Source organism: Clostridium malenominatum, assembly GCF_039521365.1.
GTDB lineage: Bacteria > Bacillota > Clostridia > Clostridiales > Clostridiaceae > Clostridium_AW > Clostridium_AW malenominatum.
The window spans coordinates 1-230,686 of the sequence record NZ_BAAACF010000001.1; the positions used below are offsets into that span (position 1 = coordinate 1).

At 31.7% G+C, this 230,686-nt stretch carries 236 protein-coding genes, 1 pseudogene and 1 riboswitch (1 of these 238 cut by a window edge); of the genes and pseudogenes, 217 read left to right on the forward strand and 20 right to left on the reverse strand.

Annotated elements, in window-relative coordinates; translation table 11 throughout:
* Positions 1-404: 404 nt before the first annotated feature.
* The 51 genes from rpsJ to citG all read left to right on the forward strand — a co-directional run bounded on the left by rpsJ (position 405) and on the right by citG (position 33,851).
* The gene (rpsJ, locus tag ABDZ69_RS00005; protein ID WP_343765033.1) at positions 405-713 is read left to right on the forward strand and encodes a 30S ribosomal protein S10; all 309 of its coding nucleotides are present in this window, start codon (positions 405-407) and stop codon (positions 711-713) included.
* A gap of 72 nt (positions 714-785) precedes the next feature.
* Positions 786-1,415 (forward strand): 50S ribosomal protein L3, encoded by a 630-nt coding sequence (gene rplC / locus ABDZ69_RS00010; protein ID WP_343765035.1) that lies wholly within the window; start codon positions 786-788, stop codon positions 1,413-1,415.
* Positions 1,416-1,440: 25 nt separating this feature from the next.
* On the forward strand, positions 1,441-2,061 hold the full coding sequence (gene rplD, locus ABDZ69_RS00015; protein ID WP_343765038.1) for a 50S ribosomal protein L4: 621 nt from the start codon (positions 1,441-1,443) through the stop codon (positions 2,059-2,061).
* The gene (gene rplW, locus ABDZ69_RS00020; RefSeq protein WP_343765041.1) at positions 2,061-2,354 is read left to right on the forward strand and encodes a 50S ribosomal protein L23; all 294 of its coding nucleotides are present in this window, start codon (positions 2,061-2,063) and stop codon (positions 2,352-2,354) included. Before rplD ends, rplW begins: the two co-directional genes overlap by 1 nt.
* Before the next feature lie 65 nt (positions 2,355-2,419).
* Entirely contained in the window at positions 2,420-3,250 is an 831-nt protein-coding gene (gene rplB, locus ABDZ69_RS00025) for a 50S ribosomal protein L2 (protein WP_343765044.1), read from the forward strand.
* Between the two features lie 67 nt (positions 3,251-3,317).
* Complete coding sequence (gene rpsS, locus ABDZ69_RS00030; protein ID WP_343765047.1) at positions 3,318-3,602, forward strand: 30S ribosomal protein S19; 285 nt, start codon at positions 3,318-3,320, stop codon at positions 3,600-3,602.
* 23 nt (positions 3,603-3,625) lie between these two features.
* A complete protein-coding gene (gene rplV / locus ABDZ69_RS00035) occupies positions 3,626-3,961 on the forward strand; it encodes a 50S ribosomal protein L22 (RefSeq protein WP_343765050.1) in 336 nt (111 codons plus the stop codon).
* Positions 3,962-3,981: 20 nt separating this feature from the next.
* Positions 3,982-4,650 carry a 30S ribosomal protein S3 gene (gene rpsC, locus ABDZ69_RS00040; RefSeq protein ID WP_343765053.1) on the forward strand — a complete coding sequence of 223 codons (669 nt, stop codon included), beginning with the start codon at positions 3,982-3,984 and terminating at the stop codon, positions 4,648-4,650.
* Positions 4,651-4,683: 33 nt separating this feature from the next.
* A complete protein-coding gene (rplP, locus tag ABDZ69_RS00045; protein WP_343765056.1) occupies positions 4,684-5,127 on the forward strand; it encodes a 50S ribosomal protein L16 in 444 nt (147 codons plus the stop codon).
* Positions 5,117-5,329 carry a 50S ribosomal protein L29 gene (gene rpmC / locus ABDZ69_RS00050; RefSeq protein WP_343765059.1) on the forward strand — a complete coding sequence of 71 codons (213 nt, stop codon included), beginning with the start codon at positions 5,117-5,119 and terminating at the stop codon, positions 5,327-5,329. Before rplP ends, rpmC begins: the two co-directional genes overlap by 11 nt.
* Positions 5,330-5,350: 21 nt before the next feature.
* Positions 5,351-5,605, forward strand: coding sequence for a 30S ribosomal protein S17 (gene rpsQ / locus ABDZ69_RS00055; RefSeq protein WP_343765061.1), 255 nt, complete (start codon positions 5,351-5,353; stop codon positions 5,603-5,605).
* A 27-nt stretch (positions 5,606-5,632) separates the two neighbouring features.
* Complete coding sequence (rplN, locus tag ABDZ69_RS00060) at positions 5,633-6,001, forward strand: 50S ribosomal protein L14 (RefSeq protein ID WP_343765063.1); 369 nt, start codon at positions 5,633-5,635, stop codon at positions 5,999-6,001.
* A gap of 18 nt (positions 6,002-6,019) precedes the next feature.
* A complete protein-coding gene (gene rplX / locus ABDZ69_RS00065) occupies positions 6,020-6,340 on the forward strand; it encodes a 50S ribosomal protein L24 (protein WP_343765065.1) in 321 nt (106 codons plus the stop codon).
* Positions 6,341-6,361: 21 nt separating this feature from the next.
* Positions 6,362-6,904 (forward strand): 50S ribosomal protein L5, encoded by a 543-nt coding sequence (rplE, locus tag ABDZ69_RS00070; RefSeq protein WP_343765067.1) that lies wholly within the window; start codon positions 6,362-6,364, stop codon positions 6,902-6,904.
* Positions 6,905-6,919: 15 nt separating this feature from the next.
* A complete protein-coding gene (locus tag ABDZ69_RS00075; RefSeq protein WP_343765069.1) occupies positions 6,920-7,105 on the forward strand; it encodes a type Z 30S ribosomal protein S14 in 186 nt (61 codons plus the stop codon).
* A 27-nt stretch (positions 7,106-7,132) separates the two neighbouring features.
* Positions 7,133-7,531 (forward strand): 30S ribosomal protein S8, encoded by a 399-nt coding sequence (gene rpsH, locus ABDZ69_RS00080; RefSeq protein WP_343765073.1) that lies wholly within the window; start codon positions 7,133-7,135, stop codon positions 7,529-7,531.
* Between the two features lie 22 nt (positions 7,532-7,553).
* Positions 7,554-8,096 carry a 50S ribosomal protein L6 gene (gene rplF / locus ABDZ69_RS00085; protein WP_343765076.1) on the forward strand — a complete coding sequence of 181 codons (543 nt, stop codon included), beginning with the start codon at positions 7,554-7,556 and terminating at the stop codon, positions 8,094-8,096.
* A 22-nt stretch (positions 8,097-8,118) separates the two neighbouring features.
* Entirely contained in the window at positions 8,119-8,478 is a 360-nt protein-coding gene (gene rplR, locus ABDZ69_RS00090; protein ID WP_343765078.1) for a 50S ribosomal protein L18, read from the forward strand.
* A gap of 18 nt (positions 8,479-8,496) precedes the next feature.
* On the forward strand, positions 8,497-8,994 hold the full coding sequence (gene rpsE, locus ABDZ69_RS00095) for a 30S ribosomal protein S5 (RefSeq protein WP_343765082.1): 498 nt from the start codon (positions 8,497-8,499) through the stop codon (positions 8,992-8,994).
* Between the two features lie 11 nt (positions 8,995-9,005).
* On the forward strand, positions 9,006-9,188 hold the full coding sequence (rpmD, locus tag ABDZ69_RS00100) for a 50S ribosomal protein L30 (RefSeq protein ID WP_343765085.1): 183 nt from the start codon (positions 9,006-9,008) through the stop codon (positions 9,186-9,188).
* 16 nt (positions 9,189-9,204) lie between these two features.
* Complete coding sequence (gene rplO / locus ABDZ69_RS00105; protein ID WP_343765088.1) at positions 9,205-9,645, forward strand: 50S ribosomal protein L15; 441 nt, start codon at positions 9,205-9,207, stop codon at positions 9,643-9,645.
* Position 9,646: 1 nt separating this feature from the next.
* Positions 9,647-10,924, forward strand: a complete 1,278-nt coding sequence (gene secY / locus ABDZ69_RS00110) for a preprotein translocase subunit SecY (RefSeq protein WP_343765090.1) — start codon at positions 9,647-9,649, stop codon at positions 10,922-10,924.
* Between the two features lie 23 nt (positions 10,925-10,947).
* Positions 10,948-11,598 carry an adenylate kinase gene (locus ABDZ69_RS00115; RefSeq protein WP_343765092.1) on the forward strand — a complete coding sequence of 217 codons (651 nt, stop codon included), beginning with the start codon at positions 10,948-10,950 and terminating at the stop codon, positions 11,596-11,598.
* Positions 11,599-12,351, forward strand: a complete 753-nt coding sequence (map, locus tag ABDZ69_RS00120; RefSeq protein ID WP_343765094.1) for a type I methionyl aminopeptidase — start codon at positions 11,599-11,601, stop codon at positions 12,349-12,351.
* A gap of 11 nt (positions 12,352-12,362) precedes the next feature.
* Positions 12,363-12,644, forward strand: coding sequence for a KOW domain-containing RNA-binding protein (locus ABDZ69_RS00125; protein WP_343765096.1), 282 nt, complete (start codon positions 12,363-12,365; stop codon positions 12,642-12,644).
* 6 nt (positions 12,645-12,650) lie between these two features.
* A complete protein-coding gene (gene infA, locus ABDZ69_RS00130) occupies positions 12,651-12,869 on the forward strand; it encodes a translation initiation factor IF-1 (RefSeq protein ID WP_343765098.1) in 219 nt (72 codons plus the stop codon).
* 15 nt (positions 12,870-12,884) lie between these two features.
* Positions 12,885-12,998 (forward strand): 50S ribosomal protein L36, encoded by a 114-nt coding sequence (gene rpmJ, locus ABDZ69_RS00135; RefSeq protein WP_039312872.1) that lies wholly within the window; start codon positions 12,885-12,887, stop codon positions 12,996-12,998.
* Between the two features lie 121 nt (positions 12,999-13,119).
* Positions 13,120-13,491: a 30S ribosomal protein S13 gene (gene rpsM, locus ABDZ69_RS00140; RefSeq protein WP_343765122.1), complete on the forward strand. Its 372-nt coding sequence runs from the start codon at positions 13,120-13,122 to the stop codon at positions 13,489-13,491.
* A 27-nt stretch (positions 13,492-13,518) separates the two neighbouring features.
* Positions 13,519-13,914 (forward strand): 30S ribosomal protein S11, encoded by a 396-nt coding sequence (gene rpsK, locus ABDZ69_RS00145; protein WP_343765125.1) that lies wholly within the window; start codon positions 13,519-13,521, stop codon positions 13,912-13,914.
* A gap of 29 nt (positions 13,915-13,943) precedes the next feature.
* Positions 13,944-14,564: a 30S ribosomal protein S4 gene (rpsD, locus tag ABDZ69_RS00150; RefSeq protein ID WP_343765128.1), complete on the forward strand. Its 621-nt coding sequence runs from the start codon at positions 13,944-13,946 to the stop codon at positions 14,562-14,564.
* 70 nt (positions 14,565-14,634) lie between these two features.
* The gene (locus ABDZ69_RS00155; protein ID WP_343765131.1) at positions 14,635-15,582 is read left to right on the forward strand and encodes a DNA-directed RNA polymerase subunit alpha; all 948 of its coding nucleotides are present in this window, start codon (positions 14,635-14,637) and stop codon (positions 15,580-15,582) included.
* Between the two features lie 30 nt (positions 15,583-15,612).
* The gene (gene rplQ / locus ABDZ69_RS00160; protein ID WP_343765134.1) at positions 15,613-15,954 is read left to right on the forward strand and encodes a 50S ribosomal protein L17; all 342 of its coding nucleotides are present in this window, start codon (positions 15,613-15,615) and stop codon (positions 15,952-15,954) included.
* A 73-nt stretch (positions 15,955-16,027) separates the two neighbouring features.
* Complete coding sequence (locus tag ABDZ69_RS00165; RefSeq protein WP_343765137.1) at positions 16,028-16,873, forward strand: energy-coupling factor transporter ATPase; 846 nt, start codon at positions 16,028-16,030, stop codon at positions 16,871-16,873.
* Positions 16,858-17,715, forward strand: coding sequence for an energy-coupling factor transporter ATPase (locus ABDZ69_RS00170; protein ID WP_343765139.1), 858 nt, complete (start codon positions 16,858-16,860; stop codon positions 17,713-17,715). The genes ABDZ69_RS00165 and ABDZ69_RS00170 overlap by 16 nt, the downstream gene beginning before the upstream one ends.
* 23 nt (positions 17,716-17,738) lie before the next feature.
* Positions 17,739-18,536, forward strand: a complete 798-nt coding sequence (locus tag ABDZ69_RS00175) for an energy-coupling factor transporter transmembrane component T family protein (RefSeq protein WP_343765142.1) — start codon at positions 17,739-17,741, stop codon at positions 18,534-18,536.
* Positions 18,536-19,276: a tRNA pseudouridine(38-40) synthase TruA gene (gene truA / locus ABDZ69_RS00180; RefSeq protein WP_343765145.1), complete on the forward strand. Its 741-nt coding sequence runs from the start codon at positions 18,536-18,538 to the stop codon at positions 19,274-19,276. Before ABDZ69_RS00175 ends, truA begins: the two co-directional genes overlap by 1 nt.
* 137 nt (positions 19,277-19,413) lie before the next feature.
* Complete coding sequence (gene rplM / locus ABDZ69_RS00185; RefSeq protein ID WP_343765148.1) at positions 19,414-19,848, forward strand: 50S ribosomal protein L13; 435 nt, start codon at positions 19,414-19,416, stop codon at positions 19,846-19,848.
* Between the two features lie 31 nt (positions 19,849-19,879).
* Positions 19,880-20,272 (forward strand): 30S ribosomal protein S9, encoded by a 393-nt coding sequence (rpsI, locus tag ABDZ69_RS00190; RefSeq protein WP_343765151.1) that lies wholly within the window; start codon positions 19,880-19,882, stop codon positions 20,270-20,272.
* Between the two features lie 105 nt (positions 20,273-20,377).
* Positions 20,378-21,070, forward strand: coding sequence for an N-acetylmuramoyl-L-alanine amidase CwlD (gene cwlD, locus ABDZ69_RS00195; protein ID WP_343765153.1), 693 nt, complete (start codon positions 20,378-20,380; stop codon positions 21,068-21,070).
* A 179-nt stretch (positions 21,071-21,249) separates the two neighbouring features.
* Positions 21,250-22,176 carry a GntR family transcriptional regulator gene (locus ABDZ69_RS00200; RefSeq protein ID WP_343765156.1) on the forward strand — a complete coding sequence of 309 codons (927 nt, stop codon included), beginning with the start codon at positions 21,250-21,252 and terminating at the stop codon, positions 22,174-22,176.
* Between the two features lie 51 nt (positions 22,177-22,227).
* On the forward strand, positions 22,228-22,638 hold the full coding sequence (gene mamA, locus ABDZ69_RS00205) for a methylaspartate mutase subunit S (RefSeq protein WP_343765159.1): 411 nt from the start codon (positions 22,228-22,230) through the stop codon (positions 22,636-22,638).
* A gap of 44 nt (positions 22,639-22,682) precedes the next feature.
* Positions 22,683-24,071 carry a methylaspartate mutase accessory protein GlmL gene (glmL, locus tag ABDZ69_RS00210; protein WP_343765161.1) on the forward strand — a complete coding sequence of 463 codons (1,389 nt, stop codon included), beginning with the start codon at positions 22,683-22,685 and terminating at the stop codon, positions 24,069-24,071.
* A 23-nt stretch (positions 24,072-24,094) separates the two neighbouring features.
* Positions 24,095-25,543: a methylaspartate mutase subunit E gene (locus ABDZ69_RS00215; protein WP_343765162.1), complete on the forward strand. Its 1,449-nt coding sequence runs from the start codon at positions 24,095-24,097 to the stop codon at positions 25,541-25,543.
* Between the two features lie 113 nt (positions 25,544-25,656).
* Positions 25,657-26,904, forward strand: coding sequence for a methylaspartate ammonia-lyase (locus ABDZ69_RS00220; RefSeq protein ID WP_343765164.1), 1,248 nt, complete (start codon positions 25,657-25,659; stop codon positions 26,902-26,904).
* Positions 26,905-27,063: 159 nt separating this feature from the next.
* The gene (locus tag ABDZ69_RS00225; protein ID WP_343765166.1) at positions 27,064-27,906 is read left to right on the forward strand and encodes a fumarate hydratase; all 843 of its coding nucleotides are present in this window, start codon (positions 27,064-27,066) and stop codon (positions 27,904-27,906) included.
* A 14-nt stretch (positions 27,907-27,920) separates the two neighbouring features.
* The gene (locus ABDZ69_RS00230; RefSeq protein ID WP_343765168.1) at positions 27,921-28,478 is read left to right on the forward strand and encodes a Fe-S-containing hydro-lyase; all 558 of its coding nucleotides are present in this window, start codon (positions 27,921-27,923) and stop codon (positions 28,476-28,478) included.
* Positions 28,479-28,562: 84 nt separating this feature from the next.
* Entirely contained in the window at positions 28,563-28,826 is a 264-nt protein-coding gene (gene citD / locus ABDZ69_RS00235; protein ID WP_343765170.1) for a citrate lyase acyl carrier protein, read from the forward strand.
* 27 nt (positions 28,827-28,853) lie between these two features.
* On the forward strand, positions 28,854-29,729 hold the full coding sequence (locus tag ABDZ69_RS00240; protein WP_343765172.1) for an HpcH/HpaI aldolase/citrate lyase family protein: 876 nt from the start codon (positions 28,854-28,856) through the stop codon (positions 29,727-29,729).
* 40 nt (positions 29,730-29,769) lie between these two features.
* Positions 29,770-31,311, forward strand: coding sequence for a citrate lyase subunit alpha (gene citF, locus ABDZ69_RS00245; RefSeq protein WP_343765174.1), 1,542 nt, complete (start codon positions 29,770-29,772; stop codon positions 31,309-31,311).
* Between the two features lie 108 nt (positions 31,312-31,419).
* Positions 31,420-32,463, forward strand: coding sequence for a [citrate (pro-3S)-lyase] ligase (gene citC / locus ABDZ69_RS00250; RefSeq protein ID WP_343769543.1), 1,044 nt, complete (start codon positions 31,420-31,422; stop codon positions 32,461-32,463).
* Between the two features lie 2 nt (positions 32,464-32,465).
* Positions 32,466-33,851 carry a triphosphoribosyl-dephospho-CoA synthase CitG gene (gene citG, locus ABDZ69_RS00255; protein ID WP_343765178.1) on the forward strand — a complete coding sequence of 462 codons (1,386 nt, stop codon included), beginning with the start codon at positions 32,466-32,468 and terminating at the stop codon, positions 33,849-33,851.
* Between the two features lie 59 nt (positions 33,852-33,910).
* Here the strand turns inward: citG and glgP are convergent, their stop codons facing one another.
* The gene (gene glgP / locus ABDZ69_RS00260) at positions 33,911-35,524 is read right to left on the reverse strand and encodes an alpha-glucan family phosphorylase (protein ID WP_343765181.1); all 1,614 of its coding nucleotides are present in this window, start codon (positions 35,522-35,524) and stop codon (positions 33,911-33,913) included.
* Positions 35,525-35,696: 172 nt separating this feature from the next.
* Here glgP and ABDZ69_RS00265 point away from each other — a divergent pair, with 172 nt between their 5' ends.
* From ABDZ69_RS00265 to ABDZ69_RS00285, 5 genes are all read left to right on the forward strand, one after another.
* The gene (locus ABDZ69_RS00265) at positions 35,697-36,254 is read left to right on the forward strand and encodes an RNA polymerase sigma factor (protein ID WP_343765184.1); all 558 of its coding nucleotides are present in this window, start codon (positions 35,697-35,699) and stop codon (positions 36,252-36,254) included.
* Positions 36,251-37,231 carry a DUF4652 domain-containing protein gene (locus ABDZ69_RS00270; protein ID WP_343765187.1) on the forward strand — a complete coding sequence of 327 codons (981 nt, stop codon included), beginning with the start codon at positions 36,251-36,253 and terminating at the stop codon, positions 37,229-37,231. The genes ABDZ69_RS00265 and ABDZ69_RS00270 overlap by 4 nt, the downstream gene beginning before the upstream one ends.
* Positions 37,232-37,303: 72 nt before the next feature.
* Positions 37,304-38,548, forward strand: a complete 1,245-nt coding sequence (locus ABDZ69_RS00275) for a tetratricopeptide repeat protein (RefSeq protein WP_343765190.1) — start codon at positions 37,304-37,306, stop codon at positions 38,546-38,548.
* Positions 38,549-38,627: 79 nt separating this feature from the next.
* Entirely contained in the window at positions 38,628-38,945 is a 318-nt protein-coding gene (trxA, locus tag ABDZ69_RS00280; protein WP_343765192.1) for a thioredoxin, read from the forward strand.
* A gap of 73 nt (positions 38,946-39,018) precedes the next feature.
* Positions 39,019-39,879, forward strand: a complete 861-nt coding sequence (locus tag ABDZ69_RS00285; RefSeq protein WP_343765196.1) for an NAD(P)/FAD-dependent oxidoreductase — start codon at positions 39,019-39,021, stop codon at positions 39,877-39,879.
* Positions 39,880-39,905: 26 nt separating this feature from the next.
* Here the strand turns inward: ABDZ69_RS00285 and ABDZ69_RS00290 are convergent, their stop codons facing one another.
* Positions 39,906-40,430: a cell wall hydrolase gene (locus ABDZ69_RS00290; protein ID WP_343765198.1), complete on the reverse strand. Its 525-nt coding sequence runs from the start codon at positions 40,428-40,430 to the stop codon at positions 39,906-39,908.
* A 5-nt stretch (positions 40,431-40,435) separates the two neighbouring features.
* Positions 40,436-40,558: riboswitch (cyclic di-AMP (ydaO/yuaA leader) on the reverse strand.
* A 30-nt stretch (positions 40,559-40,588) separates the two neighbouring features.
* On the reverse strand, positions 40,589-41,545 hold the full coding sequence (locus ABDZ69_RS00295) for a hypothetical protein (RefSeq protein WP_343765200.1): 957 nt from the start codon (positions 41,543-41,545) through the stop codon (positions 40,589-40,591).
* Positions 41,546-41,690: 145 nt separating this feature from the next.
* Here ABDZ69_RS00295 and cdaA point away from each other — a divergent pair, with 145 nt between their 5' ends.
* The 15 genes from cdaA (at position 41,691) to ABDZ69_RS00370 (ending at position 64,749) form a co-directional block, all read left to right on the forward strand.
* Positions 41,691-42,539, forward strand: coding sequence for a diadenylate cyclase CdaA (cdaA, locus tag ABDZ69_RS00300; protein ID WP_343765202.1), 849 nt, complete (start codon positions 41,691-41,693; stop codon positions 42,537-42,539).
* The gene (locus ABDZ69_RS00305) at positions 42,509-43,771 is read left to right on the forward strand and encodes a CdaR family protein (RefSeq protein WP_343765204.1); all 1,263 of its coding nucleotides are present in this window, start codon (positions 42,509-42,511) and stop codon (positions 43,769-43,771) included. The genes cdaA and ABDZ69_RS00305 overlap by 31 nt, the downstream gene beginning before the upstream one ends.
* Positions 43,761-45,356 carry an NAD(P)/FAD-dependent oxidoreductase gene (locus tag ABDZ69_RS00310; protein ID WP_343765206.1) on the forward strand — a complete coding sequence of 532 codons (1,596 nt, stop codon included), beginning with the start codon at positions 43,761-43,763 and terminating at the stop codon, positions 45,354-45,356. The genes ABDZ69_RS00305 and ABDZ69_RS00310 overlap by 11 nt, the downstream gene beginning before the upstream one ends.
* A 125-nt stretch (positions 45,357-45,481) precedes the next feature.
* Positions 45,482-46,399, forward strand: coding sequence for a phosphate butyryltransferase (gene ptb, locus ABDZ69_RS00315; RefSeq protein ID WP_343765208.1), 918 nt, complete (start codon positions 45,482-45,484; stop codon positions 46,397-46,399).
* Positions 46,400-46,427: 28 nt separating this feature from the next.
* Positions 46,428-47,498 carry a butyrate kinase gene (buk, locus tag ABDZ69_RS00320; protein ID WP_343765211.1) on the forward strand — a complete coding sequence of 357 codons (1,071 nt, stop codon included), beginning with the start codon at positions 46,428-46,430 and terminating at the stop codon, positions 47,496-47,498.
* Positions 47,499-47,673: 175 nt separating this feature from the next.
* On the forward strand, positions 47,674-49,032 hold the full coding sequence (gene glmM / locus ABDZ69_RS00325) for a phosphoglucosamine mutase (RefSeq protein WP_343765214.1): 1,359 nt from the start codon (positions 47,674-47,676) through the stop codon (positions 49,030-49,032).
* Between the two features lie 353 nt (positions 49,033-49,385).
* Entirely contained in the window at positions 49,386-51,212 is a 1,827-nt protein-coding gene (glmS, locus tag ABDZ69_RS00330) for a glutamine--fructose-6-phosphate transaminase (isomerizing) (protein ID WP_343765217.1), read from the forward strand.
* A 285-nt stretch (positions 51,213-51,497) separates the two neighbouring features.
* Complete coding sequence (locus ABDZ69_RS00335) at positions 51,498-52,337, forward strand: TnsA endonuclease N-terminal domain-containing protein (RefSeq protein WP_343765220.1); 840 nt, start codon at positions 51,498-51,500, stop codon at positions 52,335-52,337.
* A complete protein-coding gene (locus ABDZ69_RS00340; RefSeq protein WP_343765223.1) occupies positions 52,334-54,484 on the forward strand; it encodes a Mu transposase C-terminal domain-containing protein in 2,151 nt (716 codons plus the stop codon). The genes ABDZ69_RS00335 and ABDZ69_RS00340 overlap by 4 nt, the downstream gene beginning before the upstream one ends.
* Positions 54,465-56,165: an ATP-binding protein gene (locus ABDZ69_RS00345; RefSeq protein ID WP_343765226.1), complete on the forward strand. Its 1,701-nt coding sequence runs from the start codon at positions 54,465-54,467 to the stop codon at positions 56,163-56,165. Before ABDZ69_RS00340 ends, ABDZ69_RS00345 begins: the two co-directional genes overlap by 20 nt.
* A 56-nt stretch (positions 56,166-56,221) precedes the next feature.
* The gene (locus ABDZ69_RS00350; RefSeq protein WP_343765229.1) at positions 56,222-58,120 is read left to right on the forward strand and encodes a TnsD family Tn7-like transposition protein; all 1,899 of its coding nucleotides are present in this window, start codon (positions 56,222-56,224) and stop codon (positions 58,118-58,120) included.
* Positions 58,101-59,630 carry a Tn7-like element transposition protein TnsE gene (locus ABDZ69_RS00355; RefSeq protein WP_343765232.1) on the forward strand — a complete coding sequence of 510 codons (1,530 nt, stop codon included), beginning with the start codon at positions 58,101-58,103 and terminating at the stop codon, positions 59,628-59,630. Before ABDZ69_RS00350 ends, ABDZ69_RS00355 begins: the two co-directional genes overlap by 20 nt.
* A 66-nt stretch (positions 59,631-59,696) precedes the next feature.
* Entirely contained in the window at positions 59,697-61,616 is a 1,920-nt protein-coding gene (locus ABDZ69_RS00360) for an ATP-binding protein (protein WP_343765235.1), read from the forward strand.
* Positions 61,617-61,618: 2 nt separating this feature from the next.
* Entirely contained in the window at positions 61,619-62,995 is a 1,377-nt protein-coding gene (locus tag ABDZ69_RS00365) for a hypothetical protein (protein WP_343765238.1), read from the forward strand.
* Between the two features lie 98 nt (positions 62,996-63,093).
* Positions 63,094-64,749: an AAA family ATPase gene (locus tag ABDZ69_RS00370; RefSeq protein WP_343765241.1), complete on the forward strand. Its 1,656-nt coding sequence runs from the start codon at positions 63,094-63,096 to the stop codon at positions 64,747-64,749.
* 43 nt (positions 64,750-64,792) lie between these two features.
* On the opposite strand, the gene ABDZ69_RS00375 is transcribed toward ABDZ69_RS00370, so the two are convergent.
* Together ABDZ69_RS00375 and ABDZ69_RS00380 are read right to left on the reverse strand one after the other, a co-directional pair.
* Positions 64,793-65,653 carry a DNA adenine methylase gene (locus ABDZ69_RS00375; protein ID WP_343765243.1) on the reverse strand — a complete coding sequence of 287 codons (861 nt, stop codon included), beginning with the start codon at positions 65,651-65,653 and terminating at the stop codon, positions 64,793-64,795.
* 531 nt (positions 65,654-66,184) lie between these two features.
* Positions 66,185-66,877 carry an ArsR/SmtB family transcription factor gene (locus ABDZ69_RS00380; RefSeq protein ID WP_343765245.1) on the reverse strand — a complete coding sequence of 231 codons (693 nt, stop codon included), beginning with the start codon at positions 66,875-66,877 and terminating at the stop codon, positions 66,185-66,187.
* Positions 66,878-66,984: 107 nt separating this feature from the next.
* On the opposite strand from ABDZ69_RS00380, the gene ABDZ69_RS00385 reads away from it, so the two are divergent.
* The 24 genes from ABDZ69_RS00385 (at position 66,985) to ABDZ69_RS00500 (ending at position 84,455) form a co-directional block, all read left to right on the forward strand.
* Positions 66,985-67,770 (forward strand): isocitrate lyase/PEP mutase family protein, encoded by a 786-nt coding sequence (locus ABDZ69_RS00385; RefSeq protein WP_343765247.1) that lies wholly within the window; start codon positions 66,985-66,987, stop codon positions 67,768-67,770.
* Positions 67,771-68,292: 522 nt separating this feature from the next.
* A complete protein-coding gene (locus ABDZ69_RS00390) occupies positions 68,293-68,934 on the forward strand; it encodes a helix-turn-helix domain-containing protein (RefSeq protein WP_343765249.1) in 642 nt (213 codons plus the stop codon).
* A gap of 173 nt (positions 68,935-69,107) precedes the next feature.
* Complete coding sequence (locus ABDZ69_RS00395) at positions 69,108-69,428, forward strand: hypothetical protein (protein ID WP_343765251.1); 321 nt, start codon at positions 69,108-69,110, stop codon at positions 69,426-69,428.
* A gap of 98 nt (positions 69,429-69,526) precedes the next feature.
* Entirely contained in the window at positions 69,527-69,922 is a 396-nt protein-coding gene (locus ABDZ69_RS00400) for an HIT family protein (RefSeq protein WP_343765253.1), read from the forward strand.
* A gap of 29 nt (positions 69,923-69,951) precedes the next feature.
* Positions 69,952-70,149, forward strand: a complete 198-nt coding sequence (locus ABDZ69_RS00405; protein ID WP_343765255.1) for a hypothetical protein — start codon at positions 69,952-69,954, stop codon at positions 70,147-70,149.
* Positions 70,150-70,203: 54 nt separating this feature from the next.
* Positions 70,204-70,779 carry a GNAT family N-acetyltransferase gene (locus ABDZ69_RS00410; protein ID WP_343765257.1) on the forward strand — a complete coding sequence of 192 codons (576 nt, stop codon included), beginning with the start codon at positions 70,204-70,206 and terminating at the stop codon, positions 70,777-70,779.
* A 72-nt stretch (positions 70,780-70,851) separates the two neighbouring features.
* On the forward strand, positions 70,852-71,202 hold the full coding sequence (locus ABDZ69_RS00415; protein WP_343765259.1) for a hypothetical protein: 351 nt from the start codon (positions 70,852-70,854) through the stop codon (positions 71,200-71,202).
* A gap of 75 nt (positions 71,203-71,277) precedes the next feature.
* Positions 71,278-71,940 (forward strand): NHL repeat-containing protein, encoded by a 663-nt coding sequence (locus ABDZ69_RS00420; protein WP_343765262.1) that lies wholly within the window; start codon positions 71,278-71,280, stop codon positions 71,938-71,940.
* A gap of 26 nt (positions 71,941-71,966) precedes the next feature.
* Entirely contained in the window at positions 71,967-72,266 is a 300-nt protein-coding gene (locus tag ABDZ69_RS00425) for a ribosomal protein L7/L12 (RefSeq protein ID WP_343765265.1), read from the forward strand.
* A 366-nt stretch (positions 72,267-72,632) separates the two neighbouring features.
* A complete protein-coding gene (menC, locus tag ABDZ69_RS00430; protein ID WP_343765268.1) occupies positions 72,633-73,811 on the forward strand; it encodes an o-succinylbenzoate synthase in 1,179 nt (392 codons plus the stop codon).
* Between the two features lie 68 nt (positions 73,812-73,879).
* The gene (locus tag ABDZ69_RS00435; protein WP_343765270.1) at positions 73,880-75,199 is read left to right on the forward strand and encodes a DUF3924 family protein; all 1,320 of its coding nucleotides are present in this window, start codon (positions 73,880-73,882) and stop codon (positions 75,197-75,199) included.
* A gap of 139 nt (positions 75,200-75,338) precedes the next feature.
* The gene (locus ABDZ69_RS00440) at positions 75,339-76,307 is read left to right on the forward strand and encodes a dihydrodipicolinate synthase family protein (RefSeq protein ID WP_343765272.1); all 969 of its coding nucleotides are present in this window, start codon (positions 75,339-75,341) and stop codon (positions 76,305-76,307) included.
* A gap of 22 nt (positions 76,308-76,329) precedes the next feature.
* Positions 76,330-77,598 (forward strand): beta/alpha barrel domain-containing protein, encoded by a 1,269-nt coding sequence (locus tag ABDZ69_RS00445; protein ID WP_343765274.1) that lies wholly within the window; start codon positions 76,330-76,332, stop codon positions 77,596-77,598.
* A 12-nt stretch (positions 77,599-77,610) separates the two neighbouring features.
* Positions 77,611-78,828 (forward strand): NRAMP family divalent metal transporter, encoded by a 1,218-nt coding sequence (locus tag ABDZ69_RS00450; protein WP_343765276.1) that lies wholly within the window; start codon positions 77,611-77,613, stop codon positions 78,826-78,828.
* A 227-nt stretch (positions 78,829-79,055) separates the two neighbouring features.
* Positions 79,056-79,292: a helix-turn-helix transcriptional regulator gene (locus ABDZ69_RS00455; protein ID WP_343765278.1), complete on the forward strand. Its 237-nt coding sequence runs from the start codon at positions 79,056-79,058 to the stop codon at positions 79,290-79,292.
* Complete coding sequence (def, locus tag ABDZ69_RS00460; protein WP_343765281.1) at positions 79,293-79,745, forward strand: peptide deformylase; 453 nt, start codon at positions 79,293-79,295, stop codon at positions 79,743-79,745.
* Between the two features lie 96 nt (positions 79,746-79,841).
* Complete coding sequence (locus ABDZ69_RS00465; protein WP_343765284.1) at positions 79,842-80,198, forward strand: ArsR/SmtB family transcription factor; 357 nt, start codon at positions 79,842-79,844, stop codon at positions 80,196-80,198.
* 23 nt (positions 80,199-80,221) lie between these two features.
* Positions 80,222-80,590 (forward strand): NifB/NifX family molybdenum-iron cluster-binding protein, encoded by a 369-nt coding sequence (locus tag ABDZ69_RS00470; RefSeq protein ID WP_343765287.1) that lies wholly within the window; start codon positions 80,222-80,224, stop codon positions 80,588-80,590.
* A gap of 150 nt (positions 80,591-80,740) precedes the next feature.
* Positions 80,741-81,148, forward strand: a complete 408-nt coding sequence (locus tag ABDZ69_RS00475) for a C-GCAxxG-C-C family protein (protein ID WP_343765290.1) — start codon at positions 80,741-80,743, stop codon at positions 81,146-81,148.
* Positions 81,149-81,183: 35 nt separating this feature from the next.
* Positions 81,184-81,645 (forward strand): metallophosphoesterase family protein, encoded by a 462-nt coding sequence (locus ABDZ69_RS00480; RefSeq protein WP_343765292.1) that lies wholly within the window; start codon positions 81,184-81,186, stop codon positions 81,643-81,645.
* 53 nt (positions 81,646-81,698) lie between these two features.
* Positions 81,699-82,298 carry a nitroreductase family protein gene (locus ABDZ69_RS00485; protein WP_343765293.1) on the forward strand — a complete coding sequence of 200 codons (600 nt, stop codon included), beginning with the start codon at positions 81,699-81,701 and terminating at the stop codon, positions 82,296-82,298.
* Positions 82,299-82,315: 17 nt separating this feature from the next.
* Positions 82,316-82,855 (forward strand): MORN repeat-containing protein, encoded by a 540-nt coding sequence (locus ABDZ69_RS00490; protein ID WP_343765294.1) that lies wholly within the window; start codon positions 82,316-82,318, stop codon positions 82,853-82,855.
* A 185-nt stretch (positions 82,856-83,040) separates the two neighbouring features.
* Positions 83,041-84,018, forward strand: a complete 978-nt coding sequence (locus tag ABDZ69_RS00495; protein ID WP_343765296.1) for a diaminopimelate dehydrogenase — start codon at positions 83,041-83,043, stop codon at positions 84,016-84,018.
* Positions 84,015-84,455, forward strand: a complete 441-nt coding sequence (locus tag ABDZ69_RS00500; RefSeq protein WP_343765298.1) for a hypothetical protein — start codon at positions 84,015-84,017, stop codon at positions 84,453-84,455. Before ABDZ69_RS00495 ends, ABDZ69_RS00500 begins: the two co-directional genes overlap by 4 nt.
* Before the next feature lie 28 nt (positions 84,456-84,483).
* On the opposite strand, the gene ABDZ69_RS00505 is transcribed toward ABDZ69_RS00500, so the two are convergent.
* Positions 84,484-86,493, reverse strand: coding sequence for a methyl-accepting chemotaxis protein (locus tag ABDZ69_RS00505; protein WP_343765300.1), 2,010 nt, complete (start codon positions 86,491-86,493; stop codon positions 84,484-84,486).
* A 149-nt stretch (positions 86,494-86,642) separates the two neighbouring features.
* Here ABDZ69_RS00505 and ABDZ69_RS00510 point away from each other — a divergent pair, with 149 nt between their 5' ends.
* The 7 genes from ABDZ69_RS00510 (at position 86,643) to ABDZ69_RS00540 (ending at position 91,313) form a co-directional block, all read left to right on the forward strand.
* Positions 86,643-87,257, forward strand: a complete 615-nt coding sequence (locus ABDZ69_RS00510) for an anaerobic carbon-monoxide dehydrogenase catalytic subunit (protein ID WP_343765302.1) — start codon at positions 86,643-86,645, stop codon at positions 87,255-87,257.
* Positions 87,258-87,405: 148 nt separating this feature from the next.
* Positions 87,406-88,215, forward strand: coding sequence for a mechanosensitive ion channel family protein (locus ABDZ69_RS00515; protein WP_343765304.1), 810 nt, complete (start codon positions 87,406-87,408; stop codon positions 88,213-88,215).
* 21 nt (positions 88,216-88,236) lie between these two features.
* Positions 88,237-88,950, forward strand: coding sequence for an AzlC family ABC transporter permease (locus ABDZ69_RS00520; RefSeq protein WP_343765306.1), 714 nt, complete (start codon positions 88,237-88,239; stop codon positions 88,948-88,950).
* Entirely contained in the window at positions 88,947-89,243 is a 297-nt protein-coding gene (locus ABDZ69_RS00525; protein ID WP_343765308.1) for an AzlD domain-containing protein, read from the forward strand. The genes ABDZ69_RS00520 and ABDZ69_RS00525 overlap by 4 nt, the downstream gene beginning before the upstream one ends.
* A 115-nt stretch (positions 89,244-89,358) precedes the next feature.
* Complete coding sequence (locus ABDZ69_RS00530; protein WP_343765310.1) at positions 89,359-90,045, forward strand: hypothetical protein; 687 nt, start codon at positions 89,359-89,361, stop codon at positions 90,043-90,045.
* Between the two features lie 163 nt (positions 90,046-90,208).
* On the forward strand, positions 90,209-90,730 hold the full coding sequence (locus ABDZ69_RS00535; RefSeq protein ID WP_343765312.1) for an ECF transporter S component: 522 nt from the start codon (positions 90,209-90,211) through the stop codon (positions 90,728-90,730).
* Positions 90,723-91,313: a class I SAM-dependent methyltransferase gene (locus ABDZ69_RS00540; protein WP_343765315.1), complete on the forward strand. Its 591-nt coding sequence runs from the start codon at positions 90,723-90,725 to the stop codon at positions 91,311-91,313. Before ABDZ69_RS00535 ends, ABDZ69_RS00540 begins: the two co-directional genes overlap by 8 nt.
* Before the next feature lie 35 nt (positions 91,314-91,348).
* Here the strand turns inward: ABDZ69_RS00540 and ABDZ69_RS00545 are convergent, their stop codons facing one another.
* A complete protein-coding gene (locus tag ABDZ69_RS00545) occupies positions 91,349-91,759 on the reverse strand; it encodes a DUF3842 family protein (protein ID WP_343765319.1) in 411 nt (136 codons plus the stop codon).
* Positions 91,760-91,846: 87 nt separating this feature from the next.
* On the opposite strand from ABDZ69_RS00545, the gene ABDZ69_RS00550 reads away from it, so the two are divergent.
* A complete protein-coding gene (locus ABDZ69_RS00550) occupies positions 91,847-92,731 on the forward strand; it encodes a YihY/virulence factor BrkB family protein (RefSeq protein WP_343765322.1) in 885 nt (294 codons plus the stop codon).
* Positions 92,732-92,778: 47 nt separating this feature from the next.
* On the opposite strand, the gene ABDZ69_RS00555 is transcribed toward ABDZ69_RS00550, so the two are convergent.
* Entirely contained in the window at positions 92,779-93,957 is a 1,179-nt protein-coding gene (locus tag ABDZ69_RS00555; protein WP_343765324.1) for an NAD(P)/FAD-dependent oxidoreductase, read from the reverse strand.
* Between the two features lie 17 nt (positions 93,958-93,974).
* Positions 93,975-96,281: a glycoside hydrolase family 65 protein gene (locus ABDZ69_RS00560; protein ID WP_343765327.1), complete on the reverse strand. Its 2,307-nt coding sequence runs from the start codon at positions 96,279-96,281 to the stop codon at positions 93,975-93,977.
* Between the two features lie 332 nt (positions 96,282-96,613).
* Here ABDZ69_RS00560 and ABDZ69_RS00565 point away from each other — a divergent pair, with 332 nt between their 5' ends.
* From ABDZ69_RS00565 to ABDZ69_RS00775, 43 genes and pseudogenes are all read left to right on the forward strand, one after another.
* Entirely contained in the window at positions 96,614-96,967 is a 354-nt protein-coding gene (locus ABDZ69_RS00565; protein WP_343765329.1) for a DUF6514 family protein, read from the forward strand.
* 50 nt (positions 96,968-97,017) lie between these two features.
* Positions 97,018-97,395: a holo-ACP synthase gene (gene acpS, locus ABDZ69_RS00570; RefSeq protein ID WP_343765332.1), complete on the forward strand. Its 378-nt coding sequence runs from the start codon at positions 97,018-97,020 to the stop codon at positions 97,393-97,395.
* An 86-nt stretch (positions 97,396-97,481) separates the two neighbouring features.
* Positions 97,482-98,087 (forward strand): germination lipoprotein GerS-related protein, encoded by a 606-nt coding sequence (locus tag ABDZ69_RS00575; RefSeq protein ID WP_343765335.1) that lies wholly within the window; start codon positions 97,482-97,484, stop codon positions 98,085-98,087.
* 18 nt (positions 98,088-98,105) lie between these two features.
* Positions 98,106-99,266 carry an alanine racemase gene (alr, locus tag ABDZ69_RS00580; RefSeq protein ID WP_343765338.1) on the forward strand — a complete coding sequence of 387 codons (1,161 nt, stop codon included), beginning with the start codon at positions 98,106-98,108 and terminating at the stop codon, positions 99,264-99,266.
* A gap of 110 nt (positions 99,267-99,376) precedes the next feature.
* On the forward strand, positions 99,377-99,697 hold the full coding sequence (locus ABDZ69_RS00585) for a CopG family ribbon-helix-helix protein (protein WP_343765341.1): 321 nt from the start codon (positions 99,377-99,379) through the stop codon (positions 99,695-99,697).
* On the forward strand, positions 99,657-100,022 hold the full coding sequence (locus tag ABDZ69_RS00590; protein WP_343765344.1) for a type II toxin-antitoxin system PemK/MazF family toxin: 366 nt from the start codon (positions 99,657-99,659) through the stop codon (positions 100,020-100,022). The genes ABDZ69_RS00585 and ABDZ69_RS00590 overlap by 41 nt, the downstream gene beginning before the upstream one ends.
* Positions 100,023-100,081: 59 nt before the next feature.
* Entirely contained in the window at positions 100,082-100,906 is an 825-nt protein-coding gene (locus ABDZ69_RS00595) for a transketolase (RefSeq protein WP_343765347.1), read from the forward strand.
* Entirely contained in the window at positions 100,906-101,847 is a 942-nt protein-coding gene (locus ABDZ69_RS00600; RefSeq protein WP_343765349.1) for a transketolase family protein, read from the forward strand. The genes ABDZ69_RS00595 and ABDZ69_RS00600 overlap by 1 nt, the downstream gene beginning before the upstream one ends.
* A gap of 84 nt (positions 101,848-101,931) precedes the next feature.
* Positions 101,932-102,279, forward strand: coding sequence for a hypothetical protein (locus ABDZ69_RS00605; RefSeq protein ID WP_343765351.1), 348 nt, complete (start codon positions 101,932-101,934; stop codon positions 102,277-102,279).
* A gap of 4 nt (positions 102,280-102,283) precedes the next feature.
* Positions 102,284-103,138 carry a YitT family protein gene (locus ABDZ69_RS00610; RefSeq protein ID WP_343765353.1) on the forward strand — a complete coding sequence of 285 codons (855 nt, stop codon included), beginning with the start codon at positions 102,284-102,286 and terminating at the stop codon, positions 103,136-103,138.
* Between the two features lie 158 nt (positions 103,139-103,296).
* Positions 103,297-103,983, forward strand: coding sequence for a cell division ATP-binding protein FtsE (ftsE, locus tag ABDZ69_RS00615; RefSeq protein ID WP_343765356.1), 687 nt, complete (start codon positions 103,297-103,299; stop codon positions 103,981-103,983).
* Entirely contained in the window at positions 103,973-104,863 is an 891-nt protein-coding gene (ftsX, locus tag ABDZ69_RS00620) for a permease-like cell division protein FtsX (protein ID WP_343765359.1), read from the forward strand. The genes ftsE and ftsX overlap by 11 nt, the downstream gene beginning before the upstream one ends.
* Before the next feature lie 124 nt (positions 104,864-104,987).
* Entirely contained in the window at positions 104,988-106,202 is a 1,215-nt protein-coding gene (locus ABDZ69_RS00625; RefSeq protein ID WP_343765362.1) for a S41 family peptidase, read from the forward strand.
* Positions 106,202-107,494: a PDZ domain-containing protein gene (locus ABDZ69_RS00630; RefSeq protein ID WP_343765364.1), complete on the forward strand. Its 1,293-nt coding sequence runs from the start codon at positions 106,202-106,204 to the stop codon at positions 107,492-107,494. Before ABDZ69_RS00625 ends, ABDZ69_RS00630 begins: the two co-directional genes overlap by 1 nt.
* 3 nt (positions 107,495-107,497) lie before the next feature.
* Positions 107,498-109,492, forward strand: coding sequence for an excinuclease ABC subunit UvrB (gene uvrB, locus ABDZ69_RS00635; RefSeq protein ID WP_343765367.1), 1,995 nt, complete (start codon positions 107,498-107,500; stop codon positions 109,490-109,492).
* Between the two features lie 23 nt (positions 109,493-109,515).
* Positions 109,516-112,338 (forward strand): excinuclease ABC subunit UvrA, encoded by a 2,823-nt coding sequence (gene uvrA / locus ABDZ69_RS00640; RefSeq protein ID WP_343765369.1) that lies wholly within the window; start codon positions 109,516-109,518, stop codon positions 112,336-112,338.
* Positions 112,339-112,413: 75 nt separating this feature from the next.
* Entirely contained in the window at positions 112,414-112,842 is a 429-nt protein-coding gene (locus tag ABDZ69_RS00645; protein ID WP_343765372.1) for an FHA domain-containing protein, read from the forward strand.
* Positions 112,843-112,869: 27 nt separating this feature from the next.
* Entirely contained in the window at positions 112,870-114,072 is a 1,203-nt protein-coding gene (locus ABDZ69_RS00650; RefSeq protein ID WP_343765373.1) for an FtsW/RodA/SpoVE family cell cycle protein, read from the forward strand.
* Between the two features lies 1 nt (position 114,073).
* Positions 114,074-115,504 carry a peptidoglycan D,D-transpeptidase FtsI family protein gene (locus ABDZ69_RS00655; protein WP_343765376.1) on the forward strand — a complete coding sequence of 477 codons (1,431 nt, stop codon included), beginning with the start codon at positions 114,074-114,076 and terminating at the stop codon, positions 115,502-115,504.
* Positions 115,505-115,521: 17 nt separating this feature from the next.
* Positions 115,522-116,421 (forward strand): HD domain-containing protein, encoded by a 900-nt coding sequence (locus ABDZ69_RS00660; RefSeq protein ID WP_343769545.1) that lies wholly within the window; start codon positions 115,522-115,524, stop codon positions 116,419-116,421.
* A gap of 13 nt (positions 116,422-116,434) precedes the next feature.
* Positions 116,435-117,037 (forward strand): metal-dependent hydrolase, encoded by a 603-nt coding sequence (locus tag ABDZ69_RS00665; protein WP_343765378.1) that lies wholly within the window; start codon positions 116,435-116,437, stop codon positions 117,035-117,037.
* A 14-nt stretch (positions 117,038-117,051) separates the two neighbouring features.
* A complete protein-coding gene (uvrC, locus tag ABDZ69_RS00670) occupies positions 117,052-118,914 on the forward strand; it encodes an excinuclease ABC subunit UvrC (protein ID WP_343765380.1) in 1,863 nt (620 codons plus the stop codon).
* Positions 118,915-119,027: 113 nt separating this feature from the next.
* Positions 119,028-119,942: a UDP-N-acetylmuramate dehydrogenase gene (gene murB, locus ABDZ69_RS00675; protein ID WP_343765383.1), complete on the forward strand. Its 915-nt coding sequence runs from the start codon at positions 119,028-119,030 to the stop codon at positions 119,940-119,942.
* Positions 119,943-120,055: 113 nt separating this feature from the next.
* Positions 120,056-120,940: an RNase adapter RapZ gene (gene rapZ / locus ABDZ69_RS00680; RefSeq protein ID WP_343765384.1), complete on the forward strand. Its 885-nt coding sequence runs from the start codon at positions 120,056-120,058 to the stop codon at positions 120,938-120,940.
* Positions 120,937-122,280, forward strand: coding sequence for a gluconeogenesis factor YvcK family protein (locus ABDZ69_RS00685; RefSeq protein WP_343765386.1), 1,344 nt, complete (start codon positions 120,937-120,939; stop codon positions 122,278-122,280). The genes rapZ and ABDZ69_RS00685 overlap by 4 nt, the downstream gene beginning before the upstream one ends.
* Before the next feature lie 5 nt (positions 122,281-122,285).
* On the forward strand, positions 122,286-123,239 hold the full coding sequence (whiA, locus tag ABDZ69_RS00690) for a DNA-binding protein WhiA (RefSeq protein WP_343765388.1): 954 nt from the start codon (positions 122,286-122,288) through the stop codon (positions 123,237-123,239).
* Positions 123,240-123,248: 9 nt separating this feature from the next.
* Positions 123,249-124,577 carry a DRTGG domain-containing protein gene (locus ABDZ69_RS00695; protein ID WP_343765391.1) on the forward strand — a complete coding sequence of 443 codons (1,329 nt, stop codon included), beginning with the start codon at positions 123,249-123,251 and terminating at the stop codon, positions 124,575-124,577.
* 4 nt (positions 124,578-124,581) lie between these two features.
* Positions 124,582-128,079 carry a DNA polymerase III subunit alpha gene (locus tag ABDZ69_RS00700; protein WP_343765394.1) on the forward strand — a complete coding sequence of 1,166 codons (3,498 nt, stop codon included), beginning with the start codon at positions 124,582-124,584 and terminating at the stop codon, positions 128,077-128,079.
* 217 nt (positions 128,080-128,296) lie between these two features.
* On the forward strand, positions 128,297-129,256 hold the full coding sequence (pfkA, locus tag ABDZ69_RS00705; RefSeq protein WP_343765397.1) for a 6-phosphofructokinase: 960 nt from the start codon (positions 128,297-128,299) through the stop codon (positions 129,254-129,256).
* Positions 129,257-129,283: 27 nt separating this feature from the next.
* Positions 129,284-131,041, forward strand: a complete 1,758-nt coding sequence (gene pyk / locus ABDZ69_RS00710; RefSeq protein ID WP_343765399.1) for a pyruvate kinase — start codon at positions 129,284-129,286, stop codon at positions 131,039-131,041.
* An 86-nt stretch (positions 131,042-131,127) separates the two neighbouring features.
* Positions 131,128-132,021 (forward strand): DMT family transporter, encoded by an 894-nt coding sequence (locus tag ABDZ69_RS00715; RefSeq protein WP_343765400.1) that lies wholly within the window; start codon positions 131,128-131,130, stop codon positions 132,019-132,021.
* Positions 132,014-132,703, forward strand: coding sequence for a Crp/Fnr family transcriptional regulator (locus ABDZ69_RS00720; protein WP_343765402.1), 690 nt, complete (start codon positions 132,014-132,016; stop codon positions 132,701-132,703). Before ABDZ69_RS00715 ends, ABDZ69_RS00720 begins: the two co-directional genes overlap by 8 nt.
* 81 nt (positions 132,704-132,784) lie before the next feature.
* Positions 132,785-133,567 (forward strand): formate/nitrite transporter family protein, encoded by a 783-nt coding sequence (locus ABDZ69_RS00725; protein WP_343765404.1) that lies wholly within the window; start codon positions 132,785-132,787, stop codon positions 133,565-133,567.
* A gap of 1 nt (position 133,568) precedes the next feature.
* Entirely contained in the window at positions 133,569-134,570 is a 1,002-nt protein-coding gene (gene asrA / locus ABDZ69_RS00730) for an anaerobic sulfite reductase subunit AsrA (RefSeq protein ID WP_343765406.1), read from the forward strand.
* Positions 134,571-135,365: an anaerobic sulfite reductase subunit AsrB gene (asrB, locus tag ABDZ69_RS00735; RefSeq protein ID WP_343765408.1), complete on the forward strand. Its 795-nt coding sequence runs from the start codon at positions 134,571-134,573 to the stop codon at positions 135,363-135,365.
* 11 nt (positions 135,366-135,376) lie between these two features.
* Positions 135,377-136,327, forward strand: a complete 951-nt coding sequence (gene asrC, locus ABDZ69_RS00740) for a sulfite reductase subunit C (RefSeq protein ID WP_343765411.1) — start codon at positions 135,377-135,379, stop codon at positions 136,325-136,327.
* A 105-nt stretch (positions 136,328-136,432) separates the two neighbouring features.
* On the forward strand, positions 136,433-137,443 hold the full coding sequence (locus ABDZ69_RS00745) for an aldo/keto reductase (protein WP_343765413.1): 1,011 nt from the start codon (positions 136,433-136,435) through the stop codon (positions 137,441-137,443).
* Between the two features lie 158 nt (positions 137,444-137,601).
* Complete coding sequence (locus tag ABDZ69_RS00750) at positions 137,602-138,297, forward strand: DUF554 domain-containing protein (RefSeq protein ID WP_343765415.1); 696 nt, start codon at positions 137,602-137,604, stop codon at positions 138,295-138,297.
* A 136-nt stretch (positions 138,298-138,433) separates the two neighbouring features.
* Positions 138,434-139,816, forward strand: a complete 1,383-nt coding sequence (gene rlmD, locus ABDZ69_RS00755; protein WP_343765416.1) for a 23S rRNA (uracil(1939)-C(5))-methyltransferase RlmD — start codon at positions 138,434-138,436, stop codon at positions 139,814-139,816.
* A gap of 223 nt (positions 139,817-140,039) precedes the next feature.
* Positions 140,040-140,495 carry a helix-turn-helix domain-containing protein gene (locus ABDZ69_RS00760; protein WP_425544617.1) on the forward strand — a complete coding sequence of 152 codons (456 nt, stop codon included), beginning with the start codon at positions 140,040-140,042 and terminating at the stop codon, positions 140,493-140,495.
* 30 nt (positions 140,496-140,525) lie between these two features.
* A complete protein-coding gene (locus tag ABDZ69_RS00765; protein WP_343765418.1) occupies positions 140,526-140,771 on the forward strand; it encodes a hypothetical protein in 246 nt (81 codons plus the stop codon).
* Between the two features lie 165 nt (positions 140,772-140,936).
* The gene (locus tag ABDZ69_RS00770; RefSeq protein ID WP_343765420.1) at positions 140,937-142,196 is read left to right on the forward strand and encodes an amidohydrolase family protein; all 1,260 of its coding nucleotides are present in this window, start codon (positions 140,937-140,939) and stop codon (positions 142,194-142,196) included.
* A gap of 102 nt (positions 142,197-142,298) precedes the next feature.
* A pseudogene (locus ABDZ69_RS00775) lies at positions 142,299-143,054 on the forward strand (class I SAM-dependent RNA methyltransferase family protein); the annotation flags it as partial.
* A gap of 134 nt (positions 143,055-143,188) precedes the next feature.
* On the opposite strand, the gene ABDZ69_RS00780 reads toward ABDZ69_RS00775, so the two are convergent.
* Positions 143,189-144,634 carry an aminotransferase-like domain-containing protein gene (locus ABDZ69_RS00780; RefSeq protein ID WP_343765422.1) on the reverse strand — a complete coding sequence of 482 codons (1,446 nt, stop codon included), beginning with the start codon at positions 144,632-144,634 and terminating at the stop codon, positions 143,189-143,191.
* A 146-nt stretch (positions 144,635-144,780) separates the two neighbouring features.
* Between ABDZ69_RS00780 and ABDZ69_RS00785 the strand changes: the two genes are divergently transcribed.
* Positions 144,781-145,827: an ornithine cyclodeaminase family protein gene (locus ABDZ69_RS00785; protein WP_343765424.1), complete on the forward strand. Its 1,047-nt coding sequence runs from the start codon at positions 144,781-144,783 to the stop codon at positions 145,825-145,827.
* A 12-nt stretch (positions 145,828-145,839) separates the two neighbouring features.
* Positions 145,840-146,709 carry a PhzF family phenazine biosynthesis protein gene (locus ABDZ69_RS00790; protein WP_343765427.1) on the forward strand — a complete coding sequence of 290 codons (870 nt, stop codon included), beginning with the start codon at positions 145,840-145,842 and terminating at the stop codon, positions 146,707-146,709.
* A gap of 337 nt (positions 146,710-147,046) precedes the next feature.
* On the opposite strand, the gene ABDZ69_RS00795 is transcribed toward ABDZ69_RS00790, so the two are convergent.
* On the reverse strand, positions 147,047-148,369 hold the full coding sequence (locus ABDZ69_RS00795) for a Na+/H+ antiporter NhaC family protein (protein ID WP_343765430.1): 1,323 nt from the start codon (positions 148,367-148,369) through the stop codon (positions 147,047-147,049).
* A 136-nt stretch (positions 148,370-148,505) separates the two neighbouring features.
* Here ABDZ69_RS00795 and ABDZ69_RS00800 point away from each other — a divergent pair, with 136 nt between their 5' ends.
* The 4 genes from ABDZ69_RS00800 to ABDZ69_RS00815 all read left to right on the forward strand — a co-directional run bounded on the left by ABDZ69_RS00800 (position 148,506) and on the right by ABDZ69_RS00815 (position 151,241).
* Positions 148,506-149,441: a LysR family transcriptional regulator gene (locus tag ABDZ69_RS00800; RefSeq protein ID WP_343765433.1), complete on the forward strand. Its 936-nt coding sequence runs from the start codon at positions 148,506-148,508 to the stop codon at positions 149,439-149,441.
* A 205-nt stretch (positions 149,442-149,646) separates the two neighbouring features.
* Positions 149,647-149,904 (forward strand): nucleotidyl transferase AbiEii/AbiGii toxin family protein, encoded by a 258-nt coding sequence (locus ABDZ69_RS17085; RefSeq protein WP_425544635.1) that lies wholly within the window; start codon positions 149,647-149,649, stop codon positions 149,902-149,904.
* Positions 149,905-150,091: 187 nt separating this feature from the next.
* Positions 150,092-150,688, forward strand: a complete 597-nt coding sequence (locus ABDZ69_RS00810) for a TetR/AcrR family transcriptional regulator (protein WP_343765436.1) — start codon at positions 150,092-150,094, stop codon at positions 150,686-150,688.
* Positions 150,689-150,701: 13 nt separating this feature from the next.
* Positions 150,702-151,241: a GNAT family N-acetyltransferase gene (locus ABDZ69_RS00815; RefSeq protein ID WP_343765438.1), complete on the forward strand. Its 540-nt coding sequence runs from the start codon at positions 150,702-150,704 to the stop codon at positions 151,239-151,241.
* 154 nt (positions 151,242-151,395) lie between these two features.
* Here ABDZ69_RS00815 and catA read toward each other — a convergent pair whose 3' ends face one another.
* Positions 151,396-152,049, reverse strand: a complete 654-nt coding sequence (catA, locus tag ABDZ69_RS00820) for a type A chloramphenicol O-acetyltransferase (RefSeq protein WP_343765439.1) — start codon at positions 152,047-152,049, stop codon at positions 151,396-151,398.
* Positions 152,050-152,307: 258 nt separating this feature from the next.
* Between catA and ABDZ69_RS00825 the strand changes: the two genes are divergently transcribed.
* Positions 152,308-152,886: a hypothetical protein gene (locus ABDZ69_RS00825; protein WP_343765440.1), complete on the forward strand. Its 579-nt coding sequence runs from the start codon at positions 152,308-152,310 to the stop codon at positions 152,884-152,886.
* Between the two features lie 364 nt (positions 152,887-153,250).
* On the opposite strand, the gene ABDZ69_RS00830 is transcribed toward ABDZ69_RS00825, so the two are convergent.
* Positions 153,251-153,823, reverse strand: coding sequence for a TetR/AcrR family transcriptional regulator (locus tag ABDZ69_RS00830; protein ID WP_343765442.1), 573 nt, complete (start codon positions 153,821-153,823; stop codon positions 153,251-153,253).
* Between the two features lie 150 nt (positions 153,824-153,973).
* On the opposite strand from ABDZ69_RS00830, the gene ppsA reads away from it, so the two are divergent.
* The 16 genes from ppsA (at position 153,974) to ABDZ69_RS00910 (ending at position 169,603) form a co-directional block, all read left to right on the forward strand.
* Entirely contained in the window at positions 153,974-156,598 is a 2,625-nt protein-coding gene (gene ppsA, locus ABDZ69_RS00835) for a phosphoenolpyruvate synthase (protein ID WP_343765444.1), read from the forward strand.
* Positions 156,599-157,044: 446 nt separating this feature from the next.
* The gene (locus tag ABDZ69_RS00840) at positions 157,045-157,491 is read left to right on the forward strand and encodes a helix-turn-helix transcriptional regulator (RefSeq protein WP_343765445.1); all 447 of its coding nucleotides are present in this window, start codon (positions 157,045-157,047) and stop codon (positions 157,489-157,491) included.
* Between the two features lie 194 nt (positions 157,492-157,685).
* Positions 157,686-158,117: an Rrf2 family transcriptional regulator gene (locus ABDZ69_RS00845; protein WP_343765448.1), complete on the forward strand. Its 432-nt coding sequence runs from the start codon at positions 157,686-157,688 to the stop codon at positions 158,115-158,117.
* A gap of 64 nt (positions 158,118-158,181) precedes the next feature.
* The gene (locus tag ABDZ69_RS00850) at positions 158,182-158,784 is read left to right on the forward strand and encodes a DsbA family oxidoreductase (RefSeq protein ID WP_343765450.1); all 603 of its coding nucleotides are present in this window, start codon (positions 158,182-158,184) and stop codon (positions 158,782-158,784) included.
* Positions 158,777-159,553: a 4,5-DOPA-extradiol-dioxygenase gene (gene ygiD, locus ABDZ69_RS00855; protein WP_343765452.1), complete on the forward strand. Its 777-nt coding sequence runs from the start codon at positions 158,777-158,779 to the stop codon at positions 159,551-159,553. Before ABDZ69_RS00850 ends, ygiD begins: the two co-directional genes overlap by 8 nt.
* A 167-nt stretch (positions 159,554-159,720) precedes the next feature.
* The gene (locus ABDZ69_RS00860) at positions 159,721-160,530 is read left to right on the forward strand and encodes a TraX family protein (RefSeq protein ID WP_343765453.1); all 810 of its coding nucleotides are present in this window, start codon (positions 159,721-159,723) and stop codon (positions 160,528-160,530) included.
* A gap of 187 nt (positions 160,531-160,717) precedes the next feature.
* On the forward strand, positions 160,718-161,548 hold the full coding sequence (locus tag ABDZ69_RS00865; RefSeq protein ID WP_343765455.1) for a hypothetical protein: 831 nt from the start codon (positions 160,718-160,720) through the stop codon (positions 161,546-161,548).
* 17 nt (positions 161,549-161,565) lie between these two features.
* Complete coding sequence (locus ABDZ69_RS00870) at positions 161,566-162,453, forward strand: ABC transporter ATP-binding protein (protein WP_343765458.1); 888 nt, start codon at positions 161,566-161,568, stop codon at positions 162,451-162,453.
* Positions 162,454-162,456: 3 nt separating this feature from the next.
* Positions 162,457-163,221, forward strand: a complete 765-nt coding sequence (locus tag ABDZ69_RS00875) for a hypothetical protein (protein WP_343765459.1) — start codon at positions 162,457-162,459, stop codon at positions 163,219-163,221.
* An 11-nt stretch (positions 163,222-163,232) separates the two neighbouring features.
* Positions 163,233-163,436, forward strand: coding sequence for a hypothetical protein (locus ABDZ69_RS00880; RefSeq protein ID WP_343765461.1), 204 nt, complete (start codon positions 163,233-163,235; stop codon positions 163,434-163,436).
* Between the two features lie 141 nt (positions 163,437-163,577).
* Positions 163,578-164,300, forward strand: a complete 723-nt coding sequence (locus ABDZ69_RS00885) for a response regulator transcription factor (RefSeq protein WP_343765463.1) — start codon at positions 163,578-163,580, stop codon at positions 164,298-164,300.
* Positions 164,297-165,709: a HAMP domain-containing sensor histidine kinase gene (locus ABDZ69_RS00890; protein WP_343765465.1), complete on the forward strand. Its 1,413-nt coding sequence runs from the start codon at positions 164,297-164,299 to the stop codon at positions 165,707-165,709. Before ABDZ69_RS00885 ends, ABDZ69_RS00890 begins: the two co-directional genes overlap by 4 nt.
* Positions 165,710-165,929: 220 nt before the next feature.
* Positions 165,930-166,913 (forward strand): biotin synthase BioB, encoded by a 984-nt coding sequence (gene bioB / locus ABDZ69_RS00895; protein WP_343765468.1) that lies wholly within the window; start codon positions 165,930-165,932, stop codon positions 166,911-166,913.
* 142 nt (positions 166,914-167,055) lie between these two features.
* Positions 167,056-167,637 (forward strand): HDIG domain-containing metalloprotein, encoded by a 582-nt coding sequence (locus ABDZ69_RS00900; protein ID WP_343765469.1) that lies wholly within the window; start codon positions 167,056-167,058, stop codon positions 167,635-167,637.
* Positions 167,638-167,787: 150 nt separating this feature from the next.
* Positions 167,788-168,126 carry a carboxymuconolactone decarboxylase family protein gene (locus ABDZ69_RS00905; protein WP_343765471.1) on the forward strand — a complete coding sequence of 113 codons (339 nt, stop codon included), beginning with the start codon at positions 167,788-167,790 and terminating at the stop codon, positions 168,124-168,126.
* Positions 168,127-168,280: 154 nt separating this feature from the next.
* A complete protein-coding gene (locus ABDZ69_RS00910; protein ID WP_343765474.1) occupies positions 168,281-169,603 on the forward strand; it encodes an amidohydrolase in 1,323 nt (440 codons plus the stop codon).
* Positions 169,604-169,634: 31 nt separating this feature from the next.
* Here ABDZ69_RS00910 and mnmH read toward each other — a convergent pair whose 3' ends face one another.
* Positions 169,635-170,672: a tRNA 2-selenouridine(34) synthase MnmH gene (mnmH, locus tag ABDZ69_RS00915; RefSeq protein WP_343765477.1), complete on the reverse strand. Its 1,038-nt coding sequence runs from the start codon at positions 170,670-170,672 to the stop codon at positions 169,635-169,637.
* A 156-nt stretch (positions 170,673-170,828) separates the two neighbouring features.
* Between mnmH and ABDZ69_RS00920 the strand changes: the two genes are divergently transcribed.
* Together ABDZ69_RS00920 and ABDZ69_RS00925 are read left to right on the forward strand one after the other, a co-directional pair.
* Positions 170,829-171,749, forward strand: coding sequence for an EamA family transporter (locus tag ABDZ69_RS00920; protein WP_343765480.1), 921 nt, complete (start codon positions 170,829-170,831; stop codon positions 171,747-171,749).
* 145 nt (positions 171,750-171,894) lie between these two features.
* The gene (locus ABDZ69_RS00925; RefSeq protein WP_343765482.1) at positions 171,895-172,743 is read left to right on the forward strand and encodes an undecaprenyl-diphosphate phosphatase; all 849 of its coding nucleotides are present in this window, start codon (positions 171,895-171,897) and stop codon (positions 172,741-172,743) included.
* Between the two features lie 67 nt (positions 172,744-172,810).
* Here ABDZ69_RS00925 and ABDZ69_RS00930 read toward each other — a convergent pair whose 3' ends face one another.
* Complete coding sequence (locus tag ABDZ69_RS00930) at positions 172,811-175,429, reverse strand: cation-translocating P-type ATPase (protein ID WP_343765484.1); 2,619 nt, start codon at positions 175,427-175,429, stop codon at positions 172,811-172,813.
* Between the two features lie 350 nt (positions 175,430-175,779).
* Here ABDZ69_RS00930 and ABDZ69_RS00935 point away from each other — a divergent pair, with 350 nt between their 5' ends.
* The 8 genes from ABDZ69_RS00935 (at position 175,780) to ABDZ69_RS00970 (ending at position 186,388) form a co-directional block, all read left to right on the forward strand.
* Positions 175,780-176,484 (forward strand): superoxide dismutase, encoded by a 705-nt coding sequence (locus ABDZ69_RS00935; protein WP_425544618.1) that lies wholly within the window; start codon positions 175,780-175,782, stop codon positions 176,482-176,484.
* Between the two features lie 314 nt (positions 176,485-176,798).
* Positions 176,799-178,448 carry a ribosomal protection-like ABC-F family protein gene (gene abc-f, locus ABDZ69_RS00940; RefSeq protein ID WP_343765486.1) on the forward strand — a complete coding sequence of 550 codons (1,650 nt, stop codon included), beginning with the start codon at positions 176,799-176,801 and terminating at the stop codon, positions 178,446-178,448.
* Positions 178,449-178,875: 427 nt separating this feature from the next.
* On the forward strand, positions 178,876-179,844 hold the full coding sequence (locus ABDZ69_RS00945) for a YiiX/YebB-like N1pC/P60 family cysteine hydrolase (protein WP_343765489.1): 969 nt from the start codon (positions 178,876-178,878) through the stop codon (positions 179,842-179,844).
* Between the two features lie 77 nt (positions 179,845-179,921).
* Positions 179,922-180,686 carry a MerR family transcriptional regulator gene (locus ABDZ69_RS00950; RefSeq protein WP_343765492.1) on the forward strand — a complete coding sequence of 255 codons (765 nt, stop codon included), beginning with the start codon at positions 179,922-179,924 and terminating at the stop codon, positions 180,684-180,686.
* Positions 180,687-181,034: 348 nt separating this feature from the next.
* Entirely contained in the window at positions 181,035-182,504 is a 1,470-nt protein-coding gene (locus ABDZ69_RS00955; protein WP_343765495.1) for a tryptophanase, read from the forward strand.
* A 43-nt stretch (positions 182,505-182,547) separates the two neighbouring features.
* Complete coding sequence (locus tag ABDZ69_RS00960; protein ID WP_343765498.1) at positions 182,548-184,017, forward strand: tryptophanase; 1,470 nt, start codon at positions 182,548-182,550, stop codon at positions 184,015-184,017.
* Positions 184,018-184,220: 203 nt separating this feature from the next.
* A complete protein-coding gene (locus tag ABDZ69_RS00965) occupies positions 184,221-185,618 on the forward strand; it encodes a sodium:solute symporter family protein (protein ID WP_343765500.1) in 1,398 nt (465 codons plus the stop codon).
* A gap of 89 nt (positions 185,619-185,707) precedes the next feature.
* The gene (locus tag ABDZ69_RS00970) at positions 185,708-186,388 is read left to right on the forward strand and encodes a helix-turn-helix transcriptional regulator (RefSeq protein ID WP_343765502.1); all 681 of its coding nucleotides are present in this window, start codon (positions 185,708-185,710) and stop codon (positions 186,386-186,388) included.
* A 204-nt stretch (positions 186,389-186,592) separates the two neighbouring features.
* Here ABDZ69_RS00970 and ABDZ69_RS00975 read toward each other — a convergent pair whose 3' ends face one another.
* The 3 genes from ABDZ69_RS00975 to ABDZ69_RS00985 form a co-directional block, all read right to left on the reverse strand.
* Complete coding sequence (locus tag ABDZ69_RS00975; protein ID WP_343765504.1) at positions 186,593-187,888, reverse strand: TolB-like translocation protein; 1,296 nt, start codon at positions 187,886-187,888, stop codon at positions 186,593-186,595.
* A gap of 60 nt (positions 187,889-187,948) precedes the next feature.
* Positions 187,949-189,376 carry a HAMP domain-containing sensor histidine kinase gene (locus ABDZ69_RS00980; protein ID WP_343765505.1) on the reverse strand — a complete coding sequence of 476 codons (1,428 nt, stop codon included), beginning with the start codon at positions 189,374-189,376 and terminating at the stop codon, positions 187,949-187,951.
* 99 nt (positions 189,377-189,475) lie between these two features.
* Positions 189,476-190,162, reverse strand: a complete 687-nt coding sequence (locus ABDZ69_RS00985; protein WP_343765507.1) for a response regulator transcription factor — start codon at positions 190,160-190,162, stop codon at positions 189,476-189,478.
* Between the two features lie 197 nt (positions 190,163-190,359).
* On the opposite strand from ABDZ69_RS00985, the gene ABDZ69_RS00990 reads away from it, so the two are divergent.
* From ABDZ69_RS00990 to ABDZ69_RS01065, 16 genes are all read left to right on the forward strand, one after another.
* Positions 190,360-190,554 (forward strand): YwbE family protein, encoded by a 195-nt coding sequence (locus ABDZ69_RS00990; RefSeq protein WP_343765509.1) that lies wholly within the window; start codon positions 190,360-190,362, stop codon positions 190,552-190,554.
* A gap of 179 nt (positions 190,555-190,733) precedes the next feature.
* On the forward strand, positions 190,734-191,642 hold the full coding sequence (locus ABDZ69_RS00995) for a DUF2156 domain-containing protein (RefSeq protein ID WP_343765511.1): 909 nt from the start codon (positions 190,734-190,736) through the stop codon (positions 191,640-191,642).
* Between the two features lies 1 nt (position 191,643).
* A complete protein-coding gene (locus tag ABDZ69_RS01000; protein ID WP_343765512.1) occupies positions 191,644-192,531 on the forward strand; it encodes a GNAT family N-acetyltransferase in 888 nt (295 codons plus the stop codon).
* 91 nt (positions 192,532-192,622) lie between these two features.
* Positions 192,623-193,030, forward strand: a complete 408-nt coding sequence (locus tag ABDZ69_RS01005; protein ID WP_343765514.1) for a hemerythrin domain-containing protein — start codon at positions 192,623-192,625, stop codon at positions 193,028-193,030.
* Between the two features lie 141 nt (positions 193,031-193,171).
* Positions 193,172-194,362 (forward strand): anaerobic nitric oxide reductase flavorubredoxin, encoded by a 1,191-nt coding sequence (locus ABDZ69_RS01010; protein WP_343765516.1) that lies wholly within the window; start codon positions 193,172-193,174, stop codon positions 194,360-194,362.
* A gap of 45 nt (positions 194,363-194,407) precedes the next feature.
* Positions 194,408-195,574 carry an iron-containing alcohol dehydrogenase gene (locus tag ABDZ69_RS01015; RefSeq protein ID WP_343765518.1) on the forward strand — a complete coding sequence of 389 codons (1,167 nt, stop codon included), beginning with the start codon at positions 194,408-194,410 and terminating at the stop codon, positions 195,572-195,574.
* Positions 195,575-195,751: 177 nt separating this feature from the next.
* Entirely contained in the window at positions 195,752-196,855 is a 1,104-nt protein-coding gene (locus tag ABDZ69_RS01020; RefSeq protein WP_343765520.1) for a helix-turn-helix domain-containing protein, read from the forward strand.
* A 35-nt stretch (positions 196,856-196,890) separates the two neighbouring features.
* Entirely contained in the window at positions 196,891-197,556 is a 666-nt protein-coding gene (locus ABDZ69_RS01025; RefSeq protein WP_343765522.1) for an HD domain-containing protein, read from the forward strand.
* A gap of 102 nt (positions 197,557-197,658) precedes the next feature.
* Entirely contained in the window at positions 197,659-198,279 is a 621-nt protein-coding gene (locus ABDZ69_RS01030; RefSeq protein WP_343765524.1) for a hypothetical protein, read from the forward strand.
* Positions 198,280-198,321: 42 nt separating this feature from the next.
* Complete coding sequence (locus ABDZ69_RS01035; RefSeq protein WP_343765525.1) at positions 198,322-198,708, forward strand: hypothetical protein; 387 nt, start codon at positions 198,322-198,324, stop codon at positions 198,706-198,708.
* A 111-nt stretch (positions 198,709-198,819) separates the two neighbouring features.
* The gene (locus tag ABDZ69_RS01040) at positions 198,820-200,895 is read left to right on the forward strand and encodes a sigma 54-interacting transcriptional regulator (RefSeq protein ID WP_343765526.1); all 2,076 of its coding nucleotides are present in this window, start codon (positions 198,820-198,822) and stop codon (positions 200,893-200,895) included.
* A gap of 153 nt (positions 200,896-201,048) precedes the next feature.
* Positions 201,049-202,233 carry a MalY/PatB family protein gene (locus ABDZ69_RS01045; protein WP_343765528.1) on the forward strand — a complete coding sequence of 395 codons (1,185 nt, stop codon included), beginning with the start codon at positions 201,049-201,051 and terminating at the stop codon, positions 202,231-202,233.
* A gap of 26 nt (positions 202,234-202,259) precedes the next feature.
* Positions 202,260-203,819 (forward strand): AbgT family transporter, encoded by a 1,560-nt coding sequence (locus ABDZ69_RS01050; protein ID WP_343765529.1) that lies wholly within the window; start codon positions 202,260-202,262, stop codon positions 203,817-203,819.
* Between the two features lie 75 nt (positions 203,820-203,894).
* Complete coding sequence (locus ABDZ69_RS01055) at positions 203,895-205,082, forward strand: M24 family metallopeptidase (RefSeq protein WP_343765531.1); 1,188 nt, start codon at positions 203,895-203,897, stop codon at positions 205,080-205,082.
* Between the two features lie 17 nt (positions 205,083-205,099).
* Entirely contained in the window at positions 205,100-206,743 is a 1,644-nt protein-coding gene (locus tag ABDZ69_RS01060) for an FAD-dependent oxidoreductase (RefSeq protein WP_343765533.1), read from the forward strand.
* Positions 206,744-206,778: 35 nt separating this feature from the next.
* Positions 206,779-208,326, forward strand: coding sequence for a methyl-accepting chemotaxis protein (locus tag ABDZ69_RS01065; protein ID WP_343765534.1), 1,548 nt, complete (start codon positions 206,779-206,781; stop codon positions 208,324-208,326).
* Between the two features lie 50 nt (positions 208,327-208,376).
* Here ABDZ69_RS01065 and ABDZ69_RS01070 read toward each other — a convergent pair whose 3' ends face one another.
* Complete coding sequence (locus ABDZ69_RS01070) at positions 208,377-208,835, reverse strand: C-GCAxxG-C-C family protein (RefSeq protein WP_343765536.1); 459 nt, start codon at positions 208,833-208,835, stop codon at positions 208,377-208,379.
* Positions 208,836-209,193: 358 nt separating this feature from the next.
* On the opposite strand from ABDZ69_RS01070, the gene ABDZ69_RS01075 reads away from it, so the two are divergent.
* The 14 genes from ABDZ69_RS01075 (at position 209,194) to ABDZ69_RS01140 (ending at position 222,968) form a co-directional block, all read left to right on the forward strand.
* Positions 209,194-209,925: a VCBS repeat-containing protein gene (locus tag ABDZ69_RS01075; RefSeq protein ID WP_343765538.1), complete on the forward strand. Its 732-nt coding sequence runs from the start codon at positions 209,194-209,196 to the stop codon at positions 209,923-209,925.
* Positions 209,926-210,054: 129 nt separating this feature from the next.
* A complete protein-coding gene (locus tag ABDZ69_RS01080) occupies positions 210,055-211,539 on the forward strand; it encodes a methyl-accepting chemotaxis protein (RefSeq protein ID WP_343765539.1) in 1,485 nt (494 codons plus the stop codon).
* Positions 211,540-211,706: 167 nt separating this feature from the next.
* Entirely contained in the window at positions 211,707-211,997 is a 291-nt protein-coding gene (locus tag ABDZ69_RS01085; RefSeq protein WP_343765541.1) for an ArsR/SmtB family transcription factor, read from the forward strand.
* 4 nt (positions 211,998-212,001) lie between these two features.
* Complete coding sequence (locus tag ABDZ69_RS01090) at positions 212,002-213,006, forward strand: permease (RefSeq protein WP_343765542.1); 1,005 nt, start codon at positions 212,002-212,004, stop codon at positions 213,004-213,006.
* An 80-nt stretch (positions 213,007-213,086) separates the two neighbouring features.
* A complete protein-coding gene (locus tag ABDZ69_RS17090; RefSeq protein ID WP_425544619.1) occupies positions 213,087-213,494 on the forward strand; it encodes a thioredoxin family protein in 408 nt (135 codons plus the stop codon).
* Between the two features lies 1 nt (position 213,495).
* The gene (locus ABDZ69_RS01100) at positions 213,496-214,020 is read left to right on the forward strand and encodes a DUF2703 domain-containing protein (protein WP_343765543.1); all 525 of its coding nucleotides are present in this window, start codon (positions 213,496-213,498) and stop codon (positions 214,018-214,020) included.
* 203 nt (positions 214,021-214,223) lie between these two features.
* Positions 214,224-214,547 carry an ArsR/SmtB family transcription factor gene (locus tag ABDZ69_RS01105; protein ID WP_343765545.1) on the forward strand — a complete coding sequence of 108 codons (324 nt, stop codon included), beginning with the start codon at positions 214,224-214,226 and terminating at the stop codon, positions 214,545-214,547.
* A 21-nt stretch (positions 214,548-214,568) separates the two neighbouring features.
* Positions 214,569-214,940 carry an arsenite efflux transporter metallochaperone ArsD gene (gene arsD / locus ABDZ69_RS01110; RefSeq protein WP_343765548.1) on the forward strand — a complete coding sequence of 124 codons (372 nt, stop codon included), beginning with the start codon at positions 214,569-214,571 and terminating at the stop codon, positions 214,938-214,940.
* 20 nt (positions 214,941-214,960) lie between these two features.
* Positions 214,961-216,706, forward strand: coding sequence for an arsenical pump-driving ATPase (gene arsA / locus ABDZ69_RS01115; RefSeq protein WP_343765550.1), 1,746 nt, complete (start codon positions 214,961-214,963; stop codon positions 216,704-216,706).
* Complete coding sequence (locus tag ABDZ69_RS01120) at positions 216,703-218,340, forward strand: FAD-dependent oxidoreductase (RefSeq protein WP_343765553.1); 1,638 nt, start codon at positions 216,703-216,705, stop codon at positions 218,338-218,340. Before arsA ends, ABDZ69_RS01120 begins: the two co-directional genes overlap by 4 nt.
* 14 nt (positions 218,341-218,354) lie before the next feature.
* The gene (gene arsB / locus ABDZ69_RS01125) at positions 218,355-219,413 is read left to right on the forward strand and encodes an ACR3 family arsenite efflux transporter (RefSeq protein WP_343765556.1); all 1,059 of its coding nucleotides are present in this window, start codon (positions 218,355-218,357) and stop codon (positions 219,411-219,413) included.
* A gap of 185 nt (positions 219,414-219,598) precedes the next feature.
* Complete coding sequence (locus ABDZ69_RS01130) at positions 219,599-220,912, forward strand: GGDEF domain-containing protein (RefSeq protein WP_343765559.1); 1,314 nt, start codon at positions 219,599-219,601, stop codon at positions 220,910-220,912.
* 135 nt (positions 220,913-221,047) lie between these two features.
* Positions 221,048-222,349, forward strand: coding sequence for a putative bifunctional diguanylate cyclase/phosphodiesterase (locus ABDZ69_RS01135; RefSeq protein ID WP_343765562.1), 1,302 nt, complete (start codon positions 221,048-221,050; stop codon positions 222,347-222,349).
* A gap of 73 nt (positions 222,350-222,422) precedes the next feature.
* Positions 222,423-222,968, forward strand: a complete 546-nt coding sequence (locus tag ABDZ69_RS01140; protein ID WP_343765565.1) for an NADH peroxidase — start codon at positions 222,423-222,425, stop codon at positions 222,966-222,968.
* 58 nt (positions 222,969-223,026) lie between these two features.
* On the opposite strand, the gene ABDZ69_RS01145 is transcribed toward ABDZ69_RS01140, so the two are convergent.
* On the reverse strand, positions 223,027-223,353 hold the full coding sequence (locus ABDZ69_RS01145; RefSeq protein ID WP_343765568.1) for a DUF1540 domain-containing protein: 327 nt from the start codon (positions 223,351-223,353) through the stop codon (positions 223,027-223,029).
* Positions 223,354-223,498: 145 nt separating this feature from the next.
* Between ABDZ69_RS01145 and ABDZ69_RS01150 the strand changes: the two genes are divergently transcribed.
* From ABDZ69_RS01150 to ABDZ69_RS01185, 8 genes are all read left to right on the forward strand, one after another.
* Positions 223,499-224,074, forward strand: coding sequence for a glycerol-3-phosphate responsive antiterminator (locus tag ABDZ69_RS01150; protein ID WP_343765570.1), 576 nt, complete (start codon positions 223,499-223,501; stop codon positions 224,072-224,074).
* 266 nt (positions 224,075-224,340) lie between these two features.
* Positions 224,341-225,045, forward strand: coding sequence for an MIP/aquaporin family protein (locus ABDZ69_RS01155; RefSeq protein ID WP_343765573.1), 705 nt, complete (start codon positions 224,341-224,343; stop codon positions 225,043-225,045).
* Positions 225,046-225,090: 45 nt separating this feature from the next.
* Positions 225,091-226,590, forward strand: a complete 1,500-nt coding sequence (gene glpK / locus ABDZ69_RS01160) for a glycerol kinase GlpK (RefSeq protein ID WP_343765576.1) — start codon at positions 225,091-225,093, stop codon at positions 226,588-226,590.
* Between the two features lie 121 nt (positions 226,591-226,711).
* Positions 226,712-228,148: an NAD(P)/FAD-dependent oxidoreductase gene (locus tag ABDZ69_RS01165; RefSeq protein ID WP_343765578.1), complete on the forward strand. Its 1,437-nt coding sequence runs from the start codon at positions 226,712-226,714 to the stop codon at positions 228,146-228,148.
* Between the two features lie 15 nt (positions 228,149-228,163).
* Positions 228,164-229,423, forward strand: coding sequence for an NAD(P)/FAD-dependent oxidoreductase (locus ABDZ69_RS01170; protein ID WP_343765580.1), 1,260 nt, complete (start codon positions 228,164-228,166; stop codon positions 229,421-229,423).
* Positions 229,424-229,426: 3 nt separating this feature from the next.
* A complete protein-coding gene (locus tag ABDZ69_RS01175) occupies positions 229,427-229,789 on the forward strand; it encodes a DUF1667 domain-containing protein (protein WP_343765583.1) in 363 nt (120 codons plus the stop codon).
* A gap of 135 nt (positions 229,790-229,924) precedes the next feature.
* Complete coding sequence (locus tag ABDZ69_RS01180) at positions 229,925-230,629, forward strand: ABC transporter ATP-binding protein (protein ID WP_343765586.1); 705 nt, start codon at positions 229,925-229,927, stop codon at positions 230,627-230,629.
* Positions 230,629-230,686: the start of an ABC transporter permease gene (locus tag ABDZ69_RS01185; protein WP_343765588.1), read on the forward strand. It continues 3,170 nt past the right edge of the window; only the first 58 of its 3,228 coding nucleotides appear in the window; the start codon lies at positions 230,629-230,631; the stop codon falls past the right edge of the window. Before ABDZ69_RS01180 ends, ABDZ69_RS01185 begins: the two co-directional genes overlap by 1 nt.

Consider the following 230,686-nt stretch of genomic DNA (forward strand, 5'->3'; position numbering starts at 1 on the left):
TTACAACTATAGTTGAATAATATTAATTATAGTTTTAATGAATGTTAAAAATAAAAAAGAAGAGTGAAATCACTCTTCTTTTTTATCCAATAATGCATTATAATGTATATTATTTAATCAATATAACAAAATAGACCAAATGAAAAACAGTATTAAAAAACACTTGTCAAATTAAAAGAAATATTGTATAATATAGAAGTTGTAATGTAATAACAGCGATGAGGCAAGAGGTTGCCGGGCTTCCGGGTCATTCTTAGCTGAGTTAGCGAGGTCTTGAACCAAGCGACGGTTATTCTGATTTGTGCTGTTTTGGGTTAAAATATGCAACACCCGGAGCAGTTTACAGAATACATCCGCTGTTGTGCGTAAGAAGTAAGCGTGCAAGAAAAAGGAGGGAAATTTAAATGGCAAAACAAAAAATAAGAATAAGACTAAAAGCATTTGATCACACAATATTAGATCAATCTGCTGAAAAAATCGTAGAAACTGCTAAGGCCACTGGAGCGAAAGTAGCTGGACCAGTTCCACTACCAACAGAAAAAGATATTATTACAATATTAAGAGCTCCACATAAATACAAAGACTCAAGAGAACAGTTTGAAATAAGAACACATAAAAGACTAATCGATATAATTAGTCCAACACCAAAAACTGTTGATTCATTAATGAGATTGGATTTACCAGCAGGAGTAGACATTGAAATAAAATTATAGTGTAATAGAGTGCCTATTACAAACTATTATGACCGCAATTGTGGTCCGCTAATTAGTTGAGGAGGTGTAGTAATGAAGAAAGCAATAATAGGTAAAAAACTTGGTATGACTCAAATATTCGATGAGAATAACAGAGTTGTTCCAGTAACGGTAATTGAAGCAGGTCCATGCGTAGTTGTTCAAAAGAAAACTACAGAGAAGGATGGATATGAAGCAATACAGGTTGGGTTTGGAGCTATAAAAGAAAAATTAGTTAACAAACCAAGAAAAGGACATTTTGCTAAAGCAGGTGTTGAATTCAAAAGAGTATTAAAGGAATTTAAACTTGAAAACTCAAATGAATACGAAGTAGGTCAAGAAATAAAGGCAGATGTTTTTAATGCAGGAGAAAAGGTTGATGTATCTGGGGTATCTAAAGGTAAGGGATTCCAGGGTACAATCAAGAGATGGAATGCTCACAGAGGACCAATGTCTCACGGATCAAAGTTCCACAGATCAGTTGGTTCCATGGGGGGATCTTCAGACCCATCAAGAACATTTAAAAACAAGAAAATGCCAGGACATATGGGAAATGTAAATACAACTGTTCTAAATTTAGAAGTTGCAAAAATCATTCCTGAAAAGAATTTAATATTAATAAAAGGTGGAGTACCAGGACCAAACAAAGGTTTAGTGGTAATCAGAAATACAGTTAAAGCGTAAATTTCTGTGGAAAGGAGGATACAGGATGCCTACAATAGGATTATTTAATAAAGAAGGACAAAAAGTTGGAGATATACAACTTTCAGAAAACGTATTTGGTGTTGAGGTTAATGAATTTGCTCTACATCAAGTAGTTGTAGCTCAATTAGCTAATAAGAGACAAGGAACACAATCAGCTAAAACTAGAGCTGAAGTTTCCGGTGGTGGAATAAAACCATGGAGACAGAAAGGAACTGGTAGAGCTAGACAGGGTTCAACAAGATCACCACAATGGATACATGGTGGTATTGTGTTTGCACCAAAGCCAAGAGATTACAGAGTTTCTGTTCCGAAATCAATGAGAAGAGTTGCTATGAAATCAGCTCTTACATCAAAAGTTCAAGATAATGAAATGATAGTATTAGAGAGTCTTGAATTAGAAGCACCAAAAACTAAAGAAATGGTTAAAATGTTAGCAGCATTTAATGCTGGAAAAACATTAATTGTTACAGCAGAATCAAATGAAAATATATATAAATCAGCAAGAAATATACAGGGAGTGGAAGTATTACCTGTAAACAACTTAAACGTTTATGATATATTAAAGTATGAAAAGTTCATTGTAACTAAGGATGCTGTATCAAAAATTGAGGAGGTGTATGCATAATGAAGCTAACTAGTTATGATATTATAAGAAGACCAGTTATAACAGAAAAAAGTATGGCTTTTATGGGCGACAAAAAATACACCTTTATAGTTGATAAACATGCGAATAAATCTCAAATAAAGAGAGCTATAGAAGAAGTATTTGGTGTAGAAGTTGAAGAAGTTAAAACAGCTAACTACTTAGGAAAAGAAAAAAGAGTTGGCGTTCACTTTGGAAAAAGACCAAATTATAAAAAAGCAGTTGTTAAATTAACTGAAAAGAGCAAGGGAATTGAATTCTTTGAAGGAATGTAATAATTGTTTTAATTAAAGCGCATTATTGGCCAATGGTCAGAGAAGCTAAGTGAGGAGGTAAAACAATGGCTGTAAAAGGTTTTAGACCTACCACACCTGCTAGAAGACAGATGACAGTGAACACGTTTGAAGAAATTACAACAAGTTCACCAGAAAAATCACTTTTAGTAGCATTGAAAAATAGTGGTGGAAGAAACAATCAAGGTAAAATTACAGTACGTCATAGAGGTGGCGGAGCTAAGAGAAAATATAGAATAATCGATTTTAAGAGAGATAAAGATTCTATACCAGCAAAGGTATCAACAATTGAATACGATCCAAACAGAACAGCATTTATAGCTTTAGTTACATATGCTGATGGAGAAAAGAGATATATAATTGCTCCAGACGGATTAAAAGTTGGAGATACAATAGTATCAGGACCAGAAGCAGATATTAAAGTTGGAAACTGCTTACCATTAAAGAATATGCCAGTAGGTACATTCGTGCACAATATTGAGTTATCAAAAGGTAAAGGTGCACAATTAGTTAGATCAGCAGGAAGTTCAGCTCAGTTAATGGCTAAGGAAGGAAATTATGCTACATTAAGACTTCCAAGCGGTGAAATGAGATATGTGAGAATAGAATGCAAAGCTACAATAGGAACAGTTTCAAACTTAACACACGAAATAATGAATATAGGTAAAGCTGGAAGAAAGAGACACATGGGATTCAGACCTACAGTTAGAGGTTCCGTAATGAACCCAGTTGATCACCCACATGGTGGTGGAGAAGGTAGAACTCCAATTGGTCGTCCAGGTCCACTTACTCCATGGGGTAAACCAGCACTTGGATTAAAGACTAGAAAGACTAAGAAATACTCTGATAGATTAATAATTAAGAGAAGAGATAAATAATTTGAAGAGAATATTTACTATTCTCTTCAAAAGTTGTTAAAAAGGTTAACGAAGGGAGGCCAATTAAGTGAGTAGATCCGTAAAAAAAGGACCTTTCGTACATGAAGGGCTTTTAAAGAAAATTAATGAAATGAATAAAAATGGCGAAAAGAAAGTTATAAAGACTTGGTCAAGAAGTTCAACGATATTCCCACAAATGATAGGCCACACAGTTGCTGTTCATGATGGAAGAAAGCATGTTCCAGTTTATGTAACTGAAGACATGGTTGGACACAAGTTTGGAGAATTTGTTCTAACTAGAACTTATAAAGGTCACGTAGATAAGACAGAAAAGTCATCCAAGGTAAGATAGGAGCAGGAAGGAGGTAAAAATCAATGCAGGCTAAAGCAATAGCTAAGTATGTGAGAATGTCCTCAACAAAGATAGGAATAGTTCTTGATTTAGTAAGAGGTAAAAATGTTAATGAGGCCTTTGCAATATTACAGTATACACCGAAAGATGCAGCTGTAGTAATAAATAAAGTGTTAAAATCAGCAGTAGCAAATGCCGAAAATAATTTAAACTTGGATCTAAACAAACTATATGTTTCTGAAGCATTTGTAGGTGAGGGTCCAATATTAAAGAGATTTAGACCACACGCTCAAGGAAGAGCTTTCAGAATAAAGAAAAGAACTAGTCATATAACTCTTGTTGTTAAGGAAAGAGCTTAATAGAAAAAGGAGGGAAATAGATGGGACAGAAAGTACATCCACACGGGTTAAGAGTTGGAGTAATTAAAGAATGGGATTCTAAATGGTATGCTGGAAAGAAAAATTTCGCTGACTATTTAGTTGAAGATAACTCAGTAAGAGAATTTATAAAGAATAAAGCTTACTCAGCTGGTATTTCAAAAATAGAAATTGAAAGAGCTGCTAAAAGAGTAAAGTTAAATATATACACTGCTAAACCAGGAATGTTAATTGGAAAAGGCGGAGCAGGAATAGAACAATTAAAATCTGAAGTTCAGAAATTAATTAAAGATGACAAAAATATTTTAATCAACATAGTAGAAGTTAAAGCACCAGAAACTAATGCTCAGTTAATGGCAGAAAGTATAGCTCAACAATTAGAAAAGAGAATTTCATTTAGAAGAGCTATGAAACAAACAATCCAAAGAGCAATGAAAGCTGGAGTTAAAGGAGTTAAGACTGCTTGTGCAGGAAGACTTGGAGGAGCTGATATTGCTAGAACAGAACATTATCATGAAGGAACAATTCCTCTACAGACATTAAGAGCTGATATAGACTATGGATTTGCAGAAGCAGATACAACATACGGAAAAATTGGTGTTAAGGTATGGGTATATAGAGGTGAAGTTCTTCCAGTTAAGAAAGAAATAAAGAAAGAAGTTAATGCATAAATAGGTTAATGCATAAGGAAGGAGGAATATGACATGTTAATGCCTAAGAGAGTTAAACATCGTAAGGTACAGCGTGGTAGAATGAAAGGTAAAGCTACAAGAGGTAACTTTATTGCATATGGTGATTTCGCAATTCAAGCTACAGAATGTGGTTGGATCACAAGCAATCAAATAGAGTCTGCCAGAATAGCTATCAATAGATATATTAAAAGAGGTGGAAAACTTTGGATAAAGATTTTCCCAGATAAACCTGTTACAGAAAAACCTGCTGAAACACGTATGGGTTCCGGTAAAGGATCACCAGAATACTGGGTAGCAGTTGTTAAACCAGGAAGAATATTATTCGAATTAACAGGTGTTGATGAAAAAGTTGCAAGAGAAGCTATGAGACTTGCTTCACATAAGCTTCCAGTAAGCACTAAGTTCGTCACAAGATCAGATTTTGAAGAAATGGGTGGTGAGATTAATGAAGGCTAGAGAATTAAAAGAATTAAGAAGCAGTAATCCTCAAGATTTACTAGTTAAGCTAAATGACCTTAAGGGTGAATTATTTAACCTTAGATTTCAATTAGCTACTGGTCAATTAGAAAACCCAATGAGAATAAGAGAAGTAAAAAAATCTATAGCCCAGATTAAGACCATCCTTAGAGAAGAAGAACTAAGGAACTTTGAGCAATAATTCTGAAAGGAGGCTTGTCCTGTGGAAAGAGCAAATAGAAAAACAAGAGTTGGTAGAGTTGTTTCAGATAAAATGGAAAAGACTGTAGTTGTAGCAGTAGAAACAAAAGTACGTCACCCATTATATGGAAAAACTATGAATAAAACAACTAAATTCAAGGCTCATGATGAAAATAATGAAGCTAAGATTGATGATAAAGTTTTAATTATGGAAACAAGACCATTATCTAAGGATAAGAGATGGAGAATAGTAGAAATAATTGAAAAAGCTAAATAGTTTATAAAGCTGAAAGGAGGAATTCAAATGATTCAGCAGCAAACTTTATTAAGAGTTGCAGATAATTCTGGTGCGAAGGAAATAATGTGTATAAGAGTACTTGGTGGTTCAAATAGAAGATATGGAAACATCGGAGATATAATAGTTGCTAGCGTTAAAAGTGCAACACCTGGCGGTGTTGTTAAAAAAGGAGACGTAATAAAGGCTGTTATTGTAAGATCAAGAAAAGGTGTTAGAAGAGTAGACGGATCTTACATTAAATTCGATGAAAACGCAGCTGTTATAATAAAAGATGATAAACAGCCAAAAGGAACACGTATCTTTGGACCTGTTGCTAGGGAGCTAAGAGATAAAGAATTTACTAAAATATTATCACTTGCACCTGAAGTTCTATAAGATAGGGAGGTGGCTTAAATGACAAATAACATTCATGTTAAGAAAAATGATACAGTTATGGTTATATCCGGTAAGGATAAGGGAAAAATAGGTGAAGTTTTAAGCGTATTCCCTAAAAATGGTAAGGTGTTAGTGAAGAGTGTAAACATGGTTACTAAACACCAAAAACCAAACAAAGAAAATATGCAGGGTGGAATTATACACAAAGAAGCACCTATATTTAGTTCTAAAGTTATGTTGTACTGTACAAAATGTAAGTCAGTAACTAGAATAAGTAATAAAATATTAAATGATGGAACAAAAGTAAGAGTTTGTAAAAAGTGCGGAGAAACATTCTAATCTTGAAAGGAGGTTCACTTAATGATTCCAAGATTACAGGAAAGATATGAAAAAGAAGTAATTCCAGCTTTAGTAGAAAAGTTTGGATATAAAAATATAATGGAAGTTCCAAAGCTTGAAAAAATAGTTATCAACATGGGTGTTGGTGAAGCGAAGGAAAATCCTAAAACATTAGAAGCAGCAGTAAGCGATTTATCAATAATAGCAGGTCAAAAGCCTATATTAACAAGAGCTAAAAAATCAATAGCTAACTTTAAATTAAGAGAAAATATGCCTATTGGTTGTAAAGTTACTTTAAGAAAGAAAAAAATGTATGAATTTGCAGATAAATTAATGAATATAGCGTTACCTAGAGTTAGAGATTTTAGAGGAATTTCTGATAAATCTTTTGATGGTAGAGGAAACTATTCATTAGGAATTAAAGAGCAACTTATATTCCCTGAAATAGAGTACGATAAGATAGACAAATTAAGAGGTATGGATATAATATTTGTTACTACTGCAAAGACAGATGAGGAAGCTAGGGAGCTACTAAGATTCCTAGGAATGCCATTTGCTCAATAATAAGGAGGGAAGATTGTGGCACGTAAAGCTTTAATTGAAAAGTGGATGAAAGAACCTAAATATAAAACTAGAGCTTATACTAGATGTAGAATATGTGGAAGACCACATGCTGTACTAAGAAAGTTTGGTGTATGCCGTATTTGTTTTAGAGAACTTGCATATAAAGGTCAAATACCTGGATGTAAAAAAGCAAGTTGGTAATTGTTATACGAAAGGAGGCACATTAATATGGTAATGACTGACCCAATCGCAGATTTACTAACACGTATCAGAAATGCTAATGTTGTTAGACATGAAGTAGTTGAGATACCTTCTTCAAATATAAAGAAGGCTATTGCGAATATAATGTTAAATGAAGGATATATAAAAGAAGTTGAGGAATATAACGACGGTTCAGTTCCAATGCTTAAGATAACTATGAAATATGGTCACAATAAAGAAAGAGTTATTACTGGTCTAAAAAGAATATCAAAGCCAGGTTTAAGAGTGTATTGCAGAAACGAAGAAATTCCTAAAGTGTTAAATGGATTAGGAGTTGCTGTTATTTCTACATCAAAAGGAATAATAACAGATAGAGAAGCAAGAAACCTAACAGTTGGTGGAGAAGTACTTTGCTATATCTGGTAATGAATGAACAGGAGGTGTAAATATGTCAAGAATAGGAAGACTTCCAATAGCTATACCAAATGGTGTAACTGTAACTGTAACTCCAGAGAATGTTGTTTCAGTTAAAGGACCAAAAGGTCAGCTTACAAAAGCTATGCATCCTGCTATTAATATAGCTATTGAGAACAATTCAATAGTTGTAACAAGAGCAAATGATGAAAAACAAAATAGAGCTCTTCATGGATTAACAAGAGCTTTAGTTAATAATATGGTTATAGGAGTAACTGAAGGATATAAGAAAACTCTAGAATTAGTAGGGGTTGGCTATAGAGCACAGTTACAAGGAAAGAAATTAGCATTAAGTCTTGGATTCTCACATCCAGTTGAAATAGAAGCAGTTGAAGGAATAGATTTTCAATTAGAAGGAAATAGTAAAATAATAGTTTCCGGTATCGATAAAGAATTAGTTGGAGATGTAGCTGCTGATATAAGAACTTGGAGAAAACCAGAACCTTACAAAGGAAAAGGAATTAAGTACGATAACGAAGTTGTTAGACGTAAAGAAGGTAAGACTGGTAAGAAATAAAATTAGAAAGGAGTGAGTATCTATGTTCAAAAAAGAAAACAGAAACGAATCTAGAGTTAAACGTCATTTAAGAGTTCGTAAAAAAGTATCAGGAACTCCTGAAATGCCAAGACTCTCAGTATTTAGAAGTGAAAAGAATATATATGCACAAATAATAGATGATACTAAAGGCATAACTTTAGTTGCTGCTTCAAGCTTAGATAAAGAATTAGAAGCTGTAGGAAGCAATAAAGAAGGCGCTAAATTAGTTGGAGAATTTATTGCTAAGAAGGCAATTGAAAAAGGAATAAGCAAAGTTGTCTTTGATAGAGGTGGATACATTTATCACGGAAGAGTAAAGGAACTTGCTGAAGGTGCAAGAGAAGCAGGCTTGCAGTTCTAAAAAGAGGGAGGGAAATAAATGAGAATAGATCCTAGCACTTTAGATTTAAAGGAAAAAGTGGTTTTTATAAATAGAGTTGCTAAGGTTGTTAAAGGTGGTAGAAACTTCAGATTCAGTGCACTAGTTGTAGTTGGTGATGAAAATGGCCACGTAGGTGTTGGAATTGGTAAGTCAATAGAAATACCTGAAGCAATCAGAAAAGGCATAGAAGACGCAAGAAAAAATCTAGTTGAAGTTCCAATAGTTGGAACAACAGTACCACATGACATTAAAGGAGAATTTGGAACAGGAAGTGTTCTTATAATGACTGCTAACGAAGGTACAGGAGTTATAGCTGGAGGTCCAGTTAGAGCGGTTCTTGAATTAGCTGGATTAAAAGACGTAAGAGCTAAATCTTTAGGTTCTAACAACGCAAGAAATATGGTTAACGCTACAATTAACGGTTTATCCAGACTTAGAACAGTTGAGCAAATTGCTAAGTTAAGAGGAAAAACCGTTGAAGAGATTTTAGGTTAGGAGGGATTGCCTTGGCTAAACTTAAAATAACTTTAAAAAAGAGCTTGATTGGCAGAAGAAAAGATCACATTGCTACAGTTAATGCTCTTGGACTAAAGAAAATTGGTAAGTTTATTGAACAAAATGATACTCCTCAAATCAGAGGTATGATAAGTAAAGTAAATTATCTTTTAGAAGTAGAAGAATTACAATAAAAGAGGAGGTGCAAGTATGAAACTTCATGAATTAAGACCAGCTGAAGGAGCTAGAAAGTCTCCTAAAAGACTAGGTAGAGGAACAGGATCAGGTATTGGTAAGACATCTGGTAAAGGTCAAAAAGGTCAAACTTCTAGATCAGGTGGTGGAGTGAGACCAGGATTTGAAGGCGGACAGATGCCATTATACAGAAGAATACCAAAAAGAGGGTTTACTAATATATTTGCGAAAAGATATGAAGTTATTAATGTAGATACATTAAATATGTTTGAAAATGGAACAGTTGTTACTCCAGAATTATTAATCGATAACGGTATAATAAGCAAAGTTTATGATGGAGTTAAAATATTAGGAAACGGCGAACTTGAAAAGAATCTAACAGTTAAAGCTACAAAGTTTTCTAAAACAGCAGCTGAAAAGATTGAAGCAGCTGGAGGAAAAGTTGAGGTGATATAAGGTGATATCAACCCTACGTAATGCTTGGAAAATTCCTGAACTAAAGAAGAGAATATTATTTACATTCTTTATGCTTATTCTTTATAGAATGGGTAACTTCATATTAGTTCCAGGAATCCACCAAGAGCAACTAAAAGCTCTTACACAAACTGGAGGCTTATTCAGCGTTTATGATTTGTTATCTGGTGGTGCTTTCAGTAATTTCAGTATATTTGCAATGGGTGTAGTCCCATACATTAACTCATCGATTATATTTCAACTTCTTACTATAGCGATTCCGGCTTTAGAGCAATTATCTAAAGAAGGTGAAGAAGGTAGGAAGAAGATACAAGAATACACTAGGTATGGAGCTATAGTTTTTGGAGTTGTTCAAGGACTTAGTACATACGCTATTATTTCTAGAGCTGGTGCACTAGAAGATGGCTCAAAGTTTAATATGTTTTTAATCATATTAACTTTAGTTACAGCATCTACATTTTTAATGTGGTTTGGAGATAAAATTACAGAACGAGGAATAGGAAATGGTACCTCTCTTATAATATTTGTAAATATTATATCAAGGTTTCCAACTACTATTTATCAAGTAGCAGCACTTCAGAAAGCTGAAGAAGTAAATTTTGTTCAAGTAATTATGTTGTTAGCTGCGGTAATTATATTATTTTTAGCCACTGTAGTTGTGAGTCTAGCTGAAAGAAGAATACCAGTTCAATATGCTGGTAAAACTATCAATGGAAGAGTATATAGGGGACAGTCAACACATATACCAATAAATATTGCTTCATCAGCAGTAATAGCTATAATATTTGCTATGTCTGTTATGGCATTTCCGATGACAATAAGTCAATTTTGGCCAGAGTCAAAGGCCTTTATGTTTATAACTACTAACAAATTTAGTCCTTTTAAAGAAGGAAGTTGGTTATATATGTTATTGTTTTCCTTATTAATACTATTCTTTACATGGTTTTATACAGAGGTTACTATGAAGCCAGAAGAAATGGCGGAAAATATGAATAAATCCTCAGGGTTTATTCCAGGAATTAGACCAGGAGAGCCTACAGCAAATTATATTTCCAAGGTTTTAAATAGAACGTCCTTTATGGGAGGAGTATTTGCAGCAATAATTGCGGTTGTTCCTATTATTGTAGCAGCTAAAAGTCCATTCAGTGGCATTCATTTTGGAGGTACTAGTTTGATGATTATGGTTAGTGCATCCTTAGAATCATTAAGACAAATAGAGTCTCAGTTGGTTATGAGGCATTATCAAGGATTCTTAAAATAAATATATTGTTGGAGATGGTATAGTTGAAAATAATATTACTAGGTCCTCCCGGAGCGGGAAAAGGGACACAGGCTAAGTTAATTAGTCATAAATATTCCATACCACATATATCAACCGGAGATATATTTAGAAAAAATATATCAGAACAAACGCCTCTTGGAATAAAAGCAAAAAGCTATATGGATAAGGGGCAGTTAGTTCCAGATGAATTAACAAATGAAATTGTTTTTGATAGATTACAAAATGATGATTGTAAAAATGGTTTTTTACTTGACGGATTTCCTAGAACAGTATTTCAAGCTGAAGAATTAGATAGATTTTTACAAGGAGAAGATACTAAAATCAACAAAGCTTTATTAATTGAAGTTCCACAAGAATTCATTCTTGATAGAATGACTGGTAGAAGAATGTGCAAAGATTGTGGAGCAAGTTATCATGTAAAGTTTAACTCTCCTAAAGTTGAAGGTGTATGTGATTTGTGCGGTGGAGAATTAACTCAAAGGAAAGATGATAAAGAAGAAACAGTTAAAGAAAGATTGGAAGTATACTCTAATCAAACTGCGCCATTAGTAGAATATTATGCTACACAAGGGAATTTAGCTAAGGTAGATGGAACTCTTGAAATAGAAGAGGTGTTCCAAAACCTTTGTGATATCCTAGGGAGCGATATATAAATGATAATATTGAAAAACAATATTGAAATTGAATACATGAGACAGGCAGGTAAAGTTGTAGCAGAAACACTTGCAAAACTTGAAGAGGCAGTAAAACCAGGAATAAGTACTGCTGAATTGGATAGAATAGCAGAAGAACTTATTGTAAAAAGAGGTGCTAAACCATCTTTTAAAGGTTATTATGGCTTTCCAGCCTCCATATGCTCATCTATAAACAATGTGGTTGTTCATGGCATCCCTTCAAAGGATGCAATTCTCCAAGAAGGAGATATTATAAGTATCGATTGTGGAGCTATGTTAAATGGATATCATGGAGATGCAGCAAGAACTTTTCCAGTTGGGAAAGTATCTAAAGAGGCTGAGAGATTGATTAGTGTAACTAAAGATAGTTTTTTCAAAGGTGTTGAGAAAGCTATAGTTGGTAATAGACTTACAGACATTTCTTTTGCAATACAGCAGTATGTTGAAAGCTTTGGCTATTCTGTTGTTAGAGACTACGTTGGTCATGGTATCGGAAGAGAGATGCATGAGGACCCGGAGGTTCCTAATTTTGGTAGGGCTGGAAGAGGCCCTAGATTAATGAATGGAATTATATTGGCTATAGAACCAATGGTCAATATAGGTGATTATCATGTTGATGTGAAGCTTGATGGATGGACAGTTGTAACTGTAGATAATAGCTTGTCAGCTCATTATGAGAACACAGTTGCAATTTTAAATAATGGTCCTGAAATATTAACATTAATTCAATAGAGGTGAAAAGTTTGGAAGATAAGGGCCAAATAGGTACTGTAGTCTACTCTAAAGCAGGAAGAGATAAAGATAAGTTATTCATAGTTATAGACGTATTAGATGAACAGTATGTTTATATTGCTGATGGAACTTTAAGGTTGATAGAAAAACCTAAGAAAAAGAAAATAAGACATCTAGCTTTTACTAATACAAAATCTGATGAAGTGAAAAATTTATTAATATCAGGCGAAAAAGTTAGCAATTCAATGATTAGAAAAATTTTACAGTCTCACGACGTGAATAAGGAGGTTTGAGACCTTATGTCAAAAGAAGACGTTATAGAAATGCAAGGAACTGTGTTAGATGCTTTACCTAATGCTATGTTTGAAGTAGAATTAGAAAGTGGGCATAAAATATTAGCACACATTTCAGGAAAACTTAGAATGAATTTTATTAGAATCTTACCAGGTGATAAAGTTACTGTGGAACTTTCTCCATACGATTTAACTCGTGGAAGAATAACTTGGAGAGCAAAGTAATAAGGAGGGTTAGCTATGAAAGTAAGACCATCAGTTAAACCTATATGCGAAAAATGTAAAGTCATAAGAAGAAAAGGAAGAGTAATGGTTATTTGCGAAAATCCAAAGCATAAGCAAAAACAAGGTTAATAATGTTTTAGGTACGGCTGACGTTAGGGAGGCTATTCCCTAATGACCTAAGGCTTTTTATATATAACAAAATCTATTTAAGATAGTAGTACTTAATATTTACCAGGAGGTGTAATAATTAATGGCAAGAATATCTGGTGTTGACCTACCAAAAGAAAAAAGAATTGAAATAGGTCTAACATATATATTTGGTATAGGACTACCAACTTCACATAAAATTCTTAAAGAAACAGGAGTTAATCCTGATACAAGAGTTAGAGACTTATCTGAAGACGAAGTAAATGCTTTAAGAGATTATATAAATAAGAACGTAAGAGTTGAAGGTGACTTAAAGAGAGAAATTGCTCTTGACATAAAGAGATTAGTTGAAATCGGATGTTATAGAGGAATTAGACATAGAAGAGGCCTTCCAGTTAGAGGTCAAAGAACAAAAACTAATGCGAGAACAAGAAAAGGACCAAAGAAATTAGTTTCAGGTAAAAAGAAGAAGTAGAAAATACTGAGTTAAGGAGGGAAAGGAATGGCAGCAGCAAAAGTTAAAAAGACAAGAAGAAGAAAAGAAAGAAAAAATGTTGAACACGGCTGTGCACATATAAAATCAACTTTTAACAATTCAATTGTTACATTAACTGATGCCGTTGGTAATGCACTATCATGGGCAAGTGCTGGCGGATTAGGATTTAGAGGTTCAAGAAAAAGTACTCCATTTGCAGCTCAAATGGCAGCTGAAACAGCAGCAAAAGCAGCTATGGAACACGGTTTAAAAAGCATAGAAGTTTATGTTAAAGGTCCTGGAGCAGGTAGGGAAGCAGCAATAAGATCACTACAGGCAGCAGGATTAGAAGTAACTTTAATAAAAGATGTTACACCAATCCCACATAACGGTTGTAGACCGCCAAAAAGAAGAAGAGTGTAATCTTATTGCAATAGGAGGTGGAATAATAAATGGCAAGATACACTGGAGCAAGTTGTAGACTTTGCAGAAGAGAAGGATTAAAACTATTCCTAAAAGGGGATAGATGTTATACGGATAAATGTGCATTCGCTAGAAGAGGGTATGCACCAGGACAACACGGACAAAGTAGAAAGAAGCTTTCTAACTACGGAGTTCAGTTAAGAGAAAAGCAAAAAGCTAAAAGAATTTATGGAATGTTAGAAGGCCAATTTAGAACTTACTATGAAAAGGCTGACAAGAAGAGAGGAATAACAGGGGAAAACTTGTTAAAGCTTCTTGAAATGAGACTTGATAACGTAGTATTTAGACTAGGATACGGTAACTCAAGAAAAGAATCAAGACAGTTAGTAACTCATGGTCATTTCTTAGTAAATGGTCAAAAAGTTGATATACCATCATATATACTATCAGTAAATGATGTTATAACTGTTTCAGAAAAGAGCAGAGCAAGCGAAAAATTCAAAGTTTTTGCTGAAAATCCAAGAACATTACCAAAATGGATATCAGGAAATGTAGAAAGCTTTGAAGGAAAAGTTATAAGCGAACCTGCTAGAGAAGATATTGATGTTCCTGTAAATGAAACATTAATCGTTGAGTTATACAGCAAATAATAAGATATATCTTAAGAATCAGTTGCCCTCATATAAGTTTGGTATATTAAATAGAAGGAGGGTTTGTTAAATGTTAGAAATAGAAAAGCCCAAAATAGAGTGTATTGAGATGGCTGAAGACGGATTTTATGGTAAGTTCGTTGTTGAACCTTTAGAGAGAGGATACGGAACAACTTTAGGTAATGCTTTAAGAAGAATACTTCTTTCTTCATTACCAGGAGTTGCTGTAAACTCAATAAGGGTTGAAAATGTATTACATGAGTTTACAACTGTTAAGGGTGTAAAAGAAGATGTTACTGAATTAATATTAAATATTAAACAATTAGCATTAAAAATGTCAGGGGAAGGTCCTAAGACAATTTTTATTGATGCTAAGGGTCCTGGAAAAGTAACAGCAAGTGATATTCAAACTGATGGAGATGTTGAAGTTATTAGCAAAGATTTGCATATAGCTACATTAGATGATGATGGAAAACTATATATGGAGCTAATTGTCAATAGAGGCAGAGGTTATGTATCACAAAATAGAAATAAAGCAGAGGGTATGCCAATAGGAACAATCCCTGTGGATTCTATATACACACCAGTAAAGAGAGTAAATTTTAGTGTTGAAAATACAAGAGTAGGCCAAATAACGGATTATGATAAATTAACAATGGAAGTATGGACTAATGGTACTATTATGCCAGACGAAGCTATTAGTTTATCAGCTAAGATATTAATAGAACACTTTAAATTATTCATGAGCTTAACTGAACATGTTAATAATGTAGAAATTATGGTAGAAAAAGAAGAAGATAAAAAAGAAAAAGTTCTTGAAATGACTATTGAAGAGCTTGATCTTTCAGTTAGAAGTTATAATTGCTTAAAAAGAGCAGGAATTAATACTGTTCAAGAATTAACTGAAAGAACTATAGATGATATGATGAAGGTTAGAAATTTAGGTAAAAAATCCTTAGAAGAAGTTGAACAAAAACTTGAAGCTTTAGGATTAGGTCTAAAACAATCTGATGAGTAATCATATAATGTAACGTAAGGAGGTATAGAGATGGCAGGATATCGTAAGTTAGGTCGTCCAACTGACCAAAGAAGAGCAATGCTTAGAAATTTAGTTACTAGTTTCTTAAAACACGGTAAAATTGAAACAACTGCTACAAGAGCAAAAGAAACTAGAAATTTAGCTGAAAAGATGATAACTCTTGGAAAAAGAGGAGATCTTCATGCTAGAAGACAAGTACTTGGATTTGTAACTGAAGAAGAAGTAGTTAAAAACTTATTTGAAAATATAGCTCCTAAATACGCTGAAAGAAACGGCGGATATACTAGAATGTATAAAGTAGGTCCAAGAAGAGGCGATGGAGCAGAAGTAGTTATACTAGAATTAGTGTAATATTTTAGGGGATTAAGTATAAAATAGGCTTAGTCCCCGTTTTAATATGGTGTAGCCATTATGAGGTGTTTAAATGGATGACAAAATGATTGAATGTAGAAACGTAGTATATAAATACGAGGATACAGTTGGTAACACTTTTAAGTTGGCAGTAGACAATGTTTCAATTGAAGTAAAAAAAGGTGAATTTGTTGTTATATTAGGAAGAAATGGTTCAGGCAAGTCTACTATAGCCAAACATATGAATGCACTATTGCTACCTTCTGAAGGAGAAGTTTTTATAAACGGAATAAATACTTCTATACCCGAAAATGTTTGGGATATAAGGAAGAGTGCAGGAATGGTATTTCAAAATCCAGACAATCAAATAGTTGCTACTATAGTTGAAGAAGATGTTGCTTTTGGACCAGAAAACTTAGGAATAGACCCCGATGAAATAAGAAAAAGAGTAAATGACTCTTTAAAAAGAGTAAACATGTATGATTATAGAAAACATGCACCTCACTTATTATCTGGAGGTCAAAAACAAAGGGTTGCTATAGCAGGTGTGTTGGCAATGATGCCTAAGTGCATTATATTCGATGAGCCAACAGCAATGCTTGACCCATCTGGTAGAAAAGAAGTAGTTAAAACAATAAAAGATTTAAATAAAAATTATGGTATAACCATAGTTCTCATAACACACTACATGGAAGAGGCTGTTGAAGCTGATAGAATTGTAGTAATGGATTCAGGAAAGATTATTTCTCAAGGATCGCCTAAAGAAATATTTAGTGATGTAAAAACTATGAAGAATATAGGATTAGATGTACCTCAAGTAACAGAGTTAGCTTATGAACTTCAAAAAGAAGGATTTAAATTGAATTCTGATATATTAACTATAGATGAGATGGTGAATGCATTATGTCAATTAAAATAGAAAACTTAACGCATATTTATATGCAGGGTACACCTTTTGAAAAAAAGGCATTGGACAATGTATCTATAGAAATAAATGAAGGAGAATTTGTAGCTTTAATAGGACATACAGGTTCCGGGAAATCTACACTTATACAACATATCAATGGATTATTAAAACCTAATTCAGGAAAAATCTTAATTGATGGATTAAATATTACTAGTAAGGAAGTAAAACTAAGTTCTATAAGGAAAATGGTAGGATTAGTATTTCAATATCCAGAATATCAACTTTTTGAAGAAACTATCGAAAAAGATATTGCTTTTGGACCTAAAAATTTAGGTTTAAAGGATAATGAAATCACAGATAGAATTAAAAGAGCTATGAAAATAGTTGGATTAGACTATGATGAATACAAAGATAAATCTCCTTTTGAACTTAGTGGAGGACAAAAAAGAAGAGTAGCTATAGCTGGAGTAGTAGCTATGGAACCTAAAATACTTATATTAGATGAACCTACTGCAGGACTTGATCCTAAGGGTAGAGATGATATTTTATGTAATATAGCTAATTTACATAAGGAATATAATATGACAGTTATTTTAGTTTCTCATAGTATGGAAGATGTGGCTAAGCTAGCAGATAGAATATTAGTAATGCATAAAGGAAAGTGTATATTAGATGGTAAGCCTTCAGTTATATTCAATGAGATAGATACTTTAGAAAATGTAGGATTGGCAGTTCCTCAGGTCACATATTTAGCTAGAAAGCTAAAAGAAAAAGGATTTAATATATCAGAAGAAATTTTTACTATTAATCAGGCTAAAAAAGAGTTACTTAGTATATTTAAGACTAAAATTTAAGGGTAATCGTTAGGAGAGCAAATATGATTAAGGATATAACATTAGGACAATACATTCCTGGTGAATCTTTTATACATAAACTGGATCCGAGAACGAAGATATTAATATCTTTAATATTTATTATAAATCTATTTATTGTCAATAACTTTAAAGGATATATATTTATTTTATTATTTACTTTATCATCAATAGCAATTTCAAAGATACCATTTAAATTTATATACAAAGGGTTAAAACCTATATTTGCCCTTATCATAATAACAGCTTTATTAAATGTTTTTATGACTAGTGGTGGAAATGAAATTTTTAAGTGGAAGTTTATTACTATATATGAAGAAGGATTAAAATTAGCAGGGTTTATGATAATTAGGTTGATACTATTAATTATAGGAACCTCATTATTGACTCTAACTACTTCTCCAATAGAATTAACAGACGGCATAGAGAAACTTTTAAATCCACTAAAAAAAATTGGTGTTCCAGCTCATGAATTGGCTATGATGATGACTATAGCCTTAAGATTTATTCCAACATTAATGGATGAAACTGATAAAATTATGAAGGCTCAAATGGCAAGGGGAGCTGATTTTGAATCTGGCAATATACTTCAAAGAGCAAAAAGTCTAATTCCCTTATTAGTACCTTTATTTATTAGTTCTTTTAGAAGGGCAGATGAGCTTGCTATGGCAATGGAGGCAAGGTGTTATAAAGGTGGCGAGGGTAGGACTAGAATGAAGCAACTAAAGCTTACATTTAGAGACCTTATTGCAATTTTAACAATAATATTATTGATTGCTTTATCTATTTGGAGTAGATTCTAATGGTTAAAAATATAAAGTTAATTATTGAATATGATGGAACAAATTATTCAGGTTGGCAAAGTCAAAAAGGGCGATTTAGAACTTTGCAGGAAACTATTGAAAATATTATTAAGGAAATAACTGAAGAAGATATTGAATTAATAGGATGTAGCAGAACTGATGCTGGAGTTCATGCTAAAGGATTTGTAGCGAATTTTTTAACTAATAGCAGAATTCCAGGAGATAAGTTTAAATATGCAATAAATAGTAGATTACCTGAGGACATAATAATAGTAAATTCAGATGAAGTAGACTTAGAATTTCATTCTAGGTATAGCTGTATAAGCAAAAGATATATATATAAGATATTAAATACAGAGTGGCCATCCCCTATAAATAGATATTATACTTATCATGTTCAGAAGAAATTAAATGTACTTGATATGAATGAAGCAGCTAGATATTTTCAAGGAACGCATGATTTTAGTTCTTTTAAGAATATTGGAAGTAGCGTTAAAACCTCAGTTAGGACTATTATTGAGTCTAAAGTATATATGGATGATGAAATGATATGCTTCAGTATCACTGGAAATGGATTTCTATATAATATGGTTAGAATAATCACAGGGACACTTATAGAAGTAGGTATGGGTAAAAGAAAGCCCGAAGATATGAGCGTTATTTTAAGTGCTAAGGATAGAAATATGGCTGGAAAATCCGTACCACCAACAGGTTTATATTTAGATAGAGTTTTTTACTAAAAAAGTTTAAATTTGTTGACACACCAGGCCGATTGTATTATAATATAAATGTTTGTATTAAGATTATAAAAGATCCACTAGCCCCGGGTCTTTATATAGAACGATTGTTTTACGTATTAGTTCAAGGAGGGAAAAAGATGAAATCATACATCGCAAAACCACAAGAAGTTGAAAGAAAATGGTATGTTGTTGATGCAGCAGGAAAACCATTAGGAAGAGTAGCAAGTCAAGTTGCTTCTATATTAAGAGGAAAAAATAAACCAACATTTACACCACATGTAGATACTGGAGATTTTGTTATTATAATAAATGCAGAAAAAGTTATTTTAACAGGTAAAAAATTAGACCAGAAGATGTTAAGACATCACTCATTCTATCCAGGTGGATTAAAAGAGACTCCATACAAAGAAGCAATAGCTAAGAAGCCTGAGTTTGTATTTGAAGAAGCAGTTAGAAGAATGCTTCCAAAAGGACCACTTGGAAGACAAATGGCTAAAAAATTAAAAGTTTATAGAGGAACAGAACATAATCACGAAGCTCAAAAACCTGAAGTATTAGAATTAAAATACTAATTAATAAGAGCTGGAAGAGGGAGGAATTGAAATGGCAAAAGTACAGTATTTCGGAACTGGAAGAAGAAAGAAAGCTATAGCTAGAGTTAGACTTGTACCTGGTGAAGGTAAAGTAACTATAAATAAAAGAGATGAAGATAATTACTTTGGATTAGATACTTTAAGACTTATCCTTAATCAACCATTAGTATTAACAGGAACTAAAGACAGATTTGACGTTATAGTAAATGTTTATGGTGGTGGATTTACAGGTCAAGCTGGAGCAATCAGACATGGTATCGCAAGAGCATTAGTTAAATCTGATGCAACTTTAAAGCCAGAATTAAAAAAGGCAGGTTTCTTAACAAGAGACCCAAGAATGAAGGAAAGAAAGAAATACGGTCTTAAGGGAGCAAGAAGATCACCACAGTTCTCAAAGAGATAGTAAGTATGAAAGAGAGGTATTATTTTACCTCTCTTTTTTTATGAATTTTTATAATAAAAATGTTATATTTGAGAACACTAGTTAATGTATAATGGAGGTGAAAAAATGTATATCAAAAATAAAAAACTTATAATAGTAACCTTATTAATAATATTTACGATAATGTTTGCTTATAATATGAAAGCACAAACTAAAATAGTTAATAAAGATGAGAAAATAATATTAATTGATCCTGGTCATGGAGGAATCGATGGAGGTGCAGTATCTCCGAATGGAACAATAGAAAAAGATATAAATCTTATTATTAGTTTGAAACTCAGAGAAGAACTTCAAGCTAGAGGATATACAGTTATTATGACTAGGGAAGAGGATAAGGGGCTAAATGGTGAAAAAGGAACAATAAGAGAAAAGAAAATTGAAGATTTAAATAACAGATGCAAAATGAAAAAAGAAAGCAACTGCAGTATGTTTATAAGTATTCATTTAAATATGTTCCCTCAAAGTAAATATTACGGAGCTCAAGTTTGGTATTCTAGTAATAAAAATAGTGAGAAATTGGCCTCATTAATTCAGTCCAATTTTAAAATTCATTTAGACCAAAGCAATAATAGAGTTGAAAAGCCAGCTAAGAATGATTATAAGGTATTAAGGGGAGAAGATGATATACCATCCGTTATAATTGAGTGTGGTTTCTTGTCAAATTTTGAAGAGGAGAAAAGACTAAAACAAGAGGACTATCAAAGGAAAATTGCTCGAATAATATCAGACTCTGTAGAAGAATATTATAAAAACAATTAATAGCATAAAATAAAAAATTATCTTTTAAAAAACATATTGATATTGGTTTAGTGATATGTTATTATTAATTTGACCAATGGACTAGTCCATTAGTCAAATTAAACTTGTAAGCTTGTAAGCTTTTAGGAGTGATTTATATTCAGATTTCAATAGATAAAGGCAATAAAGTTCCTTTATATTTGCAAGTTAAAAAGCAAATAATGGATTTAATTAAAGATGGTTCATTAAGAGTAGGATTTAAAATGCCAACAGAAAGAGAAATGTCTGAAAAGCTCCAAATAAGCAGGAATACAGTAAGTATGGCTTATAGGGAGTTAGAAGGAGAAGGTGTTCTCAAATCCTATCAAGGAAAGGGTACATTTGTAGCAGAAGAAGTTAAGCTTTGGAAAGATGAAGATATAAAAGAAAAGATTAATAAATTTGTAGATTTAGCATTTGAAGAAGCCATTGAGTCTGGCATAGATGCAGATGAATTTATAGAAATAGTAGTAGATAGAATTGACGAGAAAAGAAAGTTAATTGACCATATAAGTGGATTATATGTTGAATGTAATATAGAACAATCAAGAATTTTTGCAAAGCAATTAAAAGAAAGAACTAGCATAGATTTTAAACCAGTAACAGTAAACGATTTAAAGGCTATGACAAATGAAATAGAAGAGTTAGTTGAAAAGTGCCAAATAATTATTACTACATTTAATCATGTAAACGAAGTCAGAAGATTAACTAGAAATTACAATAAAAAAGTATTAGGTGTTGCCATTACTCCAAACTTAGAAACCATAGTTAGAATTGCTAGATTCCCAATTGGTACTAAGTTTGCATTTGTATGCATATCTGAAGAATTTAAGTTTAAAGTTAGAGATGCACTAGAAAAGGCAGGCCTATCCAATATAGATATAGAATATACTAATTCAGTTGAAAAAGATGAATTGTTTAAAATTATAAATAAATCAGATGTAATAGTTGCATCACCAGGAAGATATAAAGATGTTTATGAATTCGAAAGAGAAAATAAGGAAGTAATAGATTTCTTATATAATTTAGATGATGGTTCTGTAAAAGCACTTAAATCTAAATTATTAGAAATAAAGTACTCAAAATAAGCTTGTGATAAAATATATAATATATATTAATTTATCTAGGAGGTTTTAAAGATGGAAAAAAAGACAATTGTCCTTGGAGTAATTGGTTCAGACTGTCATGCAGTTGGTAACAAAATATTAGACCACTCATTTACAAATGCAGGCTTCAATGTTGTTAACATAGGAGTTTTATCAGCACAGGAAGACTTTATCAACGCTGCTATAGAAACAAAGGCAGAAGCTATTTTAGTATCATCCCTATATGGACAGGGAGAAATTGACTGTAAAGGTTTAAGACAGAAATGTGATGAAGCTGGATTAAAAGGAATAATCCTTTATGTAGGTGGAAACATAGTTGTTGGAAAACAAAACTGGCCAGATGTTGAACAAAGATTCTTAGACATGGGATACAACAGAGTATATGCACCAGGAACAGCGCCAGAAGTTGGTATAGCTGATTTGAAAAAAGACTTAGGAATTTAATAATAAAAGAGCTGTATTTTGCAGTTGTTTAGGAGTTGATTAAGGTGAATGCTTATTTGCTTTTAGACTTTGGTAGCACCTATACAAAACTTACTGCGGTTGATATTGAAAAAGAAGAAATATTGGCTACAGCAAAAGATATTACAACAATTGAAACTGATATAATGGTTGGATTTAACAATGCTTATGAGAACTTAATGCAAAAGTTAGAAGGCAAAGAGATTAACTTTGTTAAAAAGTTAGCATGTTCTTCTGCTGCAGGTGGATTAAAGATGATAGCCATAGGTCTAGTACCAGACTTAACAGCGGAAGCTGCAAAAAGAGCTGCTCTTGGAGCAGGGGCAAGAGTATTGAATGTTTATAGTTATGAATTAACTAATAAAGAAGTTGAGGAAATTAAAAACTCGAATCTAGACATAATACTTTTAGCTGGTGGTACTGATGGAGGCAATAAGGACTGTATAATTCATAACGCTAAAATGTTAGCTAAGCATGGTGTGACACTTCCAATAGTAGTAGCAGGAAATAAGATAGCAAATGATGAAATATCTGAAATATTTGATAACGCAGGCATGTTTTATAGGGTAACTGATAATGTAATGCCAAAGTTAAATGTCTTAAATGTCGAACCTGCAAGGGAAGAAATAAGACAAATATTCATGAAGAGAATAGTTGAAGCAAAAGGTATGAGCAATGCTGAAAACTTTATTAGTGGAATTCTTATGCCTACTCCAGCAGCAGTATTAAAAGCAGCTAGAGTTTTATCAGAAGGTACTGATAAAGAAGATGGCTTAGGCGATTTAGTAGTAGTAGATATTGGAGGTGCTACTACTGATATACACTCAATTGCAGATGGTGAACCATCTAAACCAGGTGTTACACTAAGAGGACTCCAAGAACCTTTTGCGAAAAGAACTGTTGAAGGTGACCTAGGAATGAGATATTCTGCAATTTCTTTATGGGAAGCTGCAGGTACCAAGAAAGTGCAAAAATATTTATGTGAGCCATCTATAGATATAGAAGCCTGCTGTAAATATAGAGCAGAAAATATAAAAATGGTTCCTAAGACAGATGAAGAAATTAAGTTTGATGAAGCCATGGCAAAAGTTGCAACGGATTTAGCTATGGAAAGGCATGTAGGTTATATTGAAAGTATGTATACACCTATGGGCGTTATTTATACTCAAACAGGAAAAGACTTATTGGATTTAAAATGCTTAATAGGAACTGGTGGAGTGTTAATTCACAGTGATAATCCAGGTACTATACTAAAAGCAGGAACCTTTAATATGGAGGATCCTACACATTTAAAACCACAAAATCCTGATTGTTATATTGATAAGACTTATATATTATCTGCCATGGGCCTTTTAGCTGAAGATTATCCAGAAAAAGCTATTAGAATAATGAAAAAATACTTAATTAAGGTTTAAAGTTTGATAGGAGGGAATTTCAAGTGGAACTTAAGAATAAAAAATGGACAGATGAGCAGTTTTTTAAAGAAAGAGAAGAAGTATTAAAACAGTGGCCAACAGGTAAAGATGTAGATTTACAGGAAGCTGTAGATTACTTAAAGAAGGTACCAACAGAAAAGAACTTTGCTGATAAATTAGTTAGAGCAAAGGAAGCGGGAATAACTTTAGCTCAGCCAAGAGCAGGTGTTGCATTACTTGATGAACACATTACATTATTAAAACATTTACAAGATGAAGGCGGAGCAGATTTACTACCTTCAACAATCGATGCATACACAAGACAAAATAGATATGAAGAATGCGAAATTGGTATTCAAGAAAGTATAAAAGCTGGAAGATCCTTATTAAATGGTTTCCCAGGGGTTAACCACGGTGTTCAAGGTTGTAGAAAGGTTTTAGAATCAGTTAACTTACCACTACAAATAAGACACGGCACACCAGACGCAAGATTACTTGCTGAAATAATGACTGCTGGTGGATACACTTCAAATGAAGGTGGCGGTATCTCCTACAATATTCCATACGCTAAGTCAGTTCCAATAGATAAATGTTTAAGAGATTGGCAGTATTGTGATAGACTTGTTGGTTTCTATGAAGAACAAGGAGTTCACATTAATAGAGAACCATTTGGACCATTAACTGGAACATTAGTACCACCATCAATGTCAAATGCAGTAGGAATTACAGAAGCATTACTTGCAGCAGAGCAAGGAGTTAAAAACATCACTGTTGGATACGGTGAATGTGGAAATATGCTTCAAGATATAGCTGCATTAAGATGTTTAGAAGAGCAAACAAATGAATATTTAAAAGCTTTTGGATACAATGATGTAATTGTAACTACAGTATTCCATCAATGGATGGGTGGATTCCCACAAGATGAAAGTAAAGCATTCGGAGTTATAGTAACAGCTACAACAATAGCTTCATTAGCTGGAGCAACTAAAGTTATAGTTAAGACTCCACACGAAGCAATTGGTATACCAACAAAAGAAGCTAACGCTTCAGGTATCAAAGCTACAAAGATGGCATTAAACATGTTAGAAGGACAAAGAATGCCAATGTCAAAAGAATTAGAAACTGAAATGGCTATAATTAAAGCTGAAACTAAGTGTATACTTGATAAAGTATATGAATTAGGAAAAGGCGATTTAGCAGTAGGTGTAGTTAAAGCATTCGAAACAGGTGTTATGGATATACCATTTGGACCAAGCAAATACAATGCAGGAAAAATGATGCCAGTTAGAGATAACTTAGGATGCGTAAGATACTTAGAATTTGGTAATATTCCATTTACTGAAGAATTAAAGAACTATAACAGAGAAAGATTAGCTGAAAGAGCTAAATTCGAAGGAAGAGAAATAAGCTTCCAAATGGTTATAGATGATATATTTGCAGTTGGTAAAGGAAGACTTATAGGAAGACCTTAATTATTATAAAGACAGTTTATTAACACATTTATTGTTGACAAATTTGTCAACAATAAATGTGTATATATCTATAAAAAATATTCAAAATTTTATAAAAGGACAGGTGAAAAATTATGAAAATTGTTGACGTTATTTGTAGCGCAGGCTATACTGGATTCTACTTTGACGACCAAAGAGCAATCAAAAAAGGTGCAGGACATGATGGTTTCACTTACATTGGAGAAGCTGTAACAGAAGGATTTACTCAAATAAGACAAAAAGGTGAATCAATATCCGTTCAGTTTATTCTTGAAGACGGTCAAGTTGCTCACGGAGACTGTGCAGCAGTTCAATACTCAGGAGCAGGTGGAAGAGATCCATTATTCTTAGCTGCTGATTTTATACCTGTAATTGAAAATGAAATAGCTCCAAAATTAATTGGAAAAGAATTAAATAGCTTTAAGACATTAGCTGAAGAAGTTGAAAAATTAACAGTTAATGGTAAGAGATTACATACTGCAATTAGATATGGTATATCTCAAGCTTTACTTGATGCAGTAGCAAAAGCTAAAAAAGTTACTATGGCAGAAATTATAAGAGAAGAATACAATCCAACTGGAGAAATTACTTACATTCCAGTATTTACTCAATCAGGTGATGATAGATATATCAATGCTGATAAGATGATAATTAAAGAAGCTGAAATATTACCACACGCTTTAATCAACAACGTTGAAGAAAAGCTAGGATTAAAAGGTGAAAAACTTCTTGAGTATGTTAAATGGTTAAGAGATAGAGTATTAAAATTAAGAGTAAGAGAAGACTATAACCCAATATTCCACATAGACGTTTATGGAACAATTGGAGCAGCTTTTGATGTAAATATAAAAGCTATGGCTGACTATCTTGCAACATTAGAAGAAGCAGCTAAACCATTTGCATTAAGAATAGAAGGACCAATGGACGTTGAAGAAAGAGAAAAGCAAATGATTGCTATGAGAGACTTAAGAGCTGAATTAGACTCAAGAGGAATCAACGTAGAATTAGTTGCTGATGAATGGTGTAATACTGTTGAAGATATTATATACTTCACAGATAACAAAGCTGGACATATGGTTCAAATTAAAACTCCAGACCTTGGCGGAGTTAACAACATAGCAGATGCTGTTATGTATTGCAAAGCTAACGGAATGGGAGCTTATGTTGGTGGAACTTGTAACGAAACTAACAGATCAGCTGAAGTTACAACTAACATAGCTATGGCTTGCGGAGCTAAACAAGTTCTTGCAAAACCAGGTATGGGTGTTGACGAAGGATACATGATCGTTAAAAACGAAATGAATAGAGTATTAGCTAGAGTAAACAGAGCAAAGAAAAACTAAGAGCTGTTGCTGCTAATAATTAGTAGTATATAAACTATGAAAAGGCGGTTAAATTTAACTGCCTTTTCCACTATAAATATTTAATTATCAAAAATATGAAGGGAGGTATTTATCTAACAAGTGAGGAAAAGGGACACTTGTTTGGTAAATAATGAGTCTATGAAAGAAGTAAATGTTTCAGAGATAACCAAAGCGGTAAGAGAATTATGTATTGATGCTAACTATAGACTTCCAGGAGATGTTAAGTCCAAATTAGAAGAATACACTGCAAAAGAAAACTGGGCTATGGCTAAAGGCATTATGGAAAAAATATTAGTAAACGTTGATATAGCAGATAAAGAAAATATGCCAGCATGTCAAGATACAGGAGTTGCTTGTGTATTTGTTGAAATGGGACAGGACGTTCATGTAGTAGGTGGAAATCTTGAAGATGCAATCAATGAAGGGGTAAGACAAGGATATAAAGATGGATATTTAAGAAAATCCGTTGTTGGCGACCCAATAGAAAGAGTTAATACAAAAGACAATACTCCAGCAATTATATACTATGATATAGTTCCAGGAGATAAATTAAAGATAACAGTTGCTCCAAAGGGATTTGGTTCAGAAAATATGAGCCAATTAAAAATGTTAAAGCCAGCTGATGGAATACAAGGAGTTAAAGACTTTGTATTAAAAGTTGTTAAAGATGCTGGTCCTAACCCATGTCCACCAATAGTAGTAGGCGTAGGTATTGGTGGAACTTTTGATAAATCAGCTAACTTAGCTAAAAAAGCATTAATGAGATCCTTAGAAGAAAGAAATTCAAATCCATTCTATGCAAACCTTGAAAATGAATTATTAGAAATGATTAACGCATCAGGAATAGGACCACAAGGATTTGGTGGATTAACTACAGCTATAGCTGTAAATGTTGAGACTTTTGCTACTCACATAGCAGGACTTCCTGTAGCAGTTAATATAAACTGTCACGTTACAAGACATAAGAGCGTAGAATTTTAGGGGGGTTAAGGGTAATGGAAAAGAGAATTACTACTCCATTAACAGCTGAAAAAGTTAAAGATTTAAAGGCTGGAGATGCAGTATTATTATCAGGTGTTATTTATACTTCAAGAGATGCTGGTCATAAAAGATTAGTAGAGTCATTAAACAAAGGTGAAGATTTACCAGTAGACTTAAGAGATCAAATTATATATTATGTGGGACCAAGTCCAGAAAAACCAGGTCAACCAATAGGATCAGCAGGTCCAACTACAAGTTATAGAATGGACCCATACACACCACAACTTCTTGACTATGGTATGAAGGGTATGATTGGAAAAGGATTAAGATCCCCAGAAGTTATAGATGCTATAAAGAGAAACACAGCAGTTTATTTTGCTGCTATTGGTGGAGCGGCTGCTTTAATGGGTAAGGCTGTTAAGAAAGCTGAAATAGTTACTTATGAAGACTTAGGTGCTGAAGCATTTAGAAGACTAGAAGTTGTAGATCTACCAGTAGTTGTTGTTATAGACTCAGAAGGAAATAACCTATACAACATAGGTCAGCAAGCTTATTTAGACAGTTTAAAATAATAGTTTATAGTAAATATTAATAATTGAAACTGAAGATAGTTATCTTCAGTTTTCAATTGTTAGTTATGGAAAGGAAGGTTGAAGATGAAAGTTAATAAGATAGCTAAGGCGGGAACTTTAGAATCAAATGATATACTTATAATGGTAATGCCAAAAGATGAAGCTGGAGTAGAATTAGAGCTTGAAAGCATCGTTATGAAGCAATTTGGAGAACAAATTAAAAAAGTAATACTAGAAACTTCAAAAGAATTAAATCTTGATGGAGTAAAAATTCAAGCTCAAGATAAAGGAGCTTTAGATTATACAATTAAAGCAAGACTTATAACAGCTGTTAAAAGAGCACAATAATAATGTAAAATTGAGGTGAGAATATTCATGAAAAAGTTAAGAAGAACTATGTTATTTATGCCTGGAAATAACCCAGGGATGCTTTTGAATGCACCAATACTAGGAGCTGACGCAGTAATACTAGACTTAGAAGATGCTGTTAGCTTAACAGAAAAAGATGCTGCAAGAGAGTTAGTTAGTGGAGCTATAAAAACAATAGATTACTCAAAAGTTGAGTTAGTTGTAAGAATTAACCCATTAGATACTGAATTTGGTCATACAGATTTAGAAACTATAGCAAGAGTAAAGCCAGATACAATATTAGTACCAAAGGCTACAAAAGATCAAATGATAGAAGCAGATGAGATAATTTCAAGAGTTGAAGAAGAAGAAGGTTTTGAAAAGGGAAGTATAAAATTATTTGGCCTTATAGAAACAGCTTACGGATTAGAAACTGTTTATGATGTAGCTACTTCTACTAAGAGATTAGTTGGATTATTACTTGGAGCAGAAGATTTAACTTCTGACTTTGGAATTAAAAGAACAAAAGAAAGCGATGAAATATACTATGCTAGATGCAGATTTGCTGCAGCTTGTAGAGCAGCTAGAATAGATGCTATAGATACACCATTTACTGATACAAATGATTACGAAGGACTAAGATTAGATACAATGAAAGCTAAGAAAATAGGATTTACAGGAAAAGCATCAATAAATCCTAGACAGGTTGATACTATTCACTCAGTATATAACCCAACTGTAGATGAAATCAAATATGCTATAAGAGTGCTTGAAGCAAGAGATGAAGCTTTTGCTAAAGGAATAGGAGTATTCTCTTTAGATGGAAAAATGATAGATGCACCTGTTATTAATAGAGCAATAACAACAGTTGACTTAGCTAAAAACCTAGGTCTTATAAAGTAGTTTGTTAGTGTAAATTAAATTTGTAAAGCGAGGGATTAGGATGAAAAACGTTCTTGGCAGAGAAATACCAGAAGTTATAGAAGGCTACGGTAAAGTAAAGCCATTTGAAGGAGCTTTTGCCAACTGTGGCATAGCAGAAAAAAAGGCCGTTAAAGTTCAAAGTGTAATACCTGGAGATAATAAGGTATTATCAAATATAGAAGAAGCTATAGAAAAAGTAGGATTAAAGGATGGAATGACTATATCTTTCCACCATCACTTAAGAAATGGTGACTATGTATTAAACATGGTTATGGAAGTTATAGCTAAAAAGGGAATAAAGGATATAACTATTGCAGCTAGTTCAATATTCCCAATTCACGAACCACTTGTAAAATATATGAAAGATGAAATAGTTACAGGAATATATGCAAACTACATGTCTGGTCCTGTTGCTGAAGCTATTTCAAAAGGTTTGTTAAAAAAGCCAGCAGTTATGATGACTCACGGTGGAAGACCAAGAGCCATAGAAAATGGAGATCTTCACATTGATGTTGCCTTTGTTGCAGCTCCAACAGCTGATACATACGGAAATATCAATGGAACAGAAGGAAAATCTGCCTGTGGCGCACTAGGATATGCAGAATGTGATGCTGAATACGCAGATAAAGTTATAGCTATAACTGATAATTTAGTGCCATACCCAGCTTCACCAATACAAATTAGTCAAATTTTTGTTGATTATGTTGTAGAAGTTGATTCCATAGGAAACCCAGCTGGAATAGTTTCAGGAACAACAAGAGTAACTAAAGATCCAGTAGGATTAAAAATAGCTAAAATGGCTACTGAAGTAATAGAAGCTTCAGGATTAATTAAAGACGGAATATCCTTCCAGACAGGAGCAGGTGGAACTTCTCTAGCTGTTGCTGCTGAGCTAAAGGACATAATGAAAAGAGATGGAATTGTAGGAAGCTTTGCTGCAGGCGGAGTAACTGGATATATAGTTGATATGTACGAAGAAGGATTATTCAGAGCAATATTTGACGTGCAATGCTTTGATCTTCAAGCAGTAGAATCCTTTAAAAAGAATCCATCACATATGGCAATGTCATCTTCCATGTACGGTAACCCACATAATAAGGGAGCTGTTGTAAATAACCTAGATGTTATGATTCTTGGAGCTACAGAAATTGATACTAACTTCAACGTTAACGTAACAACTGGTTCTGATGGAGTTATTATGGGTGGTTCCGGTGGACATAGTGACACGGCGGCAGGATCAAAACTTGCTATTATTGTTACTAACCTTGTAAAAGCAAGATTACCAATTATAAAAGATAGAGTAACGACAGTAACTACTCCAGGTGAAAGTATTGACGTATTAGTAACTGAAAGAGGTATAGCTGTTAACCCAAGAAGAACAGATTTAATTGAAAAGCTAAAGGGAACAAATCTTCCTGTTATGACAATAGAAGAATTAAAAGAAGTTGCTGAAAAAATGACAGGAAAGCCAGAAGCAATAAAATTATCCGATGAAATAGTTGCAGTTGTAGAATACAGAGATGGAACTGTAATCGACGTAGTAAGAAAATCATTAGAATAATATGTTTATCTAGAAAATATGGACTGTATATTCATCTGCAGTCCATATTTTTTATTTTTAATTAATGGGGTATAATAGTGTAGAAGATAAAATAAGAAGGTGAATAATTTGTTAGGTACGCAAATAAGTAAAATAAATTTAAATAATGAAGAAGAAAGATTAGAAGTACATAAGTTTTTAGAGGAATTTGGTTTGATTCTAGATCATGATGTAGATTACACCATAGTGGTTAGAGTAGAGGGTAAAATAAAGGCCACCTGCTCAAAAGCTAAAAATATATTTAAGTGCTTTGCCATATCCGATGATTTAAGAGGAGAAAATATAACATCTACATTGATAACTACATTGATTGATAAACTTTTTGAAGAGGGAATTTATCATAGTTTTATATTTACCAAACCAGACAAGGTAAAAATATTCACATCATTAAATTTTAAAGTTATATATGAAACAGAAGATGCAGTATTTTTAGAGTATGGTCTTTATGATATAAACAAGGTATTAGATAAGATGGCTAAGGAACATAACATAGACTTAACTACTCCTAAGGGCGCGTTAGTTATGAATTGTAATCCCTTTACCCTAGGCCATAGGTATTTAATAGAAGAAGCCTCAAAGAACTGCGAAGAGGTTTTAGTTTTCATTGTAGAAGAAGATAAATCCCTATTTCCTTTTAAAGAAAGATACAACTTAGTAAAAGAAGGAACAAGGGATTTAGAAAATGTAAAAGTTGTTCCGGGAAGTGAATATATAATATCTTCAGCAACTTTTCCTACATATTTTATAAGGCAAGAAGATGTAAGATTAAAGGCTTATGCAGAAATTGATGCTGGAATATTCGGAAAATATTTTGGGAGCAAGTTTAATATTAAGAAAAGATTTGTAGGAGAAGAACCCTATTGCAATGTAACTAATTCTTATAATGAAACACTTAAAAGAGTATTGCCTATACACCAAATGGAACTAGAAATTATAAAAAGAAAAGAATTTGATGGTAGCTTTATTAGTGCTTCAAAGGTAAGAAATTTTATAAAAGAAGAAAAGTTAGAAGAGGCAAAACATATGATTCCAGAAGTTACATGGAATTTTCTAAATAGCAAAGTAGGGAAGGAGATAATGGAGAAAATTAAGAAAAGTAATTCTCCACATTAAATATGAAAGAAATTAGACCTGAGGATATACTTATTGCAAGAGAAGAGAGAGTAGAAATTCAACAAAAGTTGATAAAAGAATATAATTTACCGCTAGTTTGTTTAAGAGTAAACTATCCAGGGGTGGAAAAGGATAATTCTTTGACAAGAAATATTGCTGAGGTAATAAAGAAGGAAATAACTAGCAAGTTTATGGGGGAAATTGCCTATGAACATGATGAAATAACTCCAGAAGGACCTATTATTACACTAATTATAGATAATATTGCCGAGGAAATAAAAAGAAAAACTATAGATGTAGAAGAAAATCATATACTAGGTAGATGCGTTGACATAGACGTTTATGATAGTGAAGGTAATGGCATAAATCGAGGAGATTTAGGGTTATCCGGTAGAAAATGCTTTTTGTGTCAGGATAATGCTCAAAATTGTGTAAGATCAAGAAGACACAATTTTGAAGAGGTTATAGAATTTCTGTATAAAAAATATGCAGAATATGAAAGTTTAGAAAGAAAAACCTATAATATACATGATACATCTTTAGATATAAGTGGATTAGCAGCTCAAGCTATGCTTTATGAGGTAGCATGCACCCCATCTCCTGGATTAGTATCCACTATTTCTACAGGTGCTCATGATGATATGGATCATTATACCTTTATTGAAAGCACCTGTGCACTTATGAAATATATGACTCTTTGTACGGAAATAGGATTCTCAAATAAATCCCCAAAGGACCTTTTAAGAGAAGTTAGAATTGTAGGTTTAGAAGGGGAAAAAGCTATGTTTGAAAAGACGAGGGGCGTTAATACTCATAAGGGCATGCTATTTTTAATGGGAATTTCTTGTGTAGCAGTAGGGAATGCAATTTATAATAGACTTAAATTTAAAGAGATAAGAAATATTATAATGAAAATGTGTCAAGGGTTAGTAGAAAAGGAACTTCTTTCTTTAAAAGAAAATCATGAAAACAAGCAGTTGTCCTATGGAGAAAAGTTATACCTATTGTACAATATTGAAGGAGTTAGAGGGGAGATAGAAAGAGGACTGCCTATAATATTTGAATTTGCATTGAATTTTTATAAAGAGAATTCAGATTTAGATAAAAATAATAGATTAGTTCAAACCTTACTTGGAATAATGCAGTACTCTGAGGATTCAAATATACTTCATAGACATTCTATTAATACTTTGAAGGAAATAAATGAAAAAGCAAAGGAAGTAATAAGAATTGGTGGAGTTAGAACTGAGGAAGGAAGAGAGGCTCTTAATGAAATGAATGAAGATTTTGCTAAGAGAAGAATTAGCCCAGGAGGAAGTGCGGATCTTTTAGCCCTTACAGTATTCTTTTGTCTAGTAGAAGGGTATATGGAAAAACTATATATATAAAAAAAGAGCATACATAGATATGATTTCCATTAATCCATGTATGCTCTCTATATTCTCTTTTATTTTATATACATTTTTTTGTAATACTCTTGAAGCATTCGCTTTGTAGAGAAATAATCCTTTGTAGATTCAATACTATTTTTCATCATTTCAACCCACTTTGCTCTATTTTCATAGTAGGTTGGAACAACTCTATTTAGTAAAGTGTCGTAAAGGGCATGACCGTCATGTTTATCCAAAATTTCTTCATTATTATTTTCATAACCATCCCCAAATTGCCAACCATTAACTCCATCCTTACATGCTTCAGGCCACCAACCGTCTAATATGGAGCAGTTTAAAACCCCATTCATAGCGGCTTTCATGCCGGAAGTGCCACTAGCTTCTAAAGGTCTTCTAGGGTTGTTTAGCCAAACGTCGCATCCTCTGGTTAGCATGCTTCCGATAGTCATATCGTAGTTCTCTAAAAATACAACACTATTTGGATAGTTTCTCATCATTAAAACTAAATTATGAACTATACTCTTACCAGTATCATCAAGAGGATGAGCTTTTCCTGAGAAGATGATTTGAACCTTTCCTTCCTTAAGAAGTGGTTCAATAACTTCTTTATTTGAAAATATTAAATCGCTTCTCTTATAAGGGGCAGCTCTTCTAGAGAAACCTATTAATAGTTTATCCTTATTTAACTGCACTCCTGTTCTTTCCTTTACAAAAGAAATTAGCTCTTCTTTTATTTCCATGTGAGGAGTCCAAAGGTCGTTCCCACTTTCATAAGCCTTTGTAATTCTTTCGTCAACCCAAGTACCTCTATGAATTCCATTTGTAATACCTATGATTTCAGATCTTCCGGAAACGTCTTTCCACATATGGTTTGCTGTTTCAGCATGCAATTGAGAAACAGCATTAGACTTTCTAGATAAGCGTAAGGCCGCCACAGTCATATTGAAAGGCTCACCACCTATTTGCAACATTTGCTCTCTATTAAGCCCATTAAAGGCTCCCATGTATTCTAGTTTTGATATAGGATGAGACTCGTTTCCTTGAAGTATTGGTGTATGGGTAGTGAACACAAACTCTTCTCTTGTTTTGTGCCATGCTTCTTCAAAGCTATATCCGCTAAGCATTTTTTCGCGAAGTAGTTCAAAAGCAGCAAAAACTGCATGTCCTTCATTAAAGTGATATACATCTATGGGTATTTGAAGTTTTCGTAAAGCTTTCACTCCACCAATACCTAGCACCATTTCTTGAGCGATTCTTTCTTCACCAAACCATCCGTAAAGCTGACCAGTGATCCATTTATCGCTATTTTCTTCAATATCCGTATCAAGGAGAAGTAAAGTTGCATTACCAAATTTTTTAGTTTTCCACACCTTACATACTACATCAATATTTCTAATCTTAACAGTAACTTTAATGCCAGTGTCTTCTAAAAAATTGTATTGATAGTTTTTATAAGAATCATAAGGCTGACCATCTTTATCGATATATTGATCAGTATAGCCTTGTTTCCACTTTATCCCTATGCCTATAAGAGGTAAATTTTGATCACTTGCTTCTTTTAAATGGTCTCCAGCCAGTATCCCTAGACCACCTGCATAAATTTTAAAATCTGATTGTAGACCATATTCCATACAGAAATAAGCAACTTTTGGATGGTTGTTTCTATCCATAATACCCTCCTAATAAATAATATTCTAATTATTTTGTCTATATTAAAATTATACCAAAATAAAATATTAACGCAACCGTTTGCGCAAAGTAAAATATAGTATAATATTAAAAGAGAATAAGAACTAATGCTTTTACTCATCGTATTAACTAATATAAAAGGAGGAGTTCGTTGTGGAAGATGATTTAAGGCTAGTAGAAGAAGTCTTGAAGGGTAATATAGATAGTTTTAATATTATAGTTAATAAATATGAATTACCTGTATTAAAATTTATTTATAATATGGTTAAAAATAAAGAAACTTCAGAAGATATCACTCAAGAAGTGTTTATAACCTTATATAATAAGCTATACATGTATAATAACCAATATAAATTTTCTAACTGGATATTTCAAATAGCTAAGAATAAGTGCATTGATTATATGAGAAAATACAAAAGAGTTCATGAAGCAAATATAGAAGAAGTTAAGGAAGTAGCTTCTAAGGAGATAAGTCCCGAAGATTCAATGGAATTTAAAGAAGCAAAGAAGAATTTAGAGATTTTTATAAATGGTTTAGAAGAGATTGATAGGCAAATAATAATATTAAGGTATTCAAGAGAAGATATGACTTTTTTAGATATATCTCAAGTGCTAAACATAAGTGAATCCTCAGTAAAAAGGAGATACTATAAAGCAAGAGATAAGTATAAGCAACATATTTCAAGTAATGAAAAGAGGTGTAGGATATGAACTGCAATATAGTAACAAAAAAAATATATGATTTTCTTGAAGGCAGCGTATCCCATGACTTACATGAAGCTATAGAAAATCATTTGAAAGAATGTGAAAGTTGTAGAAGTATATATGAAGAAGAAAAAGCTTTAGAAGAACTTATAAAGGCTTCATTAAGTGTTGAAGATATAGAATTTAAAAGCTCTAGGGCAGAAATAATGAAAAGTATTGATAAAGATAGGTATGGTAAAGGTTTTGGTAAAAAGCTAATATTTCATTTTAAAAAATATAATAAACAATATTTAGCTTCTGTAGCTTGTTTAGCACTTTTTATTTCTATGTCTCCTCTTGTAAAAAATAAATCTAATGTGAAGGTAAAGATGGCAGCTGAGGACTCTTCAAGAAATGCAGATATGCAAAAGAGCTTTAATATGAAGAATATAGAAGTTAAAGAAATGGCTTTAGATACAACGGCATTTTTTAGTGAACAAGTTCAATTTTCTAAAGAAGAAGTGAAAGATGAAAAATCTATTAATTTCAATACTCCTTGGGTTGAATCACCAAATAAAACCTTAAGTGCTTCAATTGAAGGAAGAGGACCTTACGGAGGAGAAGAAGGTATTGCTACCGTTGTAATAAAAGATAGTACTAATAAAAAAACGTGGAAATATTCATTGATACCAGGGGAAAAACAAATCACTCCCAAGTATATCCAGTGGTTGGATGATGAAAATTTATTTGTAATTATTGGATTTCCTTTTGGGACTATATCTAGGGGAGGAAACTTGTATTTATTGAATGTACCTACGGATAAAAATTATATCATATATGAAACAGGGGATGATAAAAAAGAAGTTACTAGCCTTCAAAAGATTAATAGAGAAGGTATGATAGATTTAAAATTAGAGTTAAATGTTTACGAAGATGATGAATTTAATAAATCCCATAAAGAAACAGTTACATTAGAAAATTTTAAGGTTATATTTGATAAATAAAGGGCGTAAAGCCCTTTATTTTTGTTATAATACATATATACAAGAATAGTTTACTAGTAGGAGAGAAAATATATGGATAAAAGTCAAAAACTATATAATAAGGCCTTGGAGAAATATAATAAAGGATATATTGAGGAGGCATTAGAGTTAAGTGAAAAAAGTATATCTTTAAATATAAATAATTCTGCTGCAATAAATTTAAAAGGACTTTTATATTATATACTAGGAGATTTAGAAGGCAGTAAAAACTTATGGAAAATGAACGTTCATATAAATAAGGACAATGTATCAAAAAAATATTTGCAGGATACAGAAAAGGATGAAAGATTACTTTCAATATATAATACAGCAGTAATTCTAATCAAGGAAATAAAAATAAATGAAGCCCTCATTATGTTGAAGGAATGTAGTGGAAGTCATTTTAATTATATAAATGTTAACAACTATTTATCCATATGCTACATAAAAAAAGGTGATTATATAAGAGCTTTAGAGCATATAAATAATGTGTTGGAAGTAGATAGAAAAAATAAGGTGGCTCTTCAAAGCAAAAAAGAATTAATAAATATGGGAGCTTTAAGTAAAAGTAAGATTAAATTAATGCCTATAGTTCTTAGTATTAGTATTTTAATAAGCATAATGGGAATAACTTTAATAATGAAAAATATTAAAAGAGAAAAAATGGATAATAATACTAGCTCTAAACCTGTTAATATGAAAGAAAATGAAATTAAAGAAAATAAGATTGAAAAAGATAAAGTAGAAGTAAATAAGGCGGAAGTAAAAAAGAATCTTGAAAAGTTTCCACAGGAAGAATTAAATAATTATATAAAAACTAAGGATTATATAAAAATTTATGAAATACTTAAAAAGTGGGATAAAATAGAACTGGACATAGATGGGGAATCTATTAAAGCTAAGGCTAAGGAGATGTTGTTTTCTGAAGGGAGGGAAACTTTCTATAGAATTGGATCTAATTATTATTGGAAAATGGATTATAATGAAGCAAAAAGTTATCTCCTAATGGCATATGAATATGGAAAAGATAGCTGGTATTACTCCTATTGCATATACACCTTGGGGGCATGTTATGAACAAATAGGAAATATTGAAGAAGCCATTAAGTATTATAAATATTATGACGAAGGTTTTGAAAAAGGGGAATATAAAGAAATTGTATTGTATAATTTAAGCCTTTTGTATAAAAATATAGATAAAGAGAAGTCAAAGTATTATGGAAATAAATTAGTTAAGGACTATCCTAATTCCATATATAATAATACTCATGTACAAAATATAATTAATAATTATTATTAAAGGTATTGACTTCATAGAAATTATATTATAAAATTAAATTAATAAATACCCATAAGGGGTATAGGTGGAGGTAAATAAGATGGCAAGAGAAATTAATGATAATCTATTTCAGAAGGAAGTATTAAATTCTGATAAAACAATAGTAGTAGATTTTTGGGCAGCTTGGTGTGGACCATGTAGAATGTTATCACCAGTAATAGATGAACTTTCAGAAGAATTACAAGGTAAGGCAGATTTCGTGAAACTTAATGTAGATGAAAACCCAGTTACATCAAATCAGTTTAAAGTTTCTAGCATACCAACTTTATTAGTATTTAAAGGTGGAAAAGTAGTAGATACTTTAGTTGGATTTAGACCAAAACAAGCTTTAAAAATGGCTATAGAAAAACATGTTTAATTTTAATTAATAAAGATAAGTTAACACTAATAGTGTTAACTTATTTGTTTATTATAATTTAGGAGGGGATTATATGAATGAAAGATATGATATTGCAATTATAGGAAGTGGACCAGCTGGATTATCCGCTGCAATAAATGGTAAGATAAGAAATAAAAATATAATTATGTTTGGCAATAAGAACTTAAGCAATAAATTAATAAAAGCACCTAAAGTTAATAATTATTTGGGTTATTCAGATGTAACAGGGGAAGAGTTAAAGGATGCCTTTGTGAATCATATAAATGATATGGGAATAGAAATTATAGGAGAAAAAATAACTGCAGTTTACGCTATGGGTGATTATTTTACTTTAATGGCAAATGATAAAATGTATGAATCAAAGACTGTAATAATTGCAACAGGTATGGAGTTTACTAAACCGTTAAAGGGTGAAGAAGAATTTTTAGGAAGAGGAGTAGGCTATTGTGCAACTTGTGATGCACCTCTATACAAAGGAAAGAAAGTAACAATAGTGGCTTATAATAAAGAAGCGGAAGAAGAAGCTAACTTTGTTAGCGAATTAGCATCCAGATTATATTTTATACCTATGTATAAAGGAGAGTATAGCCTAAATTCAAAGGTAGAAATAATTAAAGATAGACCAATAGAAATCCTTGGAGATTCTTTAGTAAGTAAGATTCGTTTAGCTAAACAAGAATTAGATACAGAGGGAGTATTTATACTTAAGGATAGTATATCACCAGGGCAATTAGTACCAGGATTAGAGTTAGAAAATGAACACATAAAAGTAGATAGGAATATGGCTACAAACATTGAAGGATGTTTTGCAGCAGGGGATTGCACAGGTAAGCCCTATCAATATTTAAAGTCTGCTGGAGAAGGTCAAGTGGCAGCTCTAAATGCTGTAAGCTATATAGATTCAAAGAAATAAAAGAGGTCTCCTATTTTTAGGAGACCTTATCTAGCTATAAAGAAAACATGATTTCCGATAGATCTTACATTGTTTTTTTCAATGTTTTTCATCCAAGTAGAAGTTGCTATTTTAGGATTATAGAAAAACAATGCTTTATTTGTAGGGTCTTTACCATTTAAGGCTTCTATTACAGCTTTATAACTATGTTCGTCAGGATTTACTTTAATCTCTCCATTTATTACACAGGAGAAAGCCCAAGGTTGTTTTACAACTCCCTCTACAGATTTAGGGAAGGATGGGTCTTTAAGTCTATTTAAAATTACTGATGCTACGGCTACTTTTCCTTCGTAGGGTTCGCCTGCACTTTCAGCGTGAACTACTTTAGCCATTAAATGAATGTCTTTATCTGTAACATGAAAGGTTCTATTGTCATAACTTAGAACTTGAACGGTTTTACCCTGCTCCATAAATAAGTCTTTCTCTCCATCTAATGCTTCATATGCGTTTATTTTTACAGGAAACAATATGATAGATAGTATGAAGAAAATAATAATATTTTTTTTACACATTTAGTATATCCTCTCCTTTTACCTACGGGGTTAGCTGACGGATTCGGCAAAGGGTTAGCCTACGTAAAAACGATTCACCCCAAAAACTGGTTCCCCCGCGTTTGTTATAACTTAGGTTAACCATATTGTTCCCTATTAAATAGAAAAAATACGTATTTTTATTGTATATTATTTTCTTTTTTAAACTCTAAATAAATTTTTACAAATTCATTGTAATTGTTATTCATTAATTTATAATTTAATTCAGGTTCAGTATATAGATAATTTAAACTTTTTAAAGCGGCGGCGGATGTTTTCTCTTTATTATTTTGTATTTCTTTATTTAATGCATATGTAAAGCTCTTTAAGTATGTATTATAATGATCCAAAGTTTTTGAAAATAGCTTATAAGACTCTATTCCTTCATTAGGAACAGCTAGTTTAGAAAACTCATTATTAATTTCTGACAATTCATTCTCTATATATTCTAAGGTGGTTGTCATTTCACTGTATGATATTTTTTGGCTATTAATATCTTCTCTGTAGGATAAAAAGTCTACTTTAATTTCAATGAAGGTACTTAAAATACTATCTAGGCTATCCACAAAATCTTTATATTGGCTTTCGTGAATTTCCCTATCTTTATTTTCTCTAATTAGACCTTCAATAAAATATATTGAGTTATCAATGTATTTTACTGATTTTGGTGTAAGAGCATAATATTTTAAACATTCCTCTTTATATTTCTTTAAACTTTCACAGGACTTATCTATATCTTTGCCTTTTGGATTATTTAATATTGATAAAATTTGTTCATATATATGTATATTATTATTAATTCCTTTAAGCATATTATTCTTTAACTCTATTTTATTATTAGAAAGAGTTAAGGAATTAAGATTATTTTTTAATTCTAATAGGTCTGAGATAATTTCAGGTAATCTGTCTTTTGATTTATTAATGTTAATATTTTCATTCTTCATTAAAGAAATAGTACTATCATTAATTTCATCTATCTTTTTAGTGTAATATTTTAAAGAATTTTTATTAGAGTTATTTATTAAGTTAAGGAAGAAATATAGGCTTATAAATATAGCTATTAACAAAGGAAAAACAAGTAATATTTTCTTTTTCATAAAGAGCTACCCCCTTCAAAATTACTATTCTACATTATATATATTAATATTTTATAAAATTAGTCTAAAATCTTATAAAAACCTTTTAAGATAGTGTATAATTGTAAATATAATATGACCATAATTTCTTTTGGGAGGTGAATTTATGGAGATTATAAATATCGTTATAAATTCAGTAAAAAACATAAGCATTTCAGCTGTATTAGACATATTGGCAGTTTCCTATATTTTTTATAAATGTTATAGTCTTATAAGGGAAACTAGAGCAGAACAATTATTAAAAGGAATCATTTTTATTATTATTTTTATACCTATAAGTAAATTATTGCATTTAGAAACATTATATTGGATTTTAAGTAATACAATTACCATTGGGGTACTTTCCTTTATTATTATTTTCCAGCCTGAAATACGTAGGGCATTAGAACATATAGGTAGAAGTGCTTTTAATGATAAACACATATTAGAAGATGAAAAGACTACAGAAGCGGTTATAGGGCAAATTATAGAGGCCATAATGAATTTATCTAAGGACAAGACAGGGGCACTTATTGTAATTGAAAGATTAACAGGGCTAGGTGAAACTATAAATACTGGAATTAAAATGGATGCCATAGTATCTTCAGCCTTGCTAGAAAATATATTTGTAGTAAACACTCCTCTGCATGATGGGGCAACTATAATAAGAAACGATAGAATAATATCTGCCGGTTGTTTTTTGCCTTTGACAAGTAATAATAGTTTAAATAAATCTATTGGAACTAGACATAGGGCAGCTATTGGGTTATCTGAAAACTCAGATGCTATAGTAATAATAGTATCTGAAGAAACAGGAACTATTTCTCTTGCCTTTAATGGGAAATTAACTAGAAATTATGATAGAGATAGACTTAAGCTTGTATTAACAAAGATAATAGAAAAAAATGTAGTTAAAAAATTAAACTTTAGGGAGAAGGTGGCAGCATGGATGAAAAAAACAGAAAACAACAATTAATTATAAAAATTTGTTGCTTAATAGCTGCCTTTGGATTATGGCTATACATTACTAGTGTGTTGAATCCAATAAAAACCTACAAGAAAAATATACCTGTTACAATTATTAATGAAGATAATCTAGAAAATTTTAAATTATCCCTTCTTCCTGATCAAAAACCCTATGTATCTCTTACTTTAAGGGGAAGCATAAATGATATTTACTCCATAAGTGAGGACCAATTTAAAGTTGTGGTAGATTTAAGTGCTTATGTTTTGAAAAGAGGAGAAAACAATATACCTGTTCAAATTCAGCAAAGTCCAGATAAGGTAAACATAATAAATAATGATAACCTTTGGGTAAAAATTATGTTAGATGATTTAATTGAAAAAACAGTACCTTTTAAAATTAATGTAGTGGGGAAGGTTAAAGATGGATATTTTCCATTAGAAGCTACATCTAGTATAAATGAAGTCACTATAAAGGGAGCAGCACAGTTTGTAAATTATGTTCAAAAGGCAGAGGTAAAGTGTGATATTACTAATGCTTATAGAGACTTAGCTACAATACTTCCAATACATGCTGTAGATAAAGATGGAGATATTATTGAAAATGTAAAAATTAAGCCAATATCAGCAGAAGTTAAGGTCCCAATACAAAAGGTTAAAAGTGTAACTATTAATGTTAAAACTACTGGACAGTTAAGTGAAAATAGAATTCTTCAAGGGGTAGCTGCTTCACCAGAAAAGGTAGAAATAACAGGAGAGGAAACCCTTCTTAAGACTATAGAATCTTTAGATACAGAACCAATAAATTTAGCAGAAGTAACGGGAGAAGAAGCTGTTGCTAAGTTAGTTCTTCCTAAAGGTGTGGAATTAGTAAAAAAAGATGAAGTAGTAAAAATCAAAGTATATTTTAATACGGTGGCAGATAAAGCAGTATCATTATTAATTAAAACTATGAACTTGCCTGGAGACCATACAATCCAATTAGATAGGGACAGGGTAAGCATAGTGATATCAGGATTATATGATATAGTAAACAATATAAAAGATGAAGATATAGAGTGCTTTGTAGATTTACAATCTCTAAAAGAAGGGACTCATAATTTACCTGTGAAAGTAAATTTGCCTGAAGGAGTGAATTTAGTTTCCATTAGTCCTGATAATATAAATGTGACTATAAAGTTAATTCCAAAAGAAGAACCCACAGTAGAAACTAAACCAGAAACGGGAGGACAAAATGCCAGTTAGAATAAATAATATAATATTAGATATAGAAGAAGATTTGTCAATTTTAAAGGAGAAGGCTTGTAAAAAATTAAAGATATCCTCTGATAAAATAAAAGATTTTAAAATATTAAAGGAATCAATAGATGCAAGAAAAAAAGATAGCATTAAATTTAACTATTCAGTAGAAGTGTTTTGTGAAAATGAAAAAAAGATTGTTTCAAAGTCACAGGATAAGGATGTAAAGCTTGAAGAGATAAATTATGAAGAAGAATTTAAATTTGGAGATAAAAAGTTAAATCATAATCCGGTTATCGTAGGCATGGGGCCAGCAGGATTATTTGCAGCTCTCTTACTAGCTCAAAAGGGTTATAAGCCTATAGTGATAGAAAGAGGAGAAAGTGTAGAAGATAGAACTAAAAGCGTAGAAGAGTTTTGGAAGAGCGGAAGATTTAATAAAGAATCTAATGTTCAATTTGGGGAGGGTGGAGCAGGAACCTTTTCTGACGGCAAACTGACTACGAGAATTAAAGATACTAGATGTGATTTTGTTCTAGAAGAATTTGTTAATGGCGGAGCTCCAAAAGAAATAGTTTATATGGGAAAGCCTCATATAGGTACGGATATTCTTAAGGAAGTGGTAAAAGCTATTAGAAATAGAATAATAGCTTTAGGTGGAGAAGTTCATTTTAATAGTAAGCTTCAAGATATTAATATAAAAGAGGGAAAGCTTCACTCTATAATTGTAAATGAGAGGGAAATCCCCTGCGAAGCTTTAATTTTAGCTATAGGACATAGCTCTAGAGATACCTATGAGATGCTTTATAATAAAAATATTTTTATGGAACCTAAACCCTTTGCAATTGGAGTTAGAGCTGAACACTCCCAAAGCTTAATTGATGAAAATCAATATGGAAAGTATGCAGGGCATCCAAGACTTAGGGCGGCAGATTATAGGCTTGTGCATAATAGTACTGGTAATAGAGGGGTATATAGCTTTTGCATGTGTCCAGGGGGATTTGTGGTAGCTGCTGCGTCGGAAGAAAATATGATAGTTACCAATGGAATGAGTTATCACAATAGAGATGGTAAAAATGCTAATGCTGCCATAGTAGTATCTGTTACCCCAGAAGATTTCGGTAACAACCCTCTTTCAGGAATGGAATTTCAAAGACATTATGAAAAATTAGCTTTTAAACTAGGAGGAGAAAATTATAATGCTCCTGTGCAGCTATTGGGTGATTTTTTCAATGGTGAAGCTAGTAGCAAGATTGGAAGCATAGAACCTACATATGCTCCAGGATATAGCTTAAGAGACCTTAATATGTGTTTGCCTAAAACTGTGGCAAATTCTTTAAAAGAAGGTTTTGTAAATTTCGATAAAAAAATAAAGGGATTTGGCAATAAAGATGTAGTACTAACGGGAGTGGAAACTAGAACGTCGGCACCTCTTAGGATTGTTAGAAATGAAAAGCTTGAAAGTCTTTCAGTTAGAGGATTGTTTCCAGCGGGAGAAGGAGCAGGTTACGCAGGTGGAATAATGTCTGCAGCAGTAGATGGTTTAAAGGTTGCAGAGAGAATAATGAGAGAATGGAGTCCATTAACTTAATTTTCTGAAAAACTATCCATTATAGAAAATATCTGATAGAATATAATGGATAGTATTTTTTTATCTAAGATAGTTAAAATTTTGACAAATTTCTATATTATATTATTAAAAAGAGGTGTTCATTAGTGTTAAAAAGTTTTAATGAAGTACTAGAGAAAGTAAAAAGTAGGAAAATGAAAAAGGTTGCAGTAGCAGTAGCTCAGGATAAGCCAGTCCTTGAAGCAGTAAGAGATGCAAAAGAAAATGGACTTGCTGATGCAGTACTTGTAGGTGATAAAGATGAGATTGAGTCTATAGCAAAAGAAATCGACATGGATTTAACTAAGTTCGAGCTAATTCATGAAAAAGATATGAAAAAAGCTGCATTAAAAGCAGTTGAACTTGTATCCACAGGAAAAGCAGATATGGTAATGAAAGGATTAGTTGATACGGCTAATTTTTTAAGAGCGGTACTTAATAAAGAGATTGGATTAAGAACTGGAAAGTTAATGTCTCATGTAGCTGTATTCGAAACAGAAAAATTTGATAGATTACTTTTCTTAACAGACGTAGCTTTTAACATGTATCCTCAGCTTAAAGATAAGGTAGATATTATAAATAATGCAGCGGCAGTAGCTCATGCTATGGAAATTGAGAAACCTAAAGTTGCTGTAGTATGTGCAGTAGAAGTAGTTAATCCAGATATGCCAGAAACAATAGATGCATCTATTCTAGCTAAGATGTGCGATAGAGGTCAGATAAAGGGTTGCGTTGTAGATGGACCTTTTGCTATAGATAATGCTTTATCAGAAGAAGCAGCTAAGCATAAAAAAGTAGGAGGAGAAGTGGCTGGTAAGGCAGATATACTTTTACTTCCAAATATTCAAGCAGGAAACATTATGTATAAAACTTTAACATATACAACAGACTCTAAAAATGGTGGATTACTAGTAGGAACTTCAGCGCCAGTTGTATTAACCTCAAGAAATGATAGTCACGAAACAAAAATGTATTCAATAGCACTAGCTGCTTTAGTAGCTGAAAATATGCAAAAAAATAAATAATATAATATAGTTTATGGAGGGAAAAGTTATGTCTTATAAATTATTGATAATTAACCCAGGATCAACTTCAACAAAAATAGGTGTTTTTGAAGACGAAAATTTACTTTTAGAAGAAACTTTAAGACACTCTTCAGAGGAAATCGGAAAATACGAAACAGTGTATGATCAATTTCAATTTAGAAAAGATGTAATATTGAATGTGTTAAAAGAAAAGAATTTTGATATAAATACCTTAAATGCAATAGTAGGTAGAGGCGGATTATTAAAACCTGTTGAAGGTGGCACATATGATGTAAATGAAGTTATGCTTGAGGACCTAAAGACAAGTGTTAGAGGACAACACGCTTCTAATTTAGGTGGAATAATAGCAAATGAAATAGCTAAATCATTAAACATACCATCTTTCATAGTAGATCCTATCGTTGTAGACGAAATGGACGATGTAGCTAGAATTTCTGGTATTCCAGAAGTTGAAAGAAAAAGTATTTTCCACGCATTAAACCAAAAAGCTGTGGCTAAAAGATATGCAAAAGAAAATAACGTTCCTTATGAAGAGACAAGATTAATAGTAGCTCATATGGGTGGAGGAGCTTCAGTAGGAGCTCACAAAGGCGGAAGAATAGTGGATGTTAACAATGCTTTAGATGGAGAAGGTCCATTGTCACCAGAAAGATCTGGCGGAGTTCCAATAGGAGACTTAGTAAGACTTTGCTATTCAGGTAAATACACCTTAAATGAAGTAATGAAAAAGATAAATGGAAAAGGTGGAATTGTTGCTTATTTAGGAACAAATGACTTTAGGGAAGTTGAAAATAAAGGTTTAGCTGGAGATGAAAAGTATAAATTACTTTTAGATGCTTTTATTTACCAAATGGCTAAAGAAATTGGAAAATGTGCAGCAGTTTTAGAAGGAAAAATAGACGCTATAATATTGACAGGCGGAATAGCATATAGCAAATACGTAACATCAGAAATAGAAAGAAAAGTTTCCTTTGCAGGACCAGTTGTTAAGTATCCAGGAGAAGATGAATTATTGGCATTAGCTCAAGGCGGATTAAGAGTTTTAAGAGGGGAAGAAAAAGCTAAGGAATACAAATAAAAAAATTGCGAGGCAGTTTCACAATTGCCTCGCAATTTTATTTTGTTAACATTTTGAGAACACTAATATTTACATACTTCATTAAGGTTGTGGTACTTAAGGAATTATATTATAATTGTTATGTGCATGTTGTAACAAAACTATATTTATGAAGGAAAAAGAGAGGTAATATTTTATGGGTAGAATGTTCGGTACAGATGGAGTTAGAGGTATTGCAAATAAGGAACTAACCCCCACTCTTGCATACAATTTAGGAAAGGCAGGAGCCTATGTTTTAACAAGTGGAACTCATAAACCTAAAATATTAGTAGGAATGGATACAAGAATTTCTGGTGAAATGTTAGAAAGTGCATTGGTTGCAGGTATTCTTTCTGTAGGTGCAGAAGCTGTTTGTTTAGGGGTTGTGCCAACACCAGCAGTAGCATATCTAACAAGAAAATATGGGGCAGATGCGGGAGTTGTTATTTCAGCTTCACATAATCCAGTGGAATATAATGGTATTAAATTTTTTGATGGACAAGGATATAAACTTTCAGATGAATTAGAAGATAAAATACAAAGCATAATAGAAAGTAATTTTGAAGGAGTGCCATGTCCTGTAGGAGATGGTATTGGAAGAAGAACATTTGAACAGGGTGCTTTAAAGGAATACGTAGATTATGCTGTATCAACTATAGATACGAATTTATCTGGAATGAAAATAGCTCTAGATTGTGCTAACGGTGCAGCTTATAAAGCGGCAGTAGATGGCTTTAAATTATTAGGAGCAGAAGTATATCCTATCTATAATAATCCTGATGGAATAAATATAAACAGAAAATGTGGATCTACTCATCCAGAAGATTTAATGAAATATGTAGTAGATAATGGATGCCATTTAGGGTTAGCATTTGATGGTGATGCAGATAGATGTTTAGCTGTGGATGAAAAAGGAAATCTAGTAGATGGAGATTTTATCATGGCTATATGTGGAAAACATATGAAAGAACAGGGAAAGCTTAATAAAAACACTACAGTTGTTACTGTTATGAGTAATATGGGATTGTTTATTGCCATGGATAAGGAAGAAATAAACTTAGTAAAAACAAAGGTTGGAGATAGATATGTTCTAGAAGAGATGTTGAAGGAAGGCTATGTAATTGGTGGAGAGCAATCCGGGCATATTATTTTCCTAGAGCACAATACTACAGGAGATGGACTAGTAACAGCACTTCAACTTTCAGCAATAGTTAAGAAAAGTGGAAAAATGTTGTCAGAACTAGCTTCCATAATGAAAGTATTGCCACAGGTTCTTGTAAATGCAAAGGTACCAAATAATAGAAAAAATATATATATTGATGATATGCAAATAGTGGAAGAAATACAAAAGATTGAAGAGAAGATGGACGGCAAAGGAAGAGTATTAATAAGACCTTCAGGAACAGAGCCTCTTGTAAGAGTTATGCTTGAAGGAGAAGACCAAAAAGAGATAGATATAATCGCTCATAATTTGGCAAAATTGATAGAAGAAAAGGCAGCTATTCCATTGCAATAATGGAATAGCTTTTTGCCTATTCCAGAATTTTATATTGACCAAATGGGTATTATAAAAATATAATATATAAGTATCTTGTTTATTATAGGGGGTGGATAGAATAGGAAATATTAAATAAAGCGCCAGAGGTTAAGTGAGACCTAAAAGGAAACTCAGCGCTGCTGAGTAAGTTCCACCGACCAAATCAAAGATTTGGGGTGTCACTTAACCTGACGAGGATGGGGAGTATCGAATCTTCGGCGGGTGCCCCACGGTATCGCACTACCGTTAAAGATTGACAAAACCAAGAAGTGATTTTTGGGACAAATCAATCAGGTGTTAAAACCTTAAAATATTGAAAGGAAGATGAAATTATGTGCGGAATAGTAGGTTACATTGGAAAGAGAGAAGCATCTCCAATATTAGTTGAAGGGTTATCTAAACTTGAATACAGAGGATATGATTCAGCTGGAGTTGCAATAATTGAAAAAGAAGATATTAAAACAACTAAATGTAAAGGAAGATTATTAAATCTTCAAGAAAAGTTAGAGGAAACTCCTATAAAGGGTAATATTGGAATAGGTCATACAAGATGGGCTACCCATGGAGAGCCATCAGATAGAAATTCTCATCCTCATAGCAATGAAGATGAAACAATTAGTGTTGTTCACAATGGAATAATAGAAAACTATCTTCATTTAAGAGAATGGTTAACTTCAAAAGGGTATAAATTTGTTTCAGAAACTGATACAGAAGTTATTCCTCATTTAGTAAATTACTATTACAAGGGAGACTTATTGCAAGCTGTTATGGCGGCAACTTCAAAAATGGAAGGAAGCTATGCTATAGGAGTAGTTTGTAGCAAGGAGCCTGATAAAATTGTTGCAGTAAGAAAGGATAGTCCTTTAATTGTAGGATTAGGAGAAGATGAGTATTTCATTGCTTCAGATATACCAGCGGTATTAAATCATACAAGGGATGTATATCTTTTAAATGATAGAGAATATGTTCTTATGACTAAGGATGGAGTTAAGTTATTTAACGAAGAGGGAGAAGAAGTAAACAAGGAAATTTACCACGTAACATGGAATGCAGATGCAGCTGAAAAGGGTGGATATGAACATTTCATGCTAAAGGAAATTCATGAACAACCAAAGGCAATTAAAGACACTATGACTTCAAGAATAATACCAGGAAAAAGTATTACTTTAGATGAGATAAATATTACTAAAGAAGAAATAGAAAATATAAATAAGATATATATTGTTGCTTGTGGTACTGCATATCATGCAGGTATAGTTGGAAAATATGTTATAGAAAAATTAGCAAGAATACCTGTAGAAGTGGACATAGCTTCAGAATTTAGATATAGAAATCCAATAGTAGACAAAAACACTTTAATGATAGTAATAAGCCAATCAGGAGAAACAGCGGATACTTTAGCGGCTTTAAGAGAAGCAAAGGCGCAAGGAGCTAGAGTTATAGCGGTAACTAATGTAGTTGGAAGTTCTGTTTCAAGAGAAGCAGACGATATATTATATACTTGGGCTGGACCAGAAATTGCTGTTGCTTCAACAAAGGCATACGAAACACAGCTTATAGCAATGTATATAATAGGTCTTTTCTTTGCAGAAAATAAAGGAACTGTAAGCAAAGATGAGCTTGAAGATTTAAAGAATGAAATGCTAAGCTTACCAGAAAAGGCAGAAGAATGCTTAAAGCATAAGGAAGTAGTTCAAAAGTTTGCTTCAAAAACTTATATGCATAAGGATATGTTCTTCCTAGGTAGAGGGTTAGACTATGCAGTAGCAATGGAAGGATCGCTAAAGCTTAAGGAAATATCCTATATACACTCTGAAGCCTATGCTGGTGGAGAGTTGAAACATGGACCTATAGCATTAATAGAAAAAGGTACCATAGTTATAGCTCTTGCTACTCAAGAAGACTTATTTGAGAAGATGGTAAGCAATATAAAAGAGGTTAAAACCAGAGGGGCAAATGTTTTAGCATTGGCTTTAGAAGGCCATGAAGAGGTAGAAAAAACTGTAGATTCAGCTATTTATATTCCAAAGGTTAACCCATTATTTGCGCCATTACTATCAGTAATACCACTACAACTATATTCATACTACTCAGCAGTTCAAAAGGGCTGTGACGTTGATAAACCTAGAAATTTAGCCAAGTCAGTTACGGTGGAATAGTTGTCCACATTAATTTAAATAATTTGTAGGTTTGTAAAAAAGTTTGAATGTTTATAAGAAAGATTGAACATTTATAAAAAAGTTTGATTCTTTATAAGAAAGTTTGAATACAATTACCAGTTTGAGTTATAATAAACTTGAGAATTGTAGTTTTGTATAAAAAATATTTTTATGGAATCAATTTGAAAATAAATATAGTCGTAGTCATTAAACTACAGATTCTCATTAAAATGAGAATCTGTAGTTTTTTACTTATTTTAAATATTAATTTTAGGTGGTGAACTTATGGCTAAGAGAAAAAGAATAACAAATGTAGATAAATTAATTAAAGAAGGAAGAGGATCTGGCCAGGGACCAGAATATAAACCGTGGATAAAAATTCAAGATGTACCATCGTTGGGAAGATCAACTAGATTAAAGGGCATAAAAACAGGTAGACAACATGAATTTTTGTCAGATATGGAGAGAAATTATTTTTATTTTTTGGAATATTCCGATTTAGTTTTCGATATAAGGGAACAGTATCCATTGCTACCTTTAGAGGAAACAGTGCTAATTGCTGAAGAATTAGGAATAAGCCATCCTAAACACCCTCAAACTGGAGAATATATAGTGATGACTACGGATTTTCTTATAACTAAAATTCAAGGCAAGGATATGTTAGAAGTAGCAAGAACTATAAAGTCTAAAGAAGATCTTCTCCAAGAAAGAATCTTAGAGAAATTTGAAATAGAAAAAAGGTATTGGAGCAATAGAGATGTAGATTGGGGAATTGTTACTGATATTGAAATAGATAAAGATATAGCAAAAAATATAAGTTATATTCATAGCTATTATGACATTAGAGATGTAGATTCTTTTAAGAATATTGATAGTAATGATTTGAAAGATTTAATATTTGAATACTTAAGAAGAATTATAGACACAAAAGAAAATATAAGAAAAGTATCAAGAATTTTTGATGAAGATATGGCTCTGGATAAAGGTTCAGGAATATCCATATTTAAATGCCTTTTAGCAAGAAAAATAATAGCTGTTGATCTAAAAAAGTCCTTAGATGTAGATAATTATATGGATATTAAGATAATAAAAAATGAATTAACTATGGAGTTGAATGTATTATGATATTAGAAAATATGGTATTCAAATATATAGAACAAGATGAAATGATAAGAATAATTTATATAGATGCAAATAAAAATTTTTTTGCTTATGTAAAATTAAATATTGGAGTTTGTATGCCTAAGTTAGATAGTATAAATAAAATAGAACAAGAACTGGAGAGTTGTGTATTAGTAAAGGTTAGAGATCCATATTTGAAAAGCATAGATGAAAACAGTCTTAAGGACATGGAAAAAGAAAAGAGAGATAAAAACTGGGATATAGTAAATAGTTACTGGGAAACAAGAAAAGAAGAAATATTAGATAAGAAAAATAGAAATATAATATTTAATGAAATATCACAAAGGTTTGAAATGCCTAGTATAACAATAAAGAGATTATTTAGTCGCTTTTGGCAAAGGGGAATGAGTAAAAACGCACTTATATCAGATTATTCAAATTCGGGGGGGAAAGGAAAAGATAAGAATTTATCAGAAAACAAAGTTGGTAGACCTAAAAGAGCAGATTGCAATGGTGAAATTATTAAAGGTGTTAATATAACAGAGGATGTAAAAACTCATTTTCAAATTGTTATAAATAAATATTATAGAGAGAAGAAAATGTCTTTAAGCGAAACTTATGCTTTAATGTTAAGAGACTTTTATTCAGATAGTTACAGAGAAGATAATGAAACAAAGCACAAAGTGTGGGATAAATCTAGAATACCTACATATAATCAACTCTATTATTGGTTTAAAAAATTAGAAGATCCAAAAAAGGATATTATTTTTAGGCATAGTTCAAAAGAATTCGAATTAAAACATAGACCTATATTAAGCAATTCTACAATAGAAACCAATGGACCAGGTACAAGATTTCAAATAGATGCAACTATAGCAGATATACATTTAGTAAGTTCTTTAAATAGAAATAGAATAATTGGAAGACCAATTATATATGCCATTATAGATGTTTTTTCAAGATTAATCACAGGAGTTTATGTAGGACTAGAAGGGCCTTCTTGGCTTGGAGCGATGATGGCTTTAGATAATATGATAAAAAATAAAGTTGATTTCTGTAAAAGATATAATATTGATATAACTGAAGAACAGTGGCCTTCAAAACATTTACCTGAAATAATTATAGCAGACAGGGGAGAATTTGAGGGTTATTCTGTAGAAAATTTGATTAATAATTTAAATATAAAAATAGAGAATACATCTCCATATAGGGGAGACCTAAAAGGAATTGTAGAAAGAAATTTTAGAACTATTAATGAAAAGCTAAAACATAAAACTCCAGGTGCAATTCAAAAAGAATTTAGGGAAAGAGGAGATAGAGATTATAGGCTAGATGCAACCCTTACCTTATATGAATTTACAGCTATAATTATTAAAATGGTAATTTATCATAATAGCAAATTAGTTGATAAATATCCTATGGAGAAAGAAATGATAACGGATGGAATAACTCCAATACCAATACAGCTATGGAATTGGGGGATAGAAAATAAAAAGGGAAGATTAAGAGTTGTAGAACAAGAGAGATTTAGATTAAATATATTACCAAAAGGTAAGGCAAGTGTGTCAAGGGCAGGAATAAGGTTTAAAAACCTATATTACGGGTCTCAAAAGGCTATAGAAGAACAATGGTTTATAAAATCTAAAGTTAGAAATATAGATGTGGTTTATGATCCAAGGAATATGAATGAAATATATATTCCTTACGAAGACGGAGTAAATTATGAAAAATGTTATCTGTTAGAGAGAAGTATGCAATATAAAGATTGTATATTAGAAGAAATTATTTTTAATGAAGAACTATTACTAGAATTAAAAGAACAAGAGAAGAACAAACAAATTCAAATTAATATAGATTTAGATAAAGAAATAGAGGAAATAGTTAAAAAGGCTGAAAAAGAAAAGAAAAAGTCTGTGGATTATGGTGAGAGTAAAAATAAAAAATTAAAAGGAATAAAAAATAATAGAGCAGTTGAAAAAGCGATAAACAGGATGGCTGAGTCATTTAATTTAGGAGAAAAAAATAAAGAAAAGGCTACTATAATCGAATTGCCTACAAATAAGGAAGAATATAAAACTGCAGAGATTACTGGAAAGTCTAGATTAATGGAAAAGTTAAGGCAGAAAAGAGATGAGAGTCGTGAAAAATAGTAAAAACATTATAATTCTTAAAGGTGATACAGAAAAAGCTTATTATAAAACACAGAGTATAGAAGAATATGGAGGTAATCCATTTATTGAAGCATTACCTAATATATTTTCGGAAGATGATGTTATTGATAGATTCAGCGTTAGACCCAGAATTAATGAAAAAGATAGGAGTATGGAATCTAATCTAAGATATCACATAATAAAAAGAGCTAAGAATTTCGTTCAACCATTACCAGTACATTTTACCTTGGAGAGGAGATTATCCACGCTCATTAGAAGAGGTTACTTAGCAAGAAACCCATTAGATAAAAGCTATTTACAAAGATTAAGAATACTAAATGAGCTAAGAGATGATAAAGTATATGATGAAACAATATTGGAAGAAAGAATGAGTAATATACGTTCTACTGCGGATAGTATGGCTATAATAGGTATTTCAGGCATAGGTAAAACTACAGGTATGGAAAGATTACTACTAATGTATCCCCAAATAATAAAACATGAAGAATATAATAAACAAAGTTTTAGTAGAACCCAAATAGTTTGGTTAAAAATAGATTGTCCTTATGATGGTAGCTTATCTACTTTATGTAAAAGCTTCTTTAAAGCTATTGATGATTTACTTGGAACTAGGTATTTGGAGAAGTTTGGATATGCAAATAGAGTAACCTCAACTATGATGCTGCATATGACATCTCTTGCAAGTATCTATGGTATTGGAGTCTTAGTTATTGATGAAATTCAGCATTTGCTAAATTCTAAAAACGATATGGAAGAGATGCTTAATTTTTTTGTTACACTGAGCAATACAGTAGGAGTACCAACAGTTTTAATTGGAACATCCAAGGCACAAAAAATATTTAAAGGTAACTTTAGACAGGCAAGAAGAGCAGCTAGTGAAGGTTCAATAATTTGGGATAGAATGGATAAGGAAAGCGATGAATGGAATTTCTTCTTGGAAACATTATGGGATTTTCAATGTTTAAAAGAAATTACTGTTTTAACAGATGCAATAAAAAATGCTTTCTATGATGAATGCCAAGGCATAACAGCAGTAGCCGTAAACTTATTTATACTTGCTCAGGAAAGAGCATTAAGTGAAGGAAAAGAAAAGATTACTATTGAGATTTTAAGAACTACAGCTAAAGAAGATTTGCATATGATTCAACCTATGATAAAAGCTCTTAGAAATAATAATATGAAGGCAATTAGAGACTATGAAGATATTTCAATAAATTTAGATGACATAACTTTTAACTATAGGAGAGATATTGAATTAAATGGGAAATTAGAAAAAATATTTAAAGAAAGAAATAATACAATTGAACTTAAGAGAAGGAGTACCGTGGAAAATCTAGTTATGGATTTAGGTTCAATAGGAATATTTGAGGAATTAGATAATACTGATATTAAAAAACTATCTGAAAACCTAGTAGAAAAAGTAGCAGTAGATGAAGATTATAACTCAATAAAAACAATGGCTATAAAATTAGCAATGGAGCTTAATGAAAAGAAGAAAATAGATAAGAAAATAAAAGGAAGTAAACAAAATACGGAAGAAAGTGAAGGTCTATTAGCTTTGTATGAAATAGCTAAAAAGAATAAAAAGCATCCATACGAAATACTGAAGAAAGAAGGATATATTAAGAATCCAATTGATGAATTTTTAATAGCAAAATAAATAAAACCTAAGGGGAATGGGCGGTTTAAAAATGTATTTATAAAGGAGAGTCAAAAGTGATACATTTTTTTACTGATCCCTACAAAGATGAAGTGATATATTCAGCAATAGCTAGATATCATTACTATATAGGTAATATAGACTATAAGGATACATTAGAGGAGTTGTTTGATAAAAGAAGCATAATACCCAGTTTAGAAATAGGCAGCAATTTTAATATTTTAGTTAAAAAATTGGGTAATAGATATACAGAAGAAAATATTATAAAAAATCATACTATATTTCCATTCTATAGTCCGTTCTTGCTCAAGCATAGAAAAGAAGAAATTTTAAAAGATATTAAATATAAAGATGGTAAAGGTATTTACACAAAATTAGGTATGGTTGCAGGCAGTATATGCAGGAAAGATGGTATATATTATTGTTCATTTTGTGCTAATAAAGAAATACAAGAATATGGTGAAGCTTATATTCACAGGGAACATCAATTGCAAGGTGCATTTATTTGTCCACACCATGGAGCAGAGCTGAAAAAATACCCTTTGGATAGAAGTAATTCAAGTAGAATTGAATTTATAAGGTTAGATAAAAAGCTATTAGATTTAAGAAATATAACATCATTACATATGAGGTACTACGACCACTTATATAAACTATCTAAGGATGCATATTATTTACTAAAATCAGATTTAGGCTATGTATGTAAAGAAAAAATACTAAATAAATATAGAAATATTTTATATAGTAGGGGTTTCACCACATCAAGTAAGAGAGTAAAACAAAGAGAGCTATACGAAGAATTTATAAGTTTTTATGGTAATGGATTTTTGGAACTGATGGAATCTAGCGTAGATAATGATGATGAATATAATTGGCTTAGAGTAGCTACAAGAGATTTAAAAAGAGCAGTACATCCCATAAGGCATATATTACTAATAAACTTTTTAGAAAGTAATATAGAAAAGTTTTTTAAAGGGATTAATAAAGAATTTAATCCTTTTGGAGAAGGAGCTTGGCCGTGTTTAAATAAAGTATCAGATCACTATAAACAAAATGTAGTAACCAATTTAAAAGTAACAGAAGATTATAAGAGTAGAGCCCCTGTTGGAACTTTTACTTGTGAGTGTGGTTTTACCTATTCAAGAAAAGGCCCCGATAAGTTAGAAGAAGATAAGTATAAAATAGGAAGACTAAAAAGTTTTGGAGAAGCATGGGAAAATAAATTAAAAGAATATTTAAATGAAGGAGAATATGGGCTAAGAGAATTAGCGAGACTTATGTATTGTGATCCTAAAACCATAATTAAATTTGATAGATTACTTGGAATAAATTATTTTAAAAGTCAGATTGAAATAGTAGAAAATGATAAAAAAACTATGAATGTAGATATGATAGATGTATACAAGAAAAATATTTTAAAAGCTATAGGTAAAAAACTTACATTATCAAGAACTGAAATAAGGCAAATATGCAAGAAAGAATATAGTTATTTATATCGAAAAGATAAAAAATGGCTATTAAATAATTTACCTATAAAGCCTAAAGGCAATAATAATATTAGAAATGTAGATTGGGATAAAAGAGATAAGGAAATTTTATCTTTAATAAAAACTAAATATAAGGAATTGTTAAGTAGAGAAGTACCTATTAGAATAACAAAGTCTTGTATAGGAAAAGTATTAGGAATACTTGCAACTTTAGAAAAAAATCTTCACAAGCTACCTAAAACAGAAAAATATATAAATACAATTATTGAAACAGTAGAAGAATTTCAAGTTAGAAGATGTAAAAATATTATTGATAATAAGTTTCAAAATGAAGAAGATATAAAACTTTGGGAAGTACAAAGGATTGCTGGTATTAGAACTAGGGATTTTAAAAATATAAAGGTAGAAATATTAAGCTATATTAAAGCAAAAGAAAATAGGGGGATATATGAGCAAAGCTATAGTTAAAATAAAAGATTGGCCTTTTCCAAGGGGGGAAAAGGCCAAATTAACATGGATTGGAGAACCATTTAAAGAAAATAATAAATGGATGTTTTACGCATATTTTAAAGGTAATATAGCTACGAGAAAGATTATGTTAGATTGGGCTAGCATTCACTTTCTATCAGTAGATAAGTATTATACAGATGGTAACCTGAACAATGGAGAGCTTTTAGAAGAGAAAGACATTATAGATATAAATTTAAAGGGTGTTAAAGCAGAATACATAGAAAAAGATTGGGGAATATGGGTAAGGGGATTTAAAGACAATACTAAATCAAAAACATTTAATTTTTATAAGAAAGGGACACTCTACACTATTCCTATAATTGAAGTAATAAGAGTTGTTTTAGCACCTAATAGATTTATGCTAAATAGGATACTAGAAATGGATACATTAGAAAATTATTTTACATATGAAATAAAAGATAATAAATTAGATATTCACTTTACTGCACAGTATGATAGAAAATTATTAAAAAGTGAAAAAATAAATCATCTAGCATGGCTTCTTACAAATGAAAAAGTATTTAGGATGCTCAATAGTATAGGTACAAATCTATGGCAGCTAGGAGAATTGAAATTAGATTTTTTACTTGATAATTTCAATATAAGAGCTAGAGTTAATAGAAATGGAAGAAATACTAGAATAGTAGAAATAATATCCCTTAAAAAGAAGAAGATTAATGTAGATATGATAAATATATATCATCCAAGTTTAGAGGAATCTCGAAATACAGATGAAGCAAAAAAGAGAAAGTATGTTGGAAATAATAATAAAAATAATAATAGAGAATTAGATACAGAAGCAGATGGTGCAGCAGAATCATCAGAAGAAATAAATACTTTTCAAATAAGTCATGAATATGAAATAATGCCTAAAATAAATAAATTAAAAAGTGGCAGAAAAATAAGAAGAGTAAAAGAAGATAAAAATACAAAAATATATACCTTAGAAAATGGACAAGCAAGAACTGTAGCAGATGTGGGTGGAGAGAATATGCTTATGGGATTAGAATTCACTAATTTGTCTAATGTACAAGAAAAAGGTGAGTTAGAGGAATTTGTAGAGATGTTAAAATTATTAGAGAAAAGAAAAGATGTAAAATCAGTAGAAATTATCATTGGTGAATTGCCAGAAGGTAAGAAAGGTAAGAGATTTGCTAAATTAAATGATGGAGTAACTAAGAGGAAGTATGCCATTGGAAAAATAATTATGATAAATGATAAAGTTTGTAGTTTGATAGAGATTGAGAGAGAAAATAGATTATTGTCGATGTTGTTATTAAAAGGTAATATATTGGTGAAATGGAAAAGAATTTATAGTATAATATTATTGTCATTAGTTAACGAAAGTGGAAAATGGAGTAATGCTACTATAAAAAAACTAGAAAGAATGGAAATAATCATCAATAGAATAAAGCATATTAATAATGAAATTATTGAGAGAGTAAATTATATTTATAAGAAATTATAGACATTTTTAGTTAATTCAATAAATGGATGCTTAAAATAGCTAATTAATGAGAGGAGAAATTTAAATATGGGTAATTTTAATAACATTTTAAAGCAGGATGAACTTTTTTCATTGCTAATAGATTCAAATATGATAGGGTACTCAATAAATCTAAATTATTCAAAAATGACCATTTTAACTAATGATTTTTGGAAAAGGAATGCAAAAGGAATTCCTCATAATAGTTTCTTAATTGCAACTTCAATTGATATAAATAATCTTGTAAATACTAAAGAAATAGATGAAGAAATAATTTTATTACGAGTAACCTCAGAATATGATTTGCCAAGTAGTGATGTTTGGCTAGAAGCGAAAATTGACAAATTTAAAAATTTGCAATCTAACACCGAATTAAGCTATGATGAATTTTCACAAAATGAAATGCAGTACTCTGGTTTGGAATGTCGAGTGTTGGGAACATTCTTTAAAAATGGTGATGGAAATTTAACATTTGGTGCAGATATAGAAAATTATTATGGCACGCAAATATTAAAAGTATATAAGCCTTCAAGTAGCAGTTTAGAAAGGATTATTAATTATCGTTCTAAGAAGGCTAATATAAATAAAATTGAGTCTACTCCAAAAGAGATAGGAGAGATAAGATTTACGTCTAGTAATAGATTACAAAATGCCGATAAGAAGGCTAAGGTTTTTGTAGATCCAGATGATTTTATTGCAAGAAGAACTGCTATGTTTGGAATGACTCGAACAGGTAAGTCAAATACAGTAAAAACTCTTTTAAAGGCAATAAGTGAGACTGCAAAAAAGAATAATAAAAGAATTTCTCAGATAATATACGATATAAATGGAGAATATGCTAATCCTAACATTGATGATAAAGGGGCTATCGCTACGGATATCGTAGGTTCATATGTATTTTCCCTAAATTCTAATATAGATCAAAATGAGCATATACAAACATTGCAGTTTGATTTTTTTAATGAGTTAGGTCTTGCACATGAATTTATTGTTAACCTATTAAAAACAAATAATACATCAAGTTCAACTGATATGCAGACATTTATAAATATGGATATAACGTCGTATTTACCAGAGAATATAGATAATACTGATTTTTCAATGGCTACACGTGCCAAATGGATAAGAGCTACTTATATGTTTATATTATATAAGGTTTTGGGAAGTTCGAAGAAAAAAACTATTAGAAATCCTTTTAGTAAAAGTATATTATCACAAATCTCAAAGGATGATACAGAAGGCAAAGAAATATCATTTGATACTTTTGAAGAAATTCTTAATGCCCTGCATGACAATAGGAAAACAGTAAAAACTTCTTCATCATTAGTATACAAAGATGATTTTGAGAATTTAATAAATATAGCAGTTTGTAAAAACTCAAACGGTGGCCAATTTTTAGGATATGGACACATAAAAAAAGTTCAACCCAATAGATACCATTGTGATAATTCAGAAAACTATGTAAATAAAATTTTGCAACTTGTTAAGAATGGAGAAACTATTATTCTGGACTTATCTATCGGAGATGAGAATATGCGTAACCTTATAAGCGAAAGTATTGCAAGAAAGATTTTTCAAAACAATATGCTAGCTTATACTAAAGGAATTACTCCTGACTTTGTGATATTTTATATCGAGGAAGCTCATAACCTTATAGGAAAGGAAATGGATTTAAAAGAGATATGGCCAAGGATAGCTAAAGAGGGAGCAAAATATAAAATAGGACTGGTTTATTCAACTCAAGAACCATCATCAATAAATAAAAACATATTATCAAATACTGAAAATTGGTTTGTTACACATTTAAATAATGAGGATGAAATACGGACTTTGTCAAAGTTTTATGATTTTTCTGATTTTAAAAACTCTATACTCATGTCAAAAGATGTCGGTTTTTCAAGAGTTAAAACATTGTCACAAAACTTTGTTTTACCAGTTCAAATTAAGTTGTATGAAAGTGGTGAATAAAAGTGCCATTTAAAAATGAAAAGGCAAACAAATTTTCACATGAAAAAATAATTAATAATAAGCTGTTGAAAGAAAAATTAAGTAATTTCAAAATAACATATGATGTTAGTAACAATTCAGATACATTACAGGATATAAAGTCCAAATTTAACAAAAATGAGAGGGAAAGTAATAAAACAATTGATTTCATATTTACAGTAGATAGTTCGTTTACAGAGATTCCGTTAGATGAGAACATTCCATCAGCGAAGATTGGAATTGTAAATTTTAGTTCAAATATTATAGATTTGAGCAAAAAATCAGAAATATATAGTAATGGATTTATAAACCCTCAAAAGTTTAATGATATATATAATTCTCAAATTCTTACTTTCATATGTCCTACGTTTAATTTAGTTACAATTAATGATGAAGGAATGGATACTCTGCAATCAATCAGAAAAGAAATTTATGATTTTTTTTGTAATAGTAAGCCTTTTAATTCAATATCATTACTGCAAACTTTATATAATCTAATTGTAGAAATAGATGGAAGTATCAAACTTAAATGTACAAATAGCAAATGTGAGTCTAATGTGAATAGTGAAAATAAAGAAAGGCTAATATTTAATTTAAAAGAAATTGGTATAGAACCGTTTGTATGCCCTCTATGTGGAAAAACTATGTATTTGTCAGACCATTTGCGTTTGCATGAAGCAGTTGATCTTGAATTTGGTCATAGTAATTTATTATCAAGGTTTTCTCAAATAACAGAACATCTTATTGCCTTAAATGTTATAGATACTCTAATGAAATATAAGTCATTTGCGTTACTATCAAAGATTGCATTTATAATAGATGGTCCATTAGCTATTTATGGAGAACCTGCAAAAATTCATAAGAACATATTAAAATATCTACATAATGTTTCAAAGAGAGTAGGTGAGCAACTTATCTATTTTGGAATATCTAAAACGGGTAAACTGAAAGATCATTTTTCTTTAATTGAAAGAAAACTTAACATTGAGCCTAATAGTTTTTTGCTAGTAGATGATAGTTACCGTTTTAAGTATATTCAGAAAGCTCCAGAAAATAATAAGTTCTTTGGACAAGAAGTATTATTTGGCCAAGATTTTTTATTCTATTCAATAGATAAAAAGAAATTTGTTATAACTATGTTGTATCCTATAGATAATAAGTCTAATGATTTTGGGGAAATTGTCTTTGATAAAAATCAATATGGCACACTTCCAGTTATATTTAAGTTAGTAAATAATATTAGTATTGATATTTATGAGGATGCAATATTACCAGTTGCATTATCACATAAGTATGCAGCTATTAGTTTAAATCCAGGTAATAAGATAATAGAAATATTTGCTAAGCAAAATATACAATAATAGTTTCTAAATAACCTTTTGCTAGAAGTAAAATTAATATGGAGATATTATTTTTAAAATTACAATACAGATGTCATATTTAGATAGGGGTAATAGAGTTGATTATTGAAAGTATTGAAATTGAAAAATTTAGGTCAATAGAAAATCTCACACTTAAATTAGGTAAAAACTTAACAGCTATTGCAGGTAGAAATGCAACATTAAAAACTACTTTATTAGGCATTATAGGACAACCTTTTACTATTTCTATGGGTCATGCTATGTACGGATGTAAAACATTAGATGGATATAATTTTAAATCACAATTTAATGAAAAGTTTAAAACTTCTGAATTACACGACCGTAAAGGGGAGCATATATGGACATTAAAATTACATAACAAAGGATACTACCCTGATAATCAAATAAAAATGATAAGCATACCAAGAGCAACTAAGAAGAATCCCAATGGAATTAGATTTTGGAATGCTAAAAGTAAGGCTAAAGGTTCGGGGTATATTCAGTTACCAGTATATTACTTAAGTCTAAGTAGATTATTCCCGATTGGAGAAAGTGGAAAGACGAGTAAGGTAAATATAAATTTAACCGAAGAAGAAACAAAATTGTTTTTAAAATATTATAATGAAATTCTTGTAATAAGAAATAATAGTAAATCAAGTGTACACATGGAAAAGTCCTCAAATTCTAAAATATTTGTAGGAGTAAATGATGATTCACATGATATTTTTACTAACTCTGCGGGAGAAAGTAATGTTGGTAGAATTATTTTAGCTATTTTATCCTTTAAAAAGCTTAAGGAGAAGTATAAGGAGTATAAAGGTGGAATATTATTAATTGATGAAATTGATGCAACATTATTTGGTTATTCTCAAAAAAAATTAATAAATTTCCTATTGAAGGTATCAAATGAATATAAAATTCAAGTTGTTTTTACAACTCATTCTCCACTAATCCTAAAGGAAGTAAATAGGTACCAGAGAGAGGAATTAAAAAATTTAAAGAATAGCATTAATACTGAACTAATATCATATAATAATACCATAATATACTTAACACCAAAGTATTCTGGAGATGGTAAAAGAATGATAAAAGGTGAAAATATAATTAGTGCTAATTCTTTAAATGAAATTTTAAATGAAATTAATCTAGAACCACGCGTGGTTCGTCAAAGTATAAACGTATATTTAGAAGATAAAAGAGCTAAAAGTTTGCTTTTATTTTTGCTTAAGAAATTCCTAAATATTAACTATGAAAATTATATTAATATTATTGACGTTAATTTGGGATGGTGTAACTACATTCAATTGCATCAAAAAAAAGTACCTGAATTTTTAAATAGTATTATTCTATTGGATTACGATGTTAAAGAAAAACGAGATGCTAAAAATGCAGTTAAATATATAAATGATTCAGCAAAAAATATATTGTTCTTACCTGTAGATGTAGAAAAAGGATTGTTTAGTTTATTGAAAGATTATGAAAATTATAATAAATTTGAAGAAGAGTTAAATGGAATTAGTATTGGATATGATGTGTGTTTTAGAGATTGGACTGAGGATGCTTATGACTCCAATGAATATAAAAATTGGTTTAAATATATGGTCGATATATTAAATCAAGAAGAAATATTATTTGAATTTTGGTACAGACTTAATAGCAATTTAGCTAAAGAGTTTATTAATGAATTTATCAGGACATATAACGTAATGGCAGAAAAGTTAGAGTTAGATTATATTATAGAATTTGAAAGTTAAATCTAATTAACTAAATGTTTTTTATATAATAAATTAATCGTACCTAATATTTTATATTAGGTACGATTAATTTATTATAATACAATAGTTCAATTCCTTTACGAGCTTTGCCAGCAGTATAAGAAAGAGTATAGCTTTTTTTCTTGAAATTTTTATAGGCAGATTCTTTGTGTTCCATATATATACTTTTAATTTGTGGACAATAATCATATGTAAGAATCCATTTATAATCTTTTAAATTATCCATAATTGTTTCTGATAAATTAATATGGTCTTCATGTTTATAAAAGTTAACATAAAGGTCTTTGCCTTTATTATAATATGGTGGATCAAGAAAGATAAAGTAATCGTCCTTATTATTTTTATCTTTTAATTCTTTTATTAAATCAACAGCATCAAGATTGCTTACTTCAATTTTTTCTTTTTCAGAGGCTATAGTTTTAATAAGGGTTACCAACGATTCTTTATTGAAACGGCAATCGAGTGGATAATTAGTGCCACTTATAGGACCTCCTTTAATTATGCCAGATCTATTAGTCCTATTAAGAAAGAAAGTTGAAAAGCCTAGGTCTAATAGACTAGCTGTATTCTTATTAAGTTGTATAGCTTTTTGCCTTTCGCGTTCATGCATAGTTACATCTACACTAAGAATTTTATTGCAAAATTCATCTGTGTAGTTTAAGATTGAGTACCAAAAGGCATATATTGATCTATCATAATCATTTAATACTAATCTGCTTACTTTTTTCTTAATAAGCAATTCACAAGCTAAGCCAGCACCACCAGCAAAAGGTTCAATATAAATTGCATTTTTTACATTATTCCTATCAAATATCGGAATTATATACTTGTAGAATTTTCCTTTGCCTCCTGGATATCTGAGAGGAGAATAACTTTTTGCCATATTACACCTTCTTCCAATTTTGTATTCAAAATTTAATATAAAATAAATGTATTATATAACATTTTTATTTGGCAAGATTTAAGCAGGAACACTCTGATAGCAAAAGGTGGCTCACCTAATTTTAACATATAAAAAAGTGATTGGCCATAGGTAAATTGAGATTTAATACACTATTTAAAATTATTTATCAAGTGCATTAATCCTCTGCCCTCAACAATAACATATTTTCTAAAACTTTGAAGATTGTCTAAAACTATCTTGTATACGATTAAAAATGATTAAACTTTTTTACAAAAACAGTAGGGTTCAACTGAATAAAAATAGTGATTTTGAACAAACTTTTTTCAAAATTTAGGATGCTTAATTTACCTAATAATCAGATTTATAAATATTATTTTGATCAAACTTTTTTACAAACCTACATAATTTTGTCCACATTGTTGATAAAAAATAATCAGCAATGTGGATTGTTTTTTGCAAATAAACTCGTTCAAATAGAAAGAAGTCATTTAAAAAACAGAAAAAATGAATTCATTCCTTGGCCATACAAAAAATAATATTTAAGTTTTTTTGACCTTCACTGGTTATGGTTAGTGATCTTGAATTAGGATTTTGGCAAATCCATTCTTTTTCTAGAAAAAGTAGGTATAAGGCATTTCCTAAACTTCCAGATAAGTGATACTGTCTTTCGCTCCAATCTATACAAGAGGTACAAAAGTTTCTTTTTTTACATTTTAAACTATTGATATCAACACCTAAGTCATTAAAAAAACTTTCCCCTTCTAATGTTAAAGTTAATTCTGAATTTCCATCTAGTATATATTTTTTCTCTATTAAGAAGCTAAAAATTTGTACACCTAGTTCACCAGCAATATGGTCGTAACAGGTTCTGGATTGTTTTAATTTTTTCATTTCACTATTTTGATTAAAAGATTTAATTTCTTTTCCAGGAGAAATAGACATAAAGCTTTCTATAATGGTTGCTATTTCTTTTTTCTTTAATCGATAATATTTAAATCGACCAGTTTTATTTGATTCTACCCAATCTAACTCTAAAAATTTAGCCAAATGATATGAAGTAGTATTAGGTTTTACTTTAGCATATTTAGAAATTTCATTTACTGTATGAAATCTACCGTCCATTAGAACTGTTAATATATCTACCCTAGATTGATCTGCTAAAATTTTTGCTGCTTTGATAATATCTGGTACTCCTGATGACATAAGTATCCCTCCTTGTGAGTTTATTATAATATGTCAATATATCAATAACCATAGATATATTTAGAATATATAATAGTTTTTATAGAGTTAGTAGAGGAGGAGGAAGGATGAAAAATCAGAGTACAATAGTTTTACCATATGCTTGGGATGCAATGAGTGCTAGAATTTTTGAGCGAAAAGGATTTGGATATATTGCTACAACTAGTGCAGGTATTGCATTATCCCGTGGGTATGAAGATGGAGAGAAAATTCCTGTAGATGATATGTTAGAGACGGTGAAAAATATTATAAATGCTGTAGAAATTCCTGTTATTGTTGATATTGAATCAGGTTATGGTGATTCTGTTGAGAAAGTATTAGAAATAGTGAAAACACTTATTTCATTTGGAGCAGCAGGAATTAATATTGAAGATGGAAGTAATAAATTAGAGCAACCATTACACAGTGTTGAATTTCAAGTAGAAAAAATTAAAGCAATAAGAAAGTATGTTAATCAGCAAAATATGCCATTTATCATAAATGGTAGAACAGATGTTTATTGGCTAGGAATCAATGATTATAAAGAAGCATTAAATCGATCTATTTTATATTATGAAGCAGGGGCAGATAATATATTTATTCCAGGTGTTTCAGCTTATGAATTGATTTTAAAATTAAAGAAAGATTTACCTTGTCCATTAAATATTTTAGTGACAGAAAAAACACCTTCATTAGATGAGTTATCTAATATAGGAGTGGAAGTATTAAGCTTAGGTTCAGCACAATATAGAGCAACTGTTTCTAATTTAGAAAATACTTGCGACGATATATTAAATCATCAAAATTTTAAAACAGTTACAGAAGAAGTTATTTCTTATAATGCTATTTCGAACTATGTAAAGGCAGGTAAATAAAAAATGATTAATGAAGAACAGAGAGAAAGCAAGGCGTTTGGTCGGGTATTCTCTCTGTTTTGTTTTCACAAAGGGAGGAAAGATTGACCTAAAAGTGGTACACATACTTAGATATTAATTATATTAAATGATATAATAGATTAAGAATTATTTACTGAATATTACATAATAACCAAAGAAGAGGTAATGCGGAATAATGAATTTTTTAGTAATATCTTTAATTTTAGTTTATAAGTGAATTGAAGATATTAAAAGTGAACTATTTAAATAGTAGTTAATTCACAATTTAATTAAACTTCGTCGTAGTCGTAGAATAATGCGAAGTAACAACACTTTTGATACCATATAAATAAATAGGAATTTGCTGAGTGTATGAAAACTAGAAAGCTAATTTTATTTATGTGATAAAGAGCCATAAATATCAAGATGTAAAGTCATGTTGCGAAAATGTAAAGTTGATGTGGTAGCCTTTAAAAAGGCTTTATAGTACAATAAAGTCACAAGATCAAGGGAGGATTTCATATGAAGTTATCAGATAAGATAGTTGAACTCAGAAAGTCCAATGGAATGTCACAAGAGGAACTGTCAGAAAAACTGAATGTATCCAGGCAGGCTATCTCACGTTGGGAAATGGGTTCAGCATTGCCAGATACAACAAACATTTTACAAATCAGCAAGCTGTTTGGTGTCACTACTGATTATTTGTTAAATGATGATTACAAGAGTGATAATGATTTACCAAAAATTAAAGAGATAAAAGAGGATAACATCAAACAGATTTTGATATACTTAGTAATTCTTGAGATTATGATTTTATTGATGCAATTCATGACTACTTACATTTTGCAAAATGTTTTCTTTGGATTATTGAGCTTTATCCCATTTATAGCCCTTATTGGTGGCTTTGAATATGCCTACCAGAAAGGAACAAGTGAAGTGAATAAAACGACTGCTTTATTTCGTAAGCGTTTCTATAAAATATCCACTTGGTTAGGATTATATTTTCCAATCAGGTTTTTAATAACAATATTGATGAGCTTCTATCATCGTCCTTACAACACTCTTGTATTAGAGTGTATTGTGTTGAGTATCTACATGGGAGTATCAATGTTTTTTACATTATCTATTGAAGAGCATTACCTGTTGAAAGAAAAAATAAAATAGCCTTTTGATAGAAATATATAAATTCCAATTTGTAGAGTAGATTTGATGAACAATATTCTAATTTACTGAAGCAACTATTAACTATGCATCTTTGTAAGAAAGGTCTACATAATTTTATATTGCTGGGAGATGGTAATCTGACTACTCATGGATTCAGAATAAGGGATGAAATTATGTATAATGTAGATTATGTTTACTATGAGCCTGAAGAATATAACTGCATTTTCATTAATGATGATTTTATTGAGGAAATAATTCATAACTATTTGGAGGACTTCAAAAACATGGAAACTTATGCTCACAGCACAAATGACTCAGGGTGGGGTCTTAATTATTGTGGGGTAACTCTTATTCTGCCAAAGTATCTTCAAAAATTTAGTGATATTATTACAAGTGCAAATAATCAGTATAAATCACAAGAACTTGAATTGTTGATAAATATGATATCTGAAGCAATGAGGGAAAATAAATTTTTAATTCATTACGGAATATGATCCTTATTCTTATTTAAGATTGCGTTAATCATAATTTTAAAGTTAGTTTAATCTCATATAAAATAGCATAATAAGAATTTGTTAAGGAGAGGCTTTGAGTGAAGAATTGTATATTTTGTTCAATAGAAAATGATTTGGAGCAGAAGGTAGTTATTAGTAATAGATATTGTATATTTTTACAGAAGCCACAAGAAGTATTAATTGGTTCAGGAGTAATAGTTCCTAAACATCATCGAGAAACTGTTTTTGATTTAACTGAAGATGAATGGATTGCAACATTTGAGCTATTACATGAAGTTAAGAGATTTCTAGATAGTAAGTATAAACCTCAAGGATATAATGTTGGATGGAATGTTGGAAATGTAGGTGGTCAGGAAATATTTCATGCACATCTTCATGTAATTCCTAGATATAAAGATGAACCATTATCAGGAAAAGGTATTAGGTATTGGCTTAAACAACCAAATAATAAAAGAAATATAGGTGAAAAGTAAGATATTGCGTATTAAAAGGAGAGGATTTAATGAAGAAAATTAGAGCAATCTATATCGGTGATGTTAGATTTGAACAATGTCCAGTTTTTGAACTGAATGGGGAGACAAACTGTTTTGAAATGCTAGTTGATAAAGAATTTACATATGAAAAAGAGTGTGTTGAAGAAGATAGTGATTTTTTAATTTTTGAAGTGGAAAATGATATGACAACATTAATTAAGCGTTAATACATATTTTTCTTATTTGCCGATGTGTAATTAAGAATAGAAAGGAACATACCTATGAATAGAATTCAAACATTTGATAAAGCAGTGAAAAAATTAGATAGTAATGATTATATAATAGAAAAGGGAAGAAGAAATGATATAGATGAGCTAGAAGTTTTATATGATAATCTAAATGACTATTTAGAATTAGGTACGAATTATCCAGGTTGGTTAAAGGGGGTTTATCCAATTAGAGAAACGGCTGTTAATGGAATTCAAAATAATAATTTATTTGTATTAAAAATAAATAATGAAATAGCAGGCTCTGTAATACTAAATCACGAACCTGAAATTGCATACGGCCAAGTAACTTGGGGAATTGAAGTAGACTATAAAGATATTATTGTAATACATACTCTTGTTGTTCATCCAAAGTATATGAACAATGGTGTTGGGAAAAAATTAATGGATTTTTCAAGAAAATATAGTATAGAGCAAGAAATAAAAGCAATTCGGTTAGATGTTTCCATTCATAATACACCTGCAATCTCATTGTATGAAAAGTGTGGATATAAACATGTAGGAACTGTTGATTTAGGCTTGAATATTCCAGAGTTGGTTTGGTTCAAACTGTATGAAAAGGTTTTATAGAATAGTAAAGGTAAGAGTTACATAAGAAACCTTAACTACTATGAGTTTAATTAAATATTAGGAGTGAATAGAATGGACATGGAGTCAGTTTTATTATTGTCAGTTCTTTTGTTTTTTATTATTTATTTTGCTATTACGTTAGCAATTAAACCATTATTGAATGAACAAGTAAAAACCATTATAGATGAACAAGATTTTGGTTTAGTTAAGTTGCGAGATATATCGGTTTTAAGTTCTACTGAACTTGAAGAGGTAATTAAACTATATCAGAAAAAAGGTGTGAAAAAAGAAGAGTATGAGGAATATAGAAGATATGCAAAGATTTTATATGACTTGAAGGAAATGGACTATTTTACCTATAAAGAGTATTTAAGTAGAATGAATAAACTCAAAAAACATTTCAAAATTGAATCGTATTTATAAATGAACAAAGCATAAAACATTGGTTGTTAACATTAATCCACGTTGTCGATAAAAAATTTTTGGAGGGAATTCATTATGAAATTAATTTCAAAATATGGTTGGTCAATAGTTCCTGAAGATAATAGTTTTTTATATTATGATATGAATAATGGAGGGGAGCAAATAGGTTATTTTAAATGTTTATTTGATAATATTGTTAATATAGATGAGGATACTTATTCTAGATGCAAATATGGCGTAGGCTATAAGAATATATTGAAGTATTTTAAAAATGATGTGGTGGGACCAAGTTCTGTAAAATTAGAAGATGGTTCAATTATTGTTACAGAATATATAGACTCGTATATTCATAAGTTTGATAGAAATGGTAATTTAGTATGGATCAATGAATCAACGGGTGACTATAACAATATATACAGTATAGCATATCAGAAAGACTTTCTTTGGTGTGTATATCCTACGGTTAATATGATAAAAAAATTTTCCCTAAATACTTTCAGAGAAGAAAAATCAATAGGAGAAATAATAAATGGACCTTTTAATTTCCCAGAGTTTGCAATAGCATATGGAGACAGTTTGTATGTGTGTGACATGGGAAATTGTAGGATTTGCATAATAGATTTGAATACAAATGAGGTAACAGAATATCTTAAATTCAATGAGCCTACGTGGGAATATTATCAGATTAATGGAAAAGAAATTGTTAGGTTACAATCAGGAATTTATATTTTAGATTAATTAATTGAACAAAGGAGAAATAAAATATGAACGATACAGCTATTTGGGCTATTATAATGGGACTAGTAGCATTAATGATAGGTATATCGAGCAATGTTAGCCAATTGCGAAATGATATTACACGCATGAATATAACCTTAGATAAGATTGCTGAACAAATTGGAGTGCCTAATACAGTTAAAGAGACTACAGATATTGAATTAAAAAACCTTATTTCAGAGGGCAAAAGGATCAAAGCAATTAAAAGATATAGAATGGTTACTGGCGTTGGCTTAAAAGAAGCCAAAGAATATGTTGATTCTTTAATGGAACAGGAACTTAAATAGGTGCATTTAATGCCTTACATAATCCTTGGACGGAGCGCAGTAAGCACTGAATTCCTTTCAAGGATTGTTTGTCTATATAGGGAAAGGGGTTATAGAGTAAGTAATGATTATTAGCATTTAATAATAAGTATTGACTGCATTGGGTTTGTTTGTTAGGGCATAGTTAGCAAGATATATGGGTGTATAATTTTTTATAAAAAATCCACATTGTTCATTATTATTTATAGACAATGTGGATTTTTATTTTTAAAATTAAAAAATTTTCAGAATAGTATTGAAAAGTTATGGAAAATGATATAAGATTATTATATAAATAAAGACCATATAAAGACATGTCTTATTATAAGTGTTATAGAGGTGATTAAATTGAAAATTGATGAAAGTTTATACATAGAAGGTATAAGAATAGTAGAAGTAAATATTCTATATGCCATACCTTTTCAGATAAGCGGTGGAATAAGCCATAGTAGAAAGTCTCTTATAATTGAACTTCTATCTCAGGGTTTAGTGGCATATGGTGAATCAGCACCCTTTGAGGCACCTTTTTACTCTTCAGAGACTATTTCGTCTGCTAAGTCTATGCTTACTGAATGGATTATTCCGAAAATATTAGGGAAAAAGTTTGAAACTATAAAAGAATTTAATGAAGAGATTAATAATGGTATAAGAGGTAATAATTTTGCTAAAGCAGGGGTAGAGACTGCATACTGGGATCTGGTTGCTAAAAAGAATAATATTTCTTTAAAAAAGCTCATAGAATATAAATTAAGAGAAATGGGAACTAAGGAAGATTATTTAAAAAATAAAGATTATATTTACTCTGGAGTATCTATAGGTATACCTGACGATAATAATTATGTTACTCTTGAAAATTGGGTAGAAAAATACTTAGAAGAAGGTTACAAACGTGTAAAGATAAAAATTAGGCCAGGTTGGGACATAAAACCTATTGAGTTAACAAGAAAAATAGTAGGGGATGACTTTATTTTATGGCCGGATGCTAATGCATCTTTTGATTTTGAAGAACATAGAGAGGTTTTGAAGAAAATGGATTTATATAATTGCAATTTTATTGAACAACCTCTCCATCATGATGATATATTAGAACACCACAGTCTCAGCAAATATATAAATACTCCCATATGTTTTGATGAATCATTAAAGTCTGAAAGGGTTGCTAAACAGATTATTGAACTCAACTTTCCTAGTATATGGAATATAAAAATACAAAGAGTTGGTGGACTATATGAAGCATTAAAAATATACAGCTTAGCATCAAAGTATGGAGTAGAAGTTTGGGGTGGAACTATGCCTGAAAGTGGTATTGGTGGTGCAAGCATATTAGCATTATCTACTTTTGAAGGATTTAAGTATCCTGCTTGTATAGAGCCTAGCAGTAGATGGTATGGAAAAGGAAAAGATATTAAGGAATTAATTATGGATAGCAATGGAAGGATAGAATTAAAAGAAGAAATTGGTATAGGAGAAATAAATATAGAAAATTACAAGAAGTATGGATCGCTTTTATATGAAATCTATGTTTAAGTATAAGTATCATATAATCTATGCTATTATAAATAGCGTAAGATTGTTATTTTAATGGAGGTATTTATATGAGACTCGGAATAATAGGGCCAGAAGATCTTGTTGCTAAAAGTGTTGAGATAAGCAATAAATATAAATCTATAGATGTAGTTGAAATTCCATATGAAAATGAGAGTGACACCATATCTAAGGTAAGAGAATGGGAAAATGAAGTAGATTCATTTTTATTTACTGGATTTTTACCTTATTATCATGCTACAACAAATAATGTAACATCAAAACAGCTTTTCTATTATCCAATATTAGGTTCAGCACTATATACAGTTTTGCTTAAAATAAAGATGGATAACAATATAAATATATCAAACATAAGCATAGATACACTTAATAAATCTGAGATAGAAGAAGTATTTAAAGAAATAGACATACCTTACGAAGGATTGTGCGTTAATGATAGAGAATTGGATGATTATTCAAGGGATCAATATATTGATTTTCACTTGAAATTGTATAAAAGTGGGAGAACAGAAGCTGCAGTTACCTCAATTAATTCAGTTTATTTAGCCTTAATAAAGAAAGGTATACCTGCTTTTAAAATTACTCCAACATCCTTTGCTATGAATGAGACTTTTAAACTTATTGAATCTGCACGTGAAACTTACGTAGCTCAAAATAATCAAATCATACTTATCATAATAGATATTAAAGATTATAGTTTGAATACTACTAAACCATCATCTTTAGATATGAGAGAAAAAAAATTATCGTTACATCAAGAACTTTTAAATTATAGCAGAATATATAAAGCTTCTGTTTTTTCATCTGCTGATGAAAATGAGTTCATTGTACTAATAACGAAGGGTATCTTTCAAGAGTATACAAATTCCTATGAAAATATACCTATGATACATGAAATAAAAGAAAAGTTTTCAATGTCTATAAACATGGGGATAGGTATGGGAGTTAGTGCACTTGAGGCAGAAGAAAACGCTAGAGCTGCTTTAAGCTTATCCAAAGGAGAAAGTGAATTTGGTGCTTATGTAATAAATCAAGATAAAGTAGTATATGGTCCTATAGGTGCCGATGGAAGAATGGAATATATTTTAAAAAGTAACGATGAAACCTTAATAGGGTGGATGAATAAGACAGGAATAAGTATTGCCAATATTAGCCTTATACAAAATCTTATATCTAAACTTCAAACTGATTGTATAACCCCAAGTGACATACAGAAAGGGTTAAATATTACATTACGCTCTGCCAATAGAATAATGAATAAGCTTGTAATGGCAGGAGCGGCAGAAGATATAGGTATAGAGCAACCTGTAGGAAGAGGACGTCCTAGACATGTGTATAAAATAGATTTTTCAAAAGACAAACTTTTATAATTAAATACATAAAATTCTCTATTTGCTAATTCTAAAGTAAATAGAGAATTAAAAACATATTTCTAATAAATGTTCTTTATTAATATCTAATATAAAATTAAAGACATAATAAAGAAATGTCTTAAAAGGAGGAGTTAAAATGTTCGACTTTACTAAAGTGCAGGGAAAAATTAATAAAAGCATAATACCAGCAGTACCAATTCCCTTTAATAAAGATGGCTCTATAAACACATTTTCCCAAGAAAGTTATGTAGCATGGATGAACAATCAACCCATAAGTGCAGTTGCTCTTTGGGCACATACAGGAAGAGGACTTTTTATTAGTAAGGAACAAAGAGAATATATTTTTAGAAGCTATAGAGAAGGACTTAGTAGGGAAAAAATGATACTATGTGGCGTAGGTGCATTAGCTAACGACAAAATTAGTGATGAAGAATATATGGATAAGGCATATTTCATGGCACTCCATGCTAAAGAATTAGGAGCAGATATGCTTCTACCATATGCACCTACATTATTTAGAGGAAGAGAAGACCAGGACGAAAAAATAATTAAATACCATAAAAAAATAGCACAATTAGGAGTTCCCATGATTCTATTTTTCCTATATGAGGAAGCAGGAGGAATAACTTATTCTAAAGAAGTGTTAAAAGAATTGTTTAAAATTAAAAATGTTATTGGCATAAAAATGGCTACATTAGATTCTGTTATGACTTATCAGGATATTAGTAATCTTATCTTAAAGGATAGTCCTGAGACCTATTTAATTACAGGGGAAGATAGGATGTTTGGATATACAGTTTCTAGAGGAGCAAAAGGTGCATTAGTAGGACTTGGATCAATATATACAAAACTTCAATATGAAATGATGCAAGCTTACTATGAAGGAGAGTATGAAAAATTTATTGAATTATCTGCTGCTGTGGATAATTTAGCAGAAAACACTTTTTATAAGCCAATGGAAGGGTATATTGAAAGAGTACTCTATATATTAGCTAGAAAAAACATTATTAGTATGGAGGCAGTAAATGATCCTTACGGTCCAGGAATAAGTGTTGAAGAGAAGGCTTTGATAGATGAATGTATTGAAAAGTTAGGAGATATGTAATTTCATTAAGAGGTGATGTTAATTGAAGGATATGTATTTATTAGAAGATAACTTAAACCTTCCGTCTGACATAAAAGAAATGCTAATTAGTGATTATAATAATTTAAATTATGAAGAAAACTCATTGGAAGATTATATTATAGAAAAATATAAACTAGATATAGCAGCTAAATATGGAAATTTAAAAATAAAAAATCCTTTTGGAAAGGCCTCAGGGCAACTTTCTTGTAGTATAAATCAGGTTAAAGCTGATGCAGAAGATGGACTAGGATTTGTAATCTTAAAGACAGTAATATCACAGGATGAAAATGAAAATTCGTCTATGGAGGAATGGAAAGTAAATGCTCCTAAGATGTTGATAGAAGAGATAACTAGTAAAAAGGGAGAAACGGGATATACTGTCACTTGGAAAGGCAGAGGTTGGGACAAGAGTTTTTTAGAGTATACTAAATTACTTAAAGACTCCTACGAAATATATAAAAAATATGAAATGCCTGTTATTCCATCAGTTCAATATCATTTGCCTATGGGACAAGAAGAATTTAAAGAATCTGAGTACAGATATACTACAGAAAAGCTTATAGAAGTTTGGGAAGAAACAGCAAAATATCATAATATACCATTTGCATTAGAACAGGATTTTAGTGCTACTCTATCCGCATTACCTGTTAAGGAAGAAGAAATAATCAGATGGGTTAATGAAGTTCCAAAATTAATTAGAAAGCATATGCCTAATAAGGATAGTCTTCTTGGAATAAAATTACACAATCCACCCTTTCAAGATGAGTTTCAAGTGGAACTTTTAAATACGTTAAATGATAAACATTTTAATAGTGTAGACGTAATTACTTGCTTTAATAGACTTTTTGATGCTGATAGAATTTTTGAGGGTAAAAAAGGAGTAGCCTATGGAGGGTACGATTTAAGTGATAGAAATTTGAGAGTATTAGATAAATTTATACAAGAGAGACATGCAAGTATTCCTATAAGTGCCACTGGAAACATATGCTCTGGAAAAATGATGATAGAATATGCTCTGCGAGGGGCTACTTGTGGACAACTTCATACTTACTTTCAGATACCTTCTCATAATTATAATCTTAAAGAAGGCAGAAGAACTAAGAAGGCTTTACATGAATTGATTTTTAATCCTAGCAATGGATTGGTAGCTTCTATGATATACATAAAGAAGAGATTGGGTATTAGTGATAGGGAAGTTTTTAAGTTTTTAGATCTAGGTGAACTTAAGAATAATATGGATATTAAAGCATTAAAAACAGATTTAAATTAAGGGGGTAGTATCATGGAATCAAAAGAATCAAAGAGTTTTCTTAAATCTATAATTTCACTTATAGGACCAGGGCTTATTACCGCAGCTGTAGTTATGGGACCTGGAAGTATAACTGCTAGCAGTCAGGCTGGAGCTACAATGGGGTATTCTTTACTTTGGGCAGTTGCTCTAGCTGGATTTATGATGATTGTTTTTACTAGAATGGGTTCAACTATAGGTATAATGTCCAAGGATTCATTTCTTGGAACTGTAACAGAAAAGTATGGACGAATAGTTGCTATATTAATAGGTGTTAGTGGATTCTTGATTACTACAGGGTTTCAAACTGGAAATAATATAGGAGTTGGATTGGCTTTTAGTGCTATGTTTGGTGGTTCCGTAGGCATATGGGCTTCTATATTTACTATAATAGCTATGGTGTTCTTATGGTCATCCAGCAGTATATACAATATGCTAGAAAAACTTATGACAGTAATGGTTTTTATTATGATAGTTACTTTCTTCGGAAATTTATTTATGATAAGACCCAATGGAGTTGAACTTGTAAAAGGGTTTATACCCAGTAAACCCGAGGCCTTTGGACTTGTAGTTTCTATTTCAGCTACTACATTTAGTGTTGCAGCAGCGGCTTTTCAAACTTATATAGTGCGTTCAAAAGGATGGACTAAAAATGATTTGTCTGATGGATTAAAGAGTTCCACAATAGGTATAGTAATCTTAGGGTTAATCAGTATGGTTATAATGATTACATCTGCTACAGTTTTAAAACCTGCTGGAATAACTGTTAAAAGCGCAGTGGATATGGCTATGCAACTTGAACCTCTACTTGGACCATTGGCAAAATGGATGTTCTTATTTGGGCTATGGTCTGCTGCTTTCTCATCCTTTATAGTAAATGCTATGATAGGAGGAACTTTTTTAGCTGATGGTCTTGGACTAGGCAAGGAATTAGATAGCAAATGGTCAAAAATATTTGCCTCTGGTGTTATGATTTTAGGTACTCTTGCATCAATATTATTTGGTAAAAACCCAATACAGTTACTTATTTTAGCTCAAGGAACTACTATATTTGGAGTGCCGTTAATTTCCACAGTAATGCTTCTTCTTTCAAACAATAAAGATTTAATGAAAGAATATAAAAATAAAATGTTCATTAACATAGTTTCTGTATTATCTATAGTTTGGTTACTATATTTATCATATAGACAATTGATGTCTTTTTTAAAGTAATATTGTAATTTATAAGATTAAACAATCCACATTGTTGATAAAAAATTATCCGCAATGTGGATTGTTTTATTCAAAATAATAGGTACGTAATTATCGCAGATTTTATTAGTGCCATCAGCGAAAGTAATATCCCTTATAGCTAAATTAATTTAGAATGTAAGCTTGACATTACAATAAGATGTTGCTATATTTGCAATGTAAGGTTAACATTACGGAGGTGGTTATTAGTGAAAAATAGAATAAAAGAATTTCGTGAATCTCTTGGATTAACTCAAGAGCAATTAGGAGAACTTGTAGGGGTGTCAAGACAAGCAATTAATGCTATTGAAACGGAAAAGTTTGAACCATCTATATGGCTGGCTTATGATATTTCTAAGGTATTCCATAGTTCCATAGAAGATATTTTTATTTTTGAAGAAAGTGAAAGAAAATCAAGAGCTCAGCGAAGCAGAGGTGTGGTTTAAATGGCATTAAGGCAAATCAGATTTTTTGATGATGAAATATTAAGAAAAAAGAGCAAAGTAGTTGAAGTAGTAGACGATAAAATAAGGCAAATATTAAATGATATGGCGGATACTATGTATAATACAGAGAATGGTGGAGGACTAGCAGCACCACAGGTAGGTATACTAAAGCGATTGGTTGTAATTGACATGGGGCAAGGACTTATAAAACTAGTTAATCCAAAGATAATTAAACAGGAAGGCAAGCAAGAAGTTGTAGAGGGCTGTTTAAGTATTCCTAATATATGGGGGAAGCTAGAAAGACCTATAAAGGTAATAGTACAAGCATTAAATGAAAATGGAGAGGAAATTATAGTGACAGGCACAGGAGAGTTAGCAAAATGCTTATGTCATGAAATAGACCATTTAGAAGGCATTCTTTTTACTGATTTAGTTACTGAATATATAAAGTAAGATATAAAAATATTTAATAGTTTTGTTGACAAATTTGATTAAGAGGTTTATTATTTAATTAAGCAAATACTTAATTAAAATGCAGGGAGAGTACTTATGGATTACGTAGTTCAAATATTTAAAGCTCTAGGGGATGAGAATAGATTAAAAATACTTATTATACTTTCAAGGAAAAAAATTTGTGCTAAAGGAATAGCTAAGCATCTCAATATTTCAGAAGCAGCAGTTTCTCAGCATTTAAAAATTCTTAGAGAAGTAGGTATTGTTTCTGGAGAAAAGGTTGGGTACCATGTACATTATAAAGTACAAGAATCAGTATTTGTAGAAGTTATAGACTTTATAAATAAAGTTAAAGATAAGGAAATTTTATTAAATTGTAATTTAGGAGAACATATTCCTAGTGATTGCAAAGTAAATTGTAAAGTCAATAAATGTTGCCAAAAAAATATTTAATATAGACGAAAGGGAGAATTTATATGAAGATATGTATTCCAGTGAAAGAAAATAAAGGATTAGATAGTGTTGCATTTAATCATTTTGGTTCAGCGCCATTTTTTCTAATTTACGATTTAGAAAAGGGAGAAATAAAAGTCATTGAAAATGAAGATTTACATCATGCCCATGGAATGTGCCAACCGCTTAAAGCAATTGGTGGAGAAAATGTAGATGCTATTTTAGTAGGTGGTATAGGAGCAGGAGCTTTGACGAAATTAAATAATCAAGGGATAAAGGTATATAGAGTTGAAAATGAAACTGTAGCTAAAAACATAGAGCTTTTAAAAGGAAATAAATTGGAAGAGTTTTCTTCAAATCATAGCTGTAGTAATCATGGCTGCAGTCATTAATTATTAGAATGAAAATCATGGAATAAGTAAAATTTTTTAATTTACTTATCCATGATTTTTTTATGGTTATAGAAATAAAAATAAACTATAATAAGACATATTAGATAAAAAACGAATAAGGCATATAATATTGTAATAAGGAGGATTATAATGAACAAGTTAGAAAGAGCAATTTCATTATTCAATGAAGGATTTAATTGTTGTCAGAGCGTTATAGCTGTGTTCCATGAGGATTTAAAATTTGATAAAGAATTAGTATTAAAAATCTCAAGTGGCTTTGGCGGTGGAATGGGACAAGGAGAAGTTTGCGGAGCTGTAACGGGAGCAATAATGGCTATAGGACTTAAATATGGTAGTAGTGAAGTAAATGATGATAAAAAACAGGAAGTAAAAGATATTATAAATAAATTTAGTGAAGAATTTAAGAAGAGAAACTCTTCAATTATATGTAGAGAATTACTTGAGTGTAATGAAGGGGAAATAAATGGTAAGAAGTGTATTTGTGTTAAAGCTGTAAGAGATGCAGTTGAAATATTGGAGAATGATTTTCACTTTTAAAATATAATATACAACTATGATGGCAGGTGAAGTGAATGAGCATAAAGAAAATAGGTGTTATTTCAGATACGCATGGATTATTAAGAGAAGAATTTATTGAAGCATTAAAAAATGTACAATTGATAATACACGCAGGTGATATTGACAAGGAAGAGGTTTTGGTAGAATTAAATAAGATTTGTCCTGTAGTGGCGGTTCGAGGAAATTGTGATAAGGGTAAACTAAAAGAGCTGTTGCCTTTTTCAGATATAGTGGAATTTCAAGGAAAGTATATTTATGTTATTCACGACATTAATACTTTAGATATCGATCCTGAAGCTGCAGGTATTGATATAGTTGTTTTTGGTCATTCTCATAAAGCTTATGAAGTTGAAAAAGAAAATGTATTATACATAAATCCTGGTGGAGCAGGACCAAAGAGATTTCACTTACCCATCAGTATGGCTATATTGAGCTTTGATGGAGAAGAATGCGGAGTAGAGTTTATATATTTATAAATATAGGATATAATTTGTATATAGGAATACTTTTCAAAGGGAGGTTTAGTGGCATGGTTAAAGATTTATATACTGCTATGAGAGAAAGAAGAAGTATATACGGAATTAGCAAGGAAAAAGTAGTTTCAGAAGAGAGAATTGAGGAAGTGATAGAAGCTGCTGTAAAGCATACTCCATCAGCATTTAATTCTCAAAGTTCAAGAGTTGTTCTTTTATTTGGTGAAAATCATGATAAATTATGGGATATAACAAAAGAGACTTTAAGAAAGGTAGTTCCAGAAGGAAAATTTGACTCTACGGAGAAAAAAATTAATTCATTTAGTGATGGATATGGAACGGTTTTGTTTTTTGATGATGACAGCGTAGTGCAATCACTGCAAGAACAATTTCCTCTTTATAAAGATAATTTTCCAGTTTGGTCCCAGCAGGCTAATGGTATGTTACAATATGCTATATGGACTTCACTAGAAGCAGAGGGACTTGGGGCTTCACTGCAACATTATAATCCACTTATTGATGAGGAAGTTAAAAGTCAGTGGAATATTCCACAGCAATGGAAACTAATTGCTCAAATGCCTTTTGGGAAACCAACAGCGGCACCGGGAGAAAAAAAGTTTTTGCCTTTAGAAGAGCGCTTTAAGATATATAGGTAAACAAAGGAGAAGAAGAAATGAATAATATAAAAAAAGGAATTTCAGGAACTATAAAAGTTAAAAAAGTAAATCATGGATCACATTCACACATTCACGGAGGTAAATATGTGGGTGAAAAGGTTGATGGTAAGATGCATGGAGAAGGTACTTATCTTTACAATGACGGAAGTAAGTATGTAGGTCAATGGAAAAATGATATGATGCATGGGCAAGGTACTCACACTTGGGTAACTGGAGAAAAGTACATAGGAGAATGGGCAGAGGATTTAAAAAATGGCTTTGGTATATATACTTGGTCAGATGGTGAAACTTATGTAGGACAATGGGAAGATGACATAAAGTCTGGTCAGGGTATATACACTTGGTCTAACGGGGAGACCTATACAGGTAGCTGGAAAGATGATCAAAGGCATGGAGAAGGTACTTTTGTTTGGGATGACGGTGGAAAATATATAGGTCAGTGGGTAAATGATGAAAGAGAAGGTAGAGGCATACTTATTGAACCTGATGGAGAAATCTTCATGGGGGAATTTAAGGGAGGACGTTTAGTAAAATAATATAAAAAAATAATAAAAAACTTTCTTGTAGTTTACAAGAAGTTTTTTTTATATGATATAATTTATTTATACTTTTGTGACTTATTATCAATAATATAAATATATTGATAGTAATATATAAAATTACTAAATAACATTTAAATGGTAATAATTATAACAAGATTTTTATATATGGAGGATGAACTATGGATAAAAAAATTAAAGTAGGAATTGTAGGCTATGGTAATATTGGTAAAGGAGTAGAAAAAGCTATTAAACAAAATCCAGATATGGAGCTTGAAGCTATTTTTACAAGAAGGGATGTAAGTGAATTAGACAATAATTCAAAGCTAGTTCATATTTCAAGATTAGAGATTTATAAAGATAAAATTGATGTAATGATATTATGTGGAGGATCTGCTACAGATTTAGCAGAACAAGGGCCTATGTTAGCTTCTCAGTTTAACACTGTTGACAGTTTTGATACTCATGCAAAAATCCCAGAGTATTTTGAAAGAATGAACAGTGTAGCTAAGGAAGGAGAAACGGTGGCACTTATATCTACTGGATGGGATCCAGGGCTATTTTCTTTAAATAGACTTTTAGGTTCAGCTATTTTGCCTGAAGGAAAAGAGTATACTTTCTGGGGAAAAGGTGTAAGCCAAGGTCACTCAGATGCCATAAGAAGAGTTGAGGGAGTAAAGAACGGAATACAGTACACTATTCCAGTTGAGGAAACTTTAGAGAAGGTTAGATGTGGAGAATGCTCCGAATTTACAACAAGAGAAAAACATGAGCGTGTATGCTATGTGGTTGCTAAAGAAGGAGCAGATTTACATAAGATAGAAGAAGACATAAAAACTATGCCTAATTATTTCTCAGACTACAACACAACAGTGAACTTTATATCTGAGGAAGAACTAAAGAAAAATCACTCAGGTATGCCTCATGGTGGGTTCGTTATACGCACAGGTAAAACTGGCGGTGGATTAAATCAATTTATGGAATTTAGTTTAAAATTAGAAAGCAATGCAGAATTTACTTCTAGTGTCATGGTTGCATATGCTAGAGCTGTTTATAAAATGGCGAAGGAAGGAAAAAAAGGAGCAGTTACAGTTTTTGATATTCCTTTTGCATATTTATCTTCTAAAAGCCCAGAGGAATTGAGAAAAGAATTGCTATGAAGAAATTTATTTATAACCTTTTAGTTGTTATAGTTGTAGCTTGTATATTTCAATACACTTGGGAGTATTTCCAATGTGGTAGATTTTATATAATGGGAGATTTAGAGGGTCACGGTAGGCTTATGGCAAGTGCTACTATAGGCGATGTAAATATGAGCATAGTCTTATATATTTTACTAGCCTATTTAAATAAAGACTTGAATTGGATTAGAGGAAAATGGAGTAGACAGGATTTTGTCATAATGATTTTATATGGGTTATTTTTAAGTTTTTACTTTGAAATTAGCGCATTATATAGAGGAAGATGGGGTTACAATGTATTAACCATGCCTTTAGTTCCAACCACACCTATAGGATTGATTCCTGTGCTACAACTAATAATTCTTCTTCCATTAATTTTTTATGTTAGCAAGATTATTATTAATAAAATTAATTAGGGAATGGTTTCATCCATTCCCTATAAATTTAAATTTTAAATTTTATCACTATATTCTCAAGAGTTTTAGCATATTCTTTATTTTTATCTACGTTTTTGCCAACTTCTACTACCTTTTGTACTATCTCTTCATTTTTTTCTACAATGGCGGAAATACCTTTAGTTCCTTCATTCATTGTGGAAGAAACCTCGCCAATAGCCGTTGTGATATTATTCATAGATTCATTAAGCTCATTTATTGATTGTCCTATCATTTCCATTAATTTATTTACTGAATCTGCATCAGTATTATATTGTTGACTTACATTTAAAAACTTCTCATAATCAGCATTTACATTAGACTCAATATAAAAGAGTACTTTTTCAGCATTTCCTGTAATTCCCCTAAAGGAGGAATGAATTACATTTACTATTTCGTGAATCTTGCCAGCAGTTTGTGAAGATTGTTCTGCTAATTTCCTTATTTCTTCAGCTACAACAGCAAAGCCACGACCAGCCTCGCCAGCTCTAGCAGCTTCGATGGAAGCGTTTAAAGCTAATAGATTTGTTTGAGCTGTAATTCCTAAAATAGTATCGGCTAACATGTTTATTTGGTTTATTGCTTTAGCTTGTTCTAGTGCAGTGTCAAAGTCTCTTTTTATATCTACATATATATTTTTTGCATTATTAATTGAGGATATGGTGTCATTTTTTAAGTCCACTGCCCTATGGGTAATTTCCTTTGATAATTTAATACCATCAGTAGATTTTTCATAAATACTTTTTATATTTATTCCTACTTCATCTATGGAAGCATTAATTTCCTCGGAAGAAGCAGCAGTTTCCTCCATGCCAGCAGATAATTCTTCTGTAGTGGCGGAATTATCACTAGTATTATGCTGCACGGATGAAACTAAAGTTTGTATAATTTGAGAACTGTTATTTATATCCTTAGAGGAATCTCGAAGGATTAAAGCTAATTCCTTTAGAGATTTTCTCATATTATCCATAGACTTAGCCATTATTCCAGTTTCGTCCTTATTAATGGATAAGGTGCTATATTCCTTTTTATCGGTAAAATCAAAGTTTGCTGTATCTTCTATAAGCTTTGTAATTTTGCCTATAGGAGAAGATATTCTTCTAGATAAAACATATGCTCCTATAATAGAAAGAACTGAAAGTATTAATCCTATTACTATTGTTGAATATATTAAATTATCTAGAGGAGCTTTAATTTCGGCACTATCTGCAGACATAACAGTTAACCAATTAGTTTGAGGTATTATCGAAAAGGATGCTATCTTATGGCTGCCATTATATTCATAATTAAATATAGGACTTTCAATACTTTCCCCTTTTTTAATCCTAGTTATTAAATCATTTAGAACTTGGTTTTCTGTTGGCTTACCTATAAGTTCTTTATCAGGATGATAAAGAGTCATGCCGTAATTGTCTATGAGATAAGCATAGCTGGATTTAGAACTTTCTATTTTTAAATTAGATAAATGCTTAGTCATAGCATCGCAGAAAACAGGAGAGGCAACCACACCAAGAACTTGTCCGTTTTCCACCACTGGGTAAGTAAAAACAAATATATGCTTTCCAGTAGCTTTAGAAACTAAGGTTTCACTTATATAGGGAATGTTCTGAGATTGAGTTACTTTAACATATTCTCTTTCTCTTAAATCGATACCTATAGTAGTAGGGTCGCTATCTGCTACTATAAATCCTCCTTTACTAACTAGGAAAACATGCTCTAGTTCATCTAACCCCTCAGCATATTGTTTTAAAGCTGCATTAGATTTTTCGGGGGATTTTTCGTCTCCCTTTAGAAATCTTTTGATTTCTAAGTTCGTAGCAACTCCTTTTAGACCCATTTGATATTGTTTAATAATATCAGAGATGTTATTACCTTGATAAACTGAAGAACTAACTAAGCTATCATTAGTTTGTTTGAGAATTATTTTATTTGATATAAAATATGTAATTCCTCCAGTTGCAACAATAGAAATAAGTACTAGTAATACTACATAAACTGTTATTTTTCTTCCGATTTTCATGTCATTCCCCCCATTGTTTACATTTTTTTCACTTTAACGTATTAATAGTATAATAAACAATTAAATCCAATAAATCAACAAAATATTAAGTTATAAAATTAGCGCTTAAAGGAATACTAATTACATAGTAAATCTATAGAGGTGTTTTTATGTGTGACTTAATTAGTTATGGACTAAAGGGAATTGAAACCTATCGCAAAAGGGCTTATTCTCTAGGAAAAAAAGATGAAGATGGGGAAAAAATATTATCAAATATTCAACTAGATGGAAAAAAAGATTCATTACAGCTAATCATGGAAATGGGAAAATTAAATTTAAGATATACTCAACTACTAAATATGGATGGAGAAACACAGGAACAGATAGCCAAAATTACCAATGCTATTATTAAAGATTTAAAAGAAGAAAAAATAAAAAGTTTTTATATAATAGGGGGAAATGAAAAACAAGGGGATGAATATCTTCATAGTCTAGTTACGACTGTTACCGAAGATATAATTATATTAACTTTTGGGGATATTTTAAATAAATATGATAACATATCTAAATTAATAAGATTAGGAGATTTAAGTGGAGTGTACGCCATTGTTAAAATACTGTTAGCTTTAACGGATAGCTTTCATTGTAATATTAATGAATTGCCTATGAGAATGTTTATATATTGGAGAGAACCTGAGGCTCTATGCTCTGCAATGACATTACTATCTATAGGAGCTAAAAATATATATGTGGAACCTAAGCTAAAGGGAATATTAGAAACATAGTAACTTATGTTTTTAATATTCCTTTTTTTATCCGATGATTGCATTTATGGATAAGGATTTCTAAGAACCAAATGGAGTAAAACTCCATCTGGTTCAAGAACTCTGTTTATGATAAAATGATTTAAAACAATTTAAAGGAAGTGATTATATGAATTGGCAAGGAACGTTAAAAGATTTATGGATTAATTATGGTGGAAAGATAGTGGAAATTTCCATTACACTATTTATTGGTTATTGGTTAATCAAATTTATACTGAAGATTACAGATAAGGGATTAAGGAAAAGTAAAATAGATATATCATTACATTCCTTTATTAAGTCTATAATAAATATAGGGCTTAGGGTAGTATTATTTTTGACCATTGCGTCTATGCTAAATATACCAATTGCTACATTTTTAGCGGTGCTTAGTGCTGCTGGATTAGCCATTGGACTTGCACTAAAAGATAGTTTATCTAATTTCGCAGGTGGAATTTTAATATTGTTCTTTAGACCTTTTGGTGTGGGAGACTATATTGAAAGTGGGGGTCACTCAGGTACTGTAAGAGAAATACAGTTATTATATACACATTTAAATACAATAGATAATAAAAAGGTGATAATTCCTAACGGGGATTTAGCTAATGGAAAAATAACAAATTATTCAACAGAGAAGGATAGGAGAATAGATTTAATCTTTAAGATAAGTTATGAAGATAATTTTTTGAAAGTAAAAGAAATACTTAAAGAAATTATATGTAAAAATATTTTAATATACAAAGAACCGGAACCTTTTATAGGATTGCAAGAGCTTGGGGAAAACTCTGTAAATCTAATAATTAAGGTTTGGTGTAGTAACAAAGACTATTGGGATATATATTATTATCTTCAAGAGGAGGTAAAGGTGGCCTTTGATAGAGAAGGGATTTCAATACCTTATAATCAAATGGATATTCACCTAATTAATAAGAAGAATTGACATAAATACAGGGGGTTAAAAATGAATAAGAAAGAAAAACTACTTTATTTAAAAAAGGGGATAAAGCTTGCTATACCTATCGCTATTGGGTACATACCTATAGCGATAACTTTTGGACTAATAACAAAGTCTTCTGGTGTTTCAAATAAAATAGGTATAATTATGTCCTTAATGGTTTTTGCTGGTGCCAGTCAGTTTATTGGGGTAAATCTAATGGCACTTAACTCAGCACCATTAGAAATAATACTAACTACTTTTATTATAAATTTTCGTCATTTTTTAATGTCATCCTCTTTATCACAAAGAATAGATAGTGGTGAGAATAAAAAATTGTTATACTTTATTTCCTTTGGAATTACAGATGAAACCTTTGCAGTGTCATCTCTATTAGAGGAGGAAAGTCTAAACCCATATATGGTTTTGGGGCTTAATTTTACTGCTTATTTGTCTTGGGTTTTTGGGACAATCCTTGGAGTATTACTTGGAAATATAATCCCACAAATTATTCAAAACAGCATGGGTATAGCTCTATATTCTATGTTTATTGGATTAATAGGTCCTTCCATAAAAAAGTCAAAACCTATTTTAATAACCGCTATATTATCTGCAGGAATTAATTTAATCATTGTTTTTGCACCGATATTTTCTTTTTTATCAAAGGGATGGTCTATAATAATTGCTACCATAGTTTCGTCTTTAGTTGGAACCATGTGTTTTAAGGAGGATATAAAATGAGGAATATTATAATAGTAGTATTTATGGCTTTAGTTACATATTTGCCAAGATTGATACCTTTGGTATTTTTAAATAATAAGGAATTACCACCCTTTTGGAGAAGGTTTCTTAAATTTGTTCCCTTTGCGGCACTATCAGCACTAATATTTCCAGATATTTTGTTTAGTACTGGAGACTTCAAGAGTGCATTAATTGGTAGTATAGCTTCAATAGTATTATCATTATTAAATTTGAATGTAGTTTTTGTAGTGTTTGGAGGAATTATGACGGTTTTGCTTTGCTATATTATGTAGATATGCGAAGTTAGATTATAACCTATGATTATAGTTCTATAATAAATTATAATTAGACTTAATAAATCTCTCGTAGTAACATAAATAGTAACGATGTAAGTATAGGAGGCCTAAAATGAGAAAAGTGAATGAAGAAGAAATAAAAGCATTAAAAGGTCAAGGATTCATTTTGCAAAATAATAATGAAGATTTTGTATGTAGAGTAATAACCGTAGATGGAACCTTAAAAAAGGAAAAGCTTTGTAAATTAGGTGAAATAGCTGATAAATATGGATACGGTCACATAAGCTTTACTACTAGATTGACGGTTGAAATACCAGGTATTAAATATGAAAGCATAGAAAATGTTAAGAGAGAGCTAGAAGAGGTTGGGTTATACTCAGGAGGAACGGGTAATAGAGTTAGGCCTGTGGTGGCTTGTAAAGGTACGGTATGTAAGTTTGGATTACTAGATACTCAAAGCCTTGCTAGAGAAGTGCATGAAAAATTTTATTTAGGTTTTTACGATATGAAACTTCCACACAAGTTCAAAGTAGGAATAGCAGGATGTCCAAACAATTGTACAAAGGCTGACTTAAACGACTTTGGAATAGTTGGAGGGAAAAAAGGTAGTGTTAAAATCTTCTTAGGAGGTAAATGGGGAAAGAAACCTAAAATTGGTGAAGAGTTAGGGGGATTATACTCTCTAGAAGAAGCTTTAAATATTATGGAAAAGGTGATACTCGCTTATAAAGATGAAAGTCCAATAGGTGAAAGATTTGGAACCTTAGTTGACAGAATAGGTGTAGAGGCATTTAAATGAATTTATGGTAATATTTAATTGTTGTAATTAATATGATATAATTGTATAGAGATTACGAAAATCTCTTTCAGTCATTAACTAATTTTTAAAATAATTAATTATTCGTACCACGAAGGTAGGGAGTTTTTTCCCTGCCTTTTATATTTTTAAAGGAGGAATTTTTATGAATACTAAATCCTTAGTAAAGGGAAGTGTTTTTTTAGCCCTAGGATTAATAATACCTTATATATTCCATAGTACAGGAATACCGGGAACAATATTTTTGCCTATGCACATTCCAGTTTTATTATGTGGGTTTATTCTTGGGAAAAAATACGGTTTATTAATAGGTGCCATTACTCCATTTTTAAACTCAGTAATCTCAGGTATGCCTCCCATATATCCAGTGGCTATATCTATGGGTTTTGAATTGGCAACTTACGGATTTTTATCAGGATATCTTTTTAAAGACAAGGAATACAGCATATATACATCGTTAATTTCAGCCATGATTGTTGGAAGATTTGTTTCAGGTATTTCAAACTATTTATTGCTATCTCTAGGAGGAAAGCCTTATGCTCTAGGAATGTTCTTAGGGGGAGCTTTTATTAAACCTATATGGGGAATATTAATTCAGTTAGCTTTAATTCCAGCTATAGTAAAAGGATTAGAAAATAGCGGTATGGTGGTAAATATAAATGAATGATAGAGAATTTTTTAATAGCTTAGCAAGCAAATGGGATGAAATATGCAACCATGATGAGATTAAGATAAGAAAAATTATAGAGCTATCTAAGGTTGAAAAAGGATGTAAAGTTTTAGATGTGGGAACGGGGACAGGGGTTTTAGTTAAATACTTACTAGAACTTTTGCCAGAAACCATAAAAGCCGTAGATTTATCAGAAAATATGATTGAAATTGCAAAGGGTAAATATAATGATGAAAGAGTAGAATTTGTAGCAGGAGACATTATGGAATTCCACGAAGGAAATTTTGACTACATATTTTTATACTCTGTTTACCCTCATTTTACAGATAAAGAAAAGTTATTTTCACATCTTTATAAACTCTTGAATGAGAATGGTAAAATTATAATTGCTCACTCAGAAAGTAAGGAAAAGATAAATAATATTCATAAAAAAAGTGATTCTGTAAAAGACCACTTACTTCCAGAAGGAAAGATTACTGCTAATATAATGAGTAGATATTTTCAGATTGATAAAATCATTGATGATGAGGAAATGTACTTTGTTTCAGGAATTTTAGTTACTGAAACAGATAAGGGATAAAAAATAACAGAGAACAGATGTTGAAGACATAAAAATTAATTAGAAATTTTTATGTCTTCAATTATCTCTTTAATAATGTTCTTAATCTGCAAATTCCTTGTGCCAGGTATGTAAAATCCATGTTTTTGCAATGGGAGAAGATATTTTGTGCAATCCTTTTGAAAAATTATGGTTGATATATTAGCTGTAATTTCACCGCCTATGCCGCCAGAACAGATAATTCCAATGGGGCCTATTAGGCAGTGGATTTTTTCTGTTAACAGATAAGCGCATATATTTTTTTCTCCAAAAATACCAATATCAGCACCACTATTAATCATATTATCCATAGCTAGTTTATTAGTTCCAAGGGCGATTATATGCAAGTCTTCAATTTCTTTTCTAAGTTTTTTAATAATGGCTTTACCTAAGCCAGCTCCTTGACCATCTATTACAACAACCTTCATTGTGAACCTCCAAGTTTTAATTCATACTAATAATTATATAATATTTTTATGGATTTTTTTAGTCTATGTACTCTGTTCTCTGAAAAAATGGAAACAATTTTTATAACTTTGTGGCATAATATATTTAAGAGCAACTTTGGAAGGGGTGATATATTGAAAAGCATAGTTAGCAATTTTAAAGCTCTTATAAAAAGAGTGATAGATGATGAAGTGCCAATGCTCGCTTCCCAGCTATCCTATAGCTTGCTGTTGTCCTTTTTTCCATTCTTAATTTTTTTGATTACATTAATAGGATATAGTGCAATTGATGGAGAGATTATGTTAGCTCAAATTAGCAATGCCTTTCCAGAAAGTACTTATGAACTGATTCGTTCTACTGTATTGGAAGTATTTAATACTAAAAATACTAATTTAATGTCCTTTAGTATAGTTTTTACTATATGGACTGCATCTAGTGGATTTAGAAGTGTAATAAAGGGAATAAATAAAGCTTATGATGAAAAAGAGAAAAGATCCTTACTTAAAGTTATAATTATTTCAATCATAAGTACCTTAGCCCTAGGATTTCTAATTATAATTACAATGCTATTATTAGTATTTGGTGAAATGCTAGGTTCCTTTTTAATTTATAAGTTAGGGCTTAGTAATTATTATAATTTTATTTGGAATATTATAAGATATGGTATAATAATACTTTCAATGATATTTATATTTACAATAATTTATAGGTATATTCCTAGTAGAAGATTAAGATTTAAGGAAGTTATTCCAGGGGCTATATTTACAACACTAGGATGGATAATTACTTCCTTTGGTTTCGCCTTTTATGTTAATAATTTTGGAAATTATTCAAAGATTTATGGAAGCATAGGAGCAGTAATAATACTTCTTACATGGCTTTATTTTACATCCATAATTATTATAATTGGTGGGGAGATAAATGCTTTTATAGCGTTTGATAGAAAAAGATAATAACAGGTAGTGTACTTTCTACACTACCTTTCATGTTAGCATAAAATTTATATAATTTTTTCTGATAGAATTTGATTCTTAGAGTATCCATTTTTTATCCAACTGGTTATTCTATTTGAAAGAGCTATGTTGCCTAAGAGCATGGCACCAGTTAGTTTATCATCTTTAAAAAAGTACTTATAGTAAAGTCCCTCTTCAGAGTTCTCATAGGAAAGCTGCTCAAAATCCTCTCCCCAGTTACCACAGGAGAAAACCTTAGTATTCATTGAGTTAAATATAAGGGTGGAAATGAAGTCTTTAAATATGTCATCACCGCCTATAGCATTAGTTCCCGCTATTTTGCCCATCTTTACGGAAGAAAGCCAAGTACCGTAAACTCTTCCATTTAATTCTGCTACATCTCCACAGGCATAAATATCCTTAACGCTAGTTTCCATTTTGTTATTAACTATAATGCCATTTGAAGTTTCTATGGAAGATTTTTCTGCGATATCTTTATTAGATCTAATACCCACTGAAAATAGGAGAATATCGCACTCTAAAGTAGTTCCACTTTTTAACTTAACACCTGTAATTTTATTGTTACCGAGAATTTCCACAAGGGAATCCCCTAAAATAAATTCTACTCCTGTTTTTTCTGCGGAATATTTTAAAAGAAGGGAGCCTTTTAAGTCCAATTGTCTTGGTAACAATCGGTCAAAAAATTCTACTACAGTAACATTAAGCCCACATTTTTTCAATTCCCAAGCAGCTTCTAAACCTAAGAGACCACCACCTATAACTATGGCTTTCTTGCAGTTCTTGGCATAGGCTTTTATTTTCTCAGCATCGTAAAGAGATTTTAAAGAAAAAACTCCTTCTTTATCTTTACCAGGCACTGGAGGTATAAAATTATGGCTTCCATTAGCAAGTATTAGTTTATCATAACTAATAACCTCTCCATCAATAAATATTACCTTTTTCTCTTGTACATTAATGTTTTCTACGGATTTCCCTAGAAGTAAATTTATATTATTTTCCCTATACCAGTTTTCCTTAGCAAGATAAAAAGTACTTCCTAGCTCTTCTTTAGATAAATAGGAAGATAGGGAAGGCCTGTAATAGCTAAGGGATGTTTCCTTTGAGATAATGGTTATACCGCAATCCTTATCTTTTTCCCTTATGGTAGTAGCGGCATAAAATCCTGCTGCACCATTTCCGATTATAATAATATTTTCTTTGGACATCTTAAAACATCCTTTCTTTATTTGGTAACAACTAGTTTTTCTTCTGATGGCAATAAATATTCTTTATTAAATAGTTTAACTTTAATATGATTTATCCCCTTGTTTGTTATAACTACATCCCCTAAATTCACTTGTATTTTCACAGGGCACTCTCTAAAAATAATGTTAAATGAATAGGATTCCCATTGCTTAGGTAAATAAGGATTTAAAACCAAAGTATGATTTTTCACAGCCATACCAGCAAAGCCGTAAACTATAGACATCCATGTTCCAGCCATGCTTGTTATATGACATCCATCCCTGGCATCATTATTATAATCATTTAAATCTAATCTAGCTGTTCTAAGGTATAATTCATAAGCTTTATCCTTATACCCTAATCTTGAAGCTAATATTGAATGTACACAAGGGGACAGGGAGGATTCATGAACTGTTAATGGTTCGTAAAAATCAAAATTTTTACGGATAGTTTCTAAATCATATTCGTGTTCTAGGAAATACAAACCTTGAAGAACGTCTGCCTGTTTTATATAAGGGGAACGAAGTATTCTATCCCAAGACCAATGCTGATTTAAAGGTAATTCATTTAGGCATAAGTCCTTTGCTAATATAGAAAGATTTTTATCTAAAAAACCATCCTGTTGAAGAAAGATATTCCTTTTAGAATCAAAAGGATAATACATATGGTTTATAATATCCTTCCATTTATTAATTTCTTTATCCTGCAAATTTAAAAGGGATATTAGTTTATTATAATTATTATAATCCTTAGTTTTTAAGTAGTCCATTACTTCTAAAGTATATTGTAATGTCCAAACTGCTATACGGTTTGTATACCAATTATTGTTAACATTATTTTCGTACTCGTTAGGACCAGTAACTCCTAATATTACATAGGCGTTTTTATCTTGTGAGAAATTAACTCTTTCCTCCCAGAATCTAGATATTTCTACTAATACTTCAAAACCATATTCTTCAAGATAGGATTTGTCGCCAGTGTAATTAACATAATTATAGATAGCATAGGCTATGGCGCCATTTCTATGGATTTCCTCAAAGGTTATTTCCCATTCGTTATGACATTCCTCGCCGTTCATAGTAACCATAGGATAGAGAGCTCCCTTTGTAAAACCTAATTTTCTTGCATTCTCCTTAGCTTTTCTTAAATGATCGTATCTGTAAATTAATAAATTTTTTGCTATTTCCTTATCACAGGTACTCATATAAAAAGGTATGCAATAGGCTTCAGTATCCCAATAGGTTACACCACCATATTTTTCTCCTGTAAAACCTTTAGGCCCGATATTTAGTCTATGATCTTCTCCAGTATAGGTTTGATATAGCTGAAATATATTAAATCTAATTCCTTGTTGAGAAGAATCATCTCCCTCAATAACTATATCGCTTTTTGCCCATATATTTTCCCAGGTATTTATTTGCTTTAGAAGTAATTCATCAAAACCTTCTTCAAAGGCTTTGTTCAATATCCTATAAGCTTTATCTTTTAAATTTTCTATAAGATGATTTCTAGAAGAGGTTATTGCAACATATTTATAAATTGTTAAAGTATCATTTTTGTTACAGCTTAGAGAAAATTCATTAGCTATATATTTTTCTTTTTCACTACACTTAGCAGATGGATAAATTTTTTCTTTGTTTAAACTTACATCATATTTCATAGCAGTGCAAAGATGAAAATTAAGCTTTTTAGTTTTCAGGGTAACATGTCCTTCATAGGAGGAACTTTCTTTATCTACTTCTTCCCAAAATTTTTCTTCGTAGTTGGAATCTTCGTTTATAACATCACCGTCTAAGTAGGAGATAATTTTTATATCTCCACTAAAATTTAAAGGAGTTATAGAATATTTTAACACTCCTACTTCGGGATATATCATGCTAACAAACCTTGTAGATTCTATAAGTACTTTATTACCCTTTGGGAACTCAAAAATAACAGTTCTACTAAGATGGCCTTCCTTCATGTCTAGTATTCTCTGAAAACTATGAATGGTTCCTTTATTTAAATCTAAGATTTCGCCATCAACCTCAACGCACATGCCTATCCAGTTGGTTGAATTAAGAACCTTTGCAAAATATTCAGGGTAACCATTTTTCCACCATCCCACCCTTGTCTTATCAGGATAATAAACTCCCCCAACGTAGGTTCCTTGTAAACTATCACCGCTATATTTTTCTTCAAAATTACCACGCAAGCCCATATGTCCATTTCCTAAGCTAAATATACTTTCAGAAATTCTGTTAAACTCAGGATGAAAATTATTCTCTATTACTTTCCAAGGATGAATTTTAATATAATCCTTCATAATCATGCTCCTTTATAAAGTATTTTAATGAGCAATCGTTTGCACAAATTAAGTATATCATAAAACTTAGAGAAGGTTAATACTCCATTTGAATGATATTTCAATGGAAAACATATTGACAAAATATTCTGATTTCGACATAAAACGTTAGTAATATTTAGATAAAAATTGAAATAATTCCTTCATGATTATTCGTTTAGTAAAGTAAGAAAGGGTTTAATGTCATATTATTGAGATAAATTATTTTATCATTATTTCAATATGTGACAATTTTTTTTATTTGGTAGTGCTAGTATGTTATTAATAGGTTGTACACATTTGGGGGGATGATTATGTTAGTAATGGAAAACATATGCAGAAGGGTAAAGGAAGATGAGTTAGAACATGTTTACCACTATAGGCTGTTAAGGAGCAACATAAATCTAGATTACTCAAATCAGTTAGTTGAAGTTCAAGCGTATGGAATAGAAGTGGAAAGACAGGATGTAAAAGATGGGAGAATAATAAAAATTGTAAGGGATAATGTAAAAGCAATAAGTCCTCAAAGGCATAAAGTACAGAAACTTCTAAAGTTACTTTATGACAACAGCGTATCACCTGTACATCTAATTGATGTATTAGGAGAATACATAGACGAATATATTATAGATTTTGATGAAGAAATAATGAATATAGCTATTAATTAAGGTAAAATAGAGGTGAGAACCTCTATTTTTGATTTTAGGAGTGAATAATTTTGATTATAGGAATTGGAACAGATGTTATTGAAATAGAAAGAATAAAAAAAGCTTTGGAAAAAAACCCAAAGTTTTTACAAAGAATATATACTGAAAGGGAAATTGAATATTTTAAATCTGTAGGATTTAGAATAAATAGTATAGCAGGTAACTTTGCAGGGAAAGAAGCAGTTTCAAAGGCTTTAGGAACAGGCTTTAGGGATTTTAGTATAAAAGATATAGAGATTTTAAGAGATAAATTAGGAAAACCTATAGTAATTTTAAAGGGTAAAGCTCTAGAAAAATTACCTAAAAATAAAGAGTGTAATATACATATAAGTATATCTCATAGCAGGGATAATGCTATAGCTAGTGTAATATTAGAGGGGATAGACTAAAGGTTTAATAAATTGAAAATTTATAGAATAAATAAATAGGGGCAGTAGTATTAATAATGTAAGCGGAATTATATTGGAGGGGAGCAATGAAAAGGTGGCTTATGATAATTCCTGTTATATTATTGGCAGGTATTATGACTTTTTTTTTCTATGACAGGGTTTCACATAAAGATGAAAAAGTTGTGGACTATATTAAAAGTTTGAGAAGTTATACTAGCGATAGCAATTTAATAATAGTAAATGATAAACAAGCGGTAGAATATAGTTGTAAGCAATATTATGATAAAAAAAATGGTGAAAGAATAGAGATAGGTAAAGATAGAATAGTAGTTTATAAAAATAGTAAGGCATTTGTTAATGATTTAAAAGCTAACACAAAGTATACAGTGGATGGGGATTCTGATATAATATTTAAGATTAGTATGATTAGCGAATATATGAGACTTATATATACAAATGAAGAGATGAAATTATTTTCTAAAAACATAGAAGGCATAGATTATACTGTAATAGAACTTCATATGCCTCACATGAATAGAAATCTAGTAAAAGGTAGATTGTATATAAATAAGGATAACAAGTTACCTGAAAGACTAGAAGTACTAGATAAAGCTAATAGAATAAAAGTTAGAGTTAACTATAAAAACTTCATTCCAAATGAAGAAATAGATGAAGGGTTATTCAATTTGTAGTAAAAGAGGGTGGAATAATTGTTTAGGCACTTAAGACCTGTTTGGGTAGAAGTAAATTTAGAAGATTTGGCTCATAATATGAGAGAAATAAAAAGCTTGTGTAAGACGGAAGAAATTATAGCTGTTGTAAAAGCGGATGCTTATGGTCATGGTGCCCTAGATATTGCACCTGTATTATTACAAAATGGTGCGACAAAACTCGCTGTTGCAGTGGTAAATGAAGCTGTGGAATTAAGAAGGGGTGGAATTAATTGTCCTATAATGATATTAGGATTTACCCCAGATAGACTTGTGGAAAGTCTTATAAAATATGATATAGAACAAACAGTATACACCTACGAATTGGCTGAAAAAATTAGTAAGTTAGCAGTAGAAAGTGGAAAAAATATAAAAGTCCACATAGCTGTAGATACTGGAATGGGAAGAATAGGTTTTACACCTGATATTAATGGAATAAATGAAGTATATAAAATAAGTAAATTGCCAAATATAATACTGGAGGGTTTATTTTCCCATTTTTCCTCTGCAGATGATAAGGATAAAAGCTATACAAATATGCAGTTTGAAAAGTTCAATTGGTTTTATGGTAAGTTAAAAGAAAAGGGAATTAACATAAATATAAGACATATTGCCAATAGTGCTGCAATTATAGATTTACCAGAAACCTATTTAGAGGCTGTAAGACCTGGTATAATAATTTTTGGCTATTATCCATCTGAGGAAGTCTCTAAAGATAAGATGGATTTAAAGCCAGTTATGTCTTTGAAAACAAATGTGGTGCACATAAAGAAAATGGGAGCAGGAGAGTATATAAGCTATGGTAAAGCCTTTAAAACGGAAAAAGAAAGTATTATAGCAACTCTGCCAGTAGGATATGCAGATGGATACACAAGATTTTTATTTGGCAAGGGTAAAGTTATAGTAAAGGGTCAATATGCTCCTGTTGTTGGAAGGATATGTATGGATCAATGTATGATAGACGTAACTCATATCCCAAATGTTCAAATGGGAGACGAGGTTATATTAATGGGAGAAGAGAATGGGCTAAAGATTACGGCAGACGAAATTGCAAAAAATATTGGCACAATAAATTATGAAGTAATTTGCATGATTAGTAAAAGAGTTCCAAGGGTATACTTAAAGGATAAAGAAATATTAAAGATTAGAAACTATATATGATTTAAGATGAAGATTGGGAAACTAAAATTGTTTTGACATTGTATAATAAAAAAGCTTATAATCATCTTATACATATCTTTGCATAGGTTAATAGGAGGTATTGAATTTCAATGTCAAGCTTAAAAAGATTAGTGGTAAACCTCTCAGAAATACCAAACAATGAATTAAATAATAAACTAAAAGAAGATTCTCAAAAAAGAAGTGAATTTATTAGAGAAGCTATAATATTATATATAGAAGAGAAGAAAAAATATAGAGAAGTAGAACAAATGAAAAAAGGATATATAGAAATGGCTAATATTAATTTGGAGATTGCAGAGATGGGCTTTGCAAGTGACGCTAAAGAATTAAAAGAATATGAAGCGAAGCTTTCGGGGTGTGATTTGTCCGATGACGATGATAGTGAAAAGAGGAGATATATTTTATGCTGATCTAAGTCCTGTTGTTGGATCAGAACAAGGTGGCGTAAGACCTGTTATCATTATACAAAATGATGTAGGAAACAAATATAGTCCAACAGTTATTATAGCAGCTATTACTTCCCAGATAAATAAAGCAAAGCTACCAACCCATGTGGAAATTTCCTCTGAGGATTATGGATTAAATAAAGATTCAGTAGTTTTGCTAGAGCAAATACGTACCTTAGATAAAAGAAGATTAAAAGAAAAGATTGGACATATGACAGAGAACGATATGATAAAAGTTGATGATGCACTTTTAATAAGTATTGGATTGAAACAGCAAGGGCTTTTATAGCCCTTACTTTTATGTAATAATGAATAATATATATGCATTTTAAATAGGAGGATGAAAAAATGAGTATAACTTTACAAGAACTTAAGAGCATAGCTAAGACTATTAGAAAAGATATAGTAACTATGCTTACAGAATCACGTTCAGGACATCCAGGCGGTTCTCTATCTGCGGTAGAAATACTAACAACATTGTATTTTAAGGAAATGAATATCAATCCTGAAAATCCTAAAAATCTAGATAGGGATAGATTTGTGCTATCAAAAGGACATGCAGCCCCAGTTTTATATAGTACATTAGCGAGAAGAGGTTTCTTTAATATAGAAGAATTAAATACATTAAGAAAGTTTGGATCAATACTGCAAGGACATCCAAATATGAAAGGAACTCCAGGGGTAGATATGTCTACAGGTTCTTTAGGACAGGGGATTTCAGCAGCAGTTGGAATGGCTTTAGCAGGAAAACTTGATAAGAAAGATTATAGAGTCTATTCACTTTTAGGTGATGGAGAGTTAGAAGAAGGTCAGGTATGGGAAGCTGCTATGGCTGCATCTCATTATAAACTAGGTAATTTAACTGCATTTATAGATTATAATGGACTTCAAATAGATGGACCATGTACAGAGGTAATGTCTCCATATCCTATAGCTGATAAGTTCCAGGCTTTTGGATGGAATGTTATAACTATAGATGGACATAGCTTTGAGGAAATAATAAATGCTATTGAAGAAGCTAGAAAAATTGAAGATAAACCAACAGCTGTTGTATGCAAAACTATAAAGGGTAAAGGTGTATCCTTCATGGAAGATCAGGCTGGCTGGCACGGAACAGCTCCTAATGCAGAACAATGCGAACAGGCATTAAAAGAAATAGGAGGGGAAGAATAATGGCAGTAAAAATAGCAACAAGAGAAGCCTATGGTAAAGCTTTAGCTGAACTTGGAATGGAAAATTCAAAAATTGTAGTTTTTGATGCAGATTTATCAAAATCTACTAAAACAGCAGATTTTAAGAAAGTATGCTCAGATAGATTTATAAATATGGGAATAGCTGAAGGAAACATGATGTCTGTAGCAGCAGGAATGTCTACTTGTGATAAAATACCTTTTGTGAGTACCTTTGCTATATTTGCTACAGGAAGAGCATTTGAACAAATAAGAAATTCCATATGCTATCCTCAGCTTAACGTAAAAGTTTGTGCAACTCATGCAGGATTAACAGTTGGTGAAGATGGAGCGTCCCACCAATCTATAGAAGATATTTCCTTAATGAGAAGCTTACCTAATATGGTGGTAATATCTCCTTCAGATGGAGTGGAAACGGAAGCTGCCATAAGAGCAGTTGCAGAACATAACGGTCCTTGCTATGTAAGACTTGGTAGATCAGCAGTGACCGTAATAAATGACTATGAAGAATATAAGTTTGAAATAGGTAAGGCAGTAAAATACAGAGATGGAAAAGAAGCTACTATAATTGCAACAGGAATAATGGTAGAAGCTGCATTAGAGGCTTATAATATATTAGCAGAAGAAGGAATAAGAGTTAGAGTATTAAATATACACACTATAAAACCAATAGATAAAGAAGCTATAATAAGTGCAGCAAGAGAAACAGGAGTTATTATAACTGCTGAAGAACATAGCATAATTGGAGGGCTAGGTTCTGCTGTGTGTGAAGTAGTAAGTGAAAATAGCCCAGTGCCAGTAGTGAGAGTAGGGGTAAAAGATACCTTTGGAGAAAGTGGAAAACCTGAAGAGCTTTTAAAAGCTTATGGATTAACTGCTGAAGATATAGTTAAAGCTGTTAAAAAGGGTTTAAGCTTAAAATAGTCCTTATGGTAGATTATAAATTGCTTTAGAGGTTTAACTTCTAAAGCAATTTCTTATATTAAGAATAAGAGAAGGAGCATTGTTATGAAGGATTTTATAAAGGATATACTATATAGTATAAAATTAGCTTTATTAATATTTCTAGGAGCATTTATGCTATTTGGACTTATCACTTTTATCATAACTAAGGGAAATATTTTGAATTCCATAGCTTGGGGAAATAGAATTGCACAGTACTTATCCTTTTTCGGATTATTTATATCAGCTCTATCCTTTACAAATGAAAACTCAATGAGACCTTTAAACTATGAAAGAGAATGGAAGACTTATTTTAGTAAATTTAATTTAGCCTTTGCAATATTTTTTATATCTTTGTTTATTTTAATATTTTCCATAATAATTCAAGACTTAATTTGGTATTGGGTGAGGTGATGTCATGAGGGCATTTAAAGAGTACTTTTTTATTACAATAGGTGTTTTTCTGGTAGCGTTGTCTACAAATTTATTATTAGCTCCAAATAAGATAGCGGCTGGAGGAGTTATAGGTATAGCTATAATTATAAATAATATCTTCCCATTTCTAAGTATTGGTTTATTGTCATTAATTATGAATGGAATATTATTTATAATAGCTTTTACCTTTATAGGAAGTAAATTTGGAGGTAAAACTATTTATGCCAGTGTAAGTTTATCTTTCTTTCTTTGGTTAATAGATCACTTATTTAAAAGCGTAGAACCAATTACAAATAATTTATTTCTAGCATTCACTTTTGGTACTATCATATCTGGAATTGGCATGGGAATAACCTTCAATCAAAATGCTTCTACAGGAGGGACAGACATTATAGCTAAAATAGCAAGTAAGTTTATAAACATTCCTATAGGAAAATCTTTGCTGGCAGTAGACTTTATCATTACAGTTTTTTCTGCTATTTCTTTCGGCATAGAAATAGGTATGTATTCTTTGCTTAGTGTAATGTTTAACGGCTTTGTAATTGACTTTATGATTGAGGGTTTAAATATTTGTAAACAAATTATGGTAATTAGCCATGAAAAGGATAAAATAAGTAAATTTATTATAGATGAATTAGGAAGGGGATGTACCTTTATTAACGGCATAGGTGCATATACAGGAAAGGAAACCTTTATATTATACACAGTGTTAAGTAGAAGAGAATTTATTAGACTTAAAGAATATATTAAAGAAGTAGATAAAAGAGCGTTTATAACAGTATCCGACGTACATGAGGTTTTAGGAGAAGGATTTAAAGATATAACCGGAGAAGAGTAGGCAAAAATTGCGAGACAAGAGGCTTGTTTCGCAATTTTTCATTTTTTACATATTATTTCTAGCATATAATTGTATAAAAATATCGAATTGTTGTGTTATAATAACAATAGTAAAGTTTGTGTATCACTAATTTTGTAAAAAAGAGGAGCGATTAACATATGATTGAGTTTAGAAGTGTAAATAAAATATATAATAATAACGTAGCGGCGCTATCTAACATAAATTTGACTATTGGAAAAGGAGAATTCGTTTTTTTAGTTGGTGCCAGTGGAGCAGGGAAATCAACTTTTATTAAAGCTTTGCTTAAAGAAGTAGAACCAACCAGTGGAAGTATTTTTATAAATAATGTAAATATTGGAGAACTTAAAAGAAAGGACGTGCCTTATTATAGAAGAAAAATAGGTATGGTTTTTCAGGATTTTAGACTTATACCAACTTTGAATGTTTATGAAAATGTTGCTTTTGCTATGAGAGTTATTGAAATGCCTTCAAGAGAAATAAGAAGAAGGGTTCCAACGGTACTTTCTATGGTGGGATTGTCTTCAAAACATAAGGCTTTTCCACATCAGTTATCTGGTGGTGAACAACAAAGGGTAGCATTGGCAAGAGCAATTGTAAATAATCCAGCTCTTTTAATAGCGGACGAACCTACAGGAAATCTGGATCCAGATACTGCTATGGAAATTATGGACATACTTAATGATATTAACCATGCGGGAACTACTATACTTATGGCAACTCATGCTAAAGATATAGTAAATACCATGAGAAAAAGAGTAATTGCCATAGAAAAGGGTGTTATAGTAAGAGATGAACAGAGAGGTGCATACGAGTATGAAGATTAGTTCAATCAAGCATTTTATTACAGATGCTTTAAAAAGTTTAAAAAGAAATAGAACCATTAGTTTTGCTTCTGCGGCTACAGTGGCAGCAACTCTATTTATTTTAGGTGTTTTCTTGTTGGCAGCTTTAGATGTTAAGCAGGTAATAAAAGACGTAGAATCTAAGGTGGAAATAAAAGTATTTTTAAGTGAAGATATTACTATTGGACAAGAAAAGGAGTTAAAGGATAAATTTAGTACTATATCAGATATTAAAGAGATTAAATATGAGAGTAAGGAAGATGCAATAAAGAAGTTTAAAGAGCAATTAGGGGAGGACAATGAATCTTTAGTTGAAGGTTTAGAAAAAAGAAATCCTCTTCCAAACTCATATATACTTAAAGTTAATAGCCCAGAGGCTGTAACTGGAGTAGTAGAACAAATTAAGGATATAGAGGGCATATCTCAAATTCAAGAGGGAAGAAAGGTAGTAGATACCATTATTAAAATTACTAATACTATAAAATGGGCGGGTATAGCTATGTTTATAGTGTTAATAGGAGTATCTTTATTCTTAATTGGGAACACTATAAAAATTACTGTTTATTCAAGAAGAAAAGAAATAGGAATAATGAAATTCATTGGTGCAACGGATTGGTTTATAAGATGGCCTTTTATTATTGAAGGAATGATTATTGGATTATCTGGAGCAGTTATTGGATGTATATTATTGTATTACACATATTCACTGATCTATAGTAAAATAACTTCTGCTATGTTTATGATAAAACTAGTAGGACCGTCCTTTGTCTTATCTACAATTTCGTGGCAATTTATTCTACTGGGAATGATTATAGGAGCTTTGGGAAGTATATTATCTATAAGGAAATTTCTTGCAGTTTAAAAATAAAATTTTAGAAAATAATATATTTAACACCCTACTTTGTATGGTAGGGTGTTAAATGTTATAATTATCTATAATATGCATATATATAATTAGTTTTTGTTTGTTAAGAGGGGTGTTAGTTATGAGTAAGAAGAGATGGATAGGATGGACACTTGGAATAGTATTAGTTACTAATACTATAACTTTTTTTGGAACTAGTGTATTTCCAGTGTTTTTTACAAAAGACAAGGTAATAGTTAAAAGAGAAGATTATGATAAAATAGTTCAGTTTTCCAAGCTTTTAGATATTAATGAACTTATTCATCAAAGATATGTGGGAGAAATAGATGATTCTCTTTTACAAGAGGGAGCCATAAAAGGTATGACGGCAGCTTTAAAGGACCCTTATACTGTATTTATGAATAAAGATGAATATAGAGAATTTAGTGAGCAATCTGAGGGAAATTATAGTGGTGTTGGACTTCAAGTTCAATCAAAGGAAGAAAAAATTAAAATCATTGATGTTTTTGAAGGAACACCGGCAAAAAAAGCAGGTGTAATGCCAGGAGATGAAATACAAAAGGTCAATGGAACAGAAGTTGATGGGAAAAATTTAGATAAGGCTGTTGGAATGATGAAAGGACCAGAGGGTACTGAAGTAACCATAACTTTCTTTAGAGAAGATAAGGGGAGTTTTGATCTTAAATTAAAAAGAGCAAAAGTTAATATAATGGCGGCAAAAGGAGAAGTTTTATCAGGAGGCATAGGATATTTACAACTTTCAAGCTTCGATGAAGATTCATCTAAAAGCTTTAAAAAGATATTAGATGATTTAAAGGGAAAAGGAATGAAGGGATTAGTCATTGATTTAAGAGATAATCCAGGAGGATATCTAGATCAATGCGTAAATATTGTTTCTAATTTTGTTCCTAAAGGAAATCTTGTAGTTTCTACAATGGATAAGTATGGAGGAAAAAAGGAATACAATTCTAAAGGAGGGAATTACGTAGGATTACCTCTAGTGGTACTTACAAATGAAAACTCCGCTAGTGCTTCAGAGATTTTTGCAGGAGCCATAAGGGATTATGAAGCGGGAACGTTATTAGGAGAAAAGACCTATGGGAAAGGAGTAGTTCAGACTCTATTTGAAACAGGAGAAGGAACTGCTTTAAAGGTCACTATATCTAAATATTATACACCAAAAGGCGAGGATATTAATAAAAAAGGAATAAGTCCAAATGTTGAAGTTAAGTATCCTGAGGAGTTATTAAAGCAGCCTTATAGTAGAGAAAAGGATCCTCAATTTAAAAAAGCTTTAGAAGTAATTGGAGAAAAGGTAGAGAGGGGAGGTAAATAATGAATATTGCATTATATACTTTAAAAACCCTTTCTTATGCGCTGACAAATCCATATTCTATGCTATTTCTATTTGTTTTTGGAGGATACCTATATAATCAAAACAGAAAAACATCACTGATGCAAAAGATGGTTGTTGGGGAGCAAATAAACTCCCCTTTTGAATTGACTATTTCACAAATAGTTATGGGAATTTTCGGAGGAGTAATAGGCAGCCTTGCTATGTCTTATTCAGGAGTAATGTTTTTTCAGAATTCAGCTATAGAAATATTATTTTTAACCTCTATATTTTTAATGATGGTTAACCCAAGATTAATATGTTTCTCATATTCTGGCGCAATATTAGGAGGATTAAGTATTATTAATTCCCTTTTAATAGCAAATGGAGCTGTAGGTATAGATATTTTTAGATTTGACATTACTTCTCTAATGACTATGGTAGCAATACTTCATTTTGTAGAAGGACTTTTAGTCATGACAGATGGAAGTCGAGGTGCGATTCCTATTTTTGCAAAGATGCAGGATAAAATAGTGGGAGGTTTTGCGCTAAAAAGGTATTGGGCATTACCAGTGGCAATTTTTATTCTACTTAATAATAATACTATGGTTGTTCAGGGTAAAGGAGTACCAATGCCTCTATGGTGGCCAATTATAAGAACTACCATTCCCCAAGAGTTTTTGAAAAATGCTATGGTAGCTCTACTACCTTTTTATGCTGTTTTGGGATATAACACTGTTACATTTTCAAAGACTAAAGAAAAAAAGGCATTGACTTCGGGAGCGTATATGATTGGATATAGTGTAGCTTTATTTTTATTAGCTCAACTATGTTCAATTAATATAGTATTTCAGGTGATTGTTGTAATTTTTGCACCGCTAGCTCATGAGCTTATGATTAGGTACCAAAAGTTTAAAGAGGAAAAAGGAGAGCCTAAGTATGTAAGTGATCAGGGTATGAAAATTTTATATGTGTCTCAAGATTCAAAGGCTGCTTTAATGAAGATAGAAAGCGGAGATAGTTTGATTGAGATAAATGGAGAACCTGTGGAGAACGAAGAGGATATTTTAAATAAACTAAAGGAAGCCACAGGAGATATTCTGCTTAAAATTAAAAAAGAAAGTGGAAAGATAAGAGAAATGCTTTATTCAAAGGAAACTAAAGGTAATACTTTAGGAGTAGTGTTTGTCCCTAAATTTATACCAAAAGATAGAATGGTTTTAAAATTTAACAACGAAGATTTTTCAGAAGTTCTCCAAAAGATTAAAAATAAAGATAAAGATGGTGAGGAATAAAATATGGGAGAATTTAAAATTCACTCCAAATTTAAACCTACTGGAGATCAGCCTAAGGCTATAGATAGTTTAGTACAGAGCATTAATAAGGGAGAGAGGTTTCAAACTCTTTTAGGGGTAACAGGCTCTGGAAAGACCTTTACCATGGCTAATATAGTAGAGAGGGTACAAAAGCCAACCTTGGTTTTAGCTCATAATAAAACTTTAGCAGCTCAGCTTTGTTCAGAATTTAGAGAGTTTTTCCCAGATAATTGTGTGGAATATTTTGTGTCTTATTATGATTATTATCAACCAGAGGCTTATGTTCCACAAACGGACACTTATATCGAAAAAGATGCTTCTATTAATGATGAAATAGATAAACTAAGACACTCAGCAACTTCGGCATTACTTGAAAGAAAAGATGTGCTTATAGTTGCTTCTGTTTCTTGTATTTACGGATTAGGTAATCCAGAAGAATATAAAAAATTGACTATATCTTTAAGAGAAGGAATGACAAAAGATAGGGACGAGATAATAAAAAAGCTTGTGGAAATACAATATGAAAGAAATGAAATTAATTTTGTGAGAGGTACTTTTAGAGTTAGGGGAGATGTGCTAGATATTTTCCCAGCCTCTGAAACAAATAAAGCCATAAGAGTTCAGTTCTTTGGAGATGAAATTGAAAAAATTAGAGAGTTTGATGTGCTAACTGGAGAAAATCTAACTGTAAGAAAGCATGCATCGATTTTCCCAGCTTCTCACTTCGCTACTTCTACAGAAAGGCTTCAAGGAGCAATTGCAAAAATAGAAGCAGAACTAGAAGAGAGAGTAAAAGAATTAGTTTCAGCAGATAAATTATTAGAGGCTCAAAGGTTAAAGCAAAGAACAAACTTTGATATAGAAATGATGAAGGAAGTAGGATATTGCAGTGGAATAGAAAACTATTCTAGAATATTGGACGGTAGAGCTGCAGGATCTTCTCCGCAAACTCTAATAGACTATTTTCCAGAGGATTTTCTTCTTTTCATAGATGAAAGTCATGTTACTCTTCCACAGGTTAGAGCAATGTATGCAGGGGATAGATCTAGAAAAGATACCTTGGTGGATTATGGCTTTAGATTACCTTCTGCCTACGACAACAGACCATTGAAATTTGATGAATTTGAAAAAAAATTAAATAATGTAGTTTTTGTTAGTGCTACTCCTGCTCAATATGAACTTGACCATTCAACTAATGTAGCCGAACAAATTATAAGACCTACGGGACTTTTGGATCCAGAGATAATTATAAAACCTGTAGATGGTCAAATAGATGATTTATACAAGAGAATAAGAGAGACTATAGATAAAGGTTTTAGAGTTTTAGTAACTACTCTTACCAAAAAGATGGCGGAGGACTTAACTCAATACTTTAAAGAGATGAACATAAGGACAAACTACCTTCATTCAGATATAGATACTATTGAAAGAATGAAAATAATAAGGGATTTAAGAAAGGGAGAGTTCGACGTTTTAGTAGGTATAAACTTATTAAGAGAAGGTTTAGATATCCCTGAAGTAGCTTTGGTGGCTATTCTAGATGCGGACAAAGAAGGATTTTTACGTTCAGAAAGATCTCTAATTCAGATAATTGGAAGAGCAGCTAGAAACTCTGAAAGTAAGGTTGTAATGTATGGAAATACTATAACTGCTTCCATGGAAAGAGCTATAAAAGAAACGGAAAGAAGAAGAGAAATACAGATAAAATATAACGAGGACCATGGTATTGTTCCTCAAACAATAATAAAGGATATAAGAGAAATTATAGAAGCCACACAGGTTGCTGAAGAAACTATAGAGTATAATAGTTTAGAAGACGCAATTAAGGCTAATAATGATGATATAGAAAAACTAATAGGACAATATGAAACGGAAATGAGAGAGGCTTCCAAGAAGCTGGAATTTGAAAAAGCAGCTCAGTTAAGAGATTTAGTATTAGAACTAAAGAAGAAGTTGAAAAAATCCAAAGGAAAATAGAGGAGAGTGTAAAGTAAACATTTATGATAAATAAAATAGTTATAAAAGGAGCAAAAGTAAATAATTTAAAAAATGTAGATTTAGAAATACCTAGAGACAAATTTGTGGTATTTACAGGTTTATCTGGTTCCGGGAAATCCTCCTTAGCCTTCGATACATTATATGCTGAGGGGCAAAGAAGATATGTGGAGTCATTATCTTCCTATGCAAGGCAGTTTTTAGGACAAATGGATAAACCAGATGTGGAATACATTGAAGGATTATCCCCAGCTATATCTATAGATCAAAAGACTACAGGAAGAAATCCACGTTCCACAGTGGGAACTGTTACTGAAATATATGATTATTTGAGACTGCTTTATGCTAGAATAGGTATTCCCCACTGCCCAAAATGCGGAAAAGAAATAAAGCAACAAACCATAGATCAAATGGTAGATAAAATATTAGAACTTCCAGAAAGAACTAGAATACAAATACTAGCTCCTATAATAAAAGGAAGAAAAGGGGAGCATGTTAAGGTTTTAGAAAATATAAAGAAAAGTGGATATATAAGGGCTAGAATAGATGGAAATACTATAGATTTAGAAGAGGAAGAAGTTAATCTTGAAAAAAATAAAAAACATACTATCGAGGCTGTAATAGATAGGCTTGTTGTTAAGGATGATATTAGAAGCAGATTGGCAGATTCCTTGGAAATAGCGATAAAGCTATCAGAAGGCATTGTGGTTATAAATATAATAGATGGAGAGGATATACTCTTTAGCGAAAACTTTGCCTGTGCGGAATGTGGTATAAGTATTGGAGAGATAGCGCCAAGATTATTTTCATTTAATGCTCCCTTTGGAAAGTGTGATCACTGCGATGGACTAGGAACTTTATTAGAAATAGATGAAGATTTAGTCATACCAGATAAAAGCAAAAGTATAATGGAGGGAGCGGTGCTTGCTTGGGGAGAAGGAGCTTTAAAGGAAGATGCTTGGACTTATTGTATATTAACGGCCTTAAGCGAAAAATATGATTTTAGTTTGAATACTCCAATTCAAGATTTATCTCCTGAAATAATAGATATTTTGCTGTATGGATTAAAAGGAGAGAGAATTAAAGTTAAATACGAAAAGGAAAATAGAATTTCGGAGTTTAACCATGCTTATGAAGGTGTTATAAATAGCCTTAAGAGAAGATACTTTGAGACAAGTTCAGACTATATAAAAGGGGAAGTAGAATCCTATATGAGTAATAATCCTTGCCCTAAATGTAAAGGAGCTAGGTTAAATCCAGAAGCGTTGGCTGTAACTGTAGGGGGCAAAAATATAAACGATTTTTCTAGACTGTCTATAAAAGATGAACTAGAGTTTATAGAAAAAATAACTCTTACTGAAAAAGAACAAATAATAAGCAGTCAAGTTTTAAAGGAAATCAAGAGCAGGTTGAAGTTTTTAATAGATGTAGGTTTAGATTATTTAAATCTATCTAGAACCGCAGGAACTCTTTCTGGGGGAGAAGCACAAAGAATAAGACTGGCAACTCAAATAGGCTCTAGCCTTATGGGAGTTTTATATATACTAGATGAACCTAGCATTGGACTTCACCAAAGGGATAATGATAAACTAATTGCTACATTAAAACATTTAAAAAACTTAGGTAATACTCTAGTGGTAGTAGAACATGACGAGGATACCATGAGGGAAGCGGATTACATTGTAGATATAGGCCCAGGTGCGGGAGAACATGGTGGAGAAGTTGTAGCTGTAGGTACACTAGAAGAAATAATGGCGACTGAAAAATCTATTACTGGTCAATACTTAAGTGGAAAGAAAAAAATTGAGGTTCCGAAAACTAGAAGAGAGTGCAATGGAAATTGGGTTAAGATAAAAGGCGCCTCTGAAAATAATTTAAAGAAAGTAGATGTTGATTTTCCACTGGGAGTATTTACCTGTGTTACAGGAGTTTCAGGTTCTGGAAAAAGTACTTTGGTTAATGAAATACTCTATAAGGGATTGAATAAAAAACTAAATGGATCAAAGGATAACCCAGGTGCTCATAATGAGATTTCAGGTGCAGAGCATATAGATAAAATAATAAATATAGATCAAAGCCCTATAGGAAGAACACCTAGGTCTAATCCTGCAACTTATACAGGAGTATTTGACATAATAAGAGATGTTTTTTCAAATACTTCTGAATCTAAAATGAGAGGATATAAGGCAGGAAGGTTTAGTTTCAACGTAAAGGGTGGAAGATGTGAAGCTTGCAAGGGAGATGGAATAATAAAAATTGAAATGCAATTTTTATCTGATGTATATGTTCCTTGTGAGATATGTAAAGGTAAAAGGTATAATAGAGAAACACTAGAGGTAAAATATAAGGGCAAAAACATTGATAATATATTAAACATGACTGTGGAAGAGGCAGTGGAGTTTTTCGAAAATATTCCTAGAATTAAAAATAAGCTTCAAACTTTGATGGATGTTGGGCTAGGTTATGTTAGGCTAGGTCAACCTTCAACTCAGTTATCTGGAGGAGAAGCCCAAAGAATAAAGCTGGCCTATGAATTGTCTAAGAGAAGTACTGGAAAAACTCTTTATATATTAGACGAACCAACTACTGGTCTTCATGTTGATGATGTTAATAGATTAATATCAATACTTCATAGATTAGTAGAGGCTGGAAACTCTATTATAGTTATAGAGCATAATTTAGATGTTATAAAATGCTCAGATTATATAATTGATTTAGGACCAGAAGGTGGAGACAAAGGGGGCACTATTATAGCCCTAGGAACTCCCGAAGACATAAGCAGTAATGCTAATTCTTATACGGGACATTATTTAAAAAAGATGTTATAATTTAGAGTAGGCTAGCATAATATATATGCTAGTCTTTTCAATACATATCAATGTAAAAATAAAGAAGGTGGTTATATGTTCATAGATAAAATAAGTTATGCTTTTACATTAGTTATAATAGGAATTATATACTTAATAATTTGGACTTCCTTGAAGATAATGAACAAGGATATAAAATCTAATGGAAGCAGAGAAGAAGTAAAAAGTGCTGGATTTGAAATTATTCATCCAGGTAATGGTGGAAGTTTGAAAAAAGGTGGAGTAATTCCAATAAAAAATGAAATAACTATAGGAAGAAAAGAAGGAAATACTTTTATATTAGATGATCCATATGTATCCTCTTTTCATGCAAAGATTTATATTAGAGATAATGATTATGTAATTGAGGATTTGGATAGTACTAATGGTATACTTGTAAATGAAGACAAAATTAACGGTGAGGCTAATTTAAGTGCTGGAGATATAGTTAAAATAGGAAATACCGTACTTAAGTTTATTCGATAGCTAACCGCTAAGGGGAGGGAAAGAGTTTTGTTAAGATTAAAAGAAGAAACTAAACTACTCCTTTATACATTTTTATTGTGTTATGTAGGTTTCTTAAATTTAGCTATATTAAAAGAGCCTTTTGATAAGGGAGCTATAATAATGGCTACTATAATAAGCTTTTTAATTGGATATTCACATTTTATAATAAGAAAATTTTTCTCGGGTGGAGATAAGTATATATTTTTATACTCAAGTATATTAGCAGTCATAGGACTTATAGTACTTTACAGAGTGGATACATCTGTCTCTATAAGACAGATAGTATGGTTCGCAACGGGAGTAACTGCATTTATACTTATTGTAATTTTATTGCCTAATTTAAAGAAATTCAGTGACTATAAAAGATTATACATGATAGCTACTATTGTATTGATGTCACTAGGAACATTATTTGGAAAGGAAACCTTTGGAGCTAAAAATTGGATATCCATAGGAGGAGCTGCTTTTCAGCCCTCAGAATTTGGTAAATTGTTTTTGGTAGCTTATCTTGCATCTACTCTTAAGGATTATGATAACTTCAAAGATTTAATAGAACCTGCTGCCATAGTTGCTATATCTCTAGGATTTATGGTGCTTCAAAGAGATCTTGGAAGTGCGTTAATATTCTTCGGTATATCTGTAACAATGTTATATATAGCAACTTCTAAATTAAAATATATAGTTGTGTGTCTATTGCTGTTTTTAGCAGGTGGATACATAAGTTACTTACTATTTGACCACGTGAAATTAAGAGTTTTAATATGGCAAGATCCTTGGCCCTATGCTACTGGTAAGAGCTACCAAGTAGTACAGTCAATGCTAGCAATAGCTACAGGAGGTTTGACAGGAGTAGGCCTTGGAAATGGGTACCCAGAATATATACCTGTAAGAACTACAGATTTTATTTTTTCTGTTATTTGTGAAGAACTAGGTATACTTACAGGTTTTGCAGTAGTACTTTTAAATTTTTTACTCTTTTATAGATGTATGAGAGCAGCTCTTTATGCAGAGGATAAGTTTTCGCAGCTAATAACTGTTGGATTTAGTTCTATGATAGCTTGCCAAACATTGGTTATTGTAGGAGGAGTTATAAATGCTATACCATTAACAGGTATTACACTCCCTCTTGTAAGCTATGGCGGAAGCTCAATGTTAAGCATTTTTTTTGCATTAGGAGTAATTCAAAAGATATCTGAAGAGGGGAGATAAAATGAAGGGAATTTCGAATAATATTAAAAAAGTTACCATGGTATTTTTAATATGTTTTATAGGTCTTATTTCATATATAACATATTTTCAAATAAATGTTGCACCTAAAATTGTATCTAGTCAATACAATCAAAAAAGAGTGTGGGCTAAAAAAAATGAGGTTTTAAGAGGAAGTATATTTGATAGGAATATGAAGGTGCTAGCTAAAAGTACTAGAACAAATAGAGACAACCAAAAAAGAGAATACCCAGAGGGACAGGTTTTTGCACATCCTCTTGGATATATAGATATTAGTTATGGGCTTTCAGGTCTTGAGAGAAGATATGATAAGGAACTGTCTAGTGTCAGTATAAAGGACACAATATCTAATTTAATGAATATAAATAAAAGTAATAAGGAAAAGTATGGAAGTAGTCTTAAAACTACTCTGGATTATAATCTTCAAAAGCTAGGGTGGGATTTACTAGGACAGAGAAGAGGTGCTATAGTAGCCTTAGATCCTAAAAGTGGAGAGATTCTAGCTCTAGTATCGAAACCCTCCTTTAATCCAAATGATTTAAAAGGGAGCTGGGAGGAGATTGTAGGGGATAAAAACAACCCTTTATTAAATAGAACCACATCAGGATTATACACTCCAGGCTCCGTATTTAAAGTAGTGACAGCAGTAAGTGCTCTTGAAAATATAAAGGATACGAAGACTAGGATTTTTGAAGATAAAGGGGTTTTAGTCTTTAATTCTAAAGAATCCTTGAGAAATTATAATGGAGCTGTTTTAGGGAACATAGATTTTAAAGAAGCAATGGTTAAGTCTAGTAATGTGGTTTTTGGTAAAATGGGTATGGAACTTGGTAACAATAAACTTAAAGATACAGCGGAGAAGTTTTATTTTAACAATAATATACCAAGTAATGGAATGGTCATAGAGAATAGCAGATTTCCATCTATAAAAAGCTATGAAGTTGGAAACTTAGCTCAAAGTGCTATAGGGCAATCCTCAATCCTTGCAACGCCTATTCAAATGGCTTTAGTTGCAGGAACTATAGGAAATGATGGAGTTATGATGAAACCTACTTTGGTAAAGGAAATCTTAAATAACACGGGAGAAGTTTTAGATAAAATAAAGAGTGATTCTTTGGGAAGGGTCACTTCAAAGGAAAACGCAGCTATAATCAAAGAAGCTATGAAAGCTGTAGTAGAAAGAGGAACTGGTCAAGGGGCAGGAGTTTATGGTATAAGTATATGTGGGAAAACTGGTACAGCAGAGCATTCCATAGAAGGGAAAGCTGCCACACCTCATTCCTGGTTTATAGGTTTTGCTCCCTATGAAGACCCAACCATAGCTTTAGCAGTAATAGTTGAAGAAGGTGGAGTGGGTGGAGGAATTGCATCAAGTATTGCCTCTGCTATGTTTAAGAAGGCATTAAGTAAATAATTTAGGAGGTAAAAATGATGTTAAAAATTAAAGATTTAGAAGAACTAAAAAATGGAGAAAAGGTGCAGTTTGATGCTCTTTTAAGCGATAAAAGAACAGGTTGGAAAAAGGATGGATCTCCTTATTTACTTATAATAATTCAAGATAGTAGTAGTACATTAGCTTTTCCAATATGGGATAATTACGATAAATATAATGGAACCATGGAAGTAAACACTGTAATAAGAGTAAGTGGTATTGTAAATAGATATAATGGAAGTATTCAAATTAGAAATCCTATTATAGAAAATGTTAATGAAGATATTGATTACTCTGAATTTGTTCCTGTATACCATATTCCAGAGGAACTTATAGAATATTTTAATACTATAGTAAATAATCTAGAAGAAAAGTATAAAAAAATAGCTGTCGGAGCTACAGGAGCTTTGAATTATAATGAAGAAAGATGGAGTGCCTTTATAAATTGTGTAGCTGCTGAAAAATTTCATGGAAATAAAAGGGGAGGATTATTCCTGCATACCGTAGGAGTAATGAAATCCATAGAAGATATAATAAAAAATTATATAACTACCCCCTTTTATATGAGTGCTAAAGATGTAATTAATAAAGATAGGCTAATGTTAAAGGCCATAGTTCACGACATAATGAAGATTAAGGAATATGATTACAAAGGAATAATTAGAAGAAAAGAAATTAAATTAGATCATCTAGTTTTAGGTGCAGCATATGTTAGAGAAATAAATAGTGAAATGGGAAATCCAATATGTGAAGAGGAGCTAGATGATATATGTTATTCAATTTTAGCCCATCATGGAGAATTTGGAAACTTTCCACCAAAGGGGATAGAAGATATTTTATTGAATGTGGCAGATATTATAGATAGTCAAGTAGTAAACGCTATAGAAAATAAAATATAATGGTGATTTAATTATGAAAGGAAAAACTCACGCAGGTATAGGAGTAGTGGCTGTTCTTGCTCTATATAATAAACCATTAGCAATGTCGGACCTGTGGGGATTAGGAATAGTAGTTGTAGCTTCTTTATTGCCAGATATAGACCATCCTAAAAGCGCAATAAATAAATACATATTGCCTTTTAAAAATAAACTAACTAAAGTCACCATATATATATGTCTTGGTTTAATACTAATGTGGTATAGCTATTTATATAGAGGAGAAGCGTTTTTAAATGGAATAGGAATAATATTAATATTAATTGGTATATCTACTCATAGAAATGGATTAACTCATAGCTTAGTTGGAATGATTACCTTTTCTTTCATTACAGCATATATAGGAAACATATATCATGTTAATAACGTAATTTATTATTTTATGATTGGATATGGATTACATTTATTTTGCGATATGGGTACAAATAGAGGAGTACCTTTGTTTTACCCTTTTAAAAAGAAAAATATTAAGCTTCCTTTTACCTTTAAAACCAATTCTAAAATTGGAAATACTATAGAAGAGCTGATAGTTATAGTTGGATTAATATACATAGTCTTTAAGTTACCGAATTTATTTTAGAGTGGGAGGAAAAAATGTTTGATTTTGAATATCAATTAAAAGTATTGCCAGATAAACCTGGAGTTTATATAATGAAAAATGCTTTAGGAGAAGTAATATATGTAGGAAAAGCAAAAGTTTTAAAAAACAGAGTTAGACAATACTTTCAAAGTTCAAAAAACCATTCTGAAAAAGTAAGGGCTATGGTTAAAAATATTAGTGAATTTGAATATATTGTTACTGACTCAGAAATAGAAGCTCTAATATTAGAATGCAATCTTATAAAAAAGCATAGACCAAGATATAATATACTTTTAAAGGACGATAAGGGTTACCCCTATATAAAAATTACTATAAATGAAGATTTTCCGAGAGTATATGTAACAAGAGTAGTTGCAAAAGATGGTGGAAAATATTTTGGGCCCTACACAGATGCCTCAGCGGTATATGAAACCATAGAACTTATTAAAAAGATATTTCCAGTTAGAACCTGTAAAAAATATATTACAGAAAAAAGCGCTAAATGGAGACCTTGTTTAAATTATCATATTGGATTATGCAAAGCGCCATGTGGGGGCAATATAGGAAAAGAAGAATATAATAAAATTATAGAAGATATTATAGACTTGTTATCAGGAAGGGATAAAAACTTATCTCAAAGCTTGAAAGAGGAAATGGAAAAAGCAGCGGAAAATTTAGAATTTGAAAAGGCTGCTGGATTAAGAGATAAAATATTATCTATAGAAAAAGTCAGAGAAAAACAAAAGATAATTACTGGTAATTATGAGAATGAAGACTTTATAAATGTATACAGTGATGAAAAAGATAGTTGTGTACAAGTGTTCTTTTTAAGGGAAGGAAAAATTGTAGGAAGAGAGCACTTTGTATTGGAAAACACTTTTGGTATGGAAAGTGGAGAAGTTATACTTAGCTTTATTAAAAACTTTTATGGAGGAACAGCCTTTATACCTAAAAGTATATATGTACCTAGCCTAGATGAAAAAGAATTAATTGAGGAATGGCTTACAATAAAAAGAGGTTCTAAGGTTTGGGTTAAAATACCTCAAAAGGGAGACAAGAAAAATATATTAGAGTTAGTTTATAAAAATGCAAAATTAACTCTAGAGCAGTTTAAGCTTAAAATACTTCAAGATAAAGAAATACATGAAGTTGCATTAAAAGAGCTTAGAGATTTAATTGAACTAGAAGAGGTACCTTTAAGAATAGAGGCCTATGATATTTCAAATATTCAAGGTGTTGATTCTGTAGGAAGCATGGTAGTATTTGAAAATGGAAAAAGTAAAAATAGTGACTACAGGAGATTTAAAATTAATACGGTAAAAGGGCCTAATGACTATGACAGCATGAGAGAGATACTTACTAGAAGATTTGAGCATGGTTTAAAAGAAATAAAAGAGATACAAAACAGGAACATAGAATTTACTTCGGGGAAGTTTTCCATATTTCCAGATTTAATATTAATGGATGGTGGAAAGGGTCAGGTAAATGTTGCGTTAGAGGTTTTAAGAGAGCTTAACATTAGTATACCCGTATGTGGAATGGTGAAGGATAATAACCATAACACTAGAGGCCTAATATATAATGATAGGGAATTTAGCTTAAAAGAAAGAGCTAATGTGAAAAAATTAATAGCTAGAATACAAGATGAAGTTCATAGGTTTGCAATTAGCTATCATAGAAGCTTAAGAGATAAGAGAGTGTTACGTTCTGTTTTAGACGAGATACCTAATATAGGAGAAAAAAGAAGAAAGGAACTATTGAAAAAGTTTGGCAGTATTGAAAGCATTAAAGAAGCTACTTATGAAGAATTAGTTACTACTCCATCCATAGATAAAAAAGCTGCTCAAAGTATATTGGATTTTTTTAGGAAGGACTAGCTTTTATTGAATATATAGGTGAGAAAGTGACTAGAATATAAATATTGATAAAGCAAATTTTATACATTATACTTAAATATTATATATAATAATCATTTCAAGGAGATAGTAATATGAATCATTACAAAGATTTTCAGTATCCTTTAGAAAATATCATAGGAAAAGACAATGTTAAGATAGATGAGTATATGAAAAATCATACATCCTTCAAAGTAGGAGGACCTGTAGACATACTATTGACACCGGAAACTTATGAACAAATTAAAGAGATAATAAAATTCGCTAAAGAAAAAGATATACCTTATTTGGTTTTAGGAAACGGCTCCAATGTTTTAGTAAGAGATGGAGGAGTAAGAGGTATAATAATAAAACTTTGTAAACTAAACAACATAAAAATTGAGGAAAATAAAATAATTGCTCAAAGCGGAGCTCTACTATCAAAGGTTTCATCTATGGCTGCTAAGAACTCTTTAACAGGTTTTGAATTCGCAAGTGGTATACCAGGAAGCATAGGTGGTGCATTGACTATGAATGCAGGAGCATACAATGGAGAGATATCTCAAGTAATAGAGAGTGCATATGTGCTTAATAGTAAGGGAGAATTCCAAACCTTAACAAAAGAAGAGCTAGAATTAGACTATAGAATGAGTGCTATTATAAAGTACGGGTACACTGTTATAGAAGCAGTCTTTAATTTAAAAAAGGGTGAACAGGAAAAAATATACGGGAGAATAGATGATTTAACAAATAGAAGAAAAGAAAAACAACCACTAGAGTATCCTTCAGCGGGAAGTACTTTCAAAAGGCCAGCAGGATATTTTGCGGCAAAATTAATAGAAGATAGTGGTCTTAAGGGTGTTAATGTAGGAGATGCACAAGTTTCAGAAAAACACTCAGGATTTATAATAAATAAGGGAAATGCTAATGCAAATGATATAATAAAATTAATAAAATTAGTGCAGCAAACTGTAAAAGAAAAGTTTGATGTGGAACTTCATACAGAAGTAATGATAGTTGGAGAAGATTGATAAGTTTGTAAAGGTTAAGGATAATAAAATGATTTGTCCTTAACTTTTATTTTATGTTATTCTATAATAGTAGGTAAGTAGTTTAGAAATATAACTACGTAAGGAGGAAGATTATGAGATTTGTTATAGTTACTGGTTTATCAGGAGCTGGAAAAACCCAAGCCATAAGAAGTTTAGAAGATTTAGGGTATTTTTGCGTGGATAATCTACCCCCGACCTTAATTCCTAAGTTTGCTGAGGCTTGTTATCAAACAGAAGGTAGAATAAACAAAATTGCTGTGGTAGTAGACATTAGAGGAGGAGAATTCTTTGATGATCTATTTGAAAGTTTAAAATATATTAAAAATCAAGGATATAAATATGAAATACTATTTTTAAATGCTTCCGATGAGGTTCTAGTTAAGAGATTTAAAGAGTCAAGGAGAAAGCATCCATTAGCACCAGATGGAAGAATATTAAATGGTATATTGCTAGAAAGAAATAGATTAAGAGAAGTTAGAGATAGAGCTAGCAACATAATCGACACTTCAAACTTTTCAACCATGAAATTAAGAGAGGAAATAACTAAAATATATGGTGAAAAGGATCAAATTGAAAATCAACTTATAATTACAGTGGTTTCCTTCGGCTTTAAATATGGCATACCTTTAGATTCAGATTTAGTATTTGATGTAAGATTTTTGCCTAATCCATACTATATTCCTGAGTTAAAAGAATATTCGGGAAATGATAGTCAGGTAGTAGATTATGTTATGTCCTATGATGTAACTAAAAAATTCATAGAAAAGCTAGAGGATATGTTGGAGTTTTTAATTCCAAACTACATTAAAGAGGGAAAAAGACAGCTCATAGTGGCTATTGGGTGTACTGGTGGAAGACATCGCTCTGTAGCTATTACAAATGATATCTATGAGAAATTAAAAGATAAAGGTCATAGGGTTAATAGAGATCATAGAGATATTCAACAAGATACCTATAAGGATGGGAGAAAACTATGAAAATAAGTGATTGGCTCAGACCAGGTATTAAAGTTAAAAGGTGGATATTATTTTTATTTTCAGGAATACTTTTTATAGCTTTTGCACTTATTGAATTTGTAAGAAACCGCTTATACAGTTATTATTATATAGCTTTTTATATATTTCTATTGATAACAGGCGTATTTATGATATATATAGCTGTAACTCAAGCAATGAGATCAATTATTGCTTTAATTAATAAAGGATATTTAAACGTATCTATAGACTCAAAAAAGTTAGAGACACTTATATATGAGAAACGATTATTAGTTAAGGGACCTAAAATTGTTGCTATAGGAGGAGGCACTGGGCTTTCTACCATGCTAAGGGGTTTAAAGCATTATACCTCTAATATAACAGCAATTGTTACTGTAGCAGATGATGGAGGGGGATCTGGAGATTTAAGAGAAGACTTAGGCATACTTCCACCTGGAGATATAAGAAATTGCATATTAGCTTTATCTGATACAGAACCATTAATGGAAGAGTTACTACAATATAGGTTTAAAGATGGTAGACTGAAAAATCAAAGTTTTGGAAACTTATTTTTAGCTGCCATGGATGGAATTTCAAGTAATTTTGAAGAAGCAGTTCAAAAGATGAGTTCTGTTCTTGCAGTAACAGGGAAAGTTGTTCCTGTTACTTTAGACGATATGGTTTTAATGGCAAGGCTAAAAAATGGGTCTATAGTTAAAGGCGAATCCAGTATTCCAGAAGAAGTGTTAAAGCAAAATAGTGGTATAGATAGAATTTTTATTGAACCAAAGGATGCCAAAGCCTTAAGAGAGGCGGTAAATTCTATTTTAGAAGCAGATGCTATAATACTTGGGCCAGGAAGCCTATATACTAGTGTTATTCCTAATCTTCTTGTTAAAGAGATAAGTACTGCTTTGCACAAAACCCATGCTTTGAAAATATATGTTTCTAATATAATGACTCAGCCTGGAGAAACGGATGAGTATTCAGTTTCTGACCATATAAAAGCTTTATTTAAGCACGGAGGCAATGAGGTTATAGATTATGTAGTTGTAAACGATGGAAAAATAGAGAAGGACATGGAGGGCAAGTATAAGGAAGAAGCTTCTCACATAGTGCAAATTGACAAAGAAAATATAAAAAATCTTAATGTAAAAACAGTAGAGGCTGACTTTGTAAGTGTTAAAAATGGATTGATAAGACATAATTCAGAGAAATTAGCTTCCATATTAATAGAAACTATAATGGACAAAAAATTGCTTTATGATAGAAGAAAGATAATAGAATACTTCTATCTATCAGAGAGGCTCAAAGATAAAAATAAAAAGTTAAATAGGGAGTAGAGATCATGTCGTTTTCAGCTAAAGTTAAAAATGAAATTTGTAGATATATAGATTTTACAAAGGAAGAGGCATTAGCACAATTATCAGCAATTATGAGGGTAAGTGGTACCTTAACTTTTGGTGGTAATAAACAGCTAGGGCTTAAAATAACAACAGAAAATCCAGCCATTGCAAGGCTTATTTTTAAGTTGTTAAAGAAACATTTTAAAGTTCATACAAAAATAATGGTTAAGAGAAGTAACACTTTTAAGAAAAACAATGTTTACATTATTATAATTGGAGAAGATGTAGATGTTAAAGAATTCTTGAAGGAAACAGAAGTGTTAAAAGGGGAAGAAGGAATAATGGCTTTGAATTATGATATTTCCCCTAATATGGTAAAGGATGATAAAACGAAAAGAGCTTATATAAGAGGAGCTTTTTTAGGGGGAGGAAGTATAAGCAACCCTGAAAAAACTTATCATTTAGAATTTGTAACAAACAATAATAATTATGCAGATAATTTAAGTAAGCTAATAAATAGTTATGGATTAGGTTCTAAAGTTATACAGAGAAAAAATAGTTACATTGTTTACTTAAAAGAAGGGGAACAGATTATTGATTTATTAAATGTAATAGGTGCTCACTCTTCCCTTTTAGAGCTTGAAAATGTAAGAATAATGAAGGAAATGAGAAACAACGTAAATAGATTGGTAAATTGTGAAACCGCAAATTTAAGTAAAACTGTAAATGCAGCAGTAAGACAAGTGGAGAGTATAAAGCTTATACAAAAGGAAATAGGATTGAAACGTCTTCCTCTTAATTTAAGAGAAGTTGCAGAGTTAAGATTAAAATTTCCTGACGAGTCTTTAAAAGAATTAGGAGAAATGTTATCTCCTCCTGTAGGGAAGTCTGGAGTAAATCATAGACTTAGAAAAATTGAAAAAATAGCAGAAGAACTTAGGAAGGAAGGAAGGTAAAGCTAACTGATGTCTAAGCATGAAGAGGTTATAAGATATATAAATAATTTAAATGTTGGAACAAGAATATCTGTAAGAACTATTGCTAGCTTTCTAAGTATTAGTGAGGGAACTGCATATAGAGCAATAAAAGAATGTGAAGAAAGAGGTCTTGTAACTACAATACCAAGGATTGGAACTATAAGAATAGAAAAGGTAGAAAAGAAAAATAAAGAAGTATTAACCTTTGGTGAAATAGTTGGGATTGTAGAAGGAAGTATTGCAGCAGGTAAACAAGGCATTCATAAAAAGTTGGAACATTTTGTAATAGGAGCTATGACCCCAGAAGCTATTGAAGAGTATATAACTCCAGGTTCACTGTTAATAGTGGGAAACAGGGAAGAGGTTCAAGAGCTGGCTTTAATGAATAATTGTGGAATAATAATAACTGGTGGATTTAAGTGTAGTGATAAGGTAAAAAGATTAGCAGATTATAATGAAATGCCAGTAATTTGCACATGGTATGATACATTTACTGTGGCTAGTATGATTAATAGAGCTATTTCAGAAAACACAGTAAAAAAAGAAATAATACTCGTTGAAGATATAATGGACTATGAGTATCCATATCTAACTATTGGGGATCATGTATCTAACTGGAGAAAATTAATGGAGAATACATCTCAAGTAGAGTTTCCAGTAGTTAATGATGATATGAAGCTGATGGGACTAGTTACTTTAAAAGAGCTAAGGGCTAACTTAAACGGAAATATTTCAATTGAAAAGCTTATGACAAGAGATGTAACTATATTAGAGCCAACAACCACAGTAGCTTACGCAGCTCATGTGATTGAAGGAGAGGGCATTCAATTTTGCCCTGTTGTAGAAAATAAAAGGTTAATTGGTGGAGTAAAAAGAGCAGATATTACAAAGGCATTAAGACATGCAGCCAGGCAGCCTAAAGTGGGAGAAAACTTAGATAGCATTGTCATGAAAAAGTTTAAGCGTGAATGGGAAGGGGATCAGATGCATTTTCAAGGAAGAGTTACTTCGGAAATGCTTGATCCAATAGGCACAGCTTCCTGGAGCTCCTTAAATATGCTACTTTCAACCATGGCTATAATTTGTTTATCTGAAGAAGATAGTATTAGCTTATTTGTGGACAATATATCAACTTATTTTATGAAACCAGTTCAGATGGATACAGATATTGACGCATACGTAACTATAATAGATAGAGGAAAAACCTTTTGCAAGGTAATGGGAAGAAGCTTTTGCAAGGTAGAGATAGATATGTACGATTGTAGGAAAGATATAATTGCCAAGGCTTTTGTTTCAGCGAAAGTTACAAGGAAGTGATACTATGGAAAATAATTATTCTAAGAAATGGGTTAGTTTGCATCAGCATACAGAATATTCTTTGTTAGATTGTTCAGCAAAGATTAAGGAATTAGTTAAAAGAGCTAAAGAGCTTGGAATGGAAAGCTTAGCTATCACAGATCATGGAGTTTTATATGGGTGTGTGGATTTCTATAAGGCTGCTAAAGCTGAGGGGATTAAGCCCATAATTGGATGTGAAATATATGTAGTTCCAAAATCTATGGATATAAAAGTTAATGATAGAGACAACGGAATATATCACTTGGTATTACTTGTTAAAAATAAAACAGGATATGAGAATTTAATGAAAATAGCAAGTAAGGCTTCTATTGAAGGTTTCTATTATAAACCTAGAGTTGATCATGATTTTCTAAAGGAAAATAGTGAGGGTTTAATAGCTCTAAGTGCTTGCTTAGGAGGAGAAATTCAAAGCTATATACTTGATGGAAGAATAAGCAAAGCAGAGGAAACAGCACTAATATATAAAGATATATTTAAGGAAGGTTTTTATTTAGAGCTACAGTATCATGGGCAAAAGGAACAAATGCAGGTTAACAATGAATTAATTGCCATGTCTAAAAGATTAGATATTCCTTTGGTTGCCACTAACGACGTGCATTATATTAATAAAGAGGATTATAAACCTCATGATATACTTTTATGTATTCAAACAAATAAAACAGTGGACGAAGAAGAAAGGATGAGATATCCTTCAGATGAATTTTATTTAAAATCACCGGAGGAGATGTACAAACTCTTTTCCCATGTACCGGAGGCTCTAGAAAATACTGTTAAAATAGCAGAGCAGTGTAATTTTCATTATGAGTTTGGTGAGTCAAAACTACCAGTTTTCCCACTGCCTGAGGGTACGGATCATAAGGAATATTTAAAGGAAGTTTGTTTTCAGGGACTGAAAGATAGATATAAGGAAATAACAAAGGAGTTAGAGGAAAGACTATTATTTGAGCTTAAAATAATAGGAGATATGAATTATGTAGATTATTTTCTTATAGTTTGGGATTTTATTAGATTTGCTAAAGAAAAGGGCATAATGACAGGACCAGGAAGGGGTAGTGGTGCAGGGTCAATTGTAGCATATACCCTAGGAATTACTAAAATAGATCCAATAAAATACGGCCTTATATTTGAAAGGTTTTTAAATCCTGAAAGAATATCTATGCCTGATATTGATAGCGACTTTTGCTACGAAAGACGTGGAGAGGTCATAGATTATGTAGTAAGCAAGTATGGTTCTGATAATGTATCACAAATAATAACCTTTGGTACTATGGCGGCAAGGGCGTGTATAAGAGACGTAGGAAGAGCTATGAATTATTCCTATGCTGAGGTAGATAAAATTGCAAAAATGATACCTACAGTACTTAATATTACCATAGATAAGGCTTTAGAATTAAATTCTGAGTTAAATGACATATACGAAGATGATGAAAGAATTAAAGAATTAATAGATGTAGCAAGAAGGTTAGAGGGATTACCTAGACATACTTCTACTCATGCAGCGGGAGTGGTTATAGCATCTCACCCTTTAGTAGAATACGTACCACTTCAAAAGAATGAAGGTTCCATAGTTACTCAATTTACCATGGGTACCCTAGAGGAGCTTGGACTTTTGAAAATGGATTTCTTAGGACTTAGAACTCTTACGGTTATGAGAGATGCAGTAGAGATGATACAGAGCAATAGAGGAATCTCTATAAACCTTGATGAGTTAGGATTTGAAGATAAAGAAGTTTATAAAATGATAAGTGAAGGCAAAACCGTAGGGGTGTTCCAATTAGAATCTCCTGGAATGACGAGCTTTATGAAGGATCTAAAACCAGATTCCTTAGAAGATATCATAGCAGGTATAAGTCTTTACAGGCCAGGTCCTATGGCGGAAATACCTAAATATATTTCTAATAAGAAGAATACAGATAAGATAGAATATTTGACTCCAATGCTTAAAGATATACTTTCTGTTACTTATGGATGTATGGTTTATCAAGAACAGGTTATGGAAATTGTTAGAAGACTAGCTGGATATTCCATGGGAAGAAGTGACTTAGTAAGGCGTGCTATGTCAAAGAAAAAACATGATGTCATGGAAGAGGAAAGAAAAAACTTTATTTATGGAATTGTAGATAAAGATGGAAACATAGAGGTTCCAGGATGTATACGTAATGGTATAGATGAAAAAATAGGAGATAAGATATTTGATTCCATGATGGATTTCGCTTCCTATGCATTTAATAAATCCCATGCTGCGGCTTATGCTGTAGTAGCTTATCAAACAGGATATTTAATGAGTTATTATCCTGCTGAATTTATTGCAGCTATGCTAAATAGCGTTATGGGTAACAATGAAAAAGTATCTTATTATGTAAGGTTTGCTAAGGAGAGAGGCATCGAAGTTTTACCACCAGACATTAATGAAAGCTTTAGTAAGTTTACAGTGAATGGTAATAAAATAAGATTTGGATTAGCTGGAGTAAAGAATGCTGGAGTAAATGTCATTGACAGTATAGTAAAGGTTAGAGAAAGTAAGGGTAATTTTAAGGATCTTTTAGATTTCTGTAATAAAGCAGATTTAGCTTTTGTCAACAAAAGAGCTTTGGAGAGCTTAATTAAAGCGGGAGCCTTTGATAATTTTGGAATTTATAGATCTCAAATGATAGCAGTGTATGAAAAAATACTAGACGGCACTAATAACGACAGAAAGAAAAATATAAATGGTCAAATAGATTTATTTACTCAATTTGAAGATACTCCTATAGATATACAATATCCAAGCATCAATGAATTTCCTAAAAAATATCTCTTAGCTATGGAAAAAGAGATGACAGGACTATATATTTCAGGGCATCCCTTAGAAGAGTTTAATGAAATACTTAACAGCAGATATATAACAAAAATATCAGATATAGTTATTTCAGAGGGGATCGAAGATGAATTAATTGAAATTGAAAAGAAGGTATTTGACAACCAATCGGTAAAGATAGGTGGCATATTAACTAGTGTAAGTAAAAAGGTTACCAGAAGCAATGAGATGATGGCTTTTTTGCAGATAGAAGACCTTTATGGTGCTATTGAAGTTATAGTCTTTCCAAAAATATTAGAAAAGCATAAGGAAATGATAAAAGAAGATGCTACCATACTTATAAAAGGAAGAGTAAGTTTAAGAGAAAGCGAACAGCCTAAAATTATATGTGAAGAGGTAGAGCTCTTATCTAAAGAAGAGCTCGTTGAAGAAACTTTCCAAAAAATATTCATTAGAATAACTAGAGAAGAAGAGTTAAGGAACACACTAGATTTCTTAAAGGGAACTTCTGCACAATATAAAGGCAATATACCTATTTATATATATGTGGAAGAAACCAAGAAAAAATATGAATTTAATAAAGAGCTTTGGACAAATGGTCATAGAAACTTTATTAATCTTTTAAAGTCTAATTTTGGAGAAGATAATGTAAAAACTATTTAGCATTTTTAATTGAATATTTATCATAAAAATAAACAAAATATTAGAAGAAAATCATTATTTCTTTCTAATACTTTGTTTATTTTTTATTTAATGTATATAGCCATTGCACATTTAACAGATTTTTATTAAAATTAATAGTATATAGATTTTTTATATCCTTGCAAAAGATGTGGGACAAAAATTGTCCCTGTGGTCAAAAAATGGAGGAGGTATAATTATGAAAAAAATTGCGGTTTTAACTAGTGGTGGAGATGCTCCAGGAATGAATGCTGCAATAAGAGCAGTAGTTAGGACTGGATTAGATAAAGGCTTAACTGTAATGGGAATACAAAGAGGCTTTAGTGGTCTTATAAATGGAGAAATATTTCAAATGGAAAGAAGAAGTGTTTCTGATATTATACAAAGAGGTGGCACCATATTAAGAACTGCAAGAAGTGATGAATTTAGGACAGAAGCAGGTCAAAAGAAAGCTGCTACTATTTTAAATACCTTTGGCATAGATGGTTTAGTAGTAATTGGTGGTGACGGTTCCTTCCATGGTGCACAAGCCTTATCCAAGTATGGAATTAAGACCATAGGGATACCTGGAACAATTGATAACGACTTAGCTTATACAGATTTTACTATAGGTTTTGACACCTCAGTAAACACAGTATTAGACGCTATAAATAAACTAAGAGATACTTCTACTTCTCATGAAAGAGTTAGTGTTATAGAAGTTATGGGGAGAAATTGCGGCGACATAGCTCTTTACTCAGGACTTGCAGGTGGTGCTGAAAGTGTAATAATACCAGAGAAAGGGTATAATAGTAATGAACTTTGCAAAATGATTCTGGAAGGAAAACTGAGAGGAAAGATGCACAACTTAATTATCGTTGCTGAAGGCGTAGGCGGAGCAAATGAAATAGCTCAAAAAATTGAAGAAGTGACTGGAATTGGAGCAAGAGCAACGGTGCTCGGTCATATTCAAAGAGGTGGAAGCCCAACTGCTAATGATAGAATATTAGCATCTAGATTAGGATATAGAGCTGTAGAATTACTTATAGAAGGAAAATCCTCTACTGTAGTAGGTGTAAGGGGTGGCAAGGTCATAGATATGGATATAAATGAGGCCTTAGCTATGGAAGCTAAATTTGATGAAGAATTATATTTAATTGGAGAGGCATTATCTTATTAATATTTATAAACTTTAGGAGGTTTTATTATGCAAAAAACAAAGATGGTTTTTACAATTGGCCCTGCAAGTGACAAAGAAGAGGTTTTAACGGAGTTAATTAAGGCTGGTATGAATGCTGCTAGACTGAACTTTTCTCATGGAAGTCACGAAGAGCATAAAAAGAGAATAGATTTAGTTAAGAAATTAAATAGTAAATTAAAAACTCATATCGCAATTATATTAGATACTAAAGGACCAGAAATAAGAACAGGCAATTTTAATCAGGACAAAATTGAGCTAATTGAAGGAAATAAGTTTACAATTTATTGTGGAGAAGAAATATTAGGGGATAATACTAAGTGCTCTATTACATACGATAGTTTACATGAAGATGTAAAAGCTGGAGATATGATACTAATTGACGATGGATTAGTTGGGCTAGAAGTAGAAAAAGTAGAAGATAATAAAATCCATTGTGTAATAAAAAATAGCGGTTTTGTTTCAAATCATAAGGGCGTAAATGTACCAGGTGTAGCTACTTCATTACCATCTCTTACAGAAAAGGACAAGAGCGACTTAAAATTTGGTTGTGAAAATGAAATTGATATGATTGCAGCTTCCTTTATAAGAAAAGCATCAGACGTATTAGCTATAAGAAAGGTTATAGAACAAAACAACGGAAAAGATATTCAAATTTTCTCCAAGATAGAAAATCATGAAGGGGTAGAAAATATAGATGAAATCATTCAGTTCTCTGATGGAATAATGGTAGCAAGAGGAGACTTAGGAGTAGAAATTCCAATTGAGCAAGTTCCAATTGTTCAAAAGATGATAATTGAAAAATGTAACAAGGCAGGAAAGGCAGTTATAACTGCGACACAAATGCTTGATTCCATGATGAGGAATCCAAGACCAACAAGAGCTGAAGCATCCGACGTTGCCAATGCAATTTTTGATGGTACGGATGCTATTATGTTAAGCGGTGAAAGTGCAGGAGGAAAATATCCTGTAGAAGCTGCTAAAACTATGGCAAGGATTGCAAAGACTGCAGAAGAAAAAATAGATTATGATTTAATACTTGCAAAGAAGAGGGAAGCACATGTGCTGAATGTAGCAAATGCTATTAGTATAGCAACATGCACTACAGCAGCGGAATTAAATGCATCAGCTATAATAACTGCTACACAAAGTGGATACACAGCAAGAATGGTTTCAAAATATAGACCAGCATGCCCGGTAATTGCTGTTACTCCAAGCGAAAGTGTTGCTAGAAAGCTAGCCCTCAACTGGGGAGTGTTTCCTATACTTGCTGAACAATATGCATCTACGGATGAACTTATAGAAAAATCTGTAGAAAAATCTTTAGAATCTGGTTTTGTAAATAAAGGTGATTTAGTGGTTATAGCAGCAGGTATTCCAGCAAGCTATTCCGGAACGACAAATATGTTAAAGGTTCATGTAGTTGGAGATATTTTAGTGCAAGGAAGAGGTTCAGGAGTAAAGCATGGCTATGGAACAGTAAAGATAGTAAATAACCCTAGAGAAGCTAGGAATGAAGTGCAAAATGGAGATATTTTAGTAATAAAGGATTCTGATATAGAATATGTTTCGGTTTTAGATAGAGTAGGTGGAGTAATAGCTGAGACAGGAGGGCTTACTTCTCACTTAGCTATTGAATGTATAACTCGTGAGATACCTTTTATTTGTAGTGCAGGAGGAGCAATGAAAGTATTAAAGAATGGTTCCTATGTAACTATGGATGTGAGAAGAGGAATTATTTATAACGGCAGAGTGTCAATATCATAAAAGAAGCACCTAAGCAGGTGCTTCTTTTTATATACTATGATAATATATGTTTTATACGATTAAATTAATTAGGGGGATGACATTAATTGAGTAAAGTTAAAGGGATATTTTTCGCAATGTTTTCATCAGCGGCTTTTGGTCTAATGCCTATACTAGCTAAATTTGCTTATAAATATGGTATAAATTCCATTACCCTAGTTTTTCTTAGATTCTTTTTTGCATGGATAGTAATACTTCCTATATTAATGTGGAGAAAGACGGATTTGAAATTAACAAAGAAGGAGTTAATTGCAGTAGGTTTTACAGGAATATTTACTTATGGAGCTACTTCTCTTATGCTATTTATATCATTTAGTTATATTTCTGGTGGACTGGCTATGACTATGCATTTTATTTATCCTGTAGTGGTAACCTTAATATCCATAATATTTTTTAAGGAGAAATTATACTGGAAAAAGGCAATTGCATTAATTCTCTCCTCCATTGGTGTATTTTTACTTGTGTATAATGGAGAAATTCAGTTGAATTTTGCTGGTGTATTTTTTGCTATGGTATCAGGAATATCCTATTCTTTATACATAGTAAGTATAGATAGAAGTTCACTTAGAAATATAGATAGCTTTAAGCTTACCTTTTACCTGTCTATAGCGGCATCCATTTCTATTTTTATTTTTGGAAAAAGCACAGGTGATTTAAATTTAAAATTAGATTTTAGATGTTATGTACTGGCCCTTTTAATCGCTATAATAGCTACAGTTATAGCAGCAACTGTTTTTCAAATTGGAATAAAGATAATCGGTGCATCCAATGCTTCTATACTTAGTACATTTGAACCTACAGTAAGTATGATACTTGGGGTTATAGTTTTAAAGGAGGTTGTAAACTTTAAAATTATAATAGGATGTATTTTAATTTTATCATCGGTAATACTTATTGCTAAGGCTTATTCAAAAGATACGGAGTTGTTGGAAAATGAATAATTCATTGGAAAAAAGTATTTTAACTATAGAAATATTTAAAGATTTAAAGAAAGAACATGTTACTTTCTTAGTTAACTCTTCTAGCATAATAGAGTTAAAAAAGGGAGAGGTATTATTTAGTGAGAGAGAAATGGTGGATAATATTTATATAGTGTTGAAGGGGAAGGTGACACTCTACAGGCTATCAGAGGTGGGACAAAAGAGAATAATATATATTTTAAATAAGGGCGAAGTAATAAATGAAGTTATCTTCGATGATTTACCTGCTTCTATAAATTGTGAGGGATTTGAAGACAGTAAAATACTATCCTTTAACAAAAAGTGTTTTTTAAAAGTAATGGAAGAGGATTTTGAGTTTACTAAGTCTATATTATATTCCATGGGAAGGAAGATAAGAAGATTATATAGGCAGCTTAAAAATGCAGTTCCTATTAAAATGGATAAAAAACTAGCTGCAAAGCTTTGGAAATTAAGCAAAGACTATGGAGTAGAGACTGAAGGGGGGACTCTTATTAATTTAGATATAACAGTAACTTATCTTGCAGATATGCTGGGAAGTAGTAGAGAAACCATATCAAGATGCATAAGTAATTTTGAGAAGGATGGGTTAATAGAGTTTAAGGGAAGAAAAATAGTTATAAAAGACAGAAATGTTCTTTCAATGTATTTTAGAGGAGTGTGATAGAAATCACATTCTTTTTTTATTGTCTATGTTATTTTATTGTTATAAGTTCTAATTCAGTAAGTATAGGAGGAGCATGGAATGTTTAGTGAAGAAATTAACAAACTAGCAAATGTATCACAAAAAAAATCAGATTTATTAAAGGAAAGTAAAACAAAATATATATTAGCGTCAATGCTGGCGGGAATATATGTGGGTTTTGGAATATTGTTAATTTTTACCATAGGAGGAATCCTTTCCTCAACAAATTCACCTGCTACTAAAATAGTTATGGGGGTAGCCTTTGGAATAGCCTTAAGTTTAGTACTCGTAGCAGGATCGGAGTTATTTACAGGCAATAATCTTATTATGACAGTAGGAGCTTTAGAGAAGAAAGTATCTTGGAAAGAAGCTGTGAATATATGGATATTTAGTTTCGTAGGAAATCTTTTAGGCTCTGTCTTACTTGCATGGATGTTTTCTTATTCTGGATTATGGAGCGGTAATGTAGGTAATTTTATAGTAAAAGCCACTGCTGGGAAAATGTCAGCACCTTTTGGACAACTATTTATAAGGGGTATTTTATGTAATATGTTAGTTTGCCTTGCAGTATGGTGCTTCCTTAAATTAAAAGAAGAAGGGGCAAAATTAATAATGATATTTTGGTGCTTATTTGCCTTTATAACTACAGGCTTTGAGCATAGTGTAGCTAACATGACACTACTTTCAGTAGCTTTAATGATACCTCATGGAGGTGAGGTTACCTTAGGAGGATTTATGAACAACATGATTCCTGTTACCTTAGGTAATTTCATAGGAGGAGCCTTATTTATAGGATGGACATACTGGTATATAAGCAAAAAGAAAGTTAAAGGAGGAGCGTAAAGTGGGATTTTCAATGTCATCAAAGAAATTTAATAATTTAATGAATGAATTAATGAAAAACTATAGAATATATGCACCAAAGCTTTTAAAAAATAAAGGGACCTTTTCAGATACAGACATGGTAAGGTATGGAGAAGTAAGTAAAATTGAGGAAATAGAATTTAATAAAAAATCCTTATTTTCTCCAAAAGAGGTTATACTTCCAATAACTCAAACTTTATTTTATTTTACAGAAGATGAAGTTATAGAACCTAAGGTAGAGGAAAAAAATATACTTATATTTTTAAGAAGCTGTGATATTCATGCTACTAAAAGATTAGATGAAATATATCTAAAAAATGGCGGAGTAGATCCTTATTATAAGAGATTAAGGGATAAAGTAAAATTTGTTTTAATAGAGTGCGAGAAGAGTTTTGAAAACTGTTTTTGTGTAAGTATGGATACAAATAAAACAGAAGATTATTCATTATTTGTTAAGAAGCAAGGGGATATGGTTTCGGTACAGTGTAAAGACGAAGAGCTAATTCACTTGTTTCATGATGAAGAAAAACAAGAAGTAGCACCTAAATTTATAGAGGAAAACAATATAGAGGTAAAAATACCTGAAGGGTTAAATAATAGTATATTTAAATCTGAAGTTTGGAAAGAATATTCCTCAAGATGCATAGCTTGTGGTAAATGTAATACAGTATGCGGTACCTGCGCTTGCTTCACAATGCAGGATATATTTTATAAAGACAATAGCAATGTGGGAGAGAGAAGAAGAGTTTGGGCTTCATGCCAAACAGAAGGTTTTACATCAATGGCTGGAGGACATGGATTTAGGAAAGATAAAGGGGAAAGAATGAGATTTAAGGTAATGCACAAGGTGTACGACTTTAAGAAAAGGTTCGGGTACCATATGTGTGTTGGTTGTGGAAGATGTGACGATATTTGCCCGGAATATATTTCTTTTTCAAATTGTGTTAATAAATTAAATGAAGCAGTTAAGGAGGAGAGTTAATTGGAGAATAATATATATTTGCCATTTAAATCAAAAATAATTAGTATAAAACCTCATACGGAAATAGACTATACCTTTAGAATGGAATTTGAAGGAGAAGTAAAGCCTGGACAGTTTTTTGAAGTATCCATTCCAAAATACGGAGAGGCTCCTATATCTGTTTCTGAAATTGGGGAAAACTATGTGGATTTGACTATAAGAAAAGTAGGAAAGGTAACAGATGTAATTCACACCTTTTTTCCAGGAAACCATCTTTTTATGAGAGGACCCTTTGGAAATGGTTTTGATATAAATTTATACAAAGGAAAAGAAGTAATTGTTGCAGCAGGTGGAACGGGACTAGCACCAGTAAAGGGTATTGTAGATTATTTTGCAAAGCATGTGGATGAAGTGAAAAGTTTTACTTTACTTTGTGGATTTAAATCTCCAAAGGACATTTTGTTTAAAGAAGATCTTGCAAAATGGGAAGAAACTATAAAAACTATAATAACAGTGGATAATGGAGATGAAAACTATAAAGGGAATACTGGACTTATAACAAAGTATGTAGAGGGTTTAAATATAGAAAATGCTGATGAAACTACCGTTGTAGTGGTGGGGCCTCCTATTATGATGAAATTTACTCTACCTGAATTTTTAAAAAGAGGAATAAAGGAAGAGAATATATGGGTTTCTTATGAAAGAAAAATGTGTTGTGGAGTAGGAAAGTGCGGCCATTGCAAAATAGATGATACTTACATTTGTTTAGATGGACCTGTATTTAATTACACTAAAGCTAAGGAACTTATAGATTAGGGGGTGAAGTAATGGATATTAATACAAAATCCTTGAAGAAAAATGCCTTTAGAGTGACTAAGGAAAGAGGAAAGACAGCGGCAAGGGTAAGGGTACCTGGAGGACATTTAGAAGCAAAATATCTAACGCTTCTTCAAGAAATTGCAGAAAAATACGGTAATGGAACTCTGCATATAACCACAAGACAGGGCTTTGAGATACCAGGTATTTCAATGAAGTATATTCCTGAAGTTAATAAGGAACTTCAACCTATTATAGAGGGATTGGAAATAAATCAACAAAATCCTAATGGAGGGTATTCAGCTTCAGGAACTAGAAATGTTTCTGCATGTATTGGAAACAATGTATGTCCTTTTGCAAATTATAATACCACCAAATTTGCTAAGAAAATTGAAAAGGCGATTTTCCCTAATGACTATCATGTGAAAATTGCTCTTACAGGATGTCCTAATGATTGTATTAAATCAAGAATGCATGATTTTGGAATTATAGGTATGACAGAGCCTGAATACGATGCATATAGATGTATAGGCTGTGAAGCTTGTGTAACTAACTGCCAGAAAAGAGCAACAGGAGCATTAACCTTTGAAAATTACAAGGTAGTAAGGGATCATAGCAAATGCATAGGTTGCGGTGAGTGTATAGGAAAGTGTCCAACCTCTGCTTGGAGCAGAAGCGAAGAAAAATATTATAAATTAGTTATAATGGGTAGGACAGGAAAGAAAAACCCTAGAATAGCTAGAGACTTTATAACTTGGATAGATGAAGAAAGTATTATTAATATAATTTTAAATACCTATGATTATATTAAAGAATATATAGATAAAGATGCACCAGGTGGTAAGGAGCATATTGGATATATAGTAGATAGAACAGGATATCAGGAATTTAAGAAATGGGCTTTAAAGAATGTAAATTTAAGTAGTAAGGCTAAGGTAGAAGATAATATAAATTGGTTTTAAGAAAGAGCATCCATGAGATGCTCTTTTTCACATAATATATATTTGACAATAAAAATCTATAAAGTTAGAATTAAGTTGGGAATATGTATAAAGGAGATGTTTTACTTGGAATATAGAATATTGGGGAAATCAGAACTTAGCGTATCATCCATAGGATTTGGTGGTATTCCAATACAAAGGACTAATAAAGAAGAAGTTAAAAGGTTATTAATTAAATGTGAAGAGTTAGGTATTAACTTTATGGATACTGCAAGAGGATACACTGTATCAGAGGAATATTTAGGTTATGGATTAGAAGGCAGAAGAGATAAATGGATTATTGCAACAAAGTCTATGGCTAGAGATAAAGAAGCTATGATTAAGGATGTTGAAATAAGCTTAAAAAATTTGAAAACCAATTATATAGATTTATACCAGCTACATAATGTTAAAACTGAAGAAGACTATAATAAGGTTTTAAGTGAAGATGGTGCATATTACGGGCTATTAGAAATGAAGAAAAAAGGAAAGATAGGGCATATAGGTATAACTTCTCATAGTTTAGATATTTTAAAAATTGCAATTGAAACTGGAAAGTTTGAGAGTATAATGTATCCATATAATATTGTAGAATCTCAAGGAGAAGAATTATTTAAAAGGTGCAAAGAATTAAACATAGGGGTTATTGCCATGAAACCAATGGCAGGGGGAGCTTTAGAGGATGGAACTTTAGCACTAAAATTCATAATAAATAATGAAAATGTAACAACAGCCATACCTGGAATGGCAACTATTGAGGAGATAGAAGAGAACTCAGAGGTAGGAAATAATAGTTTGCTGCTATCCCCAGAGGAAAAAATGAAAACAGAAGAAATAAGAAATAGCCTGGGAACAGAATTTTGTAGAAGATGTGGGTATTGTGGTCCATGCCCACAAAATATAGACATACCTGGTTTATTTATTTTAAGAGGATATAAAGAAAGATATGGACTGGAAGGTTGGGCAGAAGCTAGATATGCATCTACGAACTATAGGGCAAAAGATTGCGTTCAATGTGGAAGTTGTGAGAAGAAATGTCCTTATGATTTGCCTATAATAAAGATGTTAAAAGAGGTAAGAAGTTGTTTTAATGAATAGAAAATTTTCAAAAAATATTTTTAAAATAGTACAAACTATTGTATAATATAAAAATATATGGACAGAAATAAAATACAATACAATACAATTAAATTTTAGGACAACTGATTCTTTAATGCACCTATTAGGTGCAATTTTTTTTAGTATAATGATATGGAGTGATAATTTTGTTAGGAGTATTAGTAAATGGAGCAGCAGTAGCCATAGGAAGTAGTATAGGATTATTATTTAAAAAGGGAATAAAAGAAAAGTTTAGAATAACCGTAATGAATGGACTAGCCCTATGTGTAATACTGATTGGAGTATCTGGATCATTAAAGAGTAAAGATTTAAATTCAATAATCCTTAGTATGGTAATAGGCTCTATCATTGGAGAGTTTATAGATATAGATATGAGGTTACAAAAGATGGGGGACAACCTTCAAAGCAAGTTTAAGGAAAAAGGGGGAAGGTTTTCTCAAGGCTTCGTAGCAGCGACCTTGCTTATGTGTGTGGGAGCTATGAGTATAGTAGGTTCTTTAGAAAGTGGCTTAACAGGAAATCATTCTACTCTATATGCGAAATCCTTATTAGATGGTTTTGCAGCAATTATATTTGCATCAACTTATGGAGTAGGAGTATTGTTTGCCTCCGTATCAATAATTTTATACCAAGGAATAATTGCGCTATCTGCAACAATGATAAAGGGAATACTAATAGCTAGCGTAGTAGATAATATAACTGCAGTGGGAAGTCTTTTAATAGTGGGATTAGGCTTTAATATGTTAGGAATGACGAAAATTAAAGTAGCCAATTTAGTTCCAGCCATGTTTATGCCGTTTTTATATCAAATAGTTATTACTTTAGTGTCTTAGTTTTTTAGATTTTTAGTGCTTTACTTGTGGTAGAAATTCTGTAAGAATTTCATCATAACCTATTTAACTAAGGAACTAATTAACTAAAAAACTGAGAAAATGATGTGAAATATCATTTTCACGAAAGGTGGTTAATATGACAAAAATTATACCTGTAGAGAAAAATAAAGAATATATAGTAGAAATAACTGGTTTTGGCAGTGAAGGAGAAGGTGTGGCAAAAGTTCAGGATTTTACAATTTTTATTCCCCGGGCAATAAAAGGGGAAAAGTGTAAAATCAAAGTAGTAAAGATAAACAAAAATTTTGCTTTTGGAAAACTTATAGAAGTTATAGAACCTTCACCTCACAGGAAAGAACCTATTTGTAACATATACAATCAGTGCGGAGGATGTCAAATTCAGCACTTGTCTTATGAAGGCCAATTAGAGTTTAAAAGACAAAAGGTGCAGGATGTGATGAAAAGAATAGGGAAAATAGATGTAGAAGTAAAGCCAGTTATAGGAATGACAAATCCTTATAAATATAGAAATAAAGTGCAACTACCAGTGGGTATGGAAAATGAGGAGATTTCTATAGGTTTTTATGCTCAAAGAAGTCATAGAATAATTAATATAGATAATTGTCACATTCAAGAGGAAGTTGGAGATAAAGTAATTTCCATTACAAAAGATTGGATAAAAAAATATAATATAGAAACTTACCATGAAGAAACTCATGAGGGAATTATACGCCATATTATGATAAGAAAAGCCTTTAAAACTGGGGAAGTAATGGTGGTTATAGTTACAAGGGGAGAAGAACTTCCTTATAAGAATGAATTTGTAGATATGATGATTAAAAATATATCTGGATTAGTAAGTGTAATTCAAAACGTAAACAAGGATAAAACCAATGTGGTGTTAGGTCTTAAGAATAAAACCCTATGGGGAAAAGACACAATTGTAGATTACATAGGAAAGTACAAATTTAATATATCGCCACTTTCATTTTTTCAAGTAAACCCTGTGCAAACGGAAATATTATATGAAAGGGCTTTAGAATATGCTGACTTAAGTGGAGAGGAAGTAGTCTTTGATGCTTACTGCGGTACGGGAACCATATCTCTTTTCTTATCGGAAAAAGCTAAAAAGGTTTATGGAGTTGAAATAATTCCAGAAGCCATAGAAAATGCAAAGATAAATGCGGTGGAAAATAGAGTAAATAATGCTGAGTTCATTGTAGGGAAGTCAGAAGAAGTTATACCTAGCCTTATAGATAAAGGCATAATAGCGGATGTGGTGGTAGTGGATCCCCCAAGAAAGGGATGCGAAAAGTCTTTACTAGAGGCCATAGCGAAAATCGAACCTAAGAGAATAGTTTACGTATCCTGCGATCCAGCTACTTTGGCTAGAGATTTAGGTATATTGGAAGAACTAGGATATAAGACCATGAAGGTACAGCCTGTGGATATGTTTCCTATGACGGGTCATGTGGAGTGTGTGGTTATGATGACACGTTATAATCATAAGGAGAAATAGGCGGTTTGATCACAACATATAGTAGTTTGAAAGCAAAAAATGGGCTTTTGAAGTAATAAGTAATTAAAAATTCTTTCCATCAGTTGGAAAGGGAGTTTATATAATCTTTATATGTGTTAGATGTTAAGTTAAGTTGACAAATCTCCATTTTCACTTGGTAGAAAACAATTTTTATTTCAAGTATACTGTATCTATAAGTTAACTTGAAATAATAGAAAGGCTGGTGATTATTATATCATTAGGCGAAAAATTATTAGATTTGCGTAAAAAGGCAGGTTTATCTCAGGAAGATGTTGCTGATAGATTAGGTGTATCTCGACAAACGGTAAGTAAATGGGAGACCGACCAAACGGTTCCTGAATTGATTAAAGCGAAATTACTAAGTCAACTATACAATGTAAGTTATGACTATCTTATTAGTGGAAGCCATATTGGTGGTGATGTTACCAGTATCGAAATGATAGTTGATGAAATTGACTGGACTAGTGCATGGAGCAAAAAGTATCCGATTTTAGCTTCATATCAAGGTATAGAAGGAATAAATACCTATTGTGAGAAGATATCCGAGTTGTACGACACTTTGAAAAATGAGTTTGATTTTAACGATGTGGATACTGTTTTGATTTTAAAAGATATTCTTTATCAAAAATACAAGATGGCAAAAAAGAAAGCCAAGTAAAAGGAGCGTATCCTTTATCACAGAAATTAAATGGAGAAAGAACAATTTAATAAATCTGAAATTGGTCAAAGACTTATGAGGCCCTGTTCTTCGTTACTGAAAAACAGAGCCTTTTTTTTATTGCCTGATTTGCAGAAAAAGAGAGGACTGAGAAGAGCACTTGCAAGATCTATGAGTGGAACGCTACTCTCTGCTATAGAAATAGAAATACAATTAATCTACGGATTTAAATCTCGTGCCTGGGGTTATCTTCAATTCTCCCAGTGTCCTATTTAGTTTAACATACATAGTTTATTTTTCTTTTTTGGAATACCTTTAGTTTCACTAAGTAATTGGAGTATGCTGAACTTTTCCTTGAAATTTAACAATAAAATTCGTATAATACTACAATATGACATTGTTTTTAAAATATAGTATATAATTTCAGAAGGGAAAAATAGAATGACTATAAAAATACTAAAAGGTAATATTATACATGCACCATCATCAGATAAGCTATCTGTTCATAAAGATAGTTTTCTTGTATCAAATGATGGTAAAATAGAAGGTGTTTATCAGGAAATTCCTGAAAAATACAAGGATATAGATATAAGTGATAAAGGTAATTCACTAATAATACCTAGCTTTTGTGATATGCATCTACATGCATCACAGTTTTATCAAAGGGGCATTGGTATGGATAGGCCTCTATTAGATTGGCTTGAAACGTATACATTCCCAAATGAAGCCAGATTTTCTGACAGTGAATATGCAAGGCGGGTGTATGAAGAATTTATTGAGGAAATAATTCGTCACGGTACACTTTCCTGTGCTATTTTTGCTACTGTACACTACGAGGCCACACATATACTTCTTGAGCTCTTAGAAAAAAAGGGAATTAACGCCTTCGTTGGAAAGCTTAATATGGATAATAATTGTCCTGATTATATTCGAGAGGATACAATGCAGTCTTATCTAGATACTGAGCGTTTTATCGTAGAACACAAGGATTATCAAACGGCAAAGCCAATAATTACACCGCGGTTTTCACCATCCTGTACAGAAGACCTCCATCAAAAGTTAGGTTTGCTTGCAGATAAGTATAATACACCAGTACAATCACATTTATGCGAATCTATACCAGAGATAGAATGGGTGAAACAATTGTTTCCATCATATAAAAACTATGGAGAGGTTTATGCAAAAAATCGCTTACTTGGAAATGTTCCAACTTTAATGGCACACTGCATCGAGCTAAATGATGATGAGATAGAACTTATGAAAAATGAGAATTGTATTGCAGTTCACTGCCCTGATTCAAATATTAATGTATCAAGCGGTATTATGCCTGCAGAGTACCTTATGAGGAATAATATTAAGGTAGCGCTTGGCAGTGATATAGGTGGTGGACACTCTGTGGCTTTATACAGGACAATGGCTAGTGCAATACAAACTTCAAAAGCACGTAAATATGCTTATAATGATAGTGGACATCTGACTGTTGCTCAGGTTTTATATATGGCAACAACAGTTGGCGGAAGCTTTTTCGGTAGGTTGGGAAACTTTAATGAAGGCTATGATTTTACAGCTCTTGTTATTGATGATAGTAATATATGCGGCTTTGAAATGGAACCAGAGGAAAGGCTGGAGAGATTCTTATATATTGGAGACGATAGAAATATTAAAGAAAGATATATTAAGGGCGTATATATTGCTATTTAAAGGTTTAATGCATCTATTTTCACCACGAAAGTTTATAAATACTAACACCTCGTAAGAACCCCGAGGGACGTAAACAAATTGTGAACAATTTGTTTTGCTAATGCTCAAAGAAGTCATAGAATAATTAATATAGATAATTGTCACATTCAAGAGGAAGTTGGAGATAAAGTAATTTCTATTACAAAAGACTGGATTAAAAAATATAATATAGAAACTTACCATGAAGAAACTCATAAGGGAATTATACGCATATTATGATAAGAAAAGCCTTTAAAACTGGGGGGAGTAATGGTGGTTATAGTTACAAGGGGAGAAGAGCTTCCTTATAAAAATGAATTTATAGATATGATGATTAAAAATATATCTGGATTAGTGAGTGTAATTCAAAACGTAAACAAGGATAAGACTAATGTGGTGTTAGGGCTTAAGAATAAAACTCTATGGGAAAAGGCACAATTGTAGATTACATAGGAAAGTACAAATTTAATATATCGCCTCTTTCATTTTTTCAAGTAAACCATGTGCAAACTGAAATATTATACGAAAAGGCTAAAAAGGTTTATGGAGTTCATTGTAGGAAAGTCAGAAGAAGTTATACCTATCCTTATAGATAAAGGCATAATAGCGGATGTGGTGGTAGTGGATCCCCCAAGAAAGGGCTGCGAAAAGTCTTTACTAGAGGCCATAGCTAAGAGCGAACCTAAGAGAATAGTTTACGTATCCTGCGATCCAGCTACTTTGGCTAGAGATTTAGGTATATTGGAAGAACTAGGATATAAGACCATGAAGGTACAGCCTGTGGATATGTTTCCTATGAGTAATCACATTGAGTGCGTAATACTACTACATCTGAAATGACTCTCACGTATTGCTCGCAACACATGAAATGCTCGCAATACGTGAAATTTTTTAATAACGATTAAATCGAGAATGGTTTTGCAAACTTCATATTTATCACAGTAAATATAGAAACTGGAAGGATATATTAAATTTCACTGTAATTGTTCTAGTACCAATTCGGAGAGGATTTTAATTCCTTGACTGATTTCCGCTAGTGTTGTATTCGAATAGGAGATACGTATATGCTGATTTGAGCGGAATTCGTACAAGTCTCCAGGATGGATGAGTACCTTACGATTTAATGCTTTCACAAAAAGCTGGTACATGGAGATTGGATAATTTAACTTTAGCCATATGAAATAACCGCCTTTCGGGATATTCCATGTGGCTATTTCATTAAAATGCTCATTTAATGCAGTAAGTGCGGTATCTCTTCTTACTTTGACTTTTTTTCTTAGAATTTCATTATGTTCTTTATATAAACCACTGGCAAATAATTCAGCAGCGACATTCTGGGAGAGGGAACTTGAGCCATAGTCAGACTGCATTTTAATATCGGATAGCCTTGCAATAACCTGTTCGGGTCCAACTATCCAGCCAATTCTAAGACCAGGACTTAAGTTTTTTGAAATGCCTCCAACATATAAAACAAGACCATTATTATCAAGTGCTTTCAATGGAGGAGGTGGGGAATCTTCAAACCAGATTTCACGATACACGTCGTCTTCGATGATTGGCAGCCCTTCCTTCTCACAAAAATGAATCAATTCTTTCCTCTTTTCCAGAGGCATAACTGTTCCTGTTGGATTATGGAACGTCGGAATAGTAAATAGAATAGAGCCCTGTTTACTTTTATGCCTTTCTGACAATTTCTTTATATTAATTCCTGTTTCTTCAAAAGGAATTCCTAATAACTGCATTCCAAAGGACTGAAATGTTCGTAGAGAATACAGATAGGACGGCTTTTCAAGATAAACAATAGAATTGGCATGCAAAAGACCAAGGGAAATTAGTTGTAAACCCTGCAAAGCACCGGAGGTAATTAAGATAGAAGACGGATTTGCTACAATTCCGATGGTTTTTAAGTAATTACAGATTTCTTTCCTTAAAAAGAGGGATCCTCTTGGTTCTTCATACCCTAATGGCTGTGATGAAACGGATAATTTCTTTAATATTCCTTGTATCTTTTCTTGTGGAATCAGTTCCGAAGCAGGTTCACACGAGCCCATACGTATCATTTCAGGGTCACTCTCTGCCTCGTTAATTTGCTGAATAATCATATGGTTTGGTTGATGGTTTCCGGATGAGATATAACCGTTCCAATTGTAGTTTTTATTCATTAGATTCCAGGTATTGTTAATAATTTTTGTTCCGCCACCGGTGTTGCCTTGAATAATTCCTTCAGCAGCTAATTCATCCATTGCTGCAATAATCGTACTCCGATTTACTGCGAACAATTTTGCAAGAGTTCTTTGACTAGGTAATTTTGTGCCAATCGACCATTCGTTTAATGTTATTTTTTCTTTGATATATCCAACAATTTGTAGATGCAACGGCATTGGATAGGTTTTATCTGGTCTCCAATTGATTTCGAACATTTAATACTCCTCCTGTCAATTAAATCTAATATAACATTTGGCTGGTTAAAAATCAACCATTGATGGCTGGAGACATAAGTGTTTTTTTTCAGTATAATGACGTCATACATGGCACCGTAGTTTAATTTAAAAGGAGGGTATGAATCATGAATTCAATAAGAATCATAAGTGACGATGATGTAGAACACATATTAGATCTTAAAAATACAATTTTGTGTGTGGAAAATGCGTATCAACAGAAAGCAAATAATAAGGCAACTATATTGCCGCTTGTTTCTGCTGATTTAGTTGAGGGAAAGGCGGATATGGATATAAAATCTGGAATTTATCAGGCTGAGAATTTATTTGGATTAAAACTTGTTGCCTGGTTTGGTGAAAATGAAATGCAGGGACTTCCTGCTTTAACAGGAATGACAATGGTGTTTGATTTGAAGAATGGCTTTCCGAGAGCACTGATTAATGCAAGACATTTAACAGCTATGCGTACTGGAGCAGCGGGTGCAGTTGGAATAAAATATCTTGCGAAAAAAAATGCGGAGGTTCTCGTAGTAGTAGGAACTGGTCATCAGGCAGTCTTTCAAATCGCAGCAACATTAACCGCTGTACCAACAATACGAAAAGTTTATCTTTACAATCCAAGAAATGAGGAAAAGGCGAAATTACTTCAAGAATCTATACGTACTAAATTAAGCAGAATAAGAAATGATATTTACGATTTGAAAAACGAGAAATGGATTCAAAGAATCGAAACGGTAGAATTTTCTGCAGTAAATAATATTGAATCAGCACTGAGTGAAACGGATGCAGTTATCACCATCACTCCTTCAAGTCAGGCATTGATTAGAAAGGAATGGGTAAAACCAGGAACACATATTAGCTGTATTGGGGCAGACCTACCAGGCAAACAGGAGTTAGATGAAACATTATTTAAAACTGTAAGAGTTTTTGTAGATGATGTAGGTCAGGCATCGAAGGTTGGTGAAATACAAACAGCAATTAGGTTAGGAATGGTACAGAAAGAATTGATAACAGAAATAGGAAATGTAATAAACGGAAATGAAAAGGGTCGCTTATCTAATAAAGATATCACGGTATTTGACAGCACAGGGATTGCGTTGCAGGATTTAGCTGTTGCGGATTATATATTAAAAATAGCAGAAGAAAAGAATATCGGAACGATTGTAAATTTATAAGGAGAATTGATTATGAAAGTAAACATATATAAATTAAATTCATTTGCTAAAACGAAAGAGGGTGGAAATGCAGCAGGTGTTGTGACTAATGCAGATTCATTATCGGAAAAGGAAATGAGAAAAATTGCTGCGATTCTAGGCTTTAGCGAAACCGCTTTTGTATTGCCATCAAACGTAGCAGACTTTAAAGTAAGATTCTTTACGCCAAAGGAAGAGGTTGATTTATGCGGTCATGCAACGATTGCAACCTTCTATACAATGGCAAGTCTGGGATTGTTAAAACCAGGTACGTATAAACAGGAGACCAAAGCCGGAATCTTGGGAATTGAAATTAAAGAAGATAACTCCATTATTATGAATCAACCGGTTCCTGTGTTTTCGGAAATCATAGATAAAGATGAAATTGCGGATTCATTGAATATCAAAGCTTCGCAAATGCCGGAAGATTTGTCGGTCCAAGTCGTATCAACAGGACTTCGGGATATTATGGTTCCCGTAAAAAGTATTAAGATTTTAAATGAAATTAAACCGGATATGGACAAAATTAAAAAAATTAGCCGAAAATACAATGCAGTTGGTTATCATGTTTTTGCCTTAGAATCCTTACATGGTTCGCACGCTAATTGCAGAAATTTTGCTCCATTATATGATATCCCAGAAGAATCGGCAACAGGAACCTCAAATGGTGCACTTGGATGCTATCTTTATCACTATGGAAAAATCAACAACCAGCAGACATCGAACATTGTATTTGAACAAGGTTATTACATGAAAAAGCCATCTGAAATTCTAGTATCGTTAACAGTAAAGGAAAACGAGATTCTCGAAGTCAAGGTTGGGGGGAAGGCAATGAATCTAGCTTTATCAGAAGTTGAAATATAGAAACGAAGCAAATGGGATATAATTACATTCAATTTTATAATGTTATAAGTTAAAAAAGATCCTACCATAAAGACTCCGCCATGATCTACGGGCATCTTTTTTGACCGCTCAAGGAATTGTGAAACTATTCGCTTGCTACATAAGAAATGGGGTGGAATCTTGAACTTTAGCAGAATATTAGAAAAACAAAAACTATATAAGGATTCTAGTGATAGAGGATGTTAGTTCAACAACATTAATAGGTTTTTTAATATAAAATTCTATTCCCTTTGCATATGCTTGGAACACAATTTCATTACAATACACTCCTGAAATCATAATAAAGGTAGCATTAGCTTTAGTTTTTTTTACTGTTTCCACAATGGATATTCAAAACTATCTTTTTTGATTTTAGTAAATTCACAATTGGAAGTAAGTACAAATAACAGGCAGCAAGTATGCAGCTTACAGGTGCAGATATAGTAGCAATTGGTACTGCAACGGCAATTGACCAAGGTATAAGTGGCGACACTACTACCGCTGTATCCTCTAAAGTGATAGCAAGTTCATTTTGATCCTTAATTATTTCTTTGCATAGTTGATGGGTAAGCATAATAGTCAAGGTCTGATTACAAGCAATCATACCTGCAAGTATAGAAGTCATAAGTGCACTGCTAAATGGTGTAAATCTATACGCCAACAAAGCAATATATTTTTTAGGTTTCTCTAGTAATCCAGTTCCGTCAAATATTCCAGAGTAGGTTGAAGAAATACAGACGATAGCAGAAACTTTTAACATAGAGATAATTCCACCCCCATCTATCATCGAAGCCAATTGCGGGTCTTTAGCCTGGTATCCTGTAATCATAATTCGTAGAAGTTCTAAAACATCCATCTGCTGGACAATAATACAAATAATACTTGCTGCCAAAATACTGATAATCATGATATATTTTACGTTTATAGTAAAGAGAGATAAAATAATCACTAGCACAGCAGGTAAAACAGTAACCCAATTCAGTATGAAATTCTCAGTAAACAAGTGTAGTATATCTAATGATGAAAAATCACCTTGCCCAACTATCCCAATTAATAGATAGAATATGCAAGTCACAATAAAGGGAATAATGGAGGTGTATATCATTTGCTTAATGTTTTGGAAAATATCGGTTTTTGTTAGTACACTAACTAGAAGCGCACTAGTAGACATAGGTGAGCACCTATCGCCAAAATAAATTCCAGATAGGATAGCTCCTCCAACAAAAATGGGATTTTCACCCATAATATTTCCTATCATCATGCAAATCACACCAATCGTTGCAGCTGTTCCAAATGCTGTACCTATCAGTACAGATACTAAACAATTAAGCAAGAAGGTTATCAAAATAAAGGCTGACGGTATAATCAATTTTGAGGAGCTATGGATAATCATTGGGATAGTCCCAGCACCACGCCATACAGCAGTAATTATTCCAATTAGTAAAAATACCAATAAAATATCCTTTACCTTCTGCACTCCCTCTAGAGACATCTGGATCATTTGAGAAATGCTATATTTTTTTATTAATCCGTAAATAAAAAAGAGAATATATCCTAAAAGTAAAGCATACAGGATTGAGCCACCAAGTAAAATTGACAAAAGCAGTCCCGTTATAAAAATTCCAAATATTATTATTTCCATCTTGTCATTCCCCCTTTCTTTATATTCTATACAAGGGAATAACAGTTGTCTAACTGATAATTTCAGTATATAATACAGTATTAATACTGTATTATATATTTGTAAAACTTTACTTGATTGAGAAAAGGAGGGTAATATGAACTTTTTAAGTATGAAGTATTTTTCCTATGTTGCCAAGGAACGAAGTTTTACAAAGGCGGCATCAAAGCTACATATCACGCAGCAGACGCTTAGTACGCACATTGGAACAATTGAAAAAGAATTGGGATGTAGACTTTTTATTCGGACTTCACCATTAGAACTGACATATGCTGGCAGAGTATTTTACAATTACGCAAAACAATATGAAAAGTTACGGATTTCAATGGAACATGAGTTTTTCGATATTAACTCTGAAAAGAAAGGTGTTCTACGTATCGGAATTGCCCATACTAGAGGGCGTATCATCATGCCAGAGCTTATTGGAAGCTATAAAGAAAAATATTCAAAAATGGAGATTCAAATCATAGAAACTGCAAATGATAATTTATGTCGACAATTATTAGATAATGAACTTGATTTAATAATTGCTAGTTTTTCGGACGATATACCTGAAATTGAAGTACAGCCATTTTACAGTGAAAAGATTGTTCTTCTTGTTCCAATTATTCTTTTACAAAACATTTATAGTGATAAGGCAGAAGAAATTATTCAAATTATACAGGAAACACAGAATATTTCCGCTCTTTCACAGTGTCCCTTTTTACTTAGTAACCAGGAAGACATTGCTGGTAAAATCGGGGAACGCATAATTTCCGATGCAATCTTTACTCCAAATATAAGTGTTCAATCTGGGAACATTGAGACGCTTTTGGAACTTTGTGCTCAAGGAGCTGGTGCTTGCTTTTGCCCAGATATCTTTGTTCATAGAATTCTGAGTTATGATAAACTGTCTAAGGTTCAGATGTTTCACTTTGATAATATTGGTGGTTACCAGATAAAGTTTGGATGGCTGAAGAAGCCATATCTTTGGAATGCGATTGTAGACTTTATTGAAATAGCATCCTTACAAAAACAAAAATTTTTGCGATAACAGATTTTCCTAAACTTTGCCTACCTAATGTTATTAATCTTTAATAATAATCATAATCCCATGAATCAGCGCCATACATTTAAATGCTTGGTTCTAGATATTAGACAAATCATATATGGCTGATAGATAATGATCTGAAGACAAGTGAGATTTTTAGATTAACTAAGGATACAGAAATTTAAGAGGTGAAATAATTCCTGTTAATATAGAAACAGTATTAGCTGAAAAAGTTGAAACGATTATCTCAAGGGACATTGCAAATACAAGAATAAGAGATTTCTATGATATTTTGTGGAAGGATATAGAAACTTTAGTAATGGAGTTGTGGGATATTAGGTCTAAGCAACAGTCATTTAAGGGGAAGGCTTACCAAAAAAATCATCATAGTCATGTGGAGACTTGTGTGTTGCTACAACGAAAAACGTTTCTGTGGTTATTGATATGGAGTGTGGAGATACAATAGAATAAAATTAAAAGTTATGAGATACTGTGGAAATGGTATCTCTTTTTATGCCTGGATGTTCACAAATCAGCGCCTATTTTGTGTGCAACAACTGGAAGATTGTCAAGAAATAGTATTGACAAATTTACTATTGAGTCCTATGATAAAATAGACATTAATATCTATTTTATCATAGGAGGTGACTTTAATGCCGCAGGTAAGTGAGAAATATCTGGAAGCACGAAAAAGTAAGATAGCAATAGCTTCCGTTAATGTTTTTGCTAAGAAAGGTTATTCTAATGCCACGATGAAAGACATTATGGATGAAGCCGAAATATCGAGGGGCGGTTTATACGCACATTTTGAAAATATTGATTCTGTTTTTCTAGCTGCCTTAAAATATGATGATTTTTTAAACATGAAATCAGTTTTAAGCCCTAATCCCAAAGAACCCTTATTACCGCAGTTAAAAGATTGGATTCAGAAAATAGTTTTGTCAGTACAAAATTCAGAAACGAATTTAGTACGTGCAAAATCAGAATTTTTCCTTTCACATGATGTTTCTGAAATTCCATATTTACGAGAAAGGCATGAAAAGCTTGCGAATGCTATTCAGTTATTCATTAATATGGGAATTGAGGCGGGAGAATTTAGAGATACAATTGATGTAAATTCTTTTTCTGAATTACTTATCGCAATGATTGATGGAATTATGTTACAACAATATAATCAATTTTGTTCCAGTGTTAAACTTTCTAAAATATTTGATTTACTGAATAATATGATTGAGAGTATTTTATCTTAAGGAGGATCATTCAATGTTTGAAAATGAAATCATAAAACTACGAAAATTATCACTCAATGATTACAATATTTATCATAATTGGCGTAACAACATAGAGGTCATGTATACCACAAGTCCCCAACTTGACACTTATACTTTAGAAGAAACGGAAGAATTCATTTCATCAATAATTTCTCAATCTAATGCAAAAAGCTATATAATTGAGCATAAAGAGAGTAATCAAGCGGTCGGTATTGTTTCTCTAAGTAATATTGATTATAAAAACCGTTCTGCTGAATGTATTATTGATATTGGAGTAAAAAACATGTGGGGAAAAGGTATTGGCGCGGCAGCTCTCTCTCTAATAATAGAGCTTGCATTTAGTGAACTTAACTTACATCGAATATCCCTGAAGGTGTTCTCGTTCAATGAAAGAGCAATTAAACTCTATGAGAAAATGGGATTTAAACGTGAAGGAATATTACGTCAGGCCTTCTATCGTGCCGGAAATTGGCATGATATCGTCATAATGAGTATTTTAAAGAACGAATATCTATCTGTTAGCTATAAATAAGCTCACACAGGAAGTCGTAGGAAAAATTACCTAAAAAGTGAAATTATAGACAGTGAATAAAACATCAGCTAAGCAGAGAGAATAAAAAAGGAAGCAACATGCTTCCTTTTTTATATGAAATACGATTAAAAATATATAATGTAATAGAAATGGTTTATAACAACCATTCTTCTGCTGTTAATGCGAGTTTTTGTAGCTCAACAAGAAACTGAGAAACATGGTAACCATCTGCAGCTGCATGATGGATTTGTACGGAAACTGGTAGTTGTACAGTATCTCCCTCCTCAAAGTATTTACCAAAGGTTATGATTGGAGAGAGAAATTGATTGTCTCCGAATAAGTTTAAATTAAATCCAGAAAAACTACTCCACGGAATGCAAGATACGGGAAAGTTGTTGAGCGGGCAATCCTTTTTAGGAAAGAAGCTGTGATCATTTCCGTACAAGTGCATATCCGCCTTATAATTTTGATAAAACACCTTAAATTCTTTCGAATATTCCGTCCAAAGCTCAGAAAAGGTATGTGTATCTTTATGAAAAACCGTATACGATGGGTGGACTTGTTCCCAGTATCCAACTTCTCCAGCTTCATTGACATAAGTTCGCAATTCCATTTGAGCATTTACCCCAACTGAGGCCATATACAAAACAATGGGATAAAACGCAAATTCCTTTGCCTTGCTCATGGTCAGAAGCTTTGTGATATCAATATTTTTTGTAATACTAAATCCGCATTTTACATGTTTAAAATAATGTTCAAAATGCTCTCGGCGATCCCACTGTTCCATGTTTATTTTATTAAATTTCATGATTATCCTCCTAAAAGTAAAATTAAATTTAACATTTAGGAGCTACCTTAACTGCCAGTTCCATATTTTCACCCCGTTTCGTGTAATTTAATATAGTATTATACCATGCAATCATATAAAAGTGTATTCTAATTACTGAAGTCAAAGTCGATTATTAAGAATAGCATTAAATATATGTGCATAAATATTCAATGATATATTTTCATACTTGTTTGTGGTATTATTTAATAAATCAGAATTTGTGAAGGAGATTAATAAGTGAATAATGATAGAAACTGGACAGTTTTATTTATTGGTGGAGCTTCGGGAACAGGCAAATCGAGCATTGCTTATGAAATTGCTCGATTTTATGGTGTGAATGTCTTAGAAGTAGATGATGTTCACCTATCTGTAGAAACGGTTACAACGAAGGAAAGTTTTCCTGCAATACATTATTGGAATACTGGTGTAAATTGGAAAAATATCGGAGTTGATGACAATGTAAACTGGTTGATTGATGTAAGTAAAGAAATGATTCCGGTATTGAAAGAGCTTGTAAACAGGCATATTGAAGATAAATTACCTATTATTATTGAGGGAGATTTTATCTATCCCGAGTTCACAAAGTCTTTTGAGAATCCAGAGGTAAAATCAATTTTTGTGAATGAAACAGATATTAATCAAATATTACAGAATTATTTATCAAGAGAAGGTGGCGATTTACAACATTACAGAGCTGAAATAAGTATTGCATATGGGAAGTGGATAACAGATACTTGTAATCAGAATGGTATTAGAGTGATTGAGTCAAGACCTTGGGATACTGTTTTAACAAGAGCTCTAAAAAGTTTATTGTGATGCAAGTGATTTGGTTTTTCTATCTAGAGTGAGAGAATTAAGAAAAATGCTAAACTCATAAATTCCAATTTGTCTTTTAGCACCTAAACAAGCTAAATATCTAAGATTTCTCTCCTGCGTTATAGGATTGCAGTGGTGATAAGAAGAAATAAGACGGTTTAACCACAATATCTTGAGGTTTTCAAGCGAAAAACGAGAAAAAATCGGGCTCAAAAAGTGCATTTTTACACTCGCTTTTATACGGCCTCATCAAGAAAATATATGCCACAAGTATAATTCCGACGCATCATGCGAGCGCGACCCAAGGTTACCCCAACTTTAGATATGCAAATTTGATGGTTGGGGTGTAATTTTTATAAAAAAATTAGTTACTCGGTCCAAATAAGCCATAAAAAAACAATTTACCTAAATCACTTTGAACTTTTTTACTTGAATTAGAATGTAGTGCCTTATTGATTGCATGAATATAAATTAGAAGTGATTCAGAAGAAATTTCACTGTGTAGATCTCCCTCTAATTTACCTTGTTTGATTAAGTTCATAAATAAAGGAACGGTTTTATTTTTTCCATACTCATCAAGGAAATTTTGAATTATTGGATCATTTATAAACTCAATTTGATTAAAGATTTCATTAAAGTTATTGCCTGCTTCACTTGAAATAAAATGCATCGTATTAACCTTTTCCCTAAAAGAAAGATCACTTGCAACTAATGCTTCCAAATCACTCATTATACCATCCATCATGTTAAAGAAGGCCAGTCTTGCCAAATTTTCTTTGCTTTGAAAAAAATTATAAATACTGACTTGAGAAACATTAGCTTTTTTTGCTATTTCAGCAATACTAACATTTTTTATACCGTGCATTGAAAAGAGCTGGAGAGCCGCATTTAAAATATCTTTCTTTTTGTTTTCTCTACGGATTTCAAAGCCATTCATAAAATTCACCTCAATATAAATATAACAAGCATTATGAAATATATCAAGATAATATTTCATAAGTATATTGACATGATATATTTGTTAATGTATTGTGAAATATATAATATAAATATTTCATAATTTTAAGTTCGGTGAGGAGGAATTAGCATGAGCTCTTATGTGCTTAATTTTAATGAGATTGATAAAACAAAACTTATGGCTGTCGGAGGCAAAGGATTAAATTTAGGTAAACTATCTAAAATTGAAGGGATAATGGTAGCAGAGGGCTTTTGTGTTACTACAGAAACTTATAAAAAAGTAGTGGAGTATGATGATAAGTTTAAAACACTGTTAGATCAATTATCTTTACTGCAAGCAAGAGACAGAGAAAAAATTGAGAAAATTAGTAGAAAGATTCGTAAAGTTATTGAAGAGAAAGAAATAAATGAAGAAATTAAGTCTGAAATTATTAGATATATATCTAAGTTTGGCAAAGAACATGCGTATGCCGTGCGCTCAAGTGCTACAGCTGAGGATTTACCACTAGCTTCCTTTGCTGGACAGCAGGATACCTACTTGAATGTAGTAGGCACTGATTCTATCTTAGATCATATTAGGAAATGTTGGGCGTCCTTATTTACAGATCGTGCTGTCATTTATAGAATACAAAATGGCTTCGATCACCACAAGGTATATTTAGCTGTGGTTATTCAACGGATGATTTTCCCAGAAGCTTCTGGAATTATGTTTACAGCAGATCCCGTCACATTCAATCGGAAATTGCTTTCCATCGATGCAAGTTTTGGTCTTGGAGAAGCCTTAGTGTCAGGACTAGTCAATGCAGATAATTATAAAGTGCGAGAAGGAAGGATTGTTGATAAAGAGATTTCCACGAAAAAATTAGCAATTAGATCTCTGAAGCAAGGCGGCACGGAAGAAAGAGAAATTGAAGAGGAAAAACAAAAGGTGCAAACTTTGACGGATGAACAGATTTTACATCTTGAAAAAATAGGAAGACGTATTGAGTTATACTTTGCTTACCCTCAAGATATTGAGTGGTGTTTGTTTGAAGGAAGGTTCTATATTGTTCAAAGTAGACCAATTACGACATTATATCCAATACCAGAAGCCGAAGATTCAAAGAATCGCGTGTATGTTTCTTTAGGACATTTACAGATGATGACTGAAGACATCAAACCGTTGGGAATGTCATTTTGTAAAATGCTATCATTTTGGTTTGGTCAAAATTTAAAGTCAGCCGGCGGAAGACTGTTTATAGATGGAACCTACGATCTATCTTCACCTATTGGAAGAAAGGTTTTATTATCCAGTACAGGTAATGCTGACATATTAATGAAGAATGCTCTAGTCAACTTAATGAAACGTAAAGAGTTTATTAAAGAGCTTCCAAAAGGAAAGGGTACCATCAGTACAGGTTCAGGAGCATTATCGTGGATTATACCAGCGATTAAGGTGTACATGAAAAATGATTCTGAGATCATAAAAGACATAATTACATACAATGAAAAATTAATAGAAGATATGGAGCAAAGGATCAAAACATTGTCAGGAGATCGGTTGTTTGAATTTATTATAAATGATACAAAGGAATTAAAAGATGTACTGACAGGACCCAAAAACATGAGCATGATGGTAGTTGGAGGTTTTGTATCAAACTGGATTAATAAAAAAATGGAAAAATGGTTAGGTGAAAAAGGTACTGTGGATGTACTTTCTAAATCGGTAGAAAACAATGTTACTACTGAAATGGGGTTCGAACTTTTAGAGGTAGCTGATGTCACTAGGCAATATCCGTCTGTTATTGAATATTTGAAACATGCATCTGATGAGACATTTTTTGACGAATTATCAAAATTAGAAGGCGGAAGAGCCGTTGGCAATGCGATAAAGGAATTTCTTAGAAAATATGGTGTACGTTGTCCTGGAGAGATAGATATAACGAAGACTCGTTGGAGTGAAAAACCAACAGCTATCATTCCTATGATTCTTAGTAACATAAAAATCGTTGAGCAAACTTCAAGCACTGCTAAATTTGAACAAGGACGGACAGAAGCATTGGCAGAAGAACAAGAGATTCTAAGTCGGTTAGAACAATTGTCTGGCGGAAAGGGCAAGGTAAAAAAGGCAAAGAAAATGATTAGTGTTTTAAGAAACGTCATTGGTTTTAGGGAGTATCCTAAGTACTCTTTTATAAAACGTTTTCAAATTTATAAAAATGCCCTTATGAAAGAAGCTCATATATTACTGAAAAAGGAACTTATTAAAGAAGTAGAGGATATTTATTATCTATCCTTTGATGAATTTAGGAATGTTGTTCAGACAAATAAGTTAGATTACAGTATCATTGCCAAGAGAAAAGAGGCATATGAAATATATGAGAAACTGACGCCTCCAAGAGTGATGACCTCGGAGGGGGAAGTGATTTCTGGAGAATATAATACTGATAATATACCTGAAGATGCTTTGGTTGGGGTTCCGGTTTCATCTGGCATTATTGAAGGAACAGCAAGAGTTGTATTGAAATTGGAAGATGCAAATATAGAGGAGGGCGATATTTTGGTAACATCATTTACTGATCCTAGCTGGACACCATTGTTTGTGTCCATTAAAGGGCTAGTGACTGAGGTAGGAGGATTAATGACCCATGGAGCGGTTGTGACTCGAGAGTACGGTATTCCTGGAGTGGTAGGGGTGGAAAATGCAACTAAATTAATAAAGGATGGACAGCGAATTCGAGTTAATGGAACAGAAGGGTATATAGAGATATTGTAATAGAGAAAAGTAGATCCTGTGTTGTAGGACGACGATGACTAGCATGAAAAGGGAGCTCAGTGCCCCTTGAACAGGAGGAAAAGTAATCAATATGAGTATCAAAAGAGAAAGTAACTCGACATAATTCTACTGTTGCTTCCGCTAGTAGAAAGTTAAGGATACTACTAAATAACCGATTAATTGAGAAAGGAAAAGATGGGTACTTTGTCTTGAAAAACAAATGAAATCATGATGATATAATTATCAATTTAAATAATTATGCCGAATAAAGCTTTCAAGTGAGGTGCAAATTAAGGGAACTGTTTATTTGAGGGAACCATTTATGCAGATTAAGATGTTAAGTTTAGTTGACAAGTTTCCATTTTCGCTTGATAGAAAATAATTTTAGATTTTAGTATACTGTATTTATAAGTTAACTTGAAATAATAGAAAGGCTGGTGATTATTATGTCATTAGGCGAAAAATTATTAGATTTGCGTAAAAAATCAGGTTTATCTCAGGAAGATGTTGCTGATAAATTAGGTGTATCTCGACAGACAGTAAGTAAATGGGAAACCGACCAAACGATTCCTGAATTGATTAAAGCAAAATTACTAAGTCAACTATACAATGTAAGTTATGACTATCTTATTAGTGGAAGCCATATTGGTGGTGATGTCACCAGTATCGAAATGATAGTTGATGAAATTGACTGGACCAGTGCATGGAGCAAAAAGTATCCGATTTTAGCTTCATATCAAGGAATAAAAGGAATAAATACCTATTGTGAGAAGATATCCGATTTGTACGACACTTTTAAAAATGAGTTTGATTTTAACGATATGGACACTGTTTTGGTTTTAAAAGACATTCTTTATCAAAAATACAAAATGGCAAAAAAGAAAGCCAAGTAAAAGAAGCGTATCCTTTATTTAAATAGCTAATATATCAAAGGATTTGAAAACTTTTAAGTAAATATTGAAGTATGCTTTATGTTCCCTAAGGCGAGAGTTTTAGGGGATTTTTGTTGTTTAAATTAAAAAGTTTATAAAAACTATTGACTTCATTTTTGGTTGGAACTATAATGGTTACAACAGAGGTGATAAAAATGAAAATAAGCAGTAGATTTTCTGTAGCAGTTCATATTTTATCTATACTATCTATGGAAGATAGAAATTTATGTACTTCTGAATGGATTGCAGATAGTGTAAATACTAATCCAGTTGTTATACGAAGGGTAATGGGAATGTTAAAGAGAGCTGGATTGGTTAATGTTATAACAGGTGCTGGTGGAGCTTATTTATTAAAGGAGTTAGACCAAATAACATTGCTAGACGTATATAGGGCTGTGGAGGTTGTGCAAGAAGGAGAATTATTTCAATTTCATGAATCACCAAATATAAATTGTCCTATTGGTGCAAATATTCAAGAAGTGATGGAGGGCATACTAGTAAGTGCTCAAGAAGCTATGGAACAGGTATTAGAAAATGTAACAATGAAATATGTAGTTACAGGTTTAAGAAAAAAGATTGAGAAGTAAATCAATTTTTTTTAAAAGTGTTGTAACTACAATGATTACAACGAGATATAGGGAGGTTATTAAAATGACATTAAATATTAAAGTATATGCTGATTTTGTTTGTCCATTTTGTTTTTTAGGAGAGGAAATCTTAAGCCAGGCTGTAAAAGGAAAGGACGTAAATATTGAATGGATGCCATTTGAATTAAGGCCAGAGCCATCACCTAGAATTGATCCTTGGAAGGATTCTTCAAAATTAAATTCATGGAATAATTATATTGAACCAATGGCGAAAAATTTAGGGATAGATATGAAATTACCAAAGCTTTCACCTCATCCATATACTAATTTAGCTTTTGAAGGATATCATTATGCAGTTGAGCTTGGAAAAGGAAATGAATATGTTGAAAGAGTTTTTAAGGGCTTCTTTGAAGAAGAATTAGATATTGGAAAAGTTGAAATATTATCTAATTTAGCTGAAGAAATAGGCTTAAATAAAGAGAAATTCATTGAAATTATAAACACAAGAAAATATAAAGATAAGCAGGAAGAAGTATTGAAGCAGGCTTATGAAGAAGCTAACATTACAGCAGTGCCTACAATGATTATAGGTAACGAAGTAGTACGAGGCATTACATCAAAAGAAGATTTAGAAGAAATAATTAAAAGGAGGGGGAATAATGATTAAAAAACAGCCAGTTTTATTTATAGCACATGGAAGTCCAATGAATGCAATAATGAAAAATTCCTATACTGAAAGTCTTAATAAGCTAGGTGAGCAATTAGAAAAACCTAAGGCTATAATGGTTATATCAGCTCATTGGCTAACAGATGGAACTTTTATCACAGAACAAGATTCACCTAAAGAGATATACGATTTTTACGGATTCCCTGAAGAGTTATATAAGGTTAAATATTCAACTAGTGGAGCTAAACCGTATATTAACACAGCCTTTGAAGAACTAAAAGATTATAATGTAAAGCTAACTAATACATGGGGATTAGATCACGGAGCTTGGAGCGTATTAAAGCATATTTTTCCTAGGGCGGATATTCCTGTATTTCAGTTAAGCTTAAATGTATTAGAAAAGGAAGAATATCATTATAACTTAGGAAAAAAATTAGCCAAACTTAGAGAGGAAGGAATACTAATTTTAGCCAGTGGAAATATAGTTCATAACTTAGGAAAAATGAAGCATAATGAGAAGGATATTCCTTATAGCTGGGCTTTTGAGTTTGATAATCTTGTGGCTAATGCTATTATTAAAGCCGAACATGATAAGTTAATTAATTACAAAGATTTTGGGGAAGTAGCGTTACTTTCTGCTCCAACAGATGAACATTTTTTACCATTATTATATGTTATGGCATTAAAGGAAGAACAGGATAAAGTTGAATTTATATTTAATGAAATACATCATGGATCTCTTTCTATGAGATGTGTGAAAATAGGATAGATTATTATTATCTATAATCATTATAGTAAAGCTTAAAAAGAAGAGATATAGAATCAATGTAAATTACTTCTTGAGTAAATTAAGGTTTATTTAATATTAAAGTTATTATCAGTTAAGTTTGTCCCTCTATAATTGAAGTGAAATCATAATTAAAGGGAGGACAACAAATGAAAGAAAAAGGACTTACAGGATTTCAATTAAAAATAGCAGGACTAATACTTATGATATTTGATCATATTCATGAATTTTTTAATTTTGCAAGCGATAGTCTTATAACTTTTAAATGGGTAGGAAGAATAGTAGCACCTATATTTATATTTATGACAGTAGAAGGGTACACCCATACTAGAAATAAAAAAAAGTACATGCTTAGACTATATTTAGCATCAGTTCTAATGAACATAGGGAATTACTTAATTCCTAATTATTTTAAGAGAACAGATTCTTTAGAATTAATAAATAATATATTTGCTACTTTATTTATGATTACAGTGTATCTATGCATTGTAGACTTCATAAAAAAAGTAGTAAAAGAAAAAAATGCAATGAAAATATTTTTAGGCGGGGCATTATTCATATTACCTGTAGCATTATCCATATTTTTTATAATGAATGTGGAAACTTTGATGAATGTGAAGATTTTAAAATATTTAATTTTTATTATTCCAATACCTATTTTTGTTGAAGGTGGACCAGTATTTATAATTCTAGGAATAGTAATGTATCTACTAAAAGATAATAGAAAAAAATTAATAATTGTATATGTAATAATGTGTTTAGGCATTATGTTTACAGGAGAACTTAGTATTAAAGGGTTATTCTTTAACAATTACCAGTGGATGATGGTTTTTGCAGCACCACTATTCTATTTGTATAATGGAAAAAAAGGAAGGGGAATGAAGTATTTGTTTTACTTATTCTATCCAGCCCATATATATGTTTTCTACATTATATCATGTTATATTATGAACAAATAAATTAGATTATTATAATACAAAAATAATAAAGGTAGATGGATTTTAAATCTACCTTTATTATTTTTTTTGAATATTGCTGAAGAATAGGAAATTGATAATTGTAAGCTTTAATTAAGGTTCATGTTATTAAGAGTTAAGTATAGGAGGATAAAATATTCTTGTACACAAGAAAGAACAGGAGGAATGAATGATGATTAACTGGGAAGTAAAGAAAATATTTAAATCAAAGAATGGAATAATTACTTCAATATTATTCTTTATACTTTCTATATCAATGATATTTATAAAACCACAATTAGAGGGGATAAATAATATTCAATTTTGGAAGGTATTTAATTATAGAGCATTTCATCCACTTATGACCTCTATTATGCTTATAATCATAATAATTATTTTTTCTAATATTTATACAGATGAGATTATATCCACCGTTGATAATTTAATTTTATCATCAAGAAATAAAAACAAAACTTTGTACTCAAAGTTAGCTTTAAGCATAGGAGTTCCCACAGTTATATATAGTGTGTATCTAGCCATGGAATTTATAATCACCTATATACAATGCGGAAAGCCTATAAATGGAGGATTACAGGCTATAAAAATATTGGACAACCCATTATTAGTTAAGGATGGCTATACAATATACGGATATGTACTACTTAAAATAGGTATTATGCTTGTAATCTTTATGACATTAGGAGTATTGGCAAGCTTATTTTCATTCATTACCACAAATTCAATTCAATCAACAAGCGGATTTTTGATTTTTATATTTTTAGGTAAAGTGACGACTTTAATTAAATGGTTACCAAAAGAAATATTGTTGATACTCTCAAAAATTAATTTTATAGATTTAATATTTAATTTCAATGAATTTGCTGGAATGCATTTTGGAAGGTTAAAAGTATTTTCTATGACCTTAGATATAACAAATCTATGCCTAGTAATTATGGTATCCACTTTATTTATAGCAATATTTTCATGTACAAATATCTTTAGAAAATTTTTAACAAGATAAATTAGGAGGAGTTAATTATGAATAAACTTGAAATAAAAAACCTAACTAAAAGTTATGGTAACAAAAATGCAAATAACAACATAACACTTACATTAGAAAATGGAGTATATGGACTTTTAGGTCCTAATGGAGCGGGTAAAACAACATTGATGAAGCAAATAGCTACATTAACAAAGCCTACAAAGGGAGAAATAATTTATAATGGCAAAAATATTTATAGTATAGAAGATAAATATAGAGGGGTTATAGGTTATTTGCCACAAGAGTTTGGAGCTTATAAAAACTTTTCAGCTAAAAACTTTTTACAATATGTAGCAGCATTAAAAGGTATAGACAAAAGGGAGGTAAATAAAAAAATAGATGAATTATTAAATTTAGTGGGATTATATGATGTAAGAAATAAAGCTGTTGGAAAGTTTTCAGGAGGAATGAAAAGAAGAGTAGGAATTGCTCAGGTATTATTAAATGACCCTAAAATTATAATATTAGACGAGCCAACAGCAGGACTAGACCCACAAGAGAGGACAAGGTTTAGAAATTTATTATCACAGATATCTAAAGATAAGATAATAATACTTTCAACTCATATTATTTCTGATATAGAGTCCATAGCAAAGGAAACCATTATGATAAAAAATGGTGAAATGATTATGAAGGGAAGCCATAGGGAAATTCTATCTGATATGAATGGAAAAGTGTATAGAATAAGAACCAATGATGAAAATCAATTGGAAGAAATACAAAATAAATATAAGGTAGTAAATCTCCAAAGAGGAATAGATTTTACTGAGCTTAGAATTGTAAGCGATAGAGTGGTATACTATGCAAATGCAGAGGTTATAGAACCTAAATTTGAGGACGTTTATATGTTTTATTTCGACCTAGAAAATACAAAGGAGGTATAATAAATGGGTACACTTATAAAAGCAGAATTAAGAAAAATGCTATTAAAAAAAAGTATTTTAATAACTTGGGTATCATCTTTGTTATTAGGAACCTTATTAATTCACAATGGTACTGTAAGTGATATTTATGCGGATGTTTTTTATAAAAGTTACGGATATACACCTATAATGGGACTGGTTATGTTTATGATTTTGTCTGGCGCTTATACCTTAGAATATAATTCTAATATGAGTGACCTAATAAACACTACAAAAAATGGAAAGAGAAAATTAGTTGTAGCCAAGGGAATAGGAGCAGGCATAGCAACTTCTATAGTAAATCTTTCTATAGTGATTACAATATATTTAGATGGGCTTAGGAAAGTAAATTTTGAAGGTTTGAACATGCAATTAAAAAATCTGTGGTATTTCAAAGGGATAAATTCAAATTTAAATGTACTTCAAATGATGATAATAGTGATTATAACGATAATCCTAGCTTCTTTTTTCTTCTCTCAACTAGGTTTATACTTATCTTCCATAAGTAAATCCGCGTCTATGCCATTTATTTTAGGTGGTTTAATTATGGGAATACCATATATATTAGAACATGTTCTACCTAGTAAACTTATTGTTATGACTCCATTATGGGGAATGATGTCCTCACAGCTAATAAAGTATAAAGCAAGCACAGGGATAATGGTAATTCAGGGAGCTATATTTATAGTGGCATGTTTAATTTTACCCAAACTCATATATGTTGCATTTATTAAAGAAAATAAAAAATAAGGGGTATAATTATGGCAAATAGTTTATTTCTACTTAGTATAATAATTTTATTTATTGGATTTTTTTTCATGGGAATGAGTGGAGTATCTTACAGATGGAGAGCCTTTAGAAATAAACCAGCATGGAATGGGAATACGGTAGTCTTTCTAGCTATAGGACTTGTATTTTTTATAGCTGGATTAGCATTGGTATATATTTTCTATCCCTACAGATAATAAATTTAAATAACAATTATTTGAAAACATAAAATAAAGTTAGAAGAAGAGCCAAATTTAAAATATATTATTTGGTTCTTTTCTTATACAATATAATTGATGTAGTATATAACTAATAAAAGCTTAATAGGAGTGTTTAATATGGAAATGTCATTAAGCAAAAAAAAGATATTAATAATAGATGATGAAGAGGACATATTGAAGTTATTGTCTATGGTGTTAAAAAAAGAAGGTTTTGAAAATATATATACAGCTGAGGATGGAGAAAATGGATTTAATTTATTTAAAAGGATTAATCCAGATATTATTCTTTTAGACATTATGTTGCCTGATGAGGAGGGATATGAGGTTTGTAAAAAAATTAGAAAAACCTCCAATATTCCTATTTTATTTATATCAGCGAAAACTGAAGAAATTGATAGAGTACTAGGTTTCGCATTGGGAGGAGATGACTATATAACAAAACCCTTTAGCACTAAGGAGGTAGCCTACAGAATAAAAGCCCATTTAAGAAGAAGTAGTTATAATGAAGAAGAGGAAAATAAGAGTAGTATATTGAATTTTGGACCTTTCCAAATAGATGAGGAAAAAATAGAAGTTAGAAAAAATGGAGTACTAATAGAATTGAAACCTAAAGAATATAAAATGTTTTTGCATATGGCAAAGCATCCTAATCAAATTATGAGTAAGGAAAAGTTGTGTAGTGAAGTATGGGGAGAAGATTATATAGGCTTTGATAACACTATAATGGTACATATAAGAAGATTAAGGGAGAGAATTGAAGAGGATCCATCTAATCCGAAGTATATTATTAATGTAAAAGGTTTAGGGTATAAGTTTGTTTTAAAGGATGAATACATATGAATTGGAAAATAACAGGTAGGTTTATTATAACTGTAGTATCAGTTGCCATTATTGTAATGCTTATTAATATCATTGTAGGAATTATTCTTGCATTTAATAGAAGTAGAGATAACATTGACATAATAAATGGAATTAGCTATTCTTCACCAGAGGATTTTACCAGGGAATTTAAAGAGTATTTAATGGAAGATAAAGATAAAATATATATCCATAGTGATGGAGAAAAAATTTTAAGAGAAGAAGAGGCTTGGATGCAAGTTTTAGATGAGGAAGGAAATGAAATTTATAATTATCAGAAACCTGTTAAAGTTAAAAATCATTATACTCCTGTAGAATTAATCCAAGCATATAAATATATTTTAGCCGATAGTATGTCTACTATATTTGTAGCAGAAAAGAAAATTGGAGATAGAAATTATAGTTATATTATAGGGTTCCCTTCTGAAAGGATAAAGAGAAATTTTATTTCTTATGACATTTATAACTTAGGTAATAGTTTGAAAACAGGAGTGTATATAATTTTACTCATGGATGCCATTATAGCTTTATTATTTGGATATTTATTTAGTAGAAGACTTACAAAGCCATTAGTAAATATTATAAAGGATGTTAAAAACCTTTCTGAAGGAGAGTATAATTTAAAAAGAGAAGAAAAAGGAATTTATAAAGAAATTTATCATAATATAAATAATTTATCTTCAAAACTTAGAAGCAATGAAGAAGAAAGAAAAAAGTTAGATAAAATGAGGGAAGAATGGATATCGAATATTTCTCATGATATAAAAACACCATTAGTTTCAGTGAAAGGATATGCTGAAATTTTATCCAGTGAGGAATATGATTGTACAAAAGAAGAAGTGAGAGAATACAGCAAAATAATAGAAGATAAATCTAACTATATAAAAGACCTTATAGATGATTTAAATCTAAGTACTAGACTAAAGAATAAAGTTCTCCTTTTAAATTTAAAAAATACAAATATTGTAAGTCTAGTTAGAGGAGCTGTAATAGATATTTTAAATAATCCACAAACTAGCAACGTGAGCATTGATTTTTCAGCAATAAGGGAAGTTGTTGAAAAGGATGTAGATGAAATACTAATAAAAAGAGTTATTACTAATATCTTATATAATGCTATAGTTCATAACAATGAAGATGTAGATATAGAAGTTAAAGTAGAGAAGAAAGATAGAATTCATATTTTCATAATAGATAATGGAAAAGGCATTAAAGAAGAAGAGTTAAAATACATTTTTGAAAGATATTATAGAGGTACAAATACAGGAAAAAGACATAAAGGTTCTGGACTTGGAATGGCCATAGCCAAGGATATCGTAGAAGCACATAATGGGATTATAAATATTGACAGTGAGTATGGAGTGGGAACTAAAATTGAAATAATCCTTTAAGATACTGTTTTTTAATTTTAATGCAAAAAATGTTAATCATGAAATAGATTTAGTAAATTTTAACTTATTGACAATATTTCTAATCATAGTTTTATCGTTAACCATGATTAGAAATTAAGTTGACAATAAAGAGGTTGTTTATTATTATTGTTATGAGAAATTAAATATTTTAAGAAAAATTGGATATATTGATTAAAAAACAATAAGGGGAGAGCACAATATGAAAGAATATATTAAGAGGATAGAGAAAAAGATATTAGATGGACAAGATATAAGCTTTGAAGAAGCTATAAAACTATCAAACCTTGAAGAAAGAGAAGATATAGTAGAGTTATGTAATAGCGCTAATAACATACGAGATTTTTTTTGTGGTAAGGAAGTAGACCTTTGCACCATTATGAATGCAAAGTCTGGACGCTGCTCTGAGGACTGCAAGTTTTGTGCGCAATCTGCCCATTATAAAACTAACGTACAAGAATATGAGTTAATTTCAAAGGAAGCAGTTTTAGAGTTAGCAAAGGAAAATGAAAGTGAGGGAGTAAATAGATTTTCTTTAGTGACTAGTGGAAGAGGAATTACTGGAAGTGAGTTTGAAAAGGTTCTGGCTATATATGAAGAGCTAAATAAAAAAGTGAAAATGGATTTGTGTGCATCCTTAGGAATATTAGGATATGAGCAGTTACTTAAGTTAAAAGAAACAGGAATAACTATGTATCATCATAACCTAGAAACTAGTAGAGCATACTATGAAAATATATGTACAACGCACACCTATGATGAAAGAATAAATACTATAAATGCAGCTAAGCAGGCTGGTATGGATATTTGCTCAGGTGGAATTATTGGCTTGGGAGAAAGTTTGGAAGATAGAGTTACCTTTGCTTTTCAACTAAGAGATTTAGGAGTTAAATCTATTCCTATAAATATGCTGAATCCAATTAAGGGAACACCTTTAGAAAATGCAAAAAGTCTGAGTCAGAATGAAATACTAAAAACTATTGCAGTTTTCAGATTTATAAATCCTAAAGCTATTATAAGACTTGGTGGAGGAAGAAATCTCATAGATGAGTTTGGTAAAAACTGCTTTAATGCAGGAGCCAATGCTACAATCACAGGTAATTACTTGACAACATCAGGTAATAAAATATGCGATGATAAGAGAATGGTAAATGAATTAAATCTAGAGATTAGAAAAAATAGTTAAAGAAATAATTGTAGTAACTATTTAAATCACAACATTGCGTAAAGAATTTTCGTATATTATAGCTTCTTGACATGTCTCTTATAAAGATTTAGTATAGTCTATAAAGAAAAAACTGAAAATTCATAAGAAAGAAGGAGTTTTTATGGGGAATAAGATACCAACTCGTACAGAAGCCTATGAGCTTTTAAAGAAATATAATAAAAGCCAGAGTTTAATTACACATGCCATAGCGGTGGAAGCTGTAATGATTCATTTTGCAGAGCTGTTAGGTGAAGAGGATAAGGAGAAGTGGGGAATCATTGGATTAATACACGATATTGACTATGAAATGTATCCAGAGGAGCATTGCAAAAAAGCAAGAGAAATTTTGATGGAAAATAATTATCCAGAAGAATATATTCATGCAGTTGAAAGCCATGGATGGGGTATATGTGTTGACGTTGAACCTGTTAAGACAATGGAAAAGGTACTATATACTATTGATGAATTAACAGGGTTAATAACAGCAACAGTACTTCTTCGCCCAAGTAAAAGTATACATGATTTAGAAATAAAATCAGTTAAAAAGAAGTGGAAACAAAAAGGTTTTGCAGCAGGAGTAAATCGTGAAGTCATTCAAAAAGGTGCTGAAATGCTAGGCATGGACATGGATACCATAATTGGAGAAACTATTAAAAGTATGCAATCTGTAGCTGAAGAAATTGGTTTGAAAGGTGAATTTTAATATAATTTGTCATTAGAGGACGTAAGCAAAGTGTGAATATAAGTTTGTATTATCAAATAAAAGGGGCATTCCTTCAGTATAAAGGGATGCCCATAGTACTTTTAAGACATAATATATTTAAAATATATTAAAATGTAAGGTGGAGATACAATGAATGATTACTTTGATAATTCAGATGTCACAGAAAGGAATCTTAAATACTTAATTGAAAATCATGGTGAAATCTATGAGGCTTACGAAAATTTTGGGAAATTACTACATGAAAAAGGAGGGCCATTAGATAAAAAAACACGCTGGCTTCTTAAGGTGGCTTTGTCTACAAGCTGTCAATATAGATATGCCTTAGAAACGCATATTTTAAAAGCTTTACATGAAGGTTGTACAAAAGAAGAAATAGAACACGCTATACTCCTCGTAGCACCAACAGTGGGATTCCCTAAAATGATGGAGGGATTACTTGTATTAAGGAAAGTGTTACAGAGCCTGTAGATGTAAAGGAAGATATAGACTATTATATTTAAAAAGGTTATAATCATATTAAAAATAAATCATAAAATATTTTGAAAAATCATAAGTAGAAAAGATGGTAAAATACTTACATATAAGTACAAGAAATAAAAGAAATGGGAAGAAGGGGGATATCATGAATATAAATGAATTAAAAGAAAAGGTAGTTAAAGCAATAGATGATAATAGGGAACTTATATTAAAAGCGGGTAAAGAAATTTATGCTACTCCTGAACTAGGATTTAAGGAATTTAAAACTACAGAAGCAACGGCAAGTTTTTTGAAGAATCTTGGACTAGAGGTTGAGGAAAATATTGCAGTTACAGGATGTAAAGCAACTCTAAAGGGTGGAAAACCAGGGCCTAATGTTGCGATTATTGGAGAACTTGATGCTATTTCTTGTGCAAATCACGTAGATGCAGTTCCAGGGGGAGCGGTTCATGCTTGTGGGCATAATGTTCAAATAGCGGGAATGCTTGGAGCTGCTTTAGGAATTGTAAAAAGCGGCATTTTATCAGAGCTTTCCGGTAATGTAACTATTATGGCAACACCAGCAGAAGAATTTGTGGAATTAGAGTATAGAGCTAAGTTAAGAGAAGAAGGAAAGCTAACTTATTTTGGTGGGAAACAAGAACTTATTAAAAAAGGTTACTTTGATGATGTAGATATGGCTATGATGTTCCACTCCCTAGATATGGGAGACAAAGAAGCATTAATAGGACCAGTAAGCAATGGTTTTATAGGAAAAAAAGTTCAGTTCATAGGAAAAGAGTCCCATGCAGGGTCAGCCCCTGAAGAAGGAATTAATGCGCTTAATGCAGCTATGCTTGCTATGAACAACATTCATGCGCAAAGAGAAACTTTTAAAGATTCTGATAGAGTAAGAGTTCATCCTATAATTACTAAGGGTGGAGATATTGTGAACTCTGTTCCAGCAGACGTGCAAATGGAATCTTACGTAAGAGCAAGAACAATAGATGGAATGTTAGATTCTAATGCTAAAGTAGATAGAGCTTTAAAAGCTGGAGCAATGGCAGTTGGGGCAAAGGTGAAAATAACAAATATTCCAGGATATCTTCCTGTATTAAAAAATGCTGAATTAGACAATTTATTTAAAGAAAACCTAATTTTTATGGGTATGCCACAAGATAAAATAATAGAAGGTGGAGACTTTACAGGATCTTTTGACTTTGGAGATGTATCTCATATAATGCCAACAATTCATCCAATGATTGGCGGAATAACAGGAAACCTACACACTCGTGACTTTAAAATCGTTAATGAAGAACAAGCTTATATAGTACCTGCTAAAGCTATGGCTTTAACAGTTGTAGATTTACTATTTAATAATGCAGAAGCAGGAAAAAATATATTAGATAATTTTAAAGCTAAAATGACTAAGAAAGATTATTTGGACTTTATGGAAAGTATAGATAAAGTAGAAGAATTTGAGGGATAAAACAGGTTTTGAAGGGACAGTTAATAAACATTTATTGTTTACTAACTGTCTTTTTTAACCATTCTATTATTTTAATAGAAGTTTCTTCAGTATAAATATTATAGAACACAGCATCATAGGATATATTGTTATGATTATATAAGGGATCATAATATTTAGTCATAAGTTCTTCTATTACTTGTTCGTACTCATGATTTTTTATCATACATATAAACCTATCAATATTAGTATTGCTTAAATGCTTTCTAAGAAGATTAAGAGCAGATATTAACTCATCGTCAGTTTCGTGGACGTAGTCTTTTAATACATTATTTACTCTACTTTTTATATCAGCATCTATCCCTATATTTTTTCCCGTGCCTATCTTGCTATAAAGATATTCAGGTATTATAATCCTACCGATTCTTTTACTTTCACCCTCTAAAAACACAACATTGGTTTTTCTGTTTTTCAAGGATTCATAAACTAGACTTTCAAACATCTTTTGAGTATTCTGCTCACCAAGGCCAACACTTCCTAGAAGCGAACCCCTGTGATTTGCACAACCCTCAAGATCAAGTATATCCATGCCCTCTTCTTTAAGGAATTTTAAAATATGGGTTTTACCCGTTCCAGTATTTCCATAGATGGTGACAAATTGAATTTCACTAAGGATTTTTGGAAGATTTTCATTTATATAATGCCTGTAACCTTTATATCCCCCTTCAAGTTTAAATATATTCACACCAAGGGTCATAAAAAGAGACACTAAGGAACTACTCCTATATCCTCCTCTAGCGCAAAATAATATAATATTATCATATTGTTTTTCTAACTCTAAAATCCTTTCATACAGTACAGGAAGCCTAGATGAAGCCACTTGTATTCCTATCCTTTTAGCCTTTTCAACACTTTCTTGGGTATAAATTGTTCCAATTAACTTTCTTTCATCATCATAGAATAAAGGGATGTTAATAGCACCAGGAATGGTCTCTGAATTGAATTCACCAGGACTCCTAACATCTACCAACACATAGTTTCCTTTTAACATATTTTTATCTATAGTATCATAGCTAATGGTTTTAAACATAAATTTCACACTACTTTCTTTTGAGTATGGTATAAAAGTATAAATAATATATATTATATACCATAAATTCTATCAGTAAATAAAATGATAAAAATTATTTCTATTGAAAGGATTTGTTGTTATAGTATTATTAATAGGATTTTAAGGGGGATAAATATGAATAAAAAAGATCTAACCCTTGCGTTATTAGTTATAATAGTTTGGGGAGCTAATTTTACTGTAATTAAATTAGGACTTGGAGGCGTTCCATCCATGCTGCTTGCTGCTTCACGATATATCTTTGCTTTATCAGCTATAGCTTTTGTAAAGCGACCTGCAGTAGAATGGCGTTATGTTGTTGCATATGGCATGACTGTAGGGGTTGGCCAGTTTTCTTGCTTGTTTTATGCAATGGATATAGGGATGCCCGCAGGTATTGCCTCTATTGTTCTTCAATCTCAAGCTTTCTTTACAATTTTATTTGCGGCAATACTATTAAAGGAAGCAGTAAAAGTGAGACAAGTAGTAGGTCTTGTAGTTGCGGCAACAGGTCTTTATTTTATAGGAGGAAATGTGGGTAGTAATGAATTATCTTCAATTCCTCTAGCTGCGCTTTTATTAACCCTTCTAGGTGCTGCCTTTTGGGGGTTTTCAAACATAGTAGTAAGATACGCTGCTAATAGAGCAGCTTCTCGAGGAGAAACACTAGATATGTTAAGTTTAGTAGTGTGGTCAAGTCTTGTACCGCCACTTCCTCTTCTAGCTATTGCATTGATGCTAGATACACCACAAACATTATTTCATGCAATAAGCAACTTGAACGCATTATCAATTTTTGCTGTGCTTTATCTAGCTTTTTGTGCTACATTATTTGGCTATGGAACCTGGAGTGGATTGCTTGCAAAATATCCTGCTGGCAGAGTAGCTCCACTTTCATTACTTGTTCCTATAACTGGTTTAATTACAGCACAAATTGTTCTTAATGAAAAACTTTCAAAAATGCAATGGTTAGGAGGTTTGGTAATACTTTTAGGGCTAATAATATCAAACTTTGGATGTTCACCAATGCAGCGTCTTTTTAAGACTAAAGATGTATAATGCGGATTTAGTATTTATCTTTCAATATTGTAAGATAAAACTTCATTTTGTAAGGGAAATCAGTATTTTGATTTTCCAATTTTTTTTATAATATATTTATAAGGTCTATTTAGAATAATAATATATTTAAGGAAAAGGTGATTAGATGGATAACATATTTCTATTAATAAAATCCATAATATTAGGAATTGTAGAAGGAATAACTGAGTTTTTACCAGTATCCTCCACAGGGCATATGATTATTTTTCAAAATTTAATGGGGTTTAAAGGAACAAATCCTAATTATGTTGAGATGTACACATATGTAATACAATTAGGAGCAATACTCGCAGTGGTTATACTTTATTGGAAAAAGATAAAAGAAACGCTTTTAAACTTTTTTCCTCAAAAGGTTGGATATGAAAAATCAGGTTTTAGATTTTGGTTTATGATATTTATCGCTTGTATACCTGGGGCTGTTTGTCAATTATTATTAGATGATTTAGCTGAAAAATATTTATTTACACCAACATCTGTAGCTATAACTTTGTTTGTAGGTGGTATATGGATGATATATGCTGAAAAGAGATTTAGAAATAAAAGGGGAGAAGGAAAAGAGCTTAGTGTTACAGTAAAGCAAGCATGGACGATTGGTTTATTTCAATGTTTAGCTATAATCCCCGGAATGTCACGTTCAGCCTCAACAATTATTGGTGGATGGATATCAGGATTATCTACAGTTGCAGCAGCTGAGTTCTCCTTCTTTTTAGCAATGCCAGTTATGGTAGGAATGAGTTTCTTAAAGATTTTAAAGATTGGGGGACTGTCTACCCTTACATCAATTGAATTAACTTCTCTTGGCGTAGGATTCTTAGTTTCCTTTGTGGTAGCTTTAATAGTTATTAATAAGTTTATTTCCTATTTAAAGAAGAAGCCTATGAAATTATTCGCTATATATAGAATGATATTTGCATTTGTAGTATTATTTGCAGGGTTTTTAGGAATATTTGCTTAAAAGGTTATAGGTAGCGAAATCAAAGAGACAAAGGACATGTCCTTTGTCTCTTATTAATAGTTAAATGTTAGTTATGGGCATTGTTATAGTTGACAAATAGTAATTTATAAATCTGTACTAGAATTAAAGGCATAAAGGATAGGGCATATATATAACCATATTGACTGGCATTTAATTTTGTAATTTCAAATAATTCCATAAGAGGTCTGTAAGCTAAAATTCCTGCTAACATTAAATAACCAAATACTATTGAAATCCAAATGTATTTATTGGAGAATAATCCTATTTTAAATATTGACTCCTTAGACCTTGAATTGAATCCGTGTAAAAGTCTTGAAAGACATAGTGTGGAAAAGGCCATTGTACTAGCAACTCTAGAATCTCCTGTTGATAGTCCTATATGAAAAGCTATCATTGTTCCTAAAGCTATCAAAAAGCCTTCAATAATTACTTCAATGGCAAAGGGTTTATTTAGTATAGGTGTAGTTATATCTCTTGGTTTTTCTTTCATTATATTTTCATTATGAGGTTCAAGTCCTATTGCTATAGCTGGAAAGCTATCGGTAATAAGATTAATAAATAAAAGATGAACCGGCGCAAAGGGAATTGGTAGCGCTCCTAATGAAGCATAAAGTACTGACAGTATTCCTGCAGTGTTGCCTGATAGTAAGAATTTTATGGAGTTTTCAATGTTGGCATATATACTTCTGCCGTTTGAAACTGATTTCACAATTGTTGAGAAATTATCATCGGTAAGCACCATGGCAGCAGCATCTTTGGCAACTTCTGTACCTGTAATTCCCATAGCAATACCTATATCAGCTTGCTTTAAAGCAGGAGCATCATTAACACCGTCACCAGTCATTGCAACTACATTTCCTCTTTCTTGCCATGCCCTTATTATCCTAATTTTATGTTCAGGGGATACTCTAGCATATACTGAAAAATTCTCAACCTTTTCTTTGAGCTCTTCGTCACTTATATTTTCTAGTTCAAATCCTTCCATAGCTTCTGATTCATATTTAAGTATTCCTATTTGCTTTGCTATAGCAGAGGCAGTTATCTTGTGGTCGCCTGTTATCATTACTGGCTTAATACCTGCATTTATACAATTTTCTACTGCTTCTGCAGACTCGATTCGCGGAGGATCCATCATAGCTATAAGCCCTATAAAGGTTAAATTAAATTCATCTTCCAAACTAATCTTTGTATCTTCCTTCACATCTTTATAGGCAAAGGCCAACACTCTAAGCCCATTCATTGAGAAATCTTTATTTATATTTTCAATTTCTTTTTTATGTTCTTCTGTAAGTTCTTTTATCCCGTTTGAAGTTTCTATTTTTACAGATCTGGATAGAAGTACATCAAGTGCTCCCTTAGTAATCATAATTGATTTATCATGTAGTTTGTTAACAGTACTCATTAGTTTTCTATCTGAATCGAAGGGTATTTCTCCTAATCTTGAGTAATTTTTTCGTATAACCAACTCGTCTAGATCATATATTTCTCCCAGATTAACCAGTGCAACTTCAGTGGGATCACCTATTTCTTTCTTTTCAACAGTAACTGCATCATTACACAATAGAGCCATTAACACAAGTTTTTTCTCCAAATCTTTATCATGATTAAGTTCATCATGTTTTATAACTCTATCATCTACAAAGACCTTTTGAACAGTCATTTTGTTTTGTGTCAAGGTTCCTGTTTTATCTGAGCATATTACTGAAATGCTGCCAAGGCTTTCAACGGCATGCAGCTTTCTTACTATTGCATTTTCCTTAGCCATTTTTTGAGTGCCTAGGGCAAGTACTATAGTTACTATGGAGCTTAATGCTTCTGGAATAGCTGCTACTGCAAGAGATACTGCAAACATAAAGGAATCTATAATTTCGGCACCTCTGAATATATTTAAAGCAAAGATAAATGCGGATATAGCAAGTATGACAAAAGCCAGTTTTTTGCCGAAATTATCTAAGCTTACTTGAAGAGGTGTTTTCTTTATTTTTGCATTCTCTAATAAGTTGGCTATCTTGCCTATTTCAGTATTCATACCTATATTGGTAATCAAGACAACAGCTCTTCCATAGGTTACAAAGCTTCCTGAAAAAACCATATTTTTTCTATCTCCAATAGCTACATTATCATTATCTATAGTTTCAGTGAATTTCAATACACTCTCAGACTCACCTGTTAAGGAACTTTCATTTACTTGAAGGCTGAAAGTTTCAAGTATTCTTCCGTCTGCACTTACGTAATCGCCAGCATCAAGATATAAAATGTCTCCTACCGTTAACTCACGGGATGGAATTTCTATTCTATTCCCATTTCTTAGAACCTTGGCTGTTGGTGATGAAAGAGCCTTAAGACTTTTTAAAGATTGTTCTGCTTTAATGTGTTGTATGGTTCCAAGAACCCCGTTAATTATTACTACTATAAGAATTACAATGGTGCTTTCAAGCTTTCCAAGAAAGGCAGATATTAATGCTGCTCCTAGTAATATTAAAACAAGAAAATCCTTAAATTGTTCAATAAATATTTGCAGAGGACTTTTTCTTTTAACTTCATCCAGTTCGTTAAAACCATATTTTTCACGCCTCTTTTCTATATCATCATCAATTAACCCTTTAAGATTACCATTTAGCACCTCCAATACTTCATCTGATGACTTTCTGTAAAATTCATTCATTACAAATACTCCTTTCAAAGTAAAATAAAACTTGTTTTCCTAGAACTTAAGATTCTAAATAAAAAAAGACCCTATAGTTAGAAAAATTTCTAACTATAGAGTCTCACTAAACTTAAAAAATTATCAAAGCCGGGACATGTCCGCAATGACGACTTTGAACCTGGTAAAACCCAGGAAGTTACTCCCTCTATAAATATCATTTAAATTATTATAGTTTTGATTACAAGGAACATATTAACACTGGGCAAAATATATGTCAACTATTTATTTTTTAAATATGTATTAATATATTGGGCATAACTAAAAGTATGTTTAATAAAATTAATATTTTTATGAAAGAAGGTGTAATCATGAAGACGTTAAAACGTAAAGATTTATTTTTATTACTTTGTGTAGGATTACTTTGTATGCTACTACCACTAAATTATGTAAAAGGTAAAGGCCAGGGAGAAAATCCTTTTAAATTGCCTTCCCTGTCATATAGTTATGATGCCTTGGAGCCCTACATCGATGCTGAAACTATGAAGATACATCATCAAAAACATCATGGAACATATGTAGAGAAACTTAATGAAGCCATAAATAAGTATCCTGAATTAATGGATAAGTCTCTAGAATATCTTTTAACTAATTTAGATAAGCTACCTGATGACATAAGGGAAGCCGTTAGAAATAATGGTGGAGGACACTATAACCATAGTATCTTCTGGACAATAATGGGTAAAAACAAAGGTGGAGAACCTAAAGGTAAATTAAAAGAAGATATAGCAAAGACCTTTGGTAGTTTTGAAAATTTTAAAAAGGATTTTAAATCGGCGGCTCTAGGCAGGTTTGGTAGTGGATGGGCATGGCTCATAAAGGATAAGGATGGTAAATTAAAGATTGTATCCACAGCCAATCAAGATAGTCCAATAATGATGGGAATATCACCCGTTATGGGTATTGATGTTTGGGAACATGCTTATTATCTAAAGTACCAAAATAAGCGTGGTGAGTATATAGATAATTGGTGGAATGTAATCAATTGGGACGAAGTTGAGAAAAGATATAAATAAAATATCTACTAACTCATAAGTTGACAGCGATATAGATTATTTATATAATTATATTAAAATTAATAAATCTAACTTTAAGAAAGGGCAAGGTATTGGCAGAAATGAGAATATAACTCACTTATATTTATGTAAAATGAAAATTCAAATAAAGTCCTAAATAAAGGCTTTATTGTCATGCATTTTATTTAATTTTGTGAGTGGATAGTGTTTTTATAACTGTTGATAGTTTGTCTATATAATGTGTTTAACCTTATATGTTATTAAGGTTTTATTTGAGACGCTATCCTCTCCATAGTACAAGGAGGGGATTTTTTATGTTATTAATGGAATGCAGCAATATTAAAAAATATTTTGGTAATAGATTGATACTGGATATAGGAAATTTCAAAATTTATTCTAAGAATAGAATAGGAATTGTAGGTGTAAATGGAGTAGGAAAAACCACTTTGATTAATATATTAAGTGGGAGATTGGAGCCTGATGAAGGGTGGATTAAACTATATGAAAGATACTCATATATATCCCAGCTAGAAGGACCTGAGAATAGAAATATTAGTAATGAAATGGCTTCAAAATTTAGAGTTCCAAGTACATGGAATGATAATATGAGCGGAGGAGAAAAAACTAGATTTAAGCTTGCTGATGGCTTAAGCCATAATAATCTATTGATATTTGCAGATGAACCTACCAGTAATGTGGATATAGAGGGCATTGAGCTTATGGAAAAAAGATTTGAAGAATATAAGGGTGCTTTGATTATTATATCTCATGATAGAAACTTTTTAGATAAGTTGTGCAACACGATAGTAGAGATAGAGGATAGTAGGATAAAAATTTATAATGGAAATTATAGCGACTATACTACTCAGAAAGCTAAAGAGAGAGAAAGAGCTGAATTTGAATATGAAGAATATACAAAAGAAAAAAGACGGCTTCAAGAAGTAATTACTGATACTAAACAAAAGGTAAAGAGTATTAAAAATGCTCCTAAACGCATGGGCAACTCAGAGGCTAGACTTCATAAGATGGGAGGCCAAAAGGCCAAGGCTAACCTAGATAAGTCAGTTAAAAATATTGAGAAAAGAATAGAACATCTTGAGATTAAAGAAAAGCCTAGGAGACAAGAAGGGATTAGGCTAGATATTTTAGAGTCAAATAAACTTCATAGTAAAATAATCATAGAAGGCAGGAATATAAACAAGGTATTTGGTGAGAAAGTTATATTCAATGATGCTGAGTTTAGTATATACAATAACTCAAAAATAGCATTGATTGCTCCCAATGGATGTGGAAAAAGTACTTTGATCAAAATGATAATGAATGGTGATGACTCTATAAAAATTGCTCAAGGGGCTAAGATAGGGTACTTTAGTCAAGATATGAGCATTTTAGAAGAAAGCCTTTCTATAATAGAAAATGTAATGGGAAGCAGTATATATGATGAAACCTTTGCTAGGATATTGTTAGCAGGATTACTGTTTAAAAGGGAGGACATTTATAAAAAAATAAGTGTGTTAAGTGGAGGAGAAAGAGTTAAGGTGTCCTTTGCAAAAATGTTATTGCAGGATATAAATTTGCTTATATTAGATGAGCCTACTAACTATATGGACATAAATTCCCTTGAAGTGGTGGAAAATCTTCTTAGAGATTATGATAGGACATTGTTGTTTGTTTCTCATGATAGAAGATTTGTAGATTCCGTTGCAAATCACATAATGACCATAGAGAACTATAAGATAAAGATATTTAGGGGAAATTATAAGGAATATTTAAATAGCAAAAATACATTTTTGCATAATGATAAAAAGGAAACTGAAAAACAAATTTTTATCTTACAAAATCGACTTTCAGAAATTATAGGAAGGCTATCCATGCCATCAAAGAAAGATGATATAATAGCACTAGATAAAGAGTATTATGAAGTATTAGCTAAAGTAAAAAAGCTAAAGGATAGTTTTAATTAAATTTTAAAGATTGAATAAAAATCCATGGATTATTTTGAAGTAATCCATGGATTTTTGTAGTTGTTATATGACAATAGTCAAAGGAAGTTTACATAAAAATTCTAATTAATAGGGATAATATGCCTTGAGAATTAAAAGTGGCAAGGGGTGTAAGAGTATGATTTATTTAAAAGAACCACTTGAATTTTTGTTTGTCTTTTGTATAGTTTGGTTTTTATATAAAGATAGTAAACGGATTTTTAAAGCATTTTTTTTACATTTGGAAAGAAAAATATTAATTGTTCATTCATTAAAATTAGGTATTTTTTTGATATTAATATATAAATTTAGTAGGTTCCTTCCCTTTCACATAACTATATTGGTATTTATTTGCATATTATTAATATTATTTTTATCCCTACTTACAGTTAAACATGTTGAATTTACTATGAAAGGTGTTAGAAATTCAAAATACAAAACCTTCAAATATGGAAGCAAGTTTGTTCAATATGCATTATATTTATTAGCGGTTTTAATGAACTTTTGGGAATTAAAGGAACGCAAAGATGAAATAAAAGAAAAATCTAAAGAAATTATGTATGTAGCTGTTTTCCCAGTTCAGAAATATATAATGGTGAGCATCAGTGGTATGGAATTTACAAGGCGTAAGGGCAAATTTATAACTGATATGGATTTAAAAGAGATAAAAGCCAAATTGGAACCTGGAGATATTTTGTTAAAACGTAATGATTGGCAGGCAACAAATTTAGGAATAACAGGATTTTGGACCCACACTGGACTATATATTGGAAGTTTAGAAGAGTTAGACAAGTATTTTAGTGATGTTGAAACATTAAATGGCAAAAGATTTTCTGAAAAACTTAAGGATTTAGATGAGAAAATATATGCAGACTTAGTAAGAAACAGTGATTTGTCAGTTATAGAAGCTATAGAAGAAGGGGTAGTGATTAAACCTATAAGCAACATTGCAAAAGTAGATTATTTTTCCGCAGTTAGACCAAGAATCTCAAAAGAGAAAAAGATGAATGCTATATTAAAAGCATATAGTTTTCTTGGTAATCCCTATGATTTCTTTCTTGATATGGAATCAAATGATGCTTTTATATGCACTGAAGTAATTAGTAAGTCTTTTGAAAATAGTATTACCTTTCAATTAGAAAAAAGACTAGGCAAAAAAATAGTTTTCCCTAACAGTGTTGTTAAAAAGTTTGCACAAGAAAGACAAAAGGAAAACAGAGAACTAGATTTTGTATTGTTTTATGATTTAGATATTAAAACAAGGAAAGCTTATAAAAGTAGTGAAGATGAATTCGCTAAAAGTTACAAAAGAAACATTGCATACTATAAAAAAAGAGATATGTTGAGATATCTTTCTACTATAGTTGATTTTAAATAAGATGAAAATCATTTTAAAAATCCCTTGACATTAACGCAACGTAAAGGTGTAAAGTAATATTGTAAGGGGGTGAACACATGGAATATACAGTGCAAAAGCTAGGACGACTGGCAGGGATTAGTACCAGAACACTTAGGTATTATGATGAAATAGGAATTCTTAAGCCGGCAAGAATTAATTCCTCAGGATATCGAATTTATGGTGAAGCGGAAGTTGATAGGTTACAGCAAATACTATTTTACAGAGAATTAGGTGTGAGTTTAGATAGTATAAAGGAGATTGTAACTGCACCTTCCTTTGATGGATCTAATGCACTTAGAGAACATCGTGAAAAGCTCCTTGAAAAAAGAGATCAATTGGATATGTTAATAGCTAATGTGGATAAGACAATAGCTTTAACAGAAGGGAGAATTAAAATGAGTAATAAAGAAAAATTTGAAGGCTTTAAGAAAAAGATGATTGAGGACAATGAAAAAAAATATGGCAGGGAAATAAGAGAAAAGTATGGTAAGGATACAGTGGAAAAGTCAAATGCAAAATTAATGAATATGACAGAGGAGGAGTATGATAGAGCAACAAGGCTAGCAGAGGAAGTAATGGCCACTTTAGCAGAAGCATTTAAAACTGGTGATCCAGCTAGTAGTATAGCTCAAAAGGCAGCGGATTTACACAAGCAATGGTTAACACTTTACTGGAGCGAATACAGTAAGGAGGCACACGCTGGGATTGCACAAATGTATGTAGATGATGAAAGATTTACAGCATACTATGATAAAGAACAGCCAGGTACAGCAGCCTTTTTAAGAGATGCGATATTGATTTATACTGGCATTAAGAAATAATATCTTATTTGGACTAGAGAAAGCGATTGGTTAAAACCAGTCGCTTTTATATTTATAAAATATTTATATTATGATAAAAAATTATTATCAATTTTATATTTATATTATGATAATAATTTTTTAATAAACACAATAAAATATGTATAAAACATATAAAATCAATAATTTATACATGTAATGTAAGAATATTGAGAAAAAATTATTATAAGCCATAACAAAAATTCAAATTTTTACCAAATATATATTGAAAAATTATTAACAGCATGGTAAAATATAGTTAATCTTTAAAAAATTATTATCGCAACCATAAATTTCTATGGTAAAAAATTTTTATATGAGGTGATATTTATGAGAATTTCAGATCAAGAAATGTTAGCTCCGTCTGATATACCGTATAGCTTAACACCACCATATCGTGTTAAGACTGTAGAGTATACCAGACCAACTACAAGAGACCAACGTAAACAGCTTATAAAGGAATACAACTGGTCTGCTCCAAATTTGCCTGCTGAATATGTATACATTAATATGGTAACGGATAGTGGTACAAGTGCAATGAGTGATAGACAATGGTCTGCTATGATGTTAGGTGATGAGTCTTACTTTAATTGTAAAAGTTGGTACGAACTTAAAGAATCACTTCAAAAGTTTTCAGGTATGGAATACATTATACCAAGTCATCAAGGTCGTTCAGGCGAAACTATTCTTTATGAGGTGCTTGTAGGAAAAGGAGATATAGTTCCGTCAAACTGCCATTTCACTACAACTCGTGCACACTGTTATCATCGTGGCGCTGAGCCTATTGATATTACCTGTCCTGAATACTACGATGAAAACAACAATTCTTGGTTTAAAGGAAATATTGACATTGAAGCTCTTAAAAAACTTTTTATTGAACAAGGGGAAAAGATATCTGTTGTAGAACTAGTTGTTCCAAATAATCTTTGCGCTGGTCAACCAGTATCTATGAAAAATATAAGAGAAGTTCGTCAGGTCATTGATAAATATAAAAAGCGTGACACTAAGTTTTTCCTTGACATTGCAAGAATTTCTGAAAATGCTTGGATAATTAAAAAGTATGAGGAAGGGTATGGACATAAAGCTTGTATTGATATAGTGAGAGAAATGTGCTCCTATGCTGATGCAATTCACATGAGTGCAAAAAAAGCTGGATTAGTAAATATGGGTGGCTTCGTTGCTGTAAACGATAAAACTCTTTATCAACGACTTCAGCCTAAGATTATAAAATATGATGGTTTTTTAACGTATGGTGGTATGAGTGGAAGAGACTTGGAAGCTCTTGCAGTTGGTATTATTGAGGGTGTTAATGATTACTATCTTGAAGATAAGCAACGTCAGTGTGATGTATTTGCTAAGGCCTGCACTTCAAGAGGTGTAGCTGTATTTAATCCTGCTTGCACATTAGGTATTTGGATTAATGCCGGTAAATGTTTACCACATATAAAACCACAAGAGGGACCTGGAACAGCTTTAGCCGTTCAAGCTTACATTGAAGGGGGAGTTGGACTTACATCTATGGACTCCTTGCATAGAGGGCGTGAAGACTCTTCAGATCCTTTAAATACAGCAAAGATTCAGCTTGCACCTTATGAACTTATTAGATGTGCAATTCCAAGAAGAGTCTACACAGATGCTCATTATGAGTGGTGCGGTGAAGCGTTAGCAAAGGCAATGGAATGGGGAGAAAAAATACCTCCATATAGAAGGCAGGTTCTCGACAGACCTCCAATTGAATACAGCGACATTGGTTTAAGAGCTTTCTTTGATGAGTATGAACCTATTTTTGATCACCCTTAAAATAGATAATTTTAATTAAAAGATAGAATAGGAGGAATCAAGTATGAGAATATCAGATAAGGAAATGATGGCGCTAACGGATTTACCCTTTGATAAAGCACCACCTTATAGAATAAAAACCGTTGAATATACAATTCCCACAACTAGAGAGCTACGTAAGGAAATAATGAAGAAATACGGCTATTCAGGACGTTTACTTCCTGCAAAGTATGTGTATATAAATATGGTAACTGATAGTGGCACAGCGGCTATGAGTGATAGACAGTGGTCTGCAATGATGCTAGGCGATGAGTCCTACTTTGAGTGTCGTAGCTACGAAAATTTTGAAGAAGCTGTAAAGCTTTTCACAAATATGCCCTATGTTCTTCCTTGCCACCAAGGACGTTCAGGAGAATATCTTATTTATGAGACATTGGTAAAAGAGGGGGATAAAATTCCTTCAAACACTCATTTCACTACTACTCACGCATGGTGTTATCATAAGGGTGCTGAACCTGTTGATCTTCTTACTGAAGAATATCTTGATCCAGATAACAAGAGTTGGTTTAAAGGTAATATGGATATTCCTAAGTTTGAGGCATATTTTATTGAAAATGCTGAAAATATACCAGTGGTTGAGATAGTTATTCCTAACAACCTAAATGGTGGACAACCAGTTTCTATGGCTAATATTAAAGCTGTTCGTGCCATTATAGATAAATATGACAAACGCGGAACAAAGTTATATTTAGACGTGGCAAGAATTTCAGAAAATGCATGGATGATTAAACAACACGAGCCAGGATACAAGGACAAGACTTGTCTTGAAATTGTGCGTGAATGTATGTCTTATGCGGATGGATGCCATATGAGCTCCAAAAAGGCTGCCCTTATAAACATGGGAGGATTTGTAGCACTTCGTGATAGAGAAACATGGCAAAGAATGCAACCAAAGCTTATCCGTACAGATGGATATATAACATATGGTGGACTTTCTGGACGTGATTTGGAAGCTCTTGCAGTGGGACTTATAGAAGGGGTTAATGACTACTATTTACAAGATAGGCAACGACAAGTAGATTATTTTGCTAATGCCCTTAAATCCCGTGGCGTTCATATAATTGAACCAGCATGTTGCTTTGCTGTATATGTAGATGCAGGAAAATGCCTACCACATCTTAAACCTCTTGAGGGACCTGCAACTTGCTTATCAGCTCAAGCATACATTGAAGGAGGTTTTGCAAGTACTGCTATGGACTCATTACAACGTGCTCGTGAGGACACAAGCGATCCTCTTAACGATGCTAAACTTAAAACAGCGCCTTATGAACTTATTAGACTTGCTATTCCGCGCCGTGCATATTTTGAGCCTCATTACGACTGGGCAGCAGAATGTCTTGCACGTGCAATGAGTCATGGAACTAAGCTTCCAGCCTTTAGAAAAATTAAAGAAGATAGGCCAGCCCTTGAGAAGAGTGAAATAGGACTTCGTACTTTCTTTGATAATTTTGAGCCAGTTTCAGAAATGCCCTAACAACTAGTATCAGTAAATCTTAGGCCATCACAATAAAGATAATTACAGGTGTAGAGCTAATTATATTTGTGATGGCCTAAGTTGTAAATATGTTAATTTGCAATAATATATAGGCATAATTCTTGTGTAATGTATATGGGGGTTATTTTTTAAAGCATTATATAAGGAAAAGGTAATTAAAATGTATGAGGGGGAATTAAGTAATGTTAGTATTATTACTTTTTTGTTCATTATTTATAGCTGCTGGATATATTGTATCTAAAAATGTATCAAGTGGAACAGACTTCCTTGTAGCTGGCAGAAATTTACCTATTGTATTCCTTACATTTACAATTGCAGCAACTCATTTTGGTGGTGGGGCACTTGTTGGAGGTATTGAACAGGGAGCAAGCAAGGGTGTATGGGCTGGTATGTACGCCATTATAGGCTATGCAATTGCATGTTTTATTAATGCATTTGTTGCTCCAAAATTTAGGAGAGCTTCGAACAATCTCACTCCTCCGGACTTTATAGAGACAAGATATGGATATTCGAAATTTTTAAGAGGATATCATGTTTTTGTATATATATTGGGAACCGTTGCTATAATCTCCGCACAGTTCAATGCATTCGGTGGTATTGCAGCAGCTTTTGGTATTTCTCGTACACCAGCCATTATTCTTGGAGCTGTATCTGTTATGATATACACATTTATGGCAGGTATGTGGGGCGTTGCGGTAACGGATTTTATGCAACTTCTTATCTGCATGATATTTCTTCCAATAGTTTCTTTTGTTGGTTTAAATGCACTTAATACTCAAACGGGGGTAACTCTTGGTACTCTTCTTTCGGCACCATTCTTTGAAACACCTGATGCAGCTGGAAGTTTTATGTACTCGTTGATTCCAACAATAGTAGGTTCAATGTTTGCATATGAGTACTTCTTAAGATTTCAATCAGCAAAAAGTGAGAAGGATGCGAGAAATTCTTCGCTGATAGCAGGTGTACTTCTTCTTCTGTTAGCTATTCCCGTTGGAATAATCGGTGCGATGGGTCAACGTCTTTACCCAACAGTTCCTGCCAATGAGGTATTGGGGCACGTAGTAAATGAAACACTTCCTGTTTGGGCAGGGTATATATTCCTTGGGGCAGTGCTTGCAGCTATAATGTCTACGGCGGATTCTCTTATGACATCACTTAGTGGTATGGTTACAAGGGACATATATCATAAGCTACTTAATCCTGATAAAGATTTCGATACCCTTCCAAATACTTTAAAGATGGCACGTATTACAACAGTTATAGGATGTGCTATCGCAATGTTAATATCTTTAAAATTTAGAAGTATAATAGGCTTGCTTTTCTGGCCTTCACCCCTTCAGAGTGGGGTATTATTTGCACCTATAATTATCGGTATGTTTTGGAATAGGGCAAGTAGAAAAGGTGCTTATGCATCTGTAATTATAGGTGCATGCGTAGCGCTAATTGATATGCTAGGAATATGTAAGCTTCCTGAAAGAATGTTTGTTACAATGGCAGCTGCAACCTTTGCTCTTGTTGTCGTAAGTATTTTGAATCCTGATAAGCCTGTGGAAATTACAACTTCTAGTGAGGTCAAATAAGCATTACAAGTTGATTTGACAGAGGTTATTGTGGATGGTAAACTATTATTGGGAATATTTTATAATTTTTACAAAAAGGGTTGATTGGATTGAATTCAGATAATATTTTAAAAAGATACTTGACGTTGGTAGAATTTATGTCCTTAATTTACGGAAAAAATTGTGAAGTTATACTTTATGATATTACAAACCCTGAACATGCTGTCATAGCAATTCACAACAACTTCATAACAGGACGTAACCTTGGAGATTCTATTTCTGAGTGTGAAATGAATGTAATAAATAGTAATGCTTATAAAAATAAGAACTTTTTAACCAATAATATAACTAAATCGAAAAACAGTGATAAAATTATAAGAACGTCAAGTTATTTTATAAAAGATGACTACGATAATCTTATTGGAATGATATGTGTTAATATCGACTTGACTTCCCTTAAGATGCTTACTGACGAAGTTGAAAGTTTTATGATGTTAGGTAGGACAATTGATGTAGACGGTAAGCCTGTTGAAAGCCATAAGGAAAACATAAAAATTTCACTAGAGGAGCTAATGCTTAATCTTATTTCAGAAACAATGGATAGCTTTGAAAACAGACCTTCCAAGATGTCTATTGACGAAAAGAAAGCATTTGTAAGCATGCTTCAAACAAAAGGTGTATTCCTTTTAAAGGGATCAGTCAGCGTTGTAGCTGATATAATGGAGGTATCTGAGCAAACGGTATATCGATACATCAAGGATAACGACAGTTCAATATCAGATAGACTATAGTATTACGTGAATGTAGTAAAGAGCAGTAAGGCACAGCAGCATTTTTAGGAGATGCAATATTGATTTATACCGGCATGAAGAAATAATATCTAAAAAAACATTGAAAAGCGATTGGTTAGTAAAATGTACCCTATAGGGTAGACAGTTAAAAATGTCTACCCTATAGGGGATTTTTGTGTATAATAAAACAAAATCTTTAGTTTTTTATTTAAAATATATACTATGAACAATTCCTTTTTCTTGAAAAACTCTACCATCTAAACTAAAGTTTTTAGATTCAAAAATTGTAACTTTATTGCTGTCATTATTCCACCATACTGGCTTTTGAGAAATCATATTATAATAATTTACATTTTTAATGAGTAAAATCTTATTAACTAGCTCATTCTCCTTAATCTTTGCTGCAGATATACTCCATACTCCTGTGTTATCTTTACCACTATATGTTGCATAGATGATTTTATTTTCATCTGGAGAAAGCCAAAAGGGTACAAAGTGAGTTCCGGGTGACTCTGTAATTTTATTTGTTTTTTTACTTTTTACATCGTAAATAAAAAGCCCGTCGTCTCCATTTAAATTTCCATCAAAAACTACCTTTTGTTCTTCGTTAATAACAGCAAATCCTTGATTAGCTATACGATTTTTAAGTGAAGATGCTTCAGCAGCTGGCAAAATCATTATAGGTTTCACTTTTCCGTCAACTGTATTTAGTTTGTAAACACCTTCTGTTACAATAGTTTTTTTGTTCTTTTCATTGCTGTTTTTTACAAAATTGGTGCCTACAAAATAAATATCTTCTCCATTACTGCTATAAACACCTGCTAAGGGATTTATATTAATACTATCATCTTTAAATTCTTTAATTTCATCATTCTGCACATCATATACAACTATAGATAGGAGGTCACTTAAACCTAATCCTACCATATATTTACTATTTTTATCCCACTCTGGAACTAATATGGTTCCGTTAATATTAATCCTTTTTTTAGAGTTACTTTTTATATCAACTATATAAAAAGCCTGTTTGCCATTTTCATTTGTGACATATATATACTTTGTCTTATCTGGAGAAATTATGCCCGAATCTTCAAAGTTAACAGGAGATTTTTCCAAAGTAGATAAGTTAAGTTTATAGGTTCTACCGCTAGCGTCACTAAGAAACTTGACCTCTTCATTTTGATTATTTTTAGGAAGTTTTTTAAGCCGTTCCTCTATATCCGTTCTATTCATTCCTATTTTAATAATAGCTTCATTTTCTGTTATTAGTCCCATCATTGTATTAAAGCCTTCGATGCTATCTGTTTTTTCACTCTTTACTACTTGAAGAGGCTTGTATTCATCTAAGCTGGTGGCCTTTGACTTGTTGTCGGAAACTACCACAGACTTATTACTTGTCATTAAAGGCTTGGAGTATGAATATACTACACTCATCGCCCCGAACACTAATAATCCTCCAACTAGAGTTTTTAATTTCCAATTTTTATTTTCATGGCCCATAATTTTTCCTCCTAAATTAAAATTCATATATTAATCATAAACAAAAGTTATCACATTCACTTAACATGATGTTACAATGTTGTAAACTTTTAGAGGAATTGTTATATGTACTTCCGTGCCTATGCTTTCTTCACTAATTATTTTTATATCTCCATTATGTTTATCTATAATTTTTTTTACTATAGAAAGTCCTAAGCCAGAACTTCCTGTTTCCCTTGAAGTTTGCTTAGCTACTCTATAAAAAGGTTCAAATATCATTTCTAATTTATCAGAAGGTATACCGTGTCCTTCGTCTTTAACAATTATATTGCAGTTACTATGTTCTTTGAATAATTTTACATTTACAGTAGAGTTAATATAACCATACTTAATAGCATTATCTATTATATTTATGATTACTCTTCTAAGCTCATTTGGATTACCTAATACAGTAACCTCTTTATCGACATTCTTTTCTATATGTATCTCATATTTATCTGCTCTTATTTTCATATCGTTACATGCTACATCTATAATTTGTGATATATTAACGTCTTCTTTTGTATCAGAGGTTATTTTTGACTCAACCTTTGATATTTCTAAGAGCTCAATTATCATATTGTGCATTCTTTCGCTTTCATCATTTATCTTTTTTACACTTTTTCTAGCAAATTCTTTATCATTAAAGTCTTGTTTAAGAAGTATTTGAGAATATCCAGATATTATAGTTAAAGGTGTTTTCATCTCATGAGTCATATTATCAAAGAAAACTTTCCTGTGACCTGCAATTTTTTTTAAATCATCTCTGTCATTTTTTATAGTTTCTATTTGATTTTTTATCTTATTTTTCATTTTATTAAAATCTAAAGATAGTTCTTCTATCTCATCTTTAGAATTAATAGTTATGTCCTCCTCAAAATTACCTTTTGCAACCTCTTTTGTAACCTTACTCAATTTTAATATTGGTATAGTTATTTTTGTAGCTAATAATACTACAAATAAGAAAATCACTCCAAAAACTAATAATACAAAGGTGTTAGTTAGCTTCAACAGTTTTTTACTAGAACTAAATATTTCTGAATAATCCATAACAGATCTAACAATGCCTATATTTTTGTTGTTATTTATAATAGGACATGAAAAAACAACTAGATATTTATCTTTAATAGGTACTATTGTAAATGCAGATTTGTTATCGATAGATAGTTTTAAATCTTCATCACTATAATTTTGTTTATTATCGATGTCTTCATAATTCAATACCTGTCCATTTGCATTTGCTGAGTCAGTTAAAAATTTCCCTTCGCAGGAATAAATCATTATTCTACTTCCGACTTTTATTGATAAATTTGAAGCTATATCATTACTAGAATTATTAAAGTTGTTAGAATCCATATCCTTATTTTTCAGTTCAAAATATTGTCTTAAATATGTGGTCAAATCCTTTTCAAAGGTCAATAATTCTTTTTTTATTATATCTTTATTATTTTCTACAATAAGCTTATTCATGAAAAAGCTCATAGTGTTATATCCTATATAGAATATAAGTAAAAATCCAATGATAAATTTACGTTTTATAGATATTTTCAAGAAAAATACATTCCTTTCCTACAGAACTTTATAACCTACTCCAAATACGGTTTTTATAACTGAGGTATCTTTATCGCTGGATAGTTTTTTTCTTAACCTTTGAATATGAACATCTACAGTTCTACTTTCACCTTCAAAATCAAATCCCCATACAGTTTCTAAAAGATTATCTCGTGAAAATACCTTTCCTCTATTCTCTGCAAGTGTATATAGTAATTCATATTCTTTTGCTGTCAAATTTACTAATTTGTCCTCTTGAAATACTTCGTAGCTATCTTTAAATATTGTTATATTTTTTTCTAGTTTTATAGTATTACTTTTATCTTTAATATCTTTAAATTGTTCTAGTCTTCTTATACTAACCTTTGCTCTTGCAACTACCTCTCGTATGTCAAAAGGCTTGGTAATATAATCGTCTGCTCCAAGTTCTAAGCCTACTACTTTGTCCATAATATCATTCTTGGCTGTTAGCATTATTATAGGTATTTTGTATTCTAATGATACTTTCTTACATATTTCAAAGCCACTTATATCAGGCAACATTAAATCCAGTATAATAAGCTCTATATATTGATTTTCTAAGGTTTTTAATCCTTCCATACCAGTTGAAGCTTCAAATACTTTAAAACTTTCTTCTTTAAGCGAATAGGTTAAAATTTCTCGTATGCATTCATCATCTTCAATTATAAGTATATTATTATTCATGGCAGAACCCCCTTACTTCAATAATTATACAATACAGTTATTACGAAGTTATAACATATTTCTCAGTTATTCTAAAATTTATGAAAATAAAAGAGAATAAACTTGAAAATTTATTCTCTCAATTGAAAGACATATACCTTGTAAAATATGTAGTATAATATATTATTAGATAAATTAAAGGAAGGAGAATGATAATTATGCAAGGAACTAAAAGAGAAGGCATAAAGATAGGGAAAAGAGTAAAGGTTGTACAGAAACAAGATCAACCTACAGGAAAATTAACGGAAGGTATTATAATTAAGATTCTTACAAATTCACCCAATCATCCTCATGGAATCAAAGTTATGCTTGAGGGCGGTATTGTTGGTAGAGTTAAGGAAATATTGGGCTAAGGTATTTAATATTTTAGATACATTAGCCTATTTTTGACTTTTTTCATGTTTGAAGATGAAATAAGTTAGTGTTATAGTATTATTAGGGGCATTATAAATTAATGTCCTCGTATTTTTGTAATTAATAATACAGGATAGTACCCCTAAATGTTAATACTATAATGAAATGAGGTAATCCAATGATTGATTTTAAAACAGTAGAATTAAGTGATAAAGAGTGGATGGAGCCCTTAATAGCTGCTTCAGATTTTAGCGGCTGCCATCATAACTTTGGAAATATATTTGCATGGTCAAAGATTAATAAAACACGTATAGGAAGAGTAAATGACTTTTTAGTGGTAAAGGGCGGAGAAGAGGAGCATCTTCAAGATTACTTTTATCCCACAGGTAAAGGAGACATTAAGTCTGCGTTGTTAGAATTAAAGAAGGATGCACAGGAAAGAGGACATAAATTTTCCCTAATAGGTGTATCGCCTGAGAATATTAAGGAATTGGATAGCTTATTTCCAGGAATGTTTAGATACGAAGCAAATGTTGATAGCTTCGATTATGTTTACACCTTAGAGAAATTAAGCACTCTTTCAGGTAAAAAACTTCATTCAAAGCGTAATCATATTAATAATTTTAAAAAGAATAACGACAATTGGAGTTTTGAAATAATAAATACTAATAACATAGATGAATGTAGGGAAATGAATAAATTATGGTGCATTGAAGCAGGTTGTTATGATGATGACGAGCTTAAAAAAGAAGCTTGCGCTGTTAAAAGGTTTTTCGATAATTTCACTGCATTAGGTTTAGATGGGGGGCTTCTTCGTTTAGATGGTAAAGTTATTGCCTTTACTCTTGGGGAAAGATTAAATTCTAATACTTATGTCACCCATGTAGAAAAAGCTTTTAAAGACGTGCAGGGAGCTTACCCTTTGATTAACAATGAATTTGCAATTTTTATAAGAGAAAAATATCCTGAATTAATTTATGTCAATCGTGAAGAAGATGTGGGAGAAGAAGGGCTAAGAAAGGCAAAGCAATCATATTACCCAGACAAAATGGAAGAAAAATATACAGCGACTTTTATAGGAGAATAGTATGAAGGAAATCAGATTTGCAAAAAAAAGCGATATACCTAAATTAAAAGAAATTTGGAAGATTTGTTTTGGCGATGATGATGATTATATAGACTTCTTTTTTAAAAATAAGTATAAAGAGGAGGAGACTCTCCTCTCTCTTTGTGATGGAGAGATTGCAGCTATGCTTACTATGATACCAACTAAAATAGTAATGCCAGACAATAGTAGTCTTAAAGCTTCCATGATATACGCCGTAGCAACTCATCCAAAATATAGGGGTAAGGGACTTTCTTCTAAACTTATGGAGTATAGCAATAATTATCTTTTGAATAATAATGTAGATGCTTCAATTTTGGTGCCAGCTACAGAAAGTCTTTTTAAGTTTTATAGTAGGCAGGGGTATATGGAGGGATTCTATCTTAGGGAAGTTGTACTTACTGATGAGAATATAAAAGGATTTGAAAGAATTACAAATACTCAGTGTTTAATAGTCTCTGCCACACCAGAGGAATATAATAAGAGAAGAGAAAATCTACTACAGGGAAAACTTTATGTGGCATATGGTGATGAAGAAATTGCCTATCAAAAGGCCTTATCAAAGTATTCTGGGGCGGATATATATGCTATAGACATTGAAGATATACGTGGGTGTGCTATTGTTGAAAGGATTAATAGTGAAAAAGTTATAATAAAAGAACTGTTGATTCCAGAGAAGCTTCTTAAGGATGGAATTATCCAAATAACAAAGTCGCTACCCGCAAAGGAATATATTTTAAGATTGCCTTCTTACCTAGGTGAAGATTTTGGTGGAGTTATACGTGCCTTTGGTATGATTCATCTTCATAGAAGAATAGATGAAAAAGTAGTTACTAATACCAGTGGGTATATGGGATTAGCGTATGATTAAAAATATTAAATTTTGGTACCTAGGGTTACAGAGAATTTTTCCCAATAATATTATACTAAAAGAGTATAATAAACAGTGAGGGGATGAATTCATGTCAAACGTAGAAAGTTTAAGAAGACAACATTTAGATGTATTAGAAATTGTAGATAATATTGATTTGTTAATAAAGAAAAGTGAATTTGAGGTTAATGGAAATGACATTGCGAAAAATATAAATTTGTTAGCGGGTAAATTAAATATTCATTTAAGCACAGAAGATAAGTTTATGTATCCAAAGCTTAGAGAATCCAGTGATGATAATTTACGCAAACTAGCAGAAGAATATTCTAGTGAAATGGGACATATATTTCAGACTTTTTCTCAGTATAAAGAAAGATATAATACAAGGACTAAAATTTTAAGTTCACCAGAAGATTTTAAAAAGGATACAATAGAGGTGTTTAAAGTTTTAAGAAAAAGGATAAATAAAGAAGATAAAGAATTATACAATTTAATTTAAACAAAGATAATTTGTAGAGCTATGAATGGATATTTAAATCATAGCTCTTTATATTTTCAAAAGGAACAATGAAAAAATTATTTGATAAGATTTATTAATAGGGTTAAAATATAGAATATATAGGAATTGGAGGGAAGTTATATGAGTTTTAAAGTAACAGACAAGGTAACATGGGTAGGAAAAATTGATTGGGAATTAAGAAGCTTTCATGGAGAAGAATATTCAACTCATAGGGGTTCTTCGTATAATGCTTATTTAATTAAGGGAGAAAAAAATATTCTAATAGATACAGTATGGCAACCTTTTGCAGAGGAATTTATAACAAATCTTAAGAAAGAAATTGATTTAAATGATATTGATTATGTTATTTCAAACCATGCAGAAGTAGATCATAGTGGAGCTTTACCGCTTTTGGTGAAGGAGATACCTAATGTACCCATTTATTGTACGTCCAATGGAGCGAAAAATTTAAAGGCTCACTATCATGAAGATTGGAATTTTGTAGAAGTGAAAACAGGGGATACCTTAGATATTGGGGGAGGAGAAAAGCTAATATTTATTGAAGCTAGAATGCTTCATTGGCCAGATAGCATGATGACATATATGACAGGAGAGAACATACTATTTAGTAATGATGCCTTTGGACAACACTATGCTTCAGACTTAATGTACAATGATTTAGTAGATCAAGCTGAATTATACCAAGAGGCTATAAAATATTATGCAAACATTTTAACTCCTTTCAGCCCTTTAGTAATAAAGAAGATAGAAGAAATTTTAAAGTTTAATCTGACCGTAGATATGATTGCTACTAGCCATGGGATTATTTGGAGAGATAATCCAACTCAAATAATTGAAAAGTATATGGAGTGGGCTAAAAATTATCAAGAAAATCAAATTACTATAGTATATGATACTATGTGGAATGCTACAAGAAAAATGGCAGAAGCCATAGCGGAAGGAATAAAATCAATAGACAAAGGCGTAACTGTAAAACTTTTTAATGCAGCTCATGCCGATAAGAATGATATTATTACTGAAATATTTAAATCTAAGGGATTATTAGTAGGTTCATCTACGGTAAATAAAAGCATAATGCATGCTACTGGCGGAATCTTAGATATGATTAGAGGAATTGGTTTTAAGAATAAGAAAGCAGCAGCCTTTGGCTCTTATGGATGGAGTGGAGAATCTGTAGACATATTAAATGGAAGATTAAAGGATGGTAAATTTGAAGTAATAAATGATGGAATAAAAGAACTATGGAATCCAGATAAGGATGGTTTGGAAAGATGTAGGGAATTTGGAATAGATTTTGCAAAAAAACTATAATATAATAAATGTAGTAATTTAAGTTGGTTTATAGGAGGGATTATTATGAACAATTTTACATTCTACAGTCCAACATATTTTGTTTTCGGCAAGGATACTGAAAATGAAGCAGGTAAATATGTTAAGCGTTTTGGCGGTGCTAATGTTTTAATTCATTACGGTGGAGGCTCTGTTGTAAAAAGCGGTTTGCTAGAAAGAGTTGAAAAATCCCTTACTGAAAGCGGCATAAGATATAAAACTTTAGGTGGGGTAAAGCCTAATCCAAGAAGCGGCTTGGTTTATGAGGGAATAAAGCTTTGCAAGGATGAGAATATAGATTTTATTTTAGCTGTTGGCGGAGGAAGTGTTATTGACTCTGCAAAAGCTATAGCTGCAGGCGCGAAGTATGATGGAGACTTCTGGGATTTTTATAAAGGAAAAGTGATAAAAGAAGCAATCCCAGTGGGAACTATTTTAACTATTTCAGCAGCAGGTAGCGAAGGTTCTAGCGGTTCTGTTATAACCCATGAGGATGGTATGTTAAAACGTAGTGCTGGCGGAGATGTACTTAGACCTGTGTTTTCTATATTAAACCCAGAGCTAACTACTACTTTATCTAATTACCAGACAGCTTGCGGTGCTACAGACATCATGGCCCATGTATTTGAGAGATATTTTACAAATACTAAAGACGTTGAAATAACTGATAGACTTTGTGAAAGTGTGCTACTGACCATAATTAAAGAAGTACCAAGAGTTATAGAGAATCCAAAAGACTATAATGCTAGAGCAAATATAATGTGGGCTGGAATGATTGCTCATAACAATATTTGTGGAGTAGGGCGAGATCAAGATTGGAGCAGCCATAAAATAGAACATGAGTTATCAGCTTTATATGATGTGGCCCATGGAGCAGGTCTGGCAGTTGTTTTTCCAGCATGGATGAAATACGTAATGAGAAATGCAGTGAATAAATTTGCTCAAATGGCAGTTAGAGTATGGGGATGTGAAATGGACTTTGAACATCCTGAAAAAACTGCATTAGAGGGAATACATAGATTTGAGAACTTTTTAAAATCCATAGGTATGCCATTAACTTTTGAGGAAATTGGTGCAAAAGAAAATGATATTCCAGAAATGGTAAAAAAATTAATGGGTGAGAATGATAAATTAGGTAGCTTAGTATCATTAAGTGCTAAGGATGTAGAAAATATATATCGTTTAGCTCTGTAAAAAGGGAAGTGTAAAAGCTATGAGTGTAAAGCTCATAGCTTTTATGCGTATATCAGGCAAATTAACCATAAGTTAAATTAACATCATAATATTTAACCATATATCCATTGGTACATAAGGCATATTAAGTTATACTAAATACATGGGGCCTTATAATAAAATTATGGAGTGAGAAGTATGGATAAATTGCCAATAGGTGAAGTGATTTTTAAATTAAGAAAAGAAAAAGGAATTACACAAGATCAATTAGGGAATTTTATCGGGGTGTCAACAGCGGCAGTATCTAAATGGGAAAGTGGAATTTCTTATCCAGATATAACCTTACTACCTGTCCTTGCAACTTTTTTTAATGTTTCCATTGATAAACTCTTAAACTTTAAAATTGAACTTTCAGATGATGAAGTTATGAAGATATTTAGTGAGTGTCAAGAAATTTTCAATGATAATGACTTAGAAAAGGGAATAGATAAAAGTAAAAACTATGTATCAAAGCATTCTGGAAGCTATTATCTAAAGTTTAGAATTGGTTTTCTATTTACTATGTATTCATGGAAAGGTATAAGCGCGGAAAAGTCTATGAATATGATAGGTTATGCCATTGAATTGTTTGAGGATGTGGCTAAAAATTGTAGTAGAACAGATCTAGTTGAAGCTTCTTTATTTCAACTTGGAGGTCTTTACTCAACAATTGGGGAAGAAGATAAAGCAATAGATGCATTAAATAAGATCCATAAAAGCCAGTGTGACCCTAATGATATACTTGCAAGCATATATATTCAAAAGAATGAACTGAAAAAAGGTAGGGAATTACTTCAAAGAAAACTGTATAAGAGCATAAATGATATATCTTTAATATGCAAGGGACTAGCTAATTCATATTTGAAAAGCGATAAAGATTTAAATAGAGTAGAAAAATATCATAAATTACCTATAGAAATTAAAAATTTAATATCTCCTAAGGGAGAAGGAATATTATTTTTATGGATGGAATATTTTCATCTAGCACAAACTTATTTACAGTTAAATAAAGGGGAAGAAGCTATAGAAATGCTAAATAAAATGGTAGAATATATAAGAGGAAATGACATTAATAAATCAGAGAAATTTAGCACACTATGGTGTTTTGATGAACTTCCGGATTCTACTAGAACAATAACTATGAATCTATATGAAAATATTTTTAAAATCTTTGAAGAGCCAAACTTTGATAAAATTAGAGAAAGAAAAGAGTTTATAAATATTGTAAAAGAGTTAAAATACTTAGAAGAATCGCGGAAATAATTTTTTATAATATAAGTAAAGGGTGGGAGATATAGATGAAAAATATAACTTTTCAAGATATAAAAAACAATAAGGAATTTCAAACCTATATTCAAAAGGGAGATGAATTATTAGGAGTGATGGGATATACAGAACACTCCTTTGTGCATGCTGGAAGAGTAGCTTACACTGCAGCCAGCATATTGTCTAGCTTAGGATATAGTGAAAGAGAAAAAGAACTAGGGAAAATAGCAGGATATATACATGACATCGGAAATATGGTTAATAGAGTAGACCACGCTCAGACCGGTGCTATTTTAGCTTTTAATATTTTAACTAGAATGGAAATGCCTCCTGAAGAAATCGCCACCATTGTTTCTGCCATTGGAAATCATGATGAAGGTACGGGGCAATCGGTAAATACAGTTTCAGCAGCTTTAATACTAGCAGATAAAAGCGATGTTAGAAGGAGCAGGGTTAGAAATACGGATTTTGCTACCTTCGATATTCATGACCGTGTAAATTACGCAGTAGAAGATTCAGAGGTTAAAGTTGATGGAGAAAAAAGAATTATTTTACTAGAAATGAAAATAGATGTGACCATTTGCTCCTTAATGGAGTACTTTGAAATATTTTTAAATCGAATGATGATGTGTAGAAAGGCAGCGGATTTCTTAGGAGCTACCTTTCAATTAGTGATAAATGGCACAAAGTTATTATAGTTGTAAATTTTAAGAAATTTGTAAGAATTATAGTGACTAGTTTTAAAAAATTACCTTGTATAATTGCATGTATAAAGCAAATATATGGGGTGATAATAATTTATGAGAGAAATAAAAGTAGTAAGAAAAGCAAAATTGGCAAGAAGAGCAAAAGCTGTAAGAAAAATTAAATTGCTCTTAACAACTTTGATTGTGGTATTTATAGCCTTTCTATCCCTTGAAAAAATGCTTATGAGTAAAATAAGTGAGGAAACAAATTTAAGAGAACAGATATATTCTTATATGCAGGTGGAAAAAAATCAAAAAACAGTGTTTAATTCTGCTATAGCATTAAATAACGGAGATTCTGCTAATACCTGTGTTTATTTTGTAGCAGAAGTATTAAGAAGAAACAATGTTAGAATTTCGGAAGATACTTGCAATACAGCTCAATTGATAGAAATCTTAAAAGAAAAGGGATGGAAAAAAGATAATAACTATAAAAATCTTAAGCCTGGAGATATTGTATTTACCACAGATGGAATGGGGAATAAAAATGGTGTTCCTACTCATACCTATGTATTTATGGATTGGGTAGAAGAAGGAAGCTATGACTATGCTTATATATGTGATAATCAGGCAAAGGATTATGATAATAAAGTATATCATATACGTAATGTTAAAAGTCCAGATAATGCAAATGGTTTTACTAAAGATGCTTTCAGTTTTTTTATGAAGCCTTAAAGGAAAAGAACTTAACATTCAAGAAAGAATGGTGAAATAAAAATGATTAAACTAGAAAGAAAGTATTCCATATCCATAGGGTTAAGTGTAGCTATATTATCATTTATGCTTATATTTATAGGAGTTAGAGGATTTTTAGGAAATGAAGTAAACATAAATAATATATTTGCCTTTATGGTATTTTCAATTGTAGTAGGTATTATAGCTTTTGTATTAGTATATTTTATATGTAAAATCGCCTTTATATGTTTAATTATTGGGCTAATTTTAGGATATTTTGAAATGTATCGTGCTTTTTTAAGCCCTATGACTGGTTGGGGAGATTTAATAGGGATTGTATCTTTATTTATGTGGGCTTCAGTGGGATTAGGATTAGGGTTAGTAATACAACTGGGTGTTTATTTATATAAAAAGTTTAAAAGGACATGAGGGAAAATGTTAAAAAGGAAATTTAATAATATTTATAGAATAGTATAAGGGTAGATAAAGTTTCTACCCTTATTTTATTTGTATGTAATTTATGATATATATGGAGGGCTTATGAGAAAAAAGGTTGCTATAATAACTTATGATAAGAAAATTGGCTTGTTTTATAAAGATAATCTACTAAAGCTTTTGGGTGACATAATAGAGATAGATACATATTCTACAGATGATAAAAATCCATTGAATCTTAAAAAAGCAGATTTATATCTTACTTCCACATGTGCTTTTGGAAGGGAAGAGGATTTAAGAACAATGGTGGGAATGGATGCTGAGGTTGTAATTATAGGACTTACTTTTTATAAAGAGATTTTGGATAGACTTTTAGCATATCCTCCAGGAACTCTTGCCTATATGGTAAATTTATCCGCTCAAATGGTAACAGAAACTATGGCTACATTATATCAGTTAGGTTTAAAGAATATAACTTTTTACCCTGTGTATCCAGGAGTCAAGAATTATCCTAAGGATATAACCCTTGCTATAACTCCAGATGAGGAGAGGTTTGTTCCTGAAAATATAAAAGATGTAATAAATATAGGTAATCGTGTATTAGATGTTGATACCGTAACTGAAATAGCTTTTAAGTTGGGGTTTGAGGATTTTCTATTAACAAATCAATTTAAAGAGTATGCTTCAAAGTTACCTATAGCAAATTATAATGTAGATAGACTTTTTGGTGAAAAAACTCAACTAGAAAGTCAATTTGAAATACTTCTAAGTATATTAGATGTGGGAGTGATTGGTACAGATAAGGAGGGAGTTATATTTTGCGCTAATAGAATAGCAGAAAAGCTGACCTTATTAAAAAAAGAAGAGATGATAGGAAAAAGAGGAACGAATCTTTTTAATAACATACCCTTTGATGTATGCAAAAATAACCTTACAACCATTAAGTCAAAGCTTATAAAGATAAATAATATTGATGTAAACTTATCACTCACTCCAGTTATTAGAAACAATAGTTTCTATGGTGCCTTTGCTATCATTCAAAACTTCTCTGAAGAGGAATTTAATCAACATAAGTTAAGAGTTCAACTATTAAATAAAGGACATAAAGCTAGGTATAATTTTTCAGATATTATTGGAAAGAGTCCTGTTATATTAAAAACAATTGATATAGGAAAAAAGATGGCAAAGACAAACTCTTCTGTATTAATTACGGGGGAGAGTGGTACAGGTAAAGAATTATTTGCACAAGCAATACATAATTACTCCAATAGAAAAGAGTATCCTTTTGTAGCCATAAACTGTGCAGCAATTCCTGATAATTTATTAGAGAGTGAGCTTTTTGGATATGAAGAAGGAGCTTTTACGGGAGCTAAAAGGGGAGGAAAGCTAGGACTATTTGAATTTGCTCATGGAGGCACATTATTTTTAGATGAAATAGAGGGGATGAGTGTAGGGCTCCAAGTGAAGCTATTAAGAGTAATTCAAGAGCGTGAAGTAATGCGCATTGGGGGAAATAAAATTATAAATATAGATGTAAGGATTATAGCAGCAACAAATGAAAGAATAGATGAACTTGTAAAAAAGGGTAGCTTTAGAAAGGATCTTTACTATAGATTAAATACCCTTCCATTGGACATTCCACCCTTAAGGAATAGAAAAGATGATATAATGATTTTATTTGATGCTATGCAAAAAAGTATAGGCAAACATTTTGAAATAGATAGCAAGGCTAAATTTGCACTAGTAAACCATAATTACGATGGCAATGTTAGAGAACTTAGAAATTATGTGGAATATCTCAGTTATGTGGATAAAGAAATAATAGAATATGAGGATTTGCCAGCTTCTTTAAAGGAAAATAAAGTTGTTACAAGTAATTATGAGGACTCTATTGATGTAGAAAAAATTCAAAGCTTTGAAAATAACAATAAATGTTCTAAAGAAGAGAACTTATTTATACTAGAATGCCTTTACATAGCAAATGAAAATAATTTACTTATTGGTAGGAAGTTCATCTCCGAAGAAGCCTTTAATAGAGGGTTAAACATTTCAGAACAAAGTGTAAGAACAATCCTTAAAAACTTGGAGAGTTATGGGTTTGTAAGAGTTTCCAAGGGCCGTGGTGGTAGTAAAATTACAAGCCTGGGAAAAGCTCTATTGAATTATTATAATAAGTGTTAGCATGAATTAAATGGGTTTAATGGTTGAATTGTATACAGTTCAACCATTTTTAGATGAAATAAGTTGGAATAATGCGACATTTAACATGATTAATGTATTGGCACATAAATTGCTCTATAATTAAATGTAATGATAAATAAGGAGGAGTAGTATATGAAATACGATTTTGATGCTATTATTGACAGAAGTAATATGTGGTCTGTAAAGTATGATGAAGCAGAGAAGAAATTTGGAACTAAGGATTTATTGCAATTATGGATTGCGGATATGGAATTTAAGACATCGCCTGAAATAATTGAGGCAATGAAAGAAAGGGCAGAACACGGAATATTTGGATATACCTCTAGAAAAGAAAGTTATGATGAGGCCATTTTAAATTGGCAAAAAAGAAGAAATGGATGGGAAATAGATAAAGATTTAATGAGCTTTAGTCCTGGAGTTATACCTGCTTTAGTATACATTGTAAACGAATTAAGTGAAAAAGGAGATAAAGTTTTACTACTTAGCCCTGTATATTCTGAATTCTTTACTGTAATTAATGATTGGAATAGAGAGGTAGTAACCAGCTCATTGAAAGAAGTAAATAGTAGATACGAAATAGATTTTGATGACTTTGAAAAAAAGGTTTCAGATGGAGTTAAACTATTTATACTATGCAATCCTCATAACCCAGTAGGAAGAGTTTGGAGCGTCGATGAACTTAAAAAATTGGGAGATATCTGTGTAAAATATGGAGTAACTATTGTGTCAGATGAAATACATTCAGATTTGAATTTATTTAATAATAAACACACTGTAATGGCAACAGTGTCAAAGGAGATTGCGAAGAATACTATAACTTGCTTTGCGCCAACTAAAACATTCAATCTTGCAGGAATTCAAGCTAGTAGTATAGTATTTCCTAATAAAGAGATAAAAGAAAAATATGATGAGTATTGGGGTAAAATGGATATAAGAAGAAACAATTGCTTTAGCGCAGTTGCGGTTGAAGTAGCTTATGATAAAGGAGAAGAGTGGCTTAAAGAGCTAATACCTTACATTGAAAATAACATGAAGTTTGTTAAAAAGTTTTTAGATGAAAATATTCCTAAGATAAAAATGTCCATACCTGAAAGTACTTATTTAATTTGGTTAGATTGCAGAGAATTAGGAATGAATCCTCAAGAACTTAATGAATTCATGGTAAAAAAGGCTGGGTTAGGATTAAATAACGGTACAGCTTTTGGAGAAGATGGAGCAGGTTTTATGAGATTAAATGCTGCTTGTTCAATTAAAATCTTAGAAAAGGCCATGAATCAACTAAAGGTAGCAGTAGATAATTATTTAAAAATTCAATAATAAAATATTTTTAGGGGGTTTTTTTAATGTTAAAGACTAACAACAAAAAGGAAAAAAGTTTTATCCTAAGGGCTTTAGACGCAGTTGAAAAAGTCGGAAATGCCTTACCAAATCCCACCACAATTTTTATCATATTATCAGCACTTGTTGTTGTAATTTCTGCTATTTGTGCTAGCGCTGGAGTTAAAGTTAGTTATGAAATGTTCGATGCTACGAAAAAAGCAATGGTAACAAAAGAAGTTGCAGCAGCCAGCCTTCTTTCTGTAGAAGGAATTAGATTTATGGTAACATCTGTAGTGAGTAACTTTACAGGTTTCGTGGCATTAGGGCCTGTATTCGTTATTATGCTAGGAGTAGGAGTGGCAGAGGGAACTGGATTTATGGCGGCAATGTTAAGAAAAGTTGCAAAGGTAACACCTAGAAAAATGGTAACAGCAATGGTTGTATTTCTAGGAATCATGTCTAACGTTGCTTCCTCCACAGGCTACGTGGTACTTGTTCCCCTTGGAGCTGTGCTTTTCATGAGCTTTGGTCGTCATCCTATAGCAGGCTTGGCTTCAGCTTTTGCAGGGGTATCTGGAGGTTGGGCTGCAAACCTTTTAATTGGAACAAATGATCCTGTTTTTGCAGGCATGACAATGCAAGCGGCTAATACATTAGATCCTAATTATCAAGTTTTACCTACAAGCAATTGGTACTTCTTGGTAGCATCCACATTTTTAATTACAATAATCGGTACATTAGTTACAGAAAAAATTGTTGAACCTAGACTAGGAGCCTATACTCCAGATGAAGAAATTATTGTAGAAGATGTATCTGGCAACGAAAAAAGAGGAATGAAGTTTGCAGCAATATCAGAACTTATATATTTAGTAATAATGTTAATCTTAGTAGTACCTCAAAATGCTATTTTAAGAAATCCTGAAACAGGAGCAATAATGAAATCTCCATTTATGAGTGGAATTATATTTTTCATGATGTTATTCTTTCTTATACCAGGTTTCTTCTATGGAATTGGGGCTAAGGTTATAAAAAATGATAAAGATGTTATTGATTTAATGGTAAAAGCTATAAGCGGCTTGTGTGGATATTTAGTATTAATATTCTTTGCAGCTCAGTTTGTTGCACACTTTAACTATTCAAACCTTGGAACTATTATTTCTGTTAATGGGGCAAGTTTCCTTCAGAAAACAGGGTTTGTTGGAATACCTTTGATTGTTTCTTTTATACTTGTAACAGCTTTTATAAATATATTTATTGCTGTAGATACAGCAAAATGGGCTATGATGGCTCCTATATTCGTGCCAATGTTTATGAGAATTGGATTGTCACCAGAACTTACTCAAATGGCATATAGAATAGGTGATTCATCTACAAATATAATTGCACCTTTAATGCCTTTCTTTGCACTCGTTGTGGCATTTTGTCAAAAATATGATAAAAAGAGCGGCATGGGAACCCTTATATCCACAATGCTTCCTTATTCAATTGCAATACTTATTGGATGGATAGTATTCTTTATAGCTTGGTATTTAATAGGGCTTCCACTAGGACCAGGAGCACCACTTTTATATCCACTTATGTAAAAATAAAATGAATGCCAGTGCCGCAACTACAATAGGGTTGTAGTACTGGCTATTTTAAAATAGGAGTTGATTTAAATGAAAAATAGACGTGAAAAAATAAAAAAATTAATGATAGAAAATAATATAGATGTTGCAATAGTTTCTTCTCCAGAAAATGTATTTTATGTTGCTAACTATGCTGGCAATCAACATTGTGTTTCAAGGCAGGCAGAATTTTCTGCTGCTATTATGTGGAAGGATGATGTAAAGCCCTGTGCTATTACTATGGATTTTGAAAAGCCAACTTTTGAAGAAAATACTGATATAGAAGTATTAGCCTATGATACTTGGGTTGGGGTGAAAAATTTAGCAGAAATAGAAGAAAATATAGCCCTAACTTTAAATAGAGAAAGAGTAGATATATTTAAAATTATTCATGACAGAATAGAAAAATCAGGCTTTTCTAAAGGGGTTATAGGCCTTGAAATGGATTATATATCCCATAACTTTTACAATAAGCTATTAAAAATACTTCCAGAGGCGAATTTTGTAAACATATCCACCTTATTTGTAAAAGGAAGAAGCATTAAAACAAAAGAAGAAATAGATGTGTTTAGAAAAATTACAAAGGTGGAAGATGAAGCCTTACTATACACTAGCAGTTTTATAAAGGCAGGAGTTAGTGAAAGGGAATTAATAAACATATATAGAAGTAAAGTAATGGAGTCAAAGGTATGCGTACCTAGCAGTTGGTCCATGCTGTCCTCAGGGGTAAATTCATCAAAGCTTACATTGCCAACGGATAATGTGATAAAAGATGGAGATATTTTTAAATTTGACGGGGGGGTAAACTGCGAATTTAGCTTTTACACTACAGATATGTCAAGATCTTATATTATAGGCAAAGGTAACCCTACTCTGGTGGAAGTAAAGAAGAGATTATATGATGCCCAAAGGTTGATGATTGAAAATATAAAACCAGGTATGAAAATATGCGATTTATTTAAATTAGGATATTCTTATGTAAAGGAAAAGTATTCAAGCTATGAAAGAGGTCATTTGGGACATTCCATAAGCATTGGACCTCAAACCTGTGAGTATCCTGTAATTACTCCAACAGAAAATACAGTTATTGAAGAAGGAATGATTTTTTGTATAGAAGTACCTATGTATATTAGGGGAGTTGGTGGATTCAATATAGAAGATATGGTTTTGGTTACAAAGGATGGTGCAGAGGTTTTAACCTATAGGACACCTCATTATCTTCAAGATGAAATAAGATAGAAAAGGAGACTTGGGTTATGAAGGTAGTAGTAATTGGTGGAGTTGCAGGTGGAGCTGGAGTTTGCGCAAGACTTAGACGAAACAAAGAAGATTTACAAATAGTAATGATTGAAAAAGGTGACTATATATCTTATGCAAACTGTGGATTACCTTATTATATTGGAAATGTAATTGTGGATCAAAATGAGCTTTTATTACAAACACCTGAAGGATTTGGAAAAAGGTTTAATATTGATGTAAGAGTAAAAAATGAAGTTACAAGTGTTAATCTAGATAAAAAAGAAGTAGTAGTTTTAAATCATAATAGTGGTGAAATTTATGTAGAGAGCTATGATGTTTTAGTAATGTCACCTGGCGCAAAGCCTATTGTGCCAGGTATGAAGGGCATAGATAAACCCCATGTACATACTTTAAGAACAGTTCCAGATACTTTAAATATTAAGGAATATATAAATAGAGAAAAGCCAGTAAATGCCGTTGTAGTTGGCGGAGGATTTATTGGAATTGAAATGGGGGAAAACCTAAGACATTTAGGAATAAATGTTTCTATTATTGAAGCGGCAGATCATGTTATGGGTACTGTTGATAGTGATATGTCCCACGAAATTCACAACCATATAAGGGAAAAAGGAGCGAACTTATACTTAAATAGTAAAGTAGTAGAAATTAAGGATAAGTCTGTGCTTTTAGAAGATGGACGTGAAGTAGATGGAGATTTAGTAATAATGAGCATAGGGGTAAGGCCCGAAACGGAATTTTTGAAGGACAGTGCTATTAACCTGGGGGCAAGGGGAGAAATCATCGTTGATGAGTTTATGCAGACTTCTCAGGCTGATGTATATGCTCTAGGAGATGCTGTTTCTGTGAAAAGTTTTGTTAGCGGCAAGGAAAATATTATTCCTCTTGCAGGTCCTGCCAACAAACAAGGAAGAATAGTTGCTGATAATATAGTATCAAAAAAAGTAAAATACAATGGAACTCAAGGTACTGCCATAGCAAAGGTCTTTGATATGACCGTAGCTTCCACAGGGGAAAGTGAGAGAAGTTTAAAGCAAAACGGCATTAGCTATAAAAAAGTTATCACCTATTCAGCCTCAAACGCTACTTATTATCCTGGGGCGGAGTTTATGACCATAAAGCTTTTATTTGCACCAGATACAGGAAAGGTTTTAGGGGGACAAATTGTAGGGTATAAGGGAGTGGACAAAAGAATTGACACCATAGCATCTAGCATAAGAGCGGGGCTTAATGTGTATGATGTGCAGGAGCTGGAGCTTGCCTATGCACCACCTTTTTCTTCGGCAAAGGACCCTGTCAACATGGCTGCATACGTAGCAGGCAATATATTAGACGGAATCATGAAGCCCTTTTATATTGAAGATATAGAAGATATCCCTAAAGAGGATATTATTTTAGATGTGCGTACAGAGCAAGAAAATCAGGAGGGAAGAATAGAGGGTTCTATAAACATTCCCCTAGATGAACTTCGTGATAGAATTTCTGAATTACATAAGAGTAAAAAATATTATATATATTGTAGAGTGGGTCAAAGAGGGTATATTGCTCAAAGAATCTTAGAGCAGAAGGGCTTTGATACTTTAAACTTAAGCGGAGGCTATAAATTTTACGAACAGTTTTTAATAGACCAAGGGAATAAGTAGTCTTTAAAGGGATTGAGGATTATTGGGAGGTAAGAATGAGTTGGTATAAAGTTGTAATTTTCATATTAATTACTATGCAAATTGTGTGGATATTTCTCACGGTTTTTTTGGTAAAACATATGAGGAAAAAATATAGTGCTGTGGATAGTTTGCTTTTTAATATTTCACAAGGAGATCTTACAAAAAAGCTAAATGAGGGGAAGATGGATTACTTAAGTTCACTACATTCTAATGTAAACAATCTTATTTTAAAATTTAGAAATTTAGTGGCACAAATCATGACTCTTACAGATAAAAGCATTAATTACACCAGTGAATTAAATAGCGATACCATGAAGATTAATATATCCACTAAAGAAACGGTTAAGGTTATAAATGAAATTGCAAAATCCATGGAAGACCAAATAACTTCTATAAAAGATGCAGAAAGTTATTCAGAAGAAGCTATGAATGTTGCAAAAAACATTGTGGAGAAGTCAGAATTAGTAAAAGAAAAGGCTAACATAACCATAGAAACAATTGATGAAAGCAGCGAAAACTTTGAGTCTCTTATAGATAAGCTAGATAAGGCGGCTAAAACTAGTGCAGAAACTGCTGAGAGGGTAAAGAATCTTGAAGGTCAAACCATATTAATTCAAAGTATTGCAGATAAGGTTAGTACCATTAGTGATAGCACTAATCTTTTAGCACTTAATGCTTCCATAGAAGCTGCAAGAGCTGGTGAGGCAGGACGGGGCTTTGCGGTGGTGGCAGAGGAGGTAAGGAAACTTGCGGAGGACTCCACTATGCAATCAAAGCAAATACAGCAGGTGGTGGACGGCATAAAAGAGGAAATACATAATATTATCTGTAGTATGGAAGAGGAGGCTAATTCCATTAAAGAATATGTTGATTTTTCCCATATAACCAAAGAGCATTTGGAGAAGATTAACATTGAAACAAAAGGGGTCTTTGAAACATTTGGCGAAATAAGCAAGGAAATAGATACACAGGAAAAAATGATGAAAAGCGTTGTGGATATTATTAAAAATACATCCTACACCTTTGAAAACATTGCGGCCTCCACTGAGGAAATGGCGGCTTCAGCGGAAGAACAAGCTATCACCACAGATGAAACCTTTAAAAGGCTGTCCTATCTTTTAGAAATGAATAAGAGTATAGAAAAGTACGTGGCGGACTTTGTAAAAAACTATAAAATAGATGATAAAACTCAAAAGTACATAGAAAATGGTTTAAAAGAATTAAGGGAAATGGCTAAAAATCCTTCCTTAGTGGCTATGGAATACTCTAGTGGTACTGCTTATTTGAAGGATGAAATAAAAACACACCCTCAATTTGAACTGCTTGCCACTATGCAAAAAGACGGCATGAGAAAGGCTATAACTTTGGATTATAAAGAACAAGAGGTATATGTAAATTTTGCACACCGTCCATATTTTAAAGAAGCCATTGCAGGAAAGGAATTTATGTCAAAGCCTTATATTTCTGTAGATACAAATAATTACTGCATTGCCATGGCAGTACCTGTAAAAGATAATTCAGGGAAAATCACTGGAATACTCATGGGTGATTTAAGGCTTTGATTTAAATAAGGAAAGCTTAGTGTATTTAGCACTAAACTTTCCTTATTTAATTATTTTACTTTTAGGCCTAATTCTCTAACTATTATTTTTGCTGCTTCTTCTGCCACTTCTCCAGTAAAAGAAATGCATTGATCCATGTGTTTCTTGGAACCAAGCCTCATACCTTTAGTTAAAACTCTGCAACATAAGCACTTATGTCTAGACTGAAAAACATCGTGCAATTCTTTGGACAAAGTCATAGTCTTATTAACCCTTTTGTCCTTTGCCTCACTTCTACCAAAAAATAAACCTATTGCCATGATACCACCGACTACTGCACCACAAGTACATCCAGAACCACCTATCCCCACTGGAAAGCCTGAAGCCATCTTTACAATGTCATCGGATACAGGTAGTTGGAACTCATCCTTAATTGTTTTTATTATTGATTCAGAACAATAAAAATCACCATTACGGTAATAGTTTTCTGCAGTAGTTTTTATTTTGTTTAAGTCAATTACATTATCCAATCCTTTTCCCCCTAAATAATATTTAAAAATCAATTAATTACTAGTATACTATTTTTAAAAAGTTAAGTACAATATTTTCATTGGTAATAAGTTAACCTTATGGCAAAGCTATCTTAATAAAGAGCCAGTACACACTATAGGAACAGTAGATAAGGTTATTAGAGATAAAAATATAAAGAGAACTATTGATAAAACACATTTTCATGATTTTGTAGAAGATTTAGGTAAAGAGTATGTGCATATATATGAGAAGATTTTTGAAGAGTAGTGAGTATTTGATTTCCTCGATTTGGGCATTAACATATTTTAGGATAGAATCATAACATATTATATAGAACTTATATTAAAAGGAGATATTATGTATAATTATTATTTCAGAGATAATATGATGCCTCCAAGTGTTATAGCTCAAGCAAGAGGAGATGTAAATGGTGATAGAATACCTGATGATGTGTATTTAACTGGAACAAGAACGCCATCTAGTCCGTTTATTCAAAACATTACCCTAATTATACGGGATGGAAGAACAGGTAGAGTTACTAGAATACCACTTCCTCAAAACCAAAACCAAGGATATAATCCTAGGTTATTTTTAGGGGATTTTACGGGAAATGGTGTGGATAATATTTTAATAAGTATTGACTCAGGCGGTAGTGGTGCAATAATGTATCATTATATTTATTCATTTATTAGGAATATACCCATGTTAATTTTTGACTTTGAGTTATATAACCAAGAATACAAATATGAGGTTACTTATAAAGATTATTATAAGGTTGAAGTTATAAGTGAGAAAAACAATGAAAAATACATTATAGACATATCAAACAGGGGAGAAGATTATTTAAATGAAATATACCATAAAAATGGAAAGCTAAAGAATCCAATTACGGGATTTGTAAATCCACTAAGCGGAATGTATCCCGTGGATTTTGATTCCAATGGAGTATATGAGCTATTGGCTTATCAAAAAATAGCTGGAAGATATAATGCAGATTCTTTAGGATATGTTTTGAATACTTTAAAATGGCAAAACAATAGGTTTGTTTTGGATAATCAGAATGTAGCTATTTTCGGAACGGAAGTTTAATAATAACATAAATGGACATTATCTTTAATAAATAAGAAGATAATGTCCGTTTTTTATATTCAATAATTAATGTACTTTGTCGATAAATTATATATACTATACTTAATTATGCTTAAGGAGATTGAGAATATGAGGGAAAATTTCATAGAAAAAGTAAATTTATCGGTTTTGCAGATTAATATATTAATGTCTGTTATAGTGTTAGCTGGATTTTTAATTGAGTATTTAAAAGGGGAAAGAAGCCTTTTAGTTATTTCTTTATGGTCAAGCCCTCTTTTAATATGTTTACTTTTTTCAATTGCTATCTATCTTAAAAATAAGGAAAGCAACATAATAAAAATCATATCATTTGTAGGGTTTACCATTACATACACTTTAGTATTATTTAATGGTAAATCTCCTCTAACTTTTATATTTATCTTTCCGCTCTTATGTGCTTATTGTTTATATTTTGAAAAAAAATTTATATATATTTCTTCATTTATAGTGTTTTCTATTAATTTGATTTACATTATTCAAAGATATTTAAAGGGCTTTAATTCCAATATGGATACTTTAAATTATACTATGCAAATAGGAACAATTATCATGTTTATAGGGGCAGTTTTCTTAGTTGTAACTATTGGAGGAAGACAAAGAAGGGGATTAGAAGATAATCTTCAAAGTCTTAATGAACAGAAATATCTTCAAAATGAAATACTAAAGGACATATATAAAGCTATAAATATATTAGACAATAATTCAAAAGAAATAAATAATATAGTTGAAGAAATAGTGATATATTCTCAAACTGTAGAAAAGTCAATTAGAGAAGTTGGAGCTGGAGCTAAAGACAATTTAAAAAGAATACAGGATCAAACCAATTTATCAGAGGAGACTCAGCAGAGTTTACAAATTACCTTAGAGCTTTCAAACAATATGGAAAGGTCTTCAGAAAGTGCAAAGGACATGCTATTAAAAGGAGGCACCATAGTAGGTAATTTAGTAGAAAAATTTAATGAAGGAGATAATAGCTATAAAAGATTATATTCCATTGTAGAAAATACCCATGTGAAATCCGATTCTATGGGAGAAATTACTGAAGTTATAAATTCTATTGCAGAACAAACCAATCTATTAGCTTTAAATGCATCCATAGAAGCAGCAAGGGCAGGGGAAGTAGGGAGAGGTTTTAAGGTTGTGGCAGAAGAGATAAAAAAATTAGCTGAAGAAAGTAAGGTAGCTATTATAGATATCAATAATATAATTAAGGAATTTAAAGAAGAAAGTAGGAAATCTTTTTTAGAAATAGAAAGATTGAAAACTATAAATGCTGAGGAAAATAAATTGATAGTTGAAACAAAAGGTGTTTTCTTAAATATAAACCATACTATAGAGTTTTTAAAAGATAAAATTGAAGATGTTAACTCACAAATTAGTGAATTAACTAAAGGCAATAATGAAGTGGTGAAATCTATTTCTGGTATATGGAGTGTTTCAGAAGAAACGGTGTTAACTACTGAGAAAGTAATAGTAGCCACAGAAGAATACTCTAAAAAAAGTAGTAAGGCGAAAGAATTGACAAAGGAATTATTAGATATTTCAAAGGGAATGAGTAAGTATATTAAGAGCTAAGGGTTTTCTGAATAGGAAAACCCTTATTTTAATTGTAAAAATCCTTTACCTTATCAAATAAATTATATAAGGTAAAGAAACACATTGACACTTATCTATGTGTTGGAATATAATACATATAGATATCTATCTATATGTATAAACAAAAACTAGTGGAGGTAAATGAATTGAGTAAAAACTATGGAGAATATGCTTTATTTATGAAAGCACTATCAGATGAAACAAGGGTAAAAATTTTTGACATGCTTTCTAGCGGGGAGCTTTGTGCTTGTAATATACTTGAGGAATTCAATATAACTCAGCCTACGCTTTCGTATCATATGAAAATCCTATGTGAAAGTGGTCTTGTGGAGAGTAGGCGTGATGGAATATGGATGAAGTATTCAATTAATAAAAATTCTTTAGAGCTATTACAAAATTATTTTGATGATATGGGGTTAAAAATTTTAAGGAGATGATTTTATGTATATATTTCAATGGTTAAATAATCAATTACTGAAAATGGAATGGCTTCATAATTTAGTGACGGTGCTTGTAAGAAATGTTTTTAGATTAGACGTAAATAGTAAAGTTGGAGGGAGTATTCACTTTTTTATCTATGATGTTATAAAAATATTTATATTACTTTCAGTTTTAATATTTATGATTTCATATATTCAAAGTTTCTTTCCACCTGAAAGAACTAGAAAAATTTTAGGTAGGTTTAGTGGAATTACAGCTAATATATTAAGCGCTTTACTTGGAACTGTTACACCATTTTGCTCTTGCTCCTCTATTCCACTATTTATAGGGTTTACCAATGCTGGACTACCAATTGGTGTTTCCTTTTCATTTTTAATATCTTCCCCTCTTGTAGATTTAGCATCGGTTATTTTGCTTGCTAGCATATTTAACTGGAAAATTGCAATAGCTTATGTAGTTGTAGGTATTGTACTAGCAGTTATTGGAGGAACTATTATTAGTAAATTGAAACTAGAAAAATATGTAGAGCCCTTTGTTTTTAACAACAAGGTCCTTGAAGTTGAACAAGAGGAGTTGACTACTAAAGATAGAATAGATTTTGCAAAGGATCAAGTGCTAGATATAGTAAAAAAAGTGTGGTTATATGTTTTAATAGGTGTAGGAATAGGCGCTGCTATCCATAACTGGATTCCAGAGTCCATAATAACTGCCTTACTAGGACAAGGTAAATGGTATTCTGTTCTATTAGCAACTTTTGTAGGTGTTCCTATGTATGCTGATATTTTTGGAACACTACCAATTGCTGAAGCTTTAGTTTTAAAGGGTGTAGGGCTTGGTACGGCACTATCCTTTATGATGGGAGTAACTGCCCTTTCTCTTCCATCTATGATTATGCTTAAAAAAGTTGTTAAGCCAAAACTTTTAGCTATATTTGCGGGCATTGTTACCTTAGGAATTATTATAATTGGATACAGCTTTAATGCCTTTGGTTATCTTTTCATGTAAGGGGGTAAATTTTGAGGAGTTTATGCTCTAAGGGTTTAGCCCGCTTGTTAAAATATTAAATTTTTTAGGAGGTAAATATTATGAGTGAGAAAAAAAGTTTATTTGGAAATTTATTTGGTAGAAAAAAATCTAGTGGCTGCTGCAATACAGAGAGTGTTACAGAAGTGAAAGAAAGTTGCGGTTGTGAATGTGAAGGAGGAAATTGCGAAACCAATGAAGAAAACACACCTATAATTGAGGGCGCTATAAACATTAAAATTTTAGGTTCCGGTTGTAAAAGTTGTGTTACCCTTGCAGAAAACACTAAGTTTGCACTACTGCAAATGGGATTGGAAGCAAATATAGAAAAGGTTACTGATTTTGCAGATATCACAGCTTATGGAGTAATGTCAACACCAGCTCTTGTTGTTGATGAAAAGGTAGTGTCCTTTGGTAAGGTATTAAAACCTAATGAGATTGTTAAAATTCTCGAAAAGGTGGCGAAATAATATGGGTAGCGATTCCTCAAGTTGTTGTTCAAGTAACAATAGTTGCTGTTCACCAAGGGCAGAAAAAAAGATAATCACCATTGACTTTCTGTATCTTGACTTGAGTGTTTGTGAAAGATGCCAAGGAGCAGAGAATAACCTTGATAAGGCTATTGATGAAGTATCAGGAGTATTAAAGGCGGCAGGTTTTGAGATAATAGTAAATAAGATTAATGTAATCTCAAAGGAACTTGCTATAAAATATGAATTTTTAAGTTCTCCTACTATTAGAATAAACGGTAATGATATTGAATTAGAAGTTAAAGAATCATCATGTAAGGAATGTGGAGATCTATGTGGTGATGATGTGGATTGTAGGATTTGGATGCATGAAGGTGTTGAATATAATGAGCCACCTAAAGAAATGATAATTAATGCTATTCTTAAAGAAGTTTACGGAGATAGAAAAGCAGATACTGTTAAAAAGGGTGAATATGTATTACCTTATGATTTGCAGGTATTTTTTGATGGATTAAACAATAAATAAATATTTCGGTTAGGATGATAGTTAATCACCCTAACCTTTTTTTAATAATAAGGAACATTTAATAATATAATGAATAAAATACCATATATAGAGAAGAATATATGTATAAGTTAATTCTAAGTTAATTTATAATAAGTGCATTGACTATATATAGATGATGATATATATTATATATAGATAAATGTCTATATAGGGGTGATTATGTGAACTTAAATTATGAAGATAATGCAAAGATTATTAAGGCACTTTCAGATAGCAATAGACTAAAAATAATTGATATTCTATCTTGTGGAGAAAAGTGTGCCTGTGATATTTTAGAACATTTTGATTTTACTCAGCCTACGCTATCACATCACATGAAGGTGTTAATGGATTGTGGTATTGTAGATTGTAGAAAAGAAGGATTGTGGAGTTATTATTCTTTAAACAGCGCTAATTGTAATAAATTAATTTTATTTATTATGAATCTTGTAACAGATACAGATGAATGTATATGTAAAAATAAATCTAAATGTGAATGTAAATAAAAAAATAAGGAGATGGATTTTATGAAAAAAATGATTATTTTTGACCCAGCTATGTGTTGTTCTACAGGAGTTTGTGGACCAGGAGTTGATCCAGAGCTTTTAAGAGTATCTACTGTATTAAATAATTTAAAAAACAAAGGAATTATTGTTGAAAGACATAATTTAACAAGCAATCCTCAGGCTTTTGTTGATAATAAGGTTATCAACGAGTTATTAAATACTGAGGGGGTAGATGTTCTACCAGTAACCATCGTAGATGGTAAGATAGTAAAAACAAAAGCTTATCCAACAAATGAAGAGTTTTGCAATTTATTAGATGTACCTGAAGATTATCTAAAGCTCACTATAAAAAAACCATCTAAAGGCTGCGGATGTACTGGTGGATGTTGTTAATATAGAAAAGAGGGATTATAATGTTCAAAAATTTTAATGTAACAGAGATAAAATTAACAAAATATTTGTTTTTTACGGGAAAAGGTGGAGTAGGTAAAACATCAACAGCCTGTGCCACAGCAGTGGCTTTAGCTGATGTAGGTAAGAAAATTATGCTTATTAGCACAGATCCAGCTTCAAACCTACAGGATGTTTTTAATACTGAGCTTAATAATAAAGGGGTTCAAATTAAGGACGTACCAAACCTTGTGGTTGCTAATTTTGACCCAGAGGAAGCAGCTGCTGAGTATAAAGAAAGTGTAATAGCTCCATTTCGTGGTAAATTACCAGAAGTGGTTCTAAAAAACATGGAGGAACAACTCTCGGGTTCATGTACTGTTGAAATAGCTGCTTTTAATGAGTTTTCTACCTTTATAACTGATGATAAGGTTCAAAAGGATTTTGACCATATAATATTTGATACAGCACCCACAGGACATACTTTAAGAATGCTACAACTGCCATCAGCCTGGAGTAATTTTATTAGTGAAAGTACCCACGGAGCATCTTGCCTCGGTCAGCTTTCAGGACTTGAAAGTAAAAAAGAAGTTTATAAAAATGCAGTGGAAAACTTAGCGGATAAGGAAAAAACTACACTTATACTTGTATCTCGCCCTGAACCATCACCGCTTAAAGAAGCGGAAAGAGCATCTAAAGAACTTCAAGATATAGGGGTAAATAATCAAGTTTTAATAATTAATGGTGTTCTTGAAGAACATGATGACTATCTTTCTAATGCTATTTATGAAAAACAACAAAATGCATTAAAGAATATACCAGAAGGGATTAAGTCGCTTGAAACCTTTAAAATACCTCTAAGACCTTATAATGTGACAGGACTAGAAAACGTAAGAGCATTTTTAAATGATAACAATGTTAAATATAATAGTGAAAAATTAAATACTCATAATATACCTAAATTAAATAATGTTATAGAAGATTTATATACTAGAAACAAAAAAGTAATATTTACCATGGGGAAAGGTGGAGTAGGTAAAACTACCATAGCTGCTGCTATTGCTTTAGGACTTGCTAAAAAAGGAAAGAAAGTACATTTAACAACTACGGACCCAGCAGCTCATTTAAAGTTTGTATTAGATGAGAGTTATGGTATTACTTTAAGCAGCATTGATGAAAAGAGAGAATTAGAAAGATATAAGGAAGAAGTATTAAGTAAAGCCAGGGAAACCATGAGTGATGATGATATTGCTTATGTTGAAGAAGATTTAAGATCTCCTTGTACTCAAGAGATAGCAGTATTTAGAGCTTTTGCTGAAATAGTTGATAGGTCAGAAAAGGAGATTGTAGTTATTGATACAGCACCAACAGGACATACGTTGTTACTACTGGATTCTACTCAAAGCTATCATAAAGAAATTCAGCGTTCTCAAGGGGATATTCCAGAATCAGTTAAGAAGCTTTTACCTAAACTTAGAAATGAAGAGGATACAGAGGTTATTATTGTAACTATTGCAGAAACTACACCAGTTCATGAAGCCTTAAGGTTACAGGAAGATTTAAATAGAGCTGATATTCATAGCAAGTGGTGGGTTATCAATTCAAGCTTCTATGCAGCTAATACCACAAATGATATTTTGAAGGTAAAGGCAAGTAATGAAGTGGAGTGGATTAACAAAGTAAATGAAATATCCAAAGGGAATTTTGCAGTTATAGAATGGATTCCAGAAGAAGTAAAAGGTGAGAAACTTGAGGAGTTGATAAAATGAGAATACTAGTGATAGGTGCCGTAGCATCGGGAACATCAGCCGCTGCAAAGGCTAGAAGAAATGATGATAAGGCAGAAATAGTAATATACGAAAAGGATAAGGATATTTCCTATTCAGGTTGTGGGCTTCCTTATTATATAGGTGGAGAAGTAGGGGATATTGGAGAACTCACACCAAGAGATCCTATATTCTTTAAAAAGAAATACAATATTGATGTTTTTATTGGCTATGAAGTGTTAAAGATAGATACAGAGAAGAAAGAATTATCCATTAAGAATCTAAGTACAGGTGAAGTATTTAAGGATAGATATGACAAGCTAGTTATTGCAACAGGTGCTACTCCTTTTATACCTAATGTAAAAGGGATAAACGACCCTAATGTATTTTTTTTAAGAAATGTTCAAAGTGCTAGAAATATTAAAAATTTCATAGATGAAAGAAAACCAAAACATGCAGTAATTGCAGGGACAGGATTTATTGGTTTTGAAATGCTTGAAAATCTAATGGAATATGGAATAAATGTTACTATTGTAGAAAAGCAAAGCAAAATAACACCAAATCTCGATGAAGATATGGCAATGTTTTTAGAAAATGCTTTAACTAAAAAGAATATTGCCATTATGAAGAACACTAGTATTGTCGAAATTTATGAAAATAAGGTGATTTTAGAAGATGGAAAAGAAATAGAAAGCAATATGGTTATTATGGCCACTGGAGTAAGACCTAATGTGGGACTTGCTAAAGAAGCAGGAGTAGAGCTTGGAATTACTGGAGCAATAAAGGTTAATAACAGGATGGAAACAAATATCAGAGATATTTATGCTTGTGGTGACTGTATTGAAACTTTTTCTTTAATCACCATGAAACAGGTATATAGACCTCTAGGTTCCACAGCAAATAAGACAGGAAGAATAGCGGGAGATGTGCTTACTGGTGGTACTTTAGAATATAGAGGTAACTTAAGTACTGGAATATTTAAGCTCTTTGATATGACTATTGCAATTACAGGTTTATCTGAAAGGGAAGCTATAGCAGAAGGATATGATATAGTAACTTGCCATAATATTAAACCAGATAAACCAGATTATTTTCATGGCAGAGAAATGGTCATAAAAGCTATTGCAGATAAGAAAACTCAAAAGCTATTAGGAGTACAAATTGTTGGGTATGAAGGTGTAGATAAGAGGATAGATGTATTTGCCACTTTAATTACTTATGGTGCAAAAGTGGAGGAACTTTTCCATTTAGATCTAGCCTATGCTCCACCGTTTTCAACAACTAAAGATCCCGTTCACTATACAGGAATGATATTAGACAATGCCTTAAATAATCATAGGCCAATTATAACATCAGTAGAAGCTCAAAGATTGATAGCTAACGGTGAAAAAATACAAATTATTGATGCTAGGGAAAATAAACAATACAATGAATCTCATGTGGATACAGCAGTTAGCATTCCTCATAGTAATTTAAGAGAAGAGTTAATAAACTTAGATAAGGATGTTTTAACAATCACTTACTGTAATAAGGGAGTAACAGGAAACGCAGCGCAAAATATATTGATTAACCATGGATTTAAGAAGGTTTACAACCTTTCAGGAGGACATAAGTTTTATAAGGAGACAAAGAAATAGAGGGGGATTTTAAAATGTCAGAAAGTAAAGAAGTTAAAGGGAAAGGGTTAGGAGTATTTGAAAGATATTTAACTCTTTGGGTTGCACTTTGTATTGTGGTGGGAATACTTATTGGTAAATTTATACCTGTTATACCACAAACCCTTAATAAATTTGAATATTATAATGTTTCACTACCTGTAGCGATACTAATATGGCTTATGATATATCCAATGATGCTTAAAATAGATTTTTCTAGTATTGTTACTGCTACAAAAAAGCCAAAAGGACTGGTAGTTACCTGTGTGACTAACTGGCTTATAAAACCATTTACTATGTATGCTATAGCAGCATTCTTCTTCAAGGTTGTATTTAAAGCTTTTATACCAGCAAATCTTGCCACCCAGTATTTAGCAGGAGCAGTACTACTTGGAGCAGCTCCATGTACAGCCATGGTATTTGTATGGAGTTATTTAACAAAAGGGGATCCTGCATATACTTTAGTTCAAGTAGCAGTTAATGATTTGATTATTCTTATTGCCTTTACTCCAATAGTAGCATTTTTATTAGGAGTAAGTGATGTTCCTCTATCCTACGGTACACTAATACTTTCAACTATACTTTTTGTAGTTATACCACTAGGATCGGGATTTTTAACAAGAAATGCTATTGTAAAAAACAGAGGATTAGACTACTTTAATAATGTATTTTTAAAGAAGTTTGATAATGTGACAATTATGGGATTGCTATTAACATTAGTTATTATATTTTCATTCCAAGGTGAGATTATACTAAACAATCCACTGCATATTCTTCTTATAGCAATACCTTTAACCATACAAACTTTCTTAATATTTGCCATTGCTTATGGATGGGCAAAATTATGGAAACTACCACATAATATTGCTGCACCAGCAGGTATGATTGGAGCAAGCAACTTCTTTGAACTTTCAGTAGCAGTTGCCATTGCACTATTTGGATTAACATCAGGTGCAGCTCTTGCAACAGTGGTTGGGGTACTAGTGGAGGTACCAGTAATGCTTACTCTAGTTAAAATAGCAAATAATACTAGAGAATGGTTTAAAGAACAATAAAGTATAAATATAAAAATTTCAATACCCCATGCACTATGTATGGGGATTTTGCGTTTTATTTAATATTACTCATTTCGATTTATTTTGACAAAGATTTATAGCAAAAATTACATATTTAATATATAATAAAATAAAATATAAAGCTTAATTTGGGGTGAGTTAACGCAATAAAAGGGGAGAGCTTTATGATTGAAAAATCTTATTTAAAAAAGGTGTGTCCATATAAAATAGTTATTAAGGTACTAATACTCCTTTGGTTTTCTTCTCTTCTTGCATTAGTAGTTTTTTCTCATAATAAAACTTCTGAAAGTATTAAGAGAGAGCTAGGCAACAAGGCTATGATAGTGGCAGTAGATTTAGCTGAGAGATTTGACGTGGATGAGAGGGAGTATAATAGGCTTCTTTCACTGAATTTCCGTGAACTGCTGAATGATTCTGTAAATATTGAATTTGAACAAATGACAAGAAATATAATGAGTTATTCAGATATCAAGTATATATATATTTTATCAAATATTCCAGACTCTAAGGCTAAATATAAAGTAGAAAACGGGGAAGAAGAAATTTATGGTATGCCATTAGGCACGCTATTGAACGCTACTTACCTATTAGATGGGGTTGCCAGTTATGATGTAAGATTAGAAGATACTAATTGGGAATGGTATACGGATAAAGATAGATATACTGTAATGGACGAGGACACTACTATTGCATATAAAAGTGAGAAACCAGGATATTTTGTTTCTAGTAGCCCATGGGGGAATTACTTGACAGGATATGCACCTGTTTATTTAAGGGACGGAAAATATATAGGTATAGTAGGGGTAGATCTTTACATGAGTAAATATTCATCCCTAATAAGAAATAATTTGTACATAATAATTGGATTTGTCCTTACTAATATTTTAATTGGATTACTGACTATTTACCTTTCTGTTAGACTTAAAAAAGTGGATAAGGAAATGAAAGAAAAAATTATAATCTCGTGCACCGATTGGTTAACATCAACCTTAAATAGATGTTCATTTATGGAGATACTTGAAACAGAGTGGGGCAAGAGTATTAAAGATAAGAAAATCATGTCTTTACTTTTTATAGATTTAGATTTTTTTAAACAATATAACGATAATTACGGCCATTTGGCAGGAGATGAAAATTTAAGAAAAATTTCATTGCTTCTCAATGAAAAAACAGAAGCATATAGAGGAATAGTTGGAAGATACGGCGGAGATGAATTTATGATTTTACTGCCAAGTTTAAATAAAGAGAAAACTGAAAAGCTAGCTAATGAGATAATTCAAGGAATGAAGGAAATAAATATTAAACATGAATATTCACTAATTAATAATTATCAGACGGTAAGTATCGGTGGGGTAAGCATTCTTCCAAATAACAGAATTTCCATAGAAGATTTAATCCACTACGCGGACACAGCATTATATGAAGCAAAAAAGGTTGGAAAAAACAAGGCAGTTATTTACGACAAAATCCAAGTATAATTAGTACACAAGGGGATGAAATGTATGGAGATTATTCTTATTTGCATAATAGTAGTATTGTTAATATTATTACTGATTTTATTTTTGAAATATTGTAAAAGGGATATTTTAGAGCGTAAAGTAATGGAGGACAGGTTGTATAGATTGGCTTATTATGATACTTTGACAAAGCTTCCTAATAGAGCTTTTTTTGAGAAGAAGGTAAGCAAGATGTTAAAGGAGGCAGAAGAATCTGGAGAGAAGATGGCGCTGCTTTATTTTGATATTGATGATTTTAAAAATGTAAATGAAATACTAGGTCACAAAATTGGCGATGAGTTATTAAAACATATTGTAAATATTATTAACACCTTTGTTAAGCCACCTAATTTTTGTGCTAGATTAAGTGGCGATGAGTTTGTTATTGTATTAAAGAAAATTATAGATAAAGATCTTATTATTAAAGACGTAGAAGATTTTTTAATGGAAATAAAAAAACCGTGGAATTTTGAAGGTAATGAGTTTTTTATAACTGTAAGTATGGGCATTGCAGTTTATCCAGAAGACGGCAGAGACTTAGAGAGTTTGTATAAGAATGTAGATGCTTCAGTTCATCATGTGAAATCTAGAGGTAAAGATGGATATGAGTTTTACGATTTTAATATGCAGGAAAAAACCTTAAAAAGAATAAGCATGATAAACAGTTTAAGAATTGCCATTGAAAATAAAGAGTTTACTTTATACTATCAACCACAAATAGAACTTCAAACGGGAAAAATAAAAGGTATGGAAGCATTGATAAGATGGTTTCATCCAAAGAAAGGACATATTCCTCCAGATCAATTTATTCCCTTGGCAGAGGAAGTAGGATACATAAGACAAATAGATCAATGGGTTATTGAAACTGCTTGTAAGCAAAAGAAGCTATGGAATGAAAAGGGATATAACTTTGGGAAAATATCAGTAAACATATCTAGCAAAATGTTAGTACAGGAAGATTTTGTTGGAATTTTAAAAAATACCTTAAATGAATGTGGCTTAGAGTATAGTGAGCTGGAAATTGAAATTACAGAAACGGCTATAATATATGATTTAGATTCTGTAATAAAAATTATTGAACAATTAAGAGGAATAGGTGTAAGTATTGCCCTAGATGACTTTGGAACAGGCTATTCTTCCTTAACCTATTTGAAGAAGCTCCCTATAAATGTATTGAAAATTGATAGAGAATTTATACAAAGTATTATAAATAACAACGAAGAAGAATTTATTGTAAAGTCAGTTATAAAGCTTGCCCATAATTTAAAACTTCAAGTTATCGCAGAGGGTGTTGAGACCATGGAACAAGCTACTTTTTTAAAAGAGGATGGATGTCAGGTTGGTCAAGGATATTTATTTAGTAAGGCTGTACCTCCAGAAGAAATTGAAAAGTTATTCTCTAGTGGAAAAATAATATAAAAATTCATAAATAAAATAAGGTATAAAAGGCAAAGATATATTGATGAAAATATATTGATAGAGGAGAATGACTATGAAGAAATTTGTTTGTACAATATGCGGGTATATCCATGAAGGAGATGCTCCACCAGAGAAATGTCCTATTTGTAAGGCTGATGCTAGCAAATTTAAAGAAGCCACAGACGATTTAAATTGGGCAGATGAACATAGAATAGGCATAGCTGAAGGATTAGATAGTGAAGTTATAGAAGGATTAAGAGCAAACTTCTTAGGTGAATGTACCGAAGTTGGAATGTATCTTGCTATGGCAAGACAGGCAGACAGAGAAGGATATCCAGAGGTTGCAGAAGCTTATACAAGAATCGCCTATGAAGAAGCGGAACACGCAGCAAAGTTTGCAGAGCTTTTAGGCGAGGTGGTAAAACCTAATACTCAAGAAAACTTAAAAGCAAGGGTTGAAGCTGAATATGGAGCATGCGCAGGAAAGAAAGAGCTTGCTACTTTAGCAAAGCAAAAAAATCTTGATGCTATTCACGATACAGTGCATGAAATGTGTAAGGATGAAGCACGACATGGAAAGGCCTTTAAGGGTTTACTTGAGAGATATTTTAATAAATAAAAGAATGAAAAATGGAAAGGGTTCCTTTAGTTTATAAAGAAACCCTTTTTCTATTAGATTAATACTGTTTAGGTTCAAAGGTTGAGCAATTAGCTTGAGTATATACTTGCACATCATCTCCAGTAACTTTTATAGATTCTGCATTACATAGCTTATCTGAGTTATAAATGCAATTTTGTACATTACAAGTAATTGCAGAACAAGGAGAACCAGGATTATTAGCGTTATTTGTAAGGGTGCCGTAGTGAGCTGAATCTAAAAAAGAACCACATGAAGTGTGAGAAGAATTTTTAGCTTTAAGACCACCTACATTAATAACATTAGCGTAGCAAGCAGCTTCTTTATTGTGAGAACAATTTAAAACATCACAACTAATTCTTTCCATAACTTAAAACCTCCTTTAATATTTACATAATAAGTTTAACCAATATGGAGATTAAATATATATAACACATTAAAAAATAATTTAGTCATATATTGCATTATTTAGTTATATATAATAATATGGGAATAACTGTTAGATTAAAGAGGTGAATGTATTGAAAGATGAATTTTTAAGCAAAATACAAATAAGTCCTGTTATTGCTGCGGTAAACAATATAGAAAAACTAGAGGAGGCCATAGAATCTCCTTGTGAAATAATATTTCTTTTAACAGGTGACATTTTTAATCTTGAACAAATAGTAAAAAAGGTTAAAGAAAATGAAAAAAGTATATATGTACATATAGACTTGCTAGATGGATTTTCTAGGAATTTAACCACTTTAAGATATATTAATCAAAAGACTAATTTAGATGGAATAATTACTACAAAGAGTAGTTTTATACGTCCAGCTAAAGATATGGGGTTATTTACCATACAAAGGCTATTCATGATAGACTCTCTATCTTTAGATTCGGGAATTGAGTCGATAAAAGTAACTAAACCAGATGCCGTTGAAATTTTGCCAGGTATTATGCCTAAAATTACAGAAAAAATATATCATGAAACTAGTATTCCCATTATAACTGGTGGATTAATAATGGATAAAGAGGATGTAATACAAAACTTAAAATATGGTGCAGTAGGCATTTCAACAAGCAAAAAGGAAATATGGTATGTATAATTTATTAATAAATAAGTTGACAAGCTATTTGAGGATATGGTAAAATCAATACAAGATAGAATATTTAGTAAATTTCGTAAATTTAATATTTAAGGCCAGAGAAATGAGAGCCATACTATAAGAACTTATATAAAGTAAGTTTATTTTAGTATGGCTTTTTAGTTTATTTTTTAAAGTATCCCAAGAAGAGCATGTGAATGTAAACGTATATTTTTCTAGAAAAGTCTTCTAGAATTTTATAAAATTAATCTAAGGGGGAATAAATAATGTCAAGTTTTACGGCCGAACTATTAGGTACAATGATACTAATACTATTTGGGGATGGTGTAGTTGCTGGAGTTCTTTTAAACAAAAGTAAATCACAAAATTCAGGTTGGATAGTTATTACAACTGCCTGGGCCATTGGTGTTGCAATTCCTGCATTTATTTTTGGTGGTATAAGTGGAGCTCATTTAAATCCAGCTTTAACTATTGCGCTAGCTGTTATTGGAAAATTCTCTTGGTCTCAGGTACCGGGCTATATCATTGCTCAATTCTTAGGTGCAATGATAGGGGCAACGCTAGTGTGGCTTGCTTACTTACCACACTGGGCTGAAACTGAAGATAAATCAGCAAAATTGGGGATATTTTGCACTGGACCAGCTATAAGAAATTTACCAGCTAACTTCTTGACTGAAGTAATTGCTACGTTTATATTGGTTTTCACTGTATTAGGAATAGGAATACCTAAGGCAGCAGATGGAATATCACCGTTAGTAGTAGGTTTATTAATTTTAGCACTTGGACTAGCTTATGGTGGACCAACTGGGTACGCAATGAACCCTGCAAGGGATTTAGGACCTAGAATTGCTCACGCTATATTACCTATAGCTGGAAAAGGCGACTCCGATTGGGGATATTCATGGGTACCAGTAGTTGCCCCAATAGTAGGTGCATTAATAGGAGCTTTACTATTTAACATTGTATTTTAATAATAATAGTCCGTATATAAGTTAGAAAAATTGGGGGGAAATATCATGGAAAAGAAATATATACTGTCTTTTGACCAAGGAACTACAAGTTCAAGAGCTATTTTATTTAATCATAATGCAGAAATTGTTAAGGTTGCGCAAAAGGAATTTACTCAAATATATCCAAAGGCAGGCTGGGTAGAGCATGATCCAATGGAAATATGGGGAACTCAAATGGGAGTTGCTAGAGAAGTTTTGGAAACTATGGGAGTTAGCCCATTAGAAGTTGCAGCTATTGGTATTACAAATCAAAGAGAAACTACTGTAGTTTGGGACAAGAACACAGGTAAACCTGTATATAATGCAATTGTTTGGCAATGTAGAAGAACTGCTAGCATTTGTGATGACTTAAAGAGAAGAGGCCTGGAAGAATATATAAAAGAGAGTACTGGACTTGTTGTAGATGCTTATTTTTCAGGAACTAAGATTAAATGGATTTTAGACAACGTAGAAGGAGCTAGAGAGAAAGCAGAAAAGGGAGAACTTTTATTTGGAAATATAGACACCTGGTTATTATGGAATCTAACAAGAGGTAAGGTTCACGTAACCGACTACACCAACGCATCTAGAACTATGATATTTAACATAAAAGATTTATGTTGGGATGAGAAAATATTAAAAGAATTAGATATCCCAAAATCCATGCTTCCAGAAGTAAAACCATCTAGTGAAGTATATGGAGTAACAGATGAACATACCTTTGGAGGAGCACAAATTCCTATAGCGGGAATAGCTGGGGATCAACAAGCAGCCCTATTTGGACAGGCTTGCTATGGTGAAGGAATGGCTAAAAACACTTATGGAACAGGCTGCTTCATGCTTATGAACACTGGAGAAAAAATGGTTCCTTCCAAAAATGGATTGCTTACAACTATAGCTTGGGGTATTGATGGAAAGGTTAATTATGCTTTAGAAGGAAGTATATTTATAGCAGGAGCTCTTATTCAATGGTTAAGAGATGAATTAAGACTTGTTGTAGAAGCTTCTGACAGTGAATATTTTGCAAAGAAAGTTAAGGACACTAATGGTGTTTATGTGGTTCCAGCTTTCGTAGGACTTGGAGCCCCATATTGGGATATGTATGCAAGAGGCGCTATACTAGGACTTACAAGAGGAGCAAATAGATGTCATATAATTAGAGCAGCTCTTGAAGCTATTGCTTACCAGACTAGAGACGTATTAGAAGCTATGCAAGAGGATTCAGGAATTGACCTTAAAGAGTTAAAAGTAGACGGTGGAGCGGTTGCAAATAATTTCCTAATGCAGTTCCAATCTGATATCTTAGGAGTACCAGTTAATAGACCTAAGGTTATAGAAACTACAGCTCTAGGTGCAGCTTACCTTGCAGGACTTGCAGTAGGTTTCTGGAATAACGTAGAAGAAATATCTGAAAAATGGAATGTAGATAAAGTATTCAGCCCTGAAATGGAAGAAGATTATAAAGAAAAGATATATAAAGGCTGGAAAAAGGCTGTGGAAAGATCACAGGATTGGGAAGAGGCATAATACAATATTAGAAGTAAAAGCTTGAGATAAGGAGAGGCATGCTAAAAAACCTATAGAAAGTAGGATTACTTAGCATGCCTTTACATTTTAAAGCTAGTGAAAGACTAGATGAGGAGGGTTAATGGTGTATGATGTAGCCATTATAGGTGCAGGTATTATTGGTACCTTTATAGGAAGAGAATTATCACGATTTAATTTAAAAGTAATAATACTAGAAAAAGATAATGATGTGGCAAATGGAACCACAAAGGCTAATAGTGCCATTGTACATGCTGGATATGATGCGGAGGCAGGAAGCAATAAAGCTAAATTTAATGTGTTAAGCAATCCTATGTTTGATAAGTTGTGCAAAGAACTTTCTGTACCTTTTAAGCGTATAGGCTCTTTGGTAGTAGCTTTTGATAAAGAGGACATGAAGGTTTTAGGCAAGTTGTATGCTAATGGCATAGCACTTAATGTTCCAGGTATAGAGATAATAGACGGAGACAGGGCCCGTCAAATGGATCCAAGTTTAAGTAAAAACATAATAGGAGCACTGCATGCACCCACAGCGGGTATTGTTAGTCCTTACGAATTAACAATAGCACTGGCAGAAAATGCAGTTGAAAACGGGGTAGAATTAAGATTAAATAATGAAGTATTGGATGTAAAGAAGAAAGATGATATATATAAAATAATCACTAATGAAGGAGAAGTTAAAGCAAAATATGTAGTTAACGCTGCAGGAGTCTATGCAGATAAAATTAACAATATGGTGGCACCAGAAAGCTTTAAGATTATCCCTAGAAGAGGGCAATATTATGTACTAGACAAAAGTTCAGGAAATATAGTTAATAAAGTTATTTTCCAATGTCCTACCTCCATGGGAAAAGGGGTTTTAATTGCACCAACAGTCCATGGAAATACTTTAGTAGGACCAGATTCTGAGGATATAGAAAATAAGGAAGTGAAGGAAACTACAGCAGAAGGAATGGACTATATAAGACAATGTGCAAATAGAGCTTGTGAAAATCTCCCTCTTAATAAGGTGATAACCTCCTTTGCGGGGCTTAGGGCTGAGGCCACAGGGGGAGATTTCATAATAGAGGAATGTAAGGAAAGTAAAGGATTTATTAATGTAGCCGGTATTAAGTCACCAGGACTAGCATCCTCTCCAGCCATTGCGGAGTATGTGGTGGAAATCATTAAAGGAATAGCAGGTGACCTAGAGGAAAAAGAAGATTATAACCCTGTAAGAAGAGAAGTTATAATATTTAATGAGTTAAGTGATGAAGAAAAGGCAGAGGTAATAAAAAAAGACCCAAGGTACGGAAGGGTAATATGTAGATGTGAAAATATTACAGAGGGTGAAATTGTAGATGCAATCCATAGAAAGGTTGGAGCTACCACTGTAGATGGTGTTAAAAGAAGGGTAAGGCCTGGTATGGGAAGGTGCCAAGGGGGATTTTGTGGCCCAAGGGTTATGGAGATTTTAGCTAGAGAGCTTAGAAAAGATATAAAAGACATAGTTAAAGGCAATAAGAACTCTTATATAATAACAGGTGAAACCAAAGAGTGATATGGAGGTGATGAGATGCTTAGTTATGATATTGTAGTCATAGGAGGAGGCCCAGCGGGTCTTGCTGCGGCCATTGAAAGTAAGAAAAATGGTGTAGATAGTATTTTGATTATTGAAAGGGATAGGGAATTAGGTGGAATACTTCAACAGTGTATCCACAACGGCTTTGGTCTTCATATTTTTAAAGAAGAATTATCAGGCCCTGAATATGCAGGAAGATTTATTGAAGAATTAAAAGAAATGGGCATAGATTATAAGCTAGATACTATGGTAATAGATATTACCGAAGATAAAGTAATAAGTACGGTAAACGGTGAAGAAGGTTTTATTAAAATACAGGCTAAGGCTGTAATACTTGCCATGGGATGTAGAGAGAGAACCAGGGGAGCTATAAATATTCCAGGAACAAGGCCAGCAGGAGTTTATAGTGCAGGTATGGCTCAAAGGTTTATTAACATGGAAGGGTATATGGTAGGAAAGAAGATAGTAATACTAGGTTCTGGAGATATAGGCCTTATAATGGCTAGAAGACTTACATTGGAAGGAGCTGAGGTGGAGGCTGTGGCAGAACTCATGCCTTTTTCAGGTGGGCTTACTAGGAATATAGTTCAATGTTTGGAGGATTTTAATATACCCTTATTATTAAGTCATACCGTGGTGAAAGTTGAAGGAAAAGATAGAGTAGAAGGGGTTGTAATAGCTCAGGTTGATGAAAATAGAAGACCTATTAAGGGGACAGAAAAGCATTATGAGTGCGACACCCTTTTATTATCAGTTGGGTTAATTCCTGAAAATGAATTATCAGAAAAGGCTAATGTAGAAATTCATAGGGTTACTTCAGGTCCCGTGGTTAATGAGTCTATGGAAACTTCAATTAAAGGAATTTTTGCCTGCGGAAATGTGGTTCATGTACATGATTTAGTGGATTTTGTTACTGAAGAAAGTAGAAGAGCAGGTAAGGGCGCTGCTAAATTTGTTAAGAATTTGCTTAAGGAAGATGAAGATGTAATAACTACAGTAGCAGGAGAAGGTATAAGCTATATAGTTCCTCAAAGGATTAGAGTAGAAAATATAGATGATAGTGTTCACTTATTTATGAGAGTGAAGAATGTTTATAATGATGTTAAGCTAGTAATTAAGTTGGATGATGAGGTAATAAGGGAAATTAAAAAACCTCATTTAGCTCCAGCGGAAATGGAAAATATAAAAATTAAATCAAGTTTGCTAAAGGAAAGAAAAATATCAGAAATATCCATATGTGTAGAGGAGGTGTAAAAAATGAGTAAAAGGGATATGGTTTGCATTGTGTGCCCCATAGGTTGCAGGTTAACTGTAACGGAGGATGAAAATGAACCTTTAGGATATAAGGTAACGGGGAACACATGTAATAGAGGAATCGATTATGGAATAAAGGAGCTCACTAATCCCACTAGAGTTTTAACCTCTACTGTCAAAATAACAAAGGCTCATTTGAAAAGACTTCCAGTAAGAACTAATGGTGCAATTCCGAAAGATAAGATCTTTGAATGTATGAAAGTGATAAATTCTCTTGCTCTGGAGGCCCCAGTAAAGGTTGGACAAGTTATTGTTGAGAATATATTAGGGACAGATATTGATTTGATAGCCACTAAAGATATGTAGTGAGGATTTAAAGTCCATAGGTGTTTAGCCTATGGGCTTTAAATTTTTTGAAATATGGTTAATATAAAGTAAAATGTGGTAGAATTTATATGATAATAAATAGAATATATTTAATGTTCTAAGGAGTAGATAAAGTTGAATAAGTATATAGAATTTAAAGATGTAAAAAAAGCATATAAAATGGGGGAAGTAGAAATCGAAGCTTTAAGCGGAGTAGATTTTACCATTGATAAAGGTGAATTTGTCATAGTGGCAGGAGCTAGTGGTGCTGGTAAAAGTACAATATTAAACATATTAGGAGGCATGGATAAGGCATCCAGTGGAAAGGTCATAGTAGATGGTCAGGAAGTAAATGCATTTTCTAATAAAGACCTTATTACTTATAGAAGGCATGATATAGGATTTGTATTTCAATTTTATAATTTAGTACAAAACTTAACTGCTATTGAAAATTTAGAACTAGCAACGCAAATATGTAAAAATCCCTTAGATATTGAAGAAATATTGGAGGCTGTAGGGCTTACTGAAAGAAAAAAGAATTTTCCAGCTCAACTATCGGGTGGAGAGCAGCAAAGGGTAGCTATTGCTAGAGCACTGGCGAAAAATCCAAAACTCCTCCTTTGTGATGAACCTACAGGAGCGCTAGACTACAACACAGGGAAAGCTATTTTAAAGCTTCTTCAAGATACCTGTAGAAAAATGGGCATGACCGTAGTTGTAATTACTCATAATCTAGCAATAACCCCTATGGGAGATAAGGTTATCAAGGTTAAGAATGGAAAAATAGAAAGTGTAACCATAAATAAAAGTCCTATGAATGTAGAAAGGATTGAGTGGTAATGATAAAGACTTCTTTAAGAAAGGATGCTTTAAGGGATATTAAAAAGTCCTTAGGAA

Bases quoted from the DNA above. Each gene is read 5' to 3' on its own strand.
- rpsJ (WP_343765033.1), top strand. From the start codon at position 405: ATGGCAAAACAAAAAATAAGAATAAGACTAAAAGCATTTGATCACACA.
- rplC (WP_343765035.1), top strand. From the start codon at position 786: ATGAAGAAAGCAATAATAGGTAAAAAACTTGGTATGACTCAAATATTC.
- rplD (WP_343765038.1), top strand. From the start codon at position 1,441: ATGCCTACAATAGGATTATTTAATAAAGAAGGACAAAAAGTTGGAGAT.
- rplW (WP_343765041.1), top strand. From the start codon at position 2,061: ATGAAGCTAACTAGTTATGATATTATAAGAAGACCAGTTATAACAGAA.
- rplB (WP_343765044.1), top strand. From the start codon at position 2,420: ATGGCTGTAAAAGGTTTTAGACCTACCACACCTGCTAGAAGACAGATG.
- rplV (WP_343765050.1), top strand. From the start codon at position 3,626: ATGCAGGCTAAAGCAATAGCTAAGTATGTGAGAATGTCCTCAACAAAG.
- rpsC (WP_343765053.1), top strand. From the start codon at position 3,982: ATGGGACAGAAAGTACATCCACACGGGTTAAGAGTTGGAGTAATTAAA.
- rplP (WP_343765056.1), top strand. From the start codon at position 4,684: ATGTTAATGCCTAAGAGAGTTAAACATCGTAAGGTACAGCGTGGTAGA.
- rpmC (WP_343765059.1), top strand. From the start codon at position 5,117: ATGAAGGCTAGAGAATTAAAAGAATTAAGAAGCAGTAATCCTCAAGAT.
- rplN (WP_343765063.1), top strand. From the start codon at position 5,633: ATGATTCAGCAGCAAACTTTATTAAGAGTTGCAGATAATTCTGGTGCG.
- rplX (WP_343765065.1), top strand. From the start codon at position 6,020: ATGACAAATAACATTCATGTTAAGAAAAATGATACAGTTATGGTTATA.
- rplE (WP_343765067.1), top strand. From the start codon at position 6,362: ATGATTCCAAGATTACAGGAAAGATATGAAAAAGAAGTAATTCCAGCT.
- rpsH (WP_343765073.1), top strand. From the start codon at position 7,133: ATGGTAATGACTGACCCAATCGCAGATTTACTAACACGTATCAGAAAT.
- rplF (WP_343765076.1), top strand. From the start codon at position 7,554: ATGTCAAGAATAGGAAGACTTCCAATAGCTATACCAAATGGTGTAACT.
- rplR (WP_343765078.1), top strand. From the start codon at position 8,119: ATGTTCAAAAAAGAAAACAGAAACGAATCTAGAGTTAAACGTCATTTA.
- rpsE (WP_343765082.1), top strand. From the start codon at position 8,497: ATGAGAATAGATCCTAGCACTTTAGATTTAAAGGAAAAAGTGGTTTTT.
- rplO (WP_343765088.1), top strand. From the start codon at position 9,205: ATGAAACTTCATGAATTAAGACCAGCTGAAGGAGCTAGAAAGTCTCCT.
- map (WP_343765094.1), top strand. From the start codon at position 11,599: ATGATAATATTGAAAAACAATATTGAAATTGAATACATGAGACAGGCA.
- infA (WP_343765098.1), top strand. From the start codon at position 12,651: ATGTCAAAAGAAGACGTTATAGAAATGCAAGGAACTGTGTTAGATGCT.
- rpmJ (WP_039312872.1), top strand. From the start codon at position 12,885: ATGAAAGTAAGACCATCAGTTAAACCTATATGCGAAAAATGTAAAGTC.
- rpsM (WP_343765122.1), top strand. From the start codon at position 13,120: ATGGCAAGAATATCTGGTGTTGACCTACCAAAAGAAAAAAGAATTGAA.
- rpsK (WP_343765125.1), top strand. From the start codon at position 13,519: ATGGCAGCAGCAAAAGTTAAAAAGACAAGAAGAAGAAAAGAAAGAAAA.
- rpsD (WP_343765128.1), top strand. From the start codon at position 13,944: ATGGCAAGATACACTGGAGCAAGTTGTAGACTTTGCAGAAGAGAAGGA.
- ABDZ69_RS00155 (WP_343765131.1), top strand. From the start codon at position 14,635: ATGTTAGAAATAGAAAAGCCCAAAATAGAGTGTATTGAGATGGCTGAA.
- rplQ (WP_343765134.1), top strand. From the start codon at position 15,613: ATGGCAGGATATCGTAAGTTAGGTCGTCCAACTGACCAAAGAAGAGCA.
- ABDZ69_RS00165 (WP_343765137.1), top strand. From the start codon at position 16,028: ATGGATGACAAAATGATTGAATGTAGAAACGTAGTATATAAATACGAG.
- ABDZ69_RS00170 (WP_343765139.1), top strand. From the start codon at position 16,858: ATGTCAATTAAAATAGAAAACTTAACGCATATTTATATGCAGGGTACA.
- ABDZ69_RS00175 (WP_343765142.1), top strand. From the start codon at position 17,739: ATGATTAAGGATATAACATTAGGACAATACATTCCTGGTGAATCTTTT.
- truA (WP_343765145.1), top strand. From the start codon at position 18,536: ATGGTTAAAAATATAAAGTTAATTATTGAATATGATGGAACAAATTAT.
- rplM (WP_343765148.1), top strand. From the start codon at position 19,414: ATGAAATCATACATCGCAAAACCACAAGAAGTTGAAAGAAAATGGTAT.
- rpsI (WP_343765151.1), top strand. From the start codon at position 19,880: ATGGCAAAAGTACAGTATTTCGGAACTGGAAGAAGAAAGAAAGCTATA.
- cwlD (WP_343765153.1), top strand. From the start codon at position 20,378: ATGTATATCAAAAATAAAAAACTTATAATAGTAACCTTATTAATAATA.
- mamA (WP_343765159.1), top strand. From the start codon at position 22,228: ATGGAAAAAAAGACAATTGTCCTTGGAGTAATTGGTTCAGACTGTCAT.
- ABDZ69_RS00220 (WP_343765164.1), top strand. From the start codon at position 25,657: ATGAAAATTGTTGACGTTATTTGTAGCGCAGGCTATACTGGATTCTAC.
- ABDZ69_RS00225 (WP_343765166.1), top strand. From the start codon at position 27,064: ATGAAAGAAGTAAATGTTTCAGAGATAACCAAAGCGGTAAGAGAATTA.
- ABDZ69_RS00230 (WP_343765168.1), top strand. From the start codon at position 27,921: ATGGAAAAGAGAATTACTACTCCATTAACAGCTGAAAAAGTTAAAGAT.
- citD (WP_343765170.1), top strand. From the start codon at position 28,563: ATGAAAGTTAATAAGATAGCTAAGGCGGGAACTTTAGAATCAAATGAT.
- ABDZ69_RS00240 (WP_343765172.1), top strand. From the start codon at position 28,854: ATGAAAAAGTTAAGAAGAACTATGTTATTTATGCCTGGAAATAACCCA.
- citF (WP_343765174.1), top strand. From the start codon at position 29,770: ATGAAAAACGTTCTTGGCAGAGAAATACCAGAAGTTATAGAAGGCTAC.
- citG (WP_343765178.1), top strand. From the start codon at position 32,466: ATGAAAGAAATTAGACCTGAGGATATACTTATTGCAAGAGAAGAGAGA.
- glgP (WP_343765181.1), bottom strand. From the start codon at position 35,524: ATGGATAGAAACAACCATCCAAAAGTTGCTTATTTCTGTATGGAATAT.
- ABDZ69_RS00270 (WP_343765187.1), top strand. From the start codon at position 36,251: ATGAACTGCAATATAGTAACAAAAAAAATATATGATTTTCTTGAAGGC.
- ABDZ69_RS00275 (WP_343765190.1), top strand. From the start codon at position 37,304: ATGGATAAAAGTCAAAAACTATATAATAAGGCCTTGGAGAAATATAAT.
- trxA (WP_343765192.1), top strand. From the start codon at position 38,628: ATGGCAAGAGAAATTAATGATAATCTATTTCAGAAGGAAGTATTAAAT.
- ABDZ69_RS00285 (WP_343765196.1), top strand. From the start codon at position 39,019: ATGAATGAAAGATATGATATTGCAATTATAGGAAGTGGACCAGCTGGA.
- ABDZ69_RS00290 (WP_343765198.1), bottom strand. From the start codon at position 40,430: ATGTGTAAAAAAAATATTATTATTTTCTTCATACTATCTATCATATTG.
- ABDZ69_RS00295 (WP_343765200.1), bottom strand. From the start codon at position 41,545: ATGAAAAAGAAAATATTACTTGTTTTTCCTTTGTTAATAGCTATATTT.
- cdaA (WP_343765202.1), top strand. From the start codon at position 41,691: ATGGAGATTATAAATATCGTTATAAATTCAGTAAAAAACATAAGCATT.
- ABDZ69_RS00305 (WP_343765204.1), top strand. From the start codon at position 42,509: ATGGATGAAAAAAACAGAAAACAACAATTAATTATAAAAATTTGTTGC.
- ABDZ69_RS00310 (WP_343765206.1), top strand. From the start codon at position 43,761: ATGCCAGTTAGAATAAATAATATAATATTAGATATAGAAGAAGATTTG.
- buk (WP_343765211.1), top strand. From the start codon at position 46,428: ATGTCTTATAAATTATTGATAATTAACCCAGGATCAACTTCAACAAAA.
- glmM (WP_343765214.1), top strand. From the start codon at position 47,674: ATGGGTAGAATGTTCGGTACAGATGGAGTTAGAGGTATTGCAAATAAG.
- glmS (WP_343765217.1), top strand. From the start codon at position 49,386: ATGTGCGGAATAGTAGGTTACATTGGAAAGAGAGAAGCATCTCCAATA.
- ABDZ69_RS00335 (WP_343765220.1), top strand. From the start codon at position 51,498: ATGGCTAAGAGAAAAAGAATAACAAATGTAGATAAATTAATTAAAGAA.
- ABDZ69_RS00340 (WP_343765223.1), top strand. From the start codon at position 52,334: ATGATATTAGAAAATATGGTATTCAAATATATAGAACAAGATGAAATG.
- ABDZ69_RS00345 (WP_343765226.1), top strand. From the start codon at position 54,465: ATGAGAGTCGTGAAAAATAGTAAAAACATTATAATTCTTAAAGGTGAT.
- ABDZ69_RS00355 (WP_343765232.1), top strand. From the start codon at position 58,101: ATGAGCAAAGCTATAGTTAAAATAAAAGATTGGCCTTTTCCAAGGGGG.
- ABDZ69_RS00360 (WP_343765235.1), top strand. From the start codon at position 59,697: ATGGGTAATTTTAATAACATTTTAAAGCAGGATGAACTTTTTTCATTG.
- ABDZ69_RS00375 (WP_343765243.1), bottom strand. From the start codon at position 65,653: ATGGCAAAAAGTTATTCTCCTCTCAGATATCCAGGAGGCAAAGGAAAA.
- ABDZ69_RS00380 (WP_343765245.1), bottom strand. From the start codon at position 66,877: ATGTCATCAGGAGTACCAGATATTATCAAAGCAGCAAAAATTTTAGCA.
- ABDZ69_RS00385 (WP_343765247.1), top strand. From the start codon at position 66,985: ATGAAAAATCAGAGTACAATAGTTTTACCATATGCTTGGGATGCAATG.
- ABDZ69_RS00390 (WP_343765249.1), top strand. From the start codon at position 68,293: ATGAAGTTATCAGATAAGATAGTTGAACTCAGAAAGTCCAATGGAATG.
- ABDZ69_RS00395 (WP_343765251.1), top strand. From the start codon at position 69,108: ATGTATAATGTAGATTATGTTTACTATGAGCCTGAAGAATATAACTGC.
- ABDZ69_RS00405 (WP_343765255.1), top strand. From the start codon at position 69,952: ATGAAGAAAATTAGAGCAATCTATATCGGTGATGTTAGATTTGAACAA.
- ABDZ69_RS00410 (WP_343765257.1), top strand. From the start codon at position 70,204: ATGAATAGAATTCAAACATTTGATAAAGCAGTGAAAAAATTAGATAGT.
- ABDZ69_RS00415 (WP_343765259.1), top strand. From the start codon at position 70,852: ATGGACATGGAGTCAGTTTTATTATTGTCAGTTCTTTTGTTTTTTATT.
- ABDZ69_RS00420 (WP_343765262.1), top strand. From the start codon at position 71,278: ATGAAATTAATTTCAAAATATGGTTGGTCAATAGTTCCTGAAGATAAT.
- ABDZ69_RS00425 (WP_343765265.1), top strand. From the start codon at position 71,967: ATGAACGATACAGCTATTTGGGCTATTATAATGGGACTAGTAGCATTA.
- ABDZ69_RS00435 (WP_343765270.1), top strand. From the start codon at position 73,880: ATGAGACTCGGAATAATAGGGCCAGAAGATCTTGTTGCTAAAAGTGTT.
- ABDZ69_RS00440 (WP_343765272.1), top strand. From the start codon at position 75,339: ATGTTCGACTTTACTAAAGTGCAGGGAAAAATTAATAAAAGCATAATA.
- ABDZ69_RS00450 (WP_343765276.1), top strand. From the start codon at position 77,611: ATGGAATCAAAAGAATCAAAGAGTTTTCTTAAATCTATAATTTCACTT.
- def (WP_343765281.1), top strand. From the start codon at position 79,293: ATGGCATTAAGGCAAATCAGATTTTTTGATGATGAAATATTAAGAAAA.
- ABDZ69_RS00465 (WP_343765284.1), top strand. From the start codon at position 79,842: ATGGATTACGTAGTTCAAATATTTAAAGCTCTAGGGGATGAGAATAGA.
- ABDZ69_RS00470 (WP_343765287.1), top strand. From the start codon at position 80,222: ATGAAGATATGTATTCCAGTGAAAGAAAATAAAGGATTAGATAGTGTT.
- ABDZ69_RS00475 (WP_343765290.1), top strand. From the start codon at position 80,741: ATGAACAAGTTAGAAAGAGCAATTTCATTATTCAATGAAGGATTTAAT.
- ABDZ69_RS00480 (WP_343765292.1), top strand. From the start codon at position 81,184: ATGAGCATAAAGAAAATAGGTGTTATTTCAGATACGCATGGATTATTA.
- ABDZ69_RS00485 (WP_343765293.1), top strand. From the start codon at position 81,699: ATGGTTAAAGATTTATATACTGCTATGAGAGAAAGAAGAAGTATATAC.
- ABDZ69_RS00490 (WP_343765294.1), top strand. From the start codon at position 82,316: ATGAATAATATAAAAAAAGGAATTTCAGGAACTATAAAAGTTAAAAAA.
- ABDZ69_RS00495 (WP_343765296.1), top strand. From the start codon at position 83,041: ATGGATAAAAAAATTAAAGTAGGAATTGTAGGCTATGGTAATATTGGT.
- ABDZ69_RS00500 (WP_343765298.1), top strand. From the start codon at position 84,015: ATGAAGAAATTTATTTATAACCTTTTAGTTGTTATAGTTGTAGCTTGT.
- ABDZ69_RS00505 (WP_343765300.1), bottom strand. From the start codon at position 86,493: ATGAAAATCGGAAGAAAAATAACAGTTTATGTAGTATTACTAGTACTT.
- ABDZ69_RS00510 (WP_343765302.1), top strand. From the start codon at position 86,643: ATGTGTGACTTAATTAGTTATGGACTAAAGGGAATTGAAACCTATCGC.
- ABDZ69_RS00515 (WP_343765304.1), top strand. From the start codon at position 87,406: ATGAATTGGCAAGGAACGTTAAAAGATTTATGGATTAATTATGGTGGA.
- ABDZ69_RS00520 (WP_343765306.1), top strand. From the start codon at position 88,237: ATGAATAAGAAAGAAAAACTACTTTATTTAAAAAAGGGGATAAAGCTT.
- ABDZ69_RS00525 (WP_343765308.1), top strand. From the start codon at position 88,947: ATGAGGAATATTATAATAGTAGTATTTATGGCTTTAGTTACATATTTG.
- ABDZ69_RS00530 (WP_343765310.1), top strand. From the start codon at position 89,359: ATGAGAAAAGTGAATGAAGAAGAAATAAAAGCATTAAAAGGTCAAGGA.
- ABDZ69_RS00535 (WP_343765312.1), top strand. From the start codon at position 90,209: ATGAATACTAAATCCTTAGTAAAGGGAAGTGTTTTTTTAGCCCTAGGA.
- ABDZ69_RS00540 (WP_343765315.1), top strand. From the start codon at position 90,723: ATGAATGATAGAGAATTTTTTAATAGCTTAGCAAGCAAATGGGATGAA.
- ABDZ69_RS00545 (WP_343765319.1), bottom strand. From the start codon at position 91,759: ATGAAGGTTGTTGTAATAGATGGTCAAGGAGCTGGCTTAGGTAAAGCC.
- ABDZ69_RS00550 (WP_343765322.1), top strand. From the start codon at position 91,847: ATGGAAACAATTTTTATAACTTTGTGGCATAATATATTTAAGAGCAAC.
- ABDZ69_RS00555 (WP_343765324.1), bottom strand. From the start codon at position 93,957: ATGTCCAAAGAAAATATTATTATAATCGGAAATGGTGCAGCAGGATTT.
- ABDZ69_RS00560 (WP_343765327.1), bottom strand. From the start codon at position 96,281: ATGAAGGATTATATTAAAATTCATCCTTGGAAAGTAATAGAGAATAAT.
- ABDZ69_RS00565 (WP_343765329.1), top strand. From the start codon at position 96,614: ATGTTAGTAATGGAAAACATATGCAGAAGGGTAAAGGAAGATGAGTTA.
- ABDZ69_RS00575 (WP_343765335.1), top strand. From the start codon at position 97,482: ATGAAAAGGTGGCTTATGATAATTCCTGTTATATTATTGGCAGGTATT.
- ABDZ69_RS00585 (WP_343765341.1), top strand. From the start codon at position 99,377: ATGTCAAGCTTAAAAAGATTAGTGGTAAACCTCTCAGAAATACCAAAC.
- ABDZ69_RS00590 (WP_343765344.1), top strand. From the start codon at position 99,657: ATGACGATGATAGTGAAAAGAGGAGATATATTTTATGCTGATCTAAGT.
- ABDZ69_RS00595 (WP_343765347.1), top strand. From the start codon at position 100,082: ATGAGTATAACTTTACAAGAACTTAAGAGCATAGCTAAGACTATTAGA.
- ABDZ69_RS00600 (WP_343765349.1), top strand. From the start codon at position 100,906: ATGGCAGTAAAAATAGCAACAAGAGAAGCCTATGGTAAAGCTTTAGCT.
- ABDZ69_RS00605 (WP_343765351.1), top strand. From the start codon at position 101,932: ATGAAGGATTTTATAAAGGATATACTATATAGTATAAAATTAGCTTTA.
- ABDZ69_RS00610 (WP_343765353.1), top strand. From the start codon at position 102,284: ATGAGGGCATTTAAAGAGTACTTTTTTATTACAATAGGTGTTTTTCTG.
- ftsE (WP_343765356.1), top strand. From the start codon at position 103,297: ATGATTGAGTTTAGAAGTGTAAATAAAATATATAATAATAACGTAGCG.
- ftsX (WP_343765359.1), top strand. From the start codon at position 103,973: ATGAAGATTAGTTCAATCAAGCATTTTATTACAGATGCTTTAAAAAGT.
- ABDZ69_RS00625 (WP_343765362.1), top strand. From the start codon at position 104,988: ATGAGTAAGAAGAGATGGATAGGATGGACACTTGGAATAGTATTAGTT.
- ABDZ69_RS00630 (WP_343765364.1), top strand. From the start codon at position 106,202: ATGAATATTGCATTATATACTTTAAAAACCCTTTCTTATGCGCTGACA.
- uvrB (WP_343765367.1), top strand. From the start codon at position 107,498: ATGGGAGAATTTAAAATTCACTCCAAATTTAAACCTACTGGAGATCAG.
- uvrA (WP_343765369.1), top strand. From the start codon at position 109,516: ATGATAAATAAAATAGTTATAAAAGGAGCAAAAGTAAATAATTTAAAA.
- ABDZ69_RS00645 (WP_343765372.1), top strand. From the start codon at position 112,414: ATGTTCATAGATAAAATAAGTTATGCTTTTACATTAGTTATAATAGGA.
- ABDZ69_RS00655 (WP_343765376.1), top strand. From the start codon at position 114,074: ATGAAGGGAATTTCGAATAATATTAAAAAAGTTACCATGGTATTTTTA.
- ABDZ69_RS00660 (WP_343769545.1), top strand. From the start codon at position 115,522: ATGTTAAAAATTAAAGATTTAGAAGAACTAAAAAATGGAGAAAAGGTG.
- ABDZ69_RS00665 (WP_343765378.1), top strand. From the start codon at position 116,435: ATGAAAGGAAAAACTCACGCAGGTATAGGAGTAGTGGCTGTTCTTGCT.
- uvrC (WP_343765380.1), top strand. From the start codon at position 117,052: ATGTTTGATTTTGAATATCAATTAAAAGTATTGCCAGATAAACCTGGA.
- murB (WP_343765383.1), top strand. From the start codon at position 119,028: ATGAATCATTACAAAGATTTTCAGTATCCTTTAGAAAATATCATAGGA.
- rapZ (WP_343765384.1), top strand. From the start codon at position 120,056: ATGAGATTTGTTATAGTTACTGGTTTATCAGGAGCTGGAAAAACCCAA.
- ABDZ69_RS00685 (WP_343765386.1), top strand. From the start codon at position 120,937: ATGAAAATAAGTGATTGGCTCAGACCAGGTATTAAAGTTAAAAGGTGG.
- whiA (WP_343765388.1), top strand. From the start codon at position 122,286: ATGTCGTTTTCAGCTAAAGTTAAAAATGAAATTTGTAGATATATAGAT.
- ABDZ69_RS00695 (WP_343765391.1), top strand. From the start codon at position 123,249: ATGTCTAAGCATGAAGAGGTTATAAGATATATAAATAATTTAAATGTT.
- ABDZ69_RS00700 (WP_343765394.1), top strand. From the start codon at position 124,582: ATGGAAAATAATTATTCTAAGAAATGGGTTAGTTTGCATCAGCATACA.
- pfkA (WP_343765397.1), top strand. From the start codon at position 128,297: ATGAAAAAAATTGCGGTTTTAACTAGTGGTGGAGATGCTCCAGGAATG.
- pyk (WP_343765399.1), top strand. From the start codon at position 129,284: ATGCAAAAAACAAAGATGGTTTTTACAATTGGCCCTGCAAGTGACAAA.
- ABDZ69_RS00720 (WP_343765402.1), top strand. From the start codon at position 132,014: ATGAATAATTCATTGGAAAAAAGTATTTTAACTATAGAAATATTTAAA.
- ABDZ69_RS00725 (WP_343765404.1), top strand. From the start codon at position 132,785: ATGTTTAGTGAAGAAATTAACAAACTAGCAAATGTATCACAAAAAAAA.
- asrC (WP_343765411.1), top strand. From the start codon at position 135,377: ATGGATATTAATACAAAATCCTTGAAGAAAAATGCCTTTAGAGTGACT.
- rlmD (WP_343765416.1), top strand. From the start codon at position 138,434: ATGACAAAAATTATACCTGTAGAGAAAAATAAAGAATATATAGTAGAA.
- ABDZ69_RS00765 (WP_343765418.1), top strand. From the start codon at position 140,526: ATGGAGAAAGAACAATTTAATAAATCTGAAATTGGTCAAAGACTTATG.
- ABDZ69_RS00770 (WP_343765420.1), top strand. From the start codon at position 140,937: ATGACTATAAAAATACTAAAAGGTAATATTATACATGCACCATCATCA.
- ABDZ69_RS00780 (WP_343765422.1), bottom strand. From the start codon at position 144,634: ATGTTCGAAATCAATTGGAGACCAGATAAAACCTATCCAATGCCGTTG.
- ABDZ69_RS00785 (WP_343765424.1), top strand. From the start codon at position 144,781: ATGAATTCAATAAGAATCATAAGTGACGATGATGTAGAACACATATTA.
- ABDZ69_RS00790 (WP_343765427.1), top strand. From the start codon at position 145,840: ATGAAAGTAAACATATATAAATTAAATTCATTTGCTAAAACGAAAGAG.
- ABDZ69_RS00795 (WP_343765430.1), bottom strand. From the start codon at position 148,369: ATGGAAATAATAATATTTGGAATTTTTATAACGGGACTGCTTTTGTCA.
- ABDZ69_RS00800 (WP_343765433.1), top strand. From the start codon at position 148,506: ATGAACTTTTTAAGTATGAAGTATTTTTCCTATGTTGCCAAGGAACGA.
- ABDZ69_RS00810 (WP_343765436.1), top strand. From the start codon at position 150,092: ATGCCGCAGGTAAGTGAGAAATATCTGGAAGCACGAAAAAGTAAGATA.
- ABDZ69_RS00815 (WP_343765438.1), top strand. From the start codon at position 150,702: ATGTTTGAAAATGAAATCATAAAACTACGAAAATTATCACTCAATGAT.
- catA (WP_343765439.1), bottom strand. From the start codon at position 152,049: ATGAAATTTAATAAAATAAACATGGAACAGTGGGATCGCCGAGAGCAT.
- ABDZ69_RS00830 (WP_343765442.1), bottom strand. From the start codon at position 153,823: ATGAATGGCTTTGAAATCCGTAGAGAAAACAAAAAGAAAGATATTTTA.
- ppsA (WP_343765444.1), top strand. From the start codon at position 153,974: ATGAGCTCTTATGTGCTTAATTTTAATGAGATTGATAAAACAAAACTT.
- ABDZ69_RS00840 (WP_343765445.1), top strand. From the start codon at position 157,045: ATGTCATTAGGCGAAAAATTATTAGATTTGCGTAAAAAATCAGGTTTA.
- ABDZ69_RS00845 (WP_343765448.1), top strand. From the start codon at position 157,686: ATGAAAATAAGCAGTAGATTTTCTGTAGCAGTTCATATTTTATCTATA.
- ABDZ69_RS00850 (WP_343765450.1), top strand. From the start codon at position 158,182: ATGACATTAAATATTAAAGTATATGCTGATTTTGTTTGTCCATTTTGT.
- ygiD (WP_343765452.1), top strand. From the start codon at position 158,777: ATGATTAAAAAACAGCCAGTTTTATTTATAGCACATGGAAGTCCAATG.
- ABDZ69_RS00860 (WP_343765453.1), top strand. From the start codon at position 159,721: ATGAAAGAAAAAGGACTTACAGGATTTCAATTAAAAATAGCAGGACTA.
- ABDZ69_RS00865 (WP_343765455.1), top strand. From the start codon at position 160,718: ATGATGATTAACTGGGAAGTAAAGAAAATATTTAAATCAAAGAATGGA.
- ABDZ69_RS00870 (WP_343765458.1), top strand. From the start codon at position 161,566: ATGAATAAACTTGAAATAAAAAACCTAACTAAAAGTTATGGTAACAAA.
- ABDZ69_RS00875 (WP_343765459.1), top strand. From the start codon at position 162,457: ATGGGTACACTTATAAAAGCAGAATTAAGAAAAATGCTATTAAAAAAA.
- ABDZ69_RS00880 (WP_343765461.1), top strand. From the start codon at position 163,233: ATGGCAAATAGTTTATTTCTACTTAGTATAATAATTTTATTTATTGGA.
- ABDZ69_RS00885 (WP_343765463.1), top strand. From the start codon at position 163,578: ATGGAAATGTCATTAAGCAAAAAAAAGATATTAATAATAGATGATGAA.
- ABDZ69_RS00890 (WP_343765465.1), top strand. From the start codon at position 164,297: ATGAATTGGAAAATAACAGGTAGGTTTATTATAACTGTAGTATCAGTT.
- bioB (WP_343765468.1), top strand. From the start codon at position 165,930: ATGAAAGAATATATTAAGAGGATAGAGAAAAAGATATTAGATGGACAA.
- ABDZ69_RS00900 (WP_343765469.1), top strand. From the start codon at position 167,056: ATGGGGAATAAGATACCAACTCGTACAGAAGCCTATGAGCTTTTAAAG.
- ABDZ69_RS00905 (WP_343765471.1), top strand. From the start codon at position 167,788: ATGAATGATTACTTTGATAATTCAGATGTCACAGAAAGGAATCTTAAA.
- ABDZ69_RS00910 (WP_343765474.1), top strand. From the start codon at position 168,281: ATGAATATAAATGAATTAAAAGAAAAGGTAGTTAAAGCAATAGATGAT.
- mnmH (WP_343765477.1), bottom strand. From the start codon at position 170,672: ATGTTTAAAACCATTAGCTATGATACTATAGATAAAAATATGTTAAAA.
- ABDZ69_RS00920 (WP_343765480.1), top strand. From the start codon at position 170,829: ATGAATAAAAAAGATCTAACCCTTGCGTTATTAGTTATAATAGTTTGG.
- ABDZ69_RS00925 (WP_343765482.1), top strand. From the start codon at position 171,895: ATGGATAACATATTTCTATTAATAAAATCCATAATATTAGGAATTGTA.
- ABDZ69_RS00930 (WP_343765484.1), bottom strand. From the start codon at position 175,429: ATGAATGAATTTTACAGAAAGTCATCAGATGAAGTATTGGAGGTGCTA.
- ABDZ69_RS00935 (WP_425544618.1), top strand. From the start codon at position 175,780: ATGAAGACGTTAAAACGTAAAGATTTATTTTTATTACTTTGTGTAGGA.
- abc-f (WP_343765486.1), top strand. From the start codon at position 176,799: ATGTTATTAATGGAATGCAGCAATATTAAAAAATATTTTGGTAATAGA.
- ABDZ69_RS00945 (WP_343765489.1), top strand. From the start codon at position 178,876: ATGAAAGGTGTTAGAAATTCAAAATACAAAACCTTCAAATATGGAAGC.
- ABDZ69_RS00950 (WP_343765492.1), top strand. From the start codon at position 179,922: ATGGAATATACAGTGCAAAAGCTAGGACGACTGGCAGGGATTAGTACC.
- ABDZ69_RS00955 (WP_343765495.1), top strand. From the start codon at position 181,035: ATGAGAATTTCAGATCAAGAAATGTTAGCTCCGTCTGATATACCGTAT.
- ABDZ69_RS00960 (WP_343765498.1), top strand. From the start codon at position 182,548: ATGAGAATATCAGATAAGGAAATGATGGCGCTAACGGATTTACCCTTT.
- ABDZ69_RS00965 (WP_343765500.1), top strand. From the start codon at position 184,221: ATGTTAGTATTATTACTTTTTTGTTCATTATTTATAGCTGCTGGATAT.
- ABDZ69_RS00975 (WP_343765504.1), bottom strand. From the start codon at position 187,888: ATGGGCCATGAAAATAAAAATTGGAAATTAAAAACTCTAGTTGGAGGA.
- ABDZ69_RS00980 (WP_343765505.1), bottom strand. From the start codon at position 189,376: ATGAATAAGCTTATTGTAGAAAATAATAAAGATATAATAAAAAAAGAA.
- ABDZ69_RS00985 (WP_343765507.1), bottom strand. From the start codon at position 190,162: ATGAATAATAATATACTTATAATTGAAGATGATGAATGCATACGAGAA.
- ABDZ69_RS00990 (WP_343765509.1), top strand. From the start codon at position 190,360: ATGCAAGGAACTAAAAGAGAAGGCATAAAGATAGGGAAAAGAGTAAAG.
- ABDZ69_RS00995 (WP_343765511.1), top strand. From the start codon at position 190,734: ATGATTGATTTTAAAACAGTAGAATTAAGTGATAAAGAGTGGATGGAG.
- ABDZ69_RS01000 (WP_343765512.1), top strand. From the start codon at position 191,644: ATGAAGGAAATCAGATTTGCAAAAAAAAGCGATATACCTAAATTAAAA.
- ABDZ69_RS01005 (WP_343765514.1), top strand. From the start codon at position 192,623: ATGTCAAACGTAGAAAGTTTAAGAAGACAACATTTAGATGTATTAGAA.
- ABDZ69_RS01010 (WP_343765516.1), top strand. From the start codon at position 193,172: ATGAGTTTTAAAGTAACAGACAAGGTAACATGGGTAGGAAAAATTGAT.
- ABDZ69_RS01015 (WP_343765518.1), top strand. From the start codon at position 194,408: ATGAACAATTTTACATTCTACAGTCCAACATATTTTGTTTTCGGCAAG.
- ABDZ69_RS01020 (WP_343765520.1), top strand. From the start codon at position 195,752: ATGGATAAATTGCCAATAGGTGAAGTGATTTTTAAATTAAGAAAAGAA.
- ABDZ69_RS01025 (WP_343765522.1), top strand. From the start codon at position 196,891: ATGAAAAATATAACTTTTCAAGATATAAAAAACAATAAGGAATTTCAA.
- ABDZ69_RS01030 (WP_343765524.1), top strand. From the start codon at position 197,659: ATGAGAGAAATAAAAGTAGTAAGAAAAGCAAAATTGGCAAGAAGAGCA.
- ABDZ69_RS01035 (WP_343765525.1), top strand. From the start codon at position 198,322: ATGATTAAACTAGAAAGAAAGTATTCCATATCCATAGGGTTAAGTGTA.
- ABDZ69_RS01040 (WP_343765526.1), top strand. From the start codon at position 198,820: ATGAGAAAAAAGGTTGCTATAATAACTTATGATAAGAAAATTGGCTTG.
- ABDZ69_RS01045 (WP_343765528.1), top strand. From the start codon at position 201,049: ATGAAATACGATTTTGATGCTATTATTGACAGAAGTAATATGTGGTCT.
- ABDZ69_RS01050 (WP_343765529.1), top strand. From the start codon at position 202,260: ATGTTAAAGACTAACAACAAAAAGGAAAAAAGTTTTATCCTAAGGGCT.
- ABDZ69_RS01055 (WP_343765531.1), top strand. From the start codon at position 203,895: ATGAAAAATAGACGTGAAAAAATAAAAAAATTAATGATAGAAAATAAT.
- ABDZ69_RS01060 (WP_343765533.1), top strand. From the start codon at position 205,100: ATGAAGGTAGTAGTAATTGGTGGAGTTGCAGGTGGAGCTGGAGTTTGC.
- ABDZ69_RS01065 (WP_343765534.1), top strand. From the start codon at position 206,779: ATGAGTTGGTATAAAGTTGTAATTTTCATATTAATTACTATGCAAATT.
- ABDZ69_RS01075 (WP_343765538.1), top strand. From the start codon at position 209,194: ATGTATAATTATTATTTCAGAGATAATATGATGCCTCCAAGTGTTATA.
- ABDZ69_RS01080 (WP_343765539.1), top strand. From the start codon at position 210,055: ATGAGGGAAAATTTCATAGAAAAAGTAAATTTATCGGTTTTGCAGATT.
- ABDZ69_RS01090 (WP_343765542.1), top strand. From the start codon at position 212,002: ATGTATATATTTCAATGGTTAAATAATCAATTACTGAAAATGGAATGG.
- ABDZ69_RS17090 (WP_425544619.1), top strand. From the start codon at position 213,087: ATGAGTGAGAAAAAAAGTTTATTTGGAAATTTATTTGGTAGAAAAAAA.
- ABDZ69_RS01100 (WP_343765543.1), top strand. From the start codon at position 213,496: ATGGGTAGCGATTCCTCAAGTTGTTGTTCAAGTAACAATAGTTGCTGT.
- arsD (WP_343765548.1), top strand. From the start codon at position 214,569: ATGAAAAAAATGATTATTTTTGACCCAGCTATGTGTTGTTCTACAGGA.
- arsA (WP_343765550.1), top strand. From the start codon at position 214,961: ATGTTCAAAAATTTTAATGTAACAGAGATAAAATTAACAAAATATTTG.
- ABDZ69_RS01120 (WP_343765553.1), top strand. From the start codon at position 216,703: ATGAGAATACTAGTGATAGGTGCCGTAGCATCGGGAACATCAGCCGCT.
- arsB (WP_343765556.1), top strand. From the start codon at position 218,355: ATGTCAGAAAGTAAAGAAGTTAAAGGGAAAGGGTTAGGAGTATTTGAA.
- ABDZ69_RS01130 (WP_343765559.1), top strand. From the start codon at position 219,599: ATGATTGAAAAATCTTATTTAAAAAAGGTGTGTCCATATAAAATAGTT.
- ABDZ69_RS01140 (WP_343765565.1), top strand. From the start codon at position 222,423: ATGAAGAAATTTGTTTGTACAATATGCGGGTATATCCATGAAGGAGAT.
- ABDZ69_RS01145 (WP_343765568.1), bottom strand. From the start codon at position 223,353: ATGGAAAGAATTAGTTGTGATGTTTTAAATTGTTCTCACAATAAAGAA.
- ABDZ69_RS01155 (WP_343765573.1), top strand. From the start codon at position 224,341: ATGTCAAGTTTTACGGCCGAACTATTAGGTACAATGATACTAATACTA.
- glpK (WP_343765576.1), top strand. From the start codon at position 225,091: ATGGAAAAGAAATATATACTGTCTTTTGACCAAGGAACTACAAGTTCA.
- ABDZ69_RS01165 (WP_343765578.1), top strand. From the start codon at position 226,712: ATGGTGTATGATGTAGCCATTATAGGTGCAGGTATTATTGGTACCTTT.
- ABDZ69_RS01170 (WP_343765580.1), top strand. From the start codon at position 228,164: ATGCTTAGTTATGATATTGTAGTCATAGGAGGAGGCCCAGCGGGTCTT.
- ABDZ69_RS01175 (WP_343765583.1), top strand. From the start codon at position 229,427: ATGAGTAAAAGGGATATGGTTTGCATTGTGTGCCCCATAGGTTGCAGG.